This is a genomic window from Ochrobactrum sp. RH2CCR150 (assembly GCA_014138095.1).
In the GTDB taxonomy this organism is placed as follows: Bacteria; Pseudomonadota; Alphaproteobacteria; order Rhizobiales; family Rhizobiaceae; genus Brucella; species Brucella gambitense.
The window spans coordinates 230,687-461,372 of record JACGXE010000004.1 but is presented as its reverse complement, the minus strand read 5'-3'; the positions used below and the strand labels follow the sequence as shown (position 1 = coordinate 461,372).

Below are 230,686 nucleotides of genomic sequence, written 5' to 3'. Positions count from 1 at the left end.
TGGTCTGGCGCAAAAGCAACCCGCTGTCGTCCCAGCTCAAACAGATTGCCGAGATCGTTCGGGAAGTGGGTTTGCATCATCAGGGCAGGATGCAGACGCTTCTGAGCCACTGAGCGGGTCGTCAGTCGCCTGTGCATGGCTGACGAGAAAGCTTATCACCAGTCCAGAACTTCGCCGACAACTTTTCCGGCGACCGACGTGCAGCGAAGATAAACCCGGTTGACCGAAACGTCAGGCAACGGTTTTTCAAATGCATCGCGTGCATAAAAGCCGTATAAAAAATTAGGGGGCGAATTACCCCCTAATTTCCATCCAGCATTGATTAATGAGCTTAAGCAGAGTGAATATTATTTCTTTTTATCAAACCCCATGCGGCCATGGATGTTTTCAGTGGCCGCTAGTGTTGTAGACAGGTCCTTCAGCAAATCTTCAAATGCGAATGAGGCTTTGCTTACAGGGTTGCTGGCAATATGCATTGTACCTCTCCCATTTTTTTAGGTACGCCTTAATATGAAGGCAGCTTATTATTGAAGTAATTTATTATTTCGCGAAACAGCAAAGGAGCGCTGGCAATTTTATATCAGCGATCCCTTGTATACTTCTCTTTCTTGCGAGCGAGATTGTTGCCGAGGTTTCGTCCTCATACTCCTGACCGACCAGCGGTGGTTGCATCCCTAAGCGTTAGTGGCTAAGTCAGTATTGTTACGATATTACATAACGAATCAAAGCTGGAGAGAAGACTATGAGAAAGCTACTCGTGTCGATGGGATTGTGCGCCGCCATGGTGGTGTCGGGTCAGGCAATGGCCGAGACAAAGGAAAAGTCCGCGTCGGATCACGGCCATTCACATAGCCATGGGACCAAGCAGGACCAGGAAATCTACAAGGGCTATTTCAAAGACGAACAGGTGAAGGACCGCAAGCTCTCCGATTGGGAAGGGGACTGGCAGTCGGTATATTCCTATCTGCAAGACGGAACGCTTGATGCCGTTTTCGCTGATAAGGCAAAGCATGGGGATAAATCCGCCAAGGAATATCGGGATTATTATGAAACCGGCTATCGCACCGACACAGGTCGCATTGTGATCAAGGGGGATAAGGTTTCCTTCTACGAAGGCGATAAAGCAGCGTCAGGAAAATATGCAAGCGACGGCTATGAAATCCTGAACTATGCCAAGGGCAATCGCGGCGTTCGCTTCATTTTCAAGAAAGTCGAAGGCGATGCGGCTGCGCCTGACTATATGCAGTTCAGCGATCACCGCATAGCGCCGGCCAAAGCCGATCACTATCACCTCTATTGGGGAAATGATCGCGCAGCCTTGCTCAAGGAAGTCACCAACTGGCCGACCTATTATCCGTCATCGCTGAGCGGTAAAGATATTGCCGACGAGATGATGCACCACTAGCAAAACATTTGCTGCACAGTCGGGTTGAGGGGCTGTTCCTTAACCCGATCTGGAGATAACGTTTCGCTTACGCAATCAGACAGGTTCTACAGCGATTGCGCGCGCCACGGAAGCATTCAGCGCTTCGGATCTCGGTACCTTTCCCAAAGACACAATCAAATCGTAGAGCGGTTGCGCGCACATCGCCTCACAGCTCGCGAAATTTTGACGTTTACGGAAACGTCAAACTGCGCTAGTTTTGAGTCCGAACTGGTCCGGCTCGACCTGAGATTGGGTTTTGGCTGGCCAGAATGCTGCAAAAATGGCAGGTTTTCGAGTGAGAACGATCCTTTTTGTTGCAACATGCAGGCTGTCACAGCGTTTTGCTAATTAAGCAGACAGTAGGCATGAAACGCGGTTTGGAGCCGGTAACCGTCTTTCGCGGGCTGGCTCAGGTGATGAATTTGGAGGATTTTGATGCCGAGCTATCGCGCGCCCGTTGAAGATACGAATTTCGTGCTCAACGACGTTCTGAACTATCAGCGTTACAACAATCTGCCGGGCTTTGCCGACGCGTCGCCCGACGTGGTCGAGGCAATCCTGTCGGAAGGTGCAAAGCTCGCTGAAGGCACCCTGTTCCCGGTCAATCACAGTGGCGACCGCGAAGGCTGCAAGCGCGCCTCCGATGGCAGCGTCACCACGCCGAAAGGTTTCAAGGAAGCCTTCTATCTTTACCGCGAAGGCGGCTGGCTCGGCCTCGCCGTGCCGGAGCAATATGGCGGACAGGGCCTGCCTTACCTGCTGCACACGGCAGTTGGTGAATATATGTCGTCGGCCAATATGGCGCTCACCATGTATCCCGGCCTGACGCAGGGTGCGATTGCCGCAATCCTCGCGCACGGTACCGATGAGCAGAAGGATACCTATCTGCCGAAGATGGTGGAAGGCACCTGGACCGGCACAATGAACCTGACCGAGCCGCATTGTGGCACGGATCTGGGTCTTCTGCGCACCAGTGCCGCGCCGCAGGGCGACGGTTCCTACAAGATTTCCGGCCAGAAGATTTTTATCTCGGCTGGTGAACATGATATGTCGGACAACATCATCCATCTGGTGCTCGCCCGTATCGACGGTGCACCGGAAGGCGTGAAGGGCATTTCGCTCTTCATCGTGCCGAAGTTCATTCTGGATGAAAATGGCAATCCGGGCACGCGCAATGGCGTTTCCTGTGGTTCCATCGAAGAAAAGATGGGCATTCACGGCAATTCCACCTGCGTCATGAATTATGACGAGGCGACCGGCTTTCTGATCGGTGAGGCGCATAAGGGTCTGCGCGCCATGTTCACCATGATGAATGAAGCGCGTCTGGGCGTTGCCTTGCAGGGGCTTTCAATCGCCGAAACCGCCTATCAGAATGCAGCGATCTATGCCCGCGAGCGCATTCAGGGCCGCGCCCTTTCCGGCGCGAAAGAGCCGGAAAAGAAGGCCGATCCGATCATCGTGCATCCGGATATCCGTCGTAACCTGATGTCAATCCGCGCTTTCAACGAAGCAGGCCGTGCGTTCATCCTCTGGACGGCGCTGAATTCCGACATTGCGCACCGCTCCGGCGACGAGGCCGAGCGTCAGGCTGCCGACGATCTGGTCGGCTTGCTGACACCTGTTCTGAAAGGCGTTCTGACCGACAAGGGTTTCGAGCACGCCGTCATGGCGCAGCAGGTCTTCGGCGGTCACGGCTATATCGAAGAACACGGCATGAGCCAGTATGTGCGCGATGCGCGTATCGCCATGATCTATGAAGGTGCCAACGGCATTCAGGCGCTCGATCTCGTCGGTCGTAAGCTGGCGCTGAATGGCGGCCGTGCAGTTACGACCTTCTTCAAGGAAGTGGGCGAATTCTGCGAAGCCAATCGCGACAACGAAAAGCTGTCCTTCTTCACCAAACATCTGAAGAAAGGTCTCAACGATCTTCAGGCCGCCACCATGTGGCTGATGCAAAATGCAATGGCGAAGCCCGACAATGCCGGTGCCGCGTCCAATGACTATATGCATCTGTTCGGTCTGGTCGCGCTGGGGCTGATGTGGGGCCGCATGGCCAAAGTCGCGGAAGACAAGCTGGCGGCAGGCGAAGGCAACAAGGCTTATCTTGAAGCGAAACTCGTCACTGCACGGTACTATTTCGAGCGTATCATGCCGGAAAGTGCCGCCCATCTCGCACGCATCCAGTCGGGCGCGGATAGCATGATGGCGCTGCCTGCGGACGCGTTCTGATTTTCTGCTGACATCTTTGAGGTTAGGCCGGGTTCTTCGGACCCGGCGGGAAGGAGAAAAAATGGCTGAGGCTTATATTTACGATCACGTGCGGACACCGCGCGGGCGCGGCAAGAAGGACGGTAGCCTGCATGAAGTGCCTGCCGTGCGTCTGGGCGCGAAGGTTCTGGAATCCCTGCGCGACCGCAACGGCATCGATACCGCAAAGGTCGATGACATTATTTTCGGCTGTGTCGATCCGGTCGGCGAAGCCGGTGCCGTCATCCCGCGCTCTGCCGCGTTCGAAGCCGGTTACGACTTCAAGGCCCCGGGCATCCAGATTTCGCGCTTCTGCGCTTCTGGTCTCGATGCCATCAATCTGGCTGCCGCGAAGGTTGCCTTCGGTGCCGACGAACTGGTGGTTGCTGGCGGCGTCGAAAGCATGTCACGCGTCGGCATGGGCATGTCGGGCGGCGCCTGGTACATGGATCCATCGGTCGGCTTCCCGGGCTATTTCATGCCGCAGGGCGTGTCGGCCGATCTGATCGCCACGAAATACGGTTTCAGCCGCGACGATGTCGATGCCTATGCTGTCGAAAGCCAGAAGCGCGCCGCCAAGTCGTGGGAAAAGGGCTATTTCAAAAATTCGGTCATTTCGATCAAGGATCAGAACGGCCTGACCATTCTCGACCATGACGAACATATGCGCCCGACGACCGATATGCAGGCGCTGGGCCAGTTAAACCCGTCCTTTGTGATGCCGGGAGAAATGGGCGGCTTCAATGCCGTCGGCATTCAGGCTCATCCGGAAATCGAAACGGTCAACCACGTCCACCATGCCGGTAATTCGTCGGGCATCGTCGACGGTGCGGCGGGCGTTCTGGTTGGCTCCAAGAAGGCAGGCAAGGCGTTCGACATCAAGCCGCGCGCCCGCATCCGCGCTTTCGCCAATATCGGCTCCGACCCGGCGCTGATGCTGACCGGCCCGGTCGATGTAACGGAAAAGTTGCTCAAGCAGGCCAAGCTGAAGATTTCGGACATCGACCTGTTCGAACTCAACGAAGCCTTTGCCGCTGTGGTCCTGCGCTACATGCAGGCCTTCGATATTCCGCACGACAAGATCAACGTTAATGGCGGTGCGATTGCCATGGGCCATCCGCTCGGCGCAACCGGCGCAATCATCCTCGGTACGGTGCTGGATGAACTGGAGCGTCGCGATCTCAACACCGCGCTGGTGACCTTGTGCATCGGTGCCGGCATGGGCACGGCGACGATCATCGAGCGCGTATAAAGCGAGGGAGGTTTTTACGAATGGCTTACACGAATTTCAAAGTTGAGACCGACGCCGACGGCATTGCCCTCGTCACCTGGGACATGCCTGAAAAGTCAATGAATGTGTTCACCGTCGAGGTGATGCAGGAACTGAACGCCATCATCGATGCGGTGGTCGCGGACGACAAGATCAAGGGCGTGGTCATCACGTCCGGCAAGGAAAGCTTCTCCGGCGGTGCCGACCTGACCATGCTGGAAGGCATGTTCAAGGAGTTCCAGAAGCAGAAGGCCAAAGACCCGCAGGGTGCTGTCCAGTCCCTGTTCGACAATGTCGGCAAGATGAGCGGCCTGTTCCGCAAGCTGGAAACCAGCGGCAAGCCGTGGGTTTCGGCTATCAACGGCACCTGCATGGGCGGTGCGTTTGAAATGTCGCTTTCCTGCCATGCTCGCGTGGTTTCGGATGCGCCGGGCGTGAAGCTGGCGCTTCCTGAAGTGAAGGTCGGCCTGTTCCCGGGCGCTGGTGGTACGCAGCGCGTTCCGCGTCTTGCCAATCAGCAGGATGCGCTCCAGATGATGACGACTGGCTCCAGCCTGACGGCGCAGCGTGCCAAGGCAATGGGTCTCGTAACCGAAGTTGCCCCGGCAAAGAAGCTGGTCGAAACCGCGAAGAAGCTCATCAAGGGCGGCCTCAAGCCGGTTCAGCCATGGGATGAAAAAGGCTTCAAGCTGCCGGGCGGCGCGATCTATTCGGCCGCAGGCGCCAATCTCTGGCCTGCTGCGACTGCCATTCTGCGTCGCGAAACTTCCGGCAATTACCCGGCGGCGCTGGCTATCCTGAAGTCGGTTTATGAAGGCCTTCTGGTGCCGTTCGATACCGGCCTCAAGATTGAGCAGCGCTATTTCACCGAAATCCTCCAGACGACCGAAGCGGGCATGATGATCCGTTCGCTGTTCGTGTCGTTGCAGGAGCTGAACAAGGGCGCCCGCCGCCCGGCGGATGAAAAGCCGACCAAGCTCAAGAAGATCGGCGTCATCGGCGCTGGTTTCATGGGGGCGGGCATTGCCTATGTGACCGCCAAGGCGGGCATTCCGGTGGTGCTGATCGACCGCGATCAGGAATCCGCCGACAAGGGCAAGGCGCACACTGCCGACCTTATCACCAAGGAAATGCAGAAGGGCCGCGCTACTGAGGCCGATAAGGAAAAGCTCCTGTCGCTCATCACGGCAACGCCTGATTATGCTGAACTCGACGGTGCTGATCTGGTGATCGAAGCCGTGTTTGAAGACCGCGAAGTCAAGCGCGTCGCGACCGAGAAGGCGGAGGAAGTGTTGAAGTCTTCGGCGATTTTCGCGTCGAACACCTCGACCCTGCCGATCAGCGGTCTTGCCAAGGTCTCGAAGCGTCCGAAGAACTTTATCGGCATCCACTTCTTCTCGCCTGTCGATAAGATGATGCTGGTGGAAGTCATTCTCGGCAAGAAGACCTCGGACAAGGCGCTGGCCGTCGCGCTCGATTATGTCCGCGCGATCAAGAAGACGCCGATTGTTGTCAACGACACGCGCGGCTTCTACGTCAATCGCTGCGTGCTGCGCTATATGTCGGAAGCCTACAACATGCTGGTTGAAGGCGTTCCGGCTGCCATGATCGAAAATGCCGCCCGCATGGCCGGTATGCCGGTCGGTCCGCTGGCGCTCAACGACGAAACCGCCATCGATCTGTCGCAGAAGATTCTCAAGGCAACGCTTGCTGATCTCGGCGAGAAGGCTGTCGATCCGCGTCATGTCGAGCTGGTGGACAGGCTCGTCAACGAGTTCGACCGCAAGGGTCGCAAGAATGGCAAGGGATTCTACGAATATCCGGCCAAGCCTGCCAAGAAGCATCTCTGGGCCGGTCTGAAGGATCTTTATCCGCAGCAGGACCCCGACAAGATCGATGTGAAGGAGCTGAAGGAACGCTTCCTCGTCACCATCGCTCTGGAAGCTTCGCGCGTGATGGAAGAAGGCATTGTGACCGATCCGCGCGAAGCGGATGTCGGCTCGATCCTGGCTTTCGGTTTTGCACCTTATACGGGCGGTACACTGTCCTATATCGATGGCATGGGGGCGAAGAAATTCGTCAAGCTTGCCAAGGAGTTGCAGAAGAAATACGGCCAGCAGTTCAAGGCCCCGAAGCTGCTTCTCGACATGGCCGAGAACGGCGAAAGCTTCTACCAGCGGTTCAATCCCTATAAGGGCGAAGCCAAGAAAGCAGCTTGATCCCTAATCCCTGAAAAATCTGAAAAGCGCGGTGTGAAAACACCGCGCTTTTTTATTGCTCCCACTTTTCGGCGACCGCTAATTAAGAAAATTTTCCCTGTCAATTCGTGCATCTTGCGCAAAACCCCAATTTTCGGTAGGTTCTGGCAAAAGTCGGCACAAATTATAGGTTTAAAATCCTAAACGGCGCGTCCCCCATGGTCCGAGTTTGTCGTGGGAAGAAACCTGCCTGAATTGACGGATCATACCATGTTTTCTCACGACAGCATCTGGGCGGCGATAGACGCGTTGGCCGAGCGTCATTCCTTGAGCGCGTCGGGGCTTGCGCGCCGCGCCGGTTTGGACCCCACGACCTTTAACAAGTCGAAGCGTTATGCAGCCGATGGGCGCGCACGCTGGCCCTCGACGGAATCGCTGGCCAAGGTGATGGAAGCCACCGGCGCAAGTTTTGAAGAACTCACGCGCCTGATTGGCGGCGGCGGTACTGCGAACCAGGGATTCGGCGATTATATGCAGGATCCGCAGCCGATCCCGCTTCTTGGCATGGCGGAGGCTGGTACAGGCGGTTATTTCGACGATGCCGGTTTTCCTGCCGGGCAGGGTTGGGACATTGTGGAATTTCCAGTGGGCACCAGTGAAGGTGTGTATGCGCTGGAAGTTTCGGGCGACAGCATGTTGCCCCTTTACCGTGACGGCGATACGTTGATTGTCGCGCCCAATGCGCCGGTGCGTCGCGGCGACCGCGTGGTGGTGCGAACCAAGGACGGAGAAGTCATGGCCAAAATACTCTATCGCCAGACACCACGTACAATCGAATTGCATTCGCTCAATCCGGAGCATTCAAACCGCAACTTTGAAACCAAGGATGTGGAATGGATCGCCAGAATTCTATGGGCTAGCCAGTAATGGCGCAGTCGCAAATGAAAAACCCGAGAAGCCATTCGCGCGTCGTTTATGGTGGTCTCGCCGCATTGACCGGCGCGCTGCTGGCCGCAGCTTTCATCGCCCCTTTCTACGGCGCGCTTGAGGGGCCGGTGCAGGTGATCACCAGTGATGGCGATGCCGCAAAGCCGAATGGCGGCTCCGGTAATGGCATTGTTGTCGAGCAGTTCGATTATAACGAACCGGACACCAATGCTGACGCCAAAACGCAGACCCCGCCTGCGGGTGAACAGCAGAATGCGCAACCCGGCAGTTCCAGCGATGAGGCCAACGGTCTTCAGCGCGAAGCGCCGCGCCCGCCGCTCAGCGATCTGGGATTGGCCGCCTCGCCGAAGCCGCCGGAACCCGTCGCGCCGACTGAGACCAACACCCAGCCATTGACGCAAGTTGGCGAGAACGAGGACATGCAGCTTCTGCAACGTCCCGTCGCTGTGGCTGCGGGGCGGCTGGAAAGTCAGGGTCGTCTGATCGATCTGCAGGGTATCGAGGTTGTGCCGGTCGAGCAGAGTTGCCAGACGGCCGCGGGAGAAAGCTGGCCCTGCGGCATGCAGGCGCGGACGGCTTTCCGGCAATGGCTGCGTTCACGCGCCATCATGTGCCGACTGCCGCAGAACGACAGCGGTGCTGCTATCGCCACAGCCTGCAAGCTGGGCAATGACGATGCCGCCGAATGGCTGGTGACGAATGGCTGGGCCAAGGCCACGTCAGACGGTGCCTATGCCGATGCGGGCCGCAAGGCGGAAGATGCACGTCTCGGTATTTTCGGAGACAAGCCGGATGCTTCCTTGCAGAGCCTTGAGCCAGACCCGGGCAATGGTTTGAACAATCCGTCGCCCTTGGCACCAGAAACCGAGCCGCAGCCCTCGACGCCTTCTCCGCAGCAGGGCGAGTTCCCGCCAGCGCCGGCGGCACCAGCACCGGCAAACTAGGCTTCGGCTGTTGCCTTTGGGATTGTGCTTGAGGCCGTTTTCAGCGGAACGGTGATGACAATCAGGCACGCGATGACCAGTACCACTCCCAGCCAGCCCATGGCTGGGAGACGTTCCCCGACGATAACCACAGCCAGCAGAGCGGCGATTACCGGTTCGACCAGTGTGATCGTCGTTGCCATGCTGACGGGAACACGCGCAAGGCCGATGCCGAAGCAGACATAGCCGAGGAACATCGGCACCGCCGCCATGTAAATGCCGACAGCGGCGTTGTTCCACGAGGAGAGAAAGGGCGCACCGGTCATCAGCAGGACCGGCATCAACAACAGGCCGCCAATGCCGAAGGTCGCGCCCATCGCTACGGATGAATGTATACCGCTCAGGATTAGCCCACGCGCCGTCCATGAATAGAGCGCGTAGGTGAACCCCCCGATAAGGCCAAGGCCAATGCCGATCAGCACAGAGCTTCCGGTTTGAATGCCGCTATGCGCCGATCCCTCGGCGACTGATATGAGGATCATGCCAAGCAGTCCGATCATGGCCCCCCACAGCCATTGCCGCGACAAGCGCGAACCGTCGAACACATATTCGATCAAAGCGGAAAGCAGTGGTGCTGAACCGAGCGTGACGACGGTTCCAATGGTCACGCCAGCCATGCGCATCGAAGCGTAGAATGCGAGCGGATAAATGGCCACGGCCACTCCGCCCAGAACGAGATTGCGCCAGTGCTGGCCCAGTTGCGGCAATGCGCGCATGATGCCGCGCCCGGCAAGGGCCGCCTGCATCAGTCCGCCCACACCCATTGCGGCAGCGCCTATAGCGGCAGCACCCACTTCCGGGGCAAAGGTGGCGGCAGTTCCGGTCGTGCCCCAGACGACGGAGGAAAACAGAATGGCGGCGACGCCAATTGCATAATTGCGGGATGAAGTGCTCATAATGTCCCCAGCATGTCCGATGCCATTGCCCGCGCTTCCTGAATGCAGGCGCTTGTCCCCTCAAGTCCGGCACGCGACATTGCCCCTTCCAGCAGAAAAGACAGTTGCCGGGCCAATGCCGTCGCTCTTTCAGGAGCGTCAGGCAACAGTTCGGCCAAGTGGCCTGCCAGCAAGGCCTCGACTTCTCGTTTGTGATTTTTCACGGCCTGACGTCCGATATCGCCAACGGTCAGCTCGGCAGCCGCATTCAGCAGCCCGCAGCCGCGAAAGCCATGCTCATAGGCAAATTCAGCGTGGTCCTGATAAGCGTCGAAAACCGCGAGAACCTTTTCCCGCGGCGTAACAGCTTGTTGCACGCGCACATCGTAAAGGCCCAGCCATTCGGCATGGCGCACTTCGAGATACTGGTTCACCAGATCGGCTTTGGACGCAAAATTGTTATAGAGGCTCTTCTTCGCAACGCCCGCTTTTTCAACGATGGCGTCGATGCCCGTTCCGCCAATCCCATGATTGTAGAAAAGGACGGCAGCGGCGTTGAGCAGCTTTTCGCGTGCGCTTTCCGTCGAAGCCGGAAATGGAGTTTGAACGGTCGTCATCTCGGATTTCCTCACAGTAGGTAGACCGTACTACCTACTGTGAGAAGTAGAGTCAATCGGAGCAAACCGCGGCGGTGATTTCAGACACAAAAAAGCCCCGCGCCGGGTGGCTGCGGGGCTTTTCATTGGTGATGTAGGATCAGGCCAGTTCGCCAGCCAGCGCCTTTTTGATCAGGGCGCGGGTTTCGTCAATGCCGTAAAGCGCGACGAAAGAGCCGAAGCGTGGGCCGCGTTCCTGACCGATCAGCACTTCATAGAGCATCTGGAAGAAGGAAACCGACACGCCGGGGCCGCCTTCCGGGCTCTTCTTGGTGTGATCCTGATAGCGCTCGATGGCGCGTGCGACGTCCAGAATGGCGTTCTGGATGTCGTTGCCATCGGTCCCGGCAGGCAGGGTTCCGAGCTTGGCATCCAGCGCTTCCAGTGCAGCGCGCTCCACATCGTCCGGGGCGCGGAACTGCTTGGTCGGCTTGACGAAATCGTTGAAGTAACGGATCGCGTAACCGACGAGCGCATCCAGCTCCGGATTGTTTTCCGGCGTGACGCCCGGTGCGTGACGCGAGATGAAACCCCACAGAACCGACGGGCTTTCCGCATTCGAAGCGCTGACCAGATTGAGCATCAGGGCAAAGGTAACCGGCAGGTTGACCTTGGGCGGGTTGCCGTAATGGATATGCCAGACCGGATTGTTCAGGCGGTCTTTCCACTCCTGACGGTCATAGGCCGAAAGATAGGTGAAATATTCGTCCACCGCCTTCGGGATAACATCGAAATAGAGACGCTTTGCCGTCTTCGGCTTCTGGTAATTGTACAGCGCAAGGCTTTCGGTCGGCGCATAGGAAAGCCACTCGTCGATCGAGATGCCGTTGCCCTTGGACTTGGAAATCTTCTGGCCGATCTGGTCGAGGAACAGTTCATAGACGAAATGTTCCGGCGCGCGTCCGCCGAGGATAACGCAGATACGGTCATAGATTTCCGAATTGGTCTGGTGATCCTTGCCGAACATTTCGAAGTCGACGCCGAGTGCTGCCCAGCGCATGCCGAAATCCGGCTTCCACTGCAGCTTCACATTACCGCCCGTGACGGAAAGGGTGGTTTCAACGCCGTCATCGTCGAAAGTGATCGTGCCAACCTTGGCATCGACCTTCTTCATCGGCACGTAGAGCACGCGGCCCGACTTGGGCGAAATCGGCAGGAACGGGCTGTAGGTCGCCTGACGCTCTTCGCCAAGCGTCGGTAGCATGACTTTCATGATATCGTCATAGCGCTCGACGGCCTTGAGCAGCACGGCATCGAATTTGCCGGACTTGTAATATTCCGTCGCGCTTGCAAATTCATAGTCGAAGCCGAACGTGTCGAGGAAGCGGCAGAGCATGGCATTGTTATGCTCGGCAAAGCTCTTGTACTCGCCGCCAAACGGGTTCGGCACCGACGAAAGCGGCATTTGCAGATAAGGCTCAAGGGCGGCCTTGTCCGGCACATTGTCCGGGATCTTGCGCATGCCGTCGAGATCGTCGGAGAAGCAGATCAGGCGCGTCTTCACCTTGTCTTCCGTCAGAACACGGAAGGCATGGCGCACCATCGAGGTGCGGGCCACTTCGCCAAAGGTGCCAATATGCGGCAGACCCGACGGGCCATAGCCGGTTTCGAAGATCACCGTGTCCGGCAGGCCGGTCTTGGCATAGCGCTTGAGGATTTTCTTCGCCTCTTCAAAGGGCCATGCTTTCACGTCTGCGGCCGCCGCGGTCAGTTCCGGGGTCAGCGTGATTTCGGGCAGACGATGCGAGGTCATGGTTTTATCCTGATATCCTGTGAAGGGCGTGATTTTTGAAAAACGGTGCACAAATCCGTGCTTATGCTCTATGGCGCGCCAACCCTGTGTCGTCAACGGCTGGTGCGGAATTTCCTTGCGTAACCGCAGGAGGCTTCCTAACTTTCCGGCAAATTGTAACCGGAAACGCTGATTCCGATCCTGGAGCGGTTTCGGTTAGAACGGAATCGTAGATCCGCTCTATCTGTTTGTTTTTACGCATTGTCCTACGCAAAACCGCTACGCACTTTTGCTGGAAATGCTCTAGTGTTGCTGAGGAGTACCCGATGAAGAAAATCTCGCCGCAAGATGCGCTCGTCTACATCATGATCACGACGTCGGCTGCCGACACGACGATGTCCGATGCCGAACTGGAGTCCATCGGCAATGTGGTGACGCGCCTTCCGGTGTTCCGTGGGTTCGATACGGTCGAGCTGCCGCGCCTTGCCAATGAGTGCTATGCGCTGCTGGCCGATGAAGACGGTCTGGAAAAGATCCTCGATCTTGCCCATGACGCATTGCCGGAAAAGCTCTACGATACGGCCTATGCGCTGGCGGTTGAAGTGGCTGCCGCCGATCTGCATGTCGAGCAGGAAGAGCTGGAGTTTCTCCAGATGCTGCGCGACCGCTGGACGCTGGACGAGCTGACCGTTGCCGCCATCGAGCGCAGCGCGCGGGTGCGTTTCCGCAAACTCTGAACCTATTCAGCAAACTGATGAAAAACGCCGGTCCGATACTCTTGGGCCGGCGTTTTTCACTCGTGGCAAGTTCGGGTGAAGCCCTTTACCAGGACGGCTGAACCGAGCCCTTGAATGTCTCTTCGATGAAAGCCTTCACTTCGGGGCTGTGATAGGCGCTGACAAGTTCCTTGACCCAGTCGGCATCCTTGTCGGCGGTGCGCACGGCGATGATGTTGAAATAGGGGGCCTTTTCGCCTTCGCGGATCAACGGGTCCTTGGCCGGGTTAAGGCCAGCTTCCATGGCGTAGTTGGTGTTGATGACGGCGGCCTCGACATCTTCCAGCGAGCGCGGCAATTGTGCCGCATCAAGCTCGACGAATTTGAGGTTCTTCGGGTTTTCGGTCACGTCGATGACGCTGGCGCGCAGGCCCTTGGCGGGATCGATCTTGATCAGGCCGTTATCGGCCAGAACCAGAAGGGCGCGTGCGCCATTGGTCGGGTCGTTGGGGATCGCAACCGTCGCACCATCGGCGAGTTCGGAAATGGTCTTCAGCTTCTTCGAATACATGCCCATCGGGAAGTTGACGGATTGCGCCACGCTCACAATGTCGAACTTGCGGTCGGCAACCTGATTGTCGAGATAGGGCTGATGCTGGAATGAATTGGCCTCTATCGCGCCATCGGCCAGCGCCATGTTCGGAATGACGTAATCGGAAAATTCCTGAATATCGATTTCCAGACCCTTGGCGGCGGCCACTTCCTTGACCTTTTCCATGATCTGGGCGTGCGGGCCGGGCGTGACGCCGACACGTACGGTTTTTGCCATCGCCGATCCGGCTGTGCAGAAAGCGAGAATGAGGGCGGCGGTAAGCAGCTTACGCATCGGAACTCCTGAGATGATTTGTATGGGACTTGGGAGGTTTAATGATTGCTCATAAAGGGATCGTTCCGGCTGAAAAAGATCATGCTGACCATGTTCGACCTTTCGTGCACAAAAAAGCGGGCGGGAATGAACCCGCCCGCCTGCATGTTTTCAAAATATCAGCACACGACAGGGAGCCGTCGTGCCTTACGTCGTTCAAAAGCTGCGCGCATGACATGAGCGGCTTCTGAAAAAGTTGCGTTTTCTTTCCAGCGTTCCGCATGAATCAATGTGGACGGAACGATATCCCTCAATGCTTCCAGCGTGTGGCGCGGCACCATGTCGGTGCAGTTCCACAGGCGGCGGAAGACAACGCTGATACGCGTAATCTTGCCATTGACCTGAACAACCGGCTCGGCCGATTCAAAAGTCCAATCTTCATAAGCGTCAACTGCATCCTGAAATGCGTGATGAAGATAGATCGGTGCGTGACCGTCATGAAGCGGGGGCAGCAAACTAGACATTTCTGTTTCCTCTCTTCCAATGTGGTTCAGCTTCAAAGACCTGCAGCCGGATTTCTATCGGGCCTGCAAGTGGGTGGAACAGGAGCGGGGTATCCTCCTGTTGTCATGTGCTTGCCGCCTCTCCTCACGAAATGCGACAACACATAATTAACCATGATCTATGCAAAGGCGCCTGTTTGGCAAGGGGAGAATTTCTTAAGATAGGCGTTAAGTGAAAAATTAATTCAGCAATATTCTGAAAAATACTGAACAATCAGTGGGCATATAATTGGATTATACTGCGTTGATCTATTGGTCAAAATATTCAAAAAAGGAAATGATTTTCAATATTTATTGTCGTGGTGACAGGATTTGACCCTGTCATTTGGCTGGGGCTGCGATAGGAATATGCAGACGGTAAGAAAAATGCGGGGCCGGAGGGGTCATGTCTCAATTCACCACGTCGCGAAGAGCTTTTCTGGTCGGCTCGACCTTTCTGGCTGCGTCAATCGCATGGCCGAAATGGGCACGAGGGGAGGGCGACGTGCAAAAAGGCGGACGACTTGTGGTGGCGGCGGACTCCGAACCACGTAATCTCAACCCGGCTATCGTCGCCTCCAATGGCGTGTTTTTCGTTGCAAGCAAAATTGTCGAGCCGCTGGCCGAAGCCTCTTTCGACGGCGAAAACGGTTTGAGCCCGCGTCTGGCTACGGGTTGGGAAGGCTCGGCTGACGGGCTGACGGTAACATTCCGCCTGCGCGAAGGCGTTAAATGGCATGACGGCACGCCGTTTACGGCGGCAGATGTGGCCTTTTCCGCGCTGGAAGTCTGGAAGCCGTTGCAAAATCTTGGCCGCGTCGTGTTCAAGGCGCTGGAAAAGGTGGAAACGCCGGACGACCATACCGCCGTCTTTCATTTCTCGGTGCCAACACCGTTCCAGCTCATACGCAACGCTCTGCCAGCGCTGACTGCTGTTCTGCCGAAACATATCTTTGCTGGAACCGATATTGCGGCCAATCCGGCCAATGAAAAGCTTATCGGCACAGGACCGTTCAAATATGCGGAGCACAAGACCGGCGAATATTACCGGCTGGTCCGGAACGACGCCTATTGGGGCGAAAGCGAGCCCTATCTCGACGAGATCGTCTATCGTGTTTTGCCCGACCGGGCTGCCGCAGCCGGAGCGCTGGAGGCCGAAGAGATTGATCTGGCTGCGTTCTCCGCCGTGCCGCTGGCCGACCTTGACCGCATTTCGAAAGTGCCGGGGCTGACGGTTATTTCCAAGGGCTATGAGGCGCTGACCTATCAGCTGGTGGTTGAAATCAATCACCGCCGCAAGGAACTGGCCGATCTGAAGGTTCGTCAGGCGATTGCTCATGCGATCGATCGCGACTTTGTGGTCAACACCATATTCCTTGGCTATGCCAAGACCTCGACCGGCCCGGTGCCACGCTATGACAGCCAGATCTATACGGATGATGTGCCGTCCTATCCGTTCGATGTGGCCAAGGCGAATGCGCTTCTGGACGAGGCGGGCTACAAGCGGGGCGATGGCGGAACGCGCTTCGCGCTGAAGCTGCTGCCCGCGCCCTATTTCAACGAGACCAGGCAGTTCGGTGATTATCTGCGACAGGCTCTGGCCGCGATTGGCATCGATGCCCGCATCGTCAACAATGACGCGGCAGCGCATCAGAAGGCGGTCTATACCGACCACGACTTCGACCTCGCTATTGCGCCAACCGTCTATCGTGGCGATCCGGCCATCTCCACCACCATTCTGGTGGAAAGCGGCATTCCGGCGGGTGTGCCATTCTCCAATCAGGGCGGCTATGCCAATGCCGAATTGGATACCCTGATTGCCGCCGCAGCGCGCGAGATCGATGAGGTGAAACGCACGGCGCTTTACCATCAGTTCCAGCAGAAAGTGGAAGCGAACCTGCCGCTTATCAATGTTGCCGAATGGGGTTTCATCACGGTTGCCAATGAGCGGGTGAAGAATGTTTCCAACAATCCGCGCTGGGCTGTTTCCAACTGGGCCGATACCTGGGTTGAACCGCGATAGAGCATTTCCAGCAAAAGTGCGTAGCGGTTTTGTGTGGGATAATGCGTAAAAAAATAGATAGAGCGGTTCCACGATTCCGTTTTAACCGGAACCGCGATAGAACGGTGACGAAACAGCGCGTTGATTGTATCGTCGCGGCGTGGCGCAGATTCTGACCCTTCTCCGGAAACGTCTGATCGGCAGCATTCTTGTGCTGCTGATTGTCGTTGTCGGCTGTTTTCTGATGCTGGAACTTGCGCCCGGCGACGCGGTTGACGCCTATGCCGTCAGCTTTGGTGGCGATGCGGCGCAGATTGCGGACATGCGCGCCCGCTGGGGACTGGATCAGTCGGTCTGGCATCGGCTTGTCGCCTATCTCGCCTCTCTTTTGCAGGGCAATCTGGGCTGGTCGGTGAATTTCAACCGCCCTATCCTCGGCGTTATTCTGGAACGGTTGCCCAATACGCTGCTGCTCATGGGCGCGGCGACAGCGCTGTCTTTTGCCGTTGGTACTTTGCTTGGGCTTGTCGCAGGCGCAAGACCCGGCAGTTTTCGGGATCGTTTCCTGTCGGTAACCTCTCTAGTGCTCTATGCCATTCCGGGTTTCTGGCTGGCGCTGGTGCTGGTTATCCTGTTTTCGATCCGGCTGCGCTGGTTGCCATCGAGCGGTATCGAAACGATTGCATCGGGCAAGCAGGGTCTGGCGCGGGCAGGCGATATAGCGCGTCATCTGCTGCTGCCGGTTGTGTCGCTGGCGCTGATTTATCTGGCGCTTTATCTGCGTGTCATGCGCGCTGCGATGGCTGACATATGGCGGATGGATTTTGTGCGGGCTTTACGCGCGCGCGGCATTTCGCGGCCGCGCATCGTGTTGCGCCATGTGGCGCGCAATGCGTTGTTGCCGCTCGTCACCTTGCTCGGATTGCAGGCGGCCAGCATGTTGGGCGGCAGCGTGGTGATCGAAAGCGTCTTTGCGGTCCCGGGTCTTGGCCGATTGGCGCAGGAAGCTGTTGCGAGCCGTGATACCCCCTTGCTTCTGGGCGTCATTCTCACAAGCGCGATCATGGTGATCGTGGTCAATTTCCTTGTCGACCTTCTCTATGTCTGGCTCGATCCGCGCATTGCCCAGCGGATGGCAGGAAAGGCCAGCGTATGACGGTGTTTCTGCGCAGTCTCAGGACCGGCGAGGGTCTGGCGGGTTCGATCATCCTGACGATCCTCGTCGCAGCCGCGCTGCTGGCGCCGCTTCTTTTCCCCGGCGATCCGCTGCGGATCGTTGCCTCCCCGTTGCTGTCACCGTTCGAAAATAGTGCCTTTCCGCTCGGCACAGACCGGCTCGGGCGCGATGTGCTGGCCGAGCTTTTCCATGGAGGGCGCACCTCGCTGATTGTCGGGCTTGCGGCGGCTTTGGCCTCCATCCTTGTCGGCAGCGCGCTCGGCGTGCTGGCAGGCTTTGCAGGCGGGATTGTCGATGAAATCCTGATGCGGATCACCGAGGCGTTCCAGACCGTACCCGGCTTCCTGCTGGCGCTGGCGCTGGTCAGTCTTGCCGGGCCGTCATTGCCGGTTCTGGTGGCGGCAATTGTGCTTTCGAGCTGGACGCAGGCCGCACGGCTGACACGCGGGCAGGTATTGTCCATCCGCGAACGCGATTATGTGGCGTCGGCACGCATTATCGGCATGCATCCGCTGGAGATCGCTTTTCGGCAGATATTACCCAATGCCTTGCCGCCGGTGCTGGCGCTGGTGCCGGTGATCGTCGCTTCGGCCATACTGATCGAGGCCGCACTGTCCTTTCTGGGGCTGGGTGATCCGAACCGGGTCACATGGGGCGGGATGATTGCGGAAGGCCGGACAGTGCTGCGGTCCGCGCCGTGGCTTTCGATTGTGCCGGGACTGGCATTGGCGTTGACTGTCGTTGGCGTTTATCTGGCGGGTGAGGGCGTGACTGCCGCCGCGGCAACGCGCGAGGCGCAATCATGACCCTGCTCGTGCATCTGGAAAATCTCGCCGTCACCTATGGGCGCGAAACGGCGCTGGGCAACATCAAGCTTGATATCGAGGCAGGTAAAACGCTTGCCATTATCGGCGAGAGCGGCTCCGGAAAAAGCACGCTGGCGCTGGCGCTAGCCGGGCTTCTGCCTGCCAATGCGCAGGCTTCAGGGCGCATCGACTGGGCCGATGGTCCAATGAAGCCGGGCCGCGATATCGGCTTTGTTTTTCAGGACCCGGCATCAAGCTTCGACCCACTGATGAGCATCGGCGCGCAGATGGTCGAAACCATTCGCGCCCACGAAAAACTGGACAATTCTGCTGCAAAGGAGCGGGCGCTCGCCCTGCTTGAGCGCGTGCATATCCCCGAAGCGGAGCAGAGTTTTTATCGCTATCCGCATCAGTTTTCCGGCGGGCAAAAGCAGCGTATCGCCATAGCGCTCGCCATTGCCGCAAATCCGCGTGTGCTGATCGCCGACGAGCCGACAAGCGCGCTCGACACCATTGTTCAAAAGGAAATCGTTGCGCTGCTGCGCAAACTGGTACGTGAAGACGGTATGACGCTGATCTTCATCACACATGATATTGCACTCGCCTCCGGGCTTGCGGATCGCATCGCGGTCTTTCGCCGGGGTAGGCTTGTGGAAAGCGGCGATACGCGCGCGATCATTGACACCCCGCAGACGGACTATACGCGCGCGCTGATTGCTGCTGTACCTGCACTGGAGCTGACGCCCCATGGTTGAGACCTTGTTGCAGGCTGATGGGCTGGTGGTGCGCTATGGCGCGGCATTGGCGCTCGATCATGTCGGCCTTGAGATCGCCAAGGGTGAAACCTTGGCGCTGGTCGGTCCGTCTGGCAGCGGCAAGTCCACGCTTGCGCGTGCTTTGCTGCGGCTGCATCCGCTGGAAAGCGGGACGATCCGCTTTGAAGGCGAGGATTGGCTGGCATGGCAAGGCGCTACGCTGCGAAAGCGTCGTGCGCGCATGCAGATGGTGTTTCAGGACCCGTTATCCGCTTTCAACCCCCGCGCCAGTGTCGGCGATCTTCTGCATGAACCGCTGCGCATTCACGGCATCAAACGCGATATTGCGGGACTTTTGGAAAAGGTCGGGCTTGATCCGGCGCTTGCGCGGCGTGGGGTGCACGAAATTTCCGGGGGCCAGCGGCAACGCGTGGCGATTGCCCGTGCGCTCGCGACATCCCCCTCGCTGATTGTGCTGGATGAAGCGGTATCGGCGCTCGATGTGACGGTGCGTGGCGCAATTCTCGATTTGCTGCGGGAAATACAAAGGGCCGAGCAGACGGCCTATCTCTTCATCACCCACGATCTCGCAGTTGCAGCGCAAATGGCGGATCGCATCGCGGTGATGGAGCGCGGGCGGATTGTTGAAAACCGCCCGGCGCGGGAGCTGATCCTGACACCGCAAGCGCCTGTCACCAGAGCGCTGATTGATGCAGTGCCGAGGCTAGAGGTTTAAGCCTTGCCGAGTTCCTCTGAACGCTTGCGCGCTGCTTCAACCGCTTCGGCAACAAGCGTCTTGAGGCGGTCGCCGCCCATCAGCACTTCCAGCGCGGCGGCGGTGGTGCCGTTCGGGCTCGTCACCTGTTCGCGCAGTTTCGACGGGGTGTCGGTGCTGGCATCGGCAAGCGCGCCCGCACCCATCACGGTCTGCATGGCAAGAAGCCCTGCCGTTTCGCGCGGCAGGCCAGCGCTGACACCGGCATCGGTCAAGGCTTCGATGAAGTGAAACACATAGGCCGGGCCGGAGCCCGAAACCGCCGTGACGGCATCCATCAGCGCTTCGTCATCAACGCTGGCGACCTTGCCCGAGGTAGCGAGCAGGCGCGCGACGAAAGCTTCATTGTCAGCGGTCACATTGGCGTTCTTGAAGGTCACCATCATGCCCTTGCCGATGGCGGCAGGTGTATTCGGCATGCAGCGGAGGATGGCTGCATCCTTGCCCAGATGGGTCTCGAACAGTGCAACCGGGATGCCTGCTGCAACGCTGACAAAGGTGGCGGCAGGCGCAAAGTGCTTATAGGCAGGCAGAACAGCGTTCATGACCTGCGGCTTGACCGCAACGAGGATCATGCGCGGCTTGAGGTCGGCAGGCAGTGCGTCCGCGCTGGAATAGCCATGCACGCCAGCACCCACAGCGCGCTCGCGAAGCGCATCCGTCGGCTCGACGACATGAACATCGCCTGCTTTCAGAATGCCGTTGTCGAGCCAGCCTTTGAGCATGGCAAAGCCCATATTGCCGCAACCGACGAGAATGACCTTATCCTGCATAGTGATTGTTCCGCCTGTCTGAGTGTTTCGGCGCTCGAGCGCCAAGGTTGTTTGCAGACGGTATAAACCTGCGTCTTCGCGATCCGCAAGGCGGCTGTGCCATATTTGCTCATTACAGCCGGGCAAAACATAAAACTGCGGAAACTATAGTTTTCTTGCCCGTAAATTATTGATGCATCATAAATTATCGACCAGTATGTCTTGAGAAAGTCACATGGAAATCGCGGGTTTTTAAGTTTATCCGTGCTGTTGGAATGAGGGGCCAATGGATCCGTCTTTGACTACTGGTATTCCGCCAGCGGAGGCATTCGGCCACGTCCGCATCATCATCGGCATGATTCTGGGCTTGTGTGTTTCGCGCCTGCTCACCGGCTTTGCGCGTTTCATCCAGCATCCCGGCAAACAGAGAATCTATCCGGTGCATATGGCCTGGGTCGCCTTCGTGCTGCTGTCGGTGGTGCATTTCTGGTGGTTCGAATTCGGCCTCAGAATAATTCCCCAATGGACATTCGAAAAATATCTTTTCGTGATCTTTTATGCCGGGCTTTACTTCCTGCAATGCACGCTGCTCTTTCCCGACAGCATGGAGGAATATACCGGTTATCGCGATTACTTCCTGTCGCGGCGCAAATGGTTCTTCGGCATTCTGGCGCTGATCCATATCGTGGATGTCCTCGACACCCTGTTGAAAGGCGTCGATCACTATCACCTCTATGGTATCGAATATCCGATCCAGACTGTGTGTTTCATCGTGTTCAGCGTCATCGCCATGTTCTCGGACAACCGGCGTTATCACGCGGTGTTCGCCACGCTCGCCTTGCTATACCAGATCGTCTTCACACTGCGGCACTTCGCGACGCTAAACTGATCGCTTCTGCCTATCCGCATTGCGCGCCGTTTGCGCATCCACAAGGGTGCGAAATTGGCGCAACAGAGGGTGGCGTTCGGTCTGCTTGAGGCCGTAGTCGAGGTTGAACGCATAATCGAAATCGGGAGGGTTCAACCCGATATTATGCTGCAGCATGGTTTCGATCTTGTCGAACCCCTTGGCGAAGATCGCTTCCGGGGAGGTGCCGCGATTGTAATCGGCCCAGAGGTCAAGAATTTCCGCACGAAGATCGTCGGGAAGCGGTGCGCATAGTTTTATGAGATCGGCCTTTTCACGCTCGGCGCGGCCATCGTCGGCGCTTTGGTGAATGGCTGGAACATCGCCGGAAATCGCTTCGCCCAGATCATGCACAAGGCACATTTTGAGAAGGCGCAAGCGGTCGCAATCTCCAAGTTCCTTGTCGAACAATGTGACCAGAAGACAGAGCCGCCAACTGTGTTCGGCCGTGCTTTCCGGGCGTCCTTCGGCGGTATGGCCGGAACGTAATGTGCTTTTCAGGCGTTCTGCTGCCTGAATGAACTGAACAATGCCTTCGAGGCGATCCATATCGACCGGATGTTCCATTTTGGTTTGCATCGTTGCCTCCTCCAGTCGCGCATCGGTATGAATCACTATGGAAAATTACAATTTTAACGGTTTGTTTGCCATGGTGGATGCCATAATTCTCATGGTCTGTGATATGGGCATAATCACGGGTGGATGGTCCGGGCATTCGGACCGGTAGATGGGCTTGGATAGGCATCGGGAAAAAGCGATGGTTGAGCAAAGGAACAAGGGACAAGCTGCTGTCGTGCGCCCCTTATTAGCTTATGCTCCCGAGTTTTTGGCCCGGTCTCAGGGTGTCACGCCTGATCTCAGCCCCACGAAGACGACCGCCGAGCTGGCCGAGGAATTGCTGGCCGAGCGCGAGCATCGCAGGCGTCGCGACGAACTTCTGCGCCGCAAGCAGGAAATGCTGGATGGCGAACCGGCAGCACCTTCAACAGCTCATGATCCTGCTGCCGATATGCGCCAGCGCATGAGCGCCATACGGGCCGAATTACAGTCCCGGCTTGAGCCGGACGCAGCGCCCCAAACGCTGATCCCTGCACCCGACCTGCAAAGGCGGGTTGAACCGGAACGCGCGGCTGTCGCTCCAGCCGCTGTGGCGCAGCCTGCCAAGCCCCGCGGGCGCTGGCGTCTGCGTTGGGGCCGCATTCTCGGTTTCACCGTATTGGGTGGCTTGCTGGGACTTGGCTATGCAGCCCTTAATCCGCAGCATTATAGTGCCTCAACTTCCTTGCAGGTGTTTCCTTCCGAACGCCGCAGCGAGATTGCATCTGAAGCGGTGCTGAACCGTGCTGCACAACTGGCGCGCATCCAGTCGCCACAGGATTTCGGGCCTCCACCGCTTCTTGACCAGCTACGCCACGCGCTTGATCGGTTCACCACAGCGGAAGGCGAGGCCGAGGCTGCGTCACCCGCCGGGCAATCGGGCGCAGCACTGCTGCGCCCTCATCTGGAATTCTCGCAGGCGCTTGATAGCGGCATCGTCACGGTCGAGGCCAGGGCCGCAACACAGCAAACGGCAACTGCCGTTGCCAATGCCGTTGCGCAGGCTTTCCGCGATCAGCTGACGGGCAGCACGGGTGGCCCGGATGCCGGTCTGCCTGAACGGCTGCAAGCGTTGGAAGCGGATGCAGCGTCCGCCATGACGGCGGTTGAAGCGTTTCGCGCCAGCCGGAATTTCGGCGACGGTGATCGGGTGGCGCTTGAAAATGCCTTTGCTGAGGCCAAAGCCGAAACGGCGCGGATCGGTGCCGAGGCTGGTCGCTTGAGCAACATGACGGCGGAGAGCCTGTTGCAGGACGGATTGCCGGAAGACATGCGGTCCGGCGCACTGGGTCAGCTCGTTGACCAATATCGCGCAGCCGGGCAAAGCGATGCGGCCAAAAACCTTGCCGCTGAAATCGATACGGAAATCGCCAATCAACGCGGTCTGATTCAGGCCGATCTGCGAAAAGCCGTCGAAAACGAACAGAAGGCGGCTTCCGCCATGCGGGGGCTGAATGCAGTGCCTGCAACGGACGAAGACCGCAATCGCCTGCAGGCGATGGAGCGCGATCTGGCCGCACGGCAGGCGCTATTCGAAGATGCGCAAATGCGCGCGGCGCAAGGTGATATGAGCACCTTGTCGGCGACGGGAGCCACGGTGCGGCTCGTCGCACCGGCGAGTTTGTCTTCAAGTCAGCGCGGCTTTTCGTTGCAGAATTCGGTTCTGGCCGGATTGCTTGGCGGGCTCTGGCTTGGCCTCTTCTCGTGTCTGTTTGGAAGCAGGGTAGCACCTTCGGGAAAAGGGCAGGGGCCTGACGAAGCCGAGGCCGACGACGTGCTCGAAACCTATGGCGAAACGCGGCTTGCCGCCGTTATTCGTGAAGCGAACGAGCGCTGGGAGGTTGAGAACAACCGGGTCGATACAGCCGGAGAGGCGGACGAGTTGCAGCGCACTATCGACGATGTGCGCGCGAACCGCGGCACCCGGTTCTGATATCATTCCTGAAACTTCTGAAAATCCTGTCCCGATTTTCACTTTGTCGCGCTTTCGCCAATTGTCATCGCGCGCCATGACGCTTATTGGCATGTATGCCCGACGGATGTGATGTATCTCCCAGACATTACAGCTCGTTTATCTCGCAAAGCCGATATTTCGAACAGAAAGAAGCGCTCGCTATGGCCCAGTTGATCGATGGCAAGAAGCTCGCCGAGGATGTGGTTTCCACGGTGAAGACCGAAACCGAAAAGCTCGTTGCAGCGACCGGCGTTGTTCCCGGTATTGCCGTGGTGATCGTGGGTGAAGACCCGGCGAGCCAGGTCTATGTCGCCTCCAAGGGCCGCAAGGCCAAGGAATGTGGCTTTCATTCCGTTCAGCATGATCTGTCGGAAACAGCGTCGGAGCAGGAGCTTCTCGACCTGATCGAGAGCCTCAATAACGATCCGGCCATTCACGGCATTCTGGTGCAGCTGCCGCTGCCGAAGCACATCGATTCAGGCCGCGTCATCCAGACGATTTCACCGGACAAGGATGTGGACGGTTTCCACTTCATCAATGTCGGCAAGCTGGGCACTGGTGAGGTCGATACGGCTTTCGTTCCCTGCACGCCAGCCGGTGCGATGATCATGATCGAGCGTGTTCATGGCCGCGATCTTTCCGGTCTCAACGCCGTGGTTATCGGGCGTTCCAACATTGTCGGCAAGCCGATGTTCAATCTGCTGCTCGCTGCGAATGCAACGGTTACGGTTGCCCATAGCCGCACCAAGGATCTGCCGGCGATTGCACGCACGGCGGATATTCTGGTTGCTGCAGTTGGCCGTCCGCAGATGGTCAAGGGCGATTGGGTCAAGCCCGGCGCGACGGTTATCGATGTCGGTATCAACCGCATTCAGGCACCGGAAAAGGGCGAGGGAAAAACCCGCCTTGTTGGCGATGTCGATTTTGCGGATGCAGAGAAGGTTGCAGGCGCAATTACGCCAGTTCCGGGCGGTGTTGGCCCGATGACCATCGCTATGCTGATGGCAAATACGCTGACGGCGGCTTGCCGCAGTGTGGGCGTAAAAAAGCCCGCTTTTTGACACAATTGAGAGGCGTTTTTCGCGCCTCTTTATGCAAACTAGTGCGATTTGAGGGGCAAAGCGGTGCAAAACCCGCTTTGCCTTATTTCAGGGGCTAGAAGACCGAAGCGCCTTCATCCGCCCGCCCGGCGATCTGCCGGAAGGCGCGGAACAATTCGCGACCCATGCCGTGTTCGTTGGCAGAAAGGTCGGGGCGCTCTTGAAGTCGGGCGTCGAGTGTCGCCTGATTGATCAAAACTTCCAGCGTACCATTGACCGCATCCACGCGGATAACATCGCCATTGCGGATTTTTCCGATGGCGCCGCCATCGAGCGCTTCCGGCGTGACATGGATCGCGGAAGGAACCTTGCCCGATGCGCCCGACAAACGACCATCGGTGACGAGGGCCACGCGCTGGCCGCGATCCTGCAGGATGCCGAGAACGGTCATCAGCTTGTGCAGTTCCGGCATGCCATTGGCTTTCGGTCCCTGATAGCGAACCACCGCGACGAAATCACCGGTCAGATCGCCTGCCTTGAAGGCAGCCTGCAATTCGGCCTGATCATTGAACACCTTTGCAGGTGCTTCGATCACTTGACGCTCCGGCTTCACGGCGGAAACCTTGATAATCGCATTGCCAATATTGCCCGTCAGTACCTTGAGACCGCCGCTCGGCTGGAATGGCGAATGGATTTTCGCCAGCACCTTGTCGTCGCCGCTCTTTTCAGGAACCGGCTCGCGTATGACGGTGCCGTCAGCGCCAAGCTTTGGCTCGATGGCGTAAGGGCGCAGTCCTTCGCCCCAGACGGTGCGCACATCTTCATGAAGAATGCCGCCGTCGAGAAGCTCGCGGATGAGGAAGCCCATGCCGCCTGCGGCATGGAAATGGTTCACATCGGCAAGACCGTTCGGATAGACGCGGGCAAGCAGCGGCACCACGTCCGAAATCTCGGAAATATCGTGCCAGGTCAGCTTGATGCCAGCTGCCGCAGCCATCGCGATCAGATGGATCGTATGGTTGGTTGAACCGCCGGTGGCATTGAGGCCGATGATGCCATTGACGAAAGACCGTTCGTCCAGCATTTCGCCGACAGGCGTATATTCATTACCGCAGGCCGTGATCGCCAGCGCCCGCTTGGCGGCTTCGCGCGTCAGCGCATCGCGCAGCGGTGTGCCCGGATTGATGAAGGACGCGCCCGGCAAATGCAGGCCCATGATTTCCATCAGCATCTGGTTGGAATTGGCGGTGCCATAGAACGTGCAGGTGCCAGGGCCGTGATAGGACTTGGATTCCGAAATCAGCAGTTCCTCGCGCCCGACCTTGCCTTCTGCATAGAGCTGGCGGGTCTTTGCCTTCTCGTCATTCGGCAGGCCGCTGGTCATCGGACCGGCAGGCACGAAGATTGCAGGCAAGTGACCGAAGGTCAGCGCGCCAATGATCAGGCCCGGCACGATCTTGTCGCAGACCCCGAGATAAACGGCGGCATCGAACATGTCGTGCGACAGGCCGACAGCAGCAGCCATGGCAATGACTTCACGCGAGAACAGCGAAAGTTCCATCCCGGCGAAACCCTGGGTGACGCCATCGCACATCGCTGGCACGCCGCCCGCCACCTGTGCAACGCCGCCCGCATCGCGGGCAGCCTGCTTGATGAGTTGCGGAAAGGTCTCGAACGGCTGATGCGCCGAGAGCATGTCGTTATAGGCGGTGATGATGCCCAGATTCAGCACTTCGTCGCCGGTCAGCGCAGCCTTGTCATGCGGTCCGCAGGCCGCAAAACCATGGGCGAGATTGGCGCAGGCCAGAACCGTGCGGTTCGGCTTTTTCAAGGCCGCCTCGCGCACGCGGCCAATATAGGCCTCGCGGGTTGGTTTGGAGCGTTCACGGATGCGCTCGGTGATTTCCTGAATGCGTTTGTGAGCGGACTGCATGGGCATGGGTATCACCTGTGCCAATCTGGCCTGAATGGAATTTAACTGGTCCAGTAAAGCTGGATGGGGGTGCGGGCATGGTGGAAGACGGCCCGTACCGGCATTTCAAGTTCGTCGTCGCCGGACAGCGCCTTTTCAAGCGTTGCCTGCTTGGCCGCGCCTTCGATGTGAAGCACGAGCATGTCGGCCTCGGCGATGAGCGGCAAGGTCAGTGTCAGGCGCTTTTCGCCCGCACCTTCGGCATGGATTGGCAGAACGAGCGCCCGTGTTGCCGGGTCGATCGCCTGATCGAGCCGGTCGGCATTCGGGAAGAATGATGCGGTATGACCGTCATTACCCATGCCAAGCACCACCACGTCGAAAGGACGGCGCAATGCGTCGATGCGGCTGGCGGCGGCAAGCGCCGCCGTTTCGGCCGTCGCCGCCGGATTATAGAGGCCGATGAACCGAGCCACGCCCGCATGATCGCGCAAAAGATGGTCGCGGACCAGCTTTTCGTTGGAACGATCACTGTCGACGGCCACGAAACGCTCGTCAACGAGGGTAATCGTGACGAGGTTCCAGTCGATCATCTTGCGCGACAGCACCTCGAACAGTTTCAGCGGCGTGGTGCCGCCGGAGACGGCCAGTGTGGCCTGTCCCCGCTCAGCGATTGCGGCTGCCAGCTTGATTGCAATTGCCTCAGAAAGCGATTGCGCCAGTTCCGTTCCGCTGGTGAAGTCGTGCCGTTCGATAGTCATGCTGTTCCTTTCAGGGTCCTTACAACGTTTCGTGCCATGTGCGACCGTCGCGTTCTATCAACGCGATGGACGACGATGGTCCCCACGTCCCTGCGGTGTAACCCTGGACCGGCTGACTGTTCAACTCCCATCCCTGAAGGATCGGATCGACCCAGCGCCATGCGGCCTCGACTTCGTCGCGACGCATAAACAGGGTCTGATTGCCGCGAACCACGTCCATGATCAGCCGTTCATAGGCATCCGGATTGCGTTCGCTGAAGGATTCGGCAAAGCTCATGTCGAGCGGAACGTGACGCAGGCGCATGCCGCCCGGGCCCGGATCCTTGATCATCAGCCACTGCTTGACGCCCTCATCGGGCTGCAGGCGGATGACGAGCTGGTTGGCAATGACCTTGCCAGCGCTTTCACCGAAGATCGAATGCGGGATCGGCTTGAAGGTCACGACGATTTCCGAAACGCGGGTCGCCAGACGCTTGCCTGTGCGCAGGTAGAACGGCACGCCCGCCCAACGCCAGTTGGCGATTTCGGCTTTCAGCGCCACGAAGGTTTCCGTGTTGCTGTTGTCGTTTTCGAGGTCTTCAAGATAACCGCGAACCGGGCCGCCGGCGGATGCGCCCGCGCGATACTGGCCGCGAACCGTTACATCTTCGACATTGGCATTGGTGATGGGCTTCAGCGAGCGCAGCACCTTGACCTTTTCGTCATGCACGGCATCCGCTTCAATCGACGATGGCGGTTCCATGGCAACGAGGCAGAGCAGCTGGAGGATATGGTTCTGCACCATGTCGCGCAGTGCGCCCGCCGTGTTGTAATAACCGGCGCGACCTTCAAGGCCGACCGCTTCGGCGACGGTGATCTGGACATGGTCGATATGGGCGGAGTTCCAGAGCGGCTCATAAAGCGCATTGGCAAAGCGCAGCGCCATCAGGTTCTGCACCGTTTCCTTGCCCAGATAGTGGTCGATACGGAAAATCTGGTCTTCGCGGAACACGCTGCCCAGCGTGTCGTTGAGCGCCATTGCCGAATCCAGATCGCGGCCAATCGGCTTTTCAACGATGATGCGCGTGTCGCGGGTGATGAGGCCATGGCTCTTCAGGCGCGTGGCAATATCGCCGAACAGGGTCGGGCTGACTGCGAGATAAAAAGCGCGAATCTTTTCCGGCTTCTTGCCGATCAGCGTCTTGAGCGCATCCCAGCCTTCTTCGGACTTGGCGTCGACGGCAACATAGCTGAGGCGGGTCAGAAATTCTTCCACCTGCTTTTCGTCGACTTCCGCAGGCTTGACGTGCTCATGAATGGCATCGCGTGCAAACTTGCGATACTCGTCATCGGTCATGGGGCTGCGTGAAGCGCCGATAATGCGCGTCGGGTCGGAGAGCTGGCCTGCACGCTGGCGCTGATACAATGCCGGGATCAGTTTGCGTTCGGCTAGGTCGCCCGAGCCGCCAAAAACGATGCAGTCGAAAGGCTCTACCGGAATAGTCTGGCTGGTCATCTGTCGCTCTCTTCTTTCGTTCGCGCAAATCAGTCTGTCAGTCATAGCCTACTATGACAACGGTGCCATATGCGCGGCCCATCTTTATAATTTAATCGATTTAAATTCAACCGTCCGATTGCCGCATTCTCGTGAATTTGAACTCGGGGGCAAATGTCGGCAAAGTGAAGGGATTAGACCGCGCGCGGAGGCAGCCTGTCGGTTTTGGCGGGTTAACCGCTTATGCACACATGACATGTTCATCTTAAAGCCATATTGGAACAAACAATCGTGTTTCAAGTGATTTGCACACAAAGTCTGAAACGACTTTGTCAAAGGAGAATGACATGAAGAGGCTGCAGGATAAGGTCGCAATCATCACCGGCGCCGGATCGGGTTTCGGTTCAGGCATGGCGCACCGATTTGCAGCCGAAGGCGCGAAAGTCGTACTGGCTGACGTGAATGTGAAGCGCGTGGAAGACGAGCTGGCGCATATCGGCAAGAATGCACTCTCCGTTCAGGCGGATGTATCACGCAAGGATGATGTCGAGCGCGTGGCGCGTGCAGCCTTCGAGGCTTTCGGGCGCATCGACATCATGGTCAATAATGCCGGGTTCACCCATCGCAACATGCCGTTGACCGAGGTGGACGAACACAATTTCGATCTCATCAATGCCGTGAATATGAAGGCGCTTTATTATTCGACGCAGATCGTTGTGCCGATCATGGAGCATCAGGGCGGCGGTGTCATCATCAACACCGCTTCCGCCACCGCGCTGCGTCCGCGCAAGGGGCTGGTCTGGTATAGCGCATCCAAGGGCTGGATTATCAGCGCCACCAAGGCGATGGCGCTGGAGCTGGCCGAGAAGAACATTCGCGTCAATTGCATATGCCCGGCGGAAAGCGACAGCGAAGCGCTGAAGCTGTTTCTGGAAGACGATACGCCGGAAGCGCGTCAGGACCTGAAGGCGACGATCCCGCTTGATCGGTTTTCGACGCCGGAAGATGTGGCCGAAGCCGCCCTTTGGCTCGCATCCGACTCCGCCTCGATGGTGACGGGGACGGCGCTCAGCGTTGACGGCGGCTACTCTATTTAGCTGCCTGCTTCGGCGAGGAAGTCGTCATAAATGGCTTCCAGCCGCTTATGGCGTTCAGCGGCCATGCGCCTTCCGGTTTCCGTCCTGAACCCGGAAGCAAGCTTGAACAGCTTCGTGCGGAAGTGGTCGAGCGCATAGGTTTTATCGTCAAGCGCACGGTCTTCAGCGCGCGGGTCGCGCCAGTCATAAAGGGCGCTTCCCATGCGGCCTGCAATATAAAAACAGCGTGCTGCGCCGATGACGCCAATTGCGTCGAGCCTGTCGGCATCCTGCAAGGTCTGCGCCTCGATAGTCACGGGCTCGATATTGGCGGAAAAACTGTGTGCCTCAATTGCATGAGCGACGCGGGCAATGCGGTCGTCGTCCCAGCCGAGGCTGCGCAGCAGCGCGGATGCCTTGTCGGCAGCAAGGCGCGAGGCCTTATGCCGGTCGGGTGAATTTTTCTCCACACTCACGCAATCGTGCAAAATTGCCGCCGCGCAGAGAATTTCGGCGTCGCCGCCTTCCGCGCTGTGAATAGCCGAGGCATTTTTCCAAACCCGGGCGAGGTGGGACAGGTCGTGCGATCCGTCCTCACCATGTTCCAATGCATGCGGCAGAAGTTCAGCGGCAAGCGTTTCGAAGGGCGCGAAGATATGGTCTGTCATTCAAGGTCTCAGAGAATCAAGGAAACGATGGAGTGACAGCCAGTATCCCCTCGTTACGTCAGTTCTGTGAAGCGCGGCGCAGCACTATCCAGTTATAAAGAGCGCCGAACGCCATCATCAGGCAGGTGCCGAGAAAGACGGCGCGCATGCCGAAATGGCCGCCGACAAAGCCACCTGCTACCGGGCCTGCGACCTGTCCGACATATTGCGCCGAGACCGAATAGCCGAGGATGCCGCCGGCGACACGGTCGGGCACATTGTGCCGGATGACGCTGGTGATGCAGGGCAGGAGGCCGCCCAGCGCCAGCCCCATCAGGAAGCGCAGGCCGATCAGTTGCCATGCTTGCGTGACGAAAGCCTGCGGGATCAGCAACAATGCGGAAACCGCCAGCGCACCGATGATGACATATCTGTGCCCGACGCGGTCGGCCAGCCGACCGAGACGCGACGAAGACAGGATGCTGCCCAGTGCAGCCGCAGCCATTACAACGCCGGAAATCAACGTGACCTTGGTCTGGTCGTCCATCAGTTGCATGACATAGACAGTGATGATCGGCTCGATCGACATATTGGCGAACAGCAGCAGCATGCCCGTCACCAGCATGGCCAGAACCGGCTTTCTGTCGGGGATGGCCGCCCAGATGGATTCCGCCTTCTGCTCCTTGGTCGGTTTCGGCGGCTTGCGCTCTTCGCGGATCAGGAAAGTCGTGGCGAGGAAGGTCAGGAAAATCACGCCGCCCGCCAGCCAGAATGTGGCACGGATGCCGATCAATGGCGGCAATGCGCCGCCGAGCAGCGGCCCGGCCAGATTACCCGCCATGATGCCCGCCGAAAGCGCACCCAGCGCCCAGCCGGTCTTGTCTTTCGGGGTCTGTGTCGCGACGAGGATCATCGAGCCGGAGGAGTAGCCGCCCGCAATGCCGACGAACAGGCGCAGCGCGACCAGCTGCCAGACGCTCGTCACCATGCCGATCAGCGACATGGCGATGGCCATGCCGAGACTGGCGCGGATCAGCATCAGCTTGCGGCCATAACGGTCGCCAAGCTTGCCCCAGAGCGGCGCGACGAAGGCGGCGGCGAGAAAGGTGGCGCCATAGGCGATGCCAGACCACTGCACGATGGCTGCATGATCGGACACGCCAAGCTGTTCCACGTAAAGCGGCAGGAAAGGGAGCAAGAGCGACATGGCGATCAGCGTGGTGAACGAACCGAGGAGGCAAATGAGCAGGTTCTGTTTCCAGTAGCGCTCGTGGTTTTCCTCAGCCTGTTTCGGGCCAGCCATAGGGCCAGCGGAGCCGTCTAAAGCGACGGCGTCCCTGGCGGCAGCTTGGGTCGTACTCATGTCATGTCCTGCGATTGCATCTTGATGTGTGAATGGACGATGCGGGAATGGGATTGTCTTGTATTCCATTTTGGGATACCAAAACGGTATACATGCATGCGCCTGTTGCTTCGCCTTGTCAACTCCCGTCAGGAACAAGGCATTCGCGGCGGGATGAAAAAGGAGACTGGTCGGCAATGTCACAGATGAGGCAAGTGGAAGAGCAACTCCGCGACATGATCCTGGGGCTTGAACTTGGACCGGGTGAACGCGTGACGGAGCGCTGGGTGGAGGCGCAGTTTGCCGCTTCCCGTACGCCGATCCGTGCAGCGCTGCTGCGGCTGGAAGCGGAAGGGCTTGTCTGTCGGGAAGGGCGCGGCTGGACGGTTTCGCCGATCAATCTCAACGAGATCGAACAGATTGGCGTCTATCGCGAAGCGCTGGAGGTGGCGGCGATCCGGCTCACCGCTGCGCTTGAAGACCGCAGCGGCGTCGAGCCGATTGACGCCATGCTGGACAGTTGCGATGCCGAAACCTCGCGTGAGGAATGGCATAGGGTCGGCATGGATTTTCATATCGAACTGGCGCGGCTGTCAGGCAATGAGTTTCTAAGCCGCGGGGTGCGCGATGCAATGCAGCGCCTGTCGCGGGCGCGCTGGCTGGAAGTGCGCGATGAAGCGGCACTTGCCCGCGCCTGGCGCGAACATCACGCGATCCTTGATGCGGTACGCAATGGCGATGCGGATGAGGCGGCAAGGCTGTTGAGCGCCCATCTGGGCGGCAGCCGCGACCGTCTCGTCAGCAGTTTGCACGAAGACCGTCGCGGCCTGAAGGCGCGGGGCTTTGCGGTTATCAGCGCGTGAACTAAAGCATTTCCAGCAAAAGTGCGAAGCGTCTACGCGGGGAAATCAGTCCACTGGATTGATTTCTGATCCCGCTTCGATACGTAGGACAATGCGTAAAAACAAATGGATAGAGCGGTTCCACGATTCCGTTTTAACCGGAACCGTTCTAGCGCCAGTCAGGCAGTTTGTGTCCGCCGCGCGGCAAGCGTGACTGACGCCCTTCCATGAGGCCAAGGTCGCGCAGCAGATAATCAGGTGAGTGTTCGCTGACGACATAGGGCGCTGGTTTGCGCTGAAACAGGCGCGTGAAAAGGTGGTGCCAGCCAGTGGCTGCTTTATCGGCAGGGCCAGACGCAGTGCAGACCCCTGCAAGGGCTGGTGCATTTATCTCGATGTTTTGCATGGTTCCGGCTTTGCTTTTGTGAGCTGTGGGAGGTAGCTCAGTTCAATTCTGCCTATAGATATGGCCGGAAAAGCTGTTGTTTTCCAATTGAACGTCGATTACCATGCATAAGGAGAACTTATGTATCATGGTGTCGTCGCTTCCCCCTTTATCCGCCATTCGCGTCTTTGAATCCGCATCCCGGCATGCGAGCTTTACCAAGGCTGCGGAAGAGCTTGGCATGACGCAGGCTGCTGTCAGCTATCAGATCAAGATGCTGGAGGAGCGGGTCGGCGCCCCCTTGTTCCTCCGCATGCCGCGACAAGTGAAACTGACCGAACTTGGCGAGCGACTGGCGCCGTCCATCACCGAAGCCTTTGAAACAATGCGCACGGCTTTCGCGACCTTGCGGGAGGATACGGAAGGTGTTCTCTCGATCAGCGTCGTGGCCACTTTCGCAGCCAACTGGCTGGTGCAGCGCCTTGGCTCGTTCCAGATGGAGCATCCGCTTCTGGCCGTGCGGCTCGACTCCAACGACAGACTGGTCGATTTCACCCAGAGCGAGGTTGATCTGGCGGTCCGCACCGGCACTGGCGACTGGCCGGGACTGGTCAGTCATGAGCTGATCAAGGCGCAGTTCACACCCATGTTGAGCCCGAAGCTTGCGGCGAGCATTGGCGGGGTGCGCGAACCGGCCGACCTGTTGCGCCTGCCCCTCATTGATGCGGGCGATCCGTGGTGGAGGCAGTGGTTCGAAGCCGCTGGCGTTCCCGATCCGCAATTGCAGGGCCATGCGCAGAACCGCCTGGGCACCCAGCTTCTGGAAGGGCGGGCGGCCATAGCCGGACTCGGCGTGGGCATCCTGACGCCCGCTTTTCACACCGTGGAAATAGAGGCCGGACTGTTGCTCCAGCCATTTGATCTTTTGCACGACGATGGGCGTTCCTATTGGCTGGTCTATCCGGAATCCCGCCGCAACATGCCGAAAATCCGGGCTTTTCGGGAATGGATATTGGGAGAACTTGGAAAATAACGGCTGCTGGCAAAATTTTTTTGCCCGCATGTCACATTCAGCGTTGCTGGCTCGTCATGTCTTTCGAACCGCCAAATTAAACCCGAAAGGAACGAGACCATGACTGCTACGCTGAACCCATTCAATGTTGCTCCTGCCCTGATGAAGTCCTGGATGAACACCTCGCAGGCCGTCGCCTCCAGTCTGGAAGGAAGCCTGATCGAACTGGTCAAAATCCGCTCATCGCAGATCAATTCCTGCGCAAACTGCATCAACATGCATACGATTGAGGCTCGTTCGCTGGGTGAAACCGAACAGCGCATTTATTTGCTCTCGGCCTGGCAGGAAGCGCCGTGCTATTCTGACCGCGAGCGCGCTGCGCTTGGCTGGGTGGACGCGCTGACACGCCTTTCGCAGGGGCACGATCTCGCCGAAGCGCGCAAGGCCTTGCAGGCGCAGTTTACGGAGGGGGAACAGGTGAATCTCACGCTGATGATCAATATTATCAATGGCTGGAACCGCATGGCCGTTGGCTTCAGCCTCTGGTTCGATCCGGCGGCAGCAAAGGCCACCGCCCAGAAGGCCGCCGCCGAGGCGGTCGCCTGATGGTGGGCAAGCAGGCTCATGACGACGCAGCGGAGATTTTCGATCCGCTGCGTTCGAAACTGATCCGCGTCGCCTATCGCATGCTCGGCTCGGTGGCCGATGCGGAGGATATGGTGCAGGAGGCGTTCATCCGCTGGATGAACGCCGATCGCAGCGAAGTGCGCGAGCCGGAAGCCTTCATGCGGCGCACGGTGACGCGGCTTTGTCTTGACCGGCTTAAATCCGGCCAGCGGCAGCGCGAAACCTATTTCGGCCCATGGATCCCAGATCCGGTGATCGAGGAGGAAGAGGAAGACGAGGATGTGACCTTGCCGCTGATGCTGGCGCTGGAGCGGCTTTCACCGCTGGAGCGCGCGGCCTTTCTGCTGCACGATGTCTTCGGTCTCGACTTCGACGAAATCTCGAAAACAATCCAGCGTGATGTGGCGGCCTGCCGACAACTCGCGGCCCGCGCGCGCAAACATGTTCGCGAGGAACGCCCGCGATTTCAGGTCGACAAGCAGCACGGTCTTGAACTGGCGCAGGCTTTTTTCACGGCTTCACGCAGCGGCGACATGAATGCGCTGGGCACCATGTTGGCCGCCGATGTGCACATGCATGCGGATGGCGGCGGAAAACGCCCGGCCTTCCCGAAGCCGATTTTCGGATTTACCGATGTGATGGAAATTCACGTGAAGCTTGCTGGCTATTTCAGCGCCAACGGTTCGAAGCTTTTGCGCACCACCTTTATTAATGGTCTGCCGGGCTTCATCTCGCTTGAATCGGATGGCCAGATCCAGACCACTGCGCTCGATATCGAAGACGGAAAGATTGCGGCTATCTATGTCGTCCGCAATCCCGACAAGTTACAGCACCTGCATTGAAGTGCGTTGCCGCTAGCCGATCAGGTAGCGGCAAAGACCGGCAGCGCTGATGCCGATGATTACGGTCGGCAGCATGGAGAAGCGCGTGGCGGCAAGAATGGTGATCGCCAGCGCCAGAAGATCGGCGGGTTTGTCGGACACAAAATCCGGTGCGATGACTGATATCAGCACGCAGCCGGGTGCGGCTTCCATCACAGCCGTGGCCCGTTTGCTGAGCGTGCGATTGCGCAGCAGCACATAGCCGCCGATGCGGGTGAGATAGGTGACGCTGGCCATCAAAACGATGGTGAGAACGGCTAACGGATCGATCATTCTTCACCTGCCAGAAGATAGGCGGCAACGAGGCCGGACAATGCGCCAGCGGCGACATACCATGCGCCGGGAATGGTGAGATAGGTAACGGCGGCGACGACAAGGCTGACCAGCCAGGGGCGCGCTGCGGCAAAGCCCTTCCACATGCCTGCCAGCAGCACCAGAAACACTGCCGGAAACGCCATGTCGAAACCATAGGGGCGTAAATCGCCCATCATCGGGCCAAAGGCCGCGCCAAGCGTGGTGAAAAGCACCCACGCGATGTAGAACGGGATGGCGACGCCCGCATAAAATTTAAGACTCAGCGCCGGATTGACACCCTTCGCCTGACGGCGCTTCGCATCGGCGAGGCCGAGCGCCCAGCTTTCATCGCACATCAGAAACAGGCTGGCGAAAGCCTTGCGCTTCGGCAGATGGCGGATGAAAGGTGCAAGCGCGGCGCCCATCAGCAGATGGCGGCTGTTGACCAGAAGCGTGATCGCGACGATGAGCAGGACGTGCGGCGGCGAGGTCCAAAGCTGGATGGCCGCAAATTCCGAGCCGCCTGCGAAATTCAGACCGGTCATCAACGGCACTTCAACGACGCTGAGACCCTTCTGTGCAGCCTGCGCGCCCAGAACCAGAGCATAGGGAATAATGCCAAGCAAAACCGGCAGTCCGGCGGCTGCACCCCGCCAGAATTCAGATCTGTGTCCGGATTTGCTTTGTTGAGGCGCATAGGCCTGTGAAATATCCATAAAATTCCCGTTGGGGGGCCTCGCGGCTGCCCCTTGTCTGTTACTCCAGAGCGGTTCCCGTTTTTACGAAACCGCTCTGTCCATTTTTTTCACGCATTATCCGACGCGAAACCGCTTCGTACTTTTGCTGGAAATGCTTGAGCATCTTTGCCTGAGAGCGAACGAGAATATAGCCAATGTCTTGAGCAATCGGGTTGCAAAGATTGGTCAATTGCAGCAATATTTGGCAGTTAATGCCAACAATATGGGCATAAATGGAATTGATGGCCAATGAAGCTGGACGAGATCGACAAGCGGATTCTGCGCGTACTGCAACGCGACGGGCGTATCGCCAACAATGATCTGGCTCGAGAGGTCGGCCTGTCGCCGTCGCCCTGTCTCCGGCGGGTGAAGCTTCTGGAAGAAGCGGGCGTGATCGACCGCTATGTCGCGGTGCTCAATCCGGCCAAGATCGGCAAGGGGCTGACCTTCTTCACCCGCATTCGGCTGGACAGGCAGGACGAGGAGACGCTTCAGGAATTTGCGCGCGAGATATTGAAGTTGCCGCAGGTGCTCGAATGCTATTTCATGTTGGGCGATTACGACGCGATGATCCGTGTGGTCGCCGCTGATATTGAGGAATATCGGCGGTTTCAGTCGGAATATCTAAGCCGCATCAAGGGTGTGCAGAACCTCAAGACGGACGTCCCCAGCCAGACCGTCAAGCAGACCTCTGCAATGCCACTCTAGGGCACTCTAGGACCGCTTCAGGCATTCCTGGTGCGCGGTTCAGGAAGCAGCAGCAGGCTTAAAAGCGCGACTGCGGAGAGGAACGCTCCGGCGAGGAAGGTTGACGACGAGCCATAGGCTTCCCATAGCCAGCCAGCGCCGACATTTCCCGCCAGCATGACAAAGCCGGTGATTACGTTGAATATGCCGAAGGCGGTGCCCTTGAGATGGGCGGGTGCGGTATCGGCGATAAGCGTCGCCAGAATGCCTTGCGAAAAGCCCATATGCAGCCCCCACAGGACAATGCCCGCCAGAAACGGGTAAATCGACGTCGAATGGGCGATCACCAGATCGGCGGCGACAAGAAAGCCAAGGCTTGCGGCAAGCAGGCCCTTGCGACCCATCCTGTCCGACAGATTGCCGACGGGATAGGCGGTCAGCCCATAGACCGCATGCATGACAACCATGGTGATTGGCACCCAAGCCGCGGCAAAACCGGCTTCCTGCGCTTTGAGCAGCAGAAATGCTTCACTGAACCGCGCAAGCGTCAGGATCGACGCGACAGCGATGACGATCCACACGGCGGCATTGAGTTTCCCTGTATCGGCAAAGCGGGGAAAGCCTTTCGAACGCGCAGGCGGTGTTTCCGGTTCGCGAATGCCGACGATCAGAAGTGCGACGGCGATGAAGGCCGGGATGGCGGCAATCCAGAAGATCGTGACGATGCTGCCGCCTGTTGCGAGCATCAAGCCGATAGCGACAAGCGGACCGACAAAGCCGCCGACTGTATCAAGCGACTTGCGCAAGCCGAATGCTGCGCCGCGAATTTCCGGCGGCGTAACGTCGGCAATGAGGGCATCGCGCGGTGTGCCGCGTATGCCCTTGCCGACACGGTCAATGGCTTTGGCGGTCGCGATGCCGCCTGCAGTCGTGGCAAGTGGAAAGATCAGCTTGGAGAGGGCAGCGAGCCCATAACCCGCCACGGCAAGGGGCTTTCGGCGGCCTGTCCAGTCGGATATGACGCCGGAGAAAAGCTTGGTCATCGTGGCGATGGCGACCGACAGTCCTTCGATAAACCCGACCATCATCGCGGACGCACCCAATCCCGCCACCAGATAAAGCGGTAGCAGTGTCTGTACCATTTCCGACGAAATATCCATCAACAGGCTGACGAAACCCAAAATCCACACAGTCGAGGGGATTGCGGTTTTCTTGTCGGTGGAAGCTGAACCGGTCGCCATGCAGAAAATCCGAATCTGTCGAAGGACTATCAGCCAGATAACACAGTTCGATCAAATATGAGCGACAGTCTCACATTATTTGAGGTAGGCGCGAACCACATCCACTAGTTCGCCAGCGCCTTCGTCGCGCTCTTTCTGCTGCAGGTCACCATCGGCGACATGCATCAGAATGTGATCCTCGATCACCTCCGCCATCAGCCCGTTCACCGCGCCGCGCACACCGGCAATCACCTGCATGACTTCAGAACAACCCTTTTCCTCTTCAAGCATCCGCTCCACACCCTCAAGCTGCCCGCGAATGCGGCGCACGCGGTTGATAAGCTTCTGCTTTTCGCGGATGGTATGGGTCATGGCTGCTCCTGAATAGTCGATCGGTCAGGCGGGGCGGGCTTCCACCTCCACCGTCACATGCGACAAATCGTGGATCGCTGCAAGCTTCTTGCGGTAATAGGACGGCGCCTTCGGGCTTGCAGTGACAATCGATACGATGGCGCCGTGATGCCCCGGTCCAAGCTGCCAGACATGCAGGTCGGCAATCTCGCCGCCTTCCTTCGCAATGATTTCGCTGATCTCTTCGGGCAGGTCCTCGCCTTCGGGAATGTAGTCGAGAAGCGTTGCACCCGCATCGCGAATGAGGCCCCATGACCAGCGCGCAATCACCAATGCGCCGACAATGCCAATCGCCGGGTCGAGCCATAACCAGCCGTAAAGGCTGCCGAGAAGAAGGGCGACAATCGCCAGTACCGAGGTCAGCGCGTCGGCCAGCACGTGGACATAAGCGGCGCGCAGGTTCTGGTCGTGACCCTTTTCATTCCCGTGGTGGTGGTGCGCGTGATCGTCCTTCAACAACCATGCGCAGACGAGATTGACCGCGAGGCCGACACAGGCGACCAGAATGGCTTCATGGAAATCGATGCTCACCGGAGCACTGAAGCGCTGGAAACTTTCCCAGCCGATGAGCAGTGCGATCAGGGCCAGAACGATGGCGCTGGCAAAGCCTGCCAGATCGCCGAGCTTGCCGGTGCCGAAGGTGAAGCGCGGATTGTTGGCATGCTTGCGGGCATAGAGATAGGCCAGCGCTGCAATGAGCATCGCCGCCGCATGGGTGGACATGTGCCAGCCATCGGCAACCAGTGCCATGGAACCATAGAGGTTCCCGGCAACGATCTCGATCACCATCATCGCAGCGGTAATGGCAATGACGATCCACGTGCGCCGCTCGTTGCGCTGGTGGTTATCACCCAGAAACACATGCTCGTGCCGCGCTTCTAACTGACGTTCATGCGGGTGCGGATGAGGGTGTCTGTGCGAATGATTATGATCGCCGTGCGGATGATGCGTGCTCATGTTGCCGCCTCCTAATAAAATAGGGGGGTATACTATTTTTGGAGTTTAGACAAGCGGCAGAATCGTGGGCTGCAAGCGGCGCCACTTAATCTCGATCAGTTCGCGAAGCTTTGTGGCACACGAGAAAACGCCGAAAATCTCCCCCTTTGGAGGTAGGCTCTACGCCTGTTTGCCGAGGATTTCGTCCGTTTTGCCGGAATATTCAGCGCGGAATGATCAGCTAAGATCAGAACCGTAGTCTTGGGGCAAAGCGATCGAAACGACGAATTTCCACGCAATGGCGAGCGTCGTTTCGGGTTTTCAATCTGCGCATCGTGCTTTGCAAAACTCCGCACTGGTTTTCAGGCCGATGTTCAACCGCATTTCCGGCAAAAGCGCGCGGCGCTTCGCTGACGATGCGTCGTAACAGACAGATGGAGCGGAGGGATTTATGTCGACAGAACAACAAAACAGGCATTCACCGCGCAACCGAGCGCGACGCCATTTTCTGGGCGTGGCGGGGGCTGCCGCCGCAAGGGCCGCAGCGATTGGCGCACTCGCGTCGTCGCTAACAACGCCAGCCCGCGCCTTGGGAACCAAATGGTGGGAGGATGGCGGTAGCGACGGCGGTAGCGGCGGCACCAATTGTCTGCTGAAGGGGACGCTGGTTGAAACCATGAGCGGACCGGTTGCCGTGGAAAACCTCGCCGTTGGCGACCTTGTCGTGACTGCTGATTGCAAGGTCGTGCCGGTGAAATGGGTCGGCTGGCAGCGATACAGAAAGGGCGGTGCCGAATGGGGTGAAGACGTGATGCCGATCCGCATTGCCAGCCATGCGCTCGACCGCATGACACCGCGTCGCGATCTTTATCTATCACCCAATCATGCGCTTTTCATCGACGGCGTTTTGATCCGCGCCAAGGATCTGGTGAATGGACGATCGATTACCCGTGTGGCGATGGATCAATCCATCGATTACTACAATGTTCTCCTCGACAGCCATGAGGCGATATTTGCCGAAGGGGCTGCGGTTGAAACCTATCTGCAGCTTGGCGACAGCTATAAGAGCTTCATGAATTTTGCCGAGTATCAGCAGCTCTATGCAGACGAGCCGAACATCGTGATGCAGCCCTTCGCGCCGATCATGGGTTACGAGGGCGGACGTGAACATATGCGCGCATTGTTGTGTCTCAGCGGCATGTTGCCGATGCGTGATGTGGTGGAAGAGACCTATCAGCGTCTGGCTTTGAGGGCCGGGGAGCGCGCTGCTTAGCACTACAGTTGCATTCTTCGCCATGCCGGGCTGCAACGAGCAATTTCCTGCGCGCCGGTGCTCACGTACCCAAAAGTACGCTCCGCGCCGGTGCTCGAAAATCACTCGTTTCGCCACGGCCTGACGAATTTGCAATTGTAGTGTGAGAGCGTGTTTCACACTTTTCGGGATGTGCTTTTAGGGGAGCGGCCTGCAAAAATGCAGGCCGAAGAAAGGCGAGGCGCCCATTGGCGCCTCGCCTCTATTTTTATAGACGATCCATCAGTGCGTACCATGACAGCGCAAGGAAGAGGAGCGGCGCGCGGAGTGTGCGTCCGCCGGGGAAGGCCGGAATGCGCAGTTCTTCAAACAGTTTGAGCTTCTCGAGCTTGCCGGAAATGCTGTCCGCATAGAGCTTACCCATGAAATTCGCCAGCATCACACCATGGCCGGAATAGCCGCCTGCCGAAATGACGCCCGGCATGACTTCGCGGACAAAAGGCTGGCGCGGCATGGTTATGCCGACCGAACCGCCCCAGGCATGGGTGATCTCGACATTGGCAAGCGCGGGATAGATTTCCGCGATCTGGCGGCGAATATGCGTGCTGATTTCACGCGGATTGTCTGCCGTATAGGCTTCGCGACCGCCAAACAGCAGGCGTCCGTCTTTCGAGCGGCGGAAATAGCGGACCACAAAGCGGGAATCGTCGATCGACTCGCCACCTGGTATGACCGGGCTGTCATCGCCAAGCGGCACTGTCGCGCCGATGAAGGAGCGGATCGGCATGACATGCGATGCGCTGATCGGCTCCAGCGTGCCGCCATAGGCATTGACGGCGATGAAGGCGTTTTTCGCAACAATCGTGCCGCGTGTCGTCGCGACTTCCACGCGCCCGCTGGTCGTGGTTATCCCGGTTGCCCTGGTATTCTCATAGAGCTTCGCGCCAGCGGCTTTTGCCGCCTTGGCGGTGCCGATGAGCAGCTTCAGCGGGTGTATGTGGCCGGTTCCGGCATCGTAGACGCCGCCGTGATAGCGGCTGGACCCCAGCAAGGCTGCCGTTTCATCGCGCCCGATGAAACGCAAATGCGGGTAGTTGAAGCGGCTCTGCATCAGTTCCGCGTGGCGCTCATATTGCTTGAGATAGCGCGGCTTGTGCACGACGGAGATTTGGCCGGGCACATAGTCCATATCAATCTGGTGCTCGCTCGCGAAGGCCAGCAGATGGGCTTTCGCCTCTTCGGCAACGTCGAACAGGGCCTTGGCGCGCTCAAAGCCATATTCGGCTTCCAGCTCTTCTGCCCATGTGCGCTGGCCGGTGCCGAACTGGCCGCCATTGCGGCCCGATGCGCCGTCGCCGAAACGTTCGGCTTCGATCAGAACCACATCCGCGCCCTGTTTCGCCAGTTGGTAGGCAGCGGAAAGTCCCGTATAGCCGCCGCCGATGATGACGACATCGGCCTGCCGCGAACCGTCAAGCTCTGAATATTCAGGCCGCTCCGGCACACTCGCTTCATACCACGAGAGGCCGGGGGAGATTGGGGACTGGTAGGGCATCGGCGATTCCGCGTGCTTTAAGGGATTAAGGGAGTAGGGGAGTATGTTAGCCGTCCGATAGTTTGCGAATGAGAAGTCTAAGCAATTTTCCAATACTCTCACTCTTCGCCATAATTGGATCGATGGTATCTTGTTTGATAAATCCCAATCTCTCAGCAATCAGTATGTGGGTTTCCACTTCTTTCAACGAACCTTGCGCAATGCGCAAAAACTGCTGATAAGCGCCACGTGTATCCCGCCCGTAACCTTCCGCTATATTCGCCGGAACTGATACTGCAGCGCGACGCACCTGACTTGTCAGTCCATAGATCTCTTCTTTCGGCCATATCTCCGTAGATTTATAGACTGCCGTTACCAGCTCCATTGCTTGCTGCCATGCAAGAATATCGCGATATGAATTGATTGTCATATATATGCCCCCGCATATTTCCTACTCCCCTACTCCCCTACTCCCCTAACCTACACATTGAGCAACAGGAACTCACGTTCCCACGGGCTGATGACTTCCATGAAGGTTTCGAACTCGGCGCGCTTGATGGCGGCATAGGTCGTGACGAAGGAACTGCCGATCAGATTGCGCAGTTCGTCGTCCTTTTCGAACAATTCCACAGCATCGATCAGGCCGCGCGGCAGTTCCACTTCCTTGGTGTTGACGCTTGTCGTTGCGGGTTGTTCCGCCTCGACCTTGTTGACGAGACCGATCAGGCCGCAGGCCAGCGAAGCCGCCAGCGCCAGATAAGGATTGGCGTCGGAGGAGGGGATGCGGTTTTCCACGCGGCGCGCATTGGGGTCGGAGCGCGGAACGCGGAACGCTGTCGTGCGGTTGTCGTAGCCCCATTTGACGTTGACCGGCGCGGAGGCATCCGGCGTCAGGCGACGATAGGAATTCACATAGGGCGCAAACATCACCAGAGCATTCGGCACGTGGCGCTGCATGCCGCCGATAAAGTGGCGGAACGCCTCGCTTTCGCTGCCATCTTCATTGGTGAAAATGTTGCGGCCCGTCTTCTTGTCGATGATCGACTGGTGGATATGCATCGCCGAGCCTGGCTGACCCTGAATGGGCTTGGCCATGAAGGTGGCATACATGTCATGTTTGAGCGCCGCCTCGCGGATCGTGCGCTTGAACAGGAAAACCTGATCGGCCAGTTCGACAGGATCGCCGTGGCGCAGGTTGATTTCCAGCTGACCGGCGCCTTCTTCGTGGATCAGCGTGTCGATCTCCAGACCCTGACCTTCGGAGAAGTGGTAGATATCGTCGATGAGTTCGTCAAATTCGTTGACGCCCGCAATCGAATAGCCTTGTCCGCCGCCGATGGCGCGGCCCGACCGGCCGACCGGCGGGGTCAGCGGATAATCCGGGTCGGGGTTCTTGCGCACCAGATAGAATTCGATTTCCGGTGCCACGACCGGCTTCAGGCCGCGCTTGTTGTAAGCTGCAACGACATTGCGCAGCACGTTGCGCGGGGTGAATTCAACGGCGCGCCCGTCCTGATAGACCAGATCGCAGATCACCTGCGCTGTCGGATCGCTTTCCCAAGGAACAGCCGACAGGGTGGAAAGGTCGGGCAATAGTCGCAGATCGCCATCGTCTTCCGGATAATGGAAGCCGTAGCCGTCTTCGGGGTAGTCGCCGGAAATTGTCGTCATGAAGACAGCCGACGGCAGCGCCAGCGATGTGTTGGACGTGAATTTCTTGGACGGCATCATCTTGCCGCGCGCAACCCCCGCTTGATCGGGGGTGATGCATTCGATGTCTTCGATATCCCGCCAGGCTAGCCATTCGGTTGCCTGCTTCCAGTTCTTCACCCCGCGCAGGGATTTGACATAGGCAGGCGTACGGCGACGCGGCGCACGCGTAACCTTCTTTTCCGTCGTATCAGCAGACATCCATCACCAGAAAATGATTTCGATATACGCATGATAGCTGCGTCGGCTGTGGTTGACAAATGGGGGCAGCAGGCTTTTTTGGATATCGGAAAACTGCCGCTATTTGGGCAACAGGGCTCTGCTTTCAAAGGCCGAACCGTGCCTTCAAACTGCGAAAATGGGCTTTAAGCTCGTCAGCGAGAAGGCTGTCCAGTTCCCGAACATGGCTGAGCGCCTGCAAGCCAACCTGCTTGATCTGTTCCATCGTCAGGCCGCTCGCTTTGAGTGCCGCGAGGCCTTTCAACAAAGCGCCGATTCTCTCGCCCGCCAAATTGCTGGCGGCATTGGCAACCCAGCTCAGCAGGCCGCCTTCCGCGTTTTTGGTCATGACGTCATTGGTGTTAGCCAGTTCTTCAGCGCCCGGAATTTTGGCGAACAGGCGTGCGCCAAGATCAGGTCTTTCGTGCTGAACGACGGAAAACATGATCCCTGCAACGCGTTCGGCGACCGCAGGGTCGATGCCGGTCTTTAGAGCGACACTATCAATGAAAGACTGAACCGTCATTTTTATCCTGCGCGATCATGGCTGTGTTGAACGCACAAGATGATCGGGATCGGTGCAGCATTCTACGGGCAGAAAATACAGGATTGTGATGGTCTTCCTGCTCGCCATTCGCGGTCAGAAGGGTGTATAGCCTGTTTAGTCCCGCTTTATTTGCGGATCGCTTTGCTCCCGGACTGAAATACTATGATCGTTCGCCCGCGCCCGCCCTTGTGGCAGCTCTTCTTTATCGTCAAAGGCTCCATTGTGGTGCGTATACTGCCGCAGATATGCGCAGTATTTCTGCTGTCGATGCTCGTTGTGGCGGGGCATCATGCCTTTCCGGGCTGGGTGCCCGCATTCAACAACGGTACGCCTTTCGCCTTGCTGGGTATTGCGCTCTCGATCTTTCTCGGCTTTCGCAACAATGCTTGTTACGACCGCTGGTGGGAAGCGCGCAAAATCTGGGGCAAGTTGGTCTATACGACGCGTAATCTCGCGCGCCAGACGATGTTTCTGGATGTCGTGCCGGGTGCAGAAGGCGCACGCGCCAGATTGCTGCATTACAGCATAGGGTTTTCTCAGGCGATGGTTGTCCATCTTCGTCCGGGCAACAGCACCGCAAAGCGGGATAAATGGCTGTCAGCGGATGAACGTGCCGCCGTGGCCGCGAGCCGCAACGGACCTGACTTCATCCTGCGCAAGCTCGGTGGTGTGCTGGCCGGTCTGCGGGCAAAAGGCGATATCCAGCCGATCGATTTCCAGACCCTCGACAATTCGGTCAGTGCGCTGGCGGAGATACAGGCGGCATGCGAGCGGTTGCGCTTCACGCCTGTGCCTTTCGGCTATACGCTGCTTTTGCACCGCACGGCTTATCTGTTCTGTTTCTTCATTCCGTTCGGCTTTGCCGACATGCTGGGCTGGGGCACACCTTTTGCGACGACGCTGGTGGCCTATACATTCTTCGGCCTCGATGCGCTGGGCGATGAACTGGAAGAGCCTTTCGGTGTCTTGCCAAATGTTCTGCCGATAGAGGCAATTGCCGATACGATTGAAATCAACCTGCGGGAAGCCCTGGGGGAGGTCAATCTGCCGGACCTCCCGCGGCCTGTCGATTATCTGCTGATGTGAGATCGGTGCTTTCGGTGCTTCGTTATCGTCCCGATTTGCGCGGATCGCATAGTTCCCGATCAGTGATGCAGATTGGAAGTTTCAGATCGACAGAGTCTGGAGCAGATGCTTGCCGCATCCCCGCTTGGCCCGCAGCAGCGTTTTGAACAACAGAAAATTCTGAGCCGAATGCCAAGGGTATGAGCACTATTGTAAGAAATACGAGCAGGGCGTTCAAATGGCTATCCTTGAGTTTTGTTCGGTGTGTCGGAACATCTACGCGCTGATGCAACAGGAAAGCCCCCTTATGGCGGCTTTCCCGATTGTCAGCTGTTATGAGATCCAGCAAGCGGGATCGAAGAAGCCATTATCGTAAAAACAGAAAAAATCGTTGATAAGGCCGCGGGAAGATTGTTCGTGATGGTTGATCGAGGTCAATTCTTGCGCAATCGAATGATTGGCTTGTGTAATTGTCGCAATATAGACAATTGAAACAAGTAATATGTATTTCTTCATTTTCCTCTCCATTTGTATTTCTGCGCTTTTATTAAAAACATGGATTAAATTATACTTCGATATCCAATATTGAATTAATTTTATATTCGCAATTATGCGAAATTTGGAGAATGAAGGATTTTTTGAAACGGACGCGCGGTCTAAAAAAATCCCCGGCTGAAGGGGCAGCCAGGGAGCGGAGTGAAGACGAAGAAGGCATTGGGTGAGGGTGGTCAAAGCCTTTTGAAAGCAATGACCGGGATGGGTTGTCTGCCGTCGCCAACGGCAAGATCAAGAAGCACGGTGGCGACGGCGATTGTCAGGATCGTGATCATTTGTCGTGGGTGACGATAACGGGGATCAGAAGATCACCCCAGTTGCCGTCTCCACCATGATGCCGTGCGGAGCGGACCAGTTCCACCGAAACGCCTGCCTCGACCGCCTTCATGACGGTGTAGTTGAGGCGATGCAGATCGTTGGCGAGCATACGGATAACGGTCTGCTGATCCGTGGACATGCTTGACGATTGTTCTTCTGCTCTTTCCTTGACGCGTGCTGGCGAATTCATGGAACTGTTCCTCCTGTTTGATTACTGACTGCTACTCGGCAGCCGGTCTGAACTGTGCTGTTTCAGTCGATTCCTTCATGGCGGTGGTCGAAGACTGGCCGCCGGTGATTGCGAGCGATACGGCATCGAAATAGCCGGTGCCGACTTCGCGCTGATGCTTGGTCGCGGTGTAGCCATTGGCTTCAGCTGCAAATTCCGCCTGTTGCAGTTCGGAATAGGCTGCCATCTGCCGGTCCTTGTAGCCGCGTGCCAGTTCGAACATGCCGAAGTTGAGCTGGTGAAAACCGGCCAGCGTGATGAACTGGAACTTGTAGCCCATCGCGCCCAGCTCACGCTGGAACTTGGCAATCGTGGCGTCGTCGAGGTTCTTCTTCCAGTTGAACGACGGCGAGCAGTTATAGGCGAGCTTCTTGCCCGGATGCGCCTTGTGCACGGCTTCCGCGAAGCGGCGAGCCTGTTCGAGATCGGGCTTGGATGTTTCCATCCAGATCAGATCGCAATAAGGCGCATAGGCAATCGCACGGGCGATACATGGCTCGATGCCGTTCTTCACCTGATAGAAGCCTTCCGCCGTGCGGCCCGCATCGTAATCAACGAAGGGCTGATCGCGCTCGTCGATATCCGAGGTCAGAAGCTTGGCAGCTTCCGCATCCGTGCGGGCGATGACCAGCGTGGCCGTTCCCATCACGTCTGCCGCAAGGCGCGCCGCGTTGAGGTTGCGGATATGCGCTGCCGTCGGGATCAGAACCTTGCCGCCAAGATGGCCGCACTTCTTTTCCGAAGCGAGTTGGTCTTCATAATGCACGCCTGCCGCACCGGCCTCGATGAAGGCTTTCATGATTTCAAAGGCGTTCAGCGGGCCGCCAAAACCTGCTTCGGCGTCGGCAACAATGGGTGCAAACCAGGTGTCGACCGAAAGTCCGTTGCCTTCAGCGGTTTCGATCTGGTCGGCGCGCTGCAAGGTCTTGTTGATGCGCTTGGCCAGTTCCGGGGCCGCATTGGCCGGATAAAGCGACTGGTCCGGATACATGGCTGATGCCGTGTTGGCATCTGCTGCAACCTGCCAGCCGGAGAGGTAGATCGCCTTCAGTCCGGCGCGAACCATCTGCATGGCCTGATTGCCGGAAAGTGCGCCCAGCGCATTGACGAAATCTTCCTCATTGATCAGCTTCCAGAGGCGGTTCGCGCCCATTTCAGCCAGCGAATACTTGATCTCCACCGAACCACGCAGCCTCTTTACATCTTCGGCCGTATGCGCACGTTCGATACCGTCGAAACGACCCTTGGGCGCCGAAGGAATAAGGCTGTAAAAATCTGTCATTTCGGTGTCTCCTCACACTTGTCACTGGTTCTCGAAGAGCGGTTAGTCGCTGCTCTTTCTGTGACTGAATTTACATTCGCATTGAGTGGTGAGCCAGAAAAAGCAGCAAAAGCGCTCAAAAATTGAAGTTAAGCTGTCGGATATTTGACGAAGGCACTCTGTAAATTTGTAAAGATTGTCAAAGCGTGACTTTGCAGCTATTTTGTCATGAATTGTAAAACTCGCCATTGCGGGTTTGGGAGGACGGAGTTGAGCGAACGCAAGATTTTTGCCGGGCCGCGCATCAGGCGCATTCGCAACGAGCGGTCCCTGACGCAGACGGCCATGGCCGAGGCGCTTGGCATTTCGCCGTCTTATCTCAATCTGATCGAGCGCAACCAGCGGCCCTTGACGGTGCAGCTGTTGTTGCGGCTCGCCAGCGTTTACAAGCTCGATCTGGATAGTTTGCAGGCCGAAAGCGGCGCGACGATCACCGGATTGAAGGAAGTATTTTCCGATCCGCTTTTGACCGGCGAATTGCCGGGCGATCAGGAGCTGGTGGAAATCGGCGAAGCCGCGCCCAACGCCGCAGTTGGCATCATCAAGCTCTACCGGGCCTATCGCGAGCAGCAGCAGCGCCTGTCTGATCTGTCGCAATTGCTGTCTCATGAGGGAAGTGCGGCGCAGCTATCCGCCACACGCCTGCCGCTGGATGAAGTGCGCGATGTCATGGCGCGACGTCCCAATCACTATCCACGTATCGAAGAAGAGGCGGAGAGCTTTTTCGCGCTGTTGAAACCGGATGGCGATCTGTCGGCAGCCTTGAAAGAATGGCTGCGGCGCGAACATGGCATTACAGTGCGCACATTGCCGGTCGCGACCATGCCCAACTGGCGCAGGCGCTATGATCGCCATTCGCAACGCCTGTTCATTTCAGAACGTCTGTCGCCCTTCGATCAGTTGCAGGAGATCGCCATGGAAGCGGCGCTCATCCGTATGCAGGTGGTGATCGGCGCGGAGACGGAAGGGCTGAAACTATCGTCCGGTGAAGCAAAGCGTATCGCCCGGTTCGAGCTGGCGCGTTATGCCGCTCAGGCGTTGATGATGCCCTATCGCCAGTTTCGCGATGCCGCAGTGCGGATGCGCTATGATGTCGATGCATTGCGCTCGCGGTTCGGGGTCTCGTTCCAGCAGGCGGCGAGCCGTCTCACCACCTTGCAGAGGCAGGGGGCGAGCGCTCTGCCGTTTTTTGTGATGGAAATCGACCATGCCGGTAACCGGTTGCGCGTCGCAGGCGCCGAGGGCTTTCCGACGCGCTTTGGCGGGCAATGTCCCAAACTGCCGGTCTATGCGGCTTTCGCGCAGGCTGGTCAGGTGCTGGTCGAACCAACGGAACTGCCGGACGGCACCGCATTTCTGACCGTCGCGCGCACTTTGGAAGGGCCGCAAGGCGCATTCAATGAGCGTCCGCGCCGCACCGCTATCCTGCTGGGCTGCGCGCTGGAGGCGGGGGAGGAAACCGTTTACGGCGCAGCGATCGCAACGGCGGGCAATACCGAGATTGGTCCGGCTTGTCGTCTGTGCGAGCGGCAAGGCTGCGTCACCCGTGCCGAGCCGCCTTTGACCCGCCCTTTGGGGCTGGATGAAATGGTGGCGGGGCTATCGGCCTTCGATTTCCAGTAGAGGCGCGATATTTCGGCTCAGCACAGCCAAAATCTCATCACCCCCTAGCAGCGTTCAGGTTGCAATTTTTTATGTTCGTCGTGGCCGGAGGCGGTTGACGAAACCGGTGCAATCTAAAAAAGTGCAATCAAGGAATAGTATATCCAACCTGTACCTGCACCGGAAATGAGCGTGTAGAATGGAGCAAATAATGGGGATCAAATCCTTCCTTCTGGCCACCACCGTCGTGACGAGCGTTGTTGCCGCCGCCACATTCTCCGCCAGCGCACAGGAGCGGGTGGTCAATATCTACAACTGGTCGGATTATATCGACGACTCCATCCTGAAGGATTTCACCAAGGAAACCGGGATCAAGGTCGTCTATGACGTCTATGATTCCAACGAAATCCTCGAAACCAAGCTTCTGGCCGGTGGCAGCGGCTATGATCTCGTTGTTCCGTCGGGCGAATTTCTCGGTCGCCAGATTCCCGCTGGCGTGTTCCTGAAGCTCGACAAGGACAAGCTGCCGAACCTCAAGAATATGTGGGACGAGATTTCGAGCCGCGCCGCAACCTACGATCCGGGCAACGAATACTCGGTCAATTATATGTGGGGCACGACCGGCATTGGCTATAACAAGGCCAAGATCAAGGAAGCGCTGGGCACCGACACTATCGATTCGTGGGACGTGCTGTTTGATCCGGAAAAGTCGGCAAAGCTGAAGGATTGCGGCATCTATCTTCTGGATTCCGCCAGCGAAATGCTGCGTCCGGCTTTGAACTATCTCGGCCTTGATCCGAATTCTCCGTCGCCGGACGACTTGCAGAAGGCGCAGGATCTCTATCTCAAGATCCGCCCGAATATTCGCAAGTTCCACTCGTCGGAATATATCAATGCACTGGCCAATGGCGATATCTGCATGGCCATCGGCTATTCGGGTGACATTTTCCAGGCACGTGATCGCGCCGAGAAGGCCAAGCAGGGCGTCGAGATCGGCTATTCGATCCCGAAGGAAGGCGCTTTGATGTGGTTCGACCAGATGGCAATCCCGGCCGATGCCAAGCACGTGCCGGAAGCGCTGGAATTCATGAATTATATCATGCGTCCGGAAGTGGCGGCCAAGGCTTCGGATTATGTGTTCTACGCGAACGGCAACAAGGCTTCGCAGGAATTCATCAACAAGGACATCCTTGAAGATCCGGCGATCTACCCGACCGCAGACGTCATGAAGAAGCTGTTCGTGCCGACGCCTTATGACACCAAGACCCAGCGCGTGGTGACCCGCGCCTGGACCAAGATCGTCACAGGCCAGTAATAATCGAACGCTATGCCGGGGTATGACCCGCATATGACATTGTGAAGAGCGGCTCACTGTTGGACAGAGGGCCGCTCTACGTCTTGTAAATGCTGCATAATCATCGAAAGCAGTCTCGTTTTGAGGTGGCTTTTGGTTCCGGGTAGATCGGATAGGGGAACGGTATGGAATCTTTTGGCAGCTTTCGCCGCAAATTTGCGCCTTGGAATGACGCGGCGGCCAAGCCCTACATTTCTTTCGAGAATGTGACGAAAATCTTCGGCGATTTCACCGCTGTCGATGATCTGTCGCTGAATGTTTTCAACCGCGAGTTCTTTGCGCTGCTCGGTGCGTCCGGCTGTGGCAAGACCACGCTGATGCGCATGCTGGCAGGCTTCGAGGAGCCGACATCGGGCCGTATCACGCTGGACGGTCAGGATATGCGCGGCATCCCGCCCTATAAACGCCCCGTCAACATGATGTTCCAGTCCTATGCTCTGTTTCCGCATATGACGGTTGAGAGCAATATCGCCTTCGGCCTCAAGCAGGATGGCATGGCGAAATCGGAAATCGATGCGCGCGTTGCGGAAATGCTCAAGCTCGTGAAGCTGGAGCAATATGGCAAGCGCAAGCCGCATCAGTTGTCGGGCGGCCAGCGCCAGCGCGTCGCGCTCGCCCGCTCTGTCGCCAAGCGCCCCAAGGTGCTGCTGCTGGACGAACCGCTTGGTGCGCTCGACAAGAAGCTGCGCGAAGAAACCCAGTTCGAACTGATGGATTTGCAGGTCAAGCTTGGCATGACCTTCATGGTCGTGACCCACGACCAGGAAGAAGCCATGACCATGTCCGACCGTATTGCGGTCATGGACAAGGGCCGCATCAAGCAGGTGGCGACGCCAGCCGAAGTCTATGAAGCGCCGCGTTCCAAATTCGTGGCCGACTTCATCGGCAATGTGAATATCATCGAAGGCGAAGTGGTGAAGTCCGCCAATGGCGAGGCGGAAATCGCCACCGAAAAATTCGGCTTCCATATCCAGACCGAAACCCGCGAGCAGCTCAATCCCGGCCAGAAGGTCTGGTATGCGGTGCGCCCGGAAAAGACCCGCATTTCGCGCACCAAGCCGGAAGAAGCGTCAGTCAACGCGGTGGAAGGTGAGTTGTGGGATATCGCCTATTTCGGCGATATGACGGTTTTCCACGTGCGCCTCGACAATGGCCGCACCATCAAGGCTGCCAGCCTCAACGCGGTGCGCAAGACCGAAAATCCGCTGACCTATGACGAGCGCGTCTGGGTTTCCTTCGATACCGACGCCGGTCTGGTGCTCACAGCGTGAGGATTGCCCCATGCAGAAGCTGATTGCTTCCATCGCCAGCCGCCTCGTCATTGCGATACCCTATTTCTGGCTGCTGGTATTCTTCCTCGTCCCGTTCTTCATCGTCTTCAAGATTTCCCTGTCGGAAGTCGCGATGGCGATCCCGGCCTATATGCCGACATTCGATCTGGCTCAGGGCTTTGCGTCCAATTGGGAGAAGATCAAGCAGCTTTCATTCGCCAATTATCTCTGGCTGCTGGATGACCCGCTTTACTACAAGGCCTATCTGTCGAGCGTTCGCATTGCGGCCATTTCGACATTCCTGACGCTGCTGGTGGCCTATCCGATGGCCTATGGCATTGCGCGCGCGCCGACGACAATCCGCCCGACGCTGCTGATGCTGGTGATCCTGCCGTTCTGGACGTCGTTCCTGATCCGCGTCTATGCGTGGATCGGTATTCTGAAGCCCGAAGGGCTGCTGAACCAGTTTCTGATGTGGCTCAACGTAATCGATACACCGCTCAACATTCTGAACACCGATACGGCGGTCTTTATCGGTATCGTCTATTCCTATCTGCCCTTCATGGTGCTGCCGATCTATTCGTCGCTGGAAAAGATGGACTATTCGCTGATCGAAGCGGCGCAGGATCTGGGCTGCACGCCGTTTGCCGCGTTCTGGAAAATCACGTTTCCGCTGTCGCTTGCCGGTGTGCTGGCAGGCTGTTTCCTTGTCTTCATCCCGGCTGTCGGTGAGTTCGTGATCCCCGATCTTCTTGGTGGATCGCAGACATTGATGATCGGCAAAACGATCTGGAGCGAGTTCTTCTCCAACCGTGACTGGCCGGTATCGTCCGCTGTGGCGGTGGTGCTGCTGATCCTGCTGATCATGCCGATTGTGATCTTCCAGCAGGTGCAGGCACGCGCGCAGGAAAAGGGGAAATAAGCGATGAACAACACCTGGTCCCGTTTCAATATCGCATCGGTGGTTGTGGGCTTCGCCTTCCTCTATCTGCCCATCGTGCTGCTGGTGATCTATTCGTTCAATGAATCCCGGCTGGTGACGGTCTGGGCGGGGTTCTCGACCAAATGGTATGTTGAGCTGTTCCGCAATCAGGCGCTGATGGATGCGGCGTGGGTGACGATCCGTGTCGCCTTCCTGTCGGCCACCATTGCAACCGTGCTGGGCACGCTCGCGGCGCTGGCGCTGACGCGCTATACACGCTTTCGCGGTCGCATCCTGTTTTCAGGCATGGTCTACGCACCGCTGGTCATGCCGGATGTGATCACCGGTCTGTCGCTGCTGCTGCTTTTCGTGGCGATGAATTTCGACCGTGGTTTCTGGACGGTCACGCTGGCCCATATCACATTCGCAATGTGTTTCGTGGCGGTCGTGGTGCAGTCGCGTCTGGTCAGCTTTGATCGCTCACTTGAGGAAGCGGCGATGGATCTCGGCGCGCCGCCGGTCACCACCTTCATGAAGATCACACTGCCGGTGATCCTGCCTGCCGTGGTTTCCGGCTGGATGCTGGCCTTTACCCTGTCGCTCGACGATCTGGTGATTGCAAGCTTCACCTCCGGACCGGGCGCCACCACGCTGCCGATGAAAATCTACAGTCAGGTGCGCCTTGGCGTGACGCCGGAAATCAATGCGGTCTGTACGATCCTGATTGCGCTGGTAACCACAGGCGTCATCATCGCATCTATCGTCAACAAGCGCCGCGAAGTGCAGCGCCGTCGCGATGAGCAGGCAGCATTCCGTATGGGTTAGAGCGGTTCCGGTTAAAACGGAATCTTGGAACCGCTCTATCTATTTGTTTTGACGCATTATCCTACGCAAAACCGTTTCGCACTTTTGCTGGAAATGCTTGGCTTTGATTGGGGCTTTACTGCCCCAATCCGGTTGTCGATGGCGAGATGAAGGGGCGATCCCACGAGCCGCCAACGAAGAAATGCAATGGCGGCTTGGCGGGCGTTTCATTCTCGGCGGGCGCTGGCGCTGGCTGACCTTCCGCTCCGGCCTGCGGCTGCTGTTCTGGCGTTTCAGGCTGGCTGTTGGGGAAGATGACTTCGCCGCTCAGCGCAAGACTGCGATCCACGAAAGGCACGATGCCAGCAAGATTGAGCGTCCCGTCCGATGTGTCGAGGCGTGCGCTTTCCAGCGATGCCACGCCGTCGGAAAGATTGGCCTTGAGGTCAAGCCGGTTGAAAGCCAGCGCAACATTGTCTTTCCGCTCCAGCGCGAAGAAGCGCTCGCTCTGCGCCTTGGTCAGAAAATCCTGAACCGCAAAGCCCTGCATCTGACCGTTGTTCAACTGCACGGACACATTGCCCTGCGCATTCGAAAGCAGGCCGGACCAGCGATTGACCGGTCCTTTCATGAACAGCGAGACATTGCCTTTGCCGCTGATAAACGGCTTGTCGAAACCAAGCGTCGTCAGGAACTGCGTGCTCTCGATGTCGCTCGCGTTAAAACGCAGCTCGCCCGTGGCGCTCTTGAGATCGCGGACGATCTGTACATTGGCCTGCAAGGTTCCGTTGAACCCCTTGGCATCACCAATATCGAAAATCGCACGACCTCCGCGAATCTGGATCGCGGCTGCAACGCCTGTCAGCGTGACGGGGCCTGCCGTGGCGTTCTGGGCGGAAAGACGAAGGTCAAACTCCGAACGGTCGAAGAAACTCGTATCGATGGCGTCCGTATTGCCACGATCATTGGGCGCACGCGCAGTTGTGTCCGGCAGGGGCACAAAAGCGGCGAACAGGCTGCGAAGGTCCAGCTTGTCGAAGGCAAGCGTGCCGGTGACAGCGGGCTGGTCCTGTTCGAGGCCGATTTCAATCACGCCCTTGGCAGGACTGTCGCCAGCGTTCATCTCCACATCGGCAAATTTCCAGCGTTTCGGCGTGGCTGTGATGGTGGAATCGAGCGAAAACGCACCAACCTGTGAGCTGCCCGCGATAGGCGGCAGGCTCAGCCAGCGCACCGCTCCGCTCAAAGACGGCGTCTTGGCGCTCAGATCGCCTTCGAAGAAGCGGTCTTCCGAAATATTTGCCTTGCCCTGAAAGGTAAGGCTCAGCGGATTGGCGGTAAAGCTCGCCGTCACATCCGAGGTGCCGCCTGCCAGAAGCGGCAGGGCCTGTGCCGCTGTGATGCTGAACTGCGAGGCTTCATTGCGCCATTTACCGCTGCCGCGCAGCGTCGCCGCGCTCGACGTCTGGGGCCATTCCAGCGTCATGTTCACATTGGTCAGCTGTTCATCCTTGGCGGGGTCGCCACCGTTCCCGCCGCCATTTTCAGGGCGCGGAAATGAAACCGTTCCATCGCGTACCACCACGCGGCCGAAAGGCTGCGATGCCTGTTCAGCGGCCTGCGTGTTGTTGTTTGTGCCGCGCTGCTGCAAGGCGCGCTGTGCACGGATCGCCGTACCGAGACGGCCGTTGGAATTGGCAATGGCGTCGAGCAGCGCAGGGAAATTGGAAACCGGCCCGTCGAGATTGACATGCGGGCGCACGATCTGCGTTTCCGAGAAGGAAATATGCCCCATGATCGCATCGAGTGGCGACAGTTCCACGTCAATGCGGGCCGCACTCATGAAGGGCTTCTGGCCCTGTTCGGTCATCTTGCTCAAGGTGACGCCATTCAGCGATGCGCGCAGCACGGGGAAGACTTTCAGGCGAGGCGCTTCGCGCAGCTCGACGCTATAGCCGGTCCAGGCGCTGATTTCCTGCGCCACGCGCACGCGGATTGCATCGGTCGAGACGATGAAAGGCACCACGGCCAGCAAGGTCGCTGCAGCCGCGGCACAAAGAATGACGAGCGCGATGACAAGGCGTGCGAACTTAGGCCAGCGCATCAACCATCCGATCCCTAATTCCTCTTAATCCGGTTTAAACGAGCAGCACCACAAAGCAAAGCCGCCTTCGCAGATTCGGTTTAGAACGGTTCTTCCTTTAATGGAATCGCTGAAATTGCTTTCGCGTCGTTCCTGACGCAAAACCGTGTCACAATTTTGCTGGCAACGCGCTATGGTTAATCAATTGCTGTCTGAAATTTAACCCTGATTTTACAGTCGCTACGAATGTGTAAATTCTGAACGACGAAATTAAGGTCGCATTAACTGGCATTATGCGAGAAAGCGTTAACACAACGGGTGATGATCGAGCCGCCGTTTCCGGCATCCTCTTGCAAGTTGCTTTTGTGTCTTTGTCTCTGAGATTCTTGTAGCGCCGGCTTTGCCCGGCGCTTTTTTTTGGAAATCGGGATGGAGCTGATCAGTCAGCCAGAACCCGTGTCGGCGGGAAAAGAATTTCCACAACAGTGCCGCGACCGGGCGTCGAGTCGATTGCGAACTGGGCGCGGTTGGCTTCAACCATCGCCTTGGTGAGCGGCAATCCGAGGCCGGTGCCTTCATTGCGCCAGTCGCGCGCCTGTTCATTTTGGCGGCGCTGCGAAGCGTTGACCTGACGGAACGGCTTTAGCGCCTGCTCGACTTCCGACTTGGTCATGCCGATGCCCGTATCGCGCACCCGCATTGCCACGTCGCCATTCATTTCATAGCTGGTCGAGACAATGACCTGACCGCCGGGTGCGGTAAACCGCACGGCATTGGACAGGAGATTGAGCGCCACCTGCTTGATCGAACGCGCATCCGCGACGATGTCCGGCAGATTGGACTGGAAGCTGGAGCGAATGATGATGCGCTCACGGTTTGCCTGCGGCTGCATCAGCGCAATGGCCTCGGCAATTGCATCGTTGAGCGACACCGCTTCAAACTGCATTTCAAGCCCACCGGCCTCGATCTTGGAGATATCCAGCAGGTCATTGACGAGCGCCAGCACATGATTGCCGGAGCGGTTGATATCCCGCAGATAATCACGATAGCGATCATTGCCGATGGGGCCGAATTTCTCGTCAGCCATCAGCTCGGAAAAGCCGATAATGGCATTCAGCGGCGTGCGGATTTCATGGCTGATACGCGCCAGAAAATCGGTTTTCTGGTTGGAGGCGCGTTCGGCCTCCTTGCGCGCATTTGTCAGTTCTTCTTCCGTGCGCTTCCACTGCGTGATGTCGCGCAGCACGGCGCAGAAACCCCGCTTCTGCGGCAGCTTGCCGATGGTCATGAAGAGCGGGATGAAACCGCCCTTGGCTTCACGACCGATCACTTCGCGTCCATCATTGAGCACGCTCAAGACGCCATTGCCGGATAGTCCGCTCAGATAATCCATTGCCGCGCGCTGGCTTTCGATGGCGAACAGCATGGAGAAGAACTTGCCTTCCGTCTCGTCACGATCATAGCCGAAGAGAGCGGATGCCGAATGGTTCATGGAGCGGATGCGCCCTTCCGGGTCGATCAGCACGACGCCATCGGTCGCTGTGTCGAGGATGGTTTTCAGCTCATCCACATGGGCTTCCAGCGCCTGCTTTTCCTCATCATCGGTGACGGATTGCGGAACGGTTGCTTCGACAGGCGCAATTGCGGCTGGCGTCTCGACAACAGGCATGAGGCTCAGCAACAAGGCGCGACCGCCCTGCCATGCAATCGCATTCAGATGTGCGTCGACCGGCTGTTCGCTGCCATCGGCATGACGCAACACCATGCCCTGACGCGGCGCATGGTCGTCGCTTTCACTGTTGAACAGCGCTTCCACACCGCCCGCATGGCGGATGTCTTCAATGGCATCATAGCCGGTGAGATCAAGCAGCGCCTGATTGACGTAATGCACTTCGTCGCCGGAATGAATGATTACGGGAACCGGCAGATTGGCAAGCAGGGCCGTCTCGTCGATGGCAGCCGGTTCATGAGCATCGTTGTCGGCAGGGCTTTCGACCTGCTGCTCTTCGCGCTGCGAAACCGTGGACTGCTCAACGGGAATTTCTGCAATCGGAACGGCAGGTTCGATAATTGGTGCCGCCGGGGCTGATTCAGCGGCGACTTCTTCCGGTGCCGCGACAGGAGTGTCAGCAACCACATTGGAAGCCGCGTCAGCCTGCGAGCTGGAAAGACCCTGCTTGCGCAGGCGGTCTGCGATTTCGCGGAACGCATTACGCTCGGTTTTGGTCAGTCCACCTTCCGGACGTTGTTCGCGCTCTCTGACTTTCAGGAGTTTCGCCTGATCAGCCGCGACCTTTTCCTGTGCAGCCGTATTCAGAAGGTTGATCACCTTGTCTGAATCGCGGCGTCCGGCTGTTGGCGCGATGTTGAGAGGCGGCTTCGGCAGCGTATCGCCGGGATGATCGTCATTGGCGATTTCTTCGGTCAGCGCCAGCACATCGTCGTCAGAGCTATCGTTGTTGACGGCTTCCTGAATTTCAGGCTTACGCTTTTGCGGAATCCCGCCAGCCAGCGCGAGGCCGATCTCTTCCGGGTCTTCCACTGCTTCGTCAGGGCGCACCAGACCAAAGCCGCGGAAGCCGATGAACACGCGATCGCGGGAATAGACCGGCAGAGCGGCCAGTTCCACCGGCACGCGCAGATTGGTGCCTTCGACCGGCCACATCAGGCGTTTGCCCGACCATGTGTCGCGCTTGCTGAGCAGCGAGGCAATGCTGCCATCGTGATCGAAGCCGAACACATTGGCGACGTCGCTGAAACGGCGTCCGGTTACATCCGCCGAATTGGGGCCGACGGTAATGCCGAACTCCGGCGAAATTTCGCTGAAAACGCCATCGGCACTGGTCTTCCAGATGAAGCGGGCAGGCGGTGCATCGCGGTCGAACTGGAAGCCCTGCGGCTTTTGCGTTTCCGCTGCAGGCTCGCTGACGGTTTCAGCCACTGGCGCAGCGACCGTCTCTTCCTGAACGGTTGCTTCCTGTTCAGGAAGCATCTCTTCAAGAATTTCTTCCGCGCCTTCAGGCTGCTGGACAACAGGTTTCGTCGCGACCTGCGCGGGGGCTTCGGCGACGATGCACAGAAGATGCAGCGCGGGTTCATCGATCAGCCGGGCGATTGCGCCCGGTACAGACTGGCGGCCAGCACGGATGCGACGCTTGACGATACGGTCAGACGTATCAGCTGCTTCCACGACCAGATCTTCAAGCGTTGCGGCGGAAATATCGAGCGCGGCGAAGCGCTTGCTTGCCGCTATGACCTTGCAGTCGTCATCGATCAGCGCGACATGTGTGTCGTCATCGCTCAGACCGGCGATGATATCTTCCGCATTGCTCGATACGCCGCTGGTGGTGATCACGAGACCGGCCACCCCATCAGGCAAAACAATGTGAGAAATCCAAAGGCGCGTCAGTTCCGAACGCAGGCCGCCGCCAAGGCGCACCGACACAGCGCGGGGTTCTGCGCTGTTATCGTCGCTGGCGGCTGCGATCTGACGGCGCGCGGCGACAGGCAGATCGATTGCGCTGCCGATCATATCCTCGATACGGTCGAAGCCGAACAGTCTGGCTCCGGCGCCGTTTACCCAAAGCACAGCCGACAGATCGCGTGTCAGCACGATCTGCGCATCGCCTTTGGCAAAGCCTTCGCGGATAGCGTCCAGCGCGGCAATATCGATGAATGGGTATGATCCAGACATACCGGTCCTTATCTGTTCTTTCGACCGCCCCGTCGTAGCCATTAACCGCCTGTTAATAAGCTCACTGAGGCCGCGGGTCCATATTCCCATACGGTATGAGCCCGATTTTCTGTTTCATTAGTTAATGCCGGAATGGCAATTTTACAGGTTGTGCCCGATATTTCGGTTGTTCACAGCCAGCCGCCTGCAATGGTTACCAGTCTCTGTAGAATATGGGTGGAATTCGACATTGAATCCGACAATTGGGAATTTATGAAAAAAGAGCGCTATAATCGCTTGCAATATGGATCGATTCTCCGTATGTGACCCCCTGTCGGCGGCGCTGAGGCGCTAACACCGGCAAAGGTACGCGGTCGTAGCTCAGTTGGTTAGAGCGCAGGATTGTGGCTCCTGAGGTCGTTGGTTCAACTCCAACCGACCGTACCATTTCTCTCCCAGGCCATTTCACTAACACATTGAGTTTACTGCGGGATTGGACAATCTCGCCGTGACGCCGTTGTCGCTTGCAGCAAACTTGGCTACATTCGCGGCTTTGAAGGCTATATTCAAGGACCTCGCAATGATCGGATGCATGCCACCGCTTATCCTGCTGATTTTGGGGGCTGGCATTGGCGCATTGATCGGTGGCAGCACCGATGCGGTTTATGGTGGGCTTATTGGTCTGGCCATTGGGCTTGTTGTGATGGTCATTCTTATATGGATATTGATGAAAGCCCGCAATCGATAGGCCGCTTTACCCGACCGCTACGAGTGAGTTTTATCGACGTATGTACGTTTGGTAAGCCAATTCCGGTCGCAGTTTTCCAGGAAAACAACAAAGGCCAGAGCTGAGCTCTGGCCTTTGCTTTTAAATACTGGAGGTCAAATCTGGCTGGGCTTACCGGCCAGCGAGAATGCCAGCGATGATGCCCGTTGCCGTGGTGACCAGCAGGAACTGGTTGTCGACTTTCACCCAGCGCTGGCCTGGACCCGGACGGCGGAGGCCGTAGCGATTGTAGTCGCGTACTTCCGGATGACGACGCCAGTCATTGTAACGCTGACCCTTGGACCAATGCTGACGGCCATGATCACGACGATCATTACGGCCAAATTCCTTGCCATGCGACGGGCGTGGCTTCTGCTCCATGCGGTGCGGACCCGGCTTGCGCTGATAATCCTGTGCTTGTGCTGCCAGCGGCGCGCCGATGAAGGAAAGGGCTACGGCTGCAAGAATGACTTTTTTGAACATCATGTTCTCCTTTGCTGTGGGGTGGACACTATTGGGAGACGAGTGAACGGAAGATGAATGGCAGCATTTTGAAACATTAAATAAAATCAATGTGATATTAACGCTTTGTTAACCATGGCTTTATGTGTGTCGAAACCTGTTCGATCAGGATGGAAACACTTGACCGGTCGGGCATCGGAACGTAATAGTGTTACGACGGTTCCCCGACCGAGAGTGAAGGGGATTAATAGGGAACACGGTGAGGACGACCCGAAAAGGGACCGAGACCGTGGCTGCCCCCGCAACTGTAAGCGGATTGCTGTCCATCCTCGTGACGCCAACAGGCGTCATGCCACTGTGTTCCACCGGCAAAAGCTGAGAGACACGGGAAGGCAGATGGGAGCGATTATCCGCAAGCCAGGAGACCTGCCGTCATAGGGCTTTGAGCCCACCATCATCCATTGTCACGGGCGGGGATGCCCGGAGCAGGAGCAGGTTATGACAGCACATCGCGCTGCAAAGCGCTTTTTTACATCGTCATTCATATCCCCGGATATCTCCGTTTGCTCACGGTGCCTTATCGCTGCCGTCCGCTGACGTGGCCACATCTTTCATTATTTCGGGGATTCTCATGACATTCCACGGCAAGACGTCGTTCCGCGCAGCTTTATGCGCTCTTTCATTGTTTGCAGGCGTGCCGGCACTTCAGGCTGCAGAAACGCAATATCCGCTGACGCTGAAGAACTGCGGACGCGACGTTACTTTCAAACAGGCCCCGACGCGCGCGGTGGCTGTTGGCCAAAGCAGCACGGAAATTCTGTACAGCCTCGGTCTCGGCGATAAGGTGGTCGGCACGGCAGTGTGGTTTGGCCCGGTGCTCAAGGGTTTTGAAGAGGTCAATGCCAAGGTCAAGCGGCTGGCCGATAACGATCCGAGCTTTGAAAGCGTTCTGGCGCAGAAGCCCGATATCGTGACGGCGGATTTCCAGTGGCATGTCGGTCCGAACGGCATCGTCGCCAAGCCGGAACAATTCGAGGAACTGGGCATACCAGCCTATACGTCGCCTTCGGATTGCGTCGGCAAGGATAATTCCGGCGGTGGCGATGGCGTGCGCACGGCGGCCTTCACGATGGATGTCGTCTACCAGGAAATCGGCGAGCTGGCCGCGATCTTCAATGTGCAGGATCGTGGTGAAAAGCTCATTGCCGAACTGAAAGGGCGTGAAGAAGCGGCGCGCAGCAAGATTGGCGCCAGCGGCGGCAAGCTGTCGGCGGCTGTCTGGTTCTCCAGCACGCAGATCGATGCCGATCCCTATATCGCCGGTAAGTTCGGCGCTCCGGCCTATATTCTGTCAGCGCTTGGCATCAAGAATGTGGTCGACAGCGAAGAAGAGTGGCCGACGGTCGGCTGGGAGACGATTGCAAAGTCCAACCCGTCGATGATCGTGGCTGCCAAGCTGGATCGTCGCCGCTATCCGGCGGACGATATTGCCGTGAAGCACAAGTTCCTCGAAAGCGATCCGGTGACAAGCCTGATGCCAGCCGTCAAGGGCGGTCATGTCTTCGACATGGATGCGCAGTCGATGAGCACATCGCTGCGGGTGATTGAGGGCATTGAAACGCTGGCGGCGGCAATCGCTGCTTCGGACCTCAACAAATGACGGCATTGGTGGCCATAGGAAGGCTTCCTTTCAACAACAAGGTGAGCGCCGGGGTTCTGGCGCTCATTCTGCTGCTTGCTGCCCTGTGGCTGGGCGCGGCGATTGGTGAAACCGCCATACCGCTGGATGTGGTGGCGAAGACCGTCGCCAACCGGCTGTGGCATGCAGGCTATGTGCTCGATCCCATCGATGAGGGGATCGTGTGGAGCTATCGTCTCAGCCGCGCCGTGGTCGCGGCATGCTGCGGCGCGGCGCTGGCGCTTTCCGGCGTTGTGCTGCAATCACTGCTGCGCAATTCGCTCGCTGATCCATATATTCTGGGCATCTCCGCCGGGGCATCGACCGGGGCTGTCAGCGTTGCCATTCTTGGCATTGGCGCTGGCGTTCTCACCCTTTCGCTTGGCGCATTCATCGGGGCGATACTTGCCTTCGTTCTGGTTTCACTGCTGGCGCTGAAAGCCGGGCGCGGCAACAGCGCCATCATTCTGGCTGGTATAGCCGGCTCGCAGCTTTTCAACGCGCTGACCTCGTTCATCGTGACAAAGGCCGCCAATGCCGAACAGGCGCGGGGCATCATGTTCTGGCTTCTCGGCAATCTTTCCGGCGTGCGCTGGCCCGATGTGACGCTGGCGCTGCCTGCCTGCCTGATCGGCCTGGTCATCTGCCTGTGGCATGCGCGTGCGCTCGATGCTTTCACGTTTGGTGCGGAATCCGCCGCTTCGCTCGGCATTCCGGTGCGGCGCGTCTATGCGGTGCTGATTGGCGCCAGCGCCATGATGACGGCGGTGATGGTTTCCATCGTCGGGTCCATCGGCTTTATCGGCCTTGTCATTCCCCATGCGGCGCGGATGATTGTTGGCGTGCGACATGGCGCACTATTGCCGGTCAGTGCGCTGATCGGCGCAATCTTCATGATCGCGGCCGATATCGTGTCGCGCATTATCGTGCCGGGACAGGTGCTGCCCATCGGGGTTGTGACTGCGCTGGTCGGCGCTCCGGCCTTTGCGCTGCTGCTCGGACAGAGGAGGGCGCGCGCATGATGCTGTCGGCGCAAAATGTTTCCTGGATGGCGGGTGGCGCAGAAATCCTGAGCGGCGTCTCGCTTGAGGTGATTGAAGGCGAGTTTCTCGGCATTATCGGGCCGAACGGCTCCGGCAAGACGACACTTCTGTCGCTGCTTTCAGGTCTGAAGCGTCCGCGCAGCGGTGCGGTGCAACTCGGCGAAGCGCCGATTGAACGCTTCAACCGCCGCGAGATTGCGCGCTTGCTGGCGCTGGTCGAGCAACAGGCGGAAACGACCGAGCGCATTACGGCGCGCCAGGCGGTGGAGCTAGGGCGCACGCCCTATCTCGGCGCTCTGTCACCATGGTCTGCTGAAGATGACGCCATCGTCGATCATGCGCTGGCGCATGTGGATATGACACATCTGGCCAAACGCAACTGGCATACGCTGTCGGGCGGTGAACGTCAGCGCCTGCATATTGCCCGCGCTTTGGCGCAGCAGCCGCGCATCTTGCTGCTGGACGAGCCGACCAATCACCTCGATATCGGGCACCAGATCGGGCTTCTCGATCTCGTCCGTCGGCAGAGCCAGAGCAACGGGCTGACCGTAGTGGCAGCGCTGCACGATCTCAACCATGCCGCCATGTTCTGCGACCGCATTGCGGTGATGGACAAGGGACGGCTGGCGGCGCTCGGCGCACCGCGAGACGTGTTGACGGCGGAGCGTATCCGTTCCGTATTTGGCGTCGATGTGGAGGTCGAGCATATGGGTGCCAGCGGTTGTCATATCCGCTATTGCGCACCGGGGCATGTGCATGAAGCGCCGGTGCTGCAGCTGCGTACAGCTTAGCACTATAGTTGCATTCTTCGTGATGCCGGTCTGCAACGAGCGATTTCCTGCGCTCCGGTGCTCACGTACCCTTAAGTACGCTCCGCTCCGGTGCTCAAAAATCACTCGTTTCGCCGCGGCCTGACGAATTTGCAACTGTAGTGCTAGTTTAAAGCGGCTTTCAAGCGGCGCTGTTCCAGTCCGAGCCCCAATTCTTCCGCGCGGGCGATGATCGGAGCAAAGCGGCGCTGCTTCTTTTCCTCGTGATTGGAAGCAATGTCGGCAATGCGGTGCTTCAGGAACGGGTTGAGAAAACGCTCGCGAACGGAAACCACATAGGCTTCCGCCGCATCGCCTAGCCCATCGGCTGCAAATACCGGCAGCACTTCTTCGCGCCACAGGGCTTCCAGCTCGTTGCGAATGGTTTCATCCTGCATAGCTTCCAGCACGATTTCGTCTTTGGGGCGATTGCCCTTCACCCACCGTTCGGCAATGAAGCTATGGCCGAGATTGAGCAGATAAAGCTTCAGCCGCTCATAGCGCGCCAGATCGTCGGTGACGACAATATCCTTGTGGCGGCATGGCAGTGTCAGGCCTTGCGCCTGTTCGATAGCCCAGATCGCATAGGGTTCGGCGATAGCGCCGACCGGCTCAATTGCTTCGGAGACGATGCGGTCCACCAGACTATTGGCAAAGATGCAGCGCGTTGCCAGCCATTCGACAAAGCCGTTCGGCAGCTTCCATTCCTGCGCCAGCCCGATCAGGATGGCGCGCAGTTTGTCGCCGTTGCGGGAAATCAGCTCGCACGGGAAAATCGAAAGCGGCGCATCCGGGTTGTTCTGCCAGCGATGATGCAGAAGCACGAGCAGCTTGGCGGGAAAGCTCTTCGGCAGGGCCTGCGGATTGGCGAGCAGTGAAGCGTCGTCGCTCGCGTCCAGCTCATAGCCCTTGTCGCCGGTGTTCGAGAGGATAACCTGAACAGTCGCGCCAAGATCGAGAATCTCGGCCCAGTCGGTATGGGCGGAATAAGCGGCGGTCACGCCCTTGGCGTTGTGCTCCGTTTCCGACGGCTTGCCATCGACCAGACCGCGGATCACGACGGGATAGGTCTTGCCTTCATTCAGTGCGGCGATGCGTTGCGCGCTCTGCGGGTTGGACGTTGTCTGCACCACGGCAATCGTGCCGATTGCATCGCCTGTCGCCAGCGCTTCGGCGATGAAGAAATCGGCATGGGCGAGCAGAAAACGGCTGGTGCCGAATTGAAGAATCGCTGGCTTGTTTTGCATGGCATGCTCCCGAATTTGTAACCGTAGTGCTACGCGATCTGCGCCAAATTGGTCAAGCCAATAGGTTCTGACCGCAAAAATAGGGGTGAATTTTTCTGGAGCGCTGCGCGATTTGCCGCATTTTCGCACCGATTCAGGCATATTGCGCTTCCCGTTGGCTGGAATTATGGTAAGGCCAATTTGGGAGTGATGATGAGCGACTTTGCGGCCACAGCGGAACCTCGCAGGCTTTACCAGCAGATTGCCGACCGGGTGAGAAGTCTCATTCAGGCCGGGCAGTTTCCGGTGGGAAGCAGGCTTCCGGCTGAGCGCGAGCTTGCCCAGCAACTGGGCGTGTCGCGCCCGTCGCTGCGTGAGGCGCTGATCGCTCTCGAGATTGCAGGCAATGTCGAAATCCGGATGGGTTCCGGCATTTATGTCAATGCCGATCCGGAAAAGCGTGTCGTTACGCAAGGTGTATCCATTGGCGAAAGCCCGCTGGAAATCATGCAGGCGCGCGAGCTGATTGAAGGCAGCGTGGTGGTGATGGCCTGTGCGCGCATGACGCCGGAGCCGCTTGCCGCATTGCGCGCGACGCTCGACGAGATGCGGGCCAATGTGCATGTCGACCGCCGGGCGATGGAGCTTGACCGGCAGTTTCACCTGTTGCTGGCCGAACAGGCGGGCAATTCGGTGGTGGTGCGGATCATCCGCGACCTCTTCGACGAGCGGCACAGCCCGCTGACGTCGCAGATCAGGACGCGGTTTGAGAATAACGATACGTGGGTTCTGGCTTTGGCAGAACACGAAATCATCTATGCGGCGCTGGAGGCGAGGGATCCGCTTCAGGCGCAGGCAGCCATGCGAACGCATCTGGAGCAATCCAAACAGCGTTGGATGGATAACGAGCCGCGTGACAGGTCATTCGCGGCGACATGAATTGGGAGTGAGGTCAGACATATGAATATTTCCGTTTCCCCGGCTGCAACGCCGGTCATCTTGCTGCATCCATCCGACGACGTCGCGGTTGCGCGCATTTCCGTTCGCGCTGGCGACCCCATCGGGCTGGAAGGCATCAATGCCCGCGAGCTGATCGGTCGTGGCCATAAGGTTGCCATTCGCGCCATTCCCGAAGGCAAGGAAGTTCTGAAATACGGACAGGTCATCGGCGTCGCCACCAAGGACATCGAGGCTGGCGAGCATGTGCATCTGCAAAACCTCGCCATGCTGCCTTCCGAGCACGAGCACCAGTTCTCCATCGATATCGAAGAACGCGGCATGCTGCCGGAAGCCGAACGCCGCCATTTCATGGGCTATGATCGCGGCGCTGGCGGTGTCGGCACGCGCAATTATATCGGCGTCATCTCGTCGGTGAACTGCTCGGCCACCGTGTCGCGTTATATCGCCGACTATTTCAATCGCATGGGCGGACTTGACGGTTTCGACAATGTCGATGGCGTCGTCGCGTTGACGCATGGCAGCGGTTGCGCGATCAACACCAAGTCGGAAGGCTATCGCCTGTTGATCCGCACCATTCAGGGCTATGCCAAGCACCCGAATTTTGGCGGCATCCTGCTGATCGGCCTTGGCTGTGAAACCAACCAGATCGCGCCGATCCTCGAACATTATCGCATGGAAGAAGGCACACGCCTGCGCACCATGACGATCCAGCAGCATGGCGGCACGCGCAAGACCATCGATCATGCGATTTCCGAGATCAAGGAAATGCTGCCGCTGGTCAACTCCGCGGTGCGCACCAAACAGCCGCTGTCGAAGCTGAAAGTGGCGCTGGAATGCGGCGGCTCGGACGGCTATTCCGGCATTTCGGCCAATCCGGCGCTGGGCTATGCCTCGGACCTTATCGTGCGCAATGGCGGCACGACCGTTCTGGCGGAAACGCCGGAAATCTACGGCGCAGAACATTTGCTGACGCGCCGCGCCGTGACGCCAGCAGTGGCCGAAAAGCTGTTGCAGCGCATCGACTGGTGGCGCGATTACACCGCGCGCAACGGCGATGAACTCAACAACAATCCATCGCATGGCAACAAGCTTGGCGGCCTGACCACCATTCTGGAAAAGTCGCTCGGTGCCGTTGCCAAGGGTGGCTCCATGCCGCTCAAGGCCGTCTATGAATTTGCCGAAACGGTCACCGAGCCGGGCTTCGTTTTCATGGATACGCCGGGCTATGATCCGGTGGCCGTGACCGGTCAGGTGGCTGGCGGTTGCAATGTCATCTGCTTCACAACGGGCCGTGGTTCGGTTTCCGGCTTCAAGCCTTCGCCTTGCATCAAGATCGCCACGAATTCCGAAATGTACGAGCACATGAAGGAAGACATGGATATCAATTGCGGCGGCATCGTCACCGGCGCGGAAACCATTGAAGAGTCCGGCACGCGCATCTTCGAATATATTATTGCGGCCGCCTCCGGTGAAAAGACGCTGAGCGAAATCTACGACTATGGCGACAATGAATTCGTGCCATGGCAGGTGGGCGCCGTTACCTGATCCGCATCTTTCAATATGTAATCGACAGGAATATCCGATGGTCAAAGCTCTGCGTATCGAGAGCGAAAACGTAACCCGCTTCGCCGAGATCGATGAAGCGCCGCTGCTGCCCGGTCATGTACGCGTCAAGGTGCGCCATGTCGGCCTGTGCGGCAGCGATCTGAACACCTTCAAGGGTCTCAATCCGCTGGTGGAGCTGCCGCGTATTCCGGGGCATGAAATCGGCGGCGAAATCATCGAGGCCGGTGCGGGCGTCGATGCGGCTTATGCTGCGGGCAAGCGGGTCATCGTGCTGCCCTATACGAATTGCGGCGAGTGCTCGTCCTGCCGCAAGGGGCGGCTCAATGCCTGTCGCTATAACAAGACGCTCGGCGTGCAGCAAAATGGCGGCCTCGCCGACCAGATTGTTCTGCCTGCCGAAAAGCTGATCCTGAACGATACGCTGGAGCCACGCCATCTGGCGCTGGTCGAGCCACTGTCGGTGGGCTTCCATGCTGTGGCGCGCGGTCGCGTCGAGGCGGGCGATACGGTGGCTGTGCTTGGCTGCGGCATGATTGGCATGGGCGTGCTGATTGGCGCGGTGGCGCGTGGCGCCAAGGTTATCGCCATTGACCCGAGCGCCGAAAAGCGCGAGCTCGCGCTGCAATTCGGCGCAACCCATGTTCTGGAGAGCGGTGACGATGTCGTGCAAAAGGTCATGGAACTGACCGGAGACGACGGCGTGGATGTCGCTTTCGAAGCGGTTGGCCTGCCAATCACCTTCACGCAGGCGGTCGACCTTGCCTGCTTTGCGGGACGCGTGGTCTATGTCGGCTATTCGAAATCGCCGGTGACCTACCAGACCCAGTTCTTCAACCTGAAGGAACTGGACATTATGGGGTCGCGCAATGCGACGCTGACCGATTTCGAGGCGGTTGTCGCACATCTGGAAAAGCTGGGCGCGGATGCCGATAAGCTTATTTCAAAAGTGTTTCCATTCGAAGAAGCCGAACAGGCGCTGCCCTATTGGGACGGCGATCGCAATGTGCTGAAAATCGTGATCGAGCGGGCTTAATAAGCCGCGTTATCGAGAAAAGGGGAGCCGGTTTGGCTCCCCTTTTTCGTTTCACGGCGCATAGTGCCGCCCTTGCTGGCGCGCCAAAGGCGGCTATGTTATTTTATTACATTATTGGCTCTGTTGAGCAAAAATCTCTGTTGCAAACTTACATTCTGGCTCTTACGCTGCTCCAAATATCAAGGCGGCAAACCAGTTAAAAGCCGTCATCACGACGGGGAATGGCATGGAGCATGCGGGCGAATTTGCAGGAAAATCGGTTCTGATCACCGGCGCAGGCGGCGGGGTCGGCAGTGCGCTTGTGAAGCTGTTTGCGGCGCAAGGCGCGCGCGTCATCGGCTGCGATACAGCGCTGGACCATTTGACGGCAGAAGAGCTTCATAGCCGCCACGCCTTCGATCTGCTGGACCGCAGCATGCTGGAGCCAGCGGCAGAGCAAATCATTGCTGCGGACGGTTTGCCGGATATCGTCATTAACAATGCGGGCTGGACACGCGCGGAAACATTCGACGGTCTTGTCCAGAGCAAGATCGAAGCGGAAATAGACCTCAATCTTACCGCCGTGGCTGGCTTTTCCAACGTCATGGCGCAGGCTATGGCCGCACGCGGGCGGGGCGTCTTCGTGTTTATCTCTTCCGTCAATGCCGTCCTGCATTTCGGCAATCCGGCCTATGCAGCCGCGAAGGCCGGGATCAATGCTTTCGCCAAGGCCATAGCAGTCGAGTTCGGACAAAAGGGCGTGCGCGCCAATGTTGTGTGTCCGGGTTCGATCCGCACTCCGGCCTGGGATCATCGCATTGCGCAGAACCCTGCCGTGCTGGAACGCTTGAAGCGCCTTTATCCGCTTGGGCGCATCGTCGATACGCGGGAGGTGGCGGAGGCGGTGGCCTTTCTGGCTTCTGATCGCGCATCGGGGATTACAGGCGCGATCCTGCCGGTCGATGCCGGGTTGACCGCTGGCAGCAGGCCTTTCATCGACGATATTCTCGGAGGGAACTAGACCGATGGGAAAGGGCAGCGGCTTGCCGCGCTGATTGCCATGAGTAAGGTTGCCGACATCATAACGCGGCTACATGTCGTGGCGCAGGACGGGTCAAAATCCGACCGCAAACTGGCTGCGCTGGTGCTGGCTGATCCGGATTATGCATCAAAAGCCGCGATCTCCGACATCGCCGCACGGGCCAGTGTGAGCGAACCGACGGTGACGCGCTTTTGTCGTGCGCTCGGTTGCGATGGGGTGCGTGAATTCAAGTTTTTTCTGGCGCAGGCGCTGGCCATTGGCGGCCAGTATCTGACAGCTGAACCTCCCGCTCGCGACATCGGCGAGAACCGCATCGCCACAGCGGTGACGGATGCGGCGATTGCCGCGATCCAGCGCGCCAGCGATGGGCTGGATATGGCCGTGGTCATGAAAACAGCCGAGCGATTGGCCGTTGGCGGCCCTGTTCTGTGTCTGGGATCGGGCGGTATCTCCTCCATGCTGGCGACCGAAATGCAAAACCGGCTGTTTCGCCTCGGCATTCCGGTCAGCGCGCAGGTGGATGGCCAGTTGCAGCCCATGTATGCAGCGGTCACCACGCCTGAAACGACGGTGATCGCCTTTTCGGTTTCGGGCTTTGCGCGCTCCGTGGTGGAGGCGGTTCTGGTGGCGAAGCAATATGGGGCCGTGACGATTGCTATTACAGCGGCTGATTCCGATCTTGCCCGGGCGGCGGACAGGATCATTCCGTTTCAGGCGGATGAGGACGGGAATATTTACAAGCCGACGTCCTCGCGCTTTGCGCTGCTTGCTATTCTCGACATGATCGCCACAGCGACGGCCGAGGCGCGCGGGCCGAAAGTGCTGGAAAACCTGCGCCGGATCAAGCACAGCCTGAATACGCTTAAAATCGACGATCCGCGTCTGCCGCTGGGCGACTGAGATTATTGTAATGCATATAGCCGAGGCACAGAGAGCCGCGACAAGCAAGGGGATGAAGATGACCGGAACGATCAATCCGTTCGATGGCGATCAGGATCGCGCGCAGATCTGGGACATGTTGGTGCGGCGTGACATCGAGGCTTTCGTCAATCAGGACTGGGCATTGGTAGCCGACGATTTCGATGGAATGCGGTTTCTCGGCATTCACGCGCATCATGATGCCGACCCCGATAAATGGGATGCCGGATTTCCGACATTGGCGGCCTATCGCGAGGAGTGGCTGCGGCAGGCGGCGGAAAGCGCTGCGACGGAGTTTGCCGAATCTCTTTCAGACGGCATTTTCCGCGCAACCGATCTCAGCGTTATCGACATTACGGGCGATGTCGCAGTTGCGCGGAAAAAATTTTACGGCACCATCGCGAAGAAAGATGGCTCGGTTGATCGCCTCAACTGGCAGACGCTTTATTTCTGCCGTCGGGATGGCGCGCGCTGGAAAATTACCGGCTTCGTCGGGTATATGAGATATCGCTAAAAATAGCGGATTCAGGTGTTTTTGGGCGCAAATGAGGCAGGTTTGCGCCCATTTTCATGTATAGACGAATACATGTCGATCAGAAGTATAATCATACTGTTTTTCTCTAATTATAGCTATTTCGTCTTCAATCTATAGTCATCGGGCCGATGTCGCAGCTGATGGCATATTTGTCGCACGCCGTTCGTGCAATTGAGTGGCGGAGGACTACTATTGTCCTCATGCTGGCCGACTTCGACCTACTTAAAAAATGCCCCGGCCAGCCTGCATATTTCGTCGCGCAACCTTTCAAAAAATCACTAAAGGGGATGGGTGCGCTTGGATGAATTCACGGCTGTGGGTGGACATGTCGGGAAATGACCTATATAGAATCAGGCAATCTTTCGCTAATCATTCCATGCGTTCCGTTCGCGGAACGCAGATCGTGTGTGCGCAATTTGCGCTGGAATGAAGTTTTATCAATCTTGAAAAGGAGATTAAGTCCGCCAGCACAGCGGGGTTAAACTTAATGCATGGTATTTTATACAAGGATGAAAGTATGAAGTCGCCGGCTAAGACAAAGATAAGCTTGAATGGCGTGTTTAAAGTCTTCGGCGATGACCCGGAGCGTGCAATGGAAGCATTGCGCGCAGGCAAGTCAAAAGCGCAGATTTACAGCGATCTCGGGGCCACTATCGGCGTCGACGATGCTAGTTTCGATATTTATGAAGGCGAAGTATTCGTCATCATGGGTCTGTCCGGCTCGGGCAAGTCGACCCTCCTGCGCCTGCTCAATCGTCTCATCGAACCGACCGCCGGTTCCATCGAAGTGGAAGGCCGCGATATCGTCAAAATGACGAAGCGCGAGCTGATCGACCTTCGCCGCCGCGACATGAGCATGGTTTTCCAGTCATTCGCGCTGTTGCCCAACCGTTCGGTGCTGAACAATGCCGCCTTCGGCCTTGAAGTGGCCGGAATGGGTGAAGCCGAGCGCCACGCAAAGGCGCTGAGCGCGCTCGCAGCCGTTGGTCTTGAACCTTATGCCAACAGCATGCCGGACCAGCTTTCCGGCGGCATGAAGCAGCGCGTCGGTCTGGCGCGGGCCTTGGCCAGCGAGCCGACCATCCTGCTGATGGATGAAGCGTTTTCCGCGCTCGATCCGCTGATCCGCACGGAAATGCAGGACGAGTTGAAGCGTCTTCAGGCCCAGCACAGCCGCACCATCATCTTCGTCAGCCATGACCTTGATGAAGCGATGCGCATTGGCGACCGTATCTGCATCATGCAGCACGGCAAGGTCGTACAGGTCGGCACACCGAACGAGATCGTCTCGGAGCCAGCCAACGATTATGTCCGGTCCTTCTTCCGCAATGTGGATGTGTCGCGTGTCTTCAAGGCTGCTGATGTTGCTCGTGAAGATGAGCTGATCGTGTTCGAACCGGACCAGCTTGCAACTGCGCTGGAGCGTTTTGACGCCAGCGGCAAGCTGTTTGGCGTGCTGGTCGATGCCGACCGCACCTATCGTGGCCTTGTCAGCCGGGATGCGCTCGCCAAAGGCGCTGTCGCCGAAGCCGGAACGCGACTTGACGACGTGGCCGCCATCGAGGCGGAAGCACCATTGTCGGGTCTGTTGACGCAGGTTGCAACCAGCCCCTGGCCGATGCCCGTCACCGACCGGCAGAACAGGTATGTTGGCGCGATCAGCAAGTCGGCATTGCTTGAAACTTTGGGTCGTGCGGGCTGATTGCCCGCCCCAATCGTCTCTCGCACGCTTTGTGTGATGTATTTCCAGCCAGACCGGTTCCCGCTTTTGCTGGAAATACTTCTCACCCAGTCCAGAAATACGGAAATGGACGGTAAAACATGGATTTGAATTTCAGTGTTGGTGGTGCGGCTGATGTGGTGGTCAATTATATTCTCGACCATTTCACGCCTGCACTCGACATAATCGCAGCGGCCATCGGTTTTGTGACCGATGGTATTCAAAACGCTCTCATCGCTATTCCACCTGTCGCCGGTGTGGCCATCCTCACCTTGCTCGCGCTGTGGCGCGTTGGCTGGAAGTTCGCGATTTTCACTATTCTCGCATTGGCGCTCATCATCCACATGGAATTGTGGAGTGGCACAATGGAAAGCCTGTCGCTGGTGCTGGCATCGACCGTCATCGCGATGGTGATCGGCATCCCGTTGGGTATCGCCATGGCGCGAAGCGACATGGTGGCGTCGATTGTGCGCCCGGTGCTCGACCTGATGCAGACAATGCCAGCCTTTGTCTATCTTATCCCGGCGGCGATGTTCTTCGGCCTTGGCGCAGTGCCCGGCACGATTGCAACGGTAATCTTTGCCATGCCTCCAGTGGTTCGCCTGACCAATCTCGGCATTCGTCAGGTCCACGCGGAATTTGTTGAAGCGGGTCTCGCCTTCGGTTGCACGTCGCGACAGCTCCTGTTCAAGGTGCAGCTGCCGAACGCCATGCCGTCGATCATGGCCGGCGTGAACCAGACAATCATGCTGTCGCTGTCGATGGTGGTTATCGCTTCGATGATCGGCGCAGGCGGTCTTGGCAATACAGTCCTGACCGGCATTCAGCGCCTCAATGTGGGCCTTGGCTTCGAAGGCGGTCTGGCCGTGGTCATTCTGGCGGTCATTCTCGACCGCATCACCCAGAGCTTCGGCAAGGGAAATGGCACCGGCTTCTTCAAGAGGCTGGCATCAATGAGAAAGGCGGCAGACACACAGTCTGCCTCATCCTTTCGCAAGCAGGAAGCATGAAACAGAACAATAAAATAACGGCGGCGCATTCCGAAAAATGGGAACCGGTTTTCGGGCAAAAATGCGCTCCAAAGAATAATAAAACGGGAACTGAATCCAATCGAAAAGGAGTAGGCATGTTGAAGAAACTTGCAGGTTTCGGTCTGGCTGCAGTGGTGGCGGGTACCATGACAATGGGCGCGGCCTTTGCGCAGGACGGTAAGACGGTGAAGATCGGCTGGGCCCCGTGGTCCGATGCCGAATTCGTCACCAAGCTGACCAAGAAGCTGATCGAAGACAATCTCGGCCAGAAGGTCGAGCTGGTGCAGACCGATGTTGCACCGCTTTATCAGGGCGTGAGCCGTGGCGATATCGATGCCATGCTGATGGCCTGGTTGCCGGAAACCCACGCTGACTACTACAAGCGCATCGAGGGCAAGGTCGAAAATCTCGGACCTCTCTATGAGGGTGCGAAGCTTGGCTGGATCGTTCCGGATTACATCCCGGAAAGCGAGATCAGCTCTATTGCCGATCTGAAGAAGCCCGAAGTGAAGGAAAAGCTGAAGGGCGAAATTCAGGGTATCGATCCGGGCGCCGGTCTGACACGTCTGTCGCAGGAAGCGATCAAGAAATATGGGCTCGATTACAAGCTCAACATTTCGAGTGAAGCGGCCATGTTGACCACAGTTGACCGCGCAACCCGTTCGGACGGCTGGTTCGTGGCGACCTCGTGGAGCCCGCACTGGATGTTCGGCAAGTACAAGCTGCGCTACATCGCCGATCCTGAAGGCGCGCTGGGCGGTGCAGAGCATGTGGACGCTATCGTCCGCAAGGGTTTCAAGGAAGAGAACCCGAAAGTCGCATCGTTGCTGACCAAGATCGACATTCCGATCAACGAACTTGAATCGGCAATGTTCGACGCACAGCAGACGTCTTACGAGAAGGCCGTCGATAAATATATCGCCGACCATCCGGACCGCATCAAGGAATGGCTCGCCGAGTAATCGGTAGTCTGGAGATGGAAAAGCCCCGCACATGCGGGGCTTTTTTTATCCCCTGCGGGCGATCAGAATACCGGCAATGACAATCGCGCCGCCAAGCCCCTGCATCATGCCGAGCGGCTCGGACAGTATGGTCCAGGCGAGGAACGCCGCCACAACCGGCTGAAGCAGCAAGGTGAGCGACGAGAAGGACGCGGGCAGAAACGCAAGCGCATAGGCGATCATGCTTTGCCCAGCGGCATGGGTGAGCCATGCAAGCCCCGCCAGAACGAGCCAGCCATAGAGCGTGGTGGGCATGATCTGCCCTTCCGCAAAATAGGCGACCGGCAGCGAAACGATTGCTGCAATGGCGCTGCTCCAGAGCATGATGCGCATGGTAGAGAACCGGTTGCGCAGGCGACCGACCGACAGAATATATCCGGCATAGAAGACAGCCGCGAGCAGCGCGAGCGCATCGCCGGACGATTGCGAATGCAGAAGTTCGCCGGGGCCGCCTTTCAGCACGACCACACCGAGGACGGCAACAACCAGCCCGATGATGAACGACTGGCTGACATGCGCCTTGTAGAGCAGCCATGCAGCGAGTGTTACGAAGATGGGGGCCATATTGGCGAGCAGCGTCGCATTGGCGACCGATGTGTAATGCAGCGACAAGTGCCATGCGCCAAGATCGGCAGCGATGAACAGGCCGGGCACGGCAAGCAGCAGACAGTCCGTCAGGGTGAGACGGGCATTGTCCTTGGCGTCACCGCGCTCACGTCCACTCATCAGCATGAGCGGGATGACTGCCAGCGCCACACGCCAGAAGCCGGTGGCAAGCGGGCCCACTTCCGAAAGGCGAACGAAAATCGGCGAGCTGGCAATGGCAAAACCACCGGCCACCAGAATTGGCATGGCCCAGCGCTGACCAAAGGACTGGGCTTTGGATGGGGTTGGGCTCGTTGAGTGGCTTGTTATCGGATCGGGGGCAGTGGTCTGCGACATTGTCAAACTCGGGGTCAAAATCATTCTTGTGCCGAACGCCTAAAGCCGCCTGCATGATTGATGCTGCGGGCAAGGGATAAGGTTCGACATGCGAAAGATGAACCGGCGTTGCAGAGCGAATTCAGCATATTTCTTCTACGACGCATGTTCCAAAACCGTCTGTCATGTCGCAAAGCAACCGAATTATAGAAATTCTTAGTTACTGGCACGACAGACGCCAAGTTTGCTTATTCCTGTTTGAACAAGGCGTCCAGAAGAAAGATGAGCGGGCAGACGGCTTTGCCGTCACTGTTGCCACAACGCCTTCAGCATATCGACAGGCAATAAAAAAGCGCCCCGCAGGGCGCTTTCCATTGGTCTATTTATACTCGTTACCGATAAGGCGATGCGCACTGCCTGCGCGGGCCGCTGTTCGGCTGGAAGGTGTTATCCGAAACGCGATAGGTGCGATAACGGTTTTGGCACCACCGCACGTGGTTGTTGCTGTGCACAACTCGGGGCTGGTTCAGAGCACCGCCGACAATCGCACCTGCGGTGAAGGCTGCCAGCGGATACCACCAGCCGTCGCTGTGGCGGCGATAACCGTTCCGATAGTAACGCGAGCCATGATGACCGTGCCAGTAGCCGGGACGGTTCGAAGGCCGGTGGCTGCTGTGTGGCGGACGGCCCGGCCTGTTGGCATGATGCGGCGGGCGACCTGGCCTGTGCGCATTGTTCGGCGGACGTTTGTGACGCTGGGCATGACCCCGCGGCGGACGGCGATCATCGCGAATCTGTTCAACGTTCTGATTAAGCGCAGGACGCTCAAGGTTCATCGGCGCAGCCATGCTCGGAACAATGGATGTGATACCAAAGACCAGCGCCAAGGTCCCCGCGCATGCCTTTTTCAATATGTTCATGTGCAACCCTCCGTATGGAACAACGCATCTAAACGCCTGAAAACACAAATGGTTCCGTATTCAGGCGGCGATCAGGCCAATATTTGATGCGATGAAGGGAGCGGCTTAGTCGGTGCCGATACGAACGATCTTGTCCACGAGTGAAGAGGCCAGATTGAGTGCGCTGCCGGTGGCGGCCACGATCTGCGGCAGGATCATCCATTCCAGCATCCATGCCGCGCCTGAGCGTTCCTGCTCATGCACCATGGACTGGTGGAGGCCGGAAACCTGCACCGCGTTGAAACGGGCAAGAGTGACCAGCACTTCGGCCCCGACCGGGTTTTGCTTGTGCGGCATGGCGGACGAGGCCCCGCCGCCCGACAGGGAAAGCTCTGTGCCAAGTTCTGCCATCAGCGCGATATCCTGCCCGAATTTGCCGAGCGTCCCGGTGATCAGCGACAGAAGGCTGCCAAACTCGGCGATGAATGCGCGCTGGCTTTGCCATTGCGGGCGGTCATGCAGGCCAAGTTTTTGCGCCAGAAGCGCGCGCAGCGCAGGGCCTTTGTCGCCAAATTTTTCCAGCGTTCCGGCTGCACCACCGAATTGCAGCGGGATGGCGAGGGCGGCAAGCATCTGCTCATAATCGCCCAGCGGTGCCTGCCAGCTTGCGATCCGGTCGGAAACCGTGACGGGTATGGCAGCCTGCATGCGGGTATAGGCGGTCAGGCCATTCTTGCCGAAGGTCTCGTCAAGCCATTGGAAACGGGCGGTCAGGTGCCGCAGCCGACAGAGTAAAATCGCGTTTACTTCCTGTAGTCGAAGCATCAGGCTCGTATCGATGACGTCCTGGCTGGTCGCGCCGAAGTGGAGTTGTGCGGCAAATTCCGGACCTGTTGCCTGGCGCAGTTCCTTGACGAGCGCCGGGATGATGACGCCATCCCGTGCGGTCCCGCTTTCAAGAACGGACAGGTCCGGTTCAAACGTCTCGGCTGCAAGCCTGATCGCATTGGCGGCTTCGACCGGGATTATGCCGAGCGAAGCCTGGGCATCCGATAATGCCACCTCGAAGCGAACCATTCCGGCGATGTCAGCCGCAGCCGTGAAGAGACTTAATATCTCTTCGTCATCGCCGAAAAGCCCGGCCAGAAACGGATGTTCGAATACCGAAATGCTCATGCGTCAAATATCGAAAAAGACTGTTTCTTTTTCGCCCTGCAAGTGGATGTCGAAAGTATAGATGTCACCTTCGCGCTGGCCGATCAAGGTCTGGACGCGTGGGCGGTGCTCGACCCGCGCGAGGACCGGATCTTCCGCATTGGCGTCAGCTTCGTCGGAGAAATACATCCGTGTGTGCAAGCCGAGATTGATGCCACGTGCGACGATCCAGAACGTGATATGCGGAGCCATCAGGCGTCCGTCCCGGAAGGGAACACGACCGGGCTTGATCGTCTCGAAGGTGAATTCGCCGGTTTCCATATGGGTTGGACAGCGGCCCCATCCCCGGAAATTGGGATCGGCCTTGCCGCCCGTTTCCGAAGGGCTGTTATAAAGCCCGCTGGCGTCGGCCTGCCAGATTTCCAACAGCGCATCGCGCAGCGGCGCGCCTATGCCGTCCAGAACGCGACCCTTGATGGTTACGCGCTCGCCCAGCGTCTTGTCGTTGGTCAGCGGGGTCGATCCGAGATCTTCCGTAAAGACGCCGTTGATGCCGACGAAATTCGGCGTCAGTCCGATATGGACGTAAGGGCCTGCAGTCTGCGATGCGCTTTCCTTGAGATAACCCAGTGGCTGTACCATATCAGTTGCCCTCCGGACGGTTTTCAAAGAAGGTTGAGCGGCGTCCGCGCAATACAATGTCAAACTTGTAGGCCAGCATGTCCATCGGCAGGCTCGCATTCATGTCGAGCGCTGCTACGAGGCGCTCAACCGCGCTTCGGTCGGGAACGGTTTTCACGATCGGGCAGCGCCAGATTAGCGGATCGCCTTCGAAATACATCTGGGTAATCAGACGCTGTGCGAAGCCATGCCCGAAGATCGAGAAGTGGATATGGGCTGGACGCCAGTCATTGACACCATTCGGCCAGGGATAGGCGCCGGGTTGGATCGTCTTGAGCCAGTAATAGCCGTTCTCGTCGGTGATGGTGCGGCCAACACCGCCGAAATTCGGATCGATTGCAGCGAGATAGGTTTCTTTCTTGTGGCGGTAGCGACCGCCGGCATTGGCCTGCCAGAATTCGAGCAGCGCACCCGGAACCGGGCGATTGCTTTCATCAAGCACACGACCATGCACCAGAATGCGCGGGCCGACCGGCATTTCGCCGGGGCGCGCATAATTGCGGATCAGGTCGTTATCGAGTTCGTTCAGCATGCCATGCCCGAAAACCGGGCCGGTAATCTCGCTCTTGGTGCCTTCCAGCGACAGCAGCGCGCGGGTGGGCGAACGCAGAACGGATGTCTTGTACCACGGCGTATAGGCCGGTGGATGCATGGTCAGATCGCGAGCGAAAAAGGGGCTCGTTTCCGGCGGTGTATTTTTCATTTCTCGGCTTCCTCCGCTTCCATCTGTGCGTAGGTCTGTTTGGCGATCTTGAACGCGTGGTTCGATGCAGGCACGCCCGCATAAATCGCAACATGCAGCAGAGCTTCGCAGATGTCTTCCTTGGTCGCGCCGGTATTCTTCGTGGCGCGGATATGCATTGCAACTTCATCGTCCTGGCCAAGTGCGGCCAGAAGCGCAATCGTTACCATGGAACGTTCGCGCTTGGTCCATTGCGGACGCGACCAGACCGTTCCCCATGCCGTTTCGGTAATAAGCTCCTGGAACGGCGCATCAAGACCCGTCGCACCATTCGATGCCCGGTCCACATGCGCATCGCCAAGAACCGAGCGACGGACGCTCATTCCAAGCTTGTAACGCTCGGAGCGCTCGGCAGTGTCACCCATGGTTATTCTCCCTGGAAGCTTAATTTGAAAGGCGGGTTGAAAGAAAATCGCGCAACAGCGAGACATAGGCGTCCGGTTGTTCCACGCAGGGTATGTGGCCACTCTGCGCAATTTCAGCGAAAGTCGCACCGGGCACGAGGCCTGCCAGTTCCTTGACGAGTGCAGGCGGCGTTGCGCCATCCTGATCGCCGACGACACAAAGCACAGGTACGGAAATCGCCTTCGCCGCTTCCGTGAAATCGGCATCACGCAAGGCCGCGCAGGTGGCCGCATAGCCATCGAGCGGCTGGCGCACGAACATGTTACAATAAGCGCGGTAGGCATCATTGTCCGGCTTGCGGAAATCATCGGTGAACCAGCGCGGCATGGTGCCGTCCAGAATGCTAGCCAGACCGTTCTGCAAAATAGCGTCGATGCGGGCGTTCCACATGTCCGCCGTGCCGATCTTGTGGGCAGTGTTGGACAGGATCAGACCCGCGACGAGATCAGGGCGGGCGGCATAAACGCCCTGCGCAATCAGTCCGCCAACCGAAAGGCCGCACAACACCACGCGGCGGATCGACAGCTTTTCGAGAAGCGCAATCAGGTCCTGCGCCAGAAGCGCGATGGTGTAAGGGGTGCTGCCGATATCGGAAAGGCCGTGTCCGCGCTTGTCGTAAACCAGCGTCGGGATATCGTTGCCGAGCTTTGCCCGAACATCATCCCAGATGCGCAAGTCGGTTCCCAGCGAATTGATGAAGACCAGAACTGGCTTTTCATCTCCGCTCCACTGCAAATCATAGTGAAGGACGACGTCATTTACGTTGGCGAATTGCACGGCTTTCTCCTCTTGATCAGCACTGTTGCGCTTTCCAATTGGTTAAGTAAAATGATATTATTAGTCGAAATCATAACTTATAGGTTATCTAATCACGTGATCGGGAACAGGATCAAGTTTCGCCATCTGCACACCTTCGTTGAAGTGGCGCGGCAGAAGAGCGTGGTCAAGGCGTCTGAGATTTTGAATATCAGCCAGCCCGCCGTCACCAAGACAATCCGCGAGCTGGAGGATGTGCTGGGTGTTCCGGTTCTGGAGCGTGACGGTCGTGGTATCCGCCTCACACGCTTCGGCGAGGTGTTTTTGCGCCATGCAGGGACGGCGTTGACGGCCTTGCGGCAGGGGCTCGATTCCGTCTCGCACGAGCTGGACGGTTCCGGCCCGCCGATCCGTATCGGTGCCTTGCCGACAGTTTCCACGCGTATCATGCCCAAGGCCATGAGCCTGTTTCTGGCGGAAAAGGCGGGTAGCCGTGTGAAGATCGTTACGGGCGAGAACGCGGTTCTGCTGGAGCAATTGCGCGTTGGCGATCTCGATCTGGTTGTCGGGCGTCTGGCCGCGCCGGAAAAGATGACCGGCTTTTCCTTCGAGCATCTTTATTCCGAGCAGGTGCGGTTTCTGGTCCGGGCAGGGCACCCGCTGACCGACGGACGACCGGTCTTCGATCATCTGGCGGATTATCCAGTGCTGATGCCGACGCAAAATTCGATCATCCGCCCCTTTGTGGAACGGCTGCTGATCGCCAACGGCATCGGCGCGCTGCCCATTCAGGTTGAAACCGTATCGGATGCTTTCGGGCGCGCTTTTGTTCGCGACAGCGACGCGATCTGGATCATTTCCGAAGGTGTTGTCGCGCGCGATGTGGCAGAAGGCAAGCTGGTCATGTTGCCGATCGATACCAGCGAAACTGTTGGCCCGGTGGGCCTGACCATGCGGACGGACACGGTCAGTTCGGGATCGCTGCAAATGCTCATCCAGATATTGCGCGATGTTTCCGGCGCTTCACTATTTCGCGCCATGCCCGGCGCAGGCGGAACGACGCTTTGATACGGTCAGTGATGCAATAGCTCGCCCAGAAACTTGCGCGTGCGTTCCTGCTTCGGATTGGCGAAGAATTCGTCCGGAGATGCCTGTTCGATAATCGCCCCTTCGGCCATGAAGATCACGCGGTCGGCCACCTGCCGGGCAAAGCCCATTTCATGGGTGACGCAGATCATCGTCATGCCTTCATCCGCAAGGCTGACCATGGTGTCGAGTACTTCCTTGACCATCTCCGGGTCGAGCGCGGAGGTTGGTTCGTCGAAGAGCATAACCTTCGGCTTCATGCACAGCGCCCGGGCGATGGCGACACGTTGCTGCTGACCGCCTGAAAGCTGCGAGGGAAATTTGTCGGCTTGCTCCAAAATTTTCACGCGGTTCAAAAGCGCCCTGGCGCTCTTTTCCGCATCTGCCTTGCTGGCCCCCAGCGAGCGCATCGGCGCGAGCATGCAGTTTTGCAGCACGGTGAGATGCGGGAAGAGATTGAACTGCTGGAACACCATGCCAACCTCGCGACGCACCGCATCGATGGATTTGCCCGCATGGCCGAGCAGAATGCCGCCGACATGGATTTCGCCCTTCTGGTAGGTTTCCAGATGGTTGATGCAGCGAATGAGCGTGGATTTTCCGCTGCCGGACGGCCCGCAGAGCACGATCTTTTCTCCCTTGCGCACCGCCAGATTGATGTCGTGCAAGGCTTGAAAATTGCCGTACCATTTCTCGACATTCTGCAAGCGGATCATCGCATGGGGCGTCTCGGCAGAGGGCTGGTGGATCATCGGGTCACTCCGGGCAGTGTCGTGGTGGTCAGCGGCTCGACGCGGCAAATTTGCGTTCAAGATGAGCACCGAAAATCGTCAGCGGGCAGCACATCAGGAAATAGAGCGCGCCAACGATGCCAAAGACGGTGAGCGGTTCAAAAATCTGGTTGGAGATGATGTTTCCGGCCCGCGTCAGCTCGGTAAAGCCGACAATGGAGGCAAGCGAGGTTCCCTTGATCAGCTGCACCAGAAAGCCGATGGTGGCAGGCAGCGAAATGCGGATTGCCTGCGGCAGGATCACATCCTTCATGCGCCAGAAATAGCGAAGGCTGAGCGCTTTCGCAGCCTCCGTCTGGCCCCTGGGAACCGCTTCAATGGAGCCGCGCCAGATTTCGCCCAGATAGGCGCTGGCGTGCAGCGTCAGGCCGATGGCAACGGCAAGCCATGCATCGAGTTTCAGCCCGATGAGCGCGAGGCCGTAATAGACCACAAAGAGCTGCATCAAAAGCGGTGTGCCTTGAAAGACCGCGATATAGCCAGCGGTCATCCGTTCCAGTGCTGGAATGCCCGATGTGCGCAACAAGGCAATGCCAAGACCGGCCGTGCAACCGCAGACAAAACCAACGGCCGAAAGCGCTACCGTCCACTTCAATCCGATCAGCAGGAAGACGAATTCATCGTGACCCATGGGGAAACTCCTACTTGACCGGATAGGCGAAATAGCGCGCCGAGATGAAGGAGAAGAGGCGCATCATGACCCAGGAAATCACCAGATAGAACGCCGTGACGGTAAAATAGACTTCGAAGCTGCGGAAGCTGTCGGATTCGATGCGCTGGGCAACCGAAGTAAGCTCATAGGCCGAGATTGCCGAGGCAATGCTGGTTGTCAGCGTCAACAGGATGAACTGGCTTGTCAGCGACGGGAAAATCGCCCGCAACGCCGGTTTCAGCACAATCAGCCGGAAGACCTGTGCCTTATGCAGGCCAAGCGCGATACCCGCTTCGATCTGGCCCTTTGGAATGGATTGAACCCCGCCGCGAATGATCTCGATCGCATAGGCTCCGCCATTGATGCCCAGCGCGATGATGGCGGTTGGGGTCGGGTCGAGCCGGACACCGGCAAGCGGTAAAGCGAAATAGATGAAGAATATCTGGACGAGAAATGGCGTGTTGCGGATGAGTTCGACAAATCCGATGACCAGCCAGCGCAAAAACCAGTAGCGTGAGCCGCGCAGCAGAACGCCGCCAATGCCGATGACGATTGCCAGCAACATGCCGAATATTGCCATGGTAAAGGTTCCCAAACAGGCAAGCAGCAGGTTGGGGAGGCCATCAATAACCGGCGTGAAATCCAGAGTATAATTCATCGTTCGCTCTGTCTGTTTGCTTTTGAACAACAGGTCCTGAGCCTTGGGCGACGGGTCGTCTTTTGGTCGCCGTTGTTCTCTTTGCTCCAATTGGCCGGTGCGGCCAGATGTCTGTCGGTCAGTCCTTCTCGACCATCTTTGCCATGGCTTGCACGGCCAGCTCGTAACCGTTTGCGCCGAACCCGATCAGGATGCCGGTCGCGACCCGTGAAATGAGGGAATTGTGGTAGATGCTCTCCCGGGCATGGACGTTCGATATATGCAGCTCGATCTTCGGGCCGTCGAACATCTTCAAGGCGTCAAGCAAGGCGACCGATGTGAATGTATATCCCGCCGGATTGACGATGATGCCGCAAGCTTCCTTACGGGCCTGATGCACGCTTTCTACCAGTTCGCCCTCAAAATTGGTCTGGCGAAAGTCGATCGTAAAACCAAGCCCTTCGGCCACTTGTGTTGCGCGGTCGCGAATATCGGCAAGCGTCGTGGTGCCATAGACTGTCGGCTCGCGCTCACCGAGCAGATTGAGATTGGGGCCGTTCAAAATAAAGATGGTTCTGGACATGGTGCTTCCCGAAACGGCGGGCAGGCCGTCTTACGACATGAGGAAACGGTTGCAGACGCTGGCGCTTTTTAATCGGAGAGGCGCCCCCCGGAGCCTCTCCAATTCTCGTTTTTATGCATTTGAACGCAAAGCGGCTTCGCGCTTTTGCCGAAAATGCTGTCAGCCAGCGTCTGCAATCAGGAGCGCTGAATTATCAGTTCGCGGTGAAGGAAACGCCTTCAAGCTTTTCCGGGAATTCCGGAACGGGCACTTTCATCCACTTGTCGTAGATTTTCTTCAGCTCGCCATTGTCCTTGATCTTGTCGATGAAGGTGTTGATCGAAGCATTGAGTTCCTTTTCGCCCAGACGCGTGCAAGCGCCGTTGTAGAGCTTCTGGAATTCCAGCTTGTTTTCGAACTCACCCGGACGAGCCTTTTCGACGCGATCCATATAGAAGATGTTTCCGCCAAGCGCCTGCACCTGACCGGAAGCCAGAGCCTGCACGCTCGGTGCATCGCCATCATAACGACGGATGGTGGCGCTGGATGGCGCGTTTTTGGTAACCTGCGTGTCCTGTGCAGCGCCTTTGGCAACGCCAATGGTGAGATTGGCCATGTCGTCATTGGTCTTGATCGACATGGATTTCGGGCCGATCAGCACAATGGCATTGGCCACATAAGGCTTGCTGAACTGAACGGCCTTGGCACGCTCCGGCAGCATGGCCATGGTTGCGAACAGCACGTCGACGCGACCGGTGGTCAATGCGGGAATGCGGTTGTTGACTTCGAGTGGTACGAACTCGACTGGCACGCCGAGTTCCTTGCCGAACAAAGTGGCGATATCGGCGTCAAGACCATCCTGCTGGCCTGCGCTCGTCACAAAACCCCATGGCGGATTGTCGCCCTGAATGCCAACGATGAGCTTGCCGCGCGCCTTGATTTCTTCTGGCGTAATGGCTGATGCAGGCTTGGCGAGCCCAACGGCTGCAACCAGCGCTGCCGCGCCCAGCATCATGTGACGACGTGTCAGCATGGACTTAAACATTCGTTCCTCCTCCCAAAAATTGGCGCTCTATCGATCCTCTCCCGTGGATCAGATGGCCGTATGATTATATGTTTGGCAGATGATGCTTGGCAAATCAACCGAGTTTATCGAAATCATATGAGATTTTGAATTTTACATAAAACAAATTTTCCTGATCGTCGCCAGACCCGGTGTGATCGGGCGTATGGTGGATCAGGCGATACGCCCGCTTTTGAGGATGTGGTCTACGCCGCTTTGTATATGGTGGCGTATAACCGTTTGCGCACCTTCGACATCGCGCGCAACAGCCAGTTCAAACAGCAATTTGTGGTCGTCCACGACAGGGCGCCCGCGGAATGTCTGTGCCAGCATGTGATAGCGCAGAAAGCGGTCAAACACCGAGGATAGCGCCGTCAGCAGTGTTTCCGAATCGCACGCCGATACAATGGCTTGATGAAATTCCCAGTCGTAACGAACCCAGTCGATGGTGCGCGAAGCATCGCCCGCAAGCAAAACCCTTTCGGCCGCCGCGAGCTTGTGGTGGGCCGCAACGATACGCCCCTCCCATTCCAGGTCGCCGACCGCGAAGGAAAGCGCAATGGCGTGGGTTTCGAGAACCGAGCGCAGATCGGCCAGTTCCTCCAGCTCCTTGCGGGAAGCTGGGCTGACTTCAAAGCCGCGCTGCCCTTCGGCCACAACCAGATTTTCCGTGGTCAGACGGTTGAGGATTTCGCGCAGTGACGAAACGCTAATCGAATAGCGCTCCTTCGCCTGTTCCAGCTTGATCTTGGCCCGTGGCGGCAACGTCCCAGAGATGATGTCCTTGCGGATTTGCCGGAAAACCACATCGCTGACGGTTTCTGTGGATGCGCTGTCTTCCCGCAGCATGGCGTTTCCTTTTTCGTTGCGGTCACGATCAACGGCAGTGGCAAATCAGGGCAGGGTGCCGCCGGCCAGTGCATGTTGGACGCCGCCATCTATGTGTTTGATTAGAATGGCTTTTGCCTCGGTCGCATTGCGCGCCAGCGCAGCGTCCAGCAACTGCTTGTGTTCCTTTTCGGCGACGTCGCCGCGATAGGACAGTGCAACCATCTGATAACGCAGATATTTGTCGAAGACGGTGGCATGGGTCTCCATCAGCAACCGGGAACCACAGGCCGAAATCAGCGCCTGATGAAACTCCCAGTCATAGCGCTTCCATTCTTCTGCCCGGCTGGCGTCACCTGACGCCATGATCTGCTCCATCCGCGCCAGTTTATAGTGCGAGGAGACCAGTTGCGCTTCCCAGTCCATGCCGCCGAAAGCGAAGGATTGTTCGAGCGCATGGGTTTCCAGCAACAGGCGCAGGGCGGCGATTTCCTTGAGATCGGCATCCGACATGGGGGCGACTTCAAAGCCACGCTGACCCTCGGCGACGACAAAGCCTTCCGACGAAAGCCGGTTGAGAATTTCACGCAGCGTGCTGACGCTGGTGTCGTAGGAATCCTTCAGGCTTTCCAGCCGCAACCGTTGCGCAGGCGCCAGACGCCCGAAGATAATATCGGTCCGAATGCGGCGATAGCAGCTTTCAGCAATGGACTCATTGGTGGATTCGTAACGCATTAGGGGATATCTCAGATATTCGACACTTTATCATACATGTCTCGCGTTCCTGTTACAATGTGATATCCTGTCTTGCGGCAAGGTTTGAGACTTTCTCGGATGATCTGTTGATCGTCCCTGATCGCGGGAGCTGCCGAAGATATCCTGGGGAGGAACAATGACAGACAGATCATTTGATAAATTGAGTGCTTTGAAGATCACACGTCTGCCTGGCCGAAAGGACATTTGCTGATGGCGCCGCTTCGTATCGCGCTGATTGGCGCAGGCTTGATTGGCCGTGAACATGTCACGTTGATAGCGGCAAATCCGAATGCGGAACTGGTTGCGATCTCCGATGTATCGGACGAAAGCGTGCATTATGCTTCTGCCATTGGCGTTCGTCATTTTCTTGATTTCGAAGCGATGCTGGACGATGTGAACCCCGATGGTGCCATCATCGCGTCGCCAAATGCACTGCATGTTAAGGCGGCGCTTGCCTGCGTTGAGCGCAATATTGCCTGTCTCGTCGAAAAGCCGATTTCCGATACGCTCGAATCCGCCATTGCACTGGTTCAGGCCAGCGAGAGTTCGGGTGTGCCTGTGCTGGTCGGGCATCAGCGTCGGCACAGCCCCGATATTCAGAAAAGCAGGCAATTGCTTGCCGAAGGAACAATCGGTCGACTGGTTGCCGTGCACGGCATGTGGCTCACCGACAAGCCGGAGCACTATTTCAACGTGGATTGGCGTCGCCGGGCAGGTGGCGGACCACTATTGATCAATCTGATCCACGACATTGATTGCCTGCGATATATTTGCGGCGATGTCCATTCCGTTCAGGCATTCACATCCAATGCCGTCCGTGCGTTCGAAGTGGAAGACACGGCCAGTATCGCACTCCGGTTTGAAAACGGTGCGCTCGGCAGTTTCCTGATGAGCGATACGGTGGTCTCGCCTTTCAACTGGGATACGGCTGCGGGGCAGGCGCTTTACTTCCCGCATCAGCCGGAGAACACCTATTATTTCGGCGGCACGAAAGGTTGCCTGACTGCGCCTGGCATGGATTTGTGGCGTCACGAAAACCCGGATGGCAACTGGCAGGACCCGCTTCTGCGCCAGCATGTTTCGCTGGATGGGTCGCGTGCCTACGTCAATCAGTTCGACCATTTTCTATCGGTTATCCGTCGTGAGGTGGAGCCGCTGGTGTCGGCACGCGACGGCATGATGACACTCGCAACCGTGCTGGCCATCCAGACAGCAGGGGCTGAAAACAGAACCGTATCCGTAGCCGAATTCGTGGAACGGGCGAAAATCTAGCTCTCGAAGTCGCCGAAGATATCCTGCAAGCGTGTCAGTTGCTGCACCCGTTCATCGACGGCACTGCCGAGCAGAATGATGATATGCGACAACATGAGATCCATGATTGCCGTCATCGTCGCCGCGCCGTCCCACAGCGGACCGTGAGAACCGGGGACGATGAGCGCAATGTCGGCAACTTCGCTTGCCCATGGGCAGAATTCGTCGGTCAACAGGATGACCTTCACGCCGACGCGGCGCGCTTCGACCGCCAGGGGACGCGCCTTGGAGGCGAAACGGCGCACATCGTGCAGAAACAGCACGCGGTTTTCGACGGACCCATCCAGAAGTTCCGCATAGGTACCGTTCAGTCCGTCCATGAAGGAGACGCCGGGGCGCGAATAGGAAAGTTGCGACGAAAAATATTGCGCGATGCCGCGCACATTTTGATAGGCGGCAACATAGACTTCACGTGCTTCGATCAGAGCATCGATGGTCTGCTGCCATTCCGGCCGAGTGGTCAATTCGTAGACTGTGCCGAGGTTCTCGATCTGCTGTTGTACCAGACCGGCTAGCAATTTGCCTTCGCGAAAATCCTGCTGAAGCCGGGCGACTGGCCCTTTCACCTGCCATGCCGGATTGGAACGCCCGCGCCTGAGTGCGGTTTTCATTTCTTCCAAGCCGTCGAAGCCCAGCCGCCGCAGGTAGCGGCCCACTGTCATCTGGGAAATACCAAGCCGTTCGGCAATGGACTTGGCCGTCTCGAATGGAAGGTCGGCGATGTTGCGCTCGATATAGCTGGCAATCAGCTTGTCGGCCTTGGATTTGCGTAGCTCTGCGCTTTGCAGGCGTACGAGAATGTCTTTAGCCAAAACCTTACCCCCTCCCGTAAACTCCAGAGCGGTTTCCTCTGGAACTGAATCGCCAGAACCACCCTATCTATTTGTTTTTGAGCGTATCTTGTCCAGAAACTATCTCACAATTTTCGGGATGCTCTCCAGTCGCGCCGATGGCGACTGGAGGCGATGCAACAGCTTATTGTGCTGTTTTCACCTTTGTCCATACCCGGTCGAGCTGGCGGACGCCGGAGCCCAGATCCTCGAAAATCTGAAGCCGCTTCATCGTATCGTCGGTCGGGTTGATTTCCTTGCTGTTCTTAATGTTGTCTGGCGTCAACTGGCGGGCTGGCACATTGGGGGTGCCGTTGGTCTGCTGGGCGACATTGAGTGCCGCAATTTCAGGCCGTGTATAGAACTGCATGAACTTGACGGCATTGTCCTTGTTTGGCGACGTTTTGAGAACACACATATCTTCCTGATACATGGTGCCACCCTCTTCAGGGATCACGTAACCCAAGTCCTTCGGATTGCCGAAGACGTCTATCATGCTGCCGACGAAGAAATGTGCGGCGGCAACATCGCCCGCGCCAACCATCGGTCGGGAATCATAAGTGAAAGCGGCCACATAAGGCTTCATCTCGATCATGGTATCGGCGGCTTTCTGGAGTTGCGCCGGGTCGGTCGAATTCACGGAATTGCCGTTGAGGATCAGGCCAACACTCAGCACTTCGCGCATATCGTCGAGAAGGGTGATCTTGAGCCCCTTTTCCTTGACCGTCGCCAGCAGGTCTTTCCAGCCGGTGACGTCTTTGCCGAGTACGCGCCGGTTATAGAGAATGCCGACTGTTCCAAAGGCATAGGGCAGGCAATATTCACCCTTCGGATCGCTCTTGGCGCGAAGGAACTTCGGATCGATGTTCTTGAAGCCCTCATAGGTATTGATATCGGTCTTTGCCAGCAGATCGAGCTTGGCCATAATGTCCTGCATATGCACGGACGGAAACACGATGTCGTAGCCGCTGGCGCCGCCCTGAATCTTGGCCAGCATTTCCTCATTGGAGGAATAGGTGGAAAGGTTGACCTTGATCTTGGTCTCTTCCTCGAACTTCTGAAGAACGGCGGGATTGATATACTCGCCCCAGTTATAGATGTTCAGCTCGTCCGCAAAGCTCTTGCCGGTAGACATGCCCATAACCGTAAGCGCAATCAGCCCAAGGCGCTGAACGGCACCCTTGAAGGTCGTCATAGTAGTTCCCCTTGTCGTTTGTCACATTTTTCTCAAAGGTCCCAGCATTTCCGGCCTAACGCTGGTGACGGAAAGGATGGGTCTTCGAGGCGTTGACTTGTACCGGAATATGGTATCAACATAACCAAATCACGCAAGAGTTAATTCAATAACATTTCGGGGAACGAAAAATGCGCGATGCGATTGTGCGGCTGGTGTCAGCCGCCAAGACCTTTGCCAGTCCGGAGGGCGGCGAGGTCAAGGCACTGGACGGTATCGATCTGGATATCGGTCGGAATGAATTCATCACATTGCTGGGCCCGTCGGGTTGCGGCAAAACGACGTTGCTACAGGCAATCAGCGGGTTTGCTGCACTGGATAGCGGGCGGATCGAGATTGACGGCGTCGACATGACGGACCGTCCACCTTATCGCCGTCCGGTCAATACGGTCTTCCAAAACTATGCGCTGTTTCCGCATATGAGCGTCGGGCAGAACGCCGGATATGCTCTCGAAGTCGCGGGTGTCGGCAAGGCCGAGCGCACGGAGCGCGTCAGGGCTGTTTTGCAGATGGTGGGACTGGCCGGTATGGAAGCACGCTTGCCACGTCAGCTCTCCGGTGGCCAGCAGCAGCGTGTCGCTTTGGCCCGGGCCATTGTGGCGCGGCCAAAAGTTCTGCTGCTGGACGAACCGCTATCTGCGCTCGACAAGAATCTGCGCGAGGCGATGCAGTTCGAGCTGAAAACCCTGCAGCACGAATTGGGTATTACCTTCATCTTCGTCACCCACGACCAGCAGGAAGCGCTGACCATGTCGGATCGCGTGGCGGTGCTCTCCAATGGGCGCATTCAGCAATTGGATGCGCCGCGTATTGTGTATGACCGCCCGGTCAATGCCTTCGTCGCCAATTTCGTTGGGGCCAGCAATCTGCTGGAAGGACAAGCCGACACCAACGGTTTTGTATTGGGGGATGGGACGGTGCTGCACTACGACGGTGACGGCAAAGCCAAGGGCACCGCACTTCTGCGGCCTGAAAATTTTTCGCTTGTCGCGCGCAATGAAAGACATGGCGCGCTCGACGTCACGCTCGACCAGATTGTCTTTGTCGGCTCGTCTTTCGAACTGCTTGGGCGGCTCGCGTCCGGGCGCAAGCTGATGGCGCAGATTCCGGCGGTGGATCGAAACTCGGTCAATGATCTGCAGCCGGGGCAGGCTGCGCGCTGGTATTACGATCCGGCTACGGTCCACCTTCTGTGTGAAGGGGAGGGCGCGCAATGAATCTCGCTGCCCTGCGGCGCTTGCAACTGTCGGTTCTTCTTGGACCGGCCACATTGTTCCTGATGGTCTTCTTCGCCATTCCGCTCGGGATTATGGTGGTGACGAGCTTCCTCGCACCTGGCCTTTATGGCGGTGTCGAATGGGAGTTCTACCCGCACAATTTCGGGCGCATTCTGGGTTTTGCCGACCCGGCATTCGAGGAATACGACCCCATCTATCTGTCGATTTTCTTTCGCTCGGTCCGGATCGCCATCGTGACGGTCATTGCCGCCTTGCTGGTCGCTTATCCCGCCGCGTTCTACATCAGCAGGCTTCCCGACCGGTGGAAGAATTTCTGCATTTTCCTCATCACCCTGCCGTTCTTCGCCAGCCTGATCGTGCGGCTGTTCGTCTGGGTGATGATCCTGCGCCCGACAGGCCTCATCAATGAAACACTGATGTCGCTCGGCATCATTTCGCGTCCGCTGGACATGATCTATACCGACGGGGCCATCGTGCTGGGTATGGTTTATGTGTTTCTGCCATTCATGTTCATGCCGGTCTATGCCAGCATTGAAAAGCTGGACTGGCGTCTGGTGCAGGCGTCGCTCGATCTGGGGGCGGGGCCGGTGCGGACATTTTTCCGCATTGTCCTGCCGCTGACCGCACCCGGTATTGCCGCCGGTTCGGTGATTGTCTTCATTCCTTCACTTGGAAATTTCGTTGTGCCTGCCGTGCTTGGTGGTGCCAAGGTGATGATGCTGGGCAATCTCATTGAAGGGCAGTTTCTGTCGGCGCGCAATTGGCCGTTCGGATCGGCGCTCGCCATGATGGTGATGGCCGTCATGCTGGTGCTGCTCCTGTTCTATGTGCTTTTGACCAACCGGCGTAATGCCGCCGATGCGCTGTCGCGGTAAGGGAGACAATCATGAAAATTGCCCGCTCTCTCTTCAATGGCGGATTGCTGCTCTACGTCGCCCTGTTCTTCGCCTTCATCTATATCCCGCTTGCGCTCATCATCGTCTATTCGTTCAACGCCAATCCGGTGAACATGATGGTGTGGAGCGGCTTTACAACCGACTGGTATGCGCAGGTGCTGGGTTTCAAGACAGGCGTTTCCGAAAGCGCGCTCTATATTGAATCGACCGACCAGCTTGTGGCGGCCGTGTTCAACAGTCTGAAAATTGCGATTTCAACGACGCTCATCTCGACCGTTCTCGGAACAGCGCTGGCGCTGGCTATGCATCGCTACAATTTTCTGGGAAAGCGCTTCTATCAGGTGACGCTTTTCATGCCGATGTTGATGCCGGATATCGTGCTGGGCATTGCGCTGCTGATCTTCTTCGTCAATGCAGGTATTCATCTGGGCTTGACCACGATCATCATCGGACAATGCACGTTTCTGATCTCCTATGTGTTCATTGTGGTTTCGGCCAGGTTGGCCGGTATGGACCGTACGCTGGAACATGCATCGGCTGATCTCGGCGCCAATGAATGGACGACGTTCCGCAAGGTCGTGATGCCTCAACTCATGCCCGGCATTCTCGGTGGTGGGCTGCTTGCCTTCATTATTTCCATGGATGACCTCGTCATCACCTATTTCATCGCTGGCGTTGATGTTACGACCCTGCCGATGTTTATCTTCGCCATGCTGCGGCGCGGCATCAAACCGGAAATCAACGCGATCGCCGTCATGATGCTGACCTTCTCATTCGTCGTGGCTTCGCTCGGTCTCTATCTTCGTTCTCGGCAGAAATAATATGACTTCACAGACACCTATCCGTAAACCGCGTGGCCGTGACCTCGGCATTCCTTTTACCGGGCGCCCTGGCCCCAATAATGCGATCACCGATGTCGATGGCATCGGCGTCGGCTTCCAGACGATCATCGAGAACGAGCCGCGCCCGGGCCGCAAGCGTCCGGTGCGCAGCGGCGTGACTGCCATTCTGCCGCATATGCATTCTGAAACGCCGGTTCCTGTCTATGCCGGTGTTCATCGCTTCAATGGCAACGGCGAAATGACCGGCACGCACTGGATCGCAGATGGCGGTTACTTCCTTGGCCCCGTCGTCATCACCAATACGCACGGCATCGGCATGGCTCATCACGCCACCACGCGCTGGATGGTGGACCGTTATGCCTCGACCTACAAGACCGATGATTTTCTCTGGATCATGCCGGTTATCGCCGAGACCTATGACGGTGTGTTGAATGACATCAACTGTTTTCCGGTGACAGAAGCCGATGTGCGCAAGGCGCTCGACAGCGTTGCCCCCGGCCCGGTGCAGGAAGGCAATTGCGGCGGCGGCACGGGCATGATCACCTATGGCTTCAAGGGCGGTACGGGCACGGCCTCGCGCGTCGTGGAGTTCGGCGGTCGCAGCTTCACTATTGGCGCGCTGGTGCAGGCCAATCATGGTCAGCGTGACTGGCTGACTATCGCCGGTGTTCCGGTCGGCCAGCACATGCGTGATGGTACCCCGCAAAGCCAGTTGCAGGAGCGGGGTTCCATCATCGTTGTGCTGGCAACCGACTTGCCGTTGATGCCGCATCAGCTGCAGCGGCTGGCGCGCCGCGCCGCGCTTGGTATCGGTCGCAATGGTACGCCGGGCGGCAACAATTCGGGCGATATTTTCCTGGCCTTCTCGACGGCCAATCAGCGCCCGATGCAGCATCGCTCTGAGCCTTTCCTCCAGATGGAAGTCGTCAATGACGAACCGCTCGATCCTTTCTATCTCGCTGCGGTCGACAGCGTGGAGGAAGCGGTGGTCAATGCGATGTTGGCCGCAGAAGATATGGGCGGGACTGCCTATGACCGCCTTCGGGTTCAGGCTATCGATCACGATAAGCTGCGCGAAGTGCTGGCCAGCTATGGAAGGCTGTCTGCGTAAAGCAAAAACTGATCATTGCTTGCGGTATGAAAAGCAGCGACAGACAAGTGTCTGTCGCTGCCCTTTTGTGATGTTATCTCGACTGGAGGTCAGATCATCACAATGGAAATGTCGGACTATGCTTTACCTGTTTCAAGTATTGATCATTAAAACGACCGTTGAAAGCGAACTGTACCGCCCCAGGCATCGTTAACCGTATTGTCTCGCACATCGGCTTCGTAGCGTTTCCACTCACCGCCGAATTTGGTGTAGTTGATTTCCGGTGTGATGGTGAAGCCGGGAACGATCTGATAGGCGATGTTGGCCGCAGCTGCCGTCTTGCCCCAATCATCATGTGCGCCTTGCAGATTGAATGCCACCTTGTCGGTTGCCCTGAATTTCAAGCCGCCCCACACTGCCCAGTCTCCGCCCCACTGACCATACATCTGGTCCGGGTCGTCTTCAGACGAATATGCACCCTGTAGCCAGAGCGAAAAGCGGTCGGTCAGATTGACGTCGCCGCGGATCTTGGCCGCCCATTCCTCGATAACTGAATCATAAGCAACGACGCCGGCAATCGAGCCCCATCCGCCAGCATATTTCAGACCGCCGACGATATGCGGCACATAATCGTCAATGATGTAGTCGTGGTCATCGGGGTTTCTGTAGCCACCGTCATTGTCGCCGCCTTGTTCGAGAGCAATCACCGCCGAGAAGCCGCTGCTGCCTCCGAAAGTGTACGAAATTTTGCCGGTGCGATATGCACCAGCCGAGACCACATCGTCATGGATGATATCGCCCAGATAGCCGGTGAAGGTGTGGAATTCCGACTCGTCTATACCAACCCGTAGCCCACCCAACTCAATATAGGCGAACCGCAGGAGGACATTTGAATCCGCATCACGATATGCATCACTGACATCGGAATTGGTTGTCCAATAGTTGAAACGGGTTTCAGTAAAAGTCCTCAACGTGCCGTATTCGGTTTCCGAGGCTGTTGAAGTGCGAAGTGCAAAACGGGCGCTCTTGTTCCAGCCTTCGTGATCATTGCCGGAATAGATATCGTCACCGCCCATAATGTCATAACGGACATAACCGTGGATGCGCAGGCACGTTTCGGTGCCAGGGATATAGAAATAGCCCGCGCCATAGGCATCGCAAACACGCACATACTCAACGCCTTCCGGCTCTGGCGAGATGATTGCGTCGGCAGCATAGGATGAAAAGGAGATCATCGTCGCAGCCGTAGAGATCAGAACGGTCTTCATTTTCATAAGATTTGCCTCGATTCAGCGTGAATTTTGTGAGGCCATTTATACAGCGGCAACTTCTCATTCTCAACAAAGTCAAAAGTAATACATAAACTAATTGCTATAATGTTGCAGTAAAGATACAAATTTATATAATGTATAATAAATTATACTTTATTGTTATATCAATCGTATTTGCTTCAATAAATTCTATCCAGACAATAATTGGTAGGCTAATTATAAATTTCTCATTATTTTTCAAAAAGTTGCGATTTTTAGAATTTGACTGATGGTATAAACATTCATTTCAGAATGAGAGGGTGTAATCGTGCCTTGAGGGGCTCGTGTTTAGAAAAGAAGTATTATCAATGACATTTGACGCGGAAAAATTGACTTTGTTGCGGGATTTGATGGCAAATATACTTGTTTCCGCAAAAATATGGCGATCGCTCGCAAACGAGGCGTAGCTGGATCTTGGACTTGATTCGGGGATCGCGGCCTGCCTGTTCTGGATCGCGCATGTTGGGGACGGCGCCAAGCAGATCGATATCGCTACTGAAATGGGACTCACGGCTGCATCGCTGGTGCGGATGATCGATTCACTGGAGGCGCTTCAGCTTGCGCGTCGTGAGGTGGATGAAAACAACAGGCGGGCGAACCGGATCAGGTTGACTGAAGAGGGGCACCGTGTCGTTTCCATCATGCAAAAGCTCCTTGATGGCGTGCATCAGAAATTGTTCAGGGAGTTTGAGAGTACAGATATCGATACGGCCAACACTCTTTTGCGGCGTGTGATCAGCGAAAGAGCCTGATCACTGTCGGCCGTCGCGCGGCGGCCTGCGGCTTTGGTTCACGTTGACGTGTTGTCGTTCCTTCCCGCCGCAGTGTTGCTGCGCAGGCTTTTCCCGGCTTATTTGTTGCTGAATGTTGCTGACTTTCTTGTGGAAATATTCGGTTACAAAAAACAGGAAATACTCGTCGTGAAACAGTTATATTGTCTGCCAATAATAGCTGACTGCTAAACGACACGAGTCTGAATGAGTGTTCCTCCGCATATACTGATTGTCGATGATGACCCGGAAATTCGATCTCTTCTGTCTCGCTATATCAGCGAGCAGGGGTTTCGTGTTTCGGTGGCCGGTGATCGACGCGAATGTGAAAAGCGTCTTGCGGAGACGAACCCCAACCTGATCGTTCTCGATGTCATGTTGCCGGATGGTTCGGGCCTCGACATTTGCAGGCGGCTGAGGGATCGGGAGCCGAGCATTCCGGTCATTCTACTGACTGCCTTGAAGGAAGATGTGGACCGCATCATCGGTCTGGAAATCGGCGCGGATGATTATCTCGGCAAGCCGTTCAATCCGCGCGAGCTGACGGCGCGTATCAAAGCGGTATTGCGCCGTAGCCAGCATGTGGTGTTATCCCAGAACGATGATGTGACGATCTTCCATTTCGGCGTTTTCACGCTCGATCCTCAATTACGGGCCGTCACCAGGGACGACGGCGTCCAGCTTGAACTGACTGCGGCCGAATTTGACTTGTTGAAAGTGTTTGTGGAACGACCGGGTCGTCTGCTGTCACGCGATCAACTGCTCGATTTTACCCAGGGGCGCGGTCGCGGGCCGCTGGATCGCTCGATTGACGTGCTCATGAGCCGGTTGCGCCGCAAGCTGGATGACAGTCAGGCCGGAGATGTATTCAAAACCGTTCGCAATGGCGGCTACCAGCTGACGATCCCCGTCAAGACATCGGTCGTGAAGCGATGAACACATTGCGCAATCGCATCGCATTGTTGTTGATCTGCGCCATTGTCGCCGTCGTGGGACTTGCGACTTTTGCTGCATTTCGTGTGCTGAGCCCGCCACCGCGCGAGCTGGTCTCCGATCCATTGGCGCGCCAGATTATGCTGCTTGTTTCGCTGTTTGATAAAAACCCGAAGGAGGCGAACAAGCTTGGTTTCCGTCTTGAGAAGCAGCCGATCGACGTGGACGTCGATGAAAGAGGAACAAGTTTTATCTCGCGCGCACTGGCGGCGAATGGCAAGAACTGGCCCCTGATCGTCAGCCATGCGGATGCACCGCGGACGGAGAATGTTTCTGTCAAGCTTGGCGAAGAACAGTGGTTGATTCTGCAAATTCCGCAGATGGGTCCACCGGATGGCGCGGCCCAGGTGCTGACGTTGTGGATTTGCCTGATTGTTCTGGGCAGCGCGGCCATTTCATTGTTCGCCGCCGACAAAATCACCAAACCGCTGCGCCTGCTTGAAGGTGCGGTCAAGCGCATCGGACCAGATGGCGTGCTGCCGCTGATACCCGAAACCGGATCGGGCGAGGTGCGGGCGACTGCAAAGGCCATCAACCAGCTCTCCACCCGGCTTAAAACTGCAATGGAAAGCCGTATGCGGCTGGTGGCCGCCGCCGGTCACGATCTGCGGACACCGATGACACGCATGCGGCTTCGCGCCGAGTTCGTAACCGATGAGACCGAACGCGAAAAATGGCTGGCCGATCTGGAAGAACTCGATTCCATTGCCGATAGCGCGATCCGCCTCGTGCGCGAAGAAGTGGACAGCAATGGCGCGACGGAGATTTTGCAACTCGACCGCCTCGTGAGCGAACTGGTCAAGGAACTGCGGGCGATTGGCTATTCGGCAGAGTTGCAGGCGGTGAAAACCGTGCAGCCCATTTCGGTGCATGCGAACCCGATTGCGCTGACACGAGCACTGCGCAACCTGATGATCAATGCTGCAACCCATGGTCATCACGCGGTTGTGTCGAGTTTTGAGAAGAACGGCAAGGCAATCGTTTTTATAGAAGACAACGGTCCGGGCATTCCCGAGGAGATGATGGGACGCATCTTCGAGCCGTTTTTCCGGGTGGATGCGGGACGCCGCAAAATGCATCCCGGGGCCGGGCTTGGACTGGCTATCGCAAAGGAGATTATCGAACGCATGGGAGGGTGCATCGATATCGCCAACAAAACGCCGAACGGTATCACACAAACGGTGACGTTACCGATGGCAGACAAATCGCTCTATAAACAAGGTCTATAGTATGGTTCAGCCGCTGAATTCCCATCCCAAGTCCCGACGCCCCCTCCCAGGTGTGCGGTCTTTCGGAATGGCGCTGGCAGCCGCCTCGCTTTTGCTGGTGTCGGCCTGTTCGCAGGAGCAATCCCAGAATGCTGCCACCGGCGCTGTGCCCAAGCCGCAGGTCAGCGTTGTAACCCTGCAGCCGCAATCGGTATCAATCAATGCGGAAATGCCGGGACGTACGACAGCCTCGCTGGTGGCGGAAGTGAGGCCGCAGGTTGGCGGCATCATTCAGAAAAGATTGTTTACGGAAGGTGGCGAGGTCAAGGAGGGCGAAGTGCTCTACCAGATTGATCCCGCCAGCTATCAGGCTGCTTATGATAGCGCGGCGGCCGCTCTCCAGAGAGCGGAAGCCACCGTGCCAAGCGCGCAATCCATGGTGACGCGCTATCAGGGCCTGATCAAGCAGAACGCCGTCAGCAAGCAGGATCTCGACAATGCGATCGCTTCGCTCGCGCAAGCCAATGCCGATGTCGCAGCTGCCAAGGCGGCGCTTGATACAGCGCGGATCAATCTTGATTATACGTCGATCAAGGCGCCCATCGGGGGACGCATTGACCGGTCAACCCTGACGCCGGGCGCACTGGTGACGGCCAGCCAGGATACGGCGCTGACCACGATCCGCACCCTTGACCCGATCAATGTCGATGTGACGCAATCAAGCACCAATCTTCTCAATCTGCGTCAGGCCATTCAGGACGGTCGCATCAAGATCAGCGGCGAGAACGTCACTGTTCGCCTCAAGCTGGAGAATGGCGCGATCTATCCGCTGTCGGGCAAGCTGGAATTCGCCGAATCCGCAGTCAGCGAAACGACGGGTACCTTTACGCTTCGCGCAACATTCCCCAATCCGGATCGGCTGCTGCTGCCGGGCATGTTCGTTCGCGCGCTGGTTGAAGAAGGGGTCGCTCCTGACAGTTTTGTCGTGCCCCAGCGCGGGGTGTCTCGCAACGCCAAGGGTGAACCGACCGGTCTGTTCGTCAATGCTGAAAACAAGGTTGAAGAGCGGGTACTGGAGGTGCGCCAGAGTGTCGGCAACAATTGGCTGGTCAGCAGCGGTGTTGCTGCCGGGGACCGGATCATTGTTGAAGGCTCGCAGCTCGTCCGCGCCGGTCAGGATGTTGAGCCGGTGGATGTGACGGTCGACGAGACGACGGGTGAGGTCCGCGAGCGCAAGCAGGCCCAGGCGGCGGAAGGCTCTGCCACCCAGCTTGCTCAGGATCAGGCAGGCAGCGCGGCGGTGAAGGAATAGACCATGTCGAATTTCTTCATCAACCGGCCCAATTTCGCTTGGGTTATCGCGATCGTCATCATGCTTGGCGGTCTGTTGGCCCTCAATTCCCTGTCCATCTCGCAATATCCGCAGATCGCGCCGACGACGGTGCGCATCAGCGCCACCTATGCGGGTGCGGATGCCGAAACGGTCGAAAACTCGGTCACCAAGGTGATCGAGCAAGGCATGACCGGCATCGATAATCTGGACTATATGACGGCCAACTCGACCTCGACAGGCTCGGCAACAATCACGCTGACCTTCACCAGCGCCGCCGATCCCGACGTGGCGCAGATGCAGGTTCAGAACAAGCTGCAGCTCGTCCAGTCACAGCTGCCGGAAATCGTGCAGAGCACCGGGATCACGGTCAGCAAGTCGTCCGATAGCTTTTTGATGGTCATCGGCTTTGTTTCGACCGATGAGAAGCTGACGGCGAACGATCTCGCCGACTATATTGACAGCACGCTCAACGATACGCTGAAGCGCGTTGAAGGCGTTGGCGATACCCGCATTTTCGGCGCCGGTTACGCCATGCGTATCTGGCTGGATCCCGACAAGCTCACGAAATACGCGCTCATGCCGAGTGATGTTACCGCAGCCATCGAAGCGCAGAACACGCAGGTTTCGGCAGGTCAGCTCGGTGCGATACCCGCTCAACAAGGCCAGCAGCTTAATGCGACTGTGACAGCCCAGAGCCGCCTTCAGACGCCGGAACAGTTCCGCAATATCATTTTGAAGAGCACCACCGATGGCTCTCTGGTGCGGCTGAACGATGTGGCCCGCGTGGAACTGGGTTCGGAAAGCTATACGAGTAAATCCAGCTATAATGGCATGCCTTCGGGCGCCATCGGCATTTATCTTGCCACCGGCGCCAATGCGATCAGCACCGCCGAAGGCGTGCAGGCGGCCATCGGCAATCTGCAAGAGACGCTCCCGGCGGGTGTTGAGGTCGTTTATCCTTATGACACGACGCCATTCGTGCGTCTGTCCATCGAGGAAGTGATCAAGACGCTTGTTGAAGCAATTGTTCTCGTCTTCGTCGTGATGCTGGTGTTCCTCCAGAATATCCGCGCGACGCTTATCCCGACACTTGCCGTTCCGGTGGTTCTGCTTGGCACTTTCGGGGTGCTGGCGATCTTCGGTTATTCCGTCAATACGCTGACCATGTTCGCCATGGTGCTGGCCATCGGCCTTCTGGTGGATGACGCGATTGTCGTTGTGGAAAACGTCGAGCGCGTGATGGAGGAGGAAGGGCTTCCACCAAGAGAAGCCACGATCAAATCCATGGGCGAGATCACCGGCGCACTGATCGGTATCGCGACGGTTCTCTCGGCGGTGTTTATTCCGATGGCCTTCTTCGGAGGCTCGGTCGGCGTTATCTATCGCCAGTTTTCGGTGACCATCGTATCGGCGATGATCCTGTCGGTGGTGGTCGCGCTAATCCTGACACCGGCACTATGCGCCACGCTTTTGAAGCCGGTTCACGGTCACGCGAAACAGCGCGGAATTTCGGGCTGGTTCAATCGCGGTTTTGACCGCACGACGAACGCCTATCGCAGCGGCGTCAGCGGAATTCTCTCACGTTCGTTGCGCTTCCTGGTGATTTTCGTGTTGATCGTTATAGCCATGGGCTGGCTGTTCAACCGTTTGCCAAGCTCGTTCCTGCCGGAAGAAGATCAGGGCACGCTTATGACCAGCGTTCAGCTCCCCGTAGGAGCAACGCAGGACCGTACCGAGCGCGTCATGAAGCAGGTTACGGATTTCTATCTCAATCAGGAGAAGGATGCCGTCGAAGGCGTCATGAGCGTCATCGGCTTCGGTTATGGCGGGCAGGGACAGAATGTTGGTCTTGCTTTTGTGCGCCTGAAAGATTTCGAAACGCGCAAGACTGCTGATCTCTCGGCAAGCGCTGTTGCCGGACGCGCCATGAAATACTTCTCGACAATCCGCGACGGTAAGGTCTTTGCGCTTGCGCCGCCTGCCATTCAGGGCATGGGCAATTCGAGCGGCTTCGATTTCTTCCTTCAGGATGTCAATGGCGTGGGCCATGCCAAGTTGATCGAGGCGCGCAACCAGTTGCTGGCGCTCGCCGGCAAGAGCAGTCTTTTGTCCGGCACCCGCCCGAACGGGCAGGAAGACTCGCCGGAATTCGGCATTAATATCGACCAGGAAAAAGCGAGCGCGCTCGGTGTTTCGCTGGCCGATATCAACAGCACGCTCTCCACCGCCTGGGGTAGCGCCTATGTCAACGATTTCATCGACCGGGGCCGCATCAAGCCGGTCTATATCCAGGGTGACAGCGCGTTCCGCATGCAGCCGGAAGATCTGGCCAAATGGCAGGTTCGCAATTCGGCTGGAACCATGGTGCCGTTCTCGGCCTTCGCGACTGGTTACTGGAAATACGGTTCGCCCCGACTGGAGCGCTATAACGGTTCGTCCGCTGTGGAAATTCAGGGTGCTGCCGCTGAAGGTGTCAGCTCTGGCGTCGCCATGGATGAAATCGACAATCTGATGAAGCAATTGCCTTCAGGCTTTGCGCATGAATGGACCGGGCTTTCCTATCAGGAGCAGCTGTCCGGCAATCAGGCTGCGTCCCTCTATGCAATTTCGGTTCTGGTGGTCTTCTTGTGCCTCGTGGCGCTCTATGAAAGCTGGTCGATCCCGTTTGCGGTCATGCTGTCGGTGCCGATCGGTATTTTCGGCGCGCTGCTTGGGGCAACATTGTTTGGCCAAAGCAACGACGTCTATTTCAAGGTCGGCCTTCTGACGACCATCGGGCTTGCCGCCAAAAATGCCATTCTGATCGTTGAATTTGCGATAGAGCGGCAAGCGGCCGGTATGGGGCTGGTTGAGGCGACATTGGAAGCCTCAAAACAGCGCCTGCGACCGATCCTGATGACATCCTTCGCCTTCATTCTGGGCGTTACGCCACTGGCCATTGCAAGCGGTGCCGGTTCCGGTGCACAGAACGCAATTGGTATCGGCGTTATGGGTGGGATGATCGCTGCAACCGTGGTAGGTGTCTTCCTTGTTCCGCTGCTCTTCGTGACCGTTCGACGCGTGTTCAAGGGCAAATCCAGTCAAACTCAACCGGTGTCGCCGCAGACGCAGACGGAAACAAACCATGACGACAAGTGATCTTACCCGCATTGCAGCGACTTTTGACCATAAGCCCTGCACCAGACAGGATCAGCGTGTCCGCCGCTATCTGAAGGTATTGGGAACCTTGTGTCTCGTCGCCACCGTCAGTGGTTGTGTGGTCGGGCCGGATTATCAGTCACCCTTGATCAACATGCCTTCCAGCTGGGGCAACAAGAAGCAGCAAAAGCCGGCCAAGCCAGCAGAGCTGGCCGAATGGTGGAAGCGGCTCAACGATCCATTGCTCGATGCTTTTGTGGAAGAAGCGGTTGCGGGCAATCTGGACGTTGCAACCGCCAAGGCGCGTGTGCGTGAGGCGCGTGCAACCTATCGCCAGTCGGTCGGTACATTGCTGCCATCACTGGATGGTTCCGCTTCGGCGACCCGCAGCAGGACCGGCTCTTCGGTGGATGGCGCTGCTAGCACCAGCAACCAGTTCCAGGGCGGACTGGATGCAAGCTGGGAAATTGATCTGTTCGGTGCCAACCGCCGGTCGGTGGAAGCTGCGAAATACGGTATGGACGCCTCGGAAGAAGACCTGCGCAACACGCTCGTGACGCTGATCGGCGATGTGACGACCAACTATGTCGAAGCTCGCGGTTATCAGGCTCGTATCGCTCTGGCCCGACGGACTGCCGCTTCACAGCGCGAGACGGCGACATTGACGCGCAACAAGTTCGAGGCAGGCGCGTCCTCGGCGGTCGATCTTTCCAACGCATCGGGGCAGGCTGCGTCGACGGAAGCGAATATTCCTGATCTTGAAGCCGGCTATGCAGCTTCCGTGCATCGCCTGTCCGTGCTGACCGGTCGTGCACCCGCGGCGCTTGCCGACCGCATGAAAAAGGTCAAGGCGATCCCCAAGCCGAAGCTGCCGATGCCCACCGGCATTCCGGCAGACATTCTGCTGTCTCGCCCGGATGTGCGGTTGGCCGAACGTCAATATGCGCAATACACGGCCAAGGTTGGTCAGGCGGAAGCAGCCCGTTATCCGGGCCTCAGCCTCACCGGTGACATTGCGACATCGGCCACCAAGATCGGCGATCTTGGCAAAAGCTCGTCGATCAGCTGGTCATTCGGGCCAAGCCTCTCGGTTCCGATCTTCAATGGCGGTCAGCTCAAGGCGGCGGTCGAGCTGGCGGAAGCGCAGCGCGACCAGTATTTCATCGCCTATCGTTCTTCGATCCTGACCGGGCTTGAAGAAGTTGAAAATGCGATCGTGTCGCTGGCGCAGGAGCGCATCAAGTCTTCCAAGCTTGCAACCTCTGCTGGCCATTATCGCGAAGCGGCGTCGCTTGGACGTTCGCTCTATCAGTCGGGAACGCAGAGTTTCCTCGATCTTCTGGAAGCGCAGCGTTCGCTCTATTCGGCAGAAGATTCGCTGATCGCCAGCCAGGTTCTGATCACGACCGATTATATCGCGCTCAACAAGGCGCTTGGCGGCGGCTGGAGCGGCGCTATCGAAGTCTCCAAACCGGAAGTAGTGGATGTGAATACGGGTCCGCGTCTTCCGAAGAGAAAAGCGGTGGCAACAGCCGCCAACAACTAAACGTAAATCCGGTCATCCGGCCCCTTCACCCGGATTGGCGGTCTTATTCCGGCATCTGTTTTCAGCCTAGCAAGCGGGCCAGAGCAGATGCCGGAGTTGAAAAGATTGCTGGCAATTATAGATTTTTAGTGGATTTTTCGAATATGACACTTGATCATGCGGCCCGTCTGGCCGGTTTCAGAGGTCACATTCAATCCACGAGCATATGCAAGGTTCCCTGAATGCGCTTTAAACGTCTCGTCGTCACGATCGCAGCCATTATCGCTGTGGCCGTATGCGGATATTTTTACTGGCGCAGCCAATCAGGATCACAATCGCAGTCGATCATGACTGTCGCTGCGGCGCGTAGCGACATTGAGGTCACGGTGCTCGCCACGGGAACCGTCAAGCCGGTCCGTCTGGTTGCTGTCGGTGCGCAGGCATCGGGCCGCATCACGTCGGTGAAAGTCAAGCTCGGACAGACCGTCAAGACGAATGATCTCATTGCCGAGATCGACTCCACGACGCAGAAAAACGATCTGCGGACGTCCGAGGCGTCGCTCGCCAACATGCAGGCACAGCTCAAGGAAAAGCAGGCAACGCTGATATTGAACCAGCAGACCCTTACGCGCCAGAAATCCATGCTGGCCAAACATGCCGTATCGCAGGCCGATTACGACACAGCTGCCGCCGATCTGAATGTCACACAGGCGCAGATTGAATCGATCAAGGCGCAGATCAAGGAAGCCGAAGTCGCCGTCGAGACCGCCAGAGCCAATCTCGGCTATACGCAGATCACCGCGCCGATTGAGGGAACCGTTCTTTCCATCGTCAGCCAGGAAGGCCAGACGGTCAACGCAACGCAATCCGCGCCGACCATCGTCATTCTCGGCCAGCTCGACCGGATGACGGTTTATACGGAAATTTCCGAAGCCGATATCGTCCGGGTCAAACCGGGCCTGCCGCTTTATTTCACGGTGCTTGGCGATCAGGATCGTCGCTATGAGGCGAAGCTGGAATCGGTGGAACCGGCGCCGGAATCGATCAAGAGCGACAGCAGTTTCAGTTCTTCAAGCTCGACATCGACATCATCGTCGAGCAGCACCTCGTCGGAAGCGATCTATTATAACGGCCTTTTCACCGTCCCGAATGACGACGGGCATCTACGCACCTATATGACGGCGGAAGTCCATATCGTTCTTGGTCAGGAAAAGAACGCCCTGACCATTCCATCGTCCGCGTTGGGCGCGCCCGATGCGGATGGCCGCTACACGGTGCGGGTGGTGGATGACAAGGGCGAGATCACACGCAAAAAGATCGAGATCGGCTTGAACAACAAGGTGATGGTTCAGGTGAAATCCGGCCTTGATGAAGGCGATCGCGTCATCAGTGGCGAATTGGCGGCAGGCTCCGCAGCGGGCTCCGGCTCGGGCGGCCGTCGCGGCCCGCCGATGGGCTTCTGATCATGACGGAACCGTTGATCCGTCTCAGAAAAGTCCGGCGGGAATATCCGTCTGGTGACAGCTCTATCGCGGTCCTCAAAGACATCGACCTCACCATCGAAGCTGGTGAGATGGTGGCGATTGTCGGTGCGTCGGGGTCGGGCAAGTCCACGCTGATGAATATTCTTGGCTGTCTGGATCGTCCCACTTCCGGCAGCTACGAAATCAACGGGCGAGAAACCGCCTCCATGGATGTCGATGAGCTGGCCGCGCTGAGGCGCGAGCATTTCGGCTTTATTTTCCAGCGTTATCATCTGCTGCCCGAGTTGACGGCAGTCGGCAATGTCGAGATACCGGCAATCTATGCCGGGATTGATCCGTCAACGCGCGCCAAACGCGCCGGGGCCTTGCTGACACGTCTTGGCATGGGCGACCGGATGCATCACCGTCCGGGCCAGCTTTCGGGCGGCCAGCAACAGCGCGTATCCATTGCGCGTGCTCTGATGAATGATGCCAGCCTCATTCTGGCCGACGAGCCGACAGGCGCTCTCGACAAGCACAGTGGCGAAGAGGTGCTGCGCATTCTGGGCGAGCTGCATGCCGAGGGGCGCACGGTCATCATCGTCACCCATGATATGTCGATTGCCAGCAAGGCAGAACGCATCATCGAGATCAGCGATGGCGAGATCATTGCCGACCGTCCGGTGGAAAAGACCGAGATTGTCGAAAGCACCGTCAATACCGACGACGCAGCGTCGGCCCGCAAGCGTACATTGTCGCTCTACGGGTTGATGGGGTCTATCCGCGAAGCCTTTCTGATGGCTTTGCTTTCAATGCGGGCGCACAAGCTGCGCACTTTCCTGACCATGCTTGGCATCATCATCGGCATTGCTTCGGTCGTCAGCGTGGTGGCGCTTGGGCGCGGCTCGCAGGAGCGGGTGCTGGCCAATATTTCCAGTCTCGGCACCAACACGCTGGAGATTTTCGCGGGTAAGGATTTTGGCGATGTGCGATCGGGTAAAATCACCACGCTGGTGGTTTCCGACGCAATAGAACTGTCCAAACAGCCCTATGTTGCTGCCGCAACGCCAACGGTGTCCACGAGCAGCACGGTGCGTTTTGGCTCGCAGGAGTCCAATGCACTGGTGAACGGCGTCAGCGAACAGTATTTTGTTGCCAAGGGCAGCAAGATTGCCGATGGGCAATTCTTCGACCACGAGAGCGTGCGGACCACTGCGCCGGATGTCGTGATCGACCAGAACACCAAGAACGCCCTGTTTGCCGATATCAATCCGGTCGGGCAGGTGCTCTTGATCGGCAATGTTCCGGCGCGAATTGTCGGCGTGATGGAGCCACAGCAGGGCGGTTTTGGCTCCAACCAGAACCTGTCGCTTTATCTGCCATATACGACCGTTCAGGCGCGGTTTCTGGGCAGCAATTCACTGCGCAGCATCACCCTGCAGGTCAAAGACGGGATTGACACGGCGCTGGCTGAACAGTCAGTCACCGAATTTCTGTTGCAACGCCACGGCACCAAGGATTTTTATATCCTGAACACCGACGATATTCGCAAGACGATCACCAGCACGACCCAGACGCTGACGCTTCTGGTGGCGGCAATTGCCATCATCTCGCTGATTGTCGGCGGCATCGGGGTGATGAATATCATGCTCGTCACCGTCTCCGAGCGTGTTTCGGAAATCGGGGTGCGCATGGCGGTCGGCGGACGGCAGAGCGATATTTTGCAGCAGTTTCTGATCGAAGCCGTGCTCGTCTGCCTGATCGGTGGTGTTCTGGGTATCTTGACGGCGCTTGGCTTCGGTTTGCTGTTCAGCCTGATCAGCTCGAATTTCAGCCTGATCTATTCGACCACGTCGATTGTCGCGGCCTTCCTGTGTTCGACGCTGATTGGTGTCGTATTCGGTTATCTCCCGGCGCGAAACGCTTCACAGCTCGATCCGGTGATTGCGCTTTCAAAGGGATAAGCGCCGCCAGAAGGCGGCGCTTTATCGGTTATTCAGGCGTTGAGCGTCGTGACGATCAGTTCATGATCGGAAATCGCAGCGCCGTCCTTGTCGATGGCTGCGATGGTTTGCGGTTCTTGTGCCGTGAAACCGCGTGTGAAAATCCAGTCCAGCCGGGCAAAAGGCGGTTGTGGCGTTCCATCCGGGCGGATGCGCTGCGTCTGCGCAAAATCGTTGGCCGCTTCCCAGTCATAGCCCTTTTGCGCGAGCGCATCGAACAGCGGCTCGAACTGGGCCGGGTCGCGGGTTCCGTCCGGCAGGGCATTGGTGTTGAAATCGCCGCCGATTACGACCGGCAGATCTCCGGCCAGCTTGTCGATAGCGTCGAGCAGACGGATAGTCTGGCGTGCACGGTCTTCCGCGTCACTCTTGCTTTCGAGATGCGCCGCGACGGCAATAATTGGTCCGCTCGCGGTCTGTATACGCGTGGCAATAGCCATACGGCTGCCGAAGCGACCCTGGCCGTCGGTTTCATCGGTCCACCAGAACCCGCCATCGTCCAGACGAATGAGTGCGGCGTCGAGCAAAGGCAGGCGGCTCAGCACCGCATTGCCGTGAAAGCCGATGGAGTTCGTCTCGTGTTTATGCCATTCGCGTTCGCGCGGATCGCCGAGGCCCATTTCCACAAACTCGACGCCATAGGCGTAGGACATGCCAAGATCACGGGCGAGATCGGCCACCGTATGCCGGTTGCCGGAGCGGGCCATGCCGATATCGGCTTCCGTCAGCAACACGATATCGGGCTGGTGCACGGCCAGAAGTGCGACGGAACCGGTGTGGTATTTGAGGCGCTCGGCATTCCATGCCGCGATGGAGAGTGAGGCGGTCTTGTCTGTTGGCGCTGTGGCGTCATGCAGGCGGACCTCAACGGATGACAATGAGGGAAGCTGAGCGATCAGCCGGTCATGTTCTTCCATCGTCGGCGCTGCCTGTCGCGCATCGTCCCAAAAGGAGGACGTCGGCACCTCAAGCGCTTCGACGGGTTGTGTCACGATGGACCGATCATCGCCAGCGCGGGCAGAAAAAAGCGGTTCCGTGAATGGAGATTGATGGTTCATCGCTGTTCTCACGCAAATGTGGTGGTCTTGGCTGCGGCAGAGCTGTTGGCGGCGGTGTCGATCATTGCGCCGGTTTCAGCCGAATAGAGGTGGATCGCCTGCGGATCAATCTCGATACCCACCCGTTCACCGGTTTTGAGATCGGCGGCCTCGGTCAGTGCGATGGCAAAGAGCGTCCCGTCGAGATCAGCATGGACCACGCGGCTCGCACCCAGCTCTTCGACAAAGTCGGTGGTGGCTATCAATGCACCCGGTTTTTCGGGCGAGACGAGGCGTGTCGATTCGGCACGAATGCCAAGCACCACGCGTTGTCCTGCCAGCATATTCACTTTCGCAGGTGGTACGGCAACCGACTGTCCGCCATTGAGAACGAGTACGCCGTTCTCGCCAACTTTGCCTTCCAGCAGATTCATTGACGGCGTGCCGACGAAATTGGCCACAAAGCGACTTGCTGGCCGATGATAGACCTCGGCAGGCGTGCCCACCTGTTCTACCTTGCCGGCATTCATGACGATGATCCTGTCGGCAAGCGTCATGGCTTCATGCTGATCATGTGTCACGAAAATCGACGTCGCACCGAGCTTGCGGTGCAGCCGACGAATTTCAGAACGCATCGCGATACGCAATTTGGCATCGAGGTTGGAGAGCGGTTCGTCGAACAGGAAGACCTTCGGCTCGCGGATCATGGCGCGGCCCATGGCGACGCGCTGGCGTTGCCCGCCTGACAAAGCGGCAGGCCGCCGGTCCAGAAAGGCTTCCAGTCCAAGGGTCTTTGCCACATCGGCGATACGCTGGTTACGCTCGGCCTTTGAAACGCCGGAAACCTTGAGCGCATAGCCGATGTTCTGCGCCACGGTCATGTGGGGGTAGAGGGCGTAGTTCTGAAAAACCATGGCGCAACCGCGTGCGCGGGGTTCCATCTGGTTGACGACCGTGCCGTCAATCGCGATTTCACCGCCAGTAATTTCTTCCAGCCCGGCGACCATGCGCAGAAGCGTGGATTTTCCGCACCCTGACGGCCCGAGAATAACGATGAATTCGCCGGATTTGATTTCGAGGTCGACGCCGTGAACGACTGCGTTTTTGCCGTAGCTCTTCTTTACGCCGCGAATGGAGATCGGTGCCAAGAGAGTATCCTTTATTTCTCGGTGGAGATAAGGCCGCGCACGAACCAGCGTTGCATCAGAATGACGAGGATCAGCGGTGGCGACATGATGATGAGAGTTCCGGCCATGGCGACATTCCAGTCGGGCAGGCCGAATTCGGAGGGAATAAGTGTCTTGAGCTGCGTGACGGCGATGCCGAATTTAGGATCGGTGGTGATCAGCAGCGGCCAGAGATATTGGTTCCATGCCCAGACGAACATGATCGTGAAAAGCGCGATCATATTGGGCCGCGACAGGGGCAGCAGCACATCCTTGAAAAAACGGATGGCACCTGCACCGTCCATCTTGGTTGCTTCTGCAAGTTCATCGGGAACCGTGAGATAAAACTGGCGATAGAGGAATGTACCGGTTGCCGTTGCGACAAGCGGAAGGACAAGGCCGGTATAGGAGTTCAACAGACCCCATTCGAGCTTGATTTCGATGCCGAAGATATGCGCGAACAACCATGAAATGCCGGAATAATCGAAGATTGTCTGGAATGGCTGCAAGGCGTTGGCGGCAATCGAGTAGGTGGGCACGATGCGCACTTCCAGCGGCAGCATCAAAGTGATGAAGATGATCCAGAAGATGAACTGGCGTCCGCGAAAGCGGAAATAGACGATCGAAAAAGCCGCCATGGCTGAAAGGATCACTTTTCCCGCCGCAACAGCGGCGGCGAAAATAAGGCTGTTGAGCAGCTTGGTGCCGAGATCCGCACGCGCCCATGCGGTCTGGATGTTTTCCCAGAAATGGGTGCTCGGCGTCAGCGGCATAGGCACTGTGTTGACGGCTGCGATGTCGAGCGTCGATGCAATGATGACGATTGCGAATGGCAGCAGCGCGATGATGAGCCCGAGCACCAGAATCGCGTAGCAGATGAAATTGAAGACGGGGGTGCGTTCGATCATGATCCTGACCTCACTTGTAATGCACGCGCCGCTCGATGAAGCGGAACTGGACGATGGTGAGCAGGATGACGAGCAGCATGAGGATGATCGACTGTGCGGCGGCACCGGAATAATCGAGGCCTTTGAAACCGTCGAAATAGATCTTGTAGACCATCAGTTCCGTGGCGCGGGCCGGGCCGCCCTGAGTCAGAACATCGACGATGCCGAAGGAATCCTGAAAACTCTCGGTGATGTTGATCACCAGCAGGAAGAACAGGGTTGGTGTCAGCAAGGGAAGCTGGATATCCCAGATGCGGCGCATCGGGCCCGAACCGTCCATGGCGGCGGCTTCGATGAGCGGGCGCGGAATGCCCTGAAGCGCTGACAGGAAGAAGATGAAATTATAGCCGATATATTTCCAGGAAAAGGCGACGATGACGGCGATCATTGCATCCTTGCCGTCGAGGGCCGGGTTCCACAAACCGGGCCATACCTGGTTGATGACCGAAAGAAGTCCGGCTTCGGGAGCCAGAATGAAACGGAACGCCAGCCCGAGAGCCGGAGCCGCGATGGCGTAGGGCCAGATGAAAACCGAGCGATAGAGTTTGTTGCCGCGCAGCTCACGGTCCGTGATCAGGGCCAGAACCAGAGCGATACCCATGGCAATAGACGTCGAGGCGAGACCGAAAATCAGGCTGCGAGAAATCGCGCCCCAATAGACCGGGTCTTGCAGCAATTGCATGAAATTATCGAAGCCCACCCAGACATTGCCGCCGCCCCATGGCTGCTCAAGCGTGAAGGCCCAATAAAGTGCCTGTGCGCTCGGCCAATAGAAGAAGACAAAGATCAAAAGCAGCATCGGCAATACGAATAGAAGGCCGATTGTCGTGGAGGAAAAAGTGACGCGCTTTTCCATGGAAGGTCGTTCGCTTTCCTCGGCGCTTATAAGGCAGCAGCCGAATGATAGTGCATGCAAAGGGACTGATCGGCGCAGAAAGCGCCGATCAGGTTGCGATTTGAACGATCAGGGAAGCTGTGCGCCCTTATAGGTGCGTTCAAAACGGCGGAGGATCTGGTTGCTGCGTTCTGCCGATGCATCCAGCGATGCCTGAACGTCTTCATTGTTGATGAAGATGGCCTGCAGGCCGTTGGCGATTTCCTGGCGAATCTGCAGAAGGCCGCCGAGACGGATGCCATGCGGTGCCGGGTCACTGGCAGGCGAAGCGGTCAGGCTTTTGATGGCGAGTTCACGACCGGCATAAGGCGCCTTGTCATAGAAACCCTGCTTCTGGAGATACTCGAAGCCTGAATTACGCACCGGAATATAGCCGGTGACCGTCGACCAGGTGAGGGCTTCCTCAGGCTTGGCGATGAAGTCGAAAAAGGCTGCGGCAGCCTTGTATTCGGCTTCCGACTTGCCCTTCAACGTCCAGAGCGAAGCGCCGCCAACGAAGGAGCTCTTGCGTTCGGTGCCTTCGTAAACCGGAAGCATCCCGACGCCCCAGTTCATGCCTTCCTTGGCGGTGCGGCCGATATTGCCGTGGTCGCCAACCGAGGTAAGGATGACCTGGCAGTCACCAGCGGAGAAAGCTTCGATGTAGGTCTGACCGGTAGCCTTGGACTTGATGACGGCTTCGCCGGAATCATACCAGCCCTTCAGTTCCTTGATGAAATTGACCAGCTTGCCCTTGTTGAAGGTCATCTCGGCGTCGAGGCCTTCATAACCATTGCGCTTGGAGGCAATCGGTTCGCCATGCACGGCTTCGAACTGCTCGACGAGCTGCCAGACTTCGTTGTTGGAAATGTCGAAGCCGAACGGGCAGGCGTAACCGGCAGTTTTCAGAGCCTTGAAATCGGCAGCCGCTTCTTCCCAGGTTGCAGGCGCGTGATCCTTGCCGATCTTGGCAAAGGCGTCTTTGTTCCAATAGAGCAAAGCGGTCGAGGAGTTGAAGGGGAACGAATACATTTCACCCTTGGACGTCGCATAATAGCTGGAAATGCCGGAGAAATAATCGTTCCAGTCGACATTGTAGCCCATGTCGGCCATCAGCTTGTTTGCCGGGTAGTAGGCGCCCGACAGCATGATATCGAGCGTGCCTGCATCCGACACCTGCGCGATGGTCGGCTGTTTGCCAGCGCGGAATGCGGCGATCGTGTTCTGTAGCGAGGCATCATAGGTGCCCTGCGTGGTGCAGACGACTTCATAGTCGTTCTGCGACTTGTTGAACCGGTCGCACTGTTCCTCGACGCGCTTGGCGATATCGCCGGAATTGCCGAACCAGAAGTCGATCTTGGTCTTTTCGGCGGCGGCCGGACTTGCGAGGAAAGCGGTAGCGATAACTGCGCCGATAGCGCTGAAAACCTTGGTCTGCATGAGAACCCTCGATATTGAGACGCGCACCTTTTTGAGCGCACGCCCTAATAACGAGTCAAAACAAAGTCATCCAATGAAGTTTATATGAATATTATTCGACGAATGATTGCTTTGGATGAATGTAATTTTCTGTAAATCAATAATGAAAATTCAGATTTCCTACATATAAATGTCATAATGGATGAGTGGAGATGCCGATCTATTCCGGATTCTCTATGGCGCGCCGCTTGATAAGCAAAAATCTGCGAATTTCAGCGCGACTCTCCATGACTTTATATTGCAGATAGGTGCAGCGAGTCGCCCGTATAAATTTCCGGACGCCTGATTTGTGTTTTGGCGGATCCCTTCACGAGCCCATCCTTTGGTTATGCGAAAGCGCCGTGGAAAATTAGCGTTAGTGCAAGAAAATACACAGGTTGATAGGGGTTTTTGCTAAATCCCTGCAAAATAATGAAAAATTATAAGCTGAAACCTGCTCCTCTTCCTTTAAAAAAGGAGAGAAAGGTTGCAGCGCTCACTGTTCGTCATCTGATTGTAACAGAAGTAGGCGAAGCATCCGGCCATTCCGCAGTTCGTTGGGGGACAACGAGCTTTGGGTTCTGTGTTGAAGAGGGGTGAAATATGGCGGGTTTGGCTATCGGTGCTGGTGAGAAAATGTCTTGCGCGATGCAGCGCATGATGTTGCTCGCATGCGTGAAAGTTGCACGCGGCATGTAGCCGTTTCCGTCATCTGCATGGCCCCTAACGGGTCGGTCTTCTGAACGGCGCTGTCGGGCGAAGACATTGCAGAAATCCTCCAAACAGCGTTCCGGACTGTCGGGACATTGAAAGTCTGAAACCCTCGCAAAAGCGAGGGCTCGATGAGCTTTGGCTTAATTAGAGTGTTGCAGATTTTCAACGGTCGTCTCGGAAGTAACGGTCTGTATCTTAATAGGAAAAAACGCCATTGACTAACGAAACCATCAATGAAAATCGTATTATGCAATCGTAAAAAACGACTCGTAAAAAAATCGAAACTTCAATCAACTTGATCCTGGAGGTCAGAAATGAACATCAAGAGCCTTCTTCTCGGCTCCGCTGCAGCCTTGGTTGCAGCTTCCGGTGCACAGGCCGCCGACGCAATCGTTGCGCCGGAACCTGAAGCAGTTGAATATGTCCGCGTTTGCGATGCTTACGGCGCTGGCTACTTCTACATTCCGGGCACCGAAACCTGCCTGCGCATTAGCGGCTACGTCCGTTATGACGTAAAGGGCGGCGATGACGTCTACACCGGTCTCGACCGTAAGGGCTGGGACAAGGGCGCTCGCTTCACGCTTCGCACCCACACCGCTTCGGAAACCGAACTCGGCACGCTGAAGACCTACACCGAAACCCGCTTCAACTACGGTGCTCTCAACGGCCGTGAAGACGGTGTATACGGCACGACCACGAGCGATGTTGATTTCCGTATCGGCTACATCCAGCTCGGCGGCTTCCGCGTCGGTATCGACGAATCCGCATTCCACACCTTCACCGGTTACCTCGGCGGCGTCATCAACGATGACGTGATCGCAGCAGGCTCCTACACCACCGGTCAGATCTCGTACACCTATAAGGGTGGCAACGGTTTCTCGGCTATCCTGGCTGTTGAAGAAGGCGGCAAGGGCTATGTCATCGACGGCTACACCCCGCACATCCTCGGCGGTCTGAAGTACGAAGGCGGCTGGGGCTCGATCGCTGGTATCGCAGCTTACGACTCGGTCATCGAAGAGTGGTCTGCAAAGGTTCGCGGCGACGTGAACATCACCGACCGTTTCTCGGTTTGGGTACAGGGCGGTTACGCTTCGGAAGAATCCCCGCTGCAGAACTACGGCCAGTGGGGCGGCGATTGGGCTGTCTGGGGCGGCGCGAAGTTCAAGGCAACCGACAAGGCTGTCTTCAACATTCAGGCTGCACACGACGATTGGGGCAAGACCGCAGCTACGGCTAACGTTGCTTACACGCTCGTTCCTGGCTTCACCATCACCCCGGAAATTTCGTACACCAAGTTCGGTGGCGAATGGCGCGATCGCGTCACCGAGAAGGACGCTTGGGGCGGTATCGTTCGCTTCCAGCGCTCGTTCTAATAACGGGTATGAAGACCGGATATCGGGGTAATGCCCCGATATCCAAACAAGCTTTGGCTAGGTTCATGTGCGCAGAAATGTGTCGGATCGTCTGACGAAGCTTGAAAAGACGGACTGATAATAATGTGACCTCCAGTCCATTGTTATAGGCAGGCGACAGGTCTCTGATCTGTCGCCTGTTTTTTATTGTGAACCTCGCTTCCGCGATTTGAGACGCACGTGTCGGGTTGAGCGAAACTGCTCCCCGGTCACCAAACGCTTGGCATTCTTCCAGAAAATCACTGTTTCTTCCGGTCTTCACGCACTGATCACATTGGCGTGCCCCTGCGTGAATGGAACTCCCGCGCGAAGCGTTTCCTGTTATAAATTTGACATGGAGGATCGACCGCGCGTGAACATCATCGTGACAGCACCCAAAGCCGACGGAACAGTGACGCAAACCGGTTTGAGCAATCTTCAGGTCGAAGTTGCCCATAAGATGCTGGCCCTGATCACCAAGGAACGCTGGCAGATCGGCGACCGCATTTCCGACGCTGCAATTGCGCGCGAGCTGCACGTTTCCCGTTCGCCCGTCCGACAGGTCCTGCATCTTCTGGTGCAGCGGGGAATTGTCGCGCAGGCGCCGAACCGCGGTTATCTTCTGCAGCGCTTTCCCGAACATGACGAGCTGTCCAACGAGATTTTGCCGCCGTCTGATTTGGAAGACCTCTATCACAGGCTGATGACCGCTCGCGCTTCCGGTGCGGTGGGTCTCGAAATTTCCGAAGCCGCCCTTGCCGATCAGTTCGAAGTAACGCGCGGTACGGTTCGCCGCACATTGATGCGCTTTGCCGCCGAAGGACTGGCTGAACGTCTGCCCGGCTATGGCTGGCGCTTTGCGGAAGCTCTCGATAACGAACATGCCGTCCATGAAAGCGATTCTTTCCGGATGGTCATTGAATGCGGTGCGCTGACGCAAGCCGATTACAGCCCGGTGCTGTCGGAGCTTCACGAGCTGAAAAAGACGCAGATCGAGATACTCGAACGTTCGATATCCGATTTTCCGGACGGCTACTGGTTTGACGTCAATGCGAATTTCCATGAAACACTGGTGTCATGGGCGAATAACCGGTTTCTCACCCAGACTATCCGCTGGCAGAACCATTTGCGGCGGCTGACGGAATCCTGCGAGTTTGATCGTTTGTGCGACGCGCGCATTCATCAGGCCTGCACGGATCATCTGGAAATTCTTCAGGCCATTGAAGCCGGGGATTTCGAGTTTGCAGCCGCGCTGTTGAAACGGCACATTGCCCGTCCGTCCCACGACGGCGTGTAACCGCTCACCGCAACAGGTTCTGGATTAATAAAAAGACCGGGGTCTGAAGCGATCCCGGTCTTTCTTTTGTTTTAGATTTTTGCGGCCTGCACAAAGCGCGGGTCGAATGTCTGCTCGAATGAAATATCCGCGTTGGCAAGTTCCGGATCGAGCGCCTTCAGCATTTCATAGAGGCTCTTGAAACCGTCTTCCGCGATCAGACCCTTTTCTGAATACATGGCGCGAGATTTCTCAAAGCCGGTTTTGTAGAGATCGCGGTCGCCGAGCAGATATTCCTCCGGCACGGCATCGGCAACGTCGTCGGCGGATGCCTTGTGAATCCAGTCCAGCGATTTGGCGAAAGCATTGACGACGCGCTGCGTGGTGATCGGGTTCGCATCGATGAAGCTCTGCTGCACATAAACTGTGGCAGCCGGATTGGTGCCGCCAAACAGCTGTCGCGTGCCTTCCTCGGTACGGGTGTCGATCAGCAAGGTGATGTCGCCATCGACTTCGAGGCGGGTGATCACCGGGTCGAGATGCACGAGAGCTGCGATTTCGCCCTTCTTGATGGCTGCAACCGCGCTCGCACCGCCGCCAACGCCGATGATGGAGGCCGCGTCTTCCGACAGGCCATTTTTCATCAGCGCATATTGCAGGAATAGCGAGGTCGATGAGCCCGGCGCCGTCACGCCGACATTCTGGCCCTTCAGGTCAGCGATGGTCTTGATCTCGCCTGCGAGGTCCTTGCGCACGCCGATGCAGATGCCGGGGAAGCGGCCAAGCTCGCAGATGGCCTTGATGTCCTGGCCCTTGTTCTGCATGCGGATCGTGTGTTCGTAAGCGCCGGTCACAACATCCACCGAACCGCCGATCAGTGCTTGCAGCGACTTTGCGCCACCGCCGAAATCGTTGATGGTTGCTTTCAGGCCCTGTTCTTCAAAGAAGCCTTTGCGTTCGGCAATTGTCAGCGGCAGGTAATAGAACAATGGCTTGCCGCCGACACCGAACATCAGTTCGGCCTTTTCAGGCGTTGCCGATGCATCCTGCGCATAGGCTGGCAGACGGGAAGCAATGCCCGCCAGTCCGAGAGCTGCAGCGCCCAGCAGGGCGTCTCTGCGAGTAATGTTCATGATTTTCCTCCTGAATAAATTCACGCGCCGTTATGCGTTGTGGGTTGCCGCCTTCGGACGCCAGACAAGCAAGCGTTCTTCGATGATGGTAACGCCCCAGTCGATGATCAGGACGAAGACGGTCAGCACGAGCATTCCGGCAAAAACGCCGGTTACGTCGAACACGCCTTCGGCCTGATGGATGAGATAGCCAAGACCAGCGGATGAGCCGAGATATTCGCCCACAACCGCGCCGACGACGGCAAAGCCGACGGCGGTGTGGAGGCTCGAAAACATCCACGACAAGGCTGATGGCAGGTAGACATTGCGCAGCAATTGCCGCTCGTTCATGCCGAGCATGCGGGCATTGGAAAGCACGGTCTGGTTCACTTCCTTCACGCCCTGATAGACATTGAAGAAGACAATGAAGAAGACCAGCGAAACGCCAAGCGCAACCTTGGACCAGATGCCGAGGCCGAGCCACAGGGCAAAAATCGGTGCAAGAACAACACGCGGCAGGGAGTTTGCGGCCTTCACATAGGGGTCGAAAACAGCTGCCAATATCGGCTTGCGCGCAAACCAGAAGCCGATCAGAACACCGGCAATCGAGCCAATCGCAAAGGCGAGCATGGCTTCGAGGAGTGTGATGCCGAGGTGATACCAGATCGTGCCTTCGGCGAACCATTTATAGATGCGCAAGGCGACATCGCCCGGCGCAGCAAAGAAGAACTTCGCCTTGGCGGGGTTGCCGAAAAGATGTGTGGCGGTGAAGACGTGCCACACGAGGACAATGGCGACAGCGACACTGAGCTGCGCCAGAAACAGCACGGGCTTTTTCATGCGCGTTCTCCGCTGGTCTGCTGATAGCCTTTGAGGACTTCCTCCTTCAGCGCACCCCAGATTTCACGGTGAATTTCGTGGAATTGGTTGTCGAGGCGAATTTCGGAGATCTCGCGGGGGCGTTCGAGCGGAATGCGATACTCCGCCATGATGCGGGCGCGCGGACCGGCAGACATGATCACGACGCGGTCGGCAAGGGCGATGGCTTCCTCAAGATCGTGCGTGACGAACATGACCGCCTTCTTGTCCTGCGACCAGAGATCGAGCAGCAAATCGCCCATGATGACGCGGGTTTGCGCATCCAACGGGCCAAAAGGCTCATCCATCAGCAGATATTTCGGGTTGCGGATCAGCACTTGTGACAGACCGACGCGCTTGCGCTGGCCGCCGGAAAGCATATGCGGATAGCGGTCGCCGAAGCTCGAAAGCCCGACGCGGGCAAGCCATTCCTTGGCCTGTTTGCGAGCCTCGGCCTTTGCCGTGCCTGCAATTTCGAGGCCGATGGCGACATTGTCGAGCACAGTCTTCCAGGGCATCAATGCATCTTGCTGGAAGAGATAACCCGCCTTGCGATTAAGCCCTTGCAGGCGCTGGCCGTTAATCTCGACGATGCCTTGTGCAGGCGTCAGAAGACCGGCCACGGCGTTCAGCAAGGTGGATTTTCCGCATCCGGTCGGCCCGACAATGGCGACGAATTCGTTTTCCGCGACCTTGAGATTGCTTTCGGCAACCGCATCAAATCGACCACCATCGGCCAGTTTGAACGAAATCTGCACATTCTTCAGCTCGATGGCTGTCGTACCGGGTTCGCTCGATTGGGCGAGCTTCACTTGGGCGTTCATCGTCTTCTCTCCTGGGGAAGCCGACGAGGCGCCTTGCCGCAATATTGCATATACTCACTCCTCCGAAGGCGCAGCTTCAACGATGGGGGTTGGGCAAGACGGCCTGAAAAAGGGGTGGCCTTGCATGTCGCGAATGAAGCGCGCAAACGTTCAATTCAGCCTTTCCTATACCGGGCATGCAACAAGGCGCAATGGAAAGCTGACCGCGCTTTGCATTATATCTACACAAATAAGTCTATACGAAACAATATTGCTGTTTGGCAACGCGCCGCAAATTGGCTGCTGTACAAAAGATCAAGCCGTCGGTTTTGTCTTAATTACATGCTGTCCGGCTGCTCACGCTTGCCCCTCGCGGCGCTATACGCCTATATAACAGACCAGTTCGTACATTTCTAAAACAGCTTAACGATCATAATGGACAGCGCAGTGGAGCTTGCACAGGCCCGCGCGGGACGGAAAAACGATCCCGACAGCACCAAGGAAAACATCCTCGAAGTCGCGACCGAGGAATTCGTTCATTCGGGATTTTCGGGTGCGCGCGTTGATACGATTGCCGAAAAGACCAAGACGTCCAAACGGATGCTCTACTACTATTTCGACAGCAAGGAAGGCCTCTATCTGGCCGTTCTGGAGCGGGCTTATGCCAAGATCAGGGCGCTCGAAAACCGCCTTCAGCTTCAGGATTTCGAACCGGAAGAGGCGATGCGCCGATTGATCGAAGCCACGTTCGATCACGACGACGCCAATCCCGATTTCGTTCAGTTGGTCAGCATCGAGAACATCCATCGCGCCGAGCATCTGAAGAATTCCAGTGTTTTCCAGCGCACCAATTCCGGGGTGATCGGGATTATTGCCGGAATTCTGGCACGCGGTGAAACAAGCGGTGTTTTCACGCGCAAGGTCGATCCGGTGGACCTGCATCAGATGATCAGCGCTGCCTGTTTCTTCCGGGTTGCCAACCGGCATACATTCGGCGCGCTTTTTGATCGGGATTTGATGGCCGATGAGTACCGGACACGGCATCGCAAGCTGATCGCGGATATGATCCTGGCCTATCTGAAATCGTGAGGCCCAAAATGGGTCAATGTCGTGCGCTGTGCAAAAATAGTCGTCATGCCAGATTGACCTGACTAACTAGTTCGTACATTTTCTCCATAAAGAAACCTGCCTTGCGATAATGGCGGGACGATAGGGGTGGAGTTTAAATTCCGTGACGGAAATAGTGACGCGGTCGGTTCGCGTGGGCTTGATTGGCAGCGGCATTGTCGCCTCTCGCACTCCAGCCATGCATATGCATGAAGGGCGTTTGAACGGTATCGATTACCGTTATGATCGGCTCGATCTGTCGGTGCTGGGCGTAGGCGTGGAAGCGCTGCCTCAACTGATGGATCAGGCGGAGAAAGACGGCTTTGCCGGACTGAACATCACCTATCCCTGCAAGCAGGCGGCGATTCAGTTCGTCGATGAATTGTCGCCGGATGCGGCGGCACTCGGCTCGATCAATACGGTGACATTCAAGAATGGCCTCCGGACGGGCTACAACACCGACTGGTGGGGCTTTGCGCAAGGCTTCCGCCGTGCTCTGCCTGACGCCCGGGTCGACAATGTTGTGCTGATCGGCGCGGGCGGGGCGGGGGTGGCCGTTGCGCATGCATTGGCGACAATGGGCGCGCGAACCGTGCAGGTTTTCGATCTTGATGCGGCTCGAACCGAAGCCCTGATTGCCCAACTCGCACCGAGGCATGAAACCTGCCGGTTTGAATCGGGCAAGGATATCGCCGCAACGCTGGAAGCTGCTGACGGGCTGGCCCATGCCACGCCGACCGGAATGGCCAAGCACCCCGGCGTGCCGCTGGATACGAGCCTTCTGATGCCCCGGCATTGGGTGGCGGATATCGTTTATTTCCCGCTTCAGACCCAGCTTCTTCTCGAAGCGGCAATGCGCGGGTGCGGTGTCGTCAATGGTGGCGGTATGGCCGTTTTTCAGGCGGTTGGCGCGTTTGAATTATTCACCGGGCTGACGCCGAAAGTCGATCGCATGATTGAACATTTCAGCTCTCTTGGCGAAGGCGGCGGCATTTAGATTTACGATGTATCAAAAAAACGGCCCGCATGAAGCGGGCCGTTTCTGCTTGGGGGGAGAATAAGGTTTACTCTGCAGGCTCCAGCTGTGGCACGGCATCGGTGATGACCGGCGCACCAGCCAAAGCGGCTGCGAGCTTGTCCTGATCCAGCTCGTTTTCCCAGCGTGCCACGACGATGGTGGCGACTGCATTGCCAACGAGGTTGGTCAGCGCGCGGCATTCCGACATGAAACGGTCGATACCGAGAATAAGCGCCATGCCCGCAACCGGCACTGCCGGAACGACGGACAAGGTGGCTGCCAGCGTGATGAAGCCAGCGCCGGTGATGCCTGCCGCGCCCTTGGAGCTGAGCATGGCCACCAGAAGCAGCAGGATCTGGTCACTCAATGACAACGGAATGTCTGTGGCCTGCGCGATGAAGAGGGCGGCCAGCGTCATATAGATGTTGGTGCCATCCAGATTAAACGAATAGCCGGTTGGAATGACGAGGCCGACGACCGAGCGCTTGCAACCGGCCCGCTCCATCTTGTTCATCAGGGCTGGCAGGGCCGCTTCCGAAGAGGAGGTGCCAAGCACGAGCAGCAACTCTTCCTTGATATAGCGGATCAAAGCGAGAATGGAGAAGCCGTTGTAGCGCGCCACCGCACCCAGAACCACGAGCACGAATAGCAGCGAGGTCAGGTAGAACGTGCCGATCAGCATGGCGAGATTGGCGATGGAGCCAATGCCATATTTGCCGATGGTGAAAGCCATTGCGCCAAACGCGCCGATGGGCGCAGCCTTCATGAGGATCGATACCAGCTTGAAAACCGGCGCAGTGAGGACATGCAGGAAGTCGGTGACCGGCTTGCCGCGGTCGCCCACGAGCGCAAGGGAAATACCGAACAGGACCGAGAAGAACAGCACCTGAAGAATGTCGCCCTCGGCAAACGCACCCACAATCGTCGTCGGGATGATGTTGCTGAGGAAACCGGTAATGCTCTGCTCATGTGCCTTGGTGGCGTAATCCGCGACAGCCTTGGGGTCGAGAGAGGCCGGGTCGATATGCATGCCAGCACCTGGCTGCACGACATTGGCGACGATGAGACCGATAATCAGCGCGAGCGTGGAGAAGGTCAGGAAGTAGATCATCGCCTTGCCGGCAACGCGCCCCACCTTCTTCATGTCGGTCATTCCGGCAATGCCGGTTGCGACCGTCAGGAAAATGACAGGAGCGATGATCATCTTCACCAGCTTGATGAAGGCATCGCCAAGCGGCTTCAGCTGCGTGCCAAGCTCAGGATAATAATGGCCGAGCAGGATACCGGCGGCAATCGCGACCAATACCTGAAAATAGAGATGCTTATAAAGCGGGATACGGCCGCGCGGTTCGTCCGCCGTGCCAGTCGGAACTGCAATCATTGTGTCCTCCGTTTGGCTCAGTCTGGATACTGTCCAGCCTCCCGAGCCTTCAATCTGAGATTTCAACGGCCCTCGACCGCTGTTGGAGGTTCTATTTGCAATGTCCGTGCCAGTTTGCGCGGTATCACCTATCATATTGAATAATATCAATATTATTGGAAATGCGGGAATGAGTTTACCCTATATTGTGCGAACTATTACACATTATGCTTTCCAATTTGTGCGAAATATCGCACAGTATCGTCCATGAATAAGCTGGCGCCGCCGATCATTGACGAAGCAGATCTTCGGGCCTCCAATCGGAGGGCCTGGGCTTTGTTTGCGCTCATATGTGCCGTGTTCTTCGCACTGGCATTCTGGCTGGTCGGCAACACCGCGCATGAGCGCGCCGTCGTGGCATTGAGCGAACAGGCGCGCATTGATGCCAATCTCAACACGGCGCTGCTAAGGGCTGTGCTCGACAAGCAACGCGCTTTGTCACTTGTTCTGTCGAAGGATCAGGAACTGGCATCGGCGCTTCAGGATAATACTGCTGCGACCATCGTTCCCGCGAACCGGAAGCTGGAAACGCTTGCGGAGGGCACGCAGGCGGCAGTGATCTATCTGGTCGGGATGGACGGGATCGCGATTGCAGCCAGCAACTGGCGCGGCCCGGTCAGCTTTGTCGGCAATGATTACAAGTTCCGGCCTTATTTCCAGCAAGCCCTGATCAATGGCGGCGAGGAATATTTTGCGCTCGGTAATGTGAGTTTCCGCCCGGGCCTTTATATCTCGCGGCGCGTCGATGGCCCCCATGGGCCGCTCGGTGTCATTGTCGTGAAACTGGAATTTGACGATCTGGAACAGGACTGGCGCAATGCGGGGCGTCCCACTTTCGTGACGGACGAACGCAATATCGTGCTCATAACCAGCCTGCCGTCATGGCGTTTTATGACCATCGGTCGCATCGGTCCGGAACAATCCCAATCCATCCGCGACAGTCTGCAATTCGGCGACGTACCGTTGCAACCTTTGCCGCTGTCCATGACGCCGGTGGGCGAGGGTGATGTGCTGCTGATGAATGCGCAACTGCCGGGTGAGGGGCGCAGCACGCAGTTTCTGGCCATTCATTCCACGGTGTCGTCCACACCCTGGCAGATGTACAGCATGGCCCCGACAAAACCACAGATTCCCGGTGCGGTGCGTGAGGCACGCCTGATTGCCTTCATCATCCTGACTGCTATTGCAACGATTGCCGGGCTGCTGCTGCGCAGGCGGCAGAAGGTTGTGGCGCGCATTGCCGCTGCCGGGCGCACACAACTGGAGCTGGAGCAGCGCGTCGAGGAACGCACACGCGATCTCAGTCTGGCGCGAGACCGGCTCGAAGCGGAGATCAGCGATCATCATCGCACCGAATCCATGTTGCAGGGTGTGCAGCAGGATCTGGTTCACGCCAACCGTCTGGCCATCATGGGACAGGTGGCGGCGGGCGTGGCACATGAAATCAACCAGCCTGTCGCGACGATAAGGGCCTATGCGGACAATGCGAAGACTTTTCTCTCGCGAAGCCAGCTGGATGCCGCAACGGAAAATCTCGATGAAATAGCCGCACTGACCGACCGCATCGGCACCATTACCGGCGACCTTAAGGCTCTTGCCCGCAAGGGGCGTTCGCCTTCCGAGCCGACACCGCTCAGTCAGGTCATAACGGGTGCGCTCGTGCTGCTGCGCAGCCGCTTTTCCGGCCGTATGGATCAGCTGGATATTGAATTGCCGCCGCCCGATCTTCGTGTCGTCGGACATTCCCTTCGGCTGGAACAGGTTCTCATCAATCTGTTTCAGAACGCGCTGGAGGCGGTTGAAGTCAGAGGCCATGAAGGGCGCATTGAAGTGCGCGCTACGGCAAAACATGAGACGGTGCTGGTCACCGTATCCGATAACGGGCCGGGCATGCCGCAACATATTCGCGACAACCTGTTTTCGCCCTTCAACACCTCGAAGGAAAAGGGCCTCGGCCTTGGTCTGGTGATCGTCAAGGAAATCGTCACTGATTATGGCGGGACCATATCTGCGGAAAGCAGTGCCAAGGGCACGGTCTTCCGCGTCGAATTGAGAAAAGCATGATGGATAATTCTCTTCCCGTTATTCTCGTTGATGATGACAAGGCTTTGCGCCGCGCCACGCGGCAGACGCTGGAGCTTGCCGGTTTTGCGGTCGCCGATTATGGCAACGCCATCGACGCGCTGACGGATGTCACGGCGGATTTTGAGGGTGTCGTCGTTTCCGATGTGCGGATGCCGCAGATCGATGGCTTGCAATTCTTCGCGCGGATCAAATCCATCGACGCGGATTTGCCGGTGATATTGATTACCGGCCATGGAGATATTCCGATGGCGGTTCAGGCCATTCAGGACGGCGCCTATGATTTCATTGCCAAGCCCTTTGCTGCCGACCGTCTTGTGCACAGCATTCGGCGTGCCGGTGAGAAGCGCCAGCTCGTGCTTGAAAATCGAGCATTGCGCGCCGCAGCGACCGATGCAGAAGGCGATCTGCCGCTGATCGGCCAGACGCCTGCGATGGAAAATCTGCGCCGGACATTGCGTGACATTGCGGATACTGATGTGGACGTGCTGGTGGCGGGTGAAACCGGCAGCGGCAAGGAGGTCGTGGCCCAGCTGCTGCACAATTGGAGCCGCCGTCGCAAAGGCAATTTCGTTGCGCTCAATTGTGGTGCGCTACCGGAAACCGTGATTGAAAGCGAATTGTTCGGCCATGAGGCCGGTGCCTTTACAGGCGCGCAGAAAAAACGGCTGGGACGCATCGAACATGCAAGCGGCGGCACGCTGTTTCTCGACGAGATTGAAAGCATGCCGGCAGCAACGCAGGTGAAACTGCTGCGCGTGCTGGAAATGCGTGAAATCACCCCGCTCGGCACCAATGAAATCCGCCCGGTCAATCTGCGCGTGGTGGCGGCTGCCAAGATCGATCTCGGCGATCCGGCGCAACGCGGAGATTTTCGCGAGGACCTTTACTATCGGCTCAATGTGGTGACGCTTTCGATACCGCCGCTGCGGGAACGCCGTGAGGATATTCCGCTGCTCTTCGCACATTTTCTGACGCGTGCGGCAAAGCGCTTCAACCGCGACGTGCCTGAGATCGACGCCGCCACGCATCGTCATCTGATGGGGCACATGTGGCCCGGCAATGTGCGTGAACTTGCACACTTTGCCGACCGCGTGGCGCTGGGTGTCGCGACCGCCAATAGCACGAACCGCCCGGTGGCGGATGATCAGGAGCCTTTGCCGAAGCGTCTGGAGCGTTATGAAGAAACGCTGATCCGCGAAACACTTGCCGCCAATAGTGGCAATGTGCAGGAAACGATCAAGGCGCTCGGCATTCCGCGAAAGACCTTCTACGACAAGATGCAGCGCCACGGCATCAGCCGCGCTGACTATCGATCCAATGAATAGCACTAAAATGAAGGAGAGCGGGCTCCTCCCCAAGAACCCGCTCTCCAGATGCATCGCCCCCCGCTTCGGTGCGATGCTTGTTTTTTCGGCCTAACTATTAGCTTTCTATATTTTTGTTGCAAGCAAAACGTTACACAGTTTTGCGGGAAAAAATCGCTATCCTCAACCGTTGCCAACGATGCTTTGCTCAAGAAGTTTAAGCGCATCCTTTTTGGTGAGTTCGGTCGGATTCCCGCCTGCAGTCGGATCAACAATGGCCATCTCGGCAATCTGGCCTGCCCCCTGAAAAGTGACCCTTCTTGAAGTATGCCTTATGAGCCTCAGAAGGATATTGAAATGGCAGCGATTGGAGCTGGATAAGCAATCGATCCTGCGAATCGATTGCCCAGCGGAACACGCAAGACAGAAGAGATAGTCACGAAGCTTCGCCAGGTTGACGTGCTGAATGCGCAGGGAAAATCGATGGGGGAAGCGATCCGCTCGATGGGTGTGACGGAAGTTACATATTACCGGTGGCGGAGCGAATATGGCGGCTTGAAGGACGACCAGGTAAAGCGCCTGAAGGAGCTGGAAGCGGAGAATGCCCGGCTCCGGCGCGCTGTTTCCGACCTCACCTTGGACAAGATGATTTTAGTTGAGGCCGCCAAGGGAAACTTCTGAGCCCCGCTCGTCGCCGCGCTTGCGTGGACCATGTGATCGATGACCTGAAGGTGTCCGAGAGACGGGAGTGCCGAGTCTTGGGTCAACATCGTTCCACGCAGCGCAAGATCGCAAAGACTCCGGATGATGAAGCAGCATTGACTGCGGACATCACGGCGCTCGCCCTCCAGTATGGTCGCTATGGCTATCGTCGTATAACGGCGATGCTGCATCATGCTGGCTGGATCGTGAACGTCAAGAGGTCGAACGCATCTGGCGACGGGAGGGGCTGGGAGGGGCTGAGAAGCAACCGAAGCGCGGTCGGCTGTGGTTGAACGACAGTTCGTGCATGCGGCTTCGACCGGAATATCCCAACCATGTATGGTCCTACGACTTCGTCGAGGATTGCACGCACAATGGCAGGAAAATCCGCATGCTCAACGTGATCGACGAATTCGCGCGAGAATGTATTGCCATCAGGGTCGAGAGAAAACTGAAGGCCGTCGATGTCATCGACGTGCTTTCCGATCTCTTCATCCTGCGCGGCATCCCCACCCATATTCATTCTTACAACTGCCCGGAGTTCATCGCCAAAGCACTCCGGGAGTGGATCGCAATAGTCGGTGCCAAAACCGCCTACATCATGCCGGAAAGCCCATGGGAAAACGGCTATTGCGAGAGCTTTAACTCGAAGCTGCATGACTAACGGCTCAACGGCGAAATCTTCTATACGCTCAAGGAGGCGAAGATCATCATCAAAAACTGGAGGCAGCATTACAACACAGTGCGGCGCCACTCATCGCTGGGCTTTTAAGCCACCGGCACCCGAAGCAGCCCTCAGGCCTCGCCAAAATGGACCGGCGTTAACACCAGCAGTGGCCAGTCGACCCGGCATGCACTAACATTCCAAACGGATCACCCCATAGTGGCAAGCCAGATTGTGTTTGATTACGAAAGGCGACCGAACTTGTTGTTAACATAACAACAAGAATAGTCGAGTTCGACAATACAGAAATTGAGAAGCATTAAATGTAATGACGAGTGGCTCAGGCGGGTTCTGTATGTTCCCGAACGTTTTTCCACAGGGATTCTATGCTGCTTGATAAGGCAGTTTTGCAGAGCAAATTACGATTAACGAAGGTGATTGCTATTTGATTGCTAGCATCAATGTGTCAAAAACGAAAACTAGCTAAGTCATTGATTTTATGGTGCCGCTTACGTGACTCGAACACGTGACCCCATCATTACGAAAGGTGCGCTCTATCATTATGCGGATAACCTGAAGCGTCCTTATGATCCTGAGAAAGCCAAGCAGATGCTTGCCGATGCCAGCGCATCCAATCTTTCGCTTAATTATATTGTTAATGTCGGCAACGAAACCGACGAGCAAATTGCTGTCCTACTACAGCAGCAGCTTCAGAAAGCGGGCGTTACAGTAAATTTGCAGAAAGTCGGTCCGAGTCAAAGCTGGGATATGCTAATTGCCGGCGACTATGATATTTCGGTTATGTACTGGACCAACGACGTCCTCAACCCTGACCAGAAAACCACATTTGTGTTAGGTCACGATACGAATATGAATTACATGACGCGCTGTAATAATGAGAAGGTGAAAGACCTTGTCGCAGCTGCGCGCCTTGAACTCGATCCGAAGAAGCGCGAAGAGATGTATATTGATTTGCAAAAAATGGCGAAAGACGACGTCAACTGGGTCGATCTTTATTACAGCCCATATATTAATGTTACGGGAAAGAATATCGATGGTTTTTATCAGAATCCGCTTGGCCGTTTCTTTTTAGAAGACACAGTGAAGAAATAATGTGAAATTTTGAAACTGAAATGACGGCGGCCTTTTAAATGTGGTATTTGAATGGATTCAACCGTTGTTGATCCATATTTCGAAAAAACGTTAGCTCTCAACTTTGATGAGTTGCAACCTTAACGTTACTAAAAAATGGGAGAGTAATCTCACTACCTCTCTCGAGATTTAAATCGTGGTGCTCTTTCGGACAATTAACGGCGATTCGATTACAGACTGCTGGTCCGAATCAAGAAGCTGTCCCATCTCACTCATCGTCAGTATCTCTATCGCTCGCTCAACCATTCTTTGGCCGTCATGGACGAGAGTGGTGAGATTATAAGCAGCCCAACCTGCTTCCGCAATATTATCGTAACCACCAACCATGATGTCATCGGGAATACGAACGCCAACTTCTTGACGCAATGCATCTATGGCGCCAAGCGCTAACAGATCGTTTGCACAATAGATTGCATCTGGCAGTTTTGTTGCTGAGCTTACCATGTCTTTCAGCTGTCGGATTGCTGCGTAACCCGCTTCATACCGATAGTCGCCTTCCAAAATGAACGGGGACTCAAATCCTGTTTCATCGAGGCGCTGACAAAAACCAAGCTGTCGATCAATGTTAGCCTGACTGTCAATTGGACCGGTTATATAGGCAAACTTGCGTGCGCCGCGCTCAATGAAGTGCTCTGCCATGACGCGCGATGCGCCGACGCTGTCACAGCTGATTGAATAAACCCAATCTCCAGAAAAGCGGGTGTTGAAAGAAATCACCGGTACACGCAATTGCGATAGCTGTTCCAGCGCCTCCGGACTTAAAACTGCGAGTGCGCTGACGATGGCGTCGACCCGGTACCCTGCAAGCATGGGTACTATGTCATCGAAGGTGTGTCCACTTTCGACATGTACAAGCAAAATACGCCAGCCTTCCGCTTGAAGCATTTTGGAGAAGGTTTCGAGTACTGATGTGTAGAATGGATTATAAAGCCCGCCAATCACGACGGCGACCAGACGCGAGCGATGGCTTAACATGATGCTTGGGATAAAGCTTGGCCGATAGCCCAGCTCTTCGGCAGCTGCCATGACTTTTTTGCGTGTTTCAGGAGACACGCTCGCACCAGGCTTATAGGTTCTAGAAACTGCGGATTGAGAAACGCCGGCCAATCTTGCCACATCTGTAGAGGATGCGTAGGGCTTATTACGTTTCATTCCATATCCTTTGCGGTTCATGTCCAGTTTTCTGAACAATCATATGATTTCGTTTTGCCATTATGCTCGAACGCTTTCAAGGATTTGAACTGGCTTTTGAGTTGCCGGTAAAAATTCCAAAAGTTTTCTATTGACGATGCACGGTCTCTCTGCATAGCTATGCAACGCTAGTGACTAGCTAGTCAATGCGTGTTTTGGGAGGAAAAACGCATGAACCTAATTCGTACGGTGCCATTCAACAGGCGGGCCTTTATTAAGGGTGCTGCAGGACTTGGTGCTCTCTCAGCTTTTGGTGGATTGTCTTCGCTGCGCGCGCTCGCCGAGCAGAAGCCAACGCTGGTCAATGCCATTCGTTCGCTGTCAAATCCGTATCACGCAGCGTGGAACAAAGGCGGCGAAGCCTTCGCAAAATCGCTTGGTCTCGAATATGTGACGCTTGTTACCGAAGGCGATAGCGAGAAGGGCATTGCTGATATTCGCGCAATCTTGGCGCGCACCGGCGGCAATGCGGTTATCAATGTCGATCCAAACGATGCAGCCGATGCGCGCCCTATCGTTGAAGCCTGCGCCGCCGCCAAGGCCCATGTGCTGACACAATGGAACAAGCCTGCCGACCTTCATCCGTGGGATCACGATCCCTATTACGTTGCTCATGTGAGCTTCGACGGACAGCGCTATGGCGCAGAAACCGCTGAAATCCTGGTCAAGTCTATTGGTGGGAAGGGTGGGATTCTGGGCCTCGGCGGAACGCTGTCGAACACGGTTGCTATCGATCGTCGCCAAGGTCTGGAGAAGGCTCTCGCTGCACATCCTGATGTGCAGCTTCTTGATTTTCAGGTTGCTGATTGGCAGTCGAGCAAAGCGTTTGATGTTGTCAGTGCATGGCTGACCCGTTTTGGCGATGACATTAAGGGTATCTGGTGCGCCAATGACGATATGGGCATCGGTGCGCTGGAAGCACTGCGAGCGGAAGGACTTGCCGGACAGATACCAATCACAGGCGTTGATGGTATTGGAACAGCGGTCGAAGCCGTGAAAAACGGTGAGTTTGCAGCAACTGTATCGTCTGATCCATTCTGGCAAGGCTCAATGGGGCTGGCCATTCCCTATAGCGCCCGCGCCGGTGTCTTTGATCCATCGAAAGAGCCGAAAGATCATCGCGAGTTTTACGGTACGGCTTTAGTCGTGACGAAAGACAACGTCGACGATTTCTACGAAAACAATATCAAGAATACGCCAAATCTTGATTTCAAGGACCTTTGGGGCCGTGCGAGCGGACAGATCCGCGAGGGCTGATACGCCTCGCGGTCTGAAGCCTCCCGCCATGCTCGGCGGAATATTGCTTGACAGGAAAAGCATATGAGAGTTGCGAGCCACGATTTCACTCCGGCTGACGCTAAAGGCGTAGCCATGTCTAAAAACGGTATCCAAAGCCGATTGCCGGAGCTGATGCGCCGGCTCGCGCCGCTGATCGTGTTGCTCGTGCTGTGCATAGGTTTGGGGCTGATTAGCCCGAACTTTTTCTCGGTCAACAATTTCGCCCGTATCGCATCAGCTGCGGCCATCCCGGCCGTGCTGACGCTCGGCGCAACATTCGTGATCCTGCTTGGCAGCATCGATCTTTCTGTTGAAGGCGTCATGGCGTTGGCAGGCGTGGTGCTGGCGTCCATGGTTGCAGCTGATAGCTCATTGCTTGGAAGTGTTCTTGGCGTGATTGCTGCAATTGCCGTTGGCGCCGCAATGGGAGCATTTTCCGGCCTGCTGCATGTCATCCTGCGCATACCATCTTTCATGATGACGCTTGGCATGTGGTTTATCGGACTTGGCATTGCCACTTTGATGGTCGGCGGTGGCACAATTGCTATTCGCGAATCGGCAGTCCGCAGTTTCGCTCTTGAACGTTTTGCCGGTCTTCCTTTCACCGTCTGGATTGCACTTGCTGCTCTGCTCGTGGCCTGGGTGGTGCAGAACCACACGCGTCTCGGTCGCCACATCTATGCGCTTGGCGGCGGCGAGGATATCGCGGTGCTTTCCGGCGTATCCGTGCTGCGCACCAAGTTGCTCGTCTTTGCAATGGCAGGTGCGTTTTACGGACTTGGTGCAGTGCTCGCCGCAGCCCAGCTTGGTCAGGGCAATGCCGATATTGGTACTGGACGGCTGTTCACGACGATTACGGCCGTCGTTGTTGGCGGAACCTCGCTTTTGGGCGGACAGGGGGGTGTCCTACAATCACTCATAGGGGTTCTCATTGTTTCTGTTCTTGCTAACGGCATGGTTCTGCTCGGCATTCCACCATATCTGCAACAGGCATTTCTTGGTCTGATGATCATTGGAGCCGTTGCCTATGCCACACGCCGCACACGCTTCAAGATTGTGAAATAAACCATGTTGACGATCAGTGGACTGACAAAATCATTTGGCAGTGTTCATGCTCTTAAGGGCGTGGATTTGGAAATTCGCCCGGGCGAAGTGGTTGGGCTTGTGGGCGAAAATGGCGCGGGTAAATCCACACTCATGCGTATTCTCGCCGGCACACAGCGCCCAAGCACAGGCACGATCACCCGCAACGGAAGGCCTTTTGCCGTCAGCTCGCCGCAACAGGCAAATGAGCAGGGCGTTGCAATGGTATTTCAGGAGCAGTCGTTGCTGCTGAACCTTTCCATCGCGCAGAACATTTTTTTAGGGCAGGAGCAGCGTTTTATCCGCTTTGGTCTGGTTAACTGGCGCAAGATGAATGAAGCCGCCGCCAAGCATTTGAAGCAGGTCGGTATTCATGCCGATCCGGCGACGCTTGCGGGTGATCTTACTTTTGCCGAGCGCCAGATGGTGGAACTCGCCAAGGCGCTGTCATTGGCGGATCGCGTTGATGGTGATCTGATCATTTTGCTCGACGAGCCGACATCGGTGTTGGAGCAATCAGAAATCGACATCCTTTTTGAGCGTGTTCGGGCGCTTAAATCACGCGCAAGCTTTGTCTTTGTTTCGCACCGTCTCGATGAGGTGCTGGAAATCAGTGATCGCATCTATGTGATGAAAGACGGGCAGGGCGTTGCCACGATGGATGCGGAGAGTGTCAACGATGCGGATCTTCACCGCATCATGGTGGGTCGCGAGATGCACACCGAATATTATCTGGAGTCGGAGCAAACCGAACCCAGTATGCAGATTGCGCTTGAAGCGCGTAATCTGTCGTGCACTGGCAAATATCATAATATCGATCTGACGCTTCGCGAAGGCGAGATACTTGGCATTGCAGGCGTCATTGGTTCGGGACGTGAAGAACTGATCCGCAGCTTTTTCGGTTTTGAGACGCCGACATCCGGTGAGATGCTGCTGAAGGGTAAGGCGGTAAAACTTGCCAATCCGACAGAAGCTGTGTCGCGGGGCATTGGCTATATTCCAAGTGAACGTAGGCTTGAAGGTCTCGTCATGATGATGCCGATTGCTTCCAACATTACGTTGTCGCGTCTTGATGTTGTCGAAGGCTCCATCGGTATTCAGCATAATCGTGAAACGGTTCTGGCCGAAGACTGGATCAAGAAACTCTCCATTCATGCGCCGGGGCCTCATGCTTTGTGTCAGGCACTGAGCGGCGGCAACCAGCAGAAAGTGGTTCTGGCCAAGTGGCTGACGGCTGGTTCGCGCATTCTGATCCTCGATCATCCAACGCGCGGTGTCGATGTGGGCGCGAAGGAGGAAATCTTCCGCCTGATGCGTCAATTAAGCCGCGAGGGCTATGCGATCATCCTCATCGCCGACACTCTCGAAGAGACCATCGGCCTTTCGCACAATATTCTTGTCATGCGCGATGGCGAAATCACCGCACGTATTCCTGCCCCGACTGGGTCCAAGCCGTCTCAGGTGCAGCTCGTTGAACATATGGTCTGATCATGAACGAGAAAACCGCTCTCTCCAACGTTTCCGGCGCATCCCCTCGATTTAGCGCAGCTCAGCTACGCCAATATGCACCGCTTGCCTTTCTGGTCGTTATGGTGGTGCTTGTCTCGGTCTATTCGCCGGGCTTTGCCAGCGTCAATACCGGGCTGGTTCTGCTTGCAGATACCATGGCGCTGTTCACGCTTGCTGCTGGTCTGTCTTTTGTCATTGTGATTGGTGGCATTGATCTGAGTTTGCCTGCGGTCGCATCGCTTGCAAGCGTGGTGACGGCGATGCTTTTGCCAGAACTTGGGCTGCTAGCCTTTCCAATTGCGCTTCTCTGCGGCGTTGCTTCCGGTCTTTTCAGCGGCCTTGTGCATGTGCGCTTAAAAATTCCGTCCTTTATCGCAACACTTGCAACTGGTGGCGTCGTCTCCGGAATTGCGCTTTATATCTCCAAAGCACGTAGCATCGGCATCAGCGCGGCCGACCGTCCAATGCTTAACTGGATTGCCGGTACGACGTTTGGAATTCCAAACATCATTCTTGTCGGGCTACTGATGTGCCTTATTGGCATATATATCCAGCGCTATACGCGCTTTGGTCGCTATTGCTATGCCATTGGTGCCGGTGAACCCGCCGCAATTGCCGCCGGTATCCACGTGGATCGCCAGAAGGTTGTGGCCTTCGTATTGTCGGCGCTTTTTGCGGCTGTCGCGGGTATCATGCTTGCAGCGCGCATGACAAGCGGTTCGCCAACTGGCGCTAGCCAGCTGCTTCTTCCAGCTATCGCCGCTGTTCTCGTTGGCGGCACACCGATCACCGGCGGGCTTGGCGGCGTCGGACGCACGCTGGTCGGAGCGCTCATCGTGTCGGTCGTGCGTATAGGCATGACATTTGTCGGTATCGACATCTTTTCACAGCAGATCGTCTTCGGCGCTGTTCTCATTCTCACCGTCGCCGTCACCATGGATCGCGACAATATCCTCATCGCAAAATAGGCAGCCGCGCGGCTGTATGTATCGCAGGAGTTATTATGGATCTGCAATTGAAGGGAAAGACCGCCGTAATCACCGGCGCGTCGGTCGGGATTGGCTTGGCCATTGCCGAAGGATTGGCCGCAGAAGGTACGAACCTTGTGCTGGTAGCGCGTGGCAAAGAACGTGTAGAAGCTGAAGCGCAGCGCATTGCTGAAAAGTCCGGAGTCAATGCTATCGGTGTGGCGGCAGATGTGTCGACCGTGGAAGGCACTGACGCTGTTATCGCTGCCGCAGCTTCCGCAGGCGGTACCGATATTCTCATCAACAATGCGGGTACCGGCTCCAATGAAACGATCATGGATGCGCCGGACGATAAGTGGCAGTTCTATTGGGATCTGCATGTGATGGCGGCAGTGCGCCTTGCGCGTGGACTGGTGCCACAGATGAAGGCCAAAGGCGGCGGTGTAGTGCTGCATAACGCTTCTATCTGTGCTGTACAGCCACTTTGGTATGAGCCGATTTACAATGTCACCAAATCAGCTTTGATGATGTTCTCCAAAACACTCTCGACCGAGGTGATTGGGGACAATATCCGCGTCAATTGCGTTAACCCGGGTCTGATTCTCACGCCTGATTGGGTGAAGACCGCCAAGCAGCTCACAGCCGATAAGGGCGGCAACTGGGAAGGCTATCTTCAGGATGTTGCCAACGAACATGCAGCCGCCAAGCGCTTTGGTACGCCGGAAGAGCTCGCGCATTTCTTCGTGTTCCTGTGCTCGTCCCGTGCAAGCTATAGCGTTGGGTCAACCTATTTCGTCGATGGGGGGATGCTCAAGTCACTTTGAGGACGTCACTCGATAATTCTCTTCCTGGAGAAATGCTGGCCGGAATTGCTCCTACAATTCCGGCATTTTTTCATCCCTTAGATCGGCTGCATCTTGCGCATATCACTGAGCAAACGCTTCATGCGATGAATGCGGTCATGCTGGTCCGTAGGACGACGCATAGCGACGCTGGTGGAGAGAATATCGATGACAACCAAAGCGGCGATACGCGAAATGGTCGGCGTGTACATATTGGTGTTTTCAAGTGTCTCAACAATAAGAGAAACATCGCAATAGTTGGTCAACGGCGAGTCTGAACCTGTCATCCCAATGACAGACGCACCGTTTTCCCGGGCGATGCGGGCGATTTCGATGATTGAGCGTGTGGTGCCAGTATTGGAGATGACGAACGCGACTGCGCCCGGCTTCATCATCGATGCCACCATCAATTGTTGATGCGAATCGAGCTCGGCACCGCATGGCACACCGAATAGTGGAAATTTCTGCTGTGCATCGCGTGCTACGATGCCGGAAGCGCCGAAACCGAAAAACACAATCGAATTGCACTTTGTCAGGATATCGATTGCTTTGTGAAGGGCGATCTTGTCCAATCGCGACCGCGCCCAGTCGAGGCTGGTCATCGTATAATCGAAGATCTTTTCTGCAACGACTTCTGGCTCGTCCGTCTCGACCAGCACTGAATGCGTAGCGGGCGTCCCGAGCGCCAGACTTTGAGCGAGCCTGATTTTCAGATCCTGGAAGCCGGAGCAGCCGATGGCCGTCGCAAAACGCAATACGGTAGGTTGGCTGACGTCGGCAAGTGTTGCAGTCTCGCTGACGGTTGCATTCATGATGCGGTGAGGATCGTCGAGGACAACGTCAGCGACTTTACGATCCGACTTCCGCAGCTCCGGTCGCATTGTGCGAATAACTTCAATAATATTGCGACCATTCAGGCCACGCGTTTCACTACGCGCATCATTATCCATTCAAGAAAATCCCTCTGACGGCTCAAGGGCCGGAACGCTTTTTCAATATGTTAGCGTATCGGCTCCAAAACCGGAATCGATTTTTGGCAAGCATCACGCATGGTTTCAATAGGTTAGAGCACTGCTTACAAGGGCGACCTTAATGCGTGTACGGTGTACATGAAGATCACCAGCAGATCGAGCCGCAGCGTCGATGTTTTCCGGCGCTTCGGTGTTGAATTCGAACAAGCCGTAATGATGAGCGACCAGATCAGTAGCGCCTATATGCTGGGTCAGCGCGACTGCTTCTTGTAGTGTGAAGTTGCCGGGAACACCGTTATTCGAAAGTTCGGGACTGCGGCCATTTACCGGTAATAACGCCACATGAGGATTATGAGCGGCAACTTCGGCTTCCAAACCTTCATACGGTATGCAGTCACCAGAATGCCAGATACGGAGTGCCCCGCAATCAAATACATAACCGAGGAACTTGTGATCGCCGTTCTGGTCTGTTTCCAGCGCTTCATGGGCCGCGCGGGTTGCGGCGATCTTGATTGGCCCCAGCGAATATCTCTCTTGAGCGCCGATCAATACAAGGCGCTTTTCATCGACGCCCGAGCGCGTTAGAGCCTGGTCCTTCATAGCCCGGGGAACAAGCAAGGTTGCGTTGGGATTCTGTGTCAGAAGCGCTGGTAGAGTGCCGGGATCCATATGGTCGGTATGAGCGTGTGTGCAGGCCACAAGATCGACAAAATGAATGCCGTCCGGCGCAACCGGAGGGGGCATCATGCGTATATGCGGTCTGCTCGTGCCTTTATATTTCTCGGCCAGGCTATCGGAAAGATAAGGGTCGATGACAATGCGTTTCTCGAAGGCCTCCAGCACAAAGCCCGCTTGTCCCAGCCATAAAATACGAATGCCGGGCGTGGCTGGTCTGCGCAGATAATCCTCCAGTGGAAGCGTTTCGGCAATTTCCTGCAAACATCCCGGCATTTTGAAGTCCTTTTAGTTTTTGAGCGCGGCGACCAGATTGTCCGCGGCAATCCTGGTGGCTCTGTCTACGCTTTCCGCAGTGAAACCACCGATATGGCTGGTTGCTATGACCCTTGGATGCGCAGCAAGCTCCAGGGAGAGCGGCGGTTCCTGTTCGAACACATCCGTCGCATAGTTGGACAACTGGCCACTGTTCAAAGCGTCGATAAGGGCGCGGTCGTCGACCAGTTTCGCGCGCGCCGTATTTACGAGGATGAGACCCGGCTTTGCTGCGGCCAATCGCTCGCGTGAGATCAGCGTCGAGCCGTCGCGGGGTGCAGGGCAATGTAGCGTAATGATATCGGCTTGCGCGATGATATCGTCCACCTCGGCAAAACTGAAAGAGCCAGCAGAGAGCCCAAGATCTGGCTTGAGCGGATCATAACCCAGGACTCTTGCGCCGACTGCTACCAGCATGCGTGCAACCTCGCGGCCAATCGCGCCGCAACCGATCACGCCGACAGTGCGGCCTCGAATTTCGATGCCGCGCTGGCGGGGCCATCCACCGGCTTTGATACCGGTATCTGCCTGGGGTATAGAGCGTAGCGCGCTGAAGATCAGGCCAATCGCCAACTCGGCAACGCCCAGCGAGTTTGCACCTTCTGCAATCAACACTCTGATGCCACGCTCGGTGAGCAGCTCAACCGGAAGATTATCGGTGCCCACGCCGTTTCGGCTGATGGCTTTAAGCGCTCGTGCGGCTTCGATGACACGCGGTGAGACCGGTTCAACACCGGCGAGCCAGCCCGAAACATCGCTCACGAGGCGCACAAGCTCATCCTCGTCAGGTGTTTTGCCCGGCGTGGAGTAGACGATTTCGAAACCTGAATTGCGCAGGTTTTCGATATGCGGATGCGGCTCGGCGGTGAGCGAGCGTGGCGTAACGAGAATACGCTGTACCATCTCTACCGTCCTGCCGCTTCGATGGCGATTTCCGAAATACGGTCAAAAGCAGGCCCGCTCGTTGGAATGTCAATATGGAAGACTTCCGCGATGACCTGTGTCCAGCCGTGGATAAAGTAAGTCCAGCCGTCGACCACATTGAGCGACTTGGCCTGTTTCTGCGCGCGCGCCTGATCAAGGAAAACGAGATTGCCGCGATAGTTGAGGTCCCAAACCACTGACTTTTCAGGGAACGCCGCCGCATTGGATAAGGGCGAGCCGGGCGCGTCTTTGCCGAGGCCGGTTGCATTGATGATGAACGAACCGGGCTTGAGGCTGTTGAGAACAGCGTCGTTGTCTTCCGGGCGCGGGGCCAGAATATATTCAACTGCAACGTCGCTCGCGACTTCGGCATGAATGCGCTTGATTTCATCAAGACGATGCTGGCTGCGATTGGAAACAATAATACGGGCCGGCACATTCTTGCCACGCGACTTACGCATCAGATGCCATGTGATTGCGATGGTGGAGCCGCCTGCGCCCATTGAGAAAAGATCTGCGTCTGTGCGCTCGAAATAGTCGGCACCCAAAAAACCATCTATGGCCAGACCCGAGGAGATCGGATCCTTTGCATGGCAGATGAGTTTGCCATCTTTTTTGGATATGCAGCTTGTCTCATCCATCAACAGCGCATGGGGGTCGATCACGTCGAACATATCGCGGCAGGCGTGGAAGAGGTCGATCTTGTGTGTGGTAACAAGCGCACCCAATGAAAGCGGATCGTTGCGAATGAACTCAACAGCTTCGCGGTAAGCCTCGGGATCGTCGTGTAATTTGAAGTCGATACCCTTGATGACGGCGTCTTTAAGGCCGAGATACTCAGCCCAGGCCGGGAACACCTTCATGATCGAGCTTTTGCCGGTGGTTACGCCGATAAAGTACAGCGTCGGCTGTGTAGCTGGCTGATACTTGCTCATGCGCGCATCTCCAGCGCCTGGCGCGCCACATTCACAGCGCTGGCGGCATTTTTCCTGATCGCATCAAAGCGACCCTCGCGAATGTCTTCGGTCTTGGCGATCCAGGTGCCGCCCACGGCCACAACCTGCTTGATCGCGAGCCAGTCGCCGATCGTGTCTTCGGTGACGCCGCCGGTCGGAATGAAACGCACGCCGAGATGTGCGAATGGCGCGGCAATACCCGACAGCGCTTTCGGGCCGCCTGCAACCCCTGCCGGGAAGAACTTTGCTAGACGGACGCCCTGTGCTGTGGCGAGCGTCAGATCCGTTGGCGTCATGATGCCGGGGCAGAAAGGCAGATCAGCTTTTGATGCTGCGTCAACGATCCGCGGATCATAACCTGGCGCCAGACCAAAGCGCGCGCCGCTTTCGATAGCTTTATCGAGATTGGCAGTGTCAAGAATCGTGCCTGCACCAATGCAAAGCTCTGGTCGCGCATCGCGAATTGCCGCCAGAACATCCGCCGCAGCTTCCGTGCGGAACGTGATTTCTGCAACTGGCAAGCCGCCTTCGAGGAGTGCATCGGCGAGAGGAATGGCATCTTCCGTGCGTTCGATCGCGATAACAGGAACAACACCAAGGCTAGCGATAAGGTCAATAGGATTGCTCATGGCAACATCCTTCAGATTGAATTTTCGACTTATTGTTTTCACGTGCTCAGGCGTATTCACGCATGACCGCATCGACGGTTGCTGGATCGCGCGGTTTGTAGTGGGGGTTCTCGACGAGCTCCCAGCCGCCGCCTGACTTGGCGATCACGCGGTGGCGCATTCCATTGGACTTCTCAATGATCCCGTAGTCCTGACCGCTGTCGGATGGATAGGCGAAGACCATCACGAGATCGGTGTCGCCGACGTTGATCGAACGATGAATCCAGAATGGCGGAACATAGCAAATCGTCTGGGCGGTGATTTCGATGATCCGGGTTTCGCCGGCGGGCGATTCGAGCTGCATCAAGCCCTGGCCGCTTTGGCCGTAGTAAATTTCCGGGCGGTCCGCCTTGGCATGAATGTGACCGCGGGTGAGGAAGAACTCCTTCCCGACACGACCCGGATTCATGCGGGTGACACCATAGATCAGATCGCCGCTATGAGCGCCCGGTTTAAAGTCCTCGACGTCATAAACAACCGTGTTTCCGTGCGTTTCGCGCAAGGCTTCGAAAGCATTTTCGTCGCCGTAAAGTCCCACGAGATCATTCAAGCGCTTTTCATAGCGGCCGGTATTGCCGCTCATGCCGCCAGAATTTGGATTGACGACGCTCACTACAGGTTCGCGTAACATGTATTCCTCCATTTCGTAGTGAAATTACATAAAATAGGATATCAGCACAATCAAGTGGGTCATATGAGATAAATTTTTGGTATAATCGTTACAGATTTGTCGTTTAAATTATTGACGCTGCAAATTTGTGTAATTATGCTACCCAAATCTAATAAGATCGGTAGGAGCCGATCGTTCCAGGAGGAGATTTCCAAATGCAGGGCTTGAAATCTGTAATGTTGAAAATGTCGCTTGCTGCGGCGTCGTCACTGTTGGCGCTCTCGGTTGCGCATGCGGCCGATTGCAAGATTGGCATTTCGATGAAGACGCTCGATGCGCCTTACTTTGCAGCGCAGGAAGTTTCGGCGAAGAAGCGTGCGGAAGAGCTCGGTTGTGAAGTCTTGACTGCTGATGGGCAGAACGACCTCAACAAGCAGGTTTCGGATGTTGAGGATATGGTTGCGCAGGGTATTAACGCGCTCATTATCAATCCGCGCGACAGCAAGGGGCTTGTTCCGGCTGTGAACGCCGCGACCGCAGCTGGCGTAAAAGTTTTCGTGGTTGATTCTACGCTTGATCCGTCGGCCAATTTCGTCACGCTGGTTCAGTCGTCCAATGCAAACAATGGTCAGCTTGTCGGTCAGTGGCTTGCAGACCAGACCAAGGGAAAAGACCTCAAGATCGCTCTGATCTCGGGCGATAAGGGCAATGAAGTTGGTCAGGAACGTCGGCTCGGCGTCTTGGCCGGGCTCGTTGAAGGCCAGTTGCGCAACGAAGGCCGTGTCCGCTTTGAAGTTGTCGGCCAGGGTTGGGGCATGTGGAACAATGAAGGCGGCCTGAAGGCTATGGAAGATCTCCTCACAGCCAATCCCGATATCAATGTCGTTCTCGGTGAAAATGACTCGATGGTTCTCGGTGCGCGCAAGGCGTTGGAACAGTCCAATCAGCTCGATGGTGTACTTCTTCTCGCAGCAGCCGATGGCCAGAAAGAAGCCATGGCGATGATCAAGGAAGGCAAATACGGTGCCACCGGTCTGAACGATCCGGCACTTGTTGCCGCGACCGCCGTTGACCTTGCGAAGAAGGCGGTTGATGGCACCTTGCCGGCTGATACGTCGAAGGTCACCTATACGACGCCTGTCGCTATCACCAAAGATAATGTGGACAAGTATTACAAGCCGGACGCCGTTTTCTAAGATTAGCTGCCTTCATAGTGCAGCCAGTCTGGTAGTGAAAGACTGGCTGCACTATGGGATTGTCCGAGGAGGCGATTCAGCCAGATGCATGGCGTCTGACGAGTTTCGCAAGCGGTCGCGCGGTGACCATTTCTTACGGGCTGAACTGAAATTCGGGTGGAGCGTCCTGGGTCTTGAAGATCTGGAATGATTGAAATGGAAAATCTTGTAGAGCTGTCCGGCATAGCGAAGTCATTTGGCGGAGTTCATGCGCTTCGTGGTGTCGACTTCGCGCTTCGCGCAGGCGAAGTTCATGCTTTGCTTGGTGAGAATGGGGCGGGCAAATCGACGTTGATGCGCGTTCTCGGCGGGGAGTTTTCGCCCACTCGTGGCGAAGTCAATGTCGCGGGCGAAGTGCAGCATTTTCGCGGCCCTATGGATGCGATGTCCAAAGGTATCGCCGTCATTCATCAAGAAATGGCATTGGCAACTGATCTGACCGTTGCCGAAAACATCTTTATGTGGATGCTGCCATCGGTCATTTCATGGCCAGAACTCAACAGCCGTGCAAAAGAACTTATTACGAGCCTTGGATTTTCCATTTCTCCCAGTGCTCTTGTCGGCGATCTTCCAATCGCGCATCAGCAGGTTGTGGAGATCGCGAAAGCCTTGTCACGCAATGCGCGCGTGATGGTGTTTGATGAGCCTACCGCCGTGCTGTCCGCACGTGACGCAAACCGTCTCCTCGATATCATCCGTACACTGCGCGAGCGCGGTGTTGGTATCATCTACATCTCGCATCGCCTGGATGAAGTTTTCAGCATCGCTGATCGTATTACGATCATGAAGGACGGCGCTTCCATCACCACGACTGAATGTGCGTCTGTAACGGTTGATGATGTCATTCGTCTCATGGTCGGTCGCCCGCTGAAGGCGCTTTTCGGTGAGGATATTGAGCGGAAAGTTGGCAATGAAGTTCTGCGTATCGAAGAACTCTCGGACGGCTCCCGTATCAAGGGCGTGTCACTGACGGTCAAGGCTGGTGAGATCATCGGCCTAGGTGGCCTCGTCGGAGCAGGGCGTACAGAACTCATGCGACTGGTTTTCGGTGCGGAGCGGGCGAAATCAGGACGGGTTTTCGTCCATGGCAAAGAAAAAACCATTCGTAACCCGCGTGAAGGTGTGAAGGCTGGTATCGGTCTTGTACCCGAAAGTCGCAAGGATCAGGGTTTGATCCTCGACTTCCCGATCCGCGTTAATTCTACCATGGCGAAGCTTGCTCCTTTGGTGAATCTGTTTGGTTTCGTAAAAGGCGGCGCGGAGCGCTCTACTGTTGAGGCGCTGTCAAAACGTCTCCGTCTAAAGGCAGGTAGTATTGAAGATCCGGCATCAAGCCTGTCGGGCGGCAATCAGCAGAAGGTTGTCCTCGCCAAGTGGTTTCATGCCGATGGCGACGTGCTGATTTTCGATGAACCCACCCGTGGTGTCGATGTTGGCGCCAAGACGGAAATCTATTCGCTCATCAAATCGCTTGCGGCTGAGGGGCGGGCGGTTGTGGTGATTTCCTCCGAACATCTTGAGCTTTTCGGTCTGTGCGACCGGATTTTGGTCATGCGCGAAGGCGCGGTGACGGGTTCGTTGCAGCCGGAGGAATACTCTGAAGAAAATTTGTTGAAGCTTGCCATGGTCAACACGGCCAGCGCAGAGCTTTCTGCAGCAGTTAATTGATTGGATAAAACTGTGACCGAAGTTCTTGAAACGCCGAAGAAAAACTTCAATGCCGGAGCTCTTCTCAACCGGTATGGCACCGTTGCCATTCTGATTGCAGTTCTGATCGTAGCTGCCTCCTTGTCAAATGTGTTCCTAACTGAACGCAATATTATGAATGTGCTGCGTCAGGTGGCTGGCCCAAGCCTCATGGCGGTTGGTATGCTGTTCGTCATTCTGACACGTGGGATCGATTTGTCGGTTGGTTCTGTGGCGGCACTGGGAAGTGTGTTGTCTGCCATACTCATTCAGCAATATGGAACAGGAATGGCTGTCGGCGGTGTACTGCTTGCCGGTGCTGCCTGTGGCCTCGTGTCCGGTATTCTGGTGGCTTATCTCAAGCTGCCGCCTTTTGTGACGACCCTTGCAGTCATGACCATCGCGCGCGGGCTTGCTTTCATCTTCTCGTCCGGCCAGCCGATTATGATGGGTGAGGCTGGTTCTGCGGTAACAGCCTTCGGTTCAGGTACGCTGGGGAGTATCCCATATCCGGTCATCCTCATGATCGTTGTCTTCGTAATTGCCGGTGCGGTTCTCACCTTCACACGCTTTGGTCGCCTGGTTAAGGCCATAGGCTCCAATTCCGAGGCTGTTCGCCTGTCGGGTATCTCGGTCTCTTATTATACGCTGTCGGTTTATGTAATTTCCGGTGTTCTGGCTGCTGCTGCCGGTATCATCTCCACAAGTCGTACCGGTATCGGGTCGGCCAATATCAGCGTCGGCGCCGAGCTTGATGCAATCGCGGCGGTTGTTATCGGTGGCGCGAGCCTGATGGGCGGTCGCGGCGGTGCGTTTAATACCTTCATCGGCGTCATCATTCTTGGGATTATCGCAAATATGATGAACCTTGCGCGTGTTCCGGGCTATCATCAGCAGGTCTTCATGGGCTGCATCATCATTGGCGCGATGCTTCTGCAATATGCGTCGAGCTGGCTGCGCAAGTCTTAAGACAACCATCCGTCCTCCCAAAAATCAATGACGTGTTCCATGCCAAATGAACTTTCACTTGCAATCGACGTCGGAACGGGCAGCGTGCGCGCCGCCCTTATGGATGGCCGTGGCAATATAGTCGCGATTGCCGCCCGTGAACACGAACAGATTGTGCCGCAATTTGGCTGGTCGGAGCAACGTCCTGGAGACTGGTGGCAGGGCGTGATCACGTCGATCCGTGAGGTGCTGGATGGGGTGCCGGCTGCGAGAGACAGGATCGTAGCCGTCGCTGCCTGCGGGCAGATGCACGGCACGGTACTGGTTGGTGACAAGGGAGAACTGGTGCGCGACACCGCCCCCTTGTGGAACGACAAGCGCACTGTCGATTATGTAACTGCCTTTGAAGCAAAGCATCGCCCGGCAGACTATCTGGCGCACAGTGCCAATCCAGCAGCACCTTCATGGCCGGGGTTCAAATTGCAATGGCTCCGGGATCACGACGCGGAGGCCTTTGCGCGCGCCGCCGCCATTCTGATGCCGAAGGATTACATCAATCTGAAGCTTACTGGCGAAATCGCGATGGATCGCAATGATGGTGGCGCGAGCTTCCTGATGGACCCGCGCACAGGCGACTGGTCGCAACATATGGTCGACTTGCTTGGCCTAAATCGCCAACAGCTTGCACCATTGCGGAACCCCACTGAGATACTCGGTAGTGTTACGGCAGAAGCCGCACTGGAGACAGGGCTTCGTGAGGGGACGCCGGTTCTGGTTGGTGGTGCGGATTATCCGGTCGCATTGCTTGGTTCTGGTGTTTGTCGTCCGGGTGTTGGCTCGGAAGTGATGGGCACGTCGGCGATCATCACTGCGATTGCGGAAAAGCCATTGCTTGACCCATCCGTCTGCAACGTCGGTACGGTAGAAGGAAACTGGGGCGCGTTCATGTTGCTGGAATCCGGCGGCGATGCAATGCGCTGGGCCCGTCGTGCGTTCCACGACAAACAGGTTTCCTACGAGGAAATCGTGACGAAGTCAGCACAGGCGCCTGCTGGCTCCGAGCGTCTATTCTTCATGCCATATCTTGCGGGCGAGCGCCTTGGCGAACACCGCAACGCGCGGGCGCAGTATTTTGGCATTGGTGCTGCTCATGGCATTTCTCATCTCCATCGCTCGGTGTTGGAAGGCGTTGCCTTTGCCGTGAAGCGCCATATCAATATTCTCGACAGTATTTCCGGCTCCAGGCTTGAGCGCGTGATCGCGTCTGGTGGTGGTGCGAAGACGGAGCTGTGGCTGAAAATCAAGGCGAGTGTCTATGGCATTCCCATTCTCGTGCCGAAGGAGGCCGAGTGCGGTCTGGTTGGTTGTGCGATTATGACAGCCGCCGCAACAGGACATTACTCAAGCGTTGAGGAAGCTGCCGACGCGCTTGTGCAATATTCGACCGAGATCAAGCCGGACCCGAAATGGTCAGAAATTTATGCGCCAATGCAGGCCTTCTTTGAGAAACTATATACGCATAGCCAATCGCTCTATGACGATCTCGACAGGCTGCCGCAATGAGTGCGCATGCGGTTCTGTTCGATATGGATGGCACACTCATTGACAGTGAGCCATTTCACTATGAAACCCTTCTAGGGGCGATCGCCGCCTTGTCGGGCACGGTCCCTGAGAACTTCGAAAACCGCGTAACCGGCACGACTATCGCCGATTGTCATGCCCTGCTGCGGAATGAGACCGGTATGACGGCTGATCTAGGAGCCTTCATCCAAGCGAAATATGCAGCTTATGTCAGTGGGGCAACCCGCTTGAAACTACGCCCCGGCGCGGCCGCCGTGTTGCAGTATCTCGATGAGGCGGGCATTCCTTACGCTATCGTCTCCAATTCGGACCGTATGCTCATGGACGCAAATCTTCGGGCAGTTGGGTTGCAGCGCCCTGATTTCATCAGTGTATCGCGCAATGATGTGCGGGAAGGCAAGCCCGCGGCGGAGCCCTATTTGCGCGGTGCTTATCTGCTTGGCCTCGAGCCGTCGCAATGCATCGTTGTAGAAGACAGCGTGCCGGGTGCTCTTGCAGGTCTCGCTGCTGGCATGACTGTTATCGGGTGGCCAGAGCCGCACCGCACCGACCTCATTTTTCCGAACGGCGTTGTAACCGCCAATCCTGAAAACCTTCTTTCCAGTTTGCAGCCGCTTTTGAGAGCGGTTGTCCAATAGCAAGTCAGACAAGGATAGCATTTCCATGTTTCTCGAAAAGTTCAGAATTGACGGCAAGATTGCAGTCGTCACGGGCGCCGCGCGCGGCATAGGCCTTTCTGCCTCTGAGGCGCTGGCGGAAGCTGGAGCAAAGGTAGTGCTCACCGATATGAGTCAGGAACTGCTGGACAAGGCTATCACTGCACTCGCCGCCAAAGGCTACAGCGTCGAGGGCGAACTGCTGGATGTTACGGATGTTGAAGGCGTTCAGCGCGTGCATGATTCAATTATTGCGCGACATGGCCGCGTCGATATTCTCGTCAACAATGCCGGTATCGCGATCAGCAATCATCCTGCTGAAGCCATGGCCGATGACGTCTGGAACAAGGTGATCGATGTTAATCTGAACGGTGTGTTCTGGTGCTGCCGCGCATTTGGCAAGTCGATGCTGGAAAATGGCTCAGGCAATATCGTCAATGTGGGTTCCATGTCCGGTTTCGTGGTCAACCGCCCGCAGGAACAGGCGAACTACAACGCATCCAAGGCGGCAGTGCACCACCTGACACGTTCGCTAGCTGCTGAATGGGGCGCGCGTGGGGTTCGCGTCAACTCGGTAGCGCCGACCTATATCGACACAGAAATGAACAAATACGTCTATGATGATCCTGAAATGTATCGTCATTGGGTTGGTGGCACACCAATGAACCGTCTTGGGCGCACGGACGAAGTCGCCTCTGTCATTCTTTTCCTTGCAAGTGATGCATCAAGCCTGATGACAGGCTCGATCGTTCTGGCCGATGGAGGCTATGTATGTTGGTAAATGCAGCTTCAACCGTGCGTGGCGCACGCTTCCCCGGCCGTTATATTCAAGGTGCGGGCGTTATCGCGCGCCTTGGCGAAGAGGCCGCAAGCTTCGGCGATAAGGCAGTCGTTCTTCTCGATAATGGCATTTTTGATATATTGAAGCCAAAGGTCGATGCGGCTTTTGCGTCTGGTCCAGGGGCACGTATCGTGCGCCATGGTGGAGAGTGCTCTGAAAGCCAGATTGCGGCTCTTGTTGCACAAGCCCGCGAAGCCGGAGCGAAAGTCGTTATCGGCGTCGGTGGTGGCAAGGCACTCGACACGGCAAAGGCTGCGGCCCGCGATCTCGGTCTTCCATCGATCATCCACCCGACCATTGCAGCGTCCGATGCTCCATGCAGCGCGCTTGCCGTTGTCTATAACGATGATGGTTCGGTGGCATATGATACGTTTCTGCCAAGCAACCCTAATCTGGTTTTGGTGGATATAGCGCTGATCGCACAGGCTCCGGCACGCTTCCTCGCTGCTGGTATCGGTGATGCACTTGCAACCTTCTATGAAGCGGACTCCTGCCGCCAGTCTGGCGCTTTCAACTGCATGAAAATGCAAGGCGTCAGTCTTGCTTATGAAGTTGCACGTTTTTGCCGCGATACGATCTTTGAATTTGGCGCAGCGTCGCTCAAGGAGTGCGACGCCAAGCAGGCCGGTCCAGCGATGGAACGCGTGATCGAAGCGAATATCCTGCTTTCGGGCGTCGGCTTTGAATCCGGCGGGGTGGCGGCTGCTCATGCTATTCATCATGGCCTTTGCGAGCTGGATGATGTTCATCATCATCTGCATGGTGAAAAAGTCGCCATTGGTGTTCTCGCAGGTCTCAAATTGCATGGTGCGGAAGAGGAATTCCAGAAGGTTCGTGAATTCTGTCTTTCTGTGCGATTGCCGACCCGTCTTGCCGATATCGGCATTGAAGAAGCGACGGACGAGAAACTGGAAATCGTCGCCAAGCGCGCCTGCCGCGCCGGTGAAATCATTCACAATGAGCCGATCAAGGTAACGCCGGATATGGTCGTCGCCGCATTAAAGCAGCTCATCTAGCATTTATCGGGAGGTTATCATGCAGGAAGTTATTTCGTCTTTCGCCAAAGACCTGTTTGCAGGCAAGCGTGTTCTGGTTTCGGGCGCAACGAGTGGCATCGGTCTTGAAATGGCGCGCGGATTTGCAGCGCTTGGTGCTTCTGTCGCGGCCAGCGGAAGCTCTGTAGCCAAGATCGAAAAGGCTGAGAAAGACGATGCCAACAAGGGCATTGAGTTCTATGAACTCGACGTACGTAGCAATGACGATGCCATTGCCTTCATGGAGAAGCAGACAAGGATCGATGTGCTGATCAACGCGCAGGGCGTTGCACGGGACACGACAGAATGGGAGAACGATGTGTTCAACGATGTCATGGACATCAATCTGAACAGCGTTTTCCGCCTCACCATGGCCGCATATCCAAAGCTGAAGGAAAGCAAGGGGTCGGTGATTGCGATCGCTTCGATGTTGAGCTATCTCGCCGATACAGGTGTGCCATCTTACACCGCAAGCAAGACCGGTATTCTTGGGCTTACGCGTGTTCTTGCGCATAAGTTTGGTCCAGACGGTGTGCGCGTGAACGCTATCGGACCGGGCTATCATCGCACGGATATGACGCGTGCTCTGTGGGAAAACCCAGCTACCGAGAAGCCTATCGCGCAGCGTGCAGCTCTGAAACGCTGGGGAGAAACTGAGGATCTGGTTGGCGCAGCTCTATTCCTTGCGTCGCCTGCGGCTTGTTTCATCACTGGCGTCACACTGCCCGTAGATGGTGGCTTTCATACTGGTTGTCTGTAAAAAGACGCGGCTAATCTTTACGTCATGGAACGATCATATCATGTTCCACGAGAAGACTATAAATAGCTAAATCAAGTAAATCCGGTAAGTCGGAATTCTTGGTCAAGTCTCGATGGTGTCATTGGCTAAGCTGGTGGCACTATCGGCGTTTCCTAGAGGAAGTTTTTACTTTGTTTTCCATTTTTATGTAATTTTAATACGCATTGTTTTATTATAATAAAAGATTATATCTAGAAATTGCCGAATAATATCATTGACATTTATGATTATGAATATTTACTACATTTATGAGGATTTATATACCGCAGCCATTTCCGGAGCGGTGTAGATGGGCGACAATGGGAGGTTGAAATGGGATTGTTTTCACGCCGTTTTGGGATTGGGCTTGTTGCGATTGCAGTGACATCCGTGGCAGGTTTGACTGCGGCAAGCGCACAAGCACCGGCTAGTGCTTGCGTTATCACAAAGACGGATACCAATCCGTTTTTCATAACTATGAAAAATGCTGCGATCGAAGAAGCCAAGAAGCAGAATATCAAGCTCTCAATGTATGCCGGTCGCGATGATGGTGACAGTATCAGCCAGATCGAAGCGCTTGAAACTTGCATTCTCGCAGGCGTGAAGGGCATCTTGATCGATCCATCGGACAGCAAAGCAGTGGTTCCGGCCATCCAGAAAGCTCGCGCAGCAGGTATCATGGTTGTTGCGTTCGACAGCCCGGTTGAACCTTATGATGCAGTGGATGCCACTTTTGCTACCGACAATTTCAAGGCGGGCGAATTGATCGGCCAATGGGTCAAGGCGAGGCTCGGGGACGAAGCCTCCAATGCGCGTATTGCGTTTCTTGATCTCAATGCCTCCCAGCCGACGCTGGATGTTCAACGCGACCAAGGGTTCATGACCGGCTTCGGGATTGACACCAAAAACGTTAATGTCATCGGCGATGAAGATGACAAGCGGATAATCGGTCACGACGTTACCAATGGTAATGAAGAAGGTGGCCGATCTGCTATGGAAAATCTGCTCCAACGCGATCCGTCTCTCAACGTCGTCTATACGATCAATGAACCTGCTGCTGCAGGAGCGTTTGAGACACTCAAGTCGCTCGGCATGTCCGATAAGGTTTTGCTCGTTTCTATTGATGGCGGCTGTCAGGGGGTGAAGAATATTAAGGCCGGAACACTTGCGGCGACGTCACAGCAATATCCAGGCCGAATGTCTATCCTGGGAATTCAGGCAATTCGCAAATGGGTTGATACTGGCGAGAAGCCAAAGCTTGAAGACGGTGCACATTTCTTCGATACAGGCGTTTCGCTTGTGACCGATGATGCGGCTGAGGGTGTCTCTTCAATCAGCGTTGCGGAAGGCCTGGAGAAGTGCTGGGGCTGAAAAACCTTCGCTATCCACGAAGATTCGGCGTGTGGCGTCGGGTCTTCATGGGACCACGTAGTTCCAGCTTTTGATAGGACCAATGTCAAATTGGCTCCGCGCTGGAAGAGTTCATGGGCAAGATCATGACACAAGTAGACGACTTTGAGAGCGTGATACGTAACAGTGATACACGCATTGCAAAATTCCAATCAAAGCGATCCTTCGGACGGTTTGTTCAAGATTGCGTCCACGGCAATCCAGCAATTATCCCGCTATTGATTCTGCTGTTGACCGTTACCGGCTTCGGCCTGTTGACGAGTGGCCGGTTTTTCTCGGCTTTCACTTTGACCCTTATTCTCCAACAAGTGGCGATCGTCGGAATTGTCGCTGCCGCGCAGAGCTTAGTCATTCTCACCAAAGGCATTGATCTCTCGGTTGGTGCAATCATGGTTCTGACGTCGGTTGTGATGGGGGCCTGTGTTTTTCGTTATGGCCTTCCGGCGCCACTGGCAATTTTGATTGGGTTGGCTCTTGGTGCTTTCTGTGGTTACATCAACGGCATACTTGTTTCCGTGGTGAAGCTACCAGCCTTTATCGTGACGCTTGGTACATGGCAGATATTCCTCGCCAGCAACTTCATTTACTCGGGCAATGAGACCATACCCAGTGCGCGAATATCGGAAACGGCGCCATTGCTGCAGTTTTTCGGACAATCAGTGCAGCTTGGGGGTGCAGTCTTTACCTATGGTGTAATTGCCATGGTGCTGCTTATAAGCTTGTTATGGTATGTGCTTAATCATACCGCATGGGGGCGGCATGTTTATGCCGTGGGCGACGATGCGGCTGCGGCAGAACTGGCAGGCGTTCGGGTTCGCCGCATGTTGATAAGCGTTTACATTCTCTCCGGTGTCATCTGTGCATTTGCGGGTTGGGTTTTGATAGGCCGTCTTGGGTCTGTCACGCCGACTGCGGGACAGTTCACCAATATTGAGTCAATCACTGCGGTTGTAATTGGCGGCACGTCGTTATTTGGCGGGCGAGGTTCCATCCTTGGCACAATCTTCGGTGCGCTTACGGTAGGTTGTTTTTCGCTGGGGTTACGGCTGGTTGGAGCCGATCCACAATGGACTTACCTGCTCATCGGCGTTCTATCGATTGTCGCCGTTGCCATTGACCAAGGATTGAGAAAGGTCAATCTGTGATGTCTGCAAATCCGATTTTCAAAGCACGTGGTTTGACGAAACGCTACGGCCATGTTGTGGCACTGGATGGAGCGGATTTCGATCTCTATCCTAACGAAATCCTCGCGGTTATTGGGGATAATGGTGCGGGTAAATCTTCATTAATCAAAGTTCTCTCTGGCGCCACGAAGCCAGATGCAGGGGAAATCGAATTGATGGGAAAGTCAGTTCAATTCCGTTCAGCACTGGAGGCGCGTGAAGCGGGCGTTGAAACTGTGTACCAGAATTTGGCGCTTTCCCCGGCTCTGTCCATTGTGGATAATATGTTTCTTGGACGCGAAATCCGTAAAACTGGCTTTTCAGGCCGATTTCTTTGTCGCCTTGATCGCAAAAAAATGCGCGAAGTAGCTCGCGAAAAGCTCTCCGAACTGGGACTGATGACGATCCAGAATATTGACCAGCCGGTGGAAGGACTCTCAGGAGGGCAAAGACAGGGAATTGCGGTCGCCCGTTCGGTCGCGTTCGCTTCGCGAGTTATCATTCTTGATGAGCCGACCGCCGCTCTCGGTGTGAAGGAGTCGCGCAAAGTACTCGATCTCCTACTGGATGTTAAGAAACGCGGACTGCCGATCGTACTGATCAGTCACAATATGCCACATGTTTTTGAAGTTGCCGACCGTATTCATATTCAACGGCTTGGAAAGCGCGCGGCTGTCGTGAAACCATCAGAGATTTCCATGTCCGATGCAGTCGCCATCATGACTGGGGCTAAAACTTTATAAGCCTATATTATCGAACTGCGGGGAAAAATAGCCGGGTGCTATCAAGTGCAGCACTCGGCCGGCACCTGACTTAGTGAAGTCCAGGAATTGCAGCAACCAGACTGCGAGTGTAGGCATTGGCCGGATTGCCGAAAATTCGGCTCGGCGGACCAGATTCCACGACTGTACCGCGATGCATGACTAAAACATCATCGCAAATTTGGCTGGCAACTCGCAAGTCGTGCGTGATGAAGACAATCGCAAGGTCACGGTCCTTCTGCATTTTTTGCAATAATTTAAGAATCTGGGCCTGTATCGAGACGTCGAGGGCAGAAACCGCTTCGACGGCAATCAGAATTTCGGGGTCGAGCGTAAGGGCGCGTGCAATGCCGACGCGTTGTCTCTGCCCGCCTGAAAACTCGTGCGGAAATCGTTCCATGGCGCCGCGATCAAGCGTGTGAAGTCGGCTGCTTCCGGTGCATACTCGGTTTCTAAATTTGCCGCACTTGGCTTTTCCCATGCGATACGCCATGCAGGTTTTGAACACGGGGTACGTTCGACTGCAATTTGTCCGGGACTGGTGGCGACTGACATGGGTAATGCCCTCGCAGTGAAGTCCGATGAACTAACCCGCCCGGAAGATATCGCAACTTCTATATTGCACATCGTTGGTCTACCAAACAGCGCAAGCGTCTCGGAGTTCTGGGTTAATTGTCTTCTTGATGAGTCTTACTGAAGATCGAATTTCAAAAAAAAGAATCTATATTCGCGTTCCGATAAGCTTGCTGATCTGTCCCAGTCTCACATATAGCCCCCCCATTTTGCCATATGTCACGAAGTCGTCTTCCATTGCTCAATCGATTTAGCGGTAGCTTTTCCTTATGGGTGACCTTTAAAGAAACCGACTCGCTTTTGAGCGCCTTGCAATAAGCTCAAAGACCGGAGGCAGGTGGCCAACCCACAACAAAAGACAATGGAATCCTACCTCGGTTTCGTCGCAATCGCTGCAGTCAAACTGTGGATACTCTTTGTCTACGAGCGCTGGCCAGCCTGTCGACAAACGCTGCTTGCCTGAACAACCGGAGATACTCTCTCTGATAGGGCGCATCAAAGGTCTCCACTATGCAGGAAGTGCTTTGGTTGTCCGTCAGTCAGGCCAAGCCAACGCCGACGAACTGCTCTTTCCCGGCCGCATAAGCGCATATTCGGGCCGTGTGTCCGCCAACGTCTTCTTCAGTGCTTCTGCGACGATTTCGGCCTCGCCTTCATGCAGGTTGCAGGGGTCGAGATAGAAATGGTCGCGCTCGACTTCGTGATTGCGGACGATGATCGGCGGTTCGGCCAGCGACAGCGCTTTTGCGAAACCTGCCGCCGAGAACCCGGATTCGGGCGTGACGCGAATTTCCAGTCGGTCGAGCGGATTGTCGGTCGGGTCGGGCACAATGTCGGCTTTGATGCCCTTATGGCCCTCTAGCGTCGCGCGCCAGAGCTCAAGCGCCGCCGTTTCCCGTTCGCGGATCCCCGCGTGATCGCGGCTTTCCCAAGCTTCTAGCGCTGCTATCACCCCGGCGACGCTTTCCTTGCCGACCTTCATGCCGCGGCCTATACCGCGATTCTGCAAAAAGGCCGAGCGCACCAGATCTTTGCGGCCCGCAACGACGCCGGTGGTCGGTCCGCCCAGGAACTTGTGGCCGCTATAGATGACAATATCGGCTCCCTCCTTGAGGAACCGTTGAAGGTCGTACTCGGAGGCTGCATCCACGATCACAGGCACGCCTTTGAGGTGGCAAATTTCGGCGAATTGCTCCAGCGACAGCATGCCGTATTGGACGGTGTGGTGGGAGACGACAAAGAGTGCCGCCGCCGTCTTGTCGGTAATCGCGTTCGCGACATGGTAATCATGCGTGACGCTGACGGTGCCAGCGTGTATGACTTTGCCTCCCGCAAGCCGGATCGATTGGTCTATATTGCCGCCGAAATTCACCAGATGACCGAGTTGGACGATGATCTCATCCTTAGCGCCGGGAGCGACGTCAGGCAGACGTTCGATGGCGAGGAGATCGGTTCCGGTGATCGCGCCGGCTAGCGCCAGCGATATGCCGCTGGCGCAGGACGCGGTGACGAAGCCTGCTTCGCCACCGGTCAGTCGCGCGACGACGTTGCTCGCGGTGCGGTGAAGGTCGTCCATCTCAACGAATTGTGGTGCGATCTCGGCCATGGCGCGAATGGCTTCAGGAACGATGATGGACGCGCCAAGCGCTGTCATCGTGCCGGAGACATTGATGATTGGGCGCAGACCGAAGCGTTCGCGGATCGTCTGGTTAGGACGTGGAGGATTAGTCTTATCCATTGCCGTGACTTTCATTGTGTTCTTCAGAAAAGATTTCAACGATCGCCTCTATTTCGACCGTGATGTTGTTGGGTAGCGAGGCGACGCCGATAGATGAACGGGCGTGCACCCCGTCGTCGCCGAAGACCTCGACCAGAAAATCGGAACAGCCGTTGATGACGCGTGGATGTTCTTCGAAATCGTCGACCGCGTTGACGAAACCGAGCAGTTTTACGACCCGCTTCACGCGTCGCAAGTCGCCCAGATGCGCCGTCAGCACCGCGAGTAGGTTCAGGCCGACAAGGCGGGCGTGTTGGTTCGCCGTTTCGGTGCTGACGTCTCGGCCAACCTTGCCTTTGTGCAGGACTCCTTCTTGGTCCAGCGGTCCCTGACCGGAAATATAGAGCATATTGCCGACCTCCAGCACGTTGCGAAACGTGCCAATCGGTTTGGGAGCAGAGGGAAGCTCGCGCTCCAGCGCGGCATTGGGGCGATAACGAGGCATGCGCACGCGGTCCTAGTTCAAATGAGAGGTTCTGAAACGCGACAGGAAGGTGTTCAGGCGCATGTTTTGGCCAGCCTGTGCCATTAGTTGCACCGGGGGGCCTTCAGCCGCAACCCGGCCCTCGTCCATGAAGACGATGCGGTCGCTGGCGTCGCGGGCGAAGGCGATCTCGTGCGTCACCATCAGCATCGTCATACCCTCCTGCGCCAACTCGCGCACCACGTCGAGCACCTCACCGACCAGTTCTGGATCGAGCGCCGAGGTGATTTCGTCCAGCAGCAGGATTTTCGGCTCCATAGCCACTGCGCGGGCGATGCCCACGCGCTGCTGTTGGCCGCCCGACAGTTCGGATGGCAGGTTGTCGATGCGGTGACCGAGGCCGACCCGCTTGAGCCAGTGTTCGGCGATGGCGCGTGCTTCCGGCTTCGGCTTCCCGCGCACTTTCGTCAGGCCCAGCATGACATTTTGCGCCGCCGTCAGGTGGGGAAAGAGGTTGAAACCCTGAAACACCATGCCGGTTTCGGCGCGCATCCGGGCAAGGTCTGTTTCGCCTCGGCGCTTCCGGTTGCCGGTGTCAGAATAGCCTACTTCCCGCCCTTCGATTTGGATCGATCCGGTATCGTAAGTTTCCAGAAAATTCACGCAGCGCAGCAGCGTGGTCTTGCCGCTGCCTGAAGGGCCGATCACAGCCACGACCTCCCCCTTCTTCACCTGCATGTCGATGCCCTTTAGCACTGATACGGCGCCGAAGGCTTTTTCCAGACGCTCAATCCTGAGAAGCGGCTTGTCAGTTGCAGTCATGGCGTTAGTCCCGGATATATGCGTAGCGTCGCTCTACTGAGCGGCTGACCAGCGAGAGTGAATAATTGATTGCGAAATAAATGAACGCGCCGAGCAGGTAGAGCGCCATGGCCTCATAAGTGCGACCGATGACTTCGTTGATCGACTGCATGAGATCGACCACACCGAGGAGCGAAACAAGTGCGCTACCCTTGACTGCGTCGGTGACGCCGTTGATCCATGGAGGTAGGAAGCGGCGGATGGCCTGCGGGAAAATCACGTAACGCAGGCGTGATACGAAGGTCAGGCCGATAGCCTTGGCGGCTTCCATCTGCCCCTTCGGGATCGAGACAATGGCGCCACGCACATATTCGATGACCTGCGCGGCCTTGAATAGCGTCAGCGCCACCACACCCGCCCAAAAGGAATTGATCGAAACGCCGAGCGGCGGAAAACCGTAATAGACCACGAAGATCAAAACGAGGATCGGGATGCCGCGTATGCAGTCGCTGAACAGGCGTATGAGCCATTGTAGAGGGCGTGGGCCGTAGATTAACCCGACGCCGAGGATGACGCCGGAGACCAGCGAAAAAAGGACGACAAGCGCGGACACGAGCAGCGTGATCGCAAGACCTTTGCCAAGGAAGGGAAGGGCGTACAGGATGGACGACATGATTCAGCGCTCCGACCTGAAGCGGCGTTCCAGCTGGCGTAGGCCGAGCAGGATGCCATATCCTGTTATGAGATACATCACCGTCGTCACGATATAGACCTCGACGATTCGGAACGTGTTGAAATTGATCCACTGTGCGCCGTAGGTGAGTTCAGGCACAGCGATCACCGACGCCACGGACGTATCCTTAAACAGCGAGATGAAGGTGTTGGACAGAGCGGGAAGCGTAATGCGCGTCATGGTAGGCAGGCGCACGTAAAGCAGCCGCTGCCATGGAGTCAGGCCGATGGCCTTGCCAGCGTCGATCTGTCCGCGTGGAACCGCCTCCAGCCCAGAGCGAAATACCTCGACCAAATAGGCCCCGGCATAGAGGGACAGCGTGGCGACAAAGGAAACGGTCGGGCTGTAGGCGATGTTGACGACAGTAGGGATGCCATAAAAGACGATATAGACCAGGAGGATCAGCGGTACGTTGCGCAAAACCTCAACATAGGCCGAGATCAGCGCGCGCGCGACCTTGCCGGCCGACACATACCAGATGGCTAGCGCCAACCCGATGATCCCGCCGATCAGGATCGAGAGCACCGCAAGCTCAAGGCTGAGTACAAGGCCCTGCCACAGCTTGTCGAAATGTCGCCAGATCAAGTTGAAATTGATGTGATAGTTCATGTGCGGGCGCTTGCCTCCCGGCGCATTGAATCAGGTTGGTTTCGGGTGCAAACCGCATTCCGTTCCAGCTCCTTTCGGGAAGGCGGATCGCAATGTGCGGCGGCCGCGCCCCACAATGCCCGACCGCGGATACGGTCGGGCGCTCCGGACTCAGATGGACGGGAAGCCCGGCTTGCGTTCCGGCGGCTCCATGCCGAAATATTCCTTGAAGCCAGCATCGTACAAGGCGTTGTCATGGCCGAACATAGCAATAGAGAAGGCGGTGTTTACGAACGTCAGCCAGTCGATGTCGCCCTGGCGCACACCGCCGCCGTAGAGCATGGCGTTCCATTGCTTGCCAGCGTCGAAATAACGGTCCGGGTTTTTGGCAACCAGCCAACGCACGTTTGACAGGTCGACGGCGGAGGCATCGGCTCGATTGGAGTCCAGCGCTTGGAACACATTGGCCTGCGTGTCGATCTGCATGACCTGCGCTTCCGGCAGTACTGCGTGTACCGTCGTCTCTGCGTCAACATTTTGCAGGATCGCGATGCGCGCGCCGCTTCCCTTGGCCTTCAGTTGGTCGAATGTCTTGGCTGCGGCGTCCGGTTTGGTCAGAAGGGCGACGCCCTCGACGTAATAGGGACGCGTGAAGTTAATGAGCTGGGCGCGCGCGCCGGAGATCGTCATGAACTGGAGCGTGATGTCGACCTTGCCGGTGGCGATGTTGGGAATGCGCTGCTGTGCGTCTTGCTTCACGAATTCGACCTTGGTCGGGTCATCAAACAGGGCCTTGGCGATGATGCGGCCCATGGTGATGTCCATGCCGACCAATTCGCCGGCGTCGTTTTCGAAGTGCCAGGGAGCATTGGTACTACCGGTGCCGACGATCAGGTGTCCTCGATCCAGAACGGTGCGCAGCAGGCTGTCGCTCGCCGACTGCGCTGCCGCTTCCTTCGCATTCAGCGTCACGGCGGCAGCCGCTCCGAGCGCTACTCCACCCAGGCCGAGTTTAAGAAATTCACGCCGCTCATTACCTGCAGTCATTTTTGCCTCCACGTAAGTTTGTCTATCTGTTCCCTTGATATCTGCTGTAGTCTTATATATTGGACTATAATCTTATATTTAGGACGATATTATAAGACATACGGTTTGGCAACCGTCATGGCACCAGAAAGGACCAACGCATGAGTTCTGTGGAGATTGCAGCCGGCACACGCGTGGCACGGGGAGGGCGCGAACGCGGGATAGACCGCATTCTCAAGCTCTTTTCATATTTGCAGGACCATGGCGGACCTGCGCGCCTAGCGGATTTGCCCCGGGCGCTCGACGCGCCGAAATCGACGATTTACGATCTGGTGAATATTCTGAGCGAGGCGGGTCTGCTCGAAATCAGGGACGCGCAGGTCTATTTCGGCAAAGTAATGCAACTTTATGGCGCGAGCTACCTGCGCGCCAACGATATCGTGGCGCGCGGCCGCGAGATGGTGGATCAACTGGTCAAGGAAACGGGTGAGACGTGCGAACTCTGCATCCGCCTGCGAGGCAAGCAGGTCATCATCCATGCCCGGCCCGGCTCTCGACCGCTGCGTATCAGCTCGGAAGTCGGGTCGCAGATACCGATCCCGTGGACGGCTTCGGGTCGATTGATGCTATCTGACTTATCGGGGGAAGAAATCGAAACAGTGCTCGGGCCGGAAGACCGCCTTCAACCAAATGGGCACGCGGTAGATATAGCCGCCTTCATTGCCGAATGTCACGCGCATCGCAAACAGCAACTGGCTCGCACCGTCGGTGCCATCAACAATTTCACACAATGTCTGGCGTCCCCTTTGGTCAATGCGCGTGGCGCGGTGGAGGCGACGATCTGCTTCGTTCTGCCCATCGATATGCCGGAGGTCGAGCGCCGGAGGTTGGAAGCCCGGCTTATTGAGGCCGCGAGCGAAATTTCCATCGCGGCCCACGGGTGAGGTGGTCCACGGGCCGTATACTGTCGAACTTCCGCGTGAGATCGGCAGGAAAGCCTTACTAGTACGCCACTCCAGTTCTCAGTGATTGACCGACCTTGACCAACCGGGCAATCTGGAGCTGTCACAACGTCGTTTGTCGACCGTGCCAATTCAACTCTTCCGCTACATTATCAATAGTAGCAGCGGATTCGCAGCCACTGACAACTATCATCTAATCTTCTATCGCGAGGAAACTGCACTTTAAGTGAGATAGAATCTGACTGGCAATCTGAAATCGTAACAGCAACGCATCTGCAGATAATGAGGAAGGTTTGTTGTATAATTTTAATAAGTAAAATTTATATTTTGTGGAAAATTACAGTGTATTTGGCCAATATCCGTGTATTATATCAGAAGTTATATTAAAGTAATATAATATGTATTTGTGCATCTAATAAAAATCCGTTTTAAAATCGTGATATAACTATTTCCTTAAAGAAAATTGGCTAAACAATATGTCATTTGGTTATAATTCCACGTAAGATGGTTTTCAGATAATGGCTCAAAGGCGTATCAGGACCCATATAGCGTGGTCCGGGATGCCGAGGGTTGAGCGTCAAATATCCCCTTATGCGTCACTAGAGCACTGCAGAAGTGCATTTCTGTAATTCTGTTGCCTTTAGACTGGTTGCACCAAAGGTGGTATTGAGAGATCGCTTCCAGTCCACGAAACCGGCCCCTTTTCTAACCTTTCCGACTTCTTCAACAAAGCCCGTTCGAAAGTAGCTGAAAACGATAAACTCGTCGGATCATTCATTTCAAACGAATTGTGCTCGCGGTTGGAAGCGGCCGTTTCGCAAAACGAACGCCAAGGCAGTAGAACCGGTTTCCGTTGTATGTCTGTTCGACTATTGCCGCTGACGGCAATCTAACCCCTTTCGCAATGGCACCGATATTCTCCTATTGACAGATGGTCGCTGGAAAATGATATATTATATATCAAATAGAAAAGGGAACAGAATGGTTACGGTCAATTGTGATATGGGAGAGGCCTTCGGCATCTATCGTTTTGGCGACGATGAGACTTGCATGCCATTTGTGACGCACGCCAATATTGCCTGCGGTTTTCACGCTTCCGACCCCGTCGTGATGGCCAAGACCGTGCGTCTCGCAAAAAAGGCAGGGATCAACATCGGATCTCATCCAGGATTGCCAGATCGTGAAGGATTCGGACGTCGGCCAATGCGTATGACCCGCGAAGAAGTCGCGGCACTGACCATCTACCAGACAGGCGCTCTGGAAGGATTTTTGCGTGCAGAAGGCGTAACGCTCTCGCACATCAAGCCACATGGTTCACTGTTCGGTATGGCGCAGAACGAACTGGCGGTGGCCGAGGGGATTGCGGATGCCGCCGAGGTGTTTGGCGTGCCGGTTATCGCGTTTTCCGATTGCTGCATGTCCGAAGTATTTTCCCGGCGCGGTATCCCCTTCAGTTGTGAATTTTATGTCGATATTGACTATGGGGACGACGGGCGTCAGATCATCTCTCGTGAGCATCCGCCCATCGCGGCTGCGGATGTGGCCGAGAAAGTGCGGCGTGCCATTGAGCATGGGTTGACGCGCTCGGTGACCGGCAAAGACGTGCCTGTCGTCGCGGAATCGATCTGCGTTCATTCCGACACGCCCAATGCCATCGAGGTTGCTCGTGCGGTCTTTGACGAATTGAATCGTAGCGGCAAGCTAACCCGGGGTTAGATCGGTGCGCACGCTGGCGGGAAAACCACTGCAAGAAGACATGGCCAGGGCGATAGCCCCGGCATTGCGGGCCATTGCTGCCTCTATCGGGCCAGACGGACGGCACGTCATTTATTCGGCTGGCAATCGTGTTTTAGCGGCGCGCACAGGCAGCGAAATTGCCCGTCAGATGTGCTCGGAGCATTATGCCGAACGGCTGCTGAAAGAAGTGCTTGTCGATGCAGAGCGCCAGTTCGGTGATGGAACTGCGCGGCTGGCCGTGATGGCTGATGCTGCGCTGGTCGAAAGATGTCGGCCCAATGGTCTGTCCATCGAGAATGAACGCGTGATTGAGGCTCTTGCCAGTTTGGGGCCGACGATCACTGCTGCTTTTAGGGCCGAAACCCGGGTATGTGATGATGCAGCGGGTCTTGTCACCGCTGCTGGTGTCGATGCGGGTCTCGTCCCGATGATCCTTGAGGCGGACAGGCTGGCCGGGCCAAGTGGATTGGTCGAAGTCAAGGAAGGTGCCGAGACGAGAGTGATCTCCGGTCACGGTTTCAGTTTTGATGCACGGCAGGTTGGTTCCGGTGCTGTTGCTGCGATGGACAACGTACATCTGATCGTTGCAAACGAAGTTCTGGCAGACTTCAAAACGCTTTCCCCGGTTATCGAGGGATTTGCTTCAAATGGCAAGGCGCTGGTCATTGTTGCCCGCGGTATTGAGGGGGCGGCGCTTCAGTTGGTCGAGCGCAATCGGCGCGCCGGAATTTTGAAAATTGCGGCGCTTGTTCTTGCCGATGTTGGCGCGCGCGCGGCAGAAGTTCTTGAAGATATTGCCGCTGCGAGCGGTGCGACACTGATTTGCGCACGCATGGGAACATCGATCGAAATGTTGAGGCCGGCCATGTTGGGCAAAGCCAAGCATTTCAAGTTTGAGGGCGCGCGCGCACATCTGATGGAAGCTGCAGGCTGCGTTCAGGATATTGCTTTACGTGTCGCGGCAGCGGAAGCGGAGATCAATGCGCATCGCTACCTGCCCTTTGATCGTGAGCATGCTGAACGTCGCAAGGCCCGACTGTTAGGGCAATGGGTGGAACTGACGATCCGCCGGGGGGCGGATTCTGCGGCGATGGTGGAGGTTGCACGCCGTGCCATTGTCGCGCTGCGTGCTGCATACCGCGATGGCGTCATTCCGGGAGGAGGATGTGGCCTCGAAAGGATTGCGGATCGCCTGAAGGGCAGGGGCGGAAACGATCCCGCTTTGGTGGCTGCAGTGGCTATGATCGATGCAGCCCTTCGCGCTCCGGGAAAATGCCTGCGTCGTAACGGGATGATTCAGTCGGATCAACGTGATCCGACATCTGTCGTGATTTCTGATCCAGCCGGCCTCTCGAGAGATTTGCTGGATGTCGCGTTCTCGCTTGCAATTCGCCTTGCCGGAATCGGCGGCGCGGTCCTGCAGCATTGAGCGTCAATATTTGATGAGAGTGAGAGCAAAGCAAGATGAGCAATGATGTCGCGGATCAGATGTTGGAGATAGAGGACCTCGTCCATCACTACGGTGCTGTGACTGCACTCTCGCACGTATCTCTTTCTGCCAGAAAGGGCGAATTCCTGACGATCCTTGGCTCCAGTGGCTCTGGGAAAACCACGATGCTGCGTGTGATATCCGGACTGGAGATGCCAACATCGGTTCGAAGGCTCCGTATCGACGGACAGGATGTTGCGCATCTTCCTGCGGCTAAACGTAATTGCACTACGGTCTTCCAGAGCTATGCGCTCTTCCCGCATATGAGTGTTATCGAAAATGTCGCTTATGGATTGCGAATTCGAAAGGTGCGTGCCGCTGACGCCTTGAAGGAAGCGCGGCGAGCACTTGCTATGGTGCAGCTTGAGGCGAAAGCCGACCGTCGAATCGGTCAGCTTTCTGGTGGCGAGCGGCAGCGTGTTGCGTTGGCGCGGGCGGTTGTCACCCAGCCGTCAATTCTCCTTCTGGACGAACCCCTCGGTGCGTTGGACGAACGTCTCCGTCAAGATATGCAAATAGAGCTGATGGAATTGCAGCGCAGTCTTGGCATGACCTTTGTGTATATCACACACAGCCAGGAGGAAGCGCTTACCATGAGCGACCGTGTGGTTCTGATGAGCCAGGGCCAGATCGTGCAGAGCGGTAGTCCGCTGGAACTTTTCGACCGACCAAAGAGCCGATTTGCTGCGGGCTTCATGGGCTACGAGAATATTCTTGAAGCAAAGCTGATCGGTCGCGAGGAGGCGATTGGCACCGTTGAATTCCCCGGGGGAGTGCGCATCCGGGGTGTGATTACTTCAACAGGATTGAGGCCAGGAGACACCATCGCCATCGCGATCCGCGCCGAACGTATTTCTCCAGCAAGTGCCAGTCTGTCAGATAATTCTGAGACCATCGCGGCGAAGGTCACAAACCGGGTTTATCGCGGCAAATATACGGATGTCACGGTGGCTACCGGCGCCGGGCCATTGCGGCTGCGCAGCTGGCACGGAGGCGCAAGCGAGAACAGCGAAGTAGAGCGAGTTGGCTGGAGTATGTCGGACGCTGTGATTTTCGCTGCCTGATGATTTCTAAATCAATAAAACCAGAAAGGGGATCATAAAATGAAAGACAGGTTTTCAACTTACAGTCAGGTCGAGCTGACCCGACGCGGCATGCTGGCAGGCATGGGAGCGCTCGCCGGAATTGCCGCTGTTGGGGGGATATCCGGCGTCGCAAAGGCGCAGGACATGCCGTTGGTCAAGATTTATGGCGTTCCCACTGCAGCCCTGAAAGATTGGGCCCCGATGGAAAAATCCATCGGTGTACGAGCTCAGCTTAGTGGGTCCAGCAATGACGTTGGCGTTTTTATGCGCGATGTTATGGGCGCGAACATGGGCGACAGCGTCGATCTTTTTGTCTTTGAGTCCGGTACCGAAGATATTCTCGGTCCGCAGGGGCTCTATGCACCTCTGGACGAGGCTAACCCTGAACTGACTCTTTGGGAGCGCACGTCCGATGATTGGAAACGCTCGCCCGTTGTGCAGGACCGGGAGGGAAAGCAATGGGGTGTGCCAGTGATCGGCAATGCCGACAGTTTCGGCTATTTTCCCGAGAAGCTGGGCATGGCTCCCGACAGTCAGGAAGAGCTGTCGTGGTCACTTATGTTTGAGGATGAAAAAACCCGCGGTCGTGTGGCTTACGGCAATGCCTATACCTACTCGATGGGGGTAGCAGCGCTTTATCTGCAATCCAAGGGAGCGGCAAGCTTTGCAAATATTGCAGACCTGACACCGGAAGAAGCGAAGACTGTGGCTGACTTCCTCATCGAGCGCAAAAAGGCCGGCCAGTTCCGTACCCTGTATGGCGCTTTCGAAGAGCAGATTCAGTTGCTGACCAACCGCGAAGTTGACGTCATCAACTGCTGGGAGCCAGCGGTTCGTGAGGTAAATCTCGCACTCGGACCGGATGCCACGCGCTATGCCTATACCAAGGAGGGCTACTTCAAGTGGGGACACGGCGCCTATATCGCGGCCCAGGCTGCTCAAAGGGACAATCTCGCTGCGATCTATAAGGTGCTGAACTACTTCCTCGGCGGAGAATATCGAGCGCTTCAGGCACGGGATCGGGGCTATGCGGGTCCGAACATGGACCTTGGTGTGGAATATGCCACGGCCAATGGCTGGAGTGCTGAAGAGGTTGCCGCGTTGAAGGCCACAGAAGCCAAAGTGAGCAAGAAGTTCTCCAAGCCCTATGTCTCGACCACCACGCCGGATAATGCCGCCGGTATGGAGGAGGAATGGCAGCGTTTCTTGAACGCCTGACCTTCGCCTGTCTGTCAACCGACGCGACCAGGCCCGCAGATCAATGCGGGCCCGGGATGCAACATGCTCGAAAATTTTTTGGAAGATTGAGATGCAACAGATAGCGAGTGCCGCAGAGATGCCGGTTGTTGGCAGTCAGAGTTCTCTATATACCATCAGGGCAAAACTCACCGACATGAACGTCGCTGCGACCGTCATTCTGTTGATCTGGTTTGCACTGGTCATCGTGCCGATCGTCATTCTTTTTACCTTCAGCTTCTTTTCGACCGTGCAGTTCCGAACGGTTTATACGCCGACACTCGATACATGGATCGGGCTGTTTTCATCGGGACGTTGGGAAGTGACACTGCGCACCTTGCGCATCGCACTGACGGTCACGGCTATTGAACTGGCCATAGCGTTTCCTTTCGCGCTTTGGCTGGCGAAAGGCTGCAAGTCCAATACGAGCCGGGCAGTCTGTCTTGCCTTGCTGACGATTCCCTTCTTTCTGGACATGTCCTCGCGCACCATCGTCTGGCGCGCCATTCTCGGTCAATCGGGTCTGATCAATACAATTCTGATCAACATCGGCGTGGTGGATACACCTGTGGAATGGCTGCTCTATTCAGAAGTCGCAGTGCATTTCGGCATGGTCGTCAGCTTGTTCCCGTCCATGGTGATGCCGATCTATCTCGCGATCAACCTGATCGACGACACTTTGATCGAAGCAAGCAACGATCTGGGTGCGTCTCCCTGGCAGACGGTCAGCCGTATCATCATTCCGCTATCCTTGTCGGGAGTCATGGCTGGTATCGTGTTCTGCCTCGGCCCCGCGCTCGCCGCCTGGGTTGAGCCTGGCATGCTGGGGGGCGGCTTCGTCAATCTTATCTCGAATTCGATAGAAAGCGCCTATTCGGCACTGCGCTATCCGGTTGTCGCCGCGCTGTCTGCCTTCGTGATCCTGCTGCTGCTGGCTCTGCTCGGAGGCATGTACCTGATCGCGCGCCGCTTTGGCGATCCGTCTTCGTCTATCAGCGTCCTGAAAGGCTGAGCATATGCAAACTCGGGATACATCACACGTGCGGCAGATATCACCGAAGCTCGGGCCAAGCTATGCCCCGATCTGGAAACGGCTTTCCAAATGGGGCGGGTTCGTGACGCTGGCGGTTATCTATTTTCCGCTGGTCTGGCTTGTTCTTCTTTCGGTCAGCCAGAATCCTCTCGGCGGCATTCCAGGTTCGTTTTCGCTTGAGCACTATCGTTCGCTGTTTTCCAACAGCGCATGGCGTAAGCCCATGCTGGCAAGTCTGGTAATCGGCGTTGTGGTCGGATTGATCTGCGCGGTTGCCGCGACAATCATCGGTCGCGCCCTGCCGACGATGCGCAGCCCAGGCCGTGTGCTGCTGATGTTCGTGGTTCCGCTTTTCGTGCCTGGTATGTCGCTTGGGGCCGCCCTTTTCATCGTTGCGCGCGCGGTTCTGAACTTGAAACTCGGTTTCTGGTCTATCGCGCTTGGACATTTCGTCTGGGCGTTTCCCTTTGCGCTGCTGATCATCCTCGTCGTGACGATCCGTTTCGATCACCGCCTCGTTGAAGCGGGGAGGGATCTTGGGGCCAGTGACTGGCGGGTCTTCTGGGACATCGAATTTCCAATCCTCATGCCGGGCATCGTAAGCGCGGGGCTGTTTGGCTTCCTGATGTCGTTCAACGAAGTGATGCGTTCGATATTCCTGCGTGGCACTGCCGAGACCATGCCGGTCTGGAGTTGGATACAGGCCGCCGCGCAGCAAAGCCAGGTGCCGATCATCTTCTCGCTGGCTTCTCTGGTGCTGTTCGTCACGCTTCCGCTGCTGTGCGGTGTCTTCTGGCTTCTCTTTGCCAGGGTAGGCAGATCATGAAAACGGTGTTGCAACAAGTCCGCCTTGGGGGATCAGTCTGCGGGACTGCGCAACAGACGCGGAAGCAGCGCTTCGGCGGCAAGCTTCAGATCTTCCGCCATGGCCTCACGGGCCCCAACCGCATCACGGCGTTTCATCGCCGCCAGAATGTTGCGATGTTCATCGTTGGCGTGCTCCCGGTAATGGTCGGCATCAAAAAGACCGTTGAAGACAGGGCCGACCTTGAGCCAGAGCCCCTGGATCACCTGAAGCAGCTCGGGGTTGCCCGATTTTTCGTAAATGATGAAATGAAATTCGCGATTGAGCTTCATATAGGTGCGGGCATCAAAGGTCAGTGTGGTCTCCGCAATCCGGTTCAGCAGTGCGTCGATTTTGGCAAAGTCGCGTTCCGTGAGCAGAGGCGTCGCCAGTTCGGCGGCCATACCCTCCAGCGCAATGCGCATGGGGAGGAGATGGTGAAACCTCTCAATCGTCATTTGAGGCACAACAATCGAGCGGTTGGGCAATTGAACGAGCAGCCGTTCCGCGATCAGGCGCTGCAGGGCTTCGCGTATCGGCGTCGCGGAAATACCGAAATTGTCGGCAAGGTTACGGATCACCATCGGTTGCATGGGCATATAGGTGCCGTCAGCCATGCCTTTGAGAATCTCTTCGTATGCCCGGTCGCTCAGGGCCTCGCGCGCGATCTTGGTCATTCCGTCCTTCTCCCTATAGTCACCGAGCGAATTGCTCATGTTTTTCTTCAATATATGAGGTCGCAGCGCTTTCCGGCAAGATATATCATATATCTATACAGGATAATTAGTGCTCTATTGACTGGTAAGGCGGCTGACTGGCTGCAGTGCCTGGTCGGGCCCGAACGGAGGTACTGCCATGCTGTATGAGACTTTGCATTTTTCGCCCGGCGGTGATCGTGCCGTTGAAGTGGAATTGGGCGACGGGATGAGTTTCACATTGAACTTCACGGTTCATCGGCTTGTGGCTGCCATACGTGAAGCGCGGATTCCGGCTATTGAGGACATTATTCCAGAACTTGCTTCGCTACAAATCAACTATGATCCCGACCGTACTTCCTATGAGGACCTTATCCACGAGATAGAGACCATCTACGAGCGGATTGGATCAGACGTTTCCGGATCGCTTCCCAGCAGGCTGTTGACGTTGCCTATCCACTATTTCGATGAGGAGACATCGGTCTGCATCGAAGACTACCGCAAGACCTATCCTGACAAGCAGATTGATCCAGACCTCCTCTGCGAATTGAACGGTGTGGAGGATCGTGCTGCATTAGCGAGACGTCACTCTGGTACTGAATATTGGGTTGCGGCACTCGGCTTCTGGCCAGGTTTGTGCTCGCTGCTGCCGCTGCGACCCGGCTCTCGTATCACTGCCCCCAAATATAATCCTCCACGCACATGGACCCCGAAAGGGGCTGTGGGTATAGGCGGTGCGCTTTGCTGCATCTATCCAGACCGGACTCCCGGCGGGTATCAGTTGATCGGACGTACCCCGGCTCCAATCTATGACGGCTCACAGCGTCTGCCAGCGTTTCGGAACAGTCTTGCATTGCTGCGTGCGGGCGACAGGGTCCGCTTCCGGCCTGTGAGTGCGGAAGAATGTGCCTGGATCGATGCCGAAGTTGCTGCTGATCGTTATGAGCACGATGTGGTCGAATATCAGGTTTTCTCGGTTGATCAGTATCTGGACTGGGCGAAAGCGCAGGGAGAAAAAGCATGAGCGCGCACGGTGTGACCGTTCTCAAACCAGGGCTTGAAACGACGGTCCAGGAATTGCCGGGACGGATAGGCTATCTGGAACAGGGCTTCCCGGTCTCTGGTCCCTTCGATAAATGGTCGTTCCGGCAAGCCAATCTGCTGGTGGGTAATCCTCGCGATACCGCTGCGCTTGAATGTCAGTTTCTTGGGCCTGCATTGCGGTTTGATCAAGACGTGGTTGTCGCCGTGACGGGCGCTGACATGCGCCCGAAGCTGGACGGTGAAGCCGTGCCTATGTGGCAAACCTTACTCGTATCTGCTGGTCAGGTGCTGGAACTTGGCGCTGCATATACCGGCGCGCGGGGATATATCGCAATCTCGGGCGGCATTGATACTACTGTCGTTCTCGGCTCTCGTGCCGTGTTTCATATGGCGCGGGTTGGCGGACAGGCATTGGTAAAGGATCAGGTTTTGCCTCTTGGTCCTCAGTCAAGCGGTGCACCAGCAATCCTCGCTGTTCCTGAGGGCAACCGCCCGTGTTTCTCAACCGACAAGACCTGGCAGATCGAGGCACTGGCGGGACCGAATGATGACTGGCTCGATCCTGCGGCCGTCGAGATGTTTTTCTCCGCGGACTGGTCGGTGCAGGCAAAGAGCAACCGCACCGGCATTCGTCTCACCGGCCCGGAGTTCAGCTTTGCGGGACGAGCTCTGAACAAGAGTAGTGATCACGGTCAGGACCCGTCGAACATTATCGATCATGGTTATCCGTTGGGCGCGGTCAACCTTGCCGGGCAGACGCCGATCATTCTTGTGAACGATGCCCCGAGCACCGGTGGTTTCATCAATCCATTCACTGTGGCCAGTGCGGCATTCTGGAAACTCGCCCAGACGAAGCCCGGGGACATTTTGCGATTTCGCCGCGTCGATCGTGAGGAGGCGGGTCAATTGCGCGCGGCGCTTGAAACCATGACCTGTGCGGGAGTGACGGTTCGTGTCTGAAGAAATGAATATGGTAATTGATGCCGATCCCGTTCGTGGAGCGCTCGGAGAAATGCTAAACAGTCCTCCACCGGTCATTGATGGTGTGAGCGCAGCAAAACTGATGCGAACCTACTACGGAATATCGGGCATCGCGTATAGTCTAGCCTGTGAGCGCGATGCAAATTTTCATGTTGTCACCGCTGACGGTCGTGGCTTCACGCTCAAGATTTCGAATCCGGCAGAGCCTGAAATCAATACCAATTTCCAGACCGAGGCTTTGCTGTGGCTACAGACTCGCGATCCTGACCTGCCAGTGCCAAAGGTCGTGCGGACACTGGAGGGGGAAAGCCAGTTTTCACTGATACTGGAGGATGGCCGGTCCAGCGTTGTTCGGGTTCTGACCTGGCTCGAAGGTGTGCCAGTGGCGCGGATCGGCGTCACACCTGCATTACGACAGGATATGGTGTGCGCTCTTGCGCGGCTTGGGATTGCCTTCGACGGGTTCGAGCATCCGGCATCCAGTCACGAAATCCTATGGGACGTCAAGAATGCGTCGCGTCTGCGACCTCTGGTCGAGACTCTCGTGGAGCCGAATCTTCGTAAGCAATTGATGGCTGAACTGGATCACTTTGATAATGTTGTTCGTCCCGCATTGGCTAATTTGCGGCGGCGTGTCGTGCACAATGATCTGAACTGGCACAATGTTGTTCTCAACGTTGCCAATCCTGACAGGATCACCGGTATTCTCGATTTTGGTGATATGGTGAAAACCCCGCTGATCATCGATCTGGCGGTTGCCGTGTCCTATCATACGCAGACGCCCTTCAGTTGTCTGGAAGACGTGTGCGATATGGTCAGTGCTTATCATAAAGTTCTGCCGCTTGAGCGGCGCGAGCTGGATGTGTTGCGTGATTTGATCGTCGCGCGCCTGATGACGACAGTCGCTATCACCGAAGGTCGTGCGGCGCGCTATCCTCAAAACGCGGCCTATATTCTTCGCAATAATGGCCCCGCACGCGACGGCTTGCGTTTCTTTGCGACCCTTCCCCGAAATCAGGTCACCGCAGCTTTTTTGGCTGCGTGCAATATGGAGTGAGCGATGACAACCCGGGAATCAATGGTCAATGCCTTCATCGAAGGTGCGACAGAACTGGATGAGGCCACGACGGCGATGATCGCGCAACGTAAGGCGCGGCTTGGTCCTGCCTATCGGCTCATGTATGAGCGCCCGCTACACTTCGTGCGCGGTGAGGGTGTCTGGTTATATGACCCACAGGGAAATGCCTATCTGGATGCCTATAACAATGTCACTTCGGTTGGTCATTGTCACCCCAAGGTAGTTGAAGCTATCCGCCAGCAGGTTGGTATTCTGGCCACCAATACGCGTTATCTTCATGGTGCAATTCTGGATTATGCCGAGCGTTTGCTAGCGACTATGCCGTCCGAGATAGGGAACCTGATGTTCACCTGCACAGGTTCCGATGCCAATGATCTGGCTGTGCGGATTGCTCAATCCTACACCGGCGGGAAGGGAATTATCGTAACGGAAACAGCTTATCATGGTATCACGCAGGCAGTGTCGGAGTTCTCGCCCTCGCTCGGCGACAACGTCAATCTGGGGGCTCATGTCCAAACCGTTCCGGCGCCGGACTCCTACCGGTCGCAGAATGTGGCCGAGGAATTCACGGATGCCGTCCGCGCTGCAATCCGAGATCTGCAACGGCACGGTATCAAGCCAGCTCTTTTGATCTGCGATGGCATTTTTGCCAGCGATGGCGTGTTCGACGGCCCGGTTGGCTTTCTTAAGGGAGCCGTTGATGCGATCCACGAAGCAGGCGGCCTGTATATCGCTGATGAAGTTCAGTCCGGTTTTGCACGCACAGGTGAGGCAATGTGGGGCTTTCAACGTCACAGTGTGATCCCCGATATTGTGACCATGGGCAAGCCGATGGGGAACGGTTTTCCGGTTGCAGGCGTGGCCGTTCGCGCCGACGTTCTGGCCGAGTTCGGGAAAAAATCTCGTTACTTCAATACCTTTGGAGGCAATGCTGTGGCCATCGCCGCCGCTTCAGCCGTTCTTGACGTCATAGAGGAGGAGGGGCTTCTGGAAAACGCGACGTCTATCGGTCTTTATCTCAAGAACGGGTTCAACGCTCTTGCCCAAAGGTACGATTGTCTGGGCGATGTGCGTGGTGCGGGCCTCTTCCTCGGTATTGAAATTGTTTCGGACCGAGCCGCAAAAACACCGGACGCTGCTACCGCGACGCGCATCATCAATGGTTTGCGAGACGAAAACGTTCTCATCTCTGGCTGCGCCAAGGAAGCGAACGTATTGAAGATCCGTCCTCCTCTCATTTTCTCACGCGAGAATGCGGATGAACTGATCGATAAGCTGGAGCAGGTGCTGCAGCGCTTGTCTTGAAACCGGATCGGAGCGGTTCCTGCTTTAGTGAACCGCACTGGTTGTCCTAACCATTCGTTTGGCGGTGTTCGGGATTTTGAATTTTCCCGTTTCGCCGCAAATACTCAATTTTTCCGGAGATAACCATGACTATCAAGATGATCGAAGCGATGCTGCCAGGTGTGGTCTATTTGTCGCCATCGCCTGATGCCTCTCCATTCAAGACGTCGGGAGACCATGTCGCGGCAGGCGAAACTTTGGCGCTGGTGGAAGTCATGAAGTCCTTTCTGCCAATCGTGGCGGACGACGACGGTGTCTTTGTCAGCTATTCGGTCGAGAGCGAAAGTAACGTCGAGCCAGGTGAAATCGTTTGTCATATTGAGGTTGCATAATGACTGCTCCCATCCGCAAACTGCTGATCGCAAATCGCGGTGAGATCGCGGTCCGCATCATTCGCGCCGCAAAAGAGTTGGGTATCTCGACTGTTCAGATCGTCAGCGAAGCTGACCGCGACATGCTGGCTGCTCGCATGGCAGATGAAGTCATCGACATCGGACCGTCGGCGGCGACGAAATCCTACCTCAATGTTGAGCGCGTACTCAATGCGTTGCGCGAAAGCGGCGCGGATGCTTTGCATCCGGGCTATGGTTTTCTTTCGGAGAATGCCGAGTTCGCGCGAGCGGTCACTGATCTCGGATGTATTTTCGTTGGCCCCGATGCGGATACGATTGAGCGGATGGGCGATAAGGTAAATGCTCGTCGAGCAGCGATTGAAGCAGGTGTTCCTGTGGTGCCTGGCAGTGAGGGACGTCTGGATAATCCCGAGGCTGCACTGAAACTGGGCAGGGAAATGGGGTATCCCGTCATGGTGAAAGCTGCCGCAGGCGGCGGCGGACGAGGCATTCGAGTTGTACGCAGTGATGACGAACTTGTCGCGGCTATCCCGCAGGCTATGGCGGAAGCGCAGGCTGCATTTGGAGACAATGGGCTTTATCTGGAAGTTTATATCGAGAATGCACGTCACATTGAGGTTCAAATTCTCGGTGACGGTGAAACGGTTGTCCATCTCTTCGAGCGGGAATGTTCGCTGCAACGTCGACGACAGAAGGTTTGGGAAGAAGCTCCAGCGGTAGCGCTTTCGGCAGAATTGCGCTCTGAGCTATGCGCGTCGGCGGTGCGATTGGCACGCACTGTTGGTTATCGTGGAGCGGGTACGATGGAGTATCTTTACGATCCACATCGCAAAGCATTCTATTTCATCGAGATGAACACGCGTATTCAAGTTGAGCATCCGGTGACCGAGATGATCACTGGCGTTGATCTTGTGCGTGAAATGCTGCTGATCGCCGGTGGTGCAAAGCTCTCCATGGCTCAAGAGGATATTCGATGCGACGGTCATGCGATTGAAGTTCGGATCAATGCCGAGGACCCGGCTCGCAACTTCTTACCAAGCCCTGGTCCAATTGATCGACTGCAGTTTCCGGAAGGCCCCGGAATTCGCTTCGATACCGGTTTCTATGCAGGTAGCCGTGTTCCGCCTTACTATGACTCTCTCATTGGCAAGCTGATCGTCAAAGACAGTTCTCGTGCGCAAGCGTTAGAGCGTTTGAGAGAAGCTCTTGAGCAACTCGATATAGGCCCCATCGCAACAACAGCTCCACTCTATCGCACTCTTACAAACAACAATGATCTCATAAATGGCGAAATATCAACGCAATGGCTGGAAAGGTGGCTATCTGAAGGTAAGGACACAGGTGCTGCTTGAAGGGTTCCGTTGCAAAAGCTCACACTGCACGCAACAGAGGTGGCGAGGGAAATCCGTACAGCTAGGATAATTGGAATTTCTACCTGAGCTCGGCTTAGATACCGTGAACAGGAGATACCATGACGAGACGACCGCGCCGGAACCACAGTTCGGCTTTCAGTGTAAAGGTGACGCTCGCAGCGATTTGAGATGAGCAGGCGCTGCTGAAATTACTCCAGAAGTTCGACGTGCATGCCAACCAAAACAAACAGTGGAAAAATCAGCTCCTTGAGGGGGCGACAGGCATTTTCGACGATGAAGCGCAGACGGAACCAGCGGGTCCGACCGTCGATGTGAAAACGCTGCACGCCAAGATTGGCGAATTGACGCTGGAGAACGATGCTTCGCTTGGGGCTTACGCGGCCCCACTGGGGTTACGGATTCCGCTACGATAGCTGGAGCGCTCGGCAACGCGGGATTTCTGAGCGGGAAGAAATGATCAACCGCTCACACAAGCTGTCGGTTGCACGCCAGGCGAAGCTTCTCGGCTTCAGCCGCGGTAGCGTCTACTATTCTCCACGTTCAGTGTCGGACGGAGATTCGGCTTTGATGCGCCGGATCGACGAAATGCATCTCGACTACCATTTCGCCAGAAGTCGGAGGTTGCAATGAGTTTTGAGAGGAGAAGGGTTGAATGTCGGGCGGCTTCACGTCGCCACGCTGATGAAGAAGATGGGCATCGAGGCGATTTACCGTCGCCTGAACACTCTCCAAACCAGCACCAGGCCACAAATTTTTCCTTACCTCTTGCGCAAGCTGGCGGTCACCTGGCCCAATCAAGTCTGGGCGATGAATCTGACCTATATCCCCATGGCGCGGGGCTTCGTCTATCTCTGCGCCGTTGTCGACTGGTTTAGCCGGAGAGTTCTGTCGTGGCGACTGTCGATTACGATGTAAGCCGCTTTCTGCATCTGGGCGGTCGAGGAAGCACTGGCCCGTTATGACAAGCCCGACATCTTCAACACGGATTAGGGATCACAATTCACTTCTATCGACCTCACCGCGGTGCTGATGAAGGCCGAAATCGCCATCTCGATGGATGGCAAGGGCGCGTGGCGGGACAATGTCTTCGTCGAGCGGCTTTGGCGGTCGATCAAATACGAGGAAGTCTACCTCCACGCCTACAAGACCGTGTTGGAGGCCCGCGTCTGCATTGGCCGCTATTTGAGCTTTTATAATAGCCGACGCCCACATTCATCCTTGACCGGCCGACACCGGATCAGGTCTACTTCAACGCGCTGACACCGATGATAGTGGCGGCATAATGGTGGCGGAAACCCACTTAGCAAAACGTCAGGAACTCTTCAGGCAAAACCGAGTGAACTCTGTTGGTAGCGCCAAATCAATGTGTCCTCGGTGCCAGTCTGAATAGTCATCTAATTAGCTCCGCAGAGCTTACTGAAACCCGTGTCGCTTTAAAAAATCAACTGTCAATTGAGCAGTGGTCTGCGGGGATGTGGCTCCGGAAAATATTCCAATCCTCATCCGTGATTTAGCTGTATCAGATCGGCTTGATGCTTATTCATGGTGCGTCAGAGATTTGTAAAAACGATTCATATTACACTGCCTATTGGCTTTAGTCTGGATTGATGACGCTGCATATCATCGGTTAAGCCGAGAGATTAAGACGTTAAAAGTGTTGAAAAATAACGAGAAGAGGGTTGATGAGGCACCAATAAGAATGAAAACATTTAGATGAAACGTTTTATTGACAGGTGTTTCCCTCGCAGTTATGGTCACAAGGTAGCTGGCAGTCAGGAGGAGACTTTGCGTTGGTAACAAGCGAAGCGACGATGCGGCTACACAATGGGAGGAGAAAACATGTCATTGCGTCTTGGTCGCCTTTTGGGCGGCGTTCTACTTGCGTCTGCAGCGTATACGAGCGTGGCGTCTGCTGCCTGTGAACTGAAGATCGGTACCCCGGCCGTTTTGTCGGGTCCGGCAGCCCAATGGGGCATTGCCTTGCGCGACGCCGTCAATTTTGTCGCCAAGGAAACAACCGACGAAAAGCGTCTGGTTATTGATGGAGCTCCCTGTTCGGTTTCCACTGTTGTGATTGACTCCAAATATACCGCTGAAGGCGCAGCGTCGGCGATGAACCAGCTTGCTGCTCAGGGTATCAAGGTCATTGTCGGGAGTGTAGGCTCACCGGAAGTGACCGGTATGAAGCCTGTTGCAGCACGCAATCGCATGGTTGCTATGGTTGATAGTTTCGCCAAGAACGCAATAGGTCCTCAATGGCCGAGCATATTCCACATCGGTCCCGGACCGTCCGGTTGGGCCGGTCCGATCATTGATGCCGGTCGCGAGCGTTTCAAGTTCGACAGCGTGGCGATTGTGGCTCCGAATGATCAGGGTGGTACCGATGTTGCTGGCGTGAATGCGCAGATATTCAAGGAGAAGGGCGTTAATGTCTCCGAAGAATACTACCAGCGCGGAACCAGCAATTTTGCGCCGATCGTCACGCGTATAATGAGCGCAAATCCTGGGGCTCTGGATCTCGCTTCATCGCCAGCGGGCGATGCTGGCATCATCGTAAAACAATTGCGTCAGGCTGGCTTCGAGGGACCTATTTTCCGCCTGGGTGGTCCTGGTTTTGATGAAATTGCCCGTGTGGCCGGTGGCGTTGACGTGCTGAAGGATTTCCTCTGGTACGAGCCGATCTATATGGACGAAAACACGCAAGCTTTGGAAGACAAGTACAAGAAGCTGATGGGTTCACCACGCCCGGAAAATAGCGACTTCTTCCGATGGGTCTTTGCCGCCCGCATGATGATTAAAGCTGCGCAAGCTGCCGGTACTGTCGACGATTCCGAGAAGATCGCTGCCGAAATGCGCAAGCTTTCCGTGGAAGACGAGAACATTGGCAATGGTCATTGGATCGGCCAGTCCTTCTTCGGCATCAATCAGGAAATGTCTTATCCGTTCGCTATCGGCATCGTTCAGGATGGCAAGAAGCAGCCTCTGCTGCGCGCGGAAGCAGTCAGCGAAAAGTAAGGCACCGTATTATGGAAAGCTTCATCACGACGGGGCTGATTGGTATCAGTCTCGGCTCACAATATACTTTGCTTGCGCTTGGGTTCACACTGATTTTCGGGATCCTCGGCGTGGTGAATTTCGCTCACGGCGGCTTCTATGTAATGGGCGGCTACGTCGCCTATTACTGCACTACAATGCTCGGATTGCCTTATCCAGTGGCGGTGCTGATAGCCCTTGTGGCGACGGCAGTGCTCGGTTGGTTGTTCGAGGCAATCATTCTTGAAAGAGTGATTGAAGATCATCAGGCAACATTGATGGTCACGATGGGCTTCTATCTCGTCCTGGCCACTGCCATCCTGGTAATTTTCGGGGCTGAATCGCCGCAATTCTCTTTCCCTGTAACCGGGGTCTGGCGTTTTGGTGGCATCTATTTCCCCTATGCCAATATGATCGTGCTCGCCGCATGTCTCGTGGCTATCGCATTGGTCTATTGGCTGATCTATCGCACCAATGTCGGGCGTGGCATGCGAGCAATGGCCGAAGATCGCGCGGTAGCCAGCGCGCTCGGCATGCGGACCAAGGCGCTCTTTCCTTTTGCATTTGCTCTCGCCACCGGGCTTGCCGGGGTGACGGGCGCGCTGGTCACGCCAATCCTGTCACTCGCCCCGCATGTTGGAGATGCGACGCTCGCTTATTCGTTCATTACCGTCATTCTGGGTGGGCTTGGGAGTGTCACCGGTGCCACCGTCGCTGCCTTCATTGTCGGTATGGTTGAAGCTTATGCTGCCGTCTATCTCGGCGGATCTAAAGGTGCGCTCACGCTTTTTGCAATCGTCATGGTGACGCTTGTGGTTCGCCCACAGGGACTTTTCGGCAAGGAGGTCCGACGTTCATGAACCGCACCACCATTTCCTCAGACATCACCATTCGACGTCAGCCATTCTTCAGTATTCCTGATTGGATCACACTCGGCCTGGTGCTTCTGTCCTTTATTGTGCCACTTGTCAGTACCAATCCGCAGGTCTTGTCTCAGACCAATTTGATCCTGATCGCGGCAACGGCGGCACTCGGCGTCTATATTATGCAACGGCTCGATCTGATGAGCTTCGCCGTTCCAGCTTTCATGGCTGTCGGTGGCTATACCGTTGCCATATTGAGCCTGCGGCTTGGCATTACCGACATTTTTGTCCTCTCGGCCGCAGCCTTTCTCGTGCCGGTGCTCTGTGCAATTCCGCTCGGCTCGTTGATATTGCGATTAAAGGGCGTCTATTTCGTGCTGGTCACTTTTGTGCTGACCGAAATCGTCCAGCTCCTGCTGTTTGAAGCTGAGCCGTTGACGGGTGGAGCAAACGGACTTGTCGGCATGCCGCCAGTGACGTTGTTCGGTATGGACCTTTGGGACAATTCCCACGTTGTGCTCACCACCTGCGCACTCGCCTTAGCCGGTTTCCTGATCACTGCCGCCTTCACACGTTGGTATCGCTACGAATTTGCAGCCATTGAGACCAACGATGTGCTGGCGGAAAGCCTCGGCCTCCCGGTCTGGAAATATAAAGCGATGGCGTTTTGCGTTGCAGCTGGCGTGTCGGGTTTCGCAGGCTTTGCGCTCGTCAACATGCTCTTGACCGCCCATCCCACGTCCTTCGCTCCAATGTCGTCAATCACCTACATCACCTACGCGATCGTTGGTGGAAAGCGGACCATTTTGGGCTCGCTTGTGGGTGCAATCGTTCTGGTCTCGGCTACCAATTACTTTGCACTTTCCGGTGAATTGTCACCTGGTCTCTTCGGTGTGCTGATCATTGTTGTGACGCTTGTGGCGCGCGGCGGTCTGGTCGGTATCGCAATCACGCTCATCAAGCGTCTGCGTGGCACAGATGGTGGCTCGGTTGGGAAAGATCGGACCAAAGCGGCAGTGCATGAAGGCAATCTTGCTATTGGGGAGAATGGTCGATGAACCAGACTTCAACAGATGCCCTGAAAGCGGATCGCATCTCCAAGGCATTCGGCGGACTGAAGGTCTTCACCGATGTCAGTTTCACCTTGCCAGCTGGTGGACTTCTCGGTGTCATTGGACCAAACGGTGCTGGCAAGACCACGATGATCAACATCATCTCAGGTCGACTGAAGCCAAGCTCGGGCCGTGTTCTTCTTGGCGACACGCAGATCGACGGCAAACCTGTCTATGAGAATGCTGGTCGAGGTCTGGTGCGCAGCTTCCAGCAGACCGCAACTTTCAATGGCTACACCGTCGAGGACAATCTTCTTTCGGCGCTCCGCTTTTCAAAGAGAGGGCGGTCGGCACTTGAACAGCTGTCTCCGCTGCTTGATCAGTTCGGTCTCATCGAAAACTGGACGCGCAGTGCGGAAATTCTTCCCTACGGACTTCAGAAGATGCTGGGTCTCACCATGGCACTTGCAACACAGCCAAAGGTGCTTCTGCTCGATGAACCGGCGGCAGGGTTGGAAAAATCCGAGCGTACCAACATCGATACATATGTGCGTTTTGCTCAAGAAGCCTTCGGCTGCGGTGTGCTTCTGGTTGAGCACGATATGGAGTTGATCAAACGTCTGTGTCCGTCGGTCATTGTTCTCGATGGCGGCAAGCTCATTGCAGAAGGCCCACCGGAAACGGTGCTGACAAATCCGGATGTAATCAATGCCTATCTTGGGGGCAGCGATGAGGAGGAAGACGATGCTCAGCATTCGTGATTTGCATGTGACCTATAGCGGCACGCACGCACTGTCTGGTGTCGATATCGCAGTCGAAGCCGGCCAGACAGTACTTCTCATCGGGGCCAATGGTGCAGGGAAGTCCAGTCTGATCAATGCTGTTATCGGGCTCGTCAGAGCGACTCGTGGCCAGATCAGTTTCGAAGGCCGTGATATTTCCGGTCTTTCGAGTGACGCGCGCGCCCGGCTTGGTATTGGCTACTCACCCGAAGGACGACGCGTTTTTCCAACCATGAGTGTCAAGGACAACGTGCTGGCAGGCGCCGGTTCGCTCGGCACACGTGATCAGTTGAAGGCCTGGGATCGTCTTGTGGCGAGTTTCCCTTTTCTGGCTGAACGTCAGGCCCAGCCGGCAGGTCAACTTTCGGGTGGCCAACAGCAATTGGTGGCGATTGCCAGAGCGATGTGCGGTGGCCCGAAACTATTGCTGTTGGATGAGCCGTTTCTGGGGCTCGCCCCGGTCTGGATCCAACAGATTTCGACCGCAGTACGTCAGATGCAAGAGGACGGTATCGCAGTGCTCATGACCGAGCAGATGGCGCGGCCAGCACTCAAACTTGCGCATAGCGGACACATCATGCGCGGCGGTCTCATCCGCCGTTCGGGAACGACCAATGAAATCAGAGGCGCCGCACTGGCGGAGGAATATCTCTGATCCGTTTGGCCTCCGAAATTCGACAGGAGAATTATTTTGGGTAAATCCGCACCACTTCACGGTCTTACCGTTCTCGAGCTGGGGCACAGCGTGGCCGCTCCCTATGCAGGCCTTATTCTGGCAGAGTTGGGAGCACGGGTAATCAAGATTGAAAACCCTTCCACTGGGGATTATGCGCGCGGTTGGGGGCCCCCCTTCTTCAAAGAAGATGCCACCGCATTTCACGCTCTAAACCGGGGAAAGGAAAGTCTCACACTCGATTTTTCTGACCCGGAACAATGTGCGCATCTCAAGAAGCTGATCCTTGGGGCTGATGCTGTTATCCAGAACCTGAGACCTGGTCTGCTTGCCAAATTCGGTATTGATGTCGACGAGATGCGGCGCCAGGCGCCTGGTATGATCTGGTGTGATATCGGCGCTTTTGGCAAAACTGGCCCACTGTCGCGCAAGCTTGGTTATGATCCGCTGGCGCAGGCTTCCTCTGGCATCATGTCCATCACCGGCGAGGCGGATCGTCCTCCCGTCCGGGTCGGTGTGTCGCTCGTGGATATGGGGTCGGGGATGTGGACCGTCATCGGCCTGCTGGCAGCCCTTCTTGAGCGCAATAAAAATGGCGAAGGCGCACATATAGCAACGTCTCTGTTTGAGACCGGGCTTGCCTGGATGACCATTCCGCTTGCCGCACATGCGGTTGCAGGCGAAGTGCGCAAGCCTCATGGTTCCGGCCTAGCTGAAATTGTGCCCTATCAGGCGTTCGAGGCTGATGACGGCTGGGTGATGATCGCAGCGGGCAATGACCGGTTGTTTGCAAAACTCTGCCAGGCGTTACCGGGGCTGGAGCATCTGGCTAAAGATCAGAGGTTTGCGCAGAACCGCGACAGAGTGTTGCTGCGCGACGAGTTGATACCACAGATCGCGGCCGCAGTGGCGAAACTCACGGTCAGTGAACTCGGCGAAAAACTCGACGCTGTCAGTGTGCCGAATTGCCCGCTTTTGACCATCGACAAGGTTTGGACCCATCCGCAGACCGAGGCTGTCGGTATTGTAACGGAAGCTGACGGGCAGAAATGGATCGGCCTCCCATTCACCATTGACGACGCTCGCCCAACGTCGGGCGGTTCAGCGCCCACACTTGGAGCGCACAACCAGACAATTCGACAGGAAAGCTGATGGAACGCACCTATGAAACACTCGAACTGGAGCGCATCGATGACCATGTGCTGTTGGTCCGGCTCAATAGGCCGCAAGCAGCCAATGCGATGAACACCCGGATGGGCGAGGAACTGATGGACCTTTTCGAGAGGTTCCAGATCGATGTCGAAGGCGTGCGCGCGATTGTGCTGACGGGTTCCGGCGAAAAGGCCTTCTGCGCAGGCGGTGACCTTAAGGAACGCAATAGTATGACCGATGCGCAATGGTTGCGCCAGCATGCAATGTTTGAGCGCATGCTCCGCGCAATAATTGCCTGTCCGGTGCCGCTGATTGGTGCAATCAATGGTGCGGCCTATGGTGGGGGCTGCGAGATTACGGCAGCTCTTGATTTTGCCTATGCGTCTGAAAATGCGCGTTTCGCATTGACCGAGGTGACGCTCGGCATCATGCCAGGTGCGGGTGGTACGCAGAACCTGCCGCGCGCCATGGGAGAACGACGCGCCAAGGAAGTTATCCTCACTGGCCTGCCTTTCACGGCGCAAGAGGCATTTGAGTGGGGGCTTATCAATCGTGTGTTCCCGCAGGCCGAGCTTCTTGGTGCAGCACTTGCCACTGCGCGTCGCATAGCGGGCAACGCGCCTATTTCTGTGCGCCAGGCCAAGCAGTCTATTCATCGCGGTTTGCAAATGTCACTGGCTGACGGTCTGGCTTTCGAGATCGAATGCTACAACCGCATGGTGTCGACGGAGGACCGTCACGAAGGCGTGCGGGCTTTCAATGAAAAGCGCCAACCTGTCTTCAGGGGAGTTTAGGTCATGGCAGAGCATGTGACCTTGCGCGAAGTGGGACTTCGCGACGGAATTCAGATGGCAAAACGCTTTCTTGAGACCGATCGCAAACGCGAATGGGCAAGGCGACTTATTGCGGCTGGTGTCCGCGAAATCGAACTGACTTCTTTTGTACCGCCGAAGATCGTGCCGCAATTTGCTGATGCCGACGTTTTGGCTACCAGCTTGCCTGACTTTTCTGGCGCGGTCTGTTCAGCACTGGTGCCCAATCTCAAAGGCGCCGAGCGGGCGCTTGCCGCCGGCTTTCGCCATATCAACTACGTGCTTTCAGTTTCTGAAGCCCATAGTCAGGCCAATGTCCGTCGCTCTACGGATGAGGCGGTCGTGGAATTCGGGCGCATCGTGGCGCTGAAACAGTCGGAGGCTGGTCGCGATATGGTACTCGCTTGTGGGCTGGCAACCAGTTTCGGGTGCACGCTGCAAGGTTATGTCGCGCCGGAACGCGTGTTCGAGATTGCGCGCCGTGTGACGGATATGGGGGCAGACGAGTTGATCGTGGCGGATACGGTGGGTTACGGCAATCCGGCGCAGGTCCACGAAATTCTGCTGCCGATTGTCGAGATCTCGGATGGACGCCGCATCATCTGTCATTTCCACGATACGCGCGGCCTCGGCCTCGCCAATGTAGCAGCCGCGTTGGAAACCGGCGTCCGAGTGTTTGACAGTTCGCTGGCCGGGCTTGGCGGATGTCCGTTTGCACCGGGTGCAACAGGTAACATCAACACGGAAGATACGGCATATATGCTTGAAAGCATGGGTTTTTCTACTGGTGTCGACATTGACGCCCTGCTGGATATCCGCCGCGATGTCGAAGCGTGGCTGGGCCAAGAAGAACGCTACAGCGGCGCGATAGCACGCGCCGGTCTTCCCAAAACATTTTCAGTTGCAAAGTGAGAATACGCTATGACCAATACTGTCGCTACCATGGAACTGGGCGAAGACTTTCCGGAACTGCGTGAATCGATCCGTCGTATTTGTGAAAACTATCCACTCGATTACTGGGCAAAGCTTGATGAAAAATCTGGATACCCGTCTGAATTTGTACAGGAATTGACGGATGGAGGCTTTCTAGCAGCGCTCATCCCGGAAGAGTTTGGCGGAGCTGGATTGCCACTGCGCGCTGCGGCTGTGATTTTGGAAGAAATCAATGCCTGTGGCTGTCAGGCGAGCCCTGCACATGCGCAAATGTATATCATGGGCACATTGCTGCGCCACGGTTCTGAAGAGCAGAAGTGCACTTACCTGCCGGAGATTGCCGCTGGACGGCTGCGCCTCCAGGCCTTTGGCGTGACAGAGCCGACGACTGGTTCGGACACGACGCAGCTCAAAACCCGTGCCGTGCGTGACGGTGATCACTATGTGATCAACGGCCAGAAAGTATGGACGTCGCGCGCGCTTTATTCTGATCTCCTTCTGCTTCTAGCCCGCACCACGCCGCTTGATCAGGTTGCCAAGAAAACGGACGGCATTTCGGTTTTCCTGATCGATCTGCGCGAAGCGCGTGGGAACGGTGTTGATATTCGTCCGATCAACGCATTGATCAATCACAACACAACGGAAGTTTTCATCGAAAATCTACGCGTACCGGCGTCAGCGCTGATCGGTGAGGAAGGCAAAGGTTTTCGCTACATTCTGGATGGCATGAATGCAGAACGCATTCTCGTTGCGTCGGAATGTGTTGGCGATGGCCGCTATATGGTCCGCCGCGCGGTGGAATATGCCAAGGAACGTCGCGTTTTCAATCGCGAAATCGGCGCTAATCAAGGTGTGCAATTCCCCATTGCTCGCGCCCATGCGGAACTTGAAGCCGCCGATCTCATGGCCCGTAAGGCTGCTGCCTTGTTCGACGCGCACCAGCCCTGCGGTGGCGAAGCTAATATTGCCAAACTGCTTGCCTCGGAGGCGACCTGGAAAGCAGCTGATACTGCGCTGCAGACGTTTGGTGGTTTCGGTTATGCAGTGGAATACGGCATCGAACGGAAGTGGCGTGAGTGCCGCATTTATCAGACTGCACCGATCTCGACCAACATGATCCTGGCCTATGTTAGTCAGCACATGTTGGGTCTCCCACGGTCTTATTGAGGTCCATCATGGATAGCATCACGATCAAGGCCGCGGAGTTCATCAAGAATTTCGACCTCGCTCATGTTCCGGCAGAGGCGATTCACGCCGCACGCATCGGTATCGTGGACTGTGTCGGCACTATGCTTGCTGGCGCGCGCGAACCGGCGGTCGAACTCGTCGCGACGATTGCAACGCCTGCCAGTGGAAGCAATGACGCACCCGGCGCCGTCAACGGCCAGCGATATGTTGCGGCGGATGCCGCACTCGTCAATGGCGTGGCGGCCCATGTTCTGGACTTTGATGATGTGGCGCTTGCCGGTCATCCCAGTGCGGTGCTGGTGCCCATGATCTTGGCGGAAGGACATGCGCTGCAATCCTCTGGCCAGGAGGCGCTGGAAGCCTATCTCGTCGGTTACGAATTGTGGGCTCATCTGGCAGCACTCGAGGCGGGGCGCTTGCACGACCGTGGGTTCCATCCCACCGCGGTCATGGGTACGTTGGCCTGTGCTGCTGGTGCTGCTAGGCTCAACAAGCTTTCTTCTGAAGAAACCGCACATGCGTTGGCCATTGCTGCTTCGTTGGCGGCTGGTTTGGTTGCAAATTTTGGTTCTATGACCAAGTCGCTGCATGCCGGACGAACGGCGCAATCAGGCATTCAGGCTGCGCGACTTGCCAAGACAGGCTACACTGGTAGCGCTGATGCGCTTGAGCACCGGGTGGGCTTCCTGCAATCGTTTTCACCGTCTGGGGCTCCGATCTTGAGTGCCGATGCGTTCAAAATTGGTGAGGATTCGATGGCTGCGCGTTATGGCGTCAATATTAAACGCTATCCCACATGCTATGCGACCCATCGTTCTATTGATGCCATGCTCGATCTTGTTGATGAAAATGATATTGATCCATCCGAAATCGCGAAAATCAATGTTCATACAGGTGTGACCCAGCAACTCATGTTGCGCAATGCCCGCCCGCAGACCGGACTGGCAGCCAAATTCTCGATGGAGTTCGCAATGGCGAGTGCTGTCGTGGCCCGACGAGTGGGACTGAAGGAGTTGACAGATGAATTCGTCAGTCGCAGCGACGTGCAGTCTATGCTGGAGCGTGTCGAGGTGACGATCAATGAAGAAGAAGCGGGAGAAGATCTACCGTTTGCACCGTTCGATCTCGTCTGGATCACCCTGAAAGATGGCACAGTGCTGCGTCATGAACCGGTGGAACATGCACGTGGAAGCTGGCAGATGCGGCTTGATCGTGAAGCTTTGAAGGAAAAATTCGAAGATTGCGCGGGCATTCTCCTGCCCGAAGAAAAGCTGGGTCCGTTGTTTGAAAAGCTATACCGCATCGAGGAAATGAAAGATCTGCGCGAGCTTGATCTGGTGTGATGAAATAACGGCTCGATACGAAATGCATACATATTTGATCTGGAACGATTTGTGATGAACAGCTTGCCCAACCGACAGATACCCGGCGTCTATCATCGCCGCTTCGGTTCTTTTCTCGTGACAGCCCTTTCCGACGGTTATGTTGAGATGGGTTATAATATTTTTCGTGAGTTCGAACCGCATGAAGTCGATGAGATGATGGCACAGGATCATCGGGTTTCGCCGCCGAGAATCTCGGTCAATTGTTTTCTTCTGCGCGGTCCTGCCGGCACCGTGTTGATTGATTGTGGTTCCGGCGAAAAATTCGGCCCGACGGCGGGGAAGTTGTTCGAAAACCTTGAGGCAACTGGCGTGCGGCCGGAGGAGGTGGACCATATTCTCCTCACGCATTGTCACCCGGATCATTCCTGTGGACTGACCGATCCTGTAACGGGTGAACGATTGTTTGCGAATGCGACGGTGATCGCCAACCGCAAGGAAATCGAGCACTGGTACTCTGATACCGAAATGCAAACAGCAGACGAACGTAAGCGGCTTCGTTATTTCGGTTGGGCACGTGAGCAGGTGGACCCGTATCGTAACGGGCGACTAAGACTTGCTGACGACGGCGAAGAGGTGCTGCCAGGTATTACACTTGTGGAATGCGCGGGCCATACGCCAGGCCACAGTACCTGGCTCTTGAATTCGGAAGGCAAGCAGATGATTGTCTGGGGCGATCTTGCGCATGTTCCCGAAATTCAGGTTGCCCGTCCCGAAGTTTCAATGAGCTTTGATCATGATCCGGATATGGCGGCTCGTAACCGCACAAACCTGCTGGCACGGATTTTCGAACAGGACATGCTCGTTGCCGGAATGCATATTCATTTCCCCGGATTCGGCTGGCTTGTGCGGGAGGGAACCGGATATAGGGTCGCTACCGAACAATGGAACTTTGAAATCTGAAAGGCTTCGCTGCGGATTGAACATGGCCAAAACCCCTACCATACGCGATGTCGCTTTGCTCGCTAACGTATCGATCGGTACGGTTTCGCGCGTGGTCAACGATGCTGCCGATGTGCGTCCGCAGATCCGCAAGGCGGTTGAAAGCGCGATTGCGGAACTGGGCTATGTGCCCAATGCCGCCGCAAAGTCGATGCGCATGGGGCGGACAAAGACGGTGGGCTGCATCCTGCGCGAAATCAATATTGCGCAGCTGGGTGGTTTTGTATCCACGGCACATAACATGCTCAATGAGTCCGGTTACGCACTGCTGATCGCAAATTCCGAAGGTCGCCGCAACCGCGAGGTTGAATTGCTGCGCAGCTTTTCGAGCGGGCAGGTCGATGGCGTATTGATGGGCCCCTATACGCCGATAGAGGGCGAGTTCGAAGAGCTGTTGCGCACGTTACCTGTGCCGTTCGTAATGATTGACCGCGATCAACCGTCATGGTGCAACGCTGTCTATGCCGATCACGAGGCCGGTATTGCTCAGGCGACAGGCCATTTGCTTGATCTTGGTCATCGTCGCATCGCACTTTTGACAGGCCCGACCAGATTGCACCCGGGTGGCGCACGCGTTCGCGGCTTCATGCGTGCTTACAAGGAGCGCGGTTTGGAACCGGCCCCGGAACTGATCATTGCAGAGAGCTTTTTACGCGATCAGGCTTATCGAGTGACGTCTTCCCTGCTCGGAATGTCACATCCTCCGACAGCCATTATTGCAGGCGGTATTGATATGCTTGCGGGCGTGTTGAAGGCGGTTCGCACGCGGGGACTGCGCATTCCGCAGGATATTTCGGTCGTGGGGTCCGGGCAAAGCGAACTGGCCGATCTGCATCAGCCGCCGATTGCTGTCGTCAGCTGGGATCAAAACGAAGTGGGCGCAACGGCTGCGGCCTTGTTGCTTGATCTGATTGCGCACGGGAAAAGGGAAGAGCCACGTCGCGTCATCATTCCCACCACGTTCAATGCGCAGGCGTCCTGCACGCCGCCGCTCGTGGGGGATTTGACGCCGAAGTAACCGGCAATCGCCAATAGGGAATGATGCAATCCGCGCTCACATGGCCGCGGAACGGGAGAGCTATGCCTTCTAACAGGCATGGCCGGGAAATTTGTGGAGGAGCAAAAATGCCGACGAATGTCCGATTATTTTCCGAATTCAAACTGCGTGGTGTGACGCTGAAAAACCGCATCGTGATTTCGCCGATGGGAACCTACTCGGCGGAGAACGGGCAACTGCAGCCCTTTCACCATACGCACTACGCGAATTTTGCCATGGGTGGTGCTGGCTTGGTCATGGTGGAGCAGACCTCCATCACTCGACGTGGTCGCGTGACGAATGGTGATCCGGGCCTGTGGGATGACAGCCAGATTGCTGGAATGCGGTCGATTGTCAGTCATATGAAATCTTATGGTGCGAAGACCGGCATTCAGCTGAATCACGGTGGGCGCAAGGGCAGTATGCAGCGCGCCATTCGCGGTAACGGACCCTTAACCGAACGCGATCTGGCGATGGGTGAAGAACAATGGGTGCCGCTGGCGCCATCGGCGCTACCGCTCGGCGAGGGCTGGCTGACGCCGGAACCGATTTCTCTCGATCACCTTGACGGCCTTCGGTCGGCTTTTGTCGCTGCAGCAAAACGCGCGATGCTTGCAGGTTTCGACCTCATCGAGATTCACATGGCGCACGGCTATCTATTACAGAACTTTCTGTCGCCGCTCGCCAATCAGCGCACTGACGACTATGGCGGCAGTCTCGAAAATCGTATGCGCTTTCCGCTGGAAGTCGTGCGCGCCGTGAGGAAGGTCATTCCTGATTCCATGCCGCTCCTCGCGCGCATTTCAGCCACAGACTGGATCGATGGCGGTTGGACGATGGAGGACAGTGTCGTTCTGGCGCGCGCATTGTCCGACGCGGGTGTCGATCTTGTCGACTGTTCCTCCGGCGGCAATCTGCGCATCGGTGCTACCAATTCCAGCCTTGGTCGGGGTCCGGGTTATCAGGTGCCTTTCGCTGAGCAGATACGCAAGGAAACTGGCATTCCAACTGCCGCTGTCGGCATGATCCGGACGCCGGAATTCGCGGAAGCCATATTGCAGGAAGACCGCGCTGATCTGATTTGCCTGGGTCGTCAGGCACTGTTTGATCCGTTCTGGGCACATCATGCGGCCGAGGCGCTCGGCGTTAATCGCGATTTCTCCGGTTGGCCGCCGCAATATGGCTGGTGGCTCGAAAAATGGGGCCGGGCACTTTCGTCCAACGGCGAAAAGCCGATGGGGCCGGAGGTGTTTCCCACCGCCGCAGTTATGAAGAGCCAAGCTTCCGCCTGAACGGGAGAACTTAGGGAGGAAAAAGCATGGCAATGAAATTCTGGCACCAATCGGTCAATGAGTTGAGCCGAATTGACGCCTACAAGCGCGGTATAGAAGCCCATGCCAGCAACTTGCTGGATGGCGAGGCTGAAGTGCATGTTCAAGGCTTACCGGAGGGTACATACGGCGACCAGAGCCCAAGCGATGCTCTTGGCAACGCCTATCTCTATCATCGTGTGCTTGCACCTATCGTAGAGCAGGCTGTCGAGGCGGAAAAGCAGGGCTATGACGCCTTCATCATGGGGTCATTCAGCGAGCCATATCTGCGAGAGATGCGTACGGCTGTCGATATTCCGGTTGTCTCGCTGACGGAAGCTGCTCTGCTGACCGGTTGTTCGCTTGGTGGACAAATTGGTCTGATTTCGAACGCTCCGAATGTTGCCTATATGACCAAGCTCTCGGTGGCCAAACACCATTTGGAAACACGGGTCCTGGAGGTCACGGCGCTATCGCCCGGCATGGACGAATATGAGCTTATTGCAGCGCGCGACGAGCCCGCTCAATTAATTGAAACTTTTACGGCAACTGCGCGGGAGCTAATTGCGCGGGGGGCGGAAGTTATTATTCCAGCCGAGGGCGTGATGGCGGAAATTCTGGCACGCGAAGGCCTCAAACAGATCGACAAAGCGACAGTGCTGGATGTTTTCGCTGCGGCCTGGAGCCATGCCTTGAGCCTCGTGCGCCTGCGCAAGGCCGGTATGGGAACCAGCCGTGCCTGGCTTTACAGCCGCGGATAGGCGGTAGGGCCCATCGCAATAAAAAATTCGTCTTTTGGGAGAAGGACACTATGAAAATCGCAAGCCAGATTCTTGGCGACTACCTTGCCAGTTATTCCACATTGACACTGGAACGTTCCGTTCGGGAAAAGGCTTTGATCTGCCTGCTCGATGCATTGGGTTTGGCACTTTCGGCGCGCACAGAACCCACTGCGCGGGCGGCGGTTGCTTTGTCATATTCGCTGGGTGAGGGTGCCCCCAATTCCGCGACCGCATGGATATCCGGCGTACGTTTTTCGGCAAGCGAAGCTGCCTTCGCCAATGGCGTCGCGGTTCATGCGCATTTTCAAGATGACACGGACCATGAATCCTGGACACATCCCGGCTCGCTTGTGCCCCCTGCTATTGTCGCGCTTGGTGAGCGCAACGGTGCGACGCTTGAAGATGTGCTCCGCGCGCTTGTCGCTGGCTATAGTGTGATCAACTGGCTCGGGCGTGATGAAGTCGTCGCGCGGAAACTGATTGCACGCGGATTTCGCACCAGCCCAACCTTCGGCACTATCGCAGCTGCTGCCGGTAGTGCTGCTCTTCTCGGACTAAATGCGACACAAGCAGGCTCCGCTGTTTCGATCGCTGCATCCACCACCGCAGGCACGTTAGAACCGGTTCGTGCTGGTGCCGATGAATGGCGTGTACAGAATGGCCGCGCAGCACAGGGCGGGCTGATTGCAGCCTGTCTCGCCGAGGCAGGCGTCACGGGCGCGCCGCAGGCTCTTGATGGTCCGAAAGGTTTTCTGGCCACAGTGGCCGGTATGGATGCCACCCCGGAAGTGTGGTCTCTGCCACCCGATCCGGCGATCATGAACTCCATACAAGCGAAGCCCTACGCAACACTCGGGGACAACATGGCAGCAGCCATGGCGGCGCAGAAGCTCTACTTGGACAAAATCGATCCGCGCGAGATTGCTGACATCAAGGTGACGCTCTGGGAGCCATTCACGGCCTATCCAGGCACCAACTTTAAGGGCCCTTACGAACGTTTGGTTCAGACGCAGGCAAGCACCGCTTTTGCAGTGGCGACCATGCTGTCGCAAGGTGACATCACCTATGACATGGGCAATGAGCTGCGCAACGATCCGCTGGTCCTTGATCTGATCGCCAAGACGACTGTTATCCCCGACGCGGTTAACGGCGCGTGGGATTCGCTGCTGACGGTGACCATGAAGGATGGCAGTGAACGCGAAGCGCATTCTCAGGAAATGCCACGCAATCTGATCTATCAAACACAGGAACGTTCTCTGGATGTGTTCGAGCGCAGGTTGACCAAGCTTGGAGCCCCGGTTGGTGTTGCGCGTGATCACGCCGCGAAACTCTTCGCGGCGCTTGATGACGGGGCGAATATTGCGATTGCCGACGTTTTGCGTGACACGCTCGCACTGACCGGTAACCGATAGGATCGGAATACCAGATGACAAACGGACCACTTCTATTCCATCCCTACCATGTGCGCGGCGTGACTCTGAAAAATCGCATCGTCGTTTCGCCCATGGGTACTTATTCGGCGGAAGACGGGTGCCTGACGCCCTTTCAGTTCGCGCATTATGAACGCATGGCCATGGGAGGCGCGGGTCTTGTCATCATGGAGCAGACTTTCGTGACCCGCGCCGGTCGTGTGAGCAACGGCGATCCCGGTCTTTGGTCCGACAGCCATATTGAGCCAATGGCGCGATTGGTCTCCGAGATGAAACGCTATGGCGCGAAAACTGCAATCCAGATCAGTCATGGCGGGCGCAAGGGCGGGCAACAGCGCGCGCACGAAGGTAACGGTCCGATTTCGGAGCGCAATCTGGCTGCGGGCGATATTCAGCTTTATCCGATGGGAGCTTCACCTATTCCATTATCGGAAAACTGGCTAACGCCGGTCGAAATGAGCGAACAGCAGATTGATGGTATCGTTGATGCCTACGCTGCGGGTGCTCGTCGGGCTATTCTCGCAGGGTTTGATTTGCTCGAACTACATTTGGCGCATGGCTATCTGCTCCAGAGCTTTCTTTCGCCATTGGCCAATCAGCGCACCGACCGTTTTGGCGGTAATCTTGAAAACCGAATGCGCCTGCCCCTCATGGTGGTTGACCGACTTCGCTCTATTATGCCGGATTCTATGCCGCTTTTTGCAAGGGTTTCGGTGACGGACTGGATCGACGGCGGCTGGACCGAAGACGAAAGTGTCGTGCTGTCCCGAGCGCTGGAGGCTGCGGGCGTCGATCTCATCGACTGTTCCTCCGGCGGCAATATGCGCGCTGGCGCGACCAACTCGAACCTGTCGCGGGGGCCGGGCTATCAGGTAGCACTGTCTGAAAGACTGCGTCGCGAAGCAGGAATACCAACCGCCGCTGTCGGTATGATCCGCACGGGTCAATATGCCGAAACCATTCTCCGCGAGGGCAAGGCCGATTTGATCTGTATCGGCCGCCAGATGCTGTTCAACCCTTTTTGGGTGCGCCACGTGGCCTGGGAGATGGGAGTGGAACGCGATTTTTCCAGTTGGCCTGAACCCTATGGTTGGTGGTTGGAAAAATGGTCTCGGGCCTTGGCGGCGAACAATGAGGATCCGCTTGGGCCTGAACATTTTCCCGAGGAAGTACTGTGAGTACGGGAGGACCAAATGCATTGGGGAAATGAACTTGCGACCATGCGCGGACGCTATGGTCAGCGTGTCGGCATCACTGATGCTGAGGGTAGCCATACAATCGCTGAGATTGTTGACTATGCGGCGGGCATTGCCGATCGTCTGAGTGCGCTTGGCTTGGGTCCCGGCGATTTTATAGCAACGGTTTTTCAAAATTCGATGCTGGCAGCGGCGGCAAGCTATGCCGTTGCGCTGACTGGAGCGACAGAGGTTCCGATTAATCCCGTACTCAGCCAGAAAGAGTTCGATCACGCGCTCTCCTGCACGGGTACTCGGATTGTGCTTCTCGACCGAGCGACAACGCCGACGCTGACGCCGTGCGTTGCGGTGGAGGATGTGCGCAAATGCGCACCGCGCCCACTGACGGCGGAAGGGTGGCCGGATGTGGAGCCGGAAACGCCGAGCCGTATCGTTTTCACAAGTGGCACCACTGGGCCCGCTAAGGGGGCTATCCACACGCATCTGGGACGCTGGACGGCGGGGCTTCTCTTGCGTTCGGTTCTTCCCACTCGTCCGGGCGCGCAAAACCGCATTCTCTTGATGACGCCCTTTTCGCATGGGAGTTCACTGCTGACCTTCGCTTATCTTGCCGAAGGCGCGAGCGTGCATCTGATGCATGGTGTGGATACAACCGCAGTTCTGCCGCTTCTGGCGTCAGGTTCGATCACTGAAATGTTTGCGCCGCCGACAGTGCTCGCCAAGTTGACCGAGGCGTTGGAACAGACCGACAGCGCCAAGCCGCAATTGCATACGATACTGACAGGAACGGCCCCTCTGTCCCCGATGCTGTATCACAAGGCTGTTGCGCAATTTGGTGAGATCATCCGCGTCACCTACGGGAAAAGCGAGATGTTCAATCCCATCACCGTGCTCTCACCTCCCGAGACCGCCGAAGCCTATGCCGGAAACGCCAGCAGCGATGAGGGGCTGTGCGTCGGCTGGGCGGCAACGGGCGTGCGGATTGAAGTTCGTGACGAGGAAGGTCGCGTACTTCGAGACGGCGAGTCGGGGCATATTTTCCTGCATAGCCCGCATATGTTTCGGGGCTACATCACGGACAATGGCCTGAAGATGCTTGCGCCCGGCGAGTTTCACGATACCGGTGATCTAGGAAGGATTGACCAGACGGGCTGTCTTTTTCTCTTGGCACGCCAGTCCGACATGATGAAAACCGGCGGCTACAAAGTAGCCCCCGATGAGGTAGAGCGAGCGCTGGCCGCCGCACTTCCCGAAACCGAAATAATCGCGCTCGGCTTTCCGTCGGAATATTGGGGTGAAATAGTCACTTTGGTTGCCGAATGTCCACCATCGGATTGGCAGGCGCGTCTTGCTCCCGCGCTGACCAACATGACCTCTTACAAACGGCCTAGGCTTTTTGTCGCCATGGATGAGTTGCCGCGCAATGCAATCGGCAAACTGTCACGCGCCGAACTGCGCCGCCGGCTTTCGGAGCTCTACGACCTCATTGAAACGCCGCAACCGGCACTTGTCGGGAAAGGCAGGCAGATATGAGCGGCTTCGAACAGATACCAGCTATTTATCATCGCCCGCTAGGCGATATGTTGGTCACAACGCTTTGCGACGGCTACGTCGCCTACGACACTTTCGATATTTTCCGTGATGGCGATGTTGCACGGCTGGAACAGTTTCTGACCGCCGAGACACGGATTGCACCTCCAGTTGTCTCGATCAACGCGTTTCTTGTCCAGCATGAAAGCCGGGTTATCCTTATCGACTGCGGTTCGGGCGACATCATGGGGCCAACTTGCGGGCGATTGCCCGAACTTCTCGCACGGCTGGATATCGCGCCAGAAGCGGTCACTGACGTGCTTTTGACCCATATCCATCCAGATCATTCCAATGGTCTCACCAATCCGGAAATCGGGGCTAAATTCTTTCCGCGAGCGGTTGTTCATGTTCATGAGGCGGAAATTCAGCATTGGTTCGATGACGAGGCAAAAGCTCGCGCTACGGAGCGCCAGAAGCGCGTTTACTTTGATGCTGGACGCATTCAGATAACGCCTTATCTCGCTGATAGCGTGCACATTTTCAACGCTGAGTGCGAAGTTCTGCCTGGGATCGCTGCTGTTCCATCCGTTGGACATACGCCGGGACACAGCTGCTACATTCTGCGCTCCCGCAGTGAAGCAATGATCATTTGGGGCGACACTGTTCATGTGCCCGAGGTGCAGCTTGCCGATCCTGATGTTGGGATGATTTTCGACACCGATACGCCTGCCGCTGCTTTGTCGCGTCGCAGGATTCTGCAGCGGTGCGTCGATGAAGACCTTCTTGTTGGCGGAATGCATATCCACTTTCCCGGCTTTGCTCGTGTCAGGCGTGGATATGAAGGGGAGTATCGCTTCATTCAGGAACAATGGTTTCATGCAGAGATGCGCAAGCCTGCCGAGCAAACTGGAGGAAACTGATCCGTGTCTATGATGAAAATCTGTCATGCTCCGGAACCGGGTGGGCCGGAAGCGCTGCGTTTTATGCAAGTGGAGCGCCCGACACCGACTGCGAATGAGGTGCTGATCCGTGTTGGCGCTGTTGGGGTCAATCGGCTTGATGCTATGCAGCGAGCAGGCGTCTATCCACTATCTGCGGGCGCAAATCCTGTACTGGGCGTTGAATGTGGTGGGGAGGTTGTCGAAACGGGCGGCGATGTACCAAATCATCTGCGCGGCAAGCGGGTTGCAGCGCTTCTTTCCGGCGGTGGCTATGCAGAATATGCTGTCGCCGACTGGCGGCATGTCGTTGTAGTTCCCTCAGACTGGGATGATGTGCAGGCAGCTGCGGTCATTGAAACATTCTGTACGGCCCATGAGACCTTATTCGAATTGTCGCACCTTAAGGCAGGTGAGCGAGTACTGATTCACGCGGGCGGTAGCGCCGTCGGCAGTACTGCGATCCGCATGGCGCAACATGTAAAGGCGGAAATCATTACAACGGTGGGGCGCGAGGATAAAGCCCGCCGCCTGCGCGATTGGGGCGTAACTAATGTTCTGAATTATCGCGAGGTCGATTTTGCCGAGGCAACCCGCGAGATCTACCCTGATGGCATCGATGTGATCGAAGACTTCGTCGGCCCCGCATATCTGGCGCGTCATATTGCGCTTTTACGCTGGCGAGGACGCATGACATTCGTGGGACTGCTCAGCGACGGAAAGGCCGAGGCTGACGTGCCCGCCATTCTGACCAAGATGCTGCAGCTACGTGGTTTTACCCTGCGGCCGCATTCGGCAGACGAGAAAGCCGAAGTTGTCGAGCGTTTCCGCCAATGCTGGTTGCCGGTTCTCGCATCGGGCGCAATCGCGCCGACCATCCATGCGGTCTTACCCTTCAGTGACGCAATGGAAGCACATCGCATGTTGGAAGCAGCCGACAATTTCGGCAAGCTGATCCTGAGCTTGTAACGCTCCCGCAAAAGGTAGTTTGGAAATGCTGATATCTCAAATTCAAGAAGAGAACGGAACGATCCGCGTTCTTGCACGGGAGGACGGAGAACCAGCACGCGAAGTCCTTGGCGCGGCGGGTGTGCGCGAGCTGGCGGTTGCTGCGGCCAGAAGTGGCAGGAGCCTCGTCGATCAGATCAAGGGACAGGGTTTCGGAGCGCAGTTTGAACCCGAGAGACTGGCCGTCGATGGCCTCTACCTGCCGCCGATTACTCATTTCGATCCGGCACATTTGCATTTGACCGGCACGGGGCTCACCCATTTGGGATCGGCAGCGACCCGTGACAGCATGCATGCCAAGGTCATGACAGAAGAAGCCGAACTGACGGATTCCATGAAGATGTTCCGTATGGGCCTTGAAGGCGGCAAACCGTTGGAAGGTGGGCCAGGCGTGCAGCCAGAGTGGTTTTACAAAGGCAACGGCCACGCGCTAGCCGCACCGGGCGCGGCATTGGTTTCGCCGGCATTCGCTCAGGATTTCGGAGAAGAGCCGGAGATAGCGGGAGTTTACGTTATCGCAGATGACGGTCGCCCGATGCGCTTGGGGTTTGCCGTGGCCAATGAGTTCTCCGATCATGTGACGGAGCGGGGCAATTATCTCTGGCTTGCCCATTCCAAGCTGCGTCCAGCATCCTTGGGACCCGAAATCCGGATTGGTGCGGCGCCTCTGGATATTCGGGGGACTAGTCGCATTCTGCGTGATGGCAGGGTTCTATGGGAAAAGCTGTTTTTGTCTGGTGAGGCGAACATGTCCCACACGATTGCTAATCTCGAATATCACCATTTCAAATACGCGATTTTCCGGCAGCCGGGCGATGTTCATGTCCATATGTTCGGCACAGCCACGCTGTCATTTGCCGATAAAATTCACACCCAACTCGGCGATGTTTTCGAAATCATGGCTGAAGGGTTTGGCCATCCTCTGCGCAATACGGTTGCCGTTGAGCCAAGCTATAGTTTGCAGGAACTGGCTGTTGTTGAACTTTAAGCAAGGCGTGAAGTAACCGGCTGGAAGATCAGAAAGGACCCACTATGTCCAAGAAGAAATGCGCGATCATCGGTTCCGGCAATATTGGCACGGATTTGATGATCAAGGTGATGCGCACGTCGAAGAATATCGAGATGGGCGCAATGGTCGGCATCGATCCGAATTCGGATGGTCTGGCACGCGCCGCACGGCTCGGCGTGCCGGTCACCCATGAAGGCATCGACGGGCTGATGCGCATGCCGGAATATCGCGATATCGATATCGTGTTTGATGCCACCTCGGCCAAGGCGCATCTGCATAATGACGCGCTGTTGCAGAAGGACGGCAAGAAGGTCATCGACCTGACGCCTGCCGCCATCGGCCCCTTCACCATTCCCGCCATCAATGGCGATGCCAATATCGACGAGCCGAACGTCAACATGGTCACATGCGGCGGTCAGGCGACGATCCCGATGGTCTATGCCGTCAAGCGCGCAACCGACCGCGTGGTCTATGGCGAAATCGTCGCTTCGATCTCGTCGCGTTCGGCTGGTCCCGGCACCCGCGCCAATATCGATGAATTCACCGAAACCACGTCGAAGGCGATCCGTGATCTGGGCGGTGCTGAACGCGGCAAGGCGCTGATCATTCTCAACCCTGCTGAACCGCCGCTGATCATGCGCGATACGGTGTTTGTTCTGTCGCAAGGCGGCAGCCGCGAAGCCATCGAGGCTTCGATTGCCGAAATGGTCGAGACGGTTCAGGCCTATGTGCCGGGTTATCGCCTGAAGCAGAAAGTGCAGTTCGAAGTCATCGGCGATAATGCGCCGGTTCGCGTGCCGGGCATCGGGCTCGTCTCGGGTCTCAAGACGACCATCCTGCTCGAGGTGGAAGGCGCGGCACATTATCTGCCTGCCTATGCCGGCAATCTCGACATCATGACATCCGCTGCATTGGTCACCGCCGATCATTGGGCAGCAAAAGCGCTTGCCAAGGAGGCTGCATAATGGCCCGCTCCAATCCCGATAAGCTCTATGTTCAGGATGTCACGCTGCGCGACGGCATGCATTCGATCCGCCACCAATACACGCTCAAGGATGTCGTCGCGATTGCGAAGGCGCTGGATGCAGCCAAGGTGGACGCGATTGAAATCACCCATGGTGACGGCCTTGCCGGTTCGACTTTCAATTACGGTTTCGGCCTCCATGACGATGTCGAATGGATCGGCGCAGTTGCCGACGCTTGCGAGCATGCCCGCGTGACCGTGCTGCTCATTCCGGGCATTGGCACGGTGCATGATCTGAAGGAAGCCTATGATGCCGGTGCGCGTTCGGTTCGCGTTGCGACCCATTGCACCGAGGCCGACGTGTCGCGCCAGCATATCGAGGCTGCGCGTGAACTGGGCATGGACACGATCGGCTTTCTGATGATGTCGCATATGGCCGAGCCGGACAAGCTGGTCGAACAGGCGAAACTGATGGAAAGCTATGGCGCGGAATGCGTCTATGTCACCGATTCGGCAGGCGCACTGTTGCCGGAGCAATATACGCTTCGCGTGAAGGCGCTGCGCGATGCGCTGCGTCCGGAAACTGAAATCGGCGTTCACACCCACCACAATCTGACGCTCGGCGTTGCCAATGCCGTTGCTGGTATCGAGGCGGGCGCTGTGCGCGTTGATGCATCGCTGGCAGGCATGGGGGCAGGGGCCGGTAATGCGCCGCTTGAAGGTCTGATCGCCGTGCTCAACCGCAAGGGCATCGATACGGGTTGCGACCTCTATGGCCTGATGGATGCTGCCGACGATCTGGTGCGTCCGTTGCAGGACCGTCCGGTGCGCGTGGACCGTGAAAGCCTCTCGCTCGGCTATGCGGGCGTCTATTCGAGCTTCCTGCGGCATGCGGAAAACGCCTCGAAACTCTATGGCGTCGATACACGCGAAATCCTCATCGAACTTGGCAAGCGCCGCATGGTCGGCGGCCAGGAAGACATGATCATCGACGTCGCCCTCGACATTCTCAAAAACAAGGCCGCGTAAAGCATTAAGGTGTCCAATGCTCGACTGAAAAATAGTAGCGATACGAGTTGAAGTAATAAGCGAATTCTACAGAAAGATGGGGCACTCGAAGTGCATGAAGTGTGGATTGAACTGACTTGACCAGTCGGATCCGAGTTATTGCATGCCTTGTAACAATGGTGAACTACAGTGAAAGGAAACATATGGCAAAAGTGGGGTTTTGCCATGTGTTATGCTGATCGCTGAATGTCGGCTTTGCGCTTTAATCCGGACATTAGCGTAGTATTCTCACGCTTTTCCAAGCGGCCATTAGGTGTCGCAAACTCGGTCGCACGAGGCCAACTTTTTCACCTCACTTTTGCGATGGAAATTCCGCTGAATAACCAACGGGTGGTCTGCATTGGCACAAATCAGGAGTTACACGACATTCAAGCTGTCATTGGGCCGAGTTGGACCACTAGCGGCTCCCGACCAAATGACCGAATAAAGGCAAGTAGTTCCGCCGGTGTAAGGCCAACGCTTTCCTCTTGGACAAGGGGGTGGAAATTGATCTGTGCAGAATCGAGCAAAACGGCGTCGATAACGACCGTAACCAGACCTTCCATATCGTTGATGATGCCAAGCGGGGTCAAAGCGCCCGGAGAGACCCCGAGCAGGGTCTCCATCCGTTCGGCCGGTGCAAAGCCAAGCCGGCCATTGGCTCCAATTAGCGTATGCAAGATCTTCAGATTCAACGCCCGATCCTCATGGAAGGTGATAAGGAATAGCCGCCCCTTTTTGTCCTTGAGCAGCAGGTTCTTGGTGAAGGTGCCGGACAGGTCGCCGCGTAGCGCCTTGCCTTCCTCCGCCGTTGCGTGCGTTGGATAGGCAACGACCGGCGCGGATATTTCGAGCATCGCGAAACGCTCGACCAACCGTTCCTGCGCCTTGGCCGATACAGTTTCGGAAATCGACGTGTTGTTCATGGGCGGGTACTCTCTTGCAAGTGGTTCAGCGGGCGGCGGCCGATATGGCCGCCCTGCGACGCTTCCAGCCGAGCCAGAGGAGCGCCAGCGCTGCCGCCGCCATCCACGGCAGGAGAACCAGGCTGAGCGTTTGCCAGCCAAGAACCTGCAGCAGCGCCCCGGCGCTGAAGGAGCAGGCGAGGCCAACCGCGAAAATGGTCATGTCGTTAGTCGCTTGCGCCTTGCCCTTCTCGGCTGGCGTGTAGGTGCTCGTCAGCAGCGTCGTGCCGCCGATATAGAGGAAATTCCAGCCGATCCCGAGAAGCACGAGCGCGCCGGCAAAGGAGCCGAAGCCGGTCCCGGTAAGCGACATGATGACGTGACCGGCAAACAGGACGATGCCGGTGAGCATGATGGGCAGCACGCCGAAACGGGCGATCAGCGATCCGGCGAAGAAGGATGGCAGAAACATGCCGAGCACATGAAGCTGGATCACGGTTGCTGTGTCCTTCAGGTCGTGGTGGTGATGCGTCATGGCGAGAGGCGTTGCAGTCATGGCGAGGATCATGATCCCGTAGCCGGTGACCGCTCCGAACAGCGCCACCAGATAGGCCGGCTGCGAGACGATCTCACCCCATGAACGGCCCTTGTCGCCTTCATCATGGGTGGCCGCCTGATTGGGAATGTGCAAGCCGAGCAGCGCGCCGACCGCGATCAGCGAAACGAGCGCCAGCAGCAGGAAGGAGCCGAGATATTCGGGTGTCAGCAACGGGCCGCCGAGACGGCCGAGCATGGGGCCGGCCAGCGCCGCGACCACACCGCCGCCGAGTACGAGCGAGATCGCGCGGGGTCGGAAGACTTCGTCCGCCACCTCGCTCGCTGCGAAACGATAGAATTGCGCGAAAGCCTGATAAGCCCCGACGCAGAACGTGCCGAGCGACAGCAGCAGCAGCGAGCCGAACCAGAGACCGAGCGCCCCGACGAGACCGCCGGCAATCCCGAGCATGGCCCCCAACAAGAATCCGGCACGCCGGCCGGCACGCGCCATCCACATCGAGGCCGGGAACGTCACCGCCGCCGTTCCGAGGAACATGGTGGCGATAGGCATGGTCGCCAGTTCTGGGCGGGATGCAATCTGGCCACCTGCAAGCCCGCCGACAGTCATCACGAGCACGGAAACTGTCTGAAACAGGGCTTGGGCGGATGCAAGCAGGAAGACCTGCCTGTGCATGGGTTTGCCAAACATGCTGATTCCTTAAAAAAGTAACGATTGGCAACATCACTAACGACAAACTATCATGAGCGGAAATGTTCAAATCTAATGAAACCATAAACAGGAGTAATCAATGCTCGACCGCCAACACCTTGCTATTCTCCGTGAAGTTGATCGCTTGGGGAGCGTGACGGCTGCCGCCGAGCGTATGAACGTCACGCAGCCCGCCCTGAGTCACCTCATCCGAAAGCTGGAAGAACGGCACGGCGTCAAAATCTGGATGAAGCACGGACGAAGCCTGCGTCTCACGCAAGCCGGGGAATATCTTCTGGCCCTGGCACAACGTCTGCTGCCCCAGCTTGAGCACGGCGAGCAGGTGTTGGCGGATTTCGCATCGGGCAGGCGCGGCGCGCTGCGCGTCGGCATGGAATGCCATCCCTGCCAGAAATGGCTGATGCGGGTCACGGCCCCTTACCTCTCCGCATGGCCGGATGTGGATTTCGAGTTGCGCACCGCTTTCCCGCTCAACGGGATCAACGCGCTCGCCAACTACGAAATAGATCTGCTGATAACTCCCGATCCGGTTGAACTGCCCGGCCTGCGCTATACCTCGGTATTCGACTATGAACTCGTGCTGGCGGTTCATGCGAACCATCCCCTTGCTGTGCAGGGTGTCGCACTCCCCCATGATCTGACGGATGAAGAGCTGATAACCTATCCCGTGAGCTTCGAGCGACTGGACGTTTACACGCAGTTCCTCGTTCCCGGCCGTTGTCGGCCGCACCGCCATCGGACTGCGGAAACGACCGAGCTGATGTTACAGCTCGTTGCAGCCGGACGCGGGATCAGCGTCGTTCCCGACTGGTTGTTGCGCGAGGATGGAGCCGAACTGCCGTTGAAGGCGGTCCGTCTCGGCGCGGAAGGCATCATGAAATCTATCCACCTCGGCGTGCGAAGCGGCGAGGAAGAGATTAGTTACCTCGCCGGCTTTTTGGATATGGCAAAGATCGGAACAACGCTGTCAAAAGCGTAGTCGCGAAAACCCCAAAATATGCGACAGCTTAGCGTCCGCTTTAAGGGACGTCATTTTGGATGGTAAACGGCCACCATGGAGTCAGAAATGGTTAGAAACGGCCCTAGATGCCAATCATGCGCCATGTCGGCAATCTCCTGGGCGGGAACTGAAACCGGACTGATCACTTGGGGCTTCTTCGCTACCTGTCGGTGATGCGTGCAATTACGCTCGCAATCTGCCAACGGCATAACATTAAGATCGACTGGCAGTTCTGGCGGTAAGGAGCCGACTGATTGCTTCGTCAACCGTGGCGCGAGGGCATCCGATGTTCACGCGCATAAATCCACGCCCTTCTATCCCAAACTTTTGACCCTTGTCGAGCCACAGGCCGACCTCGGTAAGCATGAAATGATTAAGCTCATCTGCCTCCATATCGAGTGATCGACAGTCCATCCAAGCAAGATAGAGAGAATCTGCTGGCAATACACGTAATCCGATATCTGAGCTATTTATCGCATTTGCGAAGCGTTCATGGTTCGCCCTGAGATAGACCAGTAGTTGTTCAAGCCAAGGTTCTCCCTCACTATAAGCTGCTTCAGCTGCAATTAGACCCAGCAAGTTCAGGTCTGTGGTCATATTGCGGTTGTACTGACGTCGAAACTCTTCTCGCAAGTTTGGATTCTGGATGATGAGATTAGCGGACTGTAATCCAGCGAGATTGAATGTTTTACTCGGCGCAGTACATGTGATGCTGTTAAGTGCAAAATCTTGGCTGAGGGATCCAAAAGGAATGTGCTTAAGCTCAGGATTGATGATCAGATCCTGATGAATTTCATCGGAGACAACGATGATGCCGTGACGTTGGCAGATCTCTCCCATGCTACGTAGGTCGCCCTCCGCCCACACGTTACCGGTCGGATTGTGAGGATTGCATAGGATGAAAATCTTGGTGTCAGGCGTGATCGCGGCTTCGAAGGCCGCTTCGTTGAAAATATAACGTTCTCCAACGAGTGCCAGTGGGGCCTCAATAGGGCGACGACCGTTGAGCACCACATCATCCCTAAAATGAGAATAGACCGGAGGCTGGATTAGAACAGCATCACCTGGCGCTGAGAACGCCTGAACAATCTGCTTCAATGCAGTAATAATGCCCGGCGTCTGAATTATCCAGTCGGCGGAAATTTCCCAACCGAAGCGACGGGCCTGCCAGTTTTGAACGGACGCGATGTAGCGTTTCGTTGCACCAGCCGCATACCCGAAAATCCCATGCTGAACAGCTTCGCTAAGTGCGTTCAATACTGCGGGCGGCGACTGGAAATCCATGTCCGCTACCCACATAGGTAGCGGATCTGCCGCAGCCTGATCGGCAGTCAGCATAGTTGCGGCTGCTGCCCACTTTTCCGAATTGGTCGATTTTCGATCAATAACGTTATCAAAAGTTCGAGTGGTTATTTCGACGGTAGCTTGCATTGGATGGCCTTCGAAAGTCGCGTGTATTTTCATTACTCAAGCACGGTTTGTGACTAAACCGCTAATCGGGGATCGGTGATGTATGCCTTGATCAACGCATTGATCGCGACGGTCAATGGAACAGTGGCGAATACCATCAAGTCGTTGAGTGATTGCGGCCGCACTTTTTCTCAGGGTGGTGTCGTTCGGGCGCGACGTCCGAGAAGTCCGTGATTTCGCCTACGCTGCCTGCAACGGCCTTGCGACGCGCCATACCAAGGGCACTAGGACGAGCGCAACGGCCGGCATGACGATCCAGTTAATTGTTTCCCATCCGGAGCTTTGAAGCAGGGATCCCGAGAAGAACGAGGCGCAGGCGACTGTTCCGAAGACGAGAAAGTCATTCGCGCCTTGCACCTTGCTTCGTTCTGCAGGGGTGTGGCAGTCGCCGACCATTGACGTCGCGCCGATGAAGCCGAAGTTCCAGCCGACACCAAGAAGGACAAGCGAGACCCAGAAGTGGGCGATATCGATGCCGGAAAGCGCCACCGCCGCCGACAGCCCGATCAGGAGAAGTCCCACTGCCGCCACACGCTCCTTCCCGAAACGCACCATCAGCCTGCCGGTGATGAAGGAAGGCCCATACATGGCGAGGATATGCCATTGGATCCCGAGCGCAGCCTGATCGATGGAGTGACCATGGCCGACCATCGCAACGGGCGAGGCCGTCATAACAAATGTCATCAGCCCGTAAGAGACGACCCCTGTGGCAATTGCCAGCAGATATCTGCGCGATGTAAGGATCTGTAGGAGCGGGCGTTCGCCAGCGCCTCCTGCCGTCTTCGACTGGATAGAAGAGGCCGTTCGCAGGTTCCAGAGGACGGGGAAGGCAAGGGCTGCAAGCATCGCCTGGCTGATGAAGCTTCCGGCAAAGGCCGTTCCGGGCACGGCATCCCGTGTCCAGATCACGAGTTGCGGACCTATGATCGCAGCGATCAATCCACCGACCATGACGCGAGCGATCGCTTTTTGTCCGTCTGCGCTGGACATATTGTCGGCCGCTGCGAAGCGATAGCTTTGGACATAGGACGAGTAGAAGCCCGCCATGCAGGTTCCGAGGCAGAACACGAAGAAGCTCGACAGGATGATACCGATCGCTGCAATCAGGCCTGAGATCATGCCGATCGAGGTTCCGAACAGATATCCACTCCGGCGGCCATAGCGACGCATGACATAGGCCGCCGGAAGTGTTCCGAGCGCCAGGCCGAGGTTCAGGAGGCTGACAGGGAGGGTAATCAATCCCGGATCGGGCGAGAGCTGCTGTCCGACCAGGCCTCCGAGCGAGATGACAATAGGCGCGTTGGCTCCGCCGAAAGCCTGAGCCACAGTCAGGATCCATCCGTTTCGCTTGCCCGCGGTCGTATCGACAGGTGCATTCTGTGCGATGTTCATTTTGCTTCCAATCTCGTGAGGATTTCTGCGACCGCCTGCTTTGCGGCCACCACGGCGCCAGCCAGATAACCGGGTTCGGAAGGACTGGTCTCGCTTCCGGCCATCACCAGCCGCTCCTCCCATGGGCCCGTAACCCACCGTTGGGTTCCAGGTATTGGGTGATCGGCACCGATCTGGTCGATTGCCGTAGCCGTGAACGAGTCGGTCGCCCAGTCCTTCAGGATGGTTGCCCGCGGCTTCAGCGCTTGTGGCCCGAACAGCCTTCCCAACTGTTCGATGCAAGCCTGCTTCAGAATGTGTTCCCCAACCGACGCCCTCTGGTCGGAACCGATTCCGAGGAAGCCGAACAAGGCTGCCTTTCCCGAATTCGTCGTCGCATCGTGGATCTCGACCATCGGACCAACCATGCTCTGGCTGTTCCGGTGAGTCCGTCCTTCCGCCAGAAGGCATCCTCATAGATGGCGAAGAACTTGGCGTGTGGTGCCATCCATGTCGGCGTACTCCTCCAGCGAGTGACGATTGCCGGATCCTGTGCCGGCTCGAACTTGACGTTTGCTCCGAAAAGACGTGGTGGAAGCGCGGCAACCACCTGCTCGGCGCTGAGAACCTCGCTTTCGCCTTCCGATGTCTGGACTGTCAGCTCGACGACACCGTCCTTCAGGGTCATGGCCGTAACCGTCGTTCCGAGCAATAGGCGGTCTGGGGGAAGGTGATCCGCTAGCGCGCGTATGGCCGCTCCAGTGCCTCCTGCGAGCCGCATTGACTGCTGGTTCTCGTAGGCCGGTGAAAAACGTTGCGGTCGTTCGCGCGACATGCGCTCGAATACGACATCGCCGGTGCTGTGCTGGATGAACGATCCAAGACCAAGGTCATTGACGAGCTCCGCCATCGCTGGTTGCATCTCCGGCCAGAACCAGGACGGGCCGAGATCGAAGCCATCGTCCATGGGCGTGCCATCCTCGCCCACGGTCAGAATACGCCCGCCGATGCGGCCACGCGCTTCGGCGAGGATGACATCGACGCCGGCGGCATGAAGAGCCTGCGCGGTGTAGAGACCGGACAGACCGCCCCCGATCACCGCAACCTTGCATTTTCTCATCGGCTCGTATCCTCGGATACCGGAGCATCGAACGGGCAGACATCATCATGAAGGAGCGGTGCCGACTTGTACCAGATGCGAGCGCCGTTCGGCCCGGCGGTGGCATGCAGATACTGTCCAGCTGGAAGCCGCAGCCAGCTCCAGCGGTTGAGCGTGTCGTCACCTTCCTTGAAACTGCCGTCCAGAACCAGAAGCTCGAGTCCATTTGGATTGGAAACCACGACGGTCGCATCGGCTTGCCAGTCTTCCATCATGACAAGTTCGTCCGCTCCCTCGAAAAGGACGCGCGTGTCCGCAACCCCGTCTCGAGGTCGGAGAGCATGCGCTTCGCCCGGACGCTGGACGATCCGTTCACGGTCGCTCGCCTTGAACTGCCAGAGCTTCACCAGAATGGTGCAGCCACCGTCGCTCTTCGGAGCATGACCTGTGCCTGGCGGATTGCGGACATAGGTGCCGACCGGGAAGTAGCCGCTCTCATCCTGAAATATCCCGTCGAGAACCAGAAATTCTTCGCCGCCTGGATGACCGTGACGCGAGAAACTACTTCCCGCCGCGTAACGGACGATGGACGTCGCGCGCGCCTTCTCCTCGCCAATCCTGAACAGCATACGTCGGTCGACGCCTTTCATTGGGCTTGGAACCCATTCGGTGTCGCCGGCGTGGACAAGCGTTCTCTTCGAAAAGTCTTCATTCAAAAGCATGATCAGAGCTCCGCCCTTCCACCATCGACGACAATCTCCGCTCCGAGCATGTAGCTCGAAGCGTCGCTAGCAAGGAACAGGACCGCTGCCGCGATCTCACCCGGCGTGCCCATGCGCCCGACCGGCACCTGTGCGCCGACCCACTCTGCATAGGCGCGAAACTCCTCTTCGGTCTGGTTGTTTCCCCGATGGATAGGCGTTTCAATGGAGCCAGGGCTGACGGCATTCACCCTGATCCGGCGTTCGAGAAGCTCTGCGGACATCGTTCGCGCGAAGGAGCGAACCGCTGCTTTGGATGCGGACAGGATCGCTCGACCTGGAGTGCCCACCTGGTTCAGCCACGAGGTATTCAGGATGATGGAGCTGCCTTCGCGCAGCAGCGGGAGCACGGCCTGGACCGTAAAGAAGACGCCCTTCACGTTCGCGTCCATGATCGTGTAATAGGTAGCTTCCTCGGTGTTCGCCAATGGCGTCCCCATTGCGACGCCCGCATTGGCGAACACGATGTCCAGCGTACCGAGTTTTTCTTCGACCTCTGTCCTCATTCGGACAAGGTCGGCGAGTGAAGTGACATCTGCAACGACAGTGACAACGTCATTTCCAAGTTCGTCGGCCGCCTTTTCAAGCTTGGCTGCCGAACGTCCCACGATCGCCACGCGCGCGCCGTTTTCTTTGAACCGATGGGCTGCAGCAAGCCCGATTCCGCTCGAACCACCAGTTATCAGGGCTGTTTTTCCTGCAAGCGTCATTCTTTATTCCTCATCGTCGATCCTCCACATTTGGATTGATGCTGTTGCATTGACGAGGAAAACAAACCATATCGATAAGAAAGAAAATCTTTGTTGGTGATGAGATGCGCGACCTGACCAGACTGAAATCGCTCCAAGCCTTGGAAGCGTCCGCGCGCCACGGAAGCTTCGTTGGTGCAGCAGTCGAACTCGACGTCACACCACCAGCAGTAGGTCAACTCGTTCGCTCATTGGAAGATTGGGTCGGCTATCCTCTGTTCAAGAGAAGCAGATCGGGTACGGAGCGCTTGGCCCCTGTCGATGAGGTCAAAGAAGCCCTCGACGATATCGCTCAAGGGCTTGACCTCCTTGAAGCCGGTCTGCGCAAGCTGCGCGGTCGCAAGGCGCGTTCGGTCGTCGTCGTGACGGCGTCCCAGGCCCTGGTCGCCAACTGGCTCCTTGCCCGCCTGGAAGACTTCTCCGCGAAATGGCCGAATGTCGACGTTCGGCTGGACGTTTCCGATCGAGTGATCGATCTGGCTCAGGGTGAGGCGGACATCGGCATCCGATGTGGGCTGGGCAACTGGAAGGGAGTCAAGTCGACATATCTCATGGGCGAGGAAATCATCGCAGTCTGCCACAACAGGCTGCTGTCTGGCAGTCAGGAGGTTACCGCCGGCTGGATCGCGGAACAGACACTCATCCACGACGGCACGCCTCATCCGGGCGGGGACTTTCCGAATTGGAGCGAATGGCTGACACGTGCGGGCGCGAACCATGTTCCCGACGACCGTGGATTGAAGATCAACTCAACGGCTGCGGTCATCAATGCGGCGGTCGCAGCCCGCGGGGTGGCGTTGGTGCGCAAGGCTCTGGTAGCACAGGAGATTGACGGAGGCCGTCTGGTCCACCTCATGCCCGACATTCGCTGGCCCGTCAAATGGGCCTACTATGTCGTCGCATCGCCTAAAGCCCTGCGACGATATGAAGTCAATGCGTTTCACGACTGGCTTTCCACCCTTAACTGATGTGGCAACGCATGGCAGCTATATCTGCTGCGAGCTCCGAAACCGGAATTTCCGCTCCGGGCCTCATGCTAGACCTTAGCGGCAAAAACTCTGACGTCCGCTTTCGGTGCTGGGTGTCCCAGTAGCGGACAGTCGGCCATCGGCCCCATTCCGGTCGTTAGAATCCGATGACTTGACGGGCAATCATTTGGATCGCTGTCAGGATTGAAGTGGGCAATGGCCCAGAGCATTAATCTCGTCATCAGACGTGCGATTTTGCAACCGACGGGAAAGGACCGCTGGCAAGTTACGATCAGTCAAAATAAAACTTGACTTTAATAATCCAGATTTTATTCAAATGTTGTGTGTCTTCGTCTGGTTACTGCGGATATTGGGTTTTTTGTTGATGGCTGATCGCAAAACCGATCAAATTGAAATGCTTTACAGGACGGAACTCCAACGTCTGGAACGCATTGCGACGCGCAGAATAGGTGCGCCAAATGCTTCGGATGTCGTGCATGACGTGTTCACTCGTATTTGGGAAAGAACGAAAGAACATATTGTCCTTACACCTGCTTATTTGAGCCAATGCGTGCGGAATGCGACGATTGATTTGATCCGGATTGAAAACCGGCACAAGAAGCTACCGGAAATGTTGACGGAAGAGCAATATGAAGCTCCGATTGCGACACCTGAGCAGATCGTCATTGCAGCCGATGACCTTCGACAAATCGACCGAGCTATCCGATCGCTACCTGTACGGGCACGACATATTTTCCTTCTCAATCGTATTCATGGCTGTTCATACGAGGAAATTGCGGAAGCTTTGAATGTTTCCTACAGCACTGTTGAAAGAGATGTAGCAAAATCAGTTCTGGCTTGCCGAAATGCTGCCGAGCAAAAAACAAGCTAGGGTCAGGTCGCTCGCTAATCGTTATATAAGCGAGAGAGCTCGTTTTCGCCTGCTATCTAATATGTGTGGGATTTCCAGTGACCAAGGAAAAAGACCTAAAAGTGCCCGATCAGGCCAAAGCGGAGAAGGAGGCTATAGCCTGGTTTACGCGCATGAACGGCAATCCTTCCCACGCCGATAAGCGGAACTTTCAAGCATGGCAGCGGCTTCATGAGCGAAATGCGGATGCTTATCATTCAATAAGCGTTCTGTGGTCATCGAGTGCCATGCCCGGTTCCGATATCGCGCGGGAAGAAACGTCGGCGCTTGCGGCTCACTTGGCTCGTATTGAAGAAATACGCACGCGGAAAAAAAACCGTGGCAAAACTGCTACCGGAGCATTGGCTTTCCTGCTTGTTTTTTGTGGCGGATGGGTCTGGCTGAACAAGCCCAACTTGATTCAGGACATTAGTGCAGATTACGTCACTGCGCGTGGTGAAACGCGTCAGATTTCACTTAATGACGGCTCGTCGATTTTGCTTGATGCTGATACGGCGATTGATGTTCAGCTCGATGATGACATACGTCATATAACACTTTTGCGCGGTGCAGCATTCTTTGAAGTCAAACCTTCGAGTGTTCCCTTCATCGTTGAAGCTGCGAACGGAAGATCACGCGTTCTTGGGACGGCATTTGACGTTGCGATGAATAATGAAGGCGTCGAAGTCGCGCTTCAGCATGGTAGCTTGCAAGTAGAGATCGAAAGTTTGACTGGTCGAGTAGTTCTTAAACCCGGGGAATCGGTTAAATATACCAATACTGGCCTTGCAATGCCACATAATATTGATCTTGGAGATGCTCTATCCTGGCATGAAGGTCGTTTTGTGTTCAATAATACACCTTTGAAAGAAGTGCTGCAGAAGATCGAGCGTTATAGAAATGGTCGAATTGTTCTTGTCGATTCAGCCTTGGGCGAACGCCGCATAAGCGGCAGCTTTTCGCTGAGGGATACAAACGCGGCGTTGTCCTCATTGCAAGCTTCGGTCGGCTTTAACATACATAAGTTGAGCGAACGGCTTGTTCTGATCGGGCCATAATAGGCGCGTTCGCCAAAAGAAGATAAAATAATTCATCTTTTTATGAGGGTGCTTTGTCATCCCGACCGTTAACGCCATTGAGAGGGCGAAACGTTGACGCCCTTCACCAGAATGGACACGGGAAGGGCACATCCATGAACACCAGGACCAAGCCGCACAGGTTCGCGTTGCTACTTGCAACAACCATGCTTTCGGTTATGGGATGCGCGGCATTGTCGTTTAACGCAGCATATGCGCAGGCAGATGTAGAAAAGCTGCATGACTTCAAGATTCCAGCAAAACCGGTCCGGCAGGCTCTTAACGATATCGGTCGCATTTCCGGTGTTGCAATTGTGTTCAACGAAACAGCCTCTGCTTCGAAGACTGCTAGTGCCGTTCAAGGAAGTATGTCCACAGCACAAGCAATAGATTCTGCGCTTTCAGGAACTGGTCTCGTCTGGCATTTCACGAACTCAAATACAGTGACGATTGCAGACGCTTCTGTCTCATCGTCGGGCATTGTAACTGCGCCCGGCGGTGCGACTGTTTTGAATACAATTACGGTTCAAGGTGCGGGTGCAACAACCGAAGGCTCCGGCTCGTACACCGCAGACGCTGTGACGATAACAAAGGGTGAACAGGACATCCGCCATATACCTCAATCTGTTTCAGTTGTGACGCGCAAGCAGATGGATGATCGCAACGTCATTACGGTTGACGATGCGTTGGAAGAAGCACCCGGTATAGCGCTCTATGATAGTCCAATGGGCGCCAGATATGTCTTTTCACGTGGATTTATGGTGGATACCTACCAGTATGATGGTGTGAACAGGTCGCTCTATTATCCACAAGCTAACAGCTTTTCAGAAGATATGGCGGCTTATGATCGAGTCGAAGTACTTCGTGGCGCAACCGGGTTGCTGCAAGGTGCAGGAAATCCTGGCGCGGCAGTCAATATGGTCAGAAAGCGTCCGCTCGATCAAAAAAAACTGACCATTACGCAGCAGATCAGCTCCGATCAGAATTATAATACGGAAATCGATGCAACAGGCCCTTTGAACACTAGTGGTAGCTTACGTGGTCGCATTGTCGGCTCGTTTAATGATCGCGAATATTTCACAGACCTGGCGCACAGCCGAAATCTCTTTCTTTACGGGATAATGGAAGCTGATCTTTCCGAGAATACGACGATTGGCTTTGGTGGAAGCTACAAGCGCAAGACCTCAACGCCATGCTTCCATGGGCTGCCTATGTATTCGGATGGTTCCGATATCGGGCTTGCGCGTGACACGTGTCTCGGCCAGAGCTGGAACCGTTGGGATACCGATCAGATTTCCCTGTTTGCAGACGTTTCGCATGAATTTAACGATCGCTGGAAGTGGAAAACTTCAGTCAGCTACTGGAATGAAAAGCATGACGTGAAGTACGAGTTTTCTGAGGGGGCAATCGATCCGGTCACGCTGTCTGGGTCCACCATGTATGCCGGCCTTTTTGACATGGAAACTTTGAACGTAGCGCTCGATTCCTATGTTGATGGCAAATATGATCTGTTTGGCCGCACGCATTCAGTTACGTTTGGCGCCAGTATCAATAATCTGATCAGTGACAATGATTACTCATTGGCCCGCCTAGGTATCAGCCAAAATGTTTTCGATCCGGTTAGAATTCCCGAAATCGCGGATACCTGGTTGGAAGAAAACCGCTTCCGTGGAGCCAAATACAGGGCAAAACTTCGTCAGGAAGGTATCTATGGGTTAACCCGAGTGAGCGTTGCGGATCCGCTCACGGTGATATTTGGTGGTCGCGTCAGCTGGTACAAGATGACGTCGCGTTACCGTGATACCGGGGAGGATTTTGTCAGTCCATATAGCGAGAACGGTGTCTTCACGCCCTATGGGGGCATCGTTTATGATCTGAGTAAGGATTGGTCCATCTACGCAAGCTATACAAGCATCTTCAAACCTCAAGATGAAGTAACAGCTGACGGTGATCCGCTGAAGCCGATCGAAGGCGCAAACTATGAGATGGGCATAAAGGGCAGCCTCTTGGATGGCGCTCTTAATACGTCATTTGCTCTGTTTCGTATCGATAATAAAAATCGTGCCGAGTTCGATGCCGACAACTATCCGTGTGCGACAGGCATGTGGGGCGAATGTTATGTTGCCAGTGGAAAGGTCCGCAGTCAGGGCTTCGAGGTCGAGGCCAACGGTGAATTGTTCCCCAATTTCCAGCTCGCCGCAAGCTATACTTACGCCCACACAGAGTATCTTGAGGGAGAGAACGATATCAGTCAGTCATTCGCGACTTATAATCCCGAGCATATCGTCAAAATATGGGGTGATTATCAATTCACCGAGAAGCTTGAAGGGTTGAGCGTTGGTACGGGAGTTCGTTACCAGACAGAAAGCAGCCGCAAGACCAGAGATGTAACTGTTTCTCAGCCGGCTTATGCAGTTTGGTCTGCGCGGATCGGATATAAGATCAACGATCACTTCTCGGCGGCGTTGAATGTCGATAACATTTTCGACAAAAAATATTATCAAACGGTGAGTGCGCCTGGATGGGGCAACTTCTACGGTGAACCACGCTCTTATACGCTGAGCTTGAAAGCGACGTTTTAGGTCTATGGCGATGCGACACAGAAAGGTTGATCAGGGAAGGCGCGCATTCGTCTTTTCAGCTTTGCTGGCCATGACGCCATTTGGCGCGGCGGCCAATGCTGCTTCTGGCAATTTCAACGCATTCCCTGTCACGATCTCTCATAATTTCGGTAAAACGATAATCGGCGCCCCGCCCCAACGCATTGTAACGCTTGGGTGGGGTGGCGAAGACGCTCTGATTGCACTTGGAACCATCCCAGTTGGCATGCCGCGCTACGAGCAGTTTGCAAACGGAATATTGCCTTGGGTGGATGAAAAGCTTGGTGCGACCAAGCCGATGCTTTTGTCGCAAAGTGAAATCGACTTCGAGGCTATTGCGCTTCTGAAGCCGGATGCGATCCTTGCAGTACGGACCAATATCGATGGCAAGGATTGGCGCCGACTCAACGCAATAGCTCCAACAATCGCCTATAGATCGGGTCCGCTTCAGGCCAATTGGCAAGAAATTACCCTGCTGGCAGGCGAGTGTGTAGGGAAACCGGAACTTGCGCGAGCGCTTGTAGAGCAGACGAAATCCCGTCTTCATGCCTTATATGCCGATCATTCCGTGCTGATGAACCGGAGCTTTGTCTTTGGCTCGTATTTCCAGGGAAGAAGTGCGCTCGGGGTTTATTTTCCCGACGATCTGCGTGTGGCCACCTTGATGGAATTGGGGTTACAAGTTCCATCTGAAGTCGTGAAACTGGCAGCAGAGCATCCTGGTCAGATAGGCACGTCTGTCAGTTTTGAACAACTGGATTCTATCGAAACCGATCTGCTTATCGTCTGGTTTCCTCCCGGTGCAAAGGAGGATGCAGAGGGTCAGCCACTATTCCGTTCATACGCTCCTGTGGTGGGGGGAGGGTTTGTTGCTTTAGACGATCCCGTCTCGATCTGGGTCACATCCAACCCCAGTGTTCTATCTATCCCATATGGCTACCCGGACTTTGTCTCGCGACTGGCTGCTGCGGCATCTAAGGTCAGTACCAAGGAATCAATGCCGTGACGCTCGACTATTTTTCCGCCACGGTGAAACATAGAGAAGCCATCACGCCGTCCATGGTCCGGGTTGTGCTTGAAGGGGCTGACCTTCATCGTTTCCAAAGCACAGGTCGTCCGGATGAGTTTATCTGGTTGTCGTTCCCCGCAGCCGATCATGGCGAGGAAATGGGTCGCTATTATACTGTCCGCCGTTGGGATGCTATACATAGAGAGATTACGATCGATTTTGTGATACATGAAATCGGTATTGCTACTAATTGGGCTCAAAGGGTTCTTGAGGGCGATCAGATTAAGTTGCTTCCACCGCGTTTCCGCTTCAATCCACCATCGGACACCCAGTTTATCTTACTAATAGCCGATATAACCGGTCTGCCAGCTGTCGGACGAATTTTGGAACAGTTACCGGCAGGGTTCAAAGCGATTGTGCATGTGGCGGTGCCGTTTGACGCCGACAGGCAAATTATCGCAACAACTGCGGATGTTTGTATCAATTGGTATTTTTGGCGAGGGCCGAAGCACAATCGCTCTCTTTATACGGAACTGCCGCGTATAGCCGAAAGCATCACGAGCCTGCCCGCAGGGCCGGGATATGTCTGGATTGCGGGTGAAGCGATGGCCGTTTCAAAAAGTCGCAAATATTTTCGGGATGAGTTCGGTTTCGAAAAGGACCAAATCACAGCGGTTGGTTACTGGATCGAAGGGCAGGCGCGGGTTTGAGTGTTATTGTTTCGCCTCACGACGATAAGGAAGGAAGCGGATTTGCAAACGGCAACACCCGGCGCCTGACCGGCCTGCTCCTGGGCCTCGCGTTGCTGGTGGCTATTTCGATCGCAAACCTTCTGTTCGGGGCAAGACCCGTGAAGATATCGACGGCGATTGACGCCATTTTTGCATATGATAGTGGTCTGGTGGAGCACATCGTCATCCATGATTACCGTCTGCCACGTACCTTGCTCGGTATTCTCTGCGGTGCCGCTTTTGGCGTTTCGGGTGCATTGATCCAAGCGGCAACGCGCAATCCGCTGGCCGATCCGGGAATATTGGGCGTCAATGCTGGTGCTGCCTTTTTCGTGACGCTGGCGGTCGGGCTGTTGGGCTTCCACTCGATTGATGCCTATTTGTGGTTCGCCTTTTTGGGTGCCATCCTTGTGACGCTTGCCGTTTACGTACTGGGGGCAATGGGCCGTGACGGTGCTACACCCGTTCGACTTGTGCTTTCTGGGGTCGCCCTTTCTGCCGTTCTCGGCGGTATCGGTGCCGCGATCACACTGCTTGATCCCCAAGCCTTCGATTCCATGCGTTTCTGGTCGATCGGATCCGTTGCCGGAAGAAACATGGATATTGTGGCAACGGCTGCTCCTTTTATCGCTGCTGGACTGGTGCTTGCGTTGCTGACGGCTCGGTCCCTTAACGCTGTAGCGCTCGGCGATGATCTGGCTCGTTCGCTAGGAGCCAACATCCTCCGCGCCCGGATGCTGACGCTCATCGCTGTCACGCTTCTGGCCGGGGCCGGAACTGCTGCCGCTGGCCCAATCGGCTTCGTCGGTCTTATGGTGCCGCATGTGGTGCGTTGGATTGTTGGGCCAGATCAGCGCTGGATCATTCCGCTGACGATGATCTACGCACCGGTACTGCTGCTTTCCGCCGACATTGCCGGACGTCTGGTGTTGTTTCCAGGCGAACTGGAAGCAGGCATCGTCACAGCCTTCATCGGTGCGCCTGTCCTGATCCTATTGGCACGGCGCAGACAAGCGAGCGGCCTATGAGAACCACTGTGTCATCTGATATCGACTTCGGTCGTTCCATGTACGTTATGCGGAGATTTGGGGGGCGTCTGTCGACCCGATTCGACAAGTTCTCGATATTCACCGGTCTTGTGCTTGCAGTTCTCGCGCTCGGCATTGCTGGTTTCTCACTGGCGAGCGGCAGTTACCCGATTGCTTTGGTTGACGTGTTGGGTGCTCTCGCCGGTCATGGCGATGATCAGGTGCGCATGATCGTGGTGGAATGGCGCCTGCCACGTGTTGCCCTCGCCTTCCTGCTCGGCAGCGCACTGGCCATGAGCGGCGCGATCTTCCAGTCGCTGACGCGCAATCCGCTTGGAAGTCCAGATATCATAGGCTTCTCGGCAGGCTCCTATACTGGCGCGCTCGTGGTTATTCTGCTGCTGTCTGGCGGTTATTACGAGACCGCTGCCGGTGCACTGATCGGGGGCATCATCACGGCGATGGCCGTTTATCTGCTGGCCTGGCGGCGCGGCGTGCAGGGTTTTCGGCTGATTGTGGTCGGGATTGGTGTGGCGGCAATGCTTTCAGCCTTCAACGCGTGGATGATCCGCGAGGCGGACCTTCAGGGGGCAATGAGCGCCGCCATATGGGGCGCAGGATCACTCAATGGTCTCGGCTTCGAGCAACTTGTTCCTGTCGCCATCGTGCTTTGCATGGTGGTGCCACTGGTATTGCTATTATCGCGCCCGATGCGACAGCTTGAGATGGGCGACGATGCGGCGAGGGCCTCCGGTGTCAACGCCAATCGCATACGGCTTCTCCTGATGGTGCTCGGCACGATGCTGACAGCCATCGTGACAGCGGCGGCAGGACCGATTTCCTTTATCGCGCTGGCCGCGCCCCAGATTGCACGGCGGCTGACCCGCTCGGCTGGTGTCACGCTCATTCCCTCCGCATTGACAGGCGGCCTGCTTCTGCTTGCCGCCGATTGGGCCGCGCAGCACGCATTCGACGTTCAGCTTCCCGTCGGCGTCATGACGGTCAGTATCGGCGGTCTCTATTTCATCTGGCTATTGATACGGGAGGGCCACAAGTGAGCAACTCCCAATTTAGACTTGGTCGCCTTCATGCCGACAATGTGACGCTGCGCTATGACGAGCGGACGATCTCGCGTAATCTTTCGGTCGCCGTGCCCGACGGCTCCTTCACCGTGATCGTCGGCTCGAATGCCTGCGGCAAGTCTACACTATTGCGTGCCCTGTCGCGGTTGTTAGTTCCCTCGGCCGGACAGGTCATCCTTGATGGCAAAAGCATCACCGATATTCCGGCAAAGGAAACCGCGCGGCGGCTGGGTCTGCTTCCGCAAAGCTCGGTTGCGCCGGAAGGCATCACCGTTGCCGATCTGGTCGCGCGCGGCCGCTATCCGCATCAGTCCTTCTTCCGGCAATGGTCGAAGGCCGACGAAGAAGCCGTCATCACCGCGATGGAGGTGACCCGCATCGCGGACCTGTCCGGCCGTCTCGTGGACGAACTGTCCGGTGGCCAGAGGCAAAGGGTGTGGATTGCCATGGTTCTGGCGCAGGAAACCCCGATCCTGTTGCTGGATGAACCAACGACCTTCCTCGACATTGCCCATCAGATCGAGCTCATGGACCTTTTGTCCGATCTCAACGGCGAAGGTCGTACCGTTGTCGCCGTGCTGCACGATCTCAACCATGCCTGCCGGTATGCCTCCCACCTGATAGCCATGAAGGATGGCGCCATCATTGCCCAGGGAACGCCAGCTACGATCATTACCGAAAGGCTTGTCAGCGACGTGTTCGGCCTGTCATCCATGATCATCGAGGATCCTATATCAAATACGCCTCTTGTAGTTCCTAGAGGGAAAACATTTATATAGGTGTTCGCTTAAGACCAAACCTAACACGCGTTACCAATCAACAATTCTGACTGGCAATCTGCACACTTCCCAATGACAGGGTCAGCGTGTCGGTCTGATCTTAGTCGGCTGGACAAGATATAGCGCGCCCAACCTCGATATCGGTCTCGATTTCAGCTTCGCTTGAGCGGCAATGTTTATTCGCTCAGGTGATGGGCGAAGGTGTCGCCGGTATAGTCGGTTCGGAGAAGGCCCGCTTCGCTCAACCTTGGCATTAGCTCGTCAAGTGCGAGATGCATGGATGTGGTTGAACCGCCGGGGGCGGTGATGAAACCATCGATAGCACCGGCATCAGACCATTTCTGGATTGCGCCGACAGCGTCATCGACGGTGCCGATGATCTGCCAATGGGCAGCACTGATCACTTCCGGCCTGCGTAACAGGTCTTCAAGGCTGAGCGTCTCTTTCTGCAAAAGGCGCTGCAGCAAACCCGCATGGGTTTTACTGCGTACTTTTTCCGGCGGCGGAGGCAGGTCCGAGGGGCGGATCAGGCGATCTTCGGGCCAGTCGGTAAGATCAAGGCCGGTCATATCCCGAATATAGGCAATCTTGCGCGTGCGGTCGCCGCGCGCGTGGGTATAGGAAAAAAGCTCTTCCGCCTCTTTGCGCGTTGGTGCGAGATAGTGGCTGAGGCCCGGAAGCAGACGGACATCGTCGGCATTCCGGCCGTGAGATTGTGCGAGAGAACGCAGGTCATTGCGAAGATTAATCGCGGCATCGATATCGGGCGTTGCCGAGAAAATCGCATCGGCGACTGACGCTGCAAAATTGCGCCCGGCTGGTGAAGCACCCGCCTGAACGAGCGGGATCGGAACATTCTCCAGTGAAGGAATATTGAGCGGGCCTTTGACTTTAAACGAAGCGCCCTCATGATTGATTGGTTGGATACGTGCTGTGTCGGCATAGTTTCCGCTGGTTCGGTCCCGTTTGAGAGCGGCGCCGGGGAAGCTTTGCCAGAGCGCTTGCACGACATCGGTAAACTCTGCTGCCCGTGCATAGCGCTCGTCAGATGTCGGCATTTCATCGAGACCGAAATTCACGTTGCCATCAAGGGCCGTGACGATGTTCCACCCCGCACGCCCCCTGCTTAAGTGATGCAATGACAGAACCTGCCGTGCGACTGCATAGGGCGGCATGAAGGTGGTCGAAATCGTGGTGAGCAGACCGATTCTGGACGTTTCGCGCGCAAGCGTTGCCATCAGCAACGTGGCATCCAGGCTTGCAAACCCGGGCGTGGTTTCCATGATCTGGCTGTTGAGAAACAGATTGTCGGGACGAAACACGAAGTCGAGCTTTGCAGCCTCCGCGCGCCGCGCGATGTCGACGTAAAAGTCCGAGCCGAAGACCCCTTCAATATCGCTATTGTCGTGGCGCCAGCCATCGTTGCTAAGCCAGGTGGGAGCAAGCGACATGCCGATGTGGAGCGTTTTGCGAGGTGTCATGACAAAATCCGGTCAGTTATTCAGTAGAAAACCGCGAGCCGAAAGCTCGCGATTTGATTCATCGATGCAAATTGTCAGAAGCTGCCCTTGATGCCGATGCCGAAAGTGCGTGGCATTGTCATGCTAGCCTGTGTCGTTGCTCCGCTTAGACCGCGCGTTGCTTGCTTGGATGTTGGTACACGTTCGTTGAAGATATTCTTCACAAATCCGTAGAGCTGGAATTTTTCGTTAAAGTCGTAGCTCACGCGCGCGTTGGCGATTGTGTAAGCATCAATCCAATAGGATGGGGTGTTCGCGACATCGGAATAGTAGCTGTCGATGTAGCGCACATCACCGAAAACATTGAGTTTTTCGGTTACATTCCAACTTGCGCCGAAGTTCAGCATATAGCCCGGTGACTTGGCGAACTCGTTATCTGCATAATCAGGGTTGCTCGAAATCTCATCGATTGTCGTGCGCATGATTCCGGCCCCCGCCTTGAGGGTCAGATTATCGAGGATCTGATAATCGGCGCCGAGTTCAAGCCCATAGGCATGTGCCTTTTCCGCGTTGATCGTATATGACTGTGTGATACCGGGAGAAATGACAACCGGAATATTATACTGGGCATTCTTGAAGTCCATGTAGAACACGTTGCCGTTTATAACGAGCTTGTTGTCCAGGAACTCCGCGCGGGTGAACAATTCGTAGTTCCACAGAGTTTCCTCATCGAACTTGTTCCATTTGCTCGTCGCAGGGTTGGCTGTGTTCATATAAAGCGAAACACCGCCGGGATTATAACCGCGACTGATAAGACCACCGACTGTAAGGTCAGGGGTGATGGCATAGGCCAGCGATACTTTAGGTAAGAAGGCCGAGAAGGATTCATCGAAATTAATCGCGTCGAGCGCATAGACCGAGACGCCATCGCGTTGAATTTTGTCGTGCTGGAAGCGTGCGCTTCCAGTCAATGTCCATTGCTCATTCATACGCCAGCTTAGTTCACCAAACAGGCCAACATTCGTTTTCTTATCGTCAAACGTCGAGATATAGTTGTTAACGGCGACCTTATTGGCCGCGTTCACCATATCGAGTAGCTCGTCGGTCTTCGTATGGGCGAAATAAACACCGGCGACACCGCTCAGGACATCCTCCTGATCTCCAAAAGTGAGGCGTGTTTCATTCGAAATATTGGTTTGGTCGATATTGGCATCACCATTATGCGCGATTCCGACTCTGCGCTCGACCGCTGAATCTGAGAACTGTGTCTGGTTGTGGAGTTTGAAGCCGTTATCGAATTCGTAGCTGATATCCAGGATGCCGGTATTGGTACGCTGATCCCACGACGGCAAGGTGGCGCCACTGTAATCGAGATCATAGTAAAACGGCGTGGCCGCTTCATAGGTTGGGCGATTGCTCTTGTTGAACGAGTAGGTGAGCTTTGCCTCAAGCCCCGGGATTTCAGCAGGCTGCCAGAGCAGCTTCGAGCGAATGTTCAGCGATTGGAAATCCTGATCGGTGCCGGAAGAGTAGAAGCCCGGATTGACATAATCGATGAAGGTGTCGCGACCCGAATAATCAATTGCCAGACGGCCCGCGAGCTCATCCTTATAGAGCGGGCTATTCAGCATGATAGAAGTTCGCTTGGATTTATAGCTGCCGATCTCGACCTGATATGCGCCTTCCTGCTCAAAAGTCGGATCTTTGGTATTGACCACGATTGCACCGGCAATCGCATTCGCGCCCTGAGATGTGGTCTGCGGCCCGCGGAAAACCTCGATGCTGTCGAGATCCCAGATCGAGGTGGAGCCGAAGATGAACTCGTTATAATTCAAGTAATGACCATCAAGATTGATCGTTGCGCGGGGGACGGTGCCCGAGAAGAAGGCTGTCGCACCATTGTTTGGTCCCTGCGTGTCCTGACCACGAATGACCGGTGCGCCAACAGTGTCGGTATACACAACGTTGGGTGTTCCGCGAACAGCTTCCGATACGGAGGTGTCACCAGTTTTTTCCTTGTCGATTTCCTTTGCCGTAATCACGGTCACGGATGAGGCGGTGTTCTTGATATCACGCGCAACTTTTTCGCCGGTGATGACGAGTGTGTCGAGCACCAGTCCTTTGGAGCTTCCTGATGCATCCGCATCTTGCGCGAAGGCTGATGAACTTGAAACCGCTGCCAGCGTCAATGCGCTGACGCCATAGAAAAAGCTGCGGGAGGAGAGGGTAATCATGGTTCGCCTCAAAACATGAGTGTGTAAGTCATGTTCTGTTATTCTGGCTAAGGGTATTCCGCAATAAGGAATGCATACCGCAATACAGTATGAATGCAAGCTTGTTGGACATGTTGCCAAATCGCAACATGTTCTGGGGTGGGATGGCCTGCGCGGCATTGTGCGACGAGGACTTTGTCGGCTTAGCTATCTGGAAAGGCATGACTTTACTGACCCATCGGGCTAAAGAAAGGGGTGAATCTATGGGAGGCAGGACAATTGGAAGATCAGGATCAATCCACAGGTGAGGAAATGGAAGTCGTTAGCGACAAACGTTCCGGTACGATTCAGTCTGTTTCAATTGCTGCCCGATTTCTGAAGATTCTTGCCAATGCCGAGAATGAGCTGCCTTTGGGGGAGGTCGCAAAACGTGCTGGAACCGGTGGCTCGACAGCGCATCGCTATTTGCAAAGCCTTGTAAAAGAAGGGCTTGCCAAGCAGGACGCGGTCAGTGGCTTTTATGATCTTGGCCCAACGGCACTGAGCATTGGCATCGGCGCGCTTCGGCGGGTCGATGCGGTGGAAATTGCTGCACAACACATGAAAGCTCTATCGCAAAGTCATGCAATGAGTGGGGGTGTGGCGATCTGGACTGACCGAGGGCCTACACTGGTTCGCTGGTATCGCAGCGCCTATTTTTCCGTGAATCCGCTGGCACTTGGAGATACCTTGCCGATCGACAATACAGCCTGCGGCCATATTTTTCAGTCCTATCTTCCAAAGGCCACGGTTGACGCAGCGCGCAAGGTGCAGCCTGCGCATTTTCGCGGAACGCCACCGTCCAAAGCCCTGCTTGAAAAGGTGCGCGAGGATCGCTGGTCCGAGATGACCAGCCATCTTTTGTCGAATGTAACGGGTCAGGCTTCGCCTGTGCTCGATGCCCAGGGAGAGATTGTCTGTGTGATGACAACGGTTGCCGATCTCGGCCAGTTGCGTACGGATGAGGAACGTCGTGCGCTTTTCCATGAAGCTTGTATTGTCAATGAATCAACCGGTGGCCTCATCGTCGATACCAAGCTGGAAATGCCGAAAAGCTAGAGCGCATCCCGAAAGCCGGGGCCGGTTTTCAGAGTGGGATACGTGCTATACCGCAGGCTCGATATGGGCGGTGCTTCTTTTCGGAACGATCAGCGGCGTCCCCGAAACCGGGTCCGGAATGATGATCGAAGACAGCTCGAATGCGTCTTTAACCAGTTGTTCTGTGACGATTTCAGACGGCTTGCCCTGCGCTAAAATAGCACCTTCCCGCATGGCAATCAGGTGGGTCGCATAACGACAGGCATGATTCAGTTCATGGAGTACGGCGACGACTGTTCGCCCTTGTCTATTAAGCTGCGCAAGCAGATCAAGCAGCTCAATCTGGTGTGCAATATCGAGATAAGTTGTTGGCTCATCCAGCAGCAGGATTGGTGTTTCCTGTGCCAGAACGAGGGCAATCCATACGCGCTGGCGCTGGCCGCCGGAGAGTTCATCGACAAGCCTTCCTGCCAATTCAGTGATGCGGGTGGCTTCCATGGCCTGCGCCACAGCCAGTTCATCGGCTTCCGACCATTGCCTCAAAAATGACTGATGCGGGTAGCGTCCGCGAGCCACTAGGTCTGCAACAGTGATACCTTCCGGTGCAGTCGAACTTTGCGGCAGCAACCCCAGCCGTCGGGCGGTCTCTTTTGCAGGTAAGCTTGCAATATCGCCGCCGTCGAGAATGATCTTCCCCTGACTTGGCTTGAGCAATCGCGACAATGCTCTGAGTAGGGTAGATTTTCCACAGGCATTCGGGCCGACAATCACGGTGAGTGACGCATCCGGAATAGATATCGACAGATCGGTTGCAACCGTTCTCTCGTCGTATTTCAGGGTCACGGCATCAGCATGAAGGCGGTGCGTCATTGCGGCTCCTAGATGGGCGTCAGCAGGATATGCGTATCACTCCGTATTGCATTGTAGAATGCGTTCTGCAATATGGAGTGGTGTGATCATGTTTTATGATGCGCTTTCTCATCCCATTGCATAACCCTGCAACGAAGTATCAGGTATGACACTTAGTACGAATGTTCTCAAGTTTCTGGTAATGCTTGCATTGCTGGCTTTGCCCTTCAAATCGGCGCTTGCTGAAGATGCAGTATGGCCCAGAATCATCGAACATCATTCGGGCACGCTGACGCTGAAATCCAAGCCCTTGCGGATTGTTTCGACTGCGCCGAGCCTGACGGGTATTCTGTTGGCCATCAATGCGCCGCTGGTCGCCAGTGCGGCAACCACGCCAAGTCCTTTGACTGATGAAAAGGGCTTCTTTTCGCAATGGGCCACGGTGGCGGATGAGCGTGGCGTAGAGGTTCTCTACTCCAATCTGGAATTCGATATTGAGGCAATTATCGCAGCCGAGCCTGATCTGGTTGTTGTTTCAGCGACAGGCGCGGACAGCGTTCTGCCGCAGTATGCAGAGCTTGTCGCGCAAGGCATCCCGACCATGGTGGTCAATTACTCCAATCAGAGCTGGCAGGATATTGCGAAGCAACTCGGCAAGGCCGCAGGCCTTGAGAATGAGGTTGTAGCAAGCGTTGCACGCTTTGATGATTATGCTGCGAAGGCTGCAGCGAAGATTACAGCGCCTGTCGATCCGGTAACGATTGTCGGTTATAATATCGGCAACAGCTACTCGATCGGCAAGCAAACAAGCGCACAAGCACAATTGCTGGAAGCGCTAGGGTTTAAAGTCGCTGGTTTGCCGGATGCTCTTACAAAGCAAGTCACACGCAGTTCGGATTTCGATTTCATTTCGCACGAGAACCTTTCCGCTGCTGTAACCGGTAAGAGTGTGTTTCTCCTGCGTGGCCTGAATGGCGATGTACACTCATTTCTGAGCGACCCAGTGCTTGCCAATCTGGATGCGGTGAAAGGCAGCCAGGTCTATTCGCTTGGGCCGACATCCTTTCGCATCGACTATTATTCGGGCATTCAGATGATCGATATGGTCGTCCCGCATTTCCGTAAATGATCGCCGACTTGTTTCAACAAAAGAGAATTTGTGGGTTCTCTCGCGTATCGGAGAGGCAACGCCGCTTTTGGGGGCTGATTGCGGGAATTGTGGTGCTATTGCTTGTCGTCTTCGCAAGTCTCGTGCTCGGTTCGCGTTCGATTTCACTTGCCGATACCGTGCAGGCGCTCTGGATGCCGGGTATTCAAAATAATGAGCATCTGATCATCCGCGAATTGCGGGTTCCGCGTACCATTATTGCCATACTGGTCGGGTTGGCGCTGGGCGTCGCCGGTGCCGTGATGCAGGCTGTGACCCGCAACCCACTGGCCGAACCGGGGCTTCTGGGCATCAATGCAGGTGCTGCGGTTGCGGTAATCCTTGGGATCGTGGCGTTCAACCTGACAAGTGTTTCACAATATGTCTGGTTTGCCTTTGCCGGCGCTGGCCTTGCCGGGGTAGCGGTTTTTTTTCTGGGGCAGGAACGGCACGCAGGGACGAACCCCGTTCGTCTGGTGCTGGCTGGTGCTGGAATATCCGTCGTTCTGGCTTCTGTTACGGGCATTCTCATCATCAATGCGCCAACATCTGTTTTGGATCAGTTTCGTCACTGGTCGGCGGGCTCCGTCGAAGGCAGAGGATATGATGTCATTGCGATACTTGTTGTTTCGATCGCTGCCGGATTGATTGCAGCATTCTCGATTGCTGGACGCTTGAACGCGCTTGCGCTTGGCAAAGAACTGGGTGCTGCACTGGGCGTGGATGTCTATCGCACCTGGTTTCTTTCCTGCCTGTCCGTCATGCTTCTTGCTGGCGCTGCAACAGCGGGTGCTGGGCCGATAGGATTTGTGGGATTGGTGGCTCCACATCTCGCCCGGATTGTGGTCGGGCCAAACTATCGCTGGATTTTGCCGTATTCGGCGCTGTTCGCAGCGATTCTATTGCTCGGCGCAGATATTATCGGGCGCGTTATCGCAGCACCTTCAGAGGTTGCGGCAGGCATCGTTTCGATGCTGCTCGGTGGACCATTCTTCATTTTCGTTGTTCGCAGATTCCGGCTGTCAAAACTATGAGTGCTCAACGTCGATCTGTCCTGCGTTTCGGTTCATTTTCCATTCAATGGCGAATGAGAACACTGGTTATTTGTATTCTGCTGATTGTGCTCGCCTGCGCTATGGGCGTCATGCATCTGGGTACAGGCAGCATGATTTTTACCCCCAATGATATTCTCAAAAGCGTCACCGGCCATGGCCTTAATCCAACGGCCGACCGAATAATTTTTCGCGTACGCCTTCCTCGTTTGATAACTGCACTTTTCGTTGGTGCTTCACTGGGTATGGCGGGGTCGATCTTTCAATCCATCTCACGCAATGCGCTTGGGTCGCCCGACATCATAGGATTTACGACGGGCGCGGCAACGGGCGCTATCGTGCAGATAATCCTCTTCAATTCCGGGCCATTTGAAACTGCATTGGCTGCTGTTTTATCCGGTATCGGCACAGCGCTGATCGTGTTTCTGCTGGCAATGAAAGGCCGCACGACGGGTGGCTATCGGCTTATCCTGGTTGGCATTGGTGTGGGGGCGGTTCTGTCTGGTTTGAATACGGTGATGCTTGTCGCAGGTGATCTTGATCAGGCGGCATCGGCACAGCTCTGGCTTGCTGGCTCGCTGAATACCCGAACCTGGTCTCATGCGTTACCTGCCGTCATCGGCTTTGCGGCGATTCTGCCGGTTGCAATTTACCATGCCCGGCGGATTGATCTGATCGAAATGGGCGACGATGCCGCACGCCAGCTGGGTGTCGCAGCTGAATCGACGCGGCTTATCATGGTTTTGGCCGCTGTCGGCCTGACATCAATTGCAACGGCTGCGGCTGGACCGATAGCCTTTATAGCGCTTGCTGCCCCACAACTGGTGCGGCGGCTGACGCGTACAGCCGGTGTGCCGCTTGTTGCGAGCGCGCTTATGGGTGCGACATTGCTCATAGGGGCTGATCTGGTAAGTCAGCATTTTCCGCTCAATGTAAAAATGCCGATAGGTTTGACGACGGGGCTGCTCGGTGGCGTCTATCTATTGTGGCTGCTGGCGAGCAATCGTCGTACGCTTTAGCGTAAAATATACAACTGCTTTTGTTCCGCTCCAATAACGATGTAACTCGATCTTTGATATTAAAGGGGTAGCGAGATGTAGATCATCTTCTATCCTCAATTATTTCGGGAGCTCTGGGTCTACCGTATGGCAATGCACAGCCTCTGACTGGAAGTCAGAGCCATGGGTGATCGCGTTGCGCGGAGTGCTATCATCTCACTCCGAATACCGTGTGCTGATGGGGCGATATGGGGCCAAGGATATAGGGTCTCACAGTCACCAGTGATTGGAGGGATTGATGGCGGGCCGCCACCACCGTCTCGATTTAAATAGCATTCTCTGGCACCTGATAAGACGCGCCACCATATCGAGTGAGTGATGAACCCGCATTGCGTTGAACACTTAACGAAATTGCCGTCACAAGCGCGTCTGCGAGACTGTGATAGCCTCTTCTAATTTCTGATCCTTGTTAGAACGTTATCTAGCGCGACCGTTAAAGCGCTGGTGCCACCATTTTCGTCAAACTCCATAAATATCTGCTCGTTCAACCCGCCCTCTGTCGAAAACTCATGTCGCAGCTGCCCATAACCGGCATGCGATGTGTTTTCCGCAACGTGAGCTAAGCTGCTAAAAAGTGGAGTGAGGTAACTACGAGCCTTATGCTCGTCCAATCCCTTCGCTATGAGCCAATCAGAAACTCTCTCCATAATTCCATAGTAGGTGCCCATCATGGCACTAGCGGTCGCGAGCAGATCGAATTCCATCTGACTTTCACATTCTACAGCCTTGCCAACTGATGAGAAAAATTCGAAGGAGGTTTCGTCCTTCGGAAAAATTGCGGTTACGCCATCGCGGTAAGAGACGAAAGGTAGAGGTGTTGCCCGAACGATTTCTGATTCCGGGTATGAGGTCCAGCGGGAAAGTTTTTCATGACTGATCCCTGCCACAACGCTGATCAGCTTCCGTCCGAATGGAATACGAATGGCCGCCAGAACTTCTTCGACGATTTGTGGCCGGACGGCGAGAATAAGAACATCAGCCTTGTCTGCAACAGCTTGATTTCCGGTCGCAATTTCCACTCTGGCATAACGTTCCGCAAGCCTGCTGGCCACTGCTGCGTTACGTGGTGAGACGATTACCTTTTGGACGTCAAGGCGCGACCCCATCAGGCCGTCTATCACTGCCTCAGTAATCGTTCCCGTTCCGATAAATCCATAAATCACATAAAATCTCCCACGTTAAAAAGTGCCAGCCGATCTACTACGGTTTTTTACCGGCGAAGCGGTTCAACGCGAAGCGGTTGGTTGAATAACTCGATGAGCGTTGTTCAACGAGATCCGCGACAATACGAGCAATGCCAGGCGCAATGCCAAAACCATGACCACTCATTCCTGTGGCGATCGTAAGCCCGCCGATGCTCGCTTGATCTATGACAGGCAATACGTCAGGCATGGTATCGATCATTCCAGCCCAGCTGCGCACGATACGCGGTTTTCCGATCTTGGGGAAAGCTGCCGCAAATTGTTTGAGAACACGGCCGAGTTCGCTTTGGTTCGGCTTTGGGTCAAGTATACGGCATCTTTCGAACGGCGTTTCGTCGATTTTCGACCATTGCCGTGGCGTTCGCCATGCATCGGGATAGTTCTGCGGAGCTGAAAGCCGGAACCGCGTGCTTGTAAAGTCCTCACGCAACTGCGGGATGTAAGCAGAGAAGTTTCTGAAGGCGTCGGGACCGATGAAAAAATCATGCGTAGCCCACGGGGTAAGAGTGTAGCTTCCATCGGCCCGCCGCCGAAATGCGATGCGATCATCGGCAGCGGCAGCATCATGCGGCGAAGTTGCCAGTTCTACTTGCAAGGCGGA

At 56.4% G+C, this 230,686-nt stretch carries 208 protein-coding genes, 1 tRNA gene, 5 pseudogenes and 1 riboswitch (2 of these 215 cut by a window edge); of the genes and pseudogenes, 132 read left to right on the top strand and 82 right to left on the bottom strand.

What is annotated here, in order from left to right; genetic code table 11:
- Positions 1-113, top strand: the 3' end of a protein-coding gene (locus FHW03_RS11990) for a hydrogen peroxide-inducible genes activator (protein WP_182520821.1). 811 nt of this gene lie to the left of the window's left edge; only the last 113 of its 924 coding nucleotides appear in the window; its start codon lies beyond the left edge, outside the window; it ends in the stop codon at positions 111-113.
- 234 nt (positions 114-347) lie between these two features.
- Here FHW03_RS11990 and FHW03_RS26055 read toward each other — a convergent pair whose 3' ends face one another.
- On the bottom strand, positions 348-476 hold the full coding sequence (locus tag FHW03_RS26055; protein ID WP_377514679.1) for a hypothetical protein: 129 nt from the start codon (positions 474-476) through the stop codon (positions 348-350).
- 266 nt (positions 477-742) lie between these two features.
- Here FHW03_RS26055 and FHW03_RS11985 point away from each other — a divergent pair, with 266 nt between their 5' ends.
- From FHW03_RS11985 to FHW03_RS11960, 6 genes are all read left to right on the top strand, one after another.
- Positions 743-1,405 carry a metal-binding protein ZinT gene (locus FHW03_RS11985; RefSeq protein ID WP_182520820.1) on the top strand — a complete coding sequence of 221 codons (663 nt, stop codon included), beginning with the start codon at positions 743-745 and terminating at the stop codon, positions 1,403-1,405.
- 456 nt (positions 1,406-1,861) lie between these two features.
- A complete protein-coding gene (locus tag FHW03_RS11980) occupies positions 1,862-3,655 on the top strand; it encodes an acyl-CoA dehydrogenase C-terminal domain-containing protein (RefSeq protein ID WP_182520819.1) in 1,794 nt (597 codons plus the stop codon).
- A gap of 61 nt (positions 3,656-3,716) precedes the next feature.
- Positions 3,717-4,925 (top strand): acetyl-CoA C-acetyltransferase, encoded by a 1,209-nt coding sequence (locus tag FHW03_RS11975; protein WP_182520818.1) that lies wholly within the window; start codon positions 3,717-3,719, stop codon positions 4,923-4,925.
- 20 nt (positions 4,926-4,945) lie between these two features.
- On the top strand, positions 4,946-7,162 hold the full coding sequence (locus FHW03_RS11970) for an FAD-dependent oxidoreductase (RefSeq protein ID WP_182520817.1): 2,217 nt from the start codon (positions 4,946-4,948) through the stop codon (positions 7,160-7,162).
- Between the two features lie 249 nt (positions 7,163-7,411).
- On the top strand, positions 7,412-8,068 hold the full coding sequence (locus FHW03_RS11965) for a helix-turn-helix transcriptional regulator (RefSeq protein WP_182520816.1): 657 nt from the start codon (positions 7,412-7,414) through the stop codon (positions 8,066-8,068).
- A gap of 14 nt (positions 8,069-8,082) precedes the next feature.
- Entirely contained in the window at positions 8,083-9,033 is a 951-nt protein-coding gene (locus FHW03_RS11960) for a thermonuclease family protein (RefSeq protein WP_377514676.1), read from the top strand.
- Here the strand turns inward: FHW03_RS11960 and FHW03_RS11955 are convergent.
- From FHW03_RS11955 to FHW03_RS11945, 3 genes are all read right to left on the bottom strand, one after another.
- Positions 9,030-9,968, bottom strand: coding sequence for an EamA family transporter (locus FHW03_RS11955; protein WP_182520814.1), 939 nt, complete (start codon positions 9,966-9,968; stop codon positions 9,030-9,032). The two genes, FHW03_RS11960 and FHW03_RS11955, sit on opposite strands and share 4 nt — an antisense overlap.
- Positions 9,965-10,564 carry a TetR/AcrR family transcriptional regulator gene (locus FHW03_RS11950; protein WP_182520813.1) on the bottom strand — a complete coding sequence of 200 codons (600 nt, stop codon included), beginning with the start codon at positions 10,562-10,564 and terminating at the stop codon, positions 9,965-9,967. Before FHW03_RS11950 ends, FHW03_RS11955 begins: the two co-directional genes overlap by 4 nt.
- 139 nt (positions 10,565-10,703) lie before the next feature.
- Positions 10,704-12,356: a lysine--tRNA ligase gene (locus tag FHW03_RS11945; RefSeq protein WP_182520812.1), complete on the bottom strand. Its 1,653-nt coding sequence runs from the start codon at positions 12,354-12,356 to the stop codon at positions 10,704-10,706.
- 305 nt (positions 12,357-12,661) lie between these two features.
- On the opposite strand from FHW03_RS11945, the gene FHW03_RS11940 reads away from it, so the two are divergent.
- A complete protein-coding gene (locus tag FHW03_RS11940; RefSeq protein ID WP_182520811.1) occupies positions 12,662-13,072 on the top strand; it encodes a tellurite resistance TerB family protein in 411 nt (136 codons plus the stop codon).
- Positions 13,073-13,157: 85 nt separating this feature from the next.
- Here the strand turns inward: FHW03_RS11940 and FHW03_RS11935 are convergent, their stop codons facing one another.
- Both FHW03_RS11935 and FHW03_RS11930 read right to left on the bottom strand, forming a co-directional pair.
- Positions 13,158-13,937, bottom strand: coding sequence for a MetQ/NlpA family ABC transporter substrate-binding protein (locus FHW03_RS11935; RefSeq protein WP_182520810.1), 780 nt, complete (start codon positions 13,935-13,937; stop codon positions 13,158-13,160).
- A gap of 158 nt (positions 13,938-14,095) precedes the next feature.
- Entirely contained in the window at positions 14,096-14,440 is a 345-nt protein-coding gene (locus FHW03_RS11930) for a hypothetical protein (protein ID WP_182520809.1), read from the bottom strand.
- Between the two features lie 424 nt (positions 14,441-14,864).
- Between FHW03_RS11930 and FHW03_RS11925 the strand changes: the two genes are divergently transcribed.
- From FHW03_RS11925 to FHW03_RS11905, 5 genes are all read left to right on the top strand, one after another.
- Complete coding sequence (locus FHW03_RS11925) at positions 14,865-16,481, top strand: ABC transporter substrate-binding protein (RefSeq protein ID WP_182520808.1); 1,617 nt, start codon at positions 14,865-14,867, stop codon at positions 16,479-16,481.
- Between the two features lie 139 nt (positions 16,482-16,620).
- Positions 16,621-17,616, top strand: a complete 996-nt coding sequence (locus FHW03_RS11920; RefSeq protein WP_182520858.1) for an ABC transporter permease — start codon at positions 16,621-16,623, stop codon at positions 17,614-17,616.
- A complete protein-coding gene (locus tag FHW03_RS11915; RefSeq protein ID WP_182520807.1) occupies positions 17,613-18,443 on the top strand; it encodes an ABC transporter permease in 831 nt (276 codons plus the stop codon). The genes FHW03_RS11920 and FHW03_RS11915 overlap by 4 nt, the downstream gene beginning before the upstream one ends.
- On the top strand, positions 18,440-19,198 hold the full coding sequence (locus FHW03_RS11910) for an ABC transporter ATP-binding protein (protein WP_182520806.1): 759 nt from the start codon (positions 18,440-18,442) through the stop codon (positions 19,196-19,198). The genes FHW03_RS11915 and FHW03_RS11910 overlap by 4 nt, the downstream gene beginning before the upstream one ends.
- Positions 19,191-19,934, top strand: a complete 744-nt coding sequence (locus FHW03_RS11905) for a dipeptide/oligopeptide/nickel ABC transporter ATP-binding protein (RefSeq protein ID WP_182520805.1) — start codon at positions 19,191-19,193, stop codon at positions 19,932-19,934. Before FHW03_RS11910 ends, FHW03_RS11905 begins: the two co-directional genes overlap by 8 nt.
- Here the strand turns inward: FHW03_RS11905 and proC are convergent.
- The gene (gene proC / locus FHW03_RS11900) at positions 19,931-20,746 is read right to left on the bottom strand and encodes a pyrroline-5-carboxylate reductase (RefSeq protein ID WP_182520804.1); all 816 of its coding nucleotides are present in this window, start codon (positions 20,744-20,746) and stop codon (positions 19,931-19,933) included. The genes FHW03_RS11905 and proC overlap by 4 nt on opposite strands.
- 265 nt (positions 20,747-21,011) lie before the next feature.
- On the opposite strand from proC, the gene FHW03_RS11895 reads away from it, so the two are divergent.
- Positions 21,012-21,614, top strand: coding sequence for a hypothetical protein (locus FHW03_RS11895; protein WP_182520803.1), 603 nt, complete (start codon positions 21,012-21,014; stop codon positions 21,612-21,614).
- Here FHW03_RS11895 and FHW03_RS11890 read toward each other — a convergent pair.
- Positions 21,606-22,211 carry an HD domain-containing protein gene (locus tag FHW03_RS11890; protein ID WP_182520802.1) on the bottom strand — a complete coding sequence of 202 codons (606 nt, stop codon included), beginning with the start codon at positions 22,209-22,211 and terminating at the stop codon, positions 21,606-21,608. The two genes, FHW03_RS11895 and FHW03_RS11890, sit on opposite strands and share 9 nt — an antisense overlap.
- Before the next feature lie 178 nt (positions 22,212-22,389).
- Between FHW03_RS11890 and FHW03_RS11885 the strand changes: the two genes are divergently transcribed.
- Positions 22,390-24,162, top strand: coding sequence for a lipopolysaccharide biosynthesis protein (locus FHW03_RS11885; protein WP_182520801.1), 1,773 nt, complete (start codon positions 22,390-22,392; stop codon positions 24,160-24,162).
- Positions 24,163-24,344: 182 nt separating this feature from the next.
- On the top strand, positions 24,345-25,244 hold the full coding sequence (gene folD / locus FHW03_RS11880) for a bifunctional methylenetetrahydrofolate dehydrogenase/methenyltetrahydrofolate cyclohydrolase FolD (RefSeq protein WP_182520800.1): 900 nt from the start codon (positions 24,345-24,347) through the stop codon (positions 25,242-25,244).
- A 94-nt stretch (positions 25,245-25,338) separates the two neighbouring features.
- Here folD and edd read toward each other — a convergent pair whose 3' ends face one another.
- From edd to zwf, 3 genes are read right to left on the bottom strand one after another with little or no spacing between them, the layout of a single operon-like run.
- The gene (edd, locus tag FHW03_RS11875; RefSeq protein ID WP_182520799.1) at positions 25,339-27,162 is read right to left on the bottom strand and encodes a phosphogluconate dehydratase; all 1,824 of its coding nucleotides are present in this window, start codon (positions 27,160-27,162) and stop codon (positions 25,339-25,341) included.
- A 35-nt stretch (positions 27,163-27,197) separates the two neighbouring features.
- Positions 27,198-27,896 (bottom strand): 6-phosphogluconolactonase, encoded by a 699-nt coding sequence (pgl, locus tag FHW03_RS11870; RefSeq protein ID WP_182520798.1) that lies wholly within the window; start codon positions 27,894-27,896, stop codon positions 27,198-27,200.
- 19 nt (positions 27,897-27,915) lie between these two features.
- Complete coding sequence (gene zwf / locus FHW03_RS11865) at positions 27,916-29,391, bottom strand: glucose-6-phosphate dehydrogenase (RefSeq protein WP_182520797.1); 1,476 nt, start codon at positions 29,389-29,391, stop codon at positions 27,916-27,918.
- A 326-nt stretch (positions 29,392-29,717) separates the two neighbouring features.
- Here zwf and FHW03_RS11860 point away from each other — a divergent pair, with 326 nt between their 5' ends.
- On the top strand, positions 29,718-30,467 hold the full coding sequence (locus FHW03_RS11860; RefSeq protein ID WP_182520796.1) for an SDR family oxidoreductase: 750 nt from the start codon (positions 29,718-29,720) through the stop codon (positions 30,465-30,467).
- On the opposite strand, the gene FHW03_RS11855 is transcribed toward FHW03_RS11860, so the two are convergent.
- Together FHW03_RS11855 and FHW03_RS11850 are read right to left on the bottom strand one after the other, a co-directional pair.
- Positions 30,464-31,114, bottom strand: coding sequence for an HD domain-containing protein (locus tag FHW03_RS11855; RefSeq protein ID WP_182520795.1), 651 nt, complete (start codon positions 31,112-31,114; stop codon positions 30,464-30,466). The genes FHW03_RS11860 and FHW03_RS11855 overlap by 4 nt on opposite strands.
- Positions 31,115-31,172: 58 nt before the next feature.
- Positions 31,173-32,456, bottom strand: coding sequence for a multidrug efflux MFS transporter (locus tag FHW03_RS11850; protein ID WP_138784927.1), 1,284 nt, complete (start codon positions 32,454-32,456; stop codon positions 31,173-31,175).
- Between the two features lie 176 nt (positions 32,457-32,632).
- Between FHW03_RS11850 and FHW03_RS11845 the strand changes: the two genes are divergently transcribed.
- Complete coding sequence (locus FHW03_RS11845) at positions 32,633-33,298, top strand: GntR family transcriptional regulator (protein WP_182520794.1); 666 nt, start codon at positions 32,633-32,635, stop codon at positions 33,296-33,298.
- Between the two features lie 148 nt (positions 33,299-33,446).
- Here the strand turns inward: FHW03_RS11845 and FHW03_RS11840 are convergent, their stop codons facing one another.
- Positions 33,447-33,683 (bottom strand): hypothetical protein, encoded by a 237-nt coding sequence (locus tag FHW03_RS11840; protein WP_182520793.1) that lies wholly within the window; start codon positions 33,681-33,683, stop codon positions 33,447-33,449.
- A gap of 127 nt (positions 33,684-33,810) precedes the next feature.
- On the opposite strand from FHW03_RS11840, the gene FHW03_RS11835 reads away from it, so the two are divergent.
- From FHW03_RS11835 to FHW03_RS11825, 3 genes are all read left to right on the top strand, one after another.
- Complete coding sequence (locus tag FHW03_RS11835; RefSeq protein WP_182520792.1) at positions 33,811-34,695, top strand: LysR substrate-binding domain-containing protein; 885 nt, start codon at positions 33,811-33,813, stop codon at positions 34,693-34,695.
- Between the two features lie 99 nt (positions 34,696-34,794).
- On the top strand, positions 34,795-35,280 hold the full coding sequence (locus FHW03_RS11830; RefSeq protein WP_182520791.1) for a carboxymuconolactone decarboxylase family protein: 486 nt from the start codon (positions 34,795-34,797) through the stop codon (positions 35,278-35,280).
- Positions 35,280-36,143, top strand: a complete 864-nt coding sequence (locus tag FHW03_RS11825; RefSeq protein WP_182520790.1) for a sigma-70 family RNA polymerase sigma factor — start codon at positions 35,280-35,282, stop codon at positions 36,141-36,143. Before FHW03_RS11830 ends, FHW03_RS11825 begins: the two co-directional genes overlap by 1 nt.
- Positions 36,144-36,155: 12 nt before the next feature.
- Here the strand turns inward: FHW03_RS11825 and FHW03_RS11820 are convergent, their stop codons facing one another.
- Together FHW03_RS11820 and FHW03_RS11815 are read right to left on the bottom strand one after the other, a co-directional pair.
- The gene (locus FHW03_RS11820; protein WP_078339808.1) at positions 36,156-36,455 is read right to left on the bottom strand and encodes an AzlD family protein; all 300 of its coding nucleotides are present in this window, start codon (positions 36,453-36,455) and stop codon (positions 36,156-36,158) included.
- The gene (locus FHW03_RS11815) at positions 36,452-37,192 is read right to left on the bottom strand and encodes an AzlC family ABC transporter permease (protein ID WP_182520789.1); all 741 of its coding nucleotides are present in this window, start codon (positions 37,190-37,192) and stop codon (positions 36,452-36,454) included. The genes FHW03_RS11820 and FHW03_RS11815 overlap by 4 nt, the downstream gene beginning before the upstream one ends.
- A gap of 270 nt (positions 37,193-37,462) precedes the next feature.
- On the opposite strand from FHW03_RS11815, the gene FHW03_RS11810 reads away from it, so the two are divergent.
- Entirely contained in the window at positions 37,463-37,921 is a 459-nt protein-coding gene (locus tag FHW03_RS11810; RefSeq protein ID WP_109367034.1) for an Lrp/AsnC family transcriptional regulator, read from the top strand.
- 17 nt (positions 37,922-37,938) lie between these two features.
- Here the strand turns inward: FHW03_RS11810 and FHW03_RS11805 are convergent, their stop codons facing one another.
- From FHW03_RS11805 to dmeF, 3 genes are all read right to left on the bottom strand, one after another.
- Positions 37,939-39,141 (bottom strand): MFS transporter, encoded by a 1,203-nt coding sequence (locus FHW03_RS11805; protein WP_182520788.1) that lies wholly within the window; start codon positions 39,139-39,141, stop codon positions 37,939-37,941.
- Between the two features lie 75 nt (positions 39,142-39,216).
- The gene (locus tag FHW03_RS11800) at positions 39,217-39,492 is read right to left on the bottom strand and encodes a metal/formaldehyde-sensitive transcriptional repressor (RefSeq protein WP_182520787.1); all 276 of its coding nucleotides are present in this window, start codon (positions 39,490-39,492) and stop codon (positions 39,217-39,219) included.
- Between the two features lie 24 nt (positions 39,493-39,516).
- Positions 39,517-40,488, bottom strand: a complete 972-nt coding sequence (dmeF, locus tag FHW03_RS11795; protein WP_182520786.1) for a CDF family Co(II)/Ni(II) efflux transporter DmeF — start codon at positions 40,486-40,488, stop codon at positions 39,517-39,519.
- Between the two features lie 430 nt (positions 40,489-40,918).
- On the opposite strand from dmeF, the gene FHW03_RS11790 reads away from it, so the two are divergent.
- The gene (locus FHW03_RS11790; protein ID WP_182520785.1) at positions 40,919-41,740 is read left to right on the top strand and encodes a Hint domain-containing protein; all 822 of its coding nucleotides are present in this window, start codon (positions 40,919-40,921) and stop codon (positions 41,738-41,740) included.
- Positions 41,741-41,987: 247 nt separating this feature from the next.
- Here the strand turns inward: FHW03_RS11790 and FHW03_RS11785 are convergent, their stop codons facing one another.
- The 4 genes from FHW03_RS11785 to FHW03_RS11770 form a co-directional block, all read right to left on the bottom strand.
- Complete coding sequence (locus FHW03_RS11785) at positions 41,988-43,274, bottom strand: FAD-binding oxidoreductase (RefSeq protein ID WP_182520784.1); 1,287 nt, start codon at positions 43,272-43,274, stop codon at positions 41,988-41,990.
- Between the two features lie 46 nt (positions 43,275-43,320).
- Entirely contained in the window at positions 43,321-43,683 is a 363-nt protein-coding gene (locus FHW03_RS11780; RefSeq protein WP_151591800.1) for a four helix bundle protein, read from the bottom strand.
- A gap of 50 nt (positions 43,684-43,733) precedes the next feature.
- Entirely contained in the window at positions 43,734-45,164 is a 1,431-nt protein-coding gene (locus tag FHW03_RS11775) for a glutamine synthetase family protein (RefSeq protein ID WP_182520783.1), read from the bottom strand.
- A 124-nt stretch (positions 45,165-45,288) separates the two neighbouring features.
- The gene (locus FHW03_RS11770; protein ID WP_182520782.1) at positions 45,289-45,708 is read right to left on the bottom strand and encodes a DUF2267 domain-containing protein; all 420 of its coding nucleotides are present in this window, start codon (positions 45,706-45,708) and stop codon (positions 45,289-45,291) included.
- Positions 45,709-45,891: 183 nt separating this feature from the next.
- Between FHW03_RS11770 and FHW03_RS11765 the strand changes: the two genes are divergently transcribed.
- A complete protein-coding gene (locus FHW03_RS11765) occupies positions 45,892-46,815 on the top strand; it encodes a bestrophin family protein (RefSeq protein WP_182520781.1) in 924 nt (307 codons plus the stop codon).
- 805 nt (positions 46,816-47,620) lie between these two features.
- Here FHW03_RS11765 and FHW03_RS11760 read toward each other — a convergent pair.
- Complete coding sequence (locus FHW03_RS11760) at positions 47,621-47,857, bottom strand: hypothetical protein (RefSeq protein WP_078339793.1); 237 nt, start codon at positions 47,855-47,857, stop codon at positions 47,621-47,623.
- Between the two features lie 31 nt (positions 47,858-47,888).
- On the bottom strand, positions 47,889-49,178 hold the full coding sequence (aceA, locus tag FHW03_RS11755) for an isocitrate lyase (RefSeq protein ID WP_182520780.1): 1,290 nt from the start codon (positions 49,176-49,178) through the stop codon (positions 47,889-47,891).
- Between the two features lie 249 nt (positions 49,179-49,427).
- Between aceA and FHW03_RS11750 the strand changes: the two genes are divergently transcribed.
- From FHW03_RS11750 to FHW03_RS11730, 5 genes are all read left to right on the top strand, one after another.
- Positions 49,428-50,840: a helix-turn-helix domain-containing protein gene (locus FHW03_RS11750; RefSeq protein WP_182520779.1), complete on the top strand. Its 1,413-nt coding sequence runs from the start codon at positions 49,428-49,430 to the stop codon at positions 50,838-50,840.
- A gap of 190 nt (positions 50,841-51,030) precedes the next feature.
- Entirely contained in the window at positions 51,031-52,134 is a 1,104-nt protein-coding gene (locus FHW03_RS11745; RefSeq protein ID WP_182520778.1) for a polyamine ABC transporter substrate-binding protein, read from the top strand.
- A gap of 164 nt (positions 52,135-52,298) precedes the next feature.
- Positions 52,299-53,444, top strand: a complete 1,146-nt coding sequence (locus FHW03_RS11740; protein WP_138784911.1) for an ABC transporter ATP-binding protein — start codon at positions 52,299-52,301, stop codon at positions 53,442-53,444.
- A gap of 10 nt (positions 53,445-53,454) precedes the next feature.
- Entirely contained in the window at positions 53,455-54,366 is a 912-nt protein-coding gene (locus FHW03_RS11735; protein ID WP_182520777.1) for an ABC transporter permease subunit, read from the top strand.
- 3 nt (positions 54,367-54,369) lie between these two features.
- Positions 54,370-55,191, top strand: a complete 822-nt coding sequence (locus FHW03_RS11730; protein WP_182520776.1) for an ABC transporter permease subunit — start codon at positions 54,370-54,372, stop codon at positions 55,189-55,191.
- A gap of 115 nt (positions 55,192-55,306) precedes the next feature.
- Here the strand turns inward: FHW03_RS11730 and FHW03_RS11725 are convergent, their stop codons facing one another.
- Positions 55,307-57,274, bottom strand: coding sequence for an AsmA-like C-terminal region-containing protein (locus FHW03_RS11725; protein WP_182520775.1), 1,968 nt, complete (start codon positions 57,272-57,274; stop codon positions 55,307-55,309).
- A 418-nt stretch (positions 57,275-57,692) separates the two neighbouring features.
- The gene (pdhS, locus tag FHW03_RS11720) at positions 57,693-60,947 is read right to left on the bottom strand and encodes a cell-division control histidine kinase PdhS (RefSeq protein WP_182520774.1); all 3,255 of its coding nucleotides are present in this window, start codon (positions 60,945-60,947) and stop codon (positions 57,693-57,695) included.
- A gap of 349 nt (positions 60,948-61,296) precedes the next feature.
- On the opposite strand from pdhS, the gene FHW03_RS11715 reads away from it, so the two are divergent.
- Positions 61,297-61,373, top strand: a tRNA-His gene (locus tag FHW03_RS11715).
- 145 nt (positions 61,374-61,518) lie between these two features.
- Positions 61,519-61,674: a hypothetical protein gene (locus FHW03_RS11710; RefSeq protein WP_182520862.1), complete on the top strand. Its 156-nt coding sequence runs from the start codon at positions 61,519-61,521 to the stop codon at positions 61,672-61,674.
- Between the two features lie 150 nt (positions 61,675-61,824).
- Here the strand turns inward: FHW03_RS11710 and FHW03_RS11705 are convergent, their stop codons facing one another.
- Positions 61,825-62,175, bottom strand: coding sequence for an RcnB family protein (locus FHW03_RS11705; RefSeq protein ID WP_182520857.1), 351 nt, complete (start codon positions 62,173-62,175; stop codon positions 61,825-61,827).
- Between the two features lie 179 nt (positions 62,176-62,354).
- Positions 62,355-62,603, top strand: a riboswitch (cobalamin riboswitch).
- A 182-nt stretch (positions 62,604-62,785) separates the two neighbouring features.
- Between FHW03_RS11705 and FHW03_RS11700 the strand changes: the two genes are divergently transcribed.
- The 3 genes from FHW03_RS11700 to FHW03_RS11690 are packed head-to-tail and all read left to right on the top strand — an operon-like array spanning position 62,786 to position 65,666.
- Positions 62,786-63,814 carry an ABC transporter substrate-binding protein gene (locus tag FHW03_RS11700; RefSeq protein ID WP_182520773.1) on the top strand — a complete coding sequence of 343 codons (1,029 nt, stop codon included), beginning with the start codon at positions 62,786-62,788 and terminating at the stop codon, positions 63,812-63,814.
- Entirely contained in the window at positions 63,811-64,854 is a 1,044-nt protein-coding gene (locus FHW03_RS11695) for an iron ABC transporter permease (RefSeq protein ID WP_182520772.1), read from the top strand. The genes FHW03_RS11700 and FHW03_RS11695 overlap by 4 nt, the downstream gene beginning before the upstream one ends.
- The gene (locus FHW03_RS11690; RefSeq protein ID WP_182520771.1) at positions 64,851-65,666 is read left to right on the top strand and encodes an ABC transporter ATP-binding protein; all 816 of its coding nucleotides are present in this window, start codon (positions 64,851-64,853) and stop codon (positions 65,664-65,666) included. The genes FHW03_RS11695 and FHW03_RS11690 overlap by 4 nt, the downstream gene beginning before the upstream one ends.
- 143 nt (positions 65,667-65,809) lie before the next feature.
- Here the strand turns inward: FHW03_RS11690 and FHW03_RS11685 are convergent, their stop codons facing one another.
- A complete protein-coding gene (locus FHW03_RS11685; RefSeq protein ID WP_182520770.1) occupies positions 65,810-66,931 on the bottom strand; it encodes a mannitol dehydrogenase family protein in 1,122 nt (373 codons plus the stop codon).
- Positions 66,932-67,123: 192 nt separating this feature from the next.
- Here FHW03_RS11685 and FHW03_RS11680 point away from each other — a divergent pair, with 192 nt between their 5' ends.
- The 9 genes from FHW03_RS11680 (at position 67,124) to FHW03_RS11640 (ending at position 76,656) form a co-directional block, all read left to right on the top strand.
- Positions 67,124-67,849 carry a FadR/GntR family transcriptional regulator gene (locus tag FHW03_RS11680; protein WP_182520769.1) on the top strand — a complete coding sequence of 242 codons (726 nt, stop codon included), beginning with the start codon at positions 67,124-67,126 and terminating at the stop codon, positions 67,847-67,849.
- 21 nt (positions 67,850-67,870) lie between these two features.
- Positions 67,871-69,415, top strand: coding sequence for an altronate dehydratase family protein (locus tag FHW03_RS11675; RefSeq protein WP_182520768.1), 1,545 nt, complete (start codon positions 67,871-67,873; stop codon positions 69,413-69,415).
- A 37-nt stretch (positions 69,416-69,452) separates the two neighbouring features.
- Positions 69,453-70,469, top strand: a complete 1,017-nt coding sequence (locus tag FHW03_RS11670; RefSeq protein WP_182520767.1) for a zinc-binding alcohol dehydrogenase family protein — start codon at positions 69,453-69,455, stop codon at positions 70,467-70,469.
- Between the two features lie 226 nt (positions 70,470-70,695).
- Entirely contained in the window at positions 70,696-71,469 is a 774-nt protein-coding gene (locus FHW03_RS11665; protein ID WP_182520766.1) for an SDR family oxidoreductase, read from the top strand.
- Positions 71,470-71,508: 39 nt separating this feature from the next.
- Positions 71,509-72,390, top strand: coding sequence for a MurR/RpiR family transcriptional regulator (locus tag FHW03_RS11660; RefSeq protein ID WP_182520765.1), 882 nt, complete (start codon positions 71,509-71,511; stop codon positions 72,388-72,390).
- Positions 72,391-72,448: 58 nt separating this feature from the next.
- The gene (locus FHW03_RS11655) at positions 72,449-72,922 is read left to right on the top strand and encodes a hypothetical protein (RefSeq protein ID WP_182520764.1); all 474 of its coding nucleotides are present in this window, start codon (positions 72,449-72,451) and stop codon (positions 72,920-72,922) included.
- A 538-nt stretch (positions 72,923-73,460) separates the two neighbouring features.
- A complete protein-coding gene (proV, locus tag FHW03_RS11650; protein WP_182520763.1) occupies positions 73,461-74,645 on the top strand; it encodes a glycine betaine/L-proline ABC transporter ATP-binding protein ProV in 1,185 nt (394 codons plus the stop codon).
- Between the two features lie 119 nt (positions 74,646-74,764).
- Positions 74,765-75,673 carry a proline/glycine betaine ABC transporter permease gene (locus FHW03_RS11645; protein WP_078336728.1) on the top strand — a complete coding sequence of 303 codons (909 nt, stop codon included), beginning with the start codon at positions 74,765-74,767 and terminating at the stop codon, positions 75,671-75,673.
- Between the two features lie 116 nt (positions 75,674-75,789).
- On the top strand, positions 75,790-76,656 hold the full coding sequence (locus tag FHW03_RS11640) for a glycine betaine ABC transporter substrate-binding protein (RefSeq protein WP_182520762.1): 867 nt from the start codon (positions 75,790-75,792) through the stop codon (positions 76,654-76,656).
- A gap of 45 nt (positions 76,657-76,701) precedes the next feature.
- Here FHW03_RS11640 and FHW03_RS11635 read toward each other — a convergent pair whose 3' ends face one another.
- From FHW03_RS11635 to pcaD, 7 genes are all read right to left on the bottom strand, one after another.
- Positions 76,702-77,637: a DMT family transporter gene (locus FHW03_RS11635; protein WP_377514656.1), complete on the bottom strand. Its 936-nt coding sequence runs from the start codon at positions 77,635-77,637 to the stop codon at positions 76,702-76,704.
- Positions 77,638-78,008: 371 nt separating this feature from the next.
- On the bottom strand, positions 78,009-78,536 hold the full coding sequence (locus FHW03_RS11630; protein WP_182520761.1) for a BA14K family protein: 528 nt from the start codon (positions 78,534-78,536) through the stop codon (positions 78,009-78,011).
- A gap of 105 nt (positions 78,537-78,641) precedes the next feature.
- Positions 78,642-79,691: a 3-carboxy-cis,cis-muconate cycloisomerase gene (locus FHW03_RS11625; protein ID WP_182520760.1), complete on the bottom strand. Its 1,050-nt coding sequence runs from the start codon at positions 79,689-79,691 to the stop codon at positions 78,642-78,644.
- Positions 79,692-79,694: 3 nt separating this feature from the next.
- Positions 79,695-80,312 carry a protocatechuate 3,4-dioxygenase subunit alpha gene (gene pcaG, locus FHW03_RS11620; protein ID WP_182520759.1) on the bottom strand — a complete coding sequence of 206 codons (618 nt, stop codon included), beginning with the start codon at positions 80,310-80,312 and terminating at the stop codon, positions 79,695-79,697.
- Between the two features lies 1 nt (position 80,313).
- A complete protein-coding gene (gene pcaH, locus FHW03_RS11615; protein WP_182520758.1) occupies positions 80,314-81,054 on the bottom strand; it encodes a protocatechuate 3,4-dioxygenase subunit beta in 741 nt (246 codons plus the stop codon).
- The gene (pcaC, locus tag FHW03_RS11610) at positions 81,051-81,458 is read right to left on the bottom strand and encodes a 4-carboxymuconolactone decarboxylase (RefSeq protein ID WP_113533406.1); all 408 of its coding nucleotides are present in this window, start codon (positions 81,456-81,458) and stop codon (positions 81,051-81,053) included. Before pcaC ends, pcaH begins: the two co-directional genes overlap by 4 nt.
- A 19-nt stretch (positions 81,459-81,477) precedes the next feature.
- Entirely contained in the window at positions 81,478-82,275 is a 798-nt protein-coding gene (pcaD, locus tag FHW03_RS11605; protein WP_182520757.1) for a 3-oxoadipate enol-lactonase, read from the bottom strand.
- 96 nt (positions 82,276-82,371) lie between these two features.
- Between pcaD and pcaQ the strand changes: the two genes are divergently transcribed.
- A complete protein-coding gene (gene pcaQ / locus FHW03_RS11600; RefSeq protein ID WP_182520756.1) occupies positions 82,372-83,322 on the top strand; it encodes a pca operon transcription factor PcaQ in 951 nt (316 codons plus the stop codon).
- 5 nt (positions 83,323-83,327) lie between these two features.
- Here the strand turns inward: pcaQ and FHW03_RS11595 are convergent, their stop codons facing one another.
- From FHW03_RS11595 to FHW03_RS11565, 7 genes are all read right to left on the bottom strand, one after another.
- Positions 83,328-84,056: an amino acid ABC transporter ATP-binding protein gene (locus FHW03_RS11595; RefSeq protein WP_182520855.1), complete on the bottom strand. Its 729-nt coding sequence runs from the start codon at positions 84,054-84,056 to the stop codon at positions 83,328-83,330.
- A gap of 64 nt (positions 84,057-84,120) precedes the next feature.
- Positions 84,121-84,762 (bottom strand): amino acid ABC transporter permease, encoded by a 642-nt coding sequence (locus tag FHW03_RS11590; protein ID WP_138784889.1) that lies wholly within the window; start codon positions 84,760-84,762, stop codon positions 84,121-84,123.
- Between the two features lie 10 nt (positions 84,763-84,772).
- Positions 84,773-85,441, bottom strand: a complete 669-nt coding sequence (locus tag FHW03_RS11585; protein WP_182520755.1) for an amino acid ABC transporter permease — start codon at positions 85,439-85,441, stop codon at positions 84,773-84,775.
- 118 nt (positions 85,442-85,559) lie between these two features.
- Positions 85,560-86,003, bottom strand: coding sequence for a type II 3-dehydroquinate dehydratase (locus tag FHW03_RS11580; RefSeq protein WP_182520754.1), 444 nt, complete (start codon positions 86,001-86,003; stop codon positions 85,560-85,562).
- Positions 86,004-86,196: 193 nt separating this feature from the next.
- Positions 86,197-87,027, bottom strand: coding sequence for a transporter substrate-binding domain-containing protein (locus FHW03_RS11575; protein ID WP_182520753.1), 831 nt, complete (start codon positions 87,025-87,027; stop codon positions 86,197-86,199).
- 192 nt (positions 87,028-87,219) lie between these two features.
- Entirely contained in the window at positions 87,220-87,894 is a 675-nt protein-coding gene (locus FHW03_RS11570) for a GntR family transcriptional regulator (protein WP_182520752.1), read from the bottom strand.
- Between the two features lie 45 nt (positions 87,895-87,939).
- Positions 87,940-88,608: a GntR family transcriptional regulator gene (locus FHW03_RS11565; RefSeq protein ID WP_182520751.1), complete on the bottom strand. Its 669-nt coding sequence runs from the start codon at positions 88,606-88,608 to the stop codon at positions 87,940-87,942.
- A 231-nt stretch (positions 88,609-88,839) separates the two neighbouring features.
- Between FHW03_RS11565 and FHW03_RS11560 the strand changes: the two genes are divergently transcribed.
- Entirely contained in the window at positions 88,840-89,901 is a 1,062-nt protein-coding gene (locus tag FHW03_RS11560; RefSeq protein ID WP_182520750.1) for a Gfo/Idh/MocA family protein, read from the top strand.
- Here FHW03_RS11560 and FHW03_RS11555 read toward each other — a convergent pair.
- Together FHW03_RS11555 and FHW03_RS11550 are read right to left on the bottom strand one after the other, a co-directional pair.
- The gene (locus FHW03_RS11555; protein WP_182520749.1) at positions 89,898-90,752 is read right to left on the bottom strand and encodes a MurR/RpiR family transcriptional regulator; all 855 of its coding nucleotides are present in this window, start codon (positions 90,750-90,752) and stop codon (positions 89,898-89,900) included. The genes FHW03_RS11560 and FHW03_RS11555 overlap by 4 nt on opposite strands.
- A gap of 163 nt (positions 90,753-90,915) precedes the next feature.
- Positions 90,916-91,965 carry a spermidine/putrescine ABC transporter substrate-binding protein gene (locus FHW03_RS11550; protein WP_182520748.1) on the bottom strand — a complete coding sequence of 350 codons (1,050 nt, stop codon included), beginning with the start codon at positions 91,963-91,965 and terminating at the stop codon, positions 90,916-90,918.
- Between the two features lie 170 nt (positions 91,966-92,135).
- Between FHW03_RS11550 and FHW03_RS11545 the strand changes: the two genes are divergently transcribed.
- The 4 genes from FHW03_RS11545 to FHW03_RS11530 are packed head-to-tail and all read left to right on the top strand — an operon-like array spanning position 92,136 to position 96,091.
- Positions 92,136-93,221, top strand: a complete 1,086-nt coding sequence (locus tag FHW03_RS11545; protein WP_182520747.1) for an ABC transporter ATP-binding protein — start codon at positions 92,136-92,138, stop codon at positions 93,219-93,221.
- Positions 93,218-94,117: an ABC transporter permease gene (locus tag FHW03_RS11540; RefSeq protein ID WP_182520746.1), complete on the top strand. Its 900-nt coding sequence runs from the start codon at positions 93,218-93,220 to the stop codon at positions 94,115-94,117. Before FHW03_RS11545 ends, FHW03_RS11540 begins: the two co-directional genes overlap by 4 nt.
- An 11-nt stretch (positions 94,118-94,128) precedes the next feature.
- Positions 94,129-94,959: an ABC transporter permease gene (locus FHW03_RS11535; RefSeq protein ID WP_182520745.1), complete on the top strand. Its 831-nt coding sequence runs from the start codon at positions 94,129-94,131 to the stop codon at positions 94,957-94,959.
- 1 nt (position 94,960) lies between these two features.
- Entirely contained in the window at positions 94,961-96,091 is a 1,131-nt protein-coding gene (locus tag FHW03_RS11530) for a P1 family peptidase (RefSeq protein WP_182520744.1), read from the top strand.
- 146 nt (positions 96,092-96,237) lie between these two features.
- Here the strand turns inward: FHW03_RS11530 and FHW03_RS11525 are convergent, their stop codons facing one another.
- Positions 96,238-97,344, bottom strand: coding sequence for a porin (locus tag FHW03_RS11525; protein ID WP_182520743.1), 1,107 nt, complete (start codon positions 97,342-97,344; stop codon positions 96,238-96,240).
- 443 nt (positions 97,345-97,787) lie between these two features.
- Between FHW03_RS11525 and FHW03_RS11520 the strand changes: the two genes are divergently transcribed.
- From FHW03_RS11520 to FHW03_RS11485, 8 genes are all read left to right on the top strand, one after another.
- The gene (locus FHW03_RS11520; protein ID WP_182520854.1) at positions 97,788-98,132 is read left to right on the top strand and encodes a MarR family transcriptional regulator; all 345 of its coding nucleotides are present in this window, start codon (positions 97,788-97,790) and stop codon (positions 98,130-98,132) included.
- Between the two features lie 225 nt (positions 98,133-98,357).
- Positions 98,358-99,086 carry a response regulator gene (locus tag FHW03_RS11515; RefSeq protein ID WP_182520742.1) on the top strand — a complete coding sequence of 243 codons (729 nt, stop codon included), beginning with the start codon at positions 98,358-98,360 and terminating at the stop codon, positions 99,084-99,086.
- Complete coding sequence (locus FHW03_RS11510) at positions 99,083-100,372, top strand: ATP-binding protein (protein ID WP_182520741.1); 1,290 nt, start codon at positions 99,083-99,085, stop codon at positions 100,370-100,372. The genes FHW03_RS11515 and FHW03_RS11510 overlap by 4 nt, the downstream gene beginning before the upstream one ends.
- 67 nt (positions 100,373-100,439) lie before the next feature.
- Positions 100,440-101,663, top strand: a complete 1,224-nt coding sequence (locus FHW03_RS11505; RefSeq protein ID WP_377514647.1) for an efflux RND transporter periplasmic adaptor subunit — start codon at positions 100,440-100,442, stop codon at positions 101,661-101,663.
- Between the two features lie 3 nt (positions 101,664-101,666).
- A complete protein-coding gene (locus tag FHW03_RS11500) occupies positions 101,667-104,822 on the top strand; it encodes an efflux RND transporter permease subunit (protein WP_182520739.1) in 3,156 nt (1,051 codons plus the stop codon).
- Positions 104,809-106,368, top strand: coding sequence for an efflux transporter outer membrane subunit (locus tag FHW03_RS11495; protein WP_182520738.1), 1,560 nt, complete (start codon positions 104,809-104,811; stop codon positions 106,366-106,368). Before FHW03_RS11500 ends, FHW03_RS11495 begins: the two co-directional genes overlap by 14 nt.
- A gap of 221 nt (positions 106,369-106,589) precedes the next feature.
- Positions 106,590-107,810, top strand: a complete 1,221-nt coding sequence (locus FHW03_RS11490) for an efflux RND transporter periplasmic adaptor subunit (protein ID WP_182520737.1) — start codon at positions 106,590-106,592, stop codon at positions 107,808-107,810.
- Positions 107,811-107,812: 2 nt separating this feature from the next.
- Positions 107,813-109,774, top strand: coding sequence for a MacB family efflux pump subunit (locus FHW03_RS11485; protein WP_182520736.1), 1,962 nt, complete (start codon positions 107,813-107,815; stop codon positions 109,772-109,774).
- Positions 109,775-109,806: 32 nt separating this feature from the next.
- On the opposite strand, the gene FHW03_RS11480 is transcribed toward FHW03_RS11485, so the two are convergent.
- From FHW03_RS11480 to FHW03_RS11460, 5 genes are all read right to left on the bottom strand, one after another.
- Entirely contained in the window at positions 109,807-110,871 is a 1,065-nt protein-coding gene (locus tag FHW03_RS11480; protein ID WP_182520735.1) for an endonuclease/exonuclease/phosphatase family protein, read from the bottom strand.
- Positions 110,872-110,879: 8 nt separating this feature from the next.
- Entirely contained in the window at positions 110,880-111,998 is a 1,119-nt protein-coding gene (ugpC, locus tag FHW03_RS11475) for a sn-glycerol-3-phosphate ABC transporter ATP-binding protein UgpC (protein WP_182520734.1), read from the bottom strand.
- Between the two features lie 11 nt (positions 111,999-112,009).
- On the bottom strand, positions 112,010-112,924 hold the full coding sequence (locus FHW03_RS11470) for an ABC transporter permease subunit (RefSeq protein WP_182520733.1): 915 nt from the start codon (positions 112,922-112,924) through the stop codon (positions 112,010-112,012).
- A gap of 10 nt (positions 112,925-112,934) precedes the next feature.
- On the bottom strand, positions 112,935-113,819 hold the full coding sequence (locus FHW03_RS11465) for a carbohydrate ABC transporter permease (RefSeq protein ID WP_182520732.1): 885 nt from the start codon (positions 113,817-113,819) through the stop codon (positions 112,935-112,937).
- Between the two features lie 108 nt (positions 113,820-113,927).
- Entirely contained in the window at positions 113,928-115,277 is a 1,350-nt protein-coding gene (locus FHW03_RS11460; RefSeq protein WP_182520731.1) for an extracellular solute-binding protein, read from the bottom strand.
- A gap of 1,046 nt (positions 115,278-116,323) precedes the next feature.
- Between FHW03_RS11460 and FHW03_RS11455 the strand changes: the two genes are divergently transcribed.
- The gene (locus tag FHW03_RS11455) at positions 116,324-117,382 is read left to right on the top strand and encodes a porin (protein ID WP_182520730.1); all 1,059 of its coding nucleotides are present in this window, start codon (positions 116,324-116,326) and stop codon (positions 117,380-117,382) included.
- A gap of 391 nt (positions 117,383-117,773) precedes the next feature.
- The gene (locus FHW03_RS11450) at positions 117,774-118,697 is read left to right on the top strand and encodes a GntR family transcriptional regulator (RefSeq protein WP_377514641.1); all 924 of its coding nucleotides are present in this window, start codon (positions 117,774-117,776) and stop codon (positions 118,695-118,697) included.
- A 71-nt stretch (positions 118,698-118,768) separates the two neighbouring features.
- On the opposite strand, the gene FHW03_RS11445 is transcribed toward FHW03_RS11450, so the two are convergent.
- From FHW03_RS11445 to FHW03_RS11435, 3 genes are read right to left on the bottom strand one after another with little or no spacing between them, the layout of a single operon-like run.
- Positions 118,769-119,809 carry an ABC transporter substrate-binding protein gene (locus FHW03_RS11445; RefSeq protein ID WP_182520728.1) on the bottom strand — a complete coding sequence of 347 codons (1,041 nt, stop codon included), beginning with the start codon at positions 119,807-119,809 and terminating at the stop codon, positions 118,769-118,771.
- A 30-nt stretch (positions 119,810-119,839) separates the two neighbouring features.
- A complete protein-coding gene (locus FHW03_RS11440; protein WP_078336767.1) occupies positions 119,840-120,628 on the bottom strand; it encodes an ABC transporter permease in 789 nt (262 codons plus the stop codon).
- Positions 120,625-121,470: an ABC transporter ATP-binding protein gene (locus FHW03_RS11435; RefSeq protein WP_182520727.1), complete on the bottom strand. Its 846-nt coding sequence runs from the start codon at positions 121,468-121,470 to the stop codon at positions 120,625-120,627. Before FHW03_RS11435 ends, FHW03_RS11440 begins: the two co-directional genes overlap by 4 nt.
- Positions 121,471-121,884: 414 nt before the next feature.
- Here FHW03_RS11435 and FHW03_RS11430 point away from each other — a divergent pair, with 414 nt between their 5' ends.
- A complete protein-coding gene (locus FHW03_RS11430; protein ID WP_182520726.1) occupies positions 121,885-122,538 on the top strand; it encodes a TetR family transcriptional regulator in 654 nt (217 codons plus the stop codon).
- 142 nt (positions 122,539-122,680) lie between these two features.
- Positions 122,681-123,553 (top strand): shikimate dehydrogenase, encoded by an 873-nt coding sequence (locus FHW03_RS11425; RefSeq protein ID WP_377514638.1) that lies wholly within the window; start codon positions 122,681-122,683, stop codon positions 123,551-123,553.
- Between the two features lie 67 nt (positions 123,554-123,620).
- Here FHW03_RS11425 and FHW03_RS11420 read toward each other — a convergent pair whose 3' ends face one another.
- Complete coding sequence (locus FHW03_RS11420) at positions 123,621-124,955, bottom strand: dicarboxylate/amino acid:cation symporter (protein WP_182520725.1); 1,335 nt, start codon at positions 124,953-124,955, stop codon at positions 123,621-123,623.
- Positions 124,956-125,201: 246 nt separating this feature from the next.
- Between FHW03_RS11420 and FHW03_RS11415 the strand changes: the two genes are divergently transcribed.
- From FHW03_RS11415 to FHW03_RS11400, 4 genes and pseudogenes are all read left to right on the top strand, one after another.
- Positions 125,202-127,058: an ATP-binding protein gene (locus FHW03_RS11415; RefSeq protein WP_182520724.1), complete on the top strand. Its 1,857-nt coding sequence runs from the start codon at positions 125,202-125,204 to the stop codon at positions 127,056-127,058.
- Entirely contained in the window at positions 127,058-128,404 is a 1,347-nt protein-coding gene (locus tag FHW03_RS11410) for a sigma-54 dependent transcriptional regulator (protein ID WP_182520852.1), read from the top strand. The genes FHW03_RS11415 and FHW03_RS11410 overlap by 1 nt, the downstream gene beginning before the upstream one ends.
- A gap of 381 nt (positions 128,405-128,785) precedes the next feature.
- A pseudogene (locus tag FHW03_RS11405) lies at positions 128,786-129,945 on the top strand (IS3 family transposase).
- Positions 129,946-130,286: 341 nt separating this feature from the next.
- Positions 130,287-130,862 (top strand): annotated as a pseudogene (locus FHW03_RS11400) (ABC transporter substrate-binding protein); the annotation flags it as partial.
- A 168-nt stretch (positions 130,863-131,030) separates the two neighbouring features.
- On the opposite strand, the gene FHW03_RS11395 reads toward FHW03_RS11400, so the two are convergent.
- The gene (locus FHW03_RS11395; RefSeq protein WP_182520723.1) at positions 131,031-132,053 is read right to left on the bottom strand and encodes a LacI family DNA-binding transcriptional regulator; all 1,023 of its coding nucleotides are present in this window, start codon (positions 132,051-132,053) and stop codon (positions 131,031-131,033) included.
- A 210-nt stretch (positions 132,054-132,263) separates the two neighbouring features.
- Here FHW03_RS11395 and FHW03_RS11390 point away from each other — a divergent pair, with 210 nt between their 5' ends.
- The 5 genes from FHW03_RS11390 (at position 132,264) to FHW03_RS11370 (ending at position 137,754) form a co-directional block, all read left to right on the top strand.
- The gene (locus tag FHW03_RS11390; protein WP_182520722.1) at positions 132,264-133,349 is read left to right on the top strand and encodes a sugar ABC transporter substrate-binding protein; all 1,086 of its coding nucleotides are present in this window, start codon (positions 132,264-132,266) and stop codon (positions 133,347-133,349) included.
- 63 nt (positions 133,350-133,412) lie between these two features.
- On the top strand, positions 133,413-134,435 hold the full coding sequence (locus FHW03_RS11385; protein ID WP_377514635.1) for an ABC transporter permease: 1,023 nt from the start codon (positions 133,413-133,415) through the stop codon (positions 134,433-134,435).
- Positions 134,436-134,438: 3 nt separating this feature from the next.
- Entirely contained in the window at positions 134,439-135,941 is a 1,503-nt protein-coding gene (locus FHW03_RS11380) for a sugar ABC transporter ATP-binding protein (protein WP_182520721.1), read from the top strand.
- 2 nt (positions 135,942-135,943) lie between these two features.
- Positions 135,944-136,930, top strand: a complete 987-nt coding sequence (locus FHW03_RS11375; RefSeq protein ID WP_377514633.1) for an ABC transporter permease — start codon at positions 135,944-135,946, stop codon at positions 136,928-136,930.
- A gap of 35 nt (positions 136,931-136,965) precedes the next feature.
- The gene (locus FHW03_RS11370) at positions 136,966-137,754 is read left to right on the top strand and encodes an SDR family oxidoreductase (RefSeq protein WP_182520720.1); all 789 of its coding nucleotides are present in this window, start codon (positions 136,966-136,968) and stop codon (positions 137,752-137,754) included.
- A 77-nt stretch (positions 137,755-137,831) separates the two neighbouring features.
- Here the strand turns inward: FHW03_RS11370 and FHW03_RS11365 are convergent, their stop codons facing one another.
- The 6 genes from FHW03_RS11365 to FHW03_RS11340 all read right to left on the bottom strand — a co-directional run bounded on the left by FHW03_RS11365 (position 137,832) and on the right by FHW03_RS11340 (position 142,912).
- Positions 137,832-138,722, bottom strand: coding sequence for an SIS domain-containing protein (locus FHW03_RS11365; protein WP_182520719.1), 891 nt, complete (start codon positions 138,720-138,722; stop codon positions 137,832-137,834).
- A gap of 105 nt (positions 138,723-138,827) precedes the next feature.
- On the bottom strand, positions 138,828-139,694 hold the full coding sequence (locus FHW03_RS11360) for an MBL fold metallo-hydrolase (RefSeq protein ID WP_182520718.1): 867 nt from the start codon (positions 139,692-139,694) through the stop codon (positions 138,828-138,830).
- A 12-nt stretch (positions 139,695-139,706) separates the two neighbouring features.
- Positions 139,707-140,636 (bottom strand): phosphoglycerate dehydrogenase, encoded by a 930-nt coding sequence (locus FHW03_RS11355; protein WP_182520717.1) that lies wholly within the window; start codon positions 140,634-140,636, stop codon positions 139,707-139,709.
- 2 nt (positions 140,637-140,638) lie between these two features.
- Positions 140,639-141,592 (bottom strand): shikimate dehydrogenase, encoded by a 954-nt coding sequence (locus tag FHW03_RS11350; protein ID WP_182520716.1) that lies wholly within the window; start codon positions 141,590-141,592, stop codon positions 140,639-140,641.
- A complete protein-coding gene (eda, locus tag FHW03_RS11345) occupies positions 141,589-142,242 on the bottom strand; it encodes a bifunctional 4-hydroxy-2-oxoglutarate aldolase/2-dehydro-3-deoxy-phosphogluconate aldolase (RefSeq protein ID WP_182520715.1) in 654 nt (217 codons plus the stop codon). The genes FHW03_RS11350 and eda overlap by 4 nt, the downstream gene beginning before the upstream one ends.
- A 46-nt stretch (positions 142,243-142,288) precedes the next feature.
- A complete protein-coding gene (locus FHW03_RS11340; protein WP_182520714.1) occupies positions 142,289-142,912 on the bottom strand; it encodes a glucose-6-phosphate isomerase in 624 nt (207 codons plus the stop codon).
- A 215-nt stretch (positions 142,913-143,127) separates the two neighbouring features.
- Here FHW03_RS11340 and FHW03_RS11335 point away from each other — a divergent pair, with 215 nt between their 5' ends.
- From FHW03_RS11335 to FHW03_RS11285, 11 genes are all read left to right on the top strand, one after another.
- Entirely contained in the window at positions 143,128-144,087 is a 960-nt protein-coding gene (locus FHW03_RS11335) for a substrate-binding domain-containing protein (protein ID WP_377514699.1), read from the top strand.
- Positions 144,088-144,282: 195 nt separating this feature from the next.
- The gene (locus FHW03_RS11330; RefSeq protein WP_182520712.1) at positions 144,283-145,794 is read left to right on the top strand and encodes a sugar ABC transporter ATP-binding protein; all 1,512 of its coding nucleotides are present in this window, start codon (positions 144,283-144,285) and stop codon (positions 145,792-145,794) included.
- Between the two features lie 12 nt (positions 145,795-145,806).
- The gene (locus FHW03_RS11325) at positions 145,807-146,781 is read left to right on the top strand and encodes an ABC transporter permease (RefSeq protein WP_377514629.1); all 975 of its coding nucleotides are present in this window, start codon (positions 145,807-145,809) and stop codon (positions 146,779-146,781) included.
- A gap of 39 nt (positions 146,782-146,820) precedes the next feature.
- The gene (locus tag FHW03_RS11320; RefSeq protein ID WP_182520710.1) at positions 146,821-148,323 is read left to right on the top strand and encodes an FGGY family carbohydrate kinase; all 1,503 of its coding nucleotides are present in this window, start codon (positions 146,821-146,823) and stop codon (positions 148,321-148,323) included.
- Positions 148,320-148,979: an HAD family phosphatase gene (locus tag FHW03_RS11315; protein ID WP_182520709.1), complete on the top strand. Its 660-nt coding sequence runs from the start codon at positions 148,320-148,322 to the stop codon at positions 148,977-148,979. The genes FHW03_RS11320 and FHW03_RS11315 overlap by 4 nt, the downstream gene beginning before the upstream one ends.
- A gap of 25 nt (positions 148,980-149,004) precedes the next feature.
- A complete protein-coding gene (locus FHW03_RS11310) occupies positions 149,005-149,778 on the top strand; it encodes an SDR family oxidoreductase (protein ID WP_182520708.1) in 774 nt (257 codons plus the stop codon).
- A complete protein-coding gene (locus FHW03_RS11305; RefSeq protein ID WP_061347432.1) occupies positions 149,769-150,854 on the top strand; it encodes a glycerol dehydrogenase in 1,086 nt (361 codons plus the stop codon). Before FHW03_RS11310 ends, FHW03_RS11305 begins: the two co-directional genes overlap by 10 nt.
- Before the next feature lie 19 nt (positions 150,855-150,873).
- On the top strand, positions 150,874-151,632 hold the full coding sequence (locus FHW03_RS11300) for an SDR family NAD(P)-dependent oxidoreductase (protein ID WP_171319073.1): 759 nt from the start codon (positions 150,874-150,876) through the stop codon (positions 151,630-151,632).
- Between the two features lie 351 nt (positions 151,633-151,983).
- Positions 151,984-153,021, top strand: a complete 1,038-nt coding sequence (locus tag FHW03_RS11295) for a substrate-binding domain-containing protein (RefSeq protein ID WP_182520707.1) — start codon at positions 151,984-151,986, stop codon at positions 153,019-153,021.
- Between the two features lie 113 nt (positions 153,022-153,134).
- Positions 153,135-154,205 (top strand): ABC transporter permease, encoded by a 1,071-nt coding sequence (locus tag FHW03_RS11290; protein ID WP_182520706.1) that lies wholly within the window; start codon positions 153,135-153,137, stop codon positions 154,203-154,205.
- Complete coding sequence (locus FHW03_RS11285; protein ID WP_182520705.1) at positions 154,205-154,966, top strand: ATP-binding cassette domain-containing protein; 762 nt, start codon at positions 154,205-154,207, stop codon at positions 154,964-154,966. Before FHW03_RS11290 ends, FHW03_RS11285 begins: the two co-directional genes overlap by 1 nt.
- Positions 154,967-155,036: 70 nt before the next feature.
- Here the strand turns inward: FHW03_RS11285 and FHW03_RS11280 are convergent.
- Positions 155,037-155,408 (bottom strand): annotated as a pseudogene (locus FHW03_RS11280) (ATP-binding cassette domain-containing protein); the annotation flags it as partial.
- Here FHW03_RS11280 and FHW03_RS11275 point away from each other — a divergent pair.
- Positions 155,367-155,681, top strand: a complete 315-nt coding sequence (locus FHW03_RS11275) for an SDR family NAD(P)-dependent oxidoreductase (protein ID WP_377514625.1) — start codon at positions 155,367-155,369, stop codon at positions 155,679-155,681. The pseudogene FHW03_RS11280 and the gene FHW03_RS11275 sit on opposite strands and share 42 nt — an antisense overlap.
- Positions 155,682-156,092: 411 nt before the next feature.
- Here the strand turns inward: FHW03_RS11275 and FHW03_RS11270 are convergent, their stop codons facing one another.
- The 6 genes from FHW03_RS11270 to FHW03_RS11245 form a co-directional block, all read right to left on the bottom strand.
- Complete coding sequence (locus FHW03_RS11270; protein ID WP_182520703.1) at positions 156,093-157,295, bottom strand: aminotransferase class V-fold PLP-dependent enzyme; 1,203 nt, start codon at positions 157,293-157,295, stop codon at positions 156,093-156,095.
- Positions 157,288-157,779 carry a RidA family protein gene (locus FHW03_RS11265; protein ID WP_113534397.1) on the bottom strand — a complete coding sequence of 164 codons (492 nt, stop codon included), beginning with the start codon at positions 157,777-157,779 and terminating at the stop codon, positions 157,288-157,290. Before FHW03_RS11265 ends, FHW03_RS11270 begins: the two co-directional genes overlap by 8 nt.
- 12 nt (positions 157,780-157,791) lie before the next feature.
- Positions 157,792-158,580, bottom strand: coding sequence for an amino acid ABC transporter ATP-binding protein (locus FHW03_RS11260; RefSeq protein ID WP_113534398.1), 789 nt, complete (start codon positions 158,578-158,580; stop codon positions 157,792-157,794).
- Positions 158,581-158,584: 4 nt separating this feature from the next.
- Positions 158,585-159,232, bottom strand: coding sequence for an amino acid ABC transporter permease (locus tag FHW03_RS11255; protein ID WP_113534399.1), 648 nt, complete (start codon positions 159,230-159,232; stop codon positions 158,585-158,587).
- A 3-nt stretch (positions 159,233-159,235) separates the two neighbouring features.
- The gene (locus FHW03_RS11250) at positions 159,236-159,901 is read right to left on the bottom strand and encodes an amino acid ABC transporter permease (protein ID WP_113534400.1); all 666 of its coding nucleotides are present in this window, start codon (positions 159,899-159,901) and stop codon (positions 159,236-159,238) included.
- Between the two features lie 150 nt (positions 159,902-160,051).
- A complete protein-coding gene (locus FHW03_RS11245; protein WP_182520702.1) occupies positions 160,052-160,927 on the bottom strand; it encodes a transporter substrate-binding domain-containing protein in 876 nt (291 codons plus the stop codon).
- 140 nt (positions 160,928-161,067) lie between these two features.
- Here FHW03_RS11245 and FHW03_RS11240 point away from each other — a divergent pair, with 140 nt between their 5' ends.
- From FHW03_RS11240 to FHW03_RS11210, 7 genes are all read left to right on the top strand, one after another.
- Positions 161,068-161,850: an IclR family transcriptional regulator gene (locus FHW03_RS11240; RefSeq protein WP_182520701.1), complete on the top strand. Its 783-nt coding sequence runs from the start codon at positions 161,068-161,070 to the stop codon at positions 161,848-161,850.
- Positions 161,851-162,849: 999 nt separating this feature from the next.
- Entirely contained in the window at positions 162,850-163,584 is a 735-nt protein-coding gene (gene pxpA, locus FHW03_RS11235; protein WP_182520700.1) for a 5-oxoprolinase subunit PxpA, read from the top strand.
- A 40-nt stretch (positions 163,585-163,624) separates the two neighbouring features.
- Positions 163,625-165,034: a TCP-1/cpn60 chaperonin family protein gene (locus FHW03_RS11230; protein WP_182520699.1), complete on the top strand. Its 1,410-nt coding sequence runs from the start codon at positions 163,625-163,627 to the stop codon at positions 165,032-165,034.
- A gap of 35 nt (positions 165,035-165,069) precedes the next feature.
- On the top strand, positions 165,070-166,158 hold the full coding sequence (locus FHW03_RS11225; protein ID WP_182520698.1) for an ABC transporter ATP-binding protein: 1,089 nt from the start codon (positions 165,070-165,072) through the stop codon (positions 166,156-166,158).
- Between the two features lie 39 nt (positions 166,159-166,197).
- Positions 166,198-167,397, top strand: coding sequence for a PotD/PotF family extracellular solute-binding protein (locus FHW03_RS11220; protein WP_182520697.1), 1,200 nt, complete (start codon positions 166,198-166,200; stop codon positions 167,395-167,397).
- Between the two features lie 91 nt (positions 167,398-167,488).
- Entirely contained in the window at positions 167,489-168,427 is a 939-nt protein-coding gene (locus FHW03_RS11215; protein WP_182520696.1) for an ABC transporter permease, read from the top strand.
- A gap of 28 nt (positions 168,428-168,455) precedes the next feature.
- Positions 168,456-169,274: an ABC transporter permease subunit gene (locus FHW03_RS11210; RefSeq protein ID WP_182520695.1), complete on the top strand. Its 819-nt coding sequence runs from the start codon at positions 168,456-168,458 to the stop codon at positions 169,272-169,274.
- 32 nt (positions 169,275-169,306) lie between these two features.
- Here the strand turns inward: FHW03_RS11210 and FHW03_RS11205 are convergent, their stop codons facing one another.
- Entirely contained in the window at positions 169,307-169,969 is a 663-nt protein-coding gene (locus FHW03_RS11205; protein ID WP_182520694.1) for a GntR family transcriptional regulator, read from the bottom strand.
- Positions 169,970-170,147: 178 nt separating this feature from the next.
- Between FHW03_RS11205 and FHW03_RS11200 the strand changes: the two genes are divergently transcribed.
- From FHW03_RS11200 to dmpG, 29 genes and pseudogenes are all read left to right on the top strand, one after another.
- Positions 170,148-171,011, top strand: coding sequence for an allophanate hydrolase subunit 1 (locus FHW03_RS11200; RefSeq protein ID WP_182520693.1), 864 nt, complete (start codon positions 170,148-170,150; stop codon positions 171,009-171,011).
- On the top strand, positions 171,008-171,991 hold the full coding sequence (locus FHW03_RS11195) for a biotin-dependent carboxyltransferase family protein (RefSeq protein WP_182520692.1): 984 nt from the start codon (positions 171,008-171,010) through the stop codon (positions 171,989-171,991). Before FHW03_RS11200 ends, FHW03_RS11195 begins: the two co-directional genes overlap by 4 nt.
- A complete protein-coding gene (locus FHW03_RS11190; protein WP_182520691.1) occupies positions 171,984-173,069 on the top strand; it encodes a phosphotransferase in 1,086 nt (361 codons plus the stop codon). Before FHW03_RS11195 ends, FHW03_RS11190 begins: the two co-directional genes overlap by 8 nt.
- A 3-nt stretch (positions 173,070-173,072) precedes the next feature.
- On the top strand, positions 173,073-174,395 hold the full coding sequence (locus tag FHW03_RS11185; protein ID WP_377514619.1) for an aspartate aminotransferase family protein: 1,323 nt from the start codon (positions 173,073-173,075) through the stop codon (positions 174,393-174,395).
- Between the two features lie 125 nt (positions 174,396-174,520).
- Entirely contained in the window at positions 174,521-174,766 is a 246-nt protein-coding gene (locus FHW03_RS11180; protein ID WP_182520690.1) for a biotin/lipoyl-containing protein, read from the top strand.
- Positions 174,766-176,139: an acetyl-CoA carboxylase biotin carboxylase subunit gene (locus FHW03_RS11175; protein ID WP_182520689.1), complete on the top strand. Its 1,374-nt coding sequence runs from the start codon at positions 174,766-174,768 to the stop codon at positions 176,137-176,139. The genes FHW03_RS11180 and FHW03_RS11175 overlap by 1 nt, the downstream gene beginning before the upstream one ends.
- A 119-nt stretch (positions 176,140-176,258) precedes the next feature.
- Positions 176,259-177,443: pseudogene (locus tag FHW03_RS11170) on the top strand (IS3 family transposase).
- Between the two features lie 556 nt (positions 177,444-177,999).
- On the top strand, positions 178,000-179,175 hold the full coding sequence (locus FHW03_RS11165) for an ABC transporter substrate-binding protein (protein WP_182520688.1): 1,176 nt from the start codon (positions 178,000-178,002) through the stop codon (positions 179,173-179,175).
- A gap of 11 nt (positions 179,176-179,186) precedes the next feature.
- A complete protein-coding gene (locus tag FHW03_RS11160; RefSeq protein ID WP_078339096.1) occupies positions 179,187-180,053 on the top strand; it encodes a branched-chain amino acid ABC transporter permease in 867 nt (288 codons plus the stop codon).
- Positions 180,050-181,114: a branched-chain amino acid ABC transporter permease gene (locus FHW03_RS11155; RefSeq protein WP_182520687.1), complete on the top strand. Its 1,065-nt coding sequence runs from the start codon at positions 180,050-180,052 to the stop codon at positions 181,112-181,114. The genes FHW03_RS11160 and FHW03_RS11155 overlap by 4 nt, the downstream gene beginning before the upstream one ends.
- Positions 181,111-181,869 carry an ABC transporter ATP-binding protein gene (locus tag FHW03_RS11150; protein WP_182520686.1) on the top strand — a complete coding sequence of 253 codons (759 nt, stop codon included), beginning with the start codon at positions 181,111-181,113 and terminating at the stop codon, positions 181,867-181,869. The genes FHW03_RS11155 and FHW03_RS11150 overlap by 4 nt, the downstream gene beginning before the upstream one ends.
- Positions 181,853-182,545, top strand: coding sequence for an ABC transporter ATP-binding protein (locus FHW03_RS11145; RefSeq protein WP_182520685.1), 693 nt, complete (start codon positions 181,853-181,855; stop codon positions 182,543-182,545). Before FHW03_RS11150 ends, FHW03_RS11145 begins: the two co-directional genes overlap by 17 nt.
- A 36-nt stretch (positions 182,546-182,581) precedes the next feature.
- Positions 182,582-183,715, top strand: a complete 1,134-nt coding sequence (locus tag FHW03_RS11140) for a CoA transferase (RefSeq protein ID WP_182520684.1) — start codon at positions 182,582-182,584, stop codon at positions 183,713-183,715.
- Positions 183,715-184,509 (top strand): enoyl-CoA hydratase-related protein, encoded by a 795-nt coding sequence (locus FHW03_RS11135; RefSeq protein ID WP_182520683.1) that lies wholly within the window; start codon positions 183,715-183,717, stop codon positions 184,507-184,509. Before FHW03_RS11140 ends, FHW03_RS11135 begins: the two co-directional genes overlap by 1 nt.
- A 3-nt stretch (positions 184,510-184,512) precedes the next feature.
- Entirely contained in the window at positions 184,513-185,439 is a 927-nt protein-coding gene (locus tag FHW03_RS11130) for a hydroxymethylglutaryl-CoA lyase (protein ID WP_182520682.1), read from the top strand.
- A 9-nt stretch (positions 185,440-185,448) separates the two neighbouring features.
- Complete coding sequence (locus FHW03_RS11125) at positions 185,449-186,627, top strand: acyl-CoA dehydrogenase family protein (protein ID WP_182520681.1); 1,179 nt, start codon at positions 185,449-185,451, stop codon at positions 186,625-186,627.
- 8 nt (positions 186,628-186,635) lie between these two features.
- Positions 186,636-187,991: an MmgE/PrpD family protein gene (locus FHW03_RS11120; RefSeq protein WP_182520680.1), complete on the top strand. Its 1,356-nt coding sequence runs from the start codon at positions 186,636-186,638 to the stop codon at positions 187,989-187,991.
- A 54-nt stretch (positions 187,992-188,045) separates the two neighbouring features.
- Positions 188,046-188,933 carry an MBL fold metallo-hydrolase gene (locus tag FHW03_RS11115; protein ID WP_182520679.1) on the top strand — a complete coding sequence of 296 codons (888 nt, stop codon included), beginning with the start codon at positions 188,046-188,048 and terminating at the stop codon, positions 188,931-188,933.
- Between the two features lie 22 nt (positions 188,934-188,955).
- Positions 188,956-189,990 carry a LacI family DNA-binding transcriptional regulator gene (locus FHW03_RS11110; RefSeq protein WP_152849919.1) on the top strand — a complete coding sequence of 345 codons (1,035 nt, stop codon included), beginning with the start codon at positions 188,956-188,958 and terminating at the stop codon, positions 189,988-189,990.
- Positions 189,991-190,097: 107 nt separating this feature from the next.
- Positions 190,098-191,300 carry an NADH:flavin oxidoreductase/NADH oxidase gene (locus FHW03_RS11105; protein ID WP_182520678.1) on the top strand — a complete coding sequence of 401 codons (1,203 nt, stop codon included), beginning with the start codon at positions 190,098-190,100 and terminating at the stop codon, positions 191,298-191,300.
- A gap of 26 nt (positions 191,301-191,326) precedes the next feature.
- Entirely contained in the window at positions 191,327-192,079 is a 753-nt protein-coding gene (locus tag FHW03_RS11100) for an aspartate/glutamate racemase family protein (protein WP_182520677.1), read from the top strand.
- 50 nt (positions 192,080-192,129) lie between these two features.
- Positions 192,130-193,512 carry an MmgE/PrpD family protein gene (locus FHW03_RS11095; protein WP_182520676.1) on the top strand — a complete coding sequence of 461 codons (1,383 nt, stop codon included), beginning with the start codon at positions 192,130-192,132 and terminating at the stop codon, positions 193,510-193,512.
- Between the two features lie 14 nt (positions 193,513-193,526).
- Positions 193,527-194,708, top strand: a complete 1,182-nt coding sequence (locus FHW03_RS11090; RefSeq protein ID WP_182520675.1) for an NADH:flavin oxidoreductase/NADH oxidase — start codon at positions 193,527-193,529, stop codon at positions 194,706-194,708.
- Positions 194,709-194,723: 15 nt separating this feature from the next.
- Positions 194,724-196,259 (top strand): class I adenylate-forming enzyme family protein, encoded by a 1,536-nt coding sequence (locus FHW03_RS11085; RefSeq protein ID WP_182520674.1) that lies wholly within the window; start codon positions 194,724-194,726, stop codon positions 196,257-196,259.
- A complete protein-coding gene (locus FHW03_RS11080; RefSeq protein WP_182520673.1) occupies positions 196,256-197,176 on the top strand; it encodes an MBL fold metallo-hydrolase in 921 nt (306 codons plus the stop codon). Before FHW03_RS11085 ends, FHW03_RS11080 begins: the two co-directional genes overlap by 4 nt.
- Positions 197,177-197,185: 9 nt before the next feature.
- Positions 197,186-198,163, top strand: a complete 978-nt coding sequence (locus FHW03_RS11075; protein WP_377514697.1) for an NAD(P)H-quinone oxidoreductase — start codon at positions 197,186-197,188, stop codon at positions 198,161-198,163.
- A 25-nt stretch (positions 198,164-198,188) separates the two neighbouring features.
- Positions 198,189-199,190 (top strand): AraD1 family protein, encoded by a 1,002-nt coding sequence (gene araD1 / locus FHW03_RS11070; protein ID WP_182520671.1) that lies wholly within the window; start codon positions 198,189-198,191, stop codon positions 199,188-199,190.
- Between the two features lie 44 nt (positions 199,191-199,234).
- Positions 199,235-200,176 carry an acetaldehyde dehydrogenase (acetylating) gene (locus FHW03_RS11065; RefSeq protein ID WP_182520670.1) on the top strand — a complete coding sequence of 314 codons (942 nt, stop codon included), beginning with the start codon at positions 199,235-199,237 and terminating at the stop codon, positions 200,174-200,176.
- Positions 200,176-201,204 carry a 4-hydroxy-2-oxovalerate aldolase gene (dmpG, locus tag FHW03_RS11060; RefSeq protein ID WP_182520669.1) on the top strand — a complete coding sequence of 343 codons (1,029 nt, stop codon included), beginning with the start codon at positions 200,176-200,178 and terminating at the stop codon, positions 201,202-201,204. Before FHW03_RS11065 ends, dmpG begins: the two co-directional genes overlap by 1 nt.
- 407 nt (positions 201,205-201,611) lie before the next feature.
- On the opposite strand, the gene FHW03_RS11055 is transcribed toward dmpG, so the two are convergent.
- Positions 201,612-202,148, bottom strand: a complete 537-nt coding sequence (locus tag FHW03_RS11055) for a prolyl-tRNA synthetase associated domain-containing protein (RefSeq protein ID WP_377514611.1) — start codon at positions 202,146-202,148, stop codon at positions 201,612-201,614.
- A gap of 25 nt (positions 202,149-202,173) precedes the next feature.
- The gene (locus tag FHW03_RS11050; RefSeq protein ID WP_182520668.1) at positions 202,174-203,373 is read right to left on the bottom strand and encodes an MFS transporter; all 1,200 of its coding nucleotides are present in this window, start codon (positions 203,371-203,373) and stop codon (positions 202,174-202,176) included.
- A gap of 100 nt (positions 203,374-203,473) precedes the next feature.
- On the opposite strand from FHW03_RS11050, the gene FHW03_RS11045 reads away from it, so the two are divergent.
- Positions 203,474-204,373 (top strand): LysR family transcriptional regulator, encoded by a 900-nt coding sequence (locus FHW03_RS11045; protein WP_182520667.1) that lies wholly within the window; start codon positions 203,474-203,476, stop codon positions 204,371-204,373.
- A 234-nt stretch (positions 204,374-204,607) separates the two neighbouring features.
- Here FHW03_RS11045 and FHW03_RS11040 read toward each other — a convergent pair whose 3' ends face one another.
- The 5 genes and pseudogenes from FHW03_RS11040 to FHW03_RS11020 all read right to left on the bottom strand — a co-directional run bounded on the left by FHW03_RS11040 (position 204,608) and on the right by FHW03_RS11020 (position 209,805).
- Positions 204,608-205,825, bottom strand: a complete 1,218-nt coding sequence (locus FHW03_RS11040) for a MalY/PatB family protein (protein WP_210277241.1) — start codon at positions 205,823-205,825, stop codon at positions 204,608-204,610.
- A gap of 219 nt (positions 205,826-206,044) precedes the next feature.
- A complete protein-coding gene (locus tag FHW03_RS11035; protein ID WP_182520665.1) occupies positions 206,045-207,256 on the bottom strand; it encodes an MFS transporter in 1,212 nt (403 codons plus the stop codon).
- Positions 207,253-208,355 (bottom strand): annotated as a pseudogene (locus FHW03_RS11030) (flavin monoamine oxidase family protein). The gene FHW03_RS11035 and the pseudogene FHW03_RS11030 overlap by 4 nt, the downstream one beginning before the upstream one ends.
- Entirely contained in the window at positions 208,352-209,056 is a 705-nt protein-coding gene (locus tag FHW03_RS11025) for a cupin domain-containing protein (RefSeq protein WP_182520664.1), read from the bottom strand. The pseudogene FHW03_RS11030 and the gene FHW03_RS11025 overlap by 4 nt, the downstream one beginning before the upstream one ends.
- Positions 209,057-209,058: 2 nt before the next feature.
- Positions 209,059-209,805 (bottom strand): SDR family oxidoreductase, encoded by a 747-nt coding sequence (locus tag FHW03_RS11020; protein ID WP_182520663.1) that lies wholly within the window; start codon positions 209,803-209,805, stop codon positions 209,059-209,061.
- Between the two features lie 104 nt (positions 209,806-209,909).
- Here FHW03_RS11020 and FHW03_RS11015 point away from each other — a divergent pair, with 104 nt between their 5' ends.
- The 9 genes from FHW03_RS11015 (at position 209,910) to FHW03_RS10975 (ending at position 220,027) form a co-directional block, all read left to right on the top strand.
- Positions 209,910-210,812, top strand: coding sequence for a LysR substrate-binding domain-containing protein (locus tag FHW03_RS11015; RefSeq protein WP_182520662.1), 903 nt, complete (start codon positions 209,910-209,912; stop codon positions 210,810-210,812).
- Between the two features lie 385 nt (positions 210,813-211,197).
- Positions 211,198-211,704, top strand: a complete 507-nt coding sequence (locus FHW03_RS11010; protein ID WP_182520661.1) for a sigma-70 family RNA polymerase sigma factor — start codon at positions 211,198-211,200, stop codon at positions 211,702-211,704.
- A 77-nt stretch (positions 211,705-211,781) separates the two neighbouring features.
- A complete protein-coding gene (locus FHW03_RS11005) occupies positions 211,782-212,780 on the top strand; it encodes a FecR family protein (RefSeq protein WP_182520660.1) in 999 nt (332 codons plus the stop codon).
- Between the two features lie 134 nt (positions 212,781-212,914).
- Positions 212,915-215,380 (top strand): TonB-dependent receptor, encoded by a 2,466-nt coding sequence (locus FHW03_RS11000; protein WP_182520659.1) that lies wholly within the window; start codon positions 212,915-212,917, stop codon positions 215,378-215,380.
- 10 nt (positions 215,381-215,390) lie between these two features.
- Positions 215,391-216,404 carry an ABC transporter substrate-binding protein gene (locus FHW03_RS10995; RefSeq protein WP_182520658.1) on the top strand — a complete coding sequence of 338 codons (1,014 nt, stop codon included), beginning with the start codon at positions 215,391-215,393 and terminating at the stop codon, positions 216,402-216,404.
- Positions 216,401-217,117, top strand: a complete 717-nt coding sequence (locus FHW03_RS10990) for a siderophore-interacting protein (RefSeq protein ID WP_377514606.1) — start codon at positions 216,401-216,403, stop codon at positions 217,115-217,117. The genes FHW03_RS10995 and FHW03_RS10990 overlap by 4 nt, the downstream gene beginning before the upstream one ends.
- On the top strand, positions 217,114-218,166 hold the full coding sequence (locus FHW03_RS10985; RefSeq protein WP_182520657.1) for an iron chelate uptake ABC transporter family permease subunit: 1,053 nt from the start codon (positions 217,114-217,116) through the stop codon (positions 218,164-218,166). Before FHW03_RS10990 ends, FHW03_RS10985 begins: the two co-directional genes overlap by 4 nt.
- An 8-nt stretch (positions 218,167-218,174) precedes the next feature.
- Positions 218,175-219,224 carry a FecCD family ABC transporter permease gene (locus FHW03_RS10980; RefSeq protein ID WP_377514604.1) on the top strand — a complete coding sequence of 350 codons (1,050 nt, stop codon included), beginning with the start codon at positions 218,175-218,177 and terminating at the stop codon, positions 219,222-219,224.
- Positions 219,221-220,027 (top strand): ABC transporter ATP-binding protein, encoded by an 807-nt coding sequence (locus tag FHW03_RS10975; protein WP_182520655.1) that lies wholly within the window; start codon positions 219,221-219,223, stop codon positions 220,025-220,027. The genes FHW03_RS10980 and FHW03_RS10975 overlap by 4 nt, the downstream gene beginning before the upstream one ends.
- A 176-nt stretch (positions 220,028-220,203) precedes the next feature.
- On the opposite strand, the gene FHW03_RS10970 is transcribed toward FHW03_RS10975, so the two are convergent.
- Positions 220,204-221,508 (bottom strand): NtaA/DmoA family FMN-dependent monooxygenase, encoded by a 1,305-nt coding sequence (locus FHW03_RS10970; RefSeq protein ID WP_182520654.1) that lies wholly within the window; start codon positions 221,506-221,508, stop codon positions 220,204-220,206.
- A 74-nt stretch (positions 221,509-221,582) separates the two neighbouring features.
- Complete coding sequence (locus FHW03_RS10965) at positions 221,583-223,721, bottom strand: TonB-dependent receptor (protein ID WP_182520845.1); 2,139 nt, start codon at positions 223,719-223,721, stop codon at positions 221,583-221,585.
- 291 nt (positions 223,722-224,012) lie between these two features.
- Here FHW03_RS10965 and FHW03_RS10960 point away from each other — a divergent pair, with 291 nt between their 5' ends.
- Complete coding sequence (locus tag FHW03_RS10960; protein ID WP_182520844.1) at positions 224,013-224,798, top strand: IclR family transcriptional regulator; 786 nt, start codon at positions 224,013-224,015, stop codon at positions 224,796-224,798.
- Positions 224,799-224,843: 45 nt separating this feature from the next.
- On the opposite strand, the gene FHW03_RS10955 is transcribed toward FHW03_RS10960, so the two are convergent.
- Positions 224,844-225,647, bottom strand: a complete 804-nt coding sequence (locus FHW03_RS10955; RefSeq protein ID WP_182520653.1) for an ABC transporter ATP-binding protein — start codon at positions 225,645-225,647, stop codon at positions 224,844-224,846.
- A gap of 145 nt (positions 225,648-225,792) precedes the next feature.
- On the opposite strand from FHW03_RS10955, the gene fepB reads away from it, so the two are divergent.
- The 3 genes from fepB (at position 225,793) to FHW03_RS10940 (ending at position 228,844) form a co-directional block, all read left to right on the top strand.
- Entirely contained in the window at positions 225,793-226,755 is a 963-nt protein-coding gene (gene fepB, locus FHW03_RS10950) for a Fe2+-enterobactin ABC transporter substrate-binding protein (protein ID WP_182520652.1), read from the top strand.
- 89 nt (positions 226,756-226,844) lie between these two features.
- Positions 226,845-227,807 carry a FecCD family ABC transporter permease gene (locus tag FHW03_RS10945; protein WP_377514601.1) on the top strand — a complete coding sequence of 321 codons (963 nt, stop codon included), beginning with the start codon at positions 226,845-226,847 and terminating at the stop codon, positions 227,805-227,807.
- A 53-nt stretch (positions 227,808-227,860) separates the two neighbouring features.
- Positions 227,861-228,844, top strand: coding sequence for an iron chelate uptake ABC transporter family permease subunit (locus tag FHW03_RS10940; protein WP_182520650.1), 984 nt, complete (start codon positions 227,861-227,863; stop codon positions 228,842-228,844).
- Between the two features lie 431 nt (positions 228,845-229,275).
- Here FHW03_RS10940 and FHW03_RS10935 read toward each other — a convergent pair whose 3' ends face one another.
- Both FHW03_RS10935 and FHW03_RS10930 read right to left on the bottom strand, forming a co-directional pair.
- A complete protein-coding gene (locus FHW03_RS10935; protein WP_182520649.1) occupies positions 229,276-230,046 on the bottom strand; it encodes a pyrroline-5-carboxylate reductase in 771 nt (256 codons plus the stop codon).
- A 37-nt stretch (positions 230,047-230,083) separates the two neighbouring features.
- A protein-coding gene (locus tag FHW03_RS10930; RefSeq protein ID WP_182520648.1) for an FAD-dependent oxidoreductase crosses the window boundary here: on the bottom strand, positions 230,084-230,686 show its 3' end. It continues 717 nt past the right edge of the window; only the last 603 of its 1,320 coding nucleotides appear in the window; its start codon lies off the right edge, out of view; it ends in the stop codon at positions 230,084-230,086.

Coding starts and splice junctions, on each gene's coding strand:
- FHW03_RS11690 (WP_182520771.1), top strand. CDS start 64,851: ATGATGCTGTCGGCGCAAAATGTTTCCTGGATGGCGGGTGGCGCAGAA.
- FHW03_RS11540 (WP_182520746.1), top strand. CDS start 93,218: ATGAATCTCGCTGCCCTGCGGCGCTTGCAACTGTCGGTTCTTCTTGGA.
- FHW03_RS11365 (WP_182520719.1), bottom strand. CDS start 138,722: ATGGATAATGATGCGCGTAGTGAAACGCGTGGCCTGAATGGTCGCAAT.
- FHW03_RS11110 (WP_152849919.1), top strand. CDS start 188,956: ATGGCCAAAACCCCTACCATACGCGATGTCGCTTTGCTCGCTAACGTA.
- FHW03_RS11945 (WP_182520812.1), bottom strand. CDS start 12,356: ATGACCTCGCATCGTCTGCCCGAAATCACGCTGACCCCGGAACTGACC.
- FHW03_RS11435 (WP_182520727.1), bottom strand. CDS start 121,470: ATGAACGCCCAAGTGAAGCTCGCCCAATCGAGCGAACCCGGTACGACA.
- FHW03_RS11185 (WP_377514619.1), top strand. CDS start 173,073: ATGACAACCCGGGAATCAATGGTCAATGCCTTCATCGAAGGTGCGACA.
- FHW03_RS11350 (WP_182520716.1), bottom strand. CDS start 141,592: ATGAGCAAGTATCAGCCAGCTACACAGCCGACGCTGTACTTTATCGGC.
- FHW03_RS11000 (WP_182520659.1), top strand. CDS start 212,915: ATGAACACCAGGACCAAGCCGCACAGGTTCGCGTTGCTACTTGCAACA.
- FHW03_RS11025 (WP_182520664.1), bottom strand. CDS start 209,056: ATGCTTTTGAATGAAGACTTTTCGAAGAGAACGCTTGTCCACGCCGGC.
- FHW03_RS11410 (WP_182520852.1), top strand. CDS start 127,058: ATGGATAATTCTCTTCCCGTTATTCTCGTTGATGATGACAAGGCTTTG.
- FHW03_RS11135 (WP_182520683.1), top strand. CDS start 183,715: ATGGAACGCACCTATGAAACACTCGAACTGGAGCGCATCGATGACCAT.
- FHW03_RS11590 (WP_138784889.1), bottom strand. CDS start 84,762: ATGGGTCACGATGAATTCGTCTTCCTGCTGATCGGATTGAAGTGGACG.
- FHW03_RS11360 (WP_182520718.1), bottom strand. CDS start 139,694: ATGCCGGGATGTTTGCAGGAAATTGCCGAAACGCTTCCACTGGAGGAT.
- FHW03_RS11635 (WP_377514656.1), bottom strand. CDS start 77,637: ATGTCGCAGACCACTGCCCCCGATCCGATAACAAGCCACTCAACGAGC.
- FHW03_RS11245 (WP_182520702.1), bottom strand. CDS start 160,927: ATGACTGCAGGTAATGAGCGGCGTGAATTTCTTAAACTCGGCCTGGGT.
- FHW03_RS11320 (WP_182520710.1), top strand. CDS start 146,821: ATGCCAAATGAACTTTCACTTGCAATCGACGTCGGAACGGGCAGCGTG.
- FHW03_RS11545 (WP_182520747.1), top strand. CDS start 92,136: ATGCGCGATGCGATTGTGCGGCTGGTGTCAGCCGCCAAGACCTTTGCC.
- FHW03_RS11260 (WP_113534398.1), bottom strand. CDS start 158,580: ATGACTGCAACTGACAAGCCGCTTCTCAGGATTGAGCGTCTGGAAAAA.
- FHW03_RS11530 (WP_182520744.1), top strand. CDS start 94,961: ATGACTTCACAGACACCTATCCGTAAACCGCGTGGCCGTGACCTCGGC.
- FHW03_RS11985 (WP_182520820.1), top strand. CDS start 743: ATGAGAAAGCTACTCGTGTCGATGGGATTGTGCGCCGCCATGGTGGTG.
- FHW03_RS11670 (WP_182520767.1), top strand. CDS start 69,453: ATGGTCAAAGCTCTGCGTATCGAGAGCGAAAACGTAACCCGCTTCGCC.
- FHW03_RS11940 (WP_182520811.1), top strand. CDS start 12,662: ATGAAGAAAATCTCGCCGCAAGATGCGCTCGTCTACATCATGATCACG.
- FHW03_RS11490 (WP_182520737.1), top strand. CDS start 106,590: ATGCGCTTTAAACGTCTCGTCGTCACGATCGCAGCCATTATCGCTGTG.
- FHW03_RS11895 (WP_182520803.1), top strand. CDS start 21,012: ATGGATCCGTCTTTGACTACTGGTATTCCGCCAGCGGAGGCATTCGGC.
- FHW03_RS11960 (WP_377514676.1), top strand. CDS start 8,083: ATGAAAAACCCGAGAAGCCATTCGCGCGTCGTTTATGGTGGTCTCGCC.
- FHW03_RS11855 (WP_182520795.1), bottom strand. CDS start 31,114: ATGACAGACCATATCTTCGCGCCCTTCGAAACGCTTGCCGCTGAACTT.
- FHW03_RS11155 (WP_182520687.1), top strand. CDS start 180,050: ATGAACCGCACCACCATTTCCTCAGACATCACCATTCGACGTCAGCCA.
- edd (WP_182520799.1), bottom strand. CDS start 27,162: ATGCCCATGCAGTCCGCTCACAAACGCATTCAGGAAATCACCGAGCGC.
- zwf (WP_182520797.1), bottom strand. CDS start 29,391: ATGACCAGCCAGACTATTCCGGTAGAGCCTTTCGACTGCATCGTTTTT.
- FHW03_RS10960 (WP_182520844.1), top strand. CDS start 224,013: ATGGAAGTCGTTAGCGACAAACGTTCCGGTACGATTCAGTCTGTTTCA.
- FHW03_RS11375 (WP_377514633.1), top strand. CDS start 135,944: ATGAACGAGAAAACCGCTCTCTCCAACGTTTCCGGCGCATCCCCTCGA.
- FHW03_RS11150 (WP_182520686.1), top strand. CDS start 181,111: ATGAACCAGACTTCAACAGATGCCCTGAAAGCGGATCGCATCTCCAAG.
- FHW03_RS11790 (WP_182520785.1), top strand. CDS start 40,919: ATGTCGACAGAACAACAAAACAGGCATTCACCGCGCAACCGAGCGCGA.
- FHW03_RS11120 (WP_182520680.1), top strand. CDS start 186,636: ATGGATAGCATCACGATCAAGGCCGCGGAGTTCATCAAGAATTTCGAC.
- FHW03_RS10965 (WP_182520845.1), bottom strand. CDS start 223,721: ATGATTACCCTCTCCTCCCGCAGCTTTTTCTATGGCGTCAGCGCATTG.
- FHW03_RS10995 (WP_182520658.1), top strand. CDS start 215,391: ATGCGACACAGAAAGGTTGATCAGGGAAGGCGCGCATTCGTCTTTTCA.
- FHW03_RS11825 (WP_182520790.1), top strand. CDS start 35,280: ATGGTGGGCAAGCAGGCTCATGACGACGCAGCGGAGATTTTCGATCCG.
- FHW03_RS11465 (WP_182520732.1), bottom strand. CDS start 113,819: ATGGAAAAGCGCGTCACTTTTTCCTCCACGACAATCGGCCTTCTATTC.
- FHW03_RS11285 (WP_182520705.1), top strand. CDS start 154,205: ATGTCTGCAAATCCGATTTTCAAAGCACGTGGTTTGACGAAACGCTAC.
- FHW03_RS11305 (WP_061347432.1), top strand. CDS start 149,769: ATGTTGGTAAATGCAGCTTCAACCGTGCGTGGCGCACGCTTCCCCGGC.
- FHW03_RS11390 (WP_182520722.1), top strand. CDS start 132,264: ATGAACCTAATTCGTACGGTGCCATTCAACAGGCGGGCCTTTATTAAG.
- FHW03_RS11625 (WP_182520760.1), bottom strand. CDS start 79,691: ATGAGCATTTCGGTATTCGAACATCCGTTTCTGGCCGGGCTTTTCGGC.
- FHW03_RS11695 (WP_182520772.1), top strand. CDS start 63,811: ATGACGGCATTGGTGGCCATAGGAAGGCTTCCTTTCAACAACAAGGTG.
- FHW03_RS11460 (WP_182520731.1), bottom strand. CDS start 115,277: ATGCAGACCAAGGTTTTCAGCGCTATCGGCGCAGTTATCGCTACCGCT.
- FHW03_RS11470 (WP_182520733.1), bottom strand. CDS start 112,924: ATGATCGAACGCACCCCCGTCTTCAATTTCATCTGCTACGCGATTCTG.
- FHW03_RS11050 (WP_182520668.1), bottom strand. CDS start 203,373: ATGTTTGGCAAACCCATGCACAGGCAGGTCTTCCTGCTTGCATCCGCC.
- FHW03_RS11145 (WP_182520685.1), top strand. CDS start 181,853: ATGCTCAGCATTCGTGATTTGCATGTGACCTATAGCGGCACGCACGCA.
- FHW03_RS11395 (WP_182520723.1), bottom strand. CDS start 132,053: ATGAAACGTAATAAGCCCTACGCATCCTCTACAGATGTGGCAAGATTG.
- FHW03_RS11270 (WP_182520703.1), bottom strand. CDS start 157,295: ATGGATAAGACTAATCCTCCACGTCCTAACCAGACGATCCGCGAACGC.
- proC (WP_182520804.1), bottom strand. CDS start 20,746: ATGCAGGATAAGGTCATTCTCGTCGGTTGCGGCAATATGGGCTTTGCC.
- FHW03_RS11730 (WP_182520776.1), top strand. CDS start 54,370: ATGAACAACACCTGGTCCCGTTTCAATATCGCATCGGTGGTTGTGGGC.
- FHW03_RS11290 (WP_182520706.1), top strand. CDS start 153,135: ATGGGCAAGATCATGACACAAGTAGACGACTTTGAGAGCGTGATACGT.
- FHW03_RS11430 (WP_182520726.1), top strand. CDS start 121,885: ATGGACAGCGCAGTGGAGCTTGCACAGGCCCGCGCGGGACGGAAAAAC.
- FHW03_RS11510 (WP_182520741.1), top strand. CDS start 99,083: ATGAACACATTGCGCAATCGCATCGCATTGTTGTTGATCTGCGCCATT.
- FHW03_RS11180 (WP_182520690.1), top strand. CDS start 174,521: ATGACTATCAAGATGATCGAAGCGATGCTGCCAGGTGTGGTCTATTTG.
- FHW03_RS11830 (WP_182520791.1), top strand. CDS start 34,795: ATGACTGCTACGCTGAACCCATTCAATGTTGCTCCTGCCCTGATGAAG.
- FHW03_RS11955 (WP_182520814.1), bottom strand. CDS start 9,968: ATGAGCACTTCATCCCGCAATTATGCAATTGGCGTCGCCGCCATTCTG.
- FHW03_RS11910 (WP_182520806.1), top strand. CDS start 18,440: ATGACCCTGCTCGTGCATCTGGAAAATCTCGCCGTCACCTATGGGCGC.
- FHW03_RS11040 (WP_210277241.1), bottom strand. CDS start 205,825: ATGCAAGCTACCGTCGAAATAACCACTCGAACTTTTGATAACGTTATT.
- FHW03_RS11195 (WP_182520692.1), top strand. CDS start 171,008: ATGAGCGCGCACGGTGTGACCGTTCTCAAACCAGGGCTTGAAACGACG.
- FHW03_RS11665 (WP_182520766.1), top strand. CDS start 70,696: ATGGAGCATGCGGGCGAATTTGCAGGAAAATCGGTTCTGATCACCGGC.
- FHW03_RS11965 (WP_182520816.1), top strand. CDS start 7,412: ATGTTTTCTCACGACAGCATCTGGGCGGCGATAGACGCGTTGGCCGAG.
- FHW03_RS11885 (WP_182520801.1), top strand. CDS start 22,390: ATGGTTGAGCAAAGGAACAAGGGACAAGCTGCTGTCGTGCGCCCCTTA.
- FHW03_RS11850 (WP_138784927.1), bottom strand. CDS start 32,456: ATGAGTACGACCCAAGCTGCCGCCAGGGACGCCGTCGCTTTAGACGGC.
- FHW03_RS11200 (WP_182520693.1), top strand. CDS start 170,148: ATGCTGTATGAGACTTTGCATTTTTCGCCCGGCGGTGATCGTGCCGTT.
- FHW03_RS11700 (WP_182520773.1), top strand. CDS start 62,786: ATGACATTCCACGGCAAGACGTCGTTCCGCGCAGCTTTATGCGCTCTT.
- FHW03_RS11225 (WP_182520698.1), top strand. CDS start 165,070: ATGAGCAATGATGTCGCGGATCAGATGTTGGAGATAGAGGACCTCGTC.
- FHW03_RS10940 (WP_182520650.1), top strand. CDS start 227,861: ATGAGAACACTGGTTATTTGTATTCTGCTGATTGTGCTCGCCTGCGCT.
- FHW03_RS11330 (WP_182520712.1), top strand. CDS start 144,283: ATGGAAAATCTTGTAGAGCTGTCCGGCATAGCGAAGTCATTTGGCGGA.
- FHW03_RS11685 (WP_182520770.1), bottom strand. CDS start 66,931: ATGCAAAACAAGCCAGCGATTCTTCAATTCGGCACCAGCCGTTTTCTG.
- FHW03_RS11785 (WP_182520784.1), bottom strand. CDS start 43,274: ATGCCCTACCAGTCCCCAATCTCCCCCGGCCTCTCGTGGTATGAAGCG.
- FHW03_RS11115 (WP_182520679.1), top strand. CDS start 188,046: ATGAACAGCTTGCCCAACCGACAGATACCCGGCGTCTATCATCGCCGC.
- FHW03_RS11705 (WP_182520857.1), bottom strand. CDS start 62,175: ATGTTCAAAAAAGTCATTCTTGCAGCCGTAGCCCTTTCCTTCATCGGC.
- FHW03_RS11630 (WP_182520761.1), bottom strand. CDS start 78,536: ATGAACATATTGAAAAAGGCATGCGCGGGGACCTTGGCGCTGGTCTTT.
- FHW03_RS11840 (WP_182520793.1), bottom strand. CDS start 33,683: ATGCAAAACATCGAGATAAATGCACCAGCCCTTGCAGGGGTCTGCACT.
- aceA (WP_182520780.1), bottom strand. CDS start 49,178: ATGACAGATTTTTACAGCCTTATTCCTTCGGCGCCCAAGGGTCGTTTC.
- FHW03_RS11735 (WP_182520777.1), top strand. CDS start 53,455: ATGCAGAAGCTGATTGCTTCCATCGCCAGCCGCCTCGTCATTGCGATA.
- FHW03_RS11010 (WP_182520661.1), top strand. CDS start 211,198: ATGGCTGATCGCAAAACCGATCAAATTGAAATGCTTTACAGGACGGAA.
- FHW03_RS11295 (WP_182520707.1), top strand. CDS start 151,984: ATGGGATTGTTTTCACGCCGTTTTGGGATTGGGCTTGTTGCGATTGCA.
- FHW03_RS11575 (WP_182520753.1), bottom strand. CDS start 87,027: ATGTTTAAGTCCATGCTGACACGTCGTCACATGATGCTGGGCGCGGCA.
- FHW03_RS11300 (WP_171319073.1), top strand. CDS start 150,874: ATGCAGGAAGTTATTTCGTCTTTCGCCAAAGACCTGTTTGCAGGCAAG.
- FHW03_RS11905 (WP_182520805.1), top strand. CDS start 19,191: ATGGTTGAGACCTTGTTGCAGGCTGATGGGCTGGTGGTGCGCTATGGC.
- FHW03_RS11655 (WP_182520764.1), top strand. CDS start 72,449: ATGACCGGAACGATCAATCCGTTCGATGGCGATCAGGATCGCGCGCAG.
- eda (WP_182520715.1), bottom strand. CDS start 142,242: ATGAGCAATCCTATTGACCTTATCGCTAGCCTTGGTGTTGTTCCTGTT.
- FHW03_RS11085 (WP_182520674.1), top strand. CDS start 194,724: ATGCATTGGGGAAATGAACTTGCGACCATGCGCGGACGCTATGGTCAG.
- FHW03_RS11130 (WP_182520682.1), top strand. CDS start 184,513: ATGGCAGAGCATGTGACCTTGCGCGAAGTGGGACTTCGCGACGGAATT.
- FHW03_RS11355 (WP_182520717.1), bottom strand. CDS start 140,636: ATGGTACAGCGTATTCTCGTTACGCCACGCTCGCTCACCGCCGAGCCG.
- FHW03_RS11585 (WP_182520755.1), bottom strand. CDS start 85,441: ATGAATTATACTCTGGATTTCACGCCGGTTATTGATGGCCTCCCCAAC.
- FHW03_RS11740 (WP_138784911.1), top strand. CDS start 52,299: ATGGAATCTTTTGGCAGCTTTCGCCGCAAATTTGCGCCTTGGAATGAC.
- FHW03_RS11515 (WP_182520742.1), top strand. CDS start 98,358: ATGAGTGTTCCTCCGCATATACTGATTGTCGATGATGACCCGGAAATT.
- FHW03_RS11065 (WP_182520670.1), top strand. CDS start 199,235: ATGTCCAAGAAGAAATGCGCGATCATCGGTTCCGGCAATATTGGCACG.
- FHW03_RS11725 (WP_182520775.1), bottom strand. CDS start 57,274: ATGCGCTGGCCTAAGTTCGCACGCCTTGTCATCGCGCTCGTCATTCTT.
- FHW03_RS11380 (WP_182520721.1), top strand. CDS start 134,439: ATGTTGACGATCAGTGGACTGACAAAATCATTTGGCAGTGTTCATGCT.
- FHW03_RS11370 (WP_182520720.1), top strand. CDS start 136,966: ATGGATCTGCAATTGAAGGGAAAGACCGCCGTAATCACCGGCGCGTCG.
- FHW03_RS11445 (WP_182520728.1), bottom strand. CDS start 119,809: ATGAACATTACTCGCAGAGACGCCCTGCTGGGCGCTGCAGCTCTCGGA.
- FHW03_RS11775 (WP_182520783.1), bottom strand. CDS start 45,164: ATGTCTGCTGATACGACGGAAAAGAAGGTTACGCGTGCGCCGCGTCGC.
- FHW03_RS11495 (WP_182520738.1), top strand. CDS start 104,809: ATGACGACAAGTGATCTTACCCGCATTGCAGCGACTTTTGACCATAAG.
- FHW03_RS11925 (WP_182520808.1), top strand. CDS start 14,865: ATGTCTCAATTCACCACGTCGCGAAGAGCTTTTCTGGTCGGCTCGACC.
- FHW03_RS11975 (WP_182520818.1), top strand. CDS start 3,717: ATGGCTGAGGCTTATATTTACGATCACGTGCGGACACCGCGCGGGCGC.
- FHW03_RS11125 (WP_182520681.1), top strand. CDS start 185,449: ATGACCAATACTGTCGCTACCATGGAACTGGGCGAAGACTTTCCGGAA.
- FHW03_RS11915 (WP_182520807.1), top strand. CDS start 17,613: ATGACGGTGTTTCTGCGCAGTCTCAGGACCGGCGAGGGTCTGGCGGGT.
- FHW03_RS11660 (WP_182520765.1), top strand. CDS start 71,509: ATGAGTAAGGTTGCCGACATCATAACGCGGCTACATGTCGTGGCGCAG.
- FHW03_RS11765 (WP_182520781.1), top strand. CDS start 45,892: ATGATCGTTCGCCCGCGCCCGCCCTTGTGGCAGCTCTTCTTTATCGTC.
- FHW03_RS11820 (WP_078339808.1), bottom strand. CDS start 36,455: ATGATCGATCCGTTAGCCGTTCTCACCATCGTTTTGATGGCCAGCGTC.
- FHW03_RS11455 (WP_182520730.1), top strand. CDS start 116,324: ATGAACATCAAGAGCCTTCTTCTCGGCTCCGCTGCAGCCTTGGTTGCA.
- FHW03_RS11780 (WP_151591800.1), bottom strand. CDS start 43,683: ATGACAATCAATTCATATCGCGATATTCTTGCATGGCAGCAAGCAATG.
- FHW03_RS11420 (WP_182520725.1), bottom strand. CDS start 124,955: ATGATTGCAGTTCCGACTGGCACGGCGGACGAACCGCGCGGCCGTATC.
- FHW03_RS11565 (WP_182520751.1), bottom strand. CDS start 88,608: ATGCGTTACGAATCCACCAATGAGTCCATTGCTGAAAGCTGCTATCGC.
- pcaG (WP_182520759.1), bottom strand. CDS start 80,312: ATGGTACAGCCACTGGGTTATCTCAAGGAAAGCGCATCGCAGACTGCA.
- FHW03_RS11160 (WP_078339096.1), top strand. CDS start 179,187: ATGGAAAGCTTCATCACGACGGGGCTGATTGGTATCAGTCTCGGCTCA.
- FHW03_RS11075 (WP_377514697.1), top strand. CDS start 197,186: ATGATGAAAATCTGTCATGCTCCGGAACCGGGTGGGCCGGAAGCGCTG.
- pgl (WP_182520798.1), bottom strand. CDS start 27,896: ATGACTATCGAACGGCACGACTTCACCAGCGGAACGGAACTGGCGCAA.
- FHW03_RS11710 (WP_182520862.1), top strand. CDS start 61,519: ATGCCACCGCTTATCCTGCTGATTTTGGGGGCTGGCATTGGCGCATTG.
- FHW03_RS11550 (WP_182520748.1), bottom strand. CDS start 91,965: ATGACGACCTTCAAGGGTGCCGTTCAGCGCCTTGGGCTGATTGCGCTT.
- FHW03_RS11800 (WP_182520787.1), bottom strand. CDS start 39,492: ATGACCCATACCATCCGCGAAAAGCAGAAGCTTATCAACCGCGTGCGC.
- FHW03_RS11950 (WP_182520813.1), bottom strand. CDS start 10,564: ATGACGACCGTTCAAACTCCATTTCCGGCTTCGACGGAAAGCGCACGC.
- FHW03_RS11480 (WP_182520735.1), bottom strand. CDS start 110,871: ATGAACCATCAATCTCCATTCACGGAACCGCTTTTTTCTGCCCGCGCT.
- FHW03_RS11640 (WP_182520762.1), top strand. CDS start 75,790: ATGTTGAAGAAACTTGCAGGTTTCGGTCTGGCTGCAGTGGTGGCGGGT.
- FHW03_RS11805 (WP_182520788.1), bottom strand. CDS start 39,141: ATGGCGACCGGTTCAGCTTCCACCGACAAGAAAACCGCAATCCCCTCG.
- proV (WP_182520763.1), top strand. CDS start 73,461: ATGAAGTCGCCGGCTAAGACAAAGATAAGCTTGAATGGCGTGTTTAAA.
- FHW03_RS11570 (WP_182520752.1), bottom strand. CDS start 87,894: ATGCTGCGGGAAGACAGCGCATCCACAGAAACCGTCAGCGATGTGGTT.
- FHW03_RS11970 (WP_182520817.1), top strand. CDS start 4,946: ATGGCTTACACGAATTTCAAAGTTGAGACCGACGCCGACGGCATTGCC.
- FHW03_RS11165 (WP_182520688.1), top strand. CDS start 178,000: ATGTCATTGCGTCTTGGTCGCCTTTTGGGCGGCGTTCTACTTGCGTCT.
- FHW03_RS11535 (WP_182520745.1), top strand. CDS start 94,129: ATGAAAATTGCCCGCTCTCTCTTCAATGGCGGATTGCTGCTCTACGTC.
- FHW03_RS11500 (WP_182520739.1), top strand. CDS start 101,667: ATGTCGAATTTCTTCATCAACCGGCCCAATTTCGCTTGGGTTATCGCG.
- FHW03_RS11505 (WP_377514647.1), top strand. CDS start 100,440: ATGGCGCTGGCAGCCGCCTCGCTTTTGCTGGTGTCGGCCTGTTCGCAG.
- fepB (WP_182520652.1), top strand. CDS start 225,793: ATGACACTTAGTACGAATGTTCTCAAGTTTCTGGTAATGCTTGCATTG.
- FHW03_RS11215 (WP_182520696.1), top strand. CDS start 167,489: ATGCAACAGATAGCGAGTGCCGCAGAGATGCCGGTTGTTGGCAGTCAG.
- FHW03_RS11020 (WP_182520663.1), bottom strand. CDS start 209,805: ATGACGCTTGCAGGAAAAACAGCCCTGATAACTGGTGGTTCGAGCGGA.
- dmpG (WP_182520669.1), top strand. CDS start 200,176: ATGGCCCGCTCCAATCCCGATAAGCTCTATGTTCAGGATGTCACGCTG.
- FHW03_RS26055 (WP_377514679.1), bottom strand. CDS start 476: ATGCATATTGCCAGCAACCCTGTAAGCAAAGCCTCATTCGCATTTGAA.
- FHW03_RS11560 (WP_182520750.1), top strand. CDS start 88,840: ATGGCGCCGCTTCGTATCGCGCTGATTGGCGCAGGCTTGATTGGCCGT.
- FHW03_RS11090 (WP_182520675.1), top strand. CDS start 193,527: ATGACAAACGGACCACTTCTATTCCATCCCTACCATGTGCGCGGCGTG.
- FHW03_RS11980 (WP_182520819.1), top strand. CDS start 1,862: ATGCCGAGCTATCGCGCGCCCGTTGAAGATACGAATTTCGTGCTCAAC.
- folD (WP_182520800.1), top strand. CDS start 24,345: ATGGCCCAGTTGATCGATGGCAAGAAGCTCGCCGAGGATGTGGTTTCC.
- FHW03_RS11440 (WP_078336767.1), bottom strand. CDS start 120,628: ATGAAAAAGCCCGTGCTGTTTCTGGCGCAGCTCAGTGTCGCTGTCGCC.
- FHW03_RS11095 (WP_182520676.1), top strand. CDS start 192,130: ATGAAAATCGCAAGCCAGATTCTTGGCGACTACCTTGCCAGTTATTCC.
- FHW03_RS11815 (WP_182520789.1), bottom strand. CDS start 37,192: ATGGATATTTCACAGGCCTATGCGCCTCAACAAAGCAAATCCGGACAC.
- pdhS (WP_182520774.1), bottom strand. CDS start 60,947: ATGTCTGGATCATACCCATTCATCGATATTGCCGCGCTGGACGCTATC.
- FHW03_RS11680 (WP_182520769.1), top strand. CDS start 67,124: ATGAGCGACTTTGCGGCCACAGCGGAACCTCGCAGGCTTTACCAGCAG.
- FHW03_RS11485 (WP_182520736.1), top strand. CDS start 107,813: ATGACGGAACCGTTGATCCGTCTCAGAAAAGTCCGGCGGGAATATCCG.
- FHW03_RS11080 (WP_182520673.1), top strand. CDS start 196,256: ATGAGCGGCTTCGAACAGATACCAGCTATTTATCATCGCCCGCTAGGC.
- FHW03_RS11205 (WP_182520694.1), bottom strand. CDS start 169,969: ATGACCAAGATCGCGCGCGAGGCCCTGAGCGACCGGGCATACGAAGAG.
- FHW03_RS11385 (WP_377514635.1), top strand. CDS start 133,413: ATGAGAGTTGCGAGCCACGATTTCACTCCGGCTGACGCTAAAGGCGTA.
- FHW03_RS11250 (WP_113534400.1), bottom strand. CDS start 159,901: ATGAACTATCACATCAATTTCAACTTGATCTGGCGACATTTCGACAAG.
- FHW03_RS11645 (WP_078336728.1), top strand. CDS start 74,765: ATGGATTTGAATTTCAGTGTTGGTGGTGCGGCTGATGTGGTGGTCAAT.
- FHW03_RS11220 (WP_182520697.1), top strand. CDS start 166,198: ATGAAAGACAGGTTTTCAACTTACAGTCAGGTCGAGCTGACCCGACGC.
- FHW03_RS11055 (WP_377514611.1), bottom strand. CDS start 202,148: ATGAACAACACGTCGATTTCCGAAACTGTATCGGCCAAGGCGCAGGAA.
- pcaC (WP_113533406.1), bottom strand. CDS start 81,458: ATGGGTGACACTGCCGAGCGCTCCGAGCGTTACAAGCTTGGAATGAGC.
- pcaH (WP_182520758.1), bottom strand. CDS start 81,054: ATGAAAAATACACCGCCGGAAACGAGCCCCTTTTTCGCTCGCGATCTG.
- FHW03_RS11930 (WP_182520809.1), bottom strand. CDS start 14,440: ATGTCTAGTTTGCTGCCCCCGCTTCATGACGGTCACGCACCGATCTAT.
- FHW03_RS11255 (WP_113534399.1), bottom strand. CDS start 159,232: ATGTCGTCCATCCTGTACGCCCTTCCCTTCCTTGGCAAAGGTCTTGCG.
- FHW03_RS11045 (WP_182520667.1), top strand. CDS start 203,474: ATGCTCGACCGCCAACACCTTGCTATTCTCCGTGAAGTTGATCGCTTG.
- FHW03_RS11175 (WP_182520689.1), top strand. CDS start 174,766: ATGACTGCTCCCATCCGCAAACTGCTGATCGCAAATCGCGGTGAGATC.
- FHW03_RS11835 (WP_182520792.1), top strand. CDS start 33,811: ATGGTGTCGTCGCTTCCCCCTTTATCCGCCATTCGCGTCTTTGAATCC.
- FHW03_RS11240 (WP_182520701.1), top strand. CDS start 161,068: ATGAGTTCTGTGGAGATTGCAGCCGGCACACGCGTGGCACGGGGAGGG.
- FHW03_RS11265 (WP_113534397.1), bottom strand. CDS start 157,779: ATGCCTCGTTATCGCCCCAATGCCGCGCTGGAGCGCGAGCTTCCCTCT.
- FHW03_RS11310 (WP_182520708.1), top strand. CDS start 149,005: ATGTTTCTCGAAAAGTTCAGAATTGACGGCAAGATTGCAGTCGTCACG.
- FHW03_RS11315 (WP_182520709.1), top strand. CDS start 148,320: ATGAGTGCGCATGCGGTTCTGTTCGATATGGATGGCACACTCATTGAC.
- FHW03_RS11415 (WP_182520724.1), top strand. CDS start 125,202: ATGAATAAGCTGGCGCCGCCGATCATTGACGAAGCAGATCTTCGGGCC.
- pxpA (WP_182520700.1), top strand. CDS start 162,850: ATGGTTACGGTCAATTGTGATATGGGAGAGGCCTTCGGCATCTATCGT.
- FHW03_RS11595 (WP_182520855.1), bottom strand. CDS start 84,056: ATGATCCGCTTGCAGAATGTCGAGAAATGGTACGGCAATTTTCAAGCC.
- FHW03_RS11935 (WP_182520810.1), bottom strand. CDS start 13,937: ATGCGTAAGCTGCTTACCGCCGCCCTCATTCTCGCTTTCTGCACAGCC.
- FHW03_RS11105 (WP_182520678.1), top strand. CDS start 190,098: ATGCCGACGAATGTCCGATTATTTTCCGAATTCAAACTGCGTGGTGTG.
- FHW03_RS11770 (WP_182520782.1), bottom strand. CDS start 45,708: ATGACGGTTCAGTCTTTCATTGATAGTGTCGCTCTAAAGACCGGCATC.
- FHW03_RS11890 (WP_182520802.1), bottom strand. CDS start 22,211: ATGCAAACCAAAATGGAACATCCGGTCGATATGGATCGCCTCGAAGGC.
- FHW03_RS11335 (WP_377514699.1), top strand. CDS start 143,128: ATGTTGAAAATGTCGCTTGCTGCGGCGTCGTCACTGTTGGCGCTCTCG.
- FHW03_RS11760 (WP_078339793.1), bottom strand. CDS start 47,857: ATGAATTCGCCAGCACGCGTCAAGGAAAGAGCAGAAGAACAATCGTCA.
- araD1 (WP_182520671.1), top strand. CDS start 198,189: ATGCTGATATCTCAAATTCAAGAAGAGAACGGAACGATCCGCGTTCTT.
- FHW03_RS11525 (WP_182520743.1), bottom strand. CDS start 97,344: ATGAAAATGAAGACCGTTCTGATCTCTACGGCTGCGACGATGATCTCC.
- FHW03_RS11230 (WP_182520699.1), top strand. CDS start 163,625: ATGGCCAGGGCGATAGCCCCGGCATTGCGGGCCATTGCTGCCTCTATC.
- FHW03_RS11845 (WP_182520794.1), top strand. CDS start 32,633: ATGTCACAGATGAGGCAAGTGGAAGAGCAACTCCGCGACATGATCCTG.
- FHW03_RS11340 (WP_182520714.1), bottom strand. CDS start 142,912: ATGTTACGCGAACCTGTAGTGAGCGTCGTCAATCCAAATTCTGGCGGC.
- FHW03_RS11860 (WP_182520796.1), top strand. CDS start 29,718: ATGAAGAGGCTGCAGGATAAGGTCGCAATCATCACCGGCGCCGGATCG.
- FHW03_RS11580 (WP_182520754.1), bottom strand. CDS start 86,003: ATGTCCAGAACCATCTTTATTTTGAACGGCCCCAATCTCAATCTGCTC.
- FHW03_RS10970 (WP_182520654.1), bottom strand. CDS start 221,508: ATGACACCTCGCAAAACGCTCCACATCGGCATGTCGCTTGCTCCCACC.
- dmeF (WP_182520786.1), bottom strand. CDS start 40,488: ATGAGCACGCATCATCCGCACGGCGATCATAATCATTCGCACAGACAC.
- FHW03_RS11015 (WP_182520662.1), top strand. CDS start 209,910: ATGCGCGACCTGACCAGACTGAAATCGCTCCAAGCCTTGGAAGCGTCC.
- FHW03_RS11745 (WP_182520778.1), top strand. CDS start 51,031: ATGGGGATCAAATCCTTCCTTCTGGCCACCACCGTCGTGACGAGCGTT.
- FHW03_RS11810 (WP_109367034.1), top strand. CDS start 37,463: ATGAAGCTGGACGAGATCGACAAGCGGATTCTGCGCGTACTGCAACGC.
- FHW03_RS10955 (WP_182520653.1), bottom strand. CDS start 225,647: ATGACGCACCGCCTTCATGCTGATGCCGTGACCCTGAAATACGACGAG.
- FHW03_RS11675 (WP_182520768.1), top strand. CDS start 67,871: ATGAATATTTCCGTTTCCCCGGCTGCAACGCCGGTCATCTTGCTGCAT.
- FHW03_RS11100 (WP_182520677.1), top strand. CDS start 191,327: ATGGCAATGAAATTCTGGCACCAATCGGTCAATGAGTTGAGCCGAATT.
- FHW03_RS11035 (WP_182520665.1), bottom strand. CDS start 207,256: ATGAACATCGCACAGAATGCACCTGTCGATACGACCGCGGGCAAGCGA.